Source organism: Roseomonas sp. TF40 (assembly GCF_057219975.1).
Window position 1 is genome coordinate 170,641 of the sequence record NZ_JBXVVR010000001.1, and the last position, 226,111, is coordinate 396,751.

General features: G+C 71.3%; 195 protein-coding genes, 3 tRNA genes and 1 riboswitch (2 of these 199 running past the window's edge). Of the genes, 89 read left to right on the forward strand and 109 right to left on the reverse strand.

Annotated features, from left to right (window positions below; all coding sequences use genetic code 11):
- From AC2D9U_RS00700 to AC2D9U_RS00710, 3 genes are all read left to right on the forward strand, one after another.
- On the forward strand, positions 1–3,822 hold the 3' portion of the coding sequence (locus AC2D9U_RS00700) for a hypothetical protein (RefSeq protein WP_484745399.1). 2,622 nt of this gene lie to the left of the window's left edge; the window shows 3,822 of its 6,444 coding nt (coding positions 2,623–6,444); its start codon lies off the left edge, out of view; it ends in the stop codon at positions 3,820–3,822.
- A 224-nt stretch (positions 3,823–4,046) separates the two neighbouring features.
- Positions 4,047–4,853: a nucleoside triphosphate pyrophosphohydrolase gene (gene mazG, locus AC2D9U_RS00705; RefSeq protein ID WP_484745401.1), complete on the forward strand. Its 807-nt coding sequence runs from the start codon at positions 4,047–4,049 to the stop codon at positions 4,851–4,853.
- Between the two features lie 18 nt (positions 4,854–4,871).
- Positions 4,872–5,396: a hypothetical protein gene (locus tag AC2D9U_RS00710; RefSeq protein ID WP_484745403.1), complete on the forward strand. Its 525-nt coding sequence runs from the start codon at positions 4,872–4,874 to the stop codon at positions 5,394–5,396.
- Between the two features lie 26 nt (positions 5,397–5,422).
- Here AC2D9U_RS00710 and AC2D9U_RS00715 read toward each other — a convergent pair whose 3' ends face one another.
- From AC2D9U_RS00715 to dusB, 14 genes are all read right to left on the reverse strand, one after another.
- Positions 5,423–6,343, reverse strand: a complete 921-nt coding sequence (locus AC2D9U_RS00715; RefSeq protein ID WP_484745406.1) for a pirin family protein — start codon at positions 6,341–6,343, stop codon at positions 5,423–5,425.
- A 75-nt stretch (positions 6,344–6,418) separates the two neighbouring features.
- On the reverse strand, positions 6,419–7,120 hold the full coding sequence (locus AC2D9U_RS00720; protein WP_484745410.1) for an MgtC/SapB family protein: 702 nt from the start codon (positions 7,118–7,120) through the stop codon (positions 6,419–6,421).
- Between the two features lie 9 nt (positions 7,121–7,129).
- A complete protein-coding gene (greB, locus tag AC2D9U_RS00725; RefSeq protein ID WP_484745413.1) occupies positions 7,130–7,660 on the reverse strand; it encodes a transcription elongation factor GreB in 531 nt (176 codons plus the stop codon).
- Positions 7,657–8,490 (reverse strand): inositol monophosphatase family protein, encoded by an 834-nt coding sequence (locus AC2D9U_RS00730; RefSeq protein ID WP_484745415.1) that lies wholly within the window; start codon positions 8,488–8,490, stop codon positions 7,657–7,659. The genes greB and AC2D9U_RS00730 overlap by 4 nt, the downstream gene beginning before the upstream one ends.
- Before the next feature lie 166 nt (positions 8,491–8,656).
- Positions 8,657–9,925, reverse strand: coding sequence for a GTPase HflX (hflX, locus tag AC2D9U_RS00735; protein WP_484747306.1), 1,269 nt, complete (start codon positions 9,923–9,925; stop codon positions 8,657–8,659).
- Between the two features lie 70 nt (positions 9,926–9,995).
- Entirely contained in the window at positions 9,996–10,328 is a 333-nt protein-coding gene (gene hfq / locus AC2D9U_RS00740; protein WP_484745417.1) for an RNA chaperone Hfq, read from the reverse strand.
- Between the two features lie 84 nt (positions 10,329–10,412).
- Complete coding sequence (locus AC2D9U_RS00745; protein ID WP_484745419.1) at positions 10,413–11,075, reverse strand: HAD family hydrolase; 663 nt, start codon at positions 11,073–11,075, stop codon at positions 10,413–10,415.
- Entirely contained in the window at positions 11,072–11,473 is a 402-nt protein-coding gene (locus tag AC2D9U_RS00750) for an ester cyclase (protein ID WP_484745421.1), read from the reverse strand. The genes AC2D9U_RS00745 and AC2D9U_RS00750 overlap by 4 nt, the downstream gene beginning before the upstream one ends.
- A complete protein-coding gene (locus AC2D9U_RS00755) occupies positions 11,470–12,342 on the reverse strand; it encodes a D-amino-acid transaminase (protein ID WP_484745424.1) in 873 nt (290 codons plus the stop codon). The genes AC2D9U_RS00750 and AC2D9U_RS00755 overlap by 4 nt, the downstream gene beginning before the upstream one ends.
- A 52-nt stretch (positions 12,343–12,394) precedes the next feature.
- On the reverse strand, positions 12,395–13,870 hold the full coding sequence (gene ntrX / locus AC2D9U_RS00760; protein WP_484745427.1) for a nitrogen assimilation response regulator NtrX: 1,476 nt from the start codon (positions 13,868–13,870) through the stop codon (positions 12,395–12,397).
- The gene (locus AC2D9U_RS00765; protein WP_484747308.1) at positions 13,860–16,115 is read right to left on the reverse strand and encodes a sensor histidine kinase NtrY-like; all 2,256 of its coding nucleotides are present in this window, start codon (positions 16,113–16,115) and stop codon (positions 13,860–13,862) included. Before AC2D9U_RS00765 ends, ntrX begins: the two co-directional genes overlap by 11 nt.
- Positions 16,116–16,128: 13 nt before the next feature.
- Positions 16,129–17,583, reverse strand: a complete 1,455-nt coding sequence (gene ntrC, locus AC2D9U_RS00770; protein ID WP_484745429.1) for a nitrogen regulation protein NR(I) — start codon at positions 17,581–17,583, stop codon at positions 16,129–16,131.
- Complete coding sequence (locus tag AC2D9U_RS00775; RefSeq protein ID WP_484745431.1) at positions 17,576–18,751, reverse strand: two-component system sensor histidine kinase NtrB; 1,176 nt, start codon at positions 18,749–18,751, stop codon at positions 17,576–17,578. The genes ntrC and AC2D9U_RS00775 overlap by 8 nt, the downstream gene beginning before the upstream one ends.
- Positions 18,748–19,830, reverse strand: coding sequence for a tRNA dihydrouridine synthase DusB (gene dusB, locus AC2D9U_RS00780; protein ID WP_484745432.1), 1,083 nt, complete (start codon positions 19,828–19,830; stop codon positions 18,748–18,750). The genes AC2D9U_RS00775 and dusB overlap by 4 nt, the downstream gene beginning before the upstream one ends.
- Before the next feature lie 143 nt (positions 19,831–19,973).
- Here dusB and AC2D9U_RS00785 point away from each other — a divergent pair, with 143 nt between their 5' ends.
- Positions 19,974–21,119: a bifunctional 2-C-methyl-D-erythritol 4-phosphate cytidylyltransferase/2-C-methyl-D-erythritol 2,4-cyclodiphosphate synthase gene (locus tag AC2D9U_RS00785; RefSeq protein ID WP_484747310.1), complete on the forward strand. Its 1,146-nt coding sequence runs from the start codon at positions 19,974–19,976 to the stop codon at positions 21,117–21,119.
- Positions 21,120–21,414: 295 nt separating this feature from the next.
- Positions 21,415–21,504, forward strand: a tRNA-Ser gene (locus AC2D9U_RS00790).
- 220 nt (positions 21,505–21,724) lie between these two features.
- Here AC2D9U_RS00790 and AC2D9U_RS00795 read toward each other — a convergent pair.
- Entirely contained in the window at positions 21,725–28,591 is a 6,867-nt protein-coding gene (locus AC2D9U_RS00795) for a hypothetical protein (protein WP_484745434.1), read from the reverse strand.
- A 190-nt stretch (positions 28,592–28,781) separates the two neighbouring features.
- Here AC2D9U_RS00795 and AC2D9U_RS00800 point away from each other — a divergent pair, with 190 nt between their 5' ends.
- Positions 28,782–29,705 carry a glycosyltransferase family 2 protein gene (locus tag AC2D9U_RS00800; protein WP_484745435.1) on the forward strand — a complete coding sequence of 308 codons (924 nt, stop codon included), beginning with the start codon at positions 28,782–28,784 and terminating at the stop codon, positions 29,703–29,705.
- A 3-nt stretch (positions 29,706–29,708) separates the two neighbouring features.
- Here AC2D9U_RS00800 and AC2D9U_RS00805 read toward each other — a convergent pair whose 3' ends face one another.
- The 6 genes from AC2D9U_RS00805 to AC2D9U_RS00830 all read right to left on the reverse strand — a co-directional run bounded on the left by AC2D9U_RS00805 (position 29,709) and on the right by AC2D9U_RS00830 (position 35,269).
- Positions 29,709–31,277: a class I SAM-dependent methyltransferase gene (locus AC2D9U_RS00805; RefSeq protein ID WP_484745436.1), complete on the reverse strand. Its 1,569-nt coding sequence runs from the start codon at positions 31,275–31,277 to the stop codon at positions 29,709–29,711.
- Positions 31,278–31,342: 65 nt separating this feature from the next.
- Positions 31,343–31,894: a D-glycero-alpha-D-manno-heptose-1,7-bisphosphate 7-phosphatase gene (locus tag AC2D9U_RS00810; protein ID WP_484745437.1), complete on the reverse strand. Its 552-nt coding sequence runs from the start codon at positions 31,892–31,894 to the stop codon at positions 31,343–31,345.
- Positions 31,894–32,616, reverse strand: a complete 723-nt coding sequence (locus AC2D9U_RS00815; protein WP_484745439.1) for a nucleotidyltransferase family protein — start codon at positions 32,614–32,616, stop codon at positions 31,894–31,896. The genes AC2D9U_RS00810 and AC2D9U_RS00815 overlap by 1 nt, the downstream gene beginning before the upstream one ends.
- Positions 32,613–33,206, reverse strand: a complete 594-nt coding sequence (gmhA, locus tag AC2D9U_RS00820; RefSeq protein ID WP_484745441.1) for a D-sedoheptulose 7-phosphate isomerase — start codon at positions 33,204–33,206, stop codon at positions 32,613–32,615. The genes AC2D9U_RS00815 and gmhA overlap by 4 nt, the downstream gene beginning before the upstream one ends.
- Positions 33,194–34,249: a GHMP family kinase ATP-binding protein gene (locus tag AC2D9U_RS00825; protein ID WP_484745442.1), complete on the reverse strand. Its 1,056-nt coding sequence runs from the start codon at positions 34,247–34,249 to the stop codon at positions 33,194–33,196. Before AC2D9U_RS00825 ends, gmhA begins: the two co-directional genes overlap by 13 nt.
- 12 nt (positions 34,250–34,261) lie before the next feature.
- Positions 34,262–35,269 (reverse strand): hypothetical protein, encoded by a 1,008-nt coding sequence (locus tag AC2D9U_RS00830; protein WP_484745443.1) that lies wholly within the window; start codon positions 35,267–35,269, stop codon positions 34,262–34,264.
- A 108-nt stretch (positions 35,270–35,377) separates the two neighbouring features.
- Here AC2D9U_RS00830 and AC2D9U_RS00835 point away from each other — a divergent pair, with 108 nt between their 5' ends.
- Positions 35,378–36,943: a glycosyltransferase family 2 protein gene (locus AC2D9U_RS00835; protein WP_484745444.1), complete on the forward strand. Its 1,566-nt coding sequence runs from the start codon at positions 35,378–35,380 to the stop codon at positions 36,941–36,943.
- On the opposite strand, the gene AC2D9U_RS00840 is transcribed toward AC2D9U_RS00835, so the two are convergent.
- Together AC2D9U_RS00840 and AC2D9U_RS00845 are read right to left on the reverse strand one after the other, a co-directional pair.
- Positions 36,924–38,279 (reverse strand): ABC transporter ATP-binding protein, encoded by a 1,356-nt coding sequence (locus AC2D9U_RS00840; RefSeq protein ID WP_484745445.1) that lies wholly within the window; start codon positions 38,277–38,279, stop codon positions 36,924–36,926. The two genes, AC2D9U_RS00835 and AC2D9U_RS00840, sit on opposite strands and share 20 nt — an antisense overlap.
- Positions 38,269–39,075, reverse strand: a complete 807-nt coding sequence (locus tag AC2D9U_RS00845; protein ID WP_484745446.1) for an ABC transporter permease — start codon at positions 39,073–39,075, stop codon at positions 38,269–38,271. Before AC2D9U_RS00845 ends, AC2D9U_RS00840 begins: the two co-directional genes overlap by 11 nt.
- A gap of 228 nt (positions 39,076–39,303) precedes the next feature.
- Here AC2D9U_RS00845 and AC2D9U_RS00850 point away from each other — a divergent pair, with 228 nt between their 5' ends.
- The 12 genes from AC2D9U_RS00850 (at position 39,304) to AC2D9U_RS00905 (ending at position 53,159) form a co-directional block, all read left to right on the forward strand.
- Positions 39,304–42,162: a hypothetical protein gene (locus AC2D9U_RS00850; RefSeq protein ID WP_484745447.1), complete on the forward strand. Its 2,859-nt coding sequence runs from the start codon at positions 39,304–39,306 to the stop codon at positions 42,160–42,162.
- A gap of 81 nt (positions 42,163–42,243) precedes the next feature.
- Positions 42,244–43,011 carry a glucose-1-phosphate cytidylyltransferase gene (gene rfbF, locus AC2D9U_RS00855; protein ID WP_484745449.1) on the forward strand — a complete coding sequence of 256 codons (768 nt, stop codon included), beginning with the start codon at positions 42,244–42,246 and terminating at the stop codon, positions 43,009–43,011.
- Positions 43,008–44,063 (forward strand): CDP-glucose 4,6-dehydratase, encoded by a 1,056-nt coding sequence (rfbG, locus tag AC2D9U_RS00860; RefSeq protein ID WP_484745451.1) that lies wholly within the window; start codon positions 43,008–43,010, stop codon positions 44,061–44,063. Before rfbF ends, rfbG begins: the two co-directional genes overlap by 4 nt.
- The gene (locus tag AC2D9U_RS00865; RefSeq protein ID WP_484745452.1) at positions 44,060–44,869 is read left to right on the forward strand and encodes a transketolase; all 810 of its coding nucleotides are present in this window, start codon (positions 44,060–44,062) and stop codon (positions 44,867–44,869) included. The genes rfbG and AC2D9U_RS00865 overlap by 4 nt, the downstream gene beginning before the upstream one ends.
- On the forward strand, positions 44,866–45,768 hold the full coding sequence (locus AC2D9U_RS00870) for a transketolase family protein (RefSeq protein WP_484745454.1): 903 nt from the start codon (positions 44,866–44,868) through the stop codon (positions 45,766–45,768). Before AC2D9U_RS00865 ends, AC2D9U_RS00870 begins: the two co-directional genes overlap by 4 nt.
- The gene (locus tag AC2D9U_RS00875) at positions 45,765–46,682 is read left to right on the forward strand and encodes an NAD-dependent epimerase/dehydratase family protein (protein ID WP_484745456.1); all 918 of its coding nucleotides are present in this window, start codon (positions 45,765–45,767) and stop codon (positions 46,680–46,682) included. Before AC2D9U_RS00870 ends, AC2D9U_RS00875 begins: the two co-directional genes overlap by 4 nt.
- Positions 46,679–47,068 carry a GtrA family protein gene (locus AC2D9U_RS00880; RefSeq protein WP_484745457.1) on the forward strand — a complete coding sequence of 130 codons (390 nt, stop codon included), beginning with the start codon at positions 46,679–46,681 and terminating at the stop codon, positions 47,066–47,068. Before AC2D9U_RS00875 ends, AC2D9U_RS00880 begins: the two co-directional genes overlap by 4 nt.
- A gap of 7 nt (positions 47,069–47,075) precedes the next feature.
- Positions 47,076–47,825: a class I SAM-dependent methyltransferase gene (locus AC2D9U_RS00885; RefSeq protein WP_484745460.1), complete on the forward strand. Its 750-nt coding sequence runs from the start codon at positions 47,076–47,078 to the stop codon at positions 47,823–47,825.
- Between the two features lie 5 nt (positions 47,826–47,830).
- Positions 47,831–48,544, forward strand: a complete 714-nt coding sequence (locus AC2D9U_RS00890) for a class I SAM-dependent methyltransferase (RefSeq protein ID WP_484745463.1) — start codon at positions 47,831–47,833, stop codon at positions 48,542–48,544.
- 3 nt (positions 48,545–48,547) lie between these two features.
- Complete coding sequence (locus tag AC2D9U_RS00895) at positions 48,548–49,519, forward strand: glycosyltransferase family 2 protein (protein ID WP_484745465.1); 972 nt, start codon at positions 48,548–48,550, stop codon at positions 49,517–49,519.
- Positions 49,516–51,267 carry a hypothetical protein gene (locus AC2D9U_RS00900; RefSeq protein ID WP_484745467.1) on the forward strand — a complete coding sequence of 584 codons (1,752 nt, stop codon included), beginning with the start codon at positions 49,516–49,518 and terminating at the stop codon, positions 51,265–51,267. Before AC2D9U_RS00895 ends, AC2D9U_RS00900 begins: the two co-directional genes overlap by 4 nt.
- Positions 51,264–53,159 (forward strand): hypothetical protein, encoded by a 1,896-nt coding sequence (locus AC2D9U_RS00905; RefSeq protein ID WP_484745470.1) that lies wholly within the window; start codon positions 51,264–51,266, stop codon positions 53,157–53,159. Before AC2D9U_RS00900 ends, AC2D9U_RS00905 begins: the two co-directional genes overlap by 4 nt.
- A 1-nt stretch (position 53,160) precedes the next feature.
- Here the strand turns inward: AC2D9U_RS00905 and AC2D9U_RS00910 are convergent.
- From AC2D9U_RS00910 to AC2D9U_RS00940, 7 genes are all read right to left on the reverse strand, one after another.
- Positions 53,161–53,237, reverse strand: a tRNA-Arg gene (locus AC2D9U_RS00910).
- 9 nt (positions 53,238–53,246) lie between these two features.
- The gene (locus AC2D9U_RS00915; RefSeq protein ID WP_481999360.1) at positions 53,247–53,573 is read right to left on the reverse strand and encodes an ETC complex I subunit; all 327 of its coding nucleotides are present in this window, start codon (positions 53,571–53,573) and stop codon (positions 53,247–53,249) included.
- A 66-nt stretch (positions 53,574–53,639) separates the two neighbouring features.
- A complete protein-coding gene (locus AC2D9U_RS00920) occupies positions 53,640–55,409 on the reverse strand; it encodes a glycoside hydrolase family 2 protein (RefSeq protein ID WP_484745474.1) in 1,770 nt (589 codons plus the stop codon).
- Entirely contained in the window at positions 55,409–56,563 is a 1,155-nt protein-coding gene (locus AC2D9U_RS00925; protein WP_484745477.1) for a hypothetical protein, read from the reverse strand. The genes AC2D9U_RS00920 and AC2D9U_RS00925 overlap by 1 nt, the downstream gene beginning before the upstream one ends.
- On the reverse strand, positions 56,560–57,390 hold the full coding sequence (locus tag AC2D9U_RS00930; RefSeq protein WP_484745479.1) for a carbohydrate ABC transporter permease: 831 nt from the start codon (positions 57,388–57,390) through the stop codon (positions 56,560–56,562). Before AC2D9U_RS00930 ends, AC2D9U_RS00925 begins: the two co-directional genes overlap by 4 nt.
- Positions 57,387–58,265 (reverse strand): carbohydrate ABC transporter permease, encoded by an 879-nt coding sequence (locus tag AC2D9U_RS00935; protein ID WP_484745482.1) that lies wholly within the window; start codon positions 58,263–58,265, stop codon positions 57,387–57,389. The genes AC2D9U_RS00930 and AC2D9U_RS00935 overlap by 4 nt, the downstream gene beginning before the upstream one ends.
- 130 nt (positions 58,266–58,395) lie before the next feature.
- On the reverse strand, positions 58,396–59,700 hold the full coding sequence (locus AC2D9U_RS00940) for an ABC transporter substrate-binding protein (RefSeq protein WP_484745483.1): 1,305 nt from the start codon (positions 59,698–59,700) through the stop codon (positions 58,396–58,398).
- A gap of 79 nt (positions 59,701–59,779) precedes the next feature.
- Between AC2D9U_RS00940 and AC2D9U_RS00945 the strand changes: the two genes are divergently transcribed.
- Positions 59,780–60,757, forward strand: coding sequence for a LacI family DNA-binding transcriptional regulator (locus AC2D9U_RS00945; RefSeq protein WP_484745486.1), 978 nt, complete (start codon positions 59,780–59,782; stop codon positions 60,755–60,757).
- Positions 60,758–60,763: 6 nt separating this feature from the next.
- Here the strand turns inward: AC2D9U_RS00945 and AC2D9U_RS00950 are convergent, their stop codons facing one another.
- From AC2D9U_RS00950 to AC2D9U_RS01010, 13 genes are all read right to left on the reverse strand, one after another.
- Positions 60,764–60,988 (reverse strand): glycine zipper domain-containing protein, encoded by a 225-nt coding sequence (locus AC2D9U_RS00950; RefSeq protein ID WP_484745489.1) that lies wholly within the window; start codon positions 60,986–60,988, stop codon positions 60,764–60,766.
- Positions 60,989–61,005: 17 nt separating this feature from the next.
- On the reverse strand, positions 61,006–61,425 hold the full coding sequence (locus AC2D9U_RS00955) for a Rap1a/Tai family immunity protein (protein ID WP_484745491.1): 420 nt from the start codon (positions 61,423–61,425) through the stop codon (positions 61,006–61,008).
- Positions 61,426–61,570: 145 nt separating this feature from the next.
- Positions 61,571–63,142 carry an ABC transporter substrate-binding protein gene (locus tag AC2D9U_RS00960; RefSeq protein WP_484745495.1) on the reverse strand — a complete coding sequence of 524 codons (1,572 nt, stop codon included), beginning with the start codon at positions 63,140–63,142 and terminating at the stop codon, positions 61,571–61,573.
- Positions 63,143–63,178: 36 nt separating this feature from the next.
- A complete protein-coding gene (locus AC2D9U_RS00965; protein WP_484745499.1) occupies positions 63,179–64,672 on the reverse strand; it encodes a M81 family metallopeptidase in 1,494 nt (497 codons plus the stop codon).
- Between the two features lie 29 nt (positions 64,673–64,701).
- Positions 64,702–65,691: a zinc-dependent alcohol dehydrogenase gene (locus AC2D9U_RS00970; RefSeq protein WP_484745502.1), complete on the reverse strand. Its 990-nt coding sequence runs from the start codon at positions 65,689–65,691 to the stop codon at positions 64,702–64,704.
- Complete coding sequence (locus tag AC2D9U_RS00975) at positions 65,688–66,458, reverse strand: SDR family NAD(P)-dependent oxidoreductase (RefSeq protein WP_484745505.1); 771 nt, start codon at positions 66,456–66,458, stop codon at positions 65,688–65,690. The genes AC2D9U_RS00970 and AC2D9U_RS00975 overlap by 4 nt, the downstream gene beginning before the upstream one ends.
- Positions 66,455–67,654 (reverse strand): DegT/DnrJ/EryC1/StrS family aminotransferase, encoded by a 1,200-nt coding sequence (locus AC2D9U_RS00980; RefSeq protein ID WP_484745508.1) that lies wholly within the window; start codon positions 67,652–67,654, stop codon positions 66,455–66,457. The genes AC2D9U_RS00975 and AC2D9U_RS00980 overlap by 4 nt, the downstream gene beginning before the upstream one ends.
- Positions 67,654–68,967, reverse strand: a complete 1,314-nt coding sequence (gene hisD, locus AC2D9U_RS00985) for a histidinol dehydrogenase (protein WP_484745511.1) — start codon at positions 68,965–68,967, stop codon at positions 67,654–67,656. The genes AC2D9U_RS00980 and hisD overlap by 1 nt, the downstream gene beginning before the upstream one ends.
- Before the next feature lie 38 nt (positions 68,968–69,005).
- Positions 69,006–70,601 carry an N-acyl-D-amino-acid deacylase family protein gene (locus AC2D9U_RS00990; protein WP_484745513.1) on the reverse strand — a complete coding sequence of 532 codons (1,596 nt, stop codon included), beginning with the start codon at positions 70,599–70,601 and terminating at the stop codon, positions 69,006–69,008.
- A gap of 45 nt (positions 70,602–70,646) precedes the next feature.
- A complete protein-coding gene (locus AC2D9U_RS00995; RefSeq protein WP_484745516.1) occupies positions 70,647–71,693 on the reverse strand; it encodes an ABC transporter substrate-binding protein in 1,047 nt (348 codons plus the stop codon).
- A gap of 48 nt (positions 71,694–71,741) precedes the next feature.
- Positions 71,742–72,542: an ABC transporter ATP-binding protein gene (locus AC2D9U_RS01000; RefSeq protein ID WP_484745518.1), complete on the reverse strand. Its 801-nt coding sequence runs from the start codon at positions 72,540–72,542 to the stop codon at positions 71,742–71,744.
- 133 nt (positions 72,543–72,675) lie between these two features.
- Complete coding sequence (locus AC2D9U_RS01005; RefSeq protein ID WP_484745521.1) at positions 72,676–73,494, reverse strand: ABC transporter permease; 819 nt, start codon at positions 73,492–73,494, stop codon at positions 72,676–72,678.
- Between the two features lie 11 nt (positions 73,495–73,505).
- Complete coding sequence (locus AC2D9U_RS01010) at positions 73,506–74,264, reverse strand: ABC transporter permease (protein WP_484745525.1); 759 nt, start codon at positions 74,262–74,264, stop codon at positions 73,506–73,508.
- 174 nt (positions 74,265–74,438) lie between these two features.
- Here AC2D9U_RS01010 and AC2D9U_RS01015 point away from each other — a divergent pair, with 174 nt between their 5' ends.
- Positions 74,439–75,464, forward strand: coding sequence for a substrate-binding domain-containing protein (locus tag AC2D9U_RS01015; RefSeq protein WP_484745528.1), 1,026 nt, complete (start codon positions 74,439–74,441; stop codon positions 75,462–75,464).
- 18 nt (positions 75,465–75,482) lie between these two features.
- Here AC2D9U_RS01015 and AC2D9U_RS01020 read toward each other — a convergent pair whose 3' ends face one another.
- From AC2D9U_RS01020 to AC2D9U_RS01060, 9 genes are all read right to left on the reverse strand, one after another.
- Entirely contained in the window at positions 75,483–76,490 is a 1,008-nt protein-coding gene (locus tag AC2D9U_RS01020; protein WP_484745531.1) for a tripartite tricarboxylate transporter substrate-binding protein, read from the reverse strand.
- Between the two features lie 21 nt (positions 76,491–76,511).
- Positions 76,512–77,681 carry a mandelate racemase/muconate lactonizing enzyme family protein gene (locus AC2D9U_RS01025; RefSeq protein ID WP_484745534.1) on the reverse strand — a complete coding sequence of 390 codons (1,170 nt, stop codon included), beginning with the start codon at positions 77,679–77,681 and terminating at the stop codon, positions 76,512–76,514.
- Entirely contained in the window at positions 77,678–78,466 is a 789-nt protein-coding gene (locus tag AC2D9U_RS01030) for an SDR family NAD(P)-dependent oxidoreductase (protein WP_484745538.1), read from the reverse strand. The genes AC2D9U_RS01025 and AC2D9U_RS01030 overlap by 4 nt, the downstream gene beginning before the upstream one ends.
- A complete protein-coding gene (locus AC2D9U_RS01035; protein WP_484745541.1) occupies positions 78,463–79,302 on the reverse strand; it encodes a carbohydrate ABC transporter permease in 840 nt (279 codons plus the stop codon). Before AC2D9U_RS01035 ends, AC2D9U_RS01030 begins: the two co-directional genes overlap by 4 nt.
- Before the next feature lie 4 nt (positions 79,303–79,306).
- Positions 79,307–80,218 carry a carbohydrate ABC transporter permease gene (locus AC2D9U_RS01040; protein ID WP_484745545.1) on the reverse strand — a complete coding sequence of 304 codons (912 nt, stop codon included), beginning with the start codon at positions 80,216–80,218 and terminating at the stop codon, positions 79,307–79,309.
- A gap of 3 nt (positions 80,219–80,221) precedes the next feature.
- Entirely contained in the window at positions 80,222–81,511 is a 1,290-nt protein-coding gene (locus AC2D9U_RS01045; RefSeq protein ID WP_484745547.1) for an ABC transporter substrate-binding protein, read from the reverse strand.
- A gap of 32 nt (positions 81,512–81,543) precedes the next feature.
- Positions 81,544–83,280 carry an SMP-30/gluconolactonase/LRE family protein gene (locus tag AC2D9U_RS01050; RefSeq protein WP_484745549.1) on the reverse strand — a complete coding sequence of 579 codons (1,737 nt, stop codon included), beginning with the start codon at positions 83,278–83,280 and terminating at the stop codon, positions 81,544–81,546.
- Positions 83,281–83,694: 414 nt separating this feature from the next.
- Positions 83,695–86,682, reverse strand: a complete 2,988-nt coding sequence (locus AC2D9U_RS01055; RefSeq protein WP_484745551.1) for a toll/interleukin-1 receptor domain-containing protein — start codon at positions 86,680–86,682, stop codon at positions 83,695–83,697.
- Between the two features lie 17 nt (positions 86,683–86,699).
- The gene (locus AC2D9U_RS01060) at positions 86,700–87,713 is read right to left on the reverse strand and encodes a hypothetical protein (protein ID WP_484745553.1); all 1,014 of its coding nucleotides are present in this window, start codon (positions 87,711–87,713) and stop codon (positions 86,700–86,702) included.
- Between the two features lie 89 nt (positions 87,714–87,802).
- Between AC2D9U_RS01060 and AC2D9U_RS01065 the strand changes: the two genes are divergently transcribed.
- From AC2D9U_RS01065 to AC2D9U_RS01075, 3 genes are read left to right on the forward strand one after another with little or no spacing between them, the layout of a single operon-like run.
- On the forward strand, positions 87,803–92,170 hold the full coding sequence (locus AC2D9U_RS01065) for an nSTAND1 domain-containing NTPase (RefSeq protein WP_484745555.1): 4,368 nt from the start codon (positions 87,803–87,805) through the stop codon (positions 92,168–92,170).
- Positions 92,167–93,483: a TRAFs-binding domain-containing protein gene (locus tag AC2D9U_RS01070; protein WP_484745557.1), complete on the forward strand. Its 1,317-nt coding sequence runs from the start codon at positions 92,167–92,169 to the stop codon at positions 93,481–93,483. Before AC2D9U_RS01065 ends, AC2D9U_RS01070 begins: the two co-directional genes overlap by 4 nt.
- A complete protein-coding gene (locus tag AC2D9U_RS01075; protein ID WP_484745560.1) occupies positions 93,476–94,633 on the forward strand; it encodes a patatin-like phospholipase family protein in 1,158 nt (385 codons plus the stop codon). The genes AC2D9U_RS01070 and AC2D9U_RS01075 overlap by 8 nt, the downstream gene beginning before the upstream one ends.
- Before the next feature lie 6 nt (positions 94,634–94,639).
- Here the strand turns inward: AC2D9U_RS01075 and AC2D9U_RS01080 are convergent, their stop codons facing one another.
- Genes AC2D9U_RS01080 through AC2D9U_RS01090 form a run of 3 tightly spaced genes read right to left on the reverse strand, consistent with a single transcriptional unit; the run spans position 94,640 to position 104,651 of the window.
- Positions 94,640–99,964, reverse strand: coding sequence for an nSTAND1 domain-containing NTPase (locus AC2D9U_RS01080; RefSeq protein WP_484745562.1), 5,325 nt, complete (start codon positions 99,962–99,964; stop codon positions 94,640–94,642).
- On the reverse strand, positions 99,961–102,438 hold the full coding sequence (locus AC2D9U_RS01085) for a RyR domain-containing protein (RefSeq protein ID WP_484745563.1): 2,478 nt from the start codon (positions 102,436–102,438) through the stop codon (positions 99,961–99,963). Before AC2D9U_RS01085 ends, AC2D9U_RS01080 begins: the two co-directional genes overlap by 4 nt.
- A gap of 8 nt (positions 102,439–102,446) precedes the next feature.
- Positions 102,447–104,651 carry a hypothetical protein gene (locus AC2D9U_RS01090; RefSeq protein ID WP_484745565.1) on the reverse strand — a complete coding sequence of 735 codons (2,205 nt, stop codon included), beginning with the start codon at positions 104,649–104,651 and terminating at the stop codon, positions 102,447–102,449.
- Positions 104,652–104,928: 277 nt separating this feature from the next.
- On the opposite strand from AC2D9U_RS01090, the gene AC2D9U_RS01095 reads away from it, so the two are divergent.
- The 3 genes from AC2D9U_RS01095 (at position 104,929) to AC2D9U_RS01105 (ending at position 108,837) form a co-directional block, all read left to right on the forward strand.
- The gene (locus AC2D9U_RS01095; RefSeq protein ID WP_484745566.1) at positions 104,929–106,659 is read left to right on the forward strand and encodes an NAD-binding protein; all 1,731 of its coding nucleotides are present in this window, start codon (positions 104,929–104,931) and stop codon (positions 106,657–106,659) included.
- A 6-nt stretch (positions 106,660–106,665) separates the two neighbouring features.
- Positions 106,666–107,268 carry a hypothetical protein gene (locus AC2D9U_RS01100; RefSeq protein ID WP_484745567.1) on the forward strand — a complete coding sequence of 201 codons (603 nt, stop codon included), beginning with the start codon at positions 106,666–106,668 and terminating at the stop codon, positions 107,266–107,268.
- A gap of 72 nt (positions 107,269–107,340) precedes the next feature.
- Entirely contained in the window at positions 107,341–108,837 is a 1,497-nt protein-coding gene (locus AC2D9U_RS01105) for a protein kinase domain-containing protein (RefSeq protein ID WP_484745570.1), read from the forward strand.
- Between the two features lie 209 nt (positions 108,838–109,046).
- On the opposite strand, the gene AC2D9U_RS01110 is transcribed toward AC2D9U_RS01105, so the two are convergent.
- The 4 genes from AC2D9U_RS01110 to AC2D9U_RS01125 all read right to left on the reverse strand — a co-directional run bounded on the left by AC2D9U_RS01110 (position 109,047) and on the right by AC2D9U_RS01125 (position 112,588).
- Positions 109,047–109,123 (reverse strand) — tRNA-Pro (locus tag AC2D9U_RS01110).
- Positions 109,124–109,196: 73 nt separating this feature from the next.
- On the reverse strand, positions 109,197–110,807 hold the full coding sequence (locus AC2D9U_RS01115) for a calcium-binding protein (protein WP_484745574.1): 1,611 nt from the start codon (positions 110,805–110,807) through the stop codon (positions 109,197–109,199).
- A gap of 159 nt (positions 110,808–110,966) precedes the next feature.
- Positions 110,967–111,449: a DUF192 domain-containing protein gene (locus tag AC2D9U_RS01120; RefSeq protein WP_484745577.1), complete on the reverse strand. Its 483-nt coding sequence runs from the start codon at positions 111,447–111,449 to the stop codon at positions 110,967–110,969.
- Positions 111,449–112,588 (reverse strand): acetoin utilization protein AcuC, encoded by a 1,140-nt coding sequence (locus AC2D9U_RS01125; RefSeq protein ID WP_484745579.1) that lies wholly within the window; start codon positions 112,586–112,588, stop codon positions 111,449–111,451. Before AC2D9U_RS01125 ends, AC2D9U_RS01120 begins: the two co-directional genes overlap by 1 nt.
- Positions 112,589–112,650: 62 nt before the next feature.
- Positions 112,651–112,754, forward strand: a riboswitch (TPP riboswitch).
- Here AC2D9U_RS01125 and AC2D9U_RS01130 point away from each other — a divergent pair.
- The 5 genes from AC2D9U_RS01130 (at position 112,746) to AC2D9U_RS01150 (ending at position 116,645) form a co-directional block, all read left to right on the forward strand.
- Entirely contained in the window at positions 112,746–113,486 is a 741-nt protein-coding gene (locus AC2D9U_RS01130) for an ABC transporter ATP-binding protein (RefSeq protein WP_484745580.1), read from the forward strand. It overlaps the preceding riboswitch by 9 nt.
- Complete coding sequence (locus AC2D9U_RS01135; protein ID WP_484747311.1) at positions 113,486–114,241, forward strand: ABC transporter permease; 756 nt, start codon at positions 113,486–113,488, stop codon at positions 114,239–114,241. The genes AC2D9U_RS01130 and AC2D9U_RS01135 overlap by 1 nt, the downstream gene beginning before the upstream one ends.
- Positions 114,241–115,197, forward strand: coding sequence for an ABC transporter substrate-binding protein (locus AC2D9U_RS01140; protein WP_484745583.1), 957 nt, complete (start codon positions 114,241–114,243; stop codon positions 115,195–115,197). Before AC2D9U_RS01135 ends, AC2D9U_RS01140 begins: the two co-directional genes overlap by 1 nt.
- Positions 115,194–115,670 carry a YaiI/YqxD family protein gene (locus tag AC2D9U_RS01145; protein WP_484745585.1) on the forward strand — a complete coding sequence of 159 codons (477 nt, stop codon included), beginning with the start codon at positions 115,194–115,196 and terminating at the stop codon, positions 115,668–115,670. The genes AC2D9U_RS01140 and AC2D9U_RS01145 overlap by 4 nt, the downstream gene beginning before the upstream one ends.
- 69 nt (positions 115,671–115,739) lie before the next feature.
- Positions 115,740–116,645 (forward strand): alpha/beta fold hydrolase, encoded by a 906-nt coding sequence (locus AC2D9U_RS01150; protein ID WP_484745588.1) that lies wholly within the window; start codon positions 115,740–115,742, stop codon positions 116,643–116,645.
- A 48-nt stretch (positions 116,646–116,693) separates the two neighbouring features.
- Here AC2D9U_RS01150 and AC2D9U_RS01155 read toward each other — a convergent pair whose 3' ends face one another.
- From AC2D9U_RS01155 to AC2D9U_RS01165, 3 genes are read right to left on the reverse strand one after another with little or no spacing between them, the layout of a single operon-like run.
- Complete coding sequence (locus AC2D9U_RS01155) at positions 116,694–116,945, reverse strand: CDGSH iron-sulfur domain-containing protein (RefSeq protein WP_484745591.1); 252 nt, start codon at positions 116,943–116,945, stop codon at positions 116,694–116,696.
- Positions 116,946–116,956: 11 nt separating this feature from the next.
- The gene (gene prpB / locus AC2D9U_RS01160; protein WP_484745593.1) at positions 116,957–117,880 is read right to left on the reverse strand and encodes a methylisocitrate lyase; all 924 of its coding nucleotides are present in this window, start codon (positions 117,878–117,880) and stop codon (positions 116,957–116,959) included.
- Positions 117,881–117,887: 7 nt separating this feature from the next.
- Positions 117,888–119,291 (reverse strand): sodium:proton antiporter, encoded by a 1,404-nt coding sequence (locus AC2D9U_RS01165; RefSeq protein ID WP_484745595.1) that lies wholly within the window; start codon positions 119,289–119,291, stop codon positions 117,888–117,890.
- A gap of 140 nt (positions 119,292–119,431) precedes the next feature.
- On the opposite strand from AC2D9U_RS01165, the gene AC2D9U_RS01170 reads away from it, so the two are divergent.
- The 7 genes from AC2D9U_RS01170 to AC2D9U_RS01200 are packed head-to-tail and all read left to right on the forward strand — an operon-like array spanning position 119,432 to position 126,032.
- Positions 119,432–120,049: an SRPBCC family protein gene (locus tag AC2D9U_RS01170; protein ID WP_484745597.1), complete on the forward strand. Its 618-nt coding sequence runs from the start codon at positions 119,432–119,434 to the stop codon at positions 120,047–120,049.
- A 6-nt stretch (positions 120,050–120,055) separates the two neighbouring features.
- Positions 120,056–120,949 carry an AAA family ATPase gene (locus AC2D9U_RS01175; RefSeq protein ID WP_484745599.1) on the forward strand — a complete coding sequence of 298 codons (894 nt, stop codon included), beginning with the start codon at positions 120,056–120,058 and terminating at the stop codon, positions 120,947–120,949.
- Positions 120,946–122,178, forward strand: a complete 1,233-nt coding sequence (locus AC2D9U_RS01180; RefSeq protein ID WP_484745601.1) for a vWA domain-containing protein — start codon at positions 120,946–120,948, stop codon at positions 122,176–122,178. Before AC2D9U_RS01175 ends, AC2D9U_RS01180 begins: the two co-directional genes overlap by 4 nt.
- A complete protein-coding gene (locus tag AC2D9U_RS01185; protein WP_484745603.1) occupies positions 122,175–122,498 on the forward strand; it encodes an XdhC family protein in 324 nt (107 codons plus the stop codon). Before AC2D9U_RS01180 ends, AC2D9U_RS01185 begins: the two co-directional genes overlap by 4 nt.
- Positions 122,495–123,187, forward strand: coding sequence for an XdhC family protein (locus AC2D9U_RS01190; RefSeq protein WP_484745605.1), 693 nt, complete (start codon positions 122,495–122,497; stop codon positions 123,185–123,187). Before AC2D9U_RS01185 ends, AC2D9U_RS01190 begins: the two co-directional genes overlap by 4 nt.
- Positions 123,184–124,830 carry an NTP transferase domain-containing protein gene (locus AC2D9U_RS01195; RefSeq protein WP_484745607.1) on the forward strand — a complete coding sequence of 549 codons (1,647 nt, stop codon included), beginning with the start codon at positions 123,184–123,186 and terminating at the stop codon, positions 124,828–124,830. The genes AC2D9U_RS01190 and AC2D9U_RS01195 overlap by 4 nt, the downstream gene beginning before the upstream one ends.
- The gene (locus AC2D9U_RS01200) at positions 124,827–126,032 is read left to right on the forward strand and encodes a class I SAM-dependent methyltransferase (protein WP_484745609.1); all 1,206 of its coding nucleotides are present in this window, start codon (positions 124,827–124,829) and stop codon (positions 126,030–126,032) included. The genes AC2D9U_RS01195 and AC2D9U_RS01200 overlap by 4 nt, the downstream gene beginning before the upstream one ends.
- Here the strand turns inward: AC2D9U_RS01200 and AC2D9U_RS01205 are convergent.
- Genes AC2D9U_RS01205 through AC2D9U_RS01215 form a run of 3 tightly spaced genes read right to left on the reverse strand, consistent with a single transcriptional unit; the run spans position 126,021 to position 130,522 of the window.
- Complete coding sequence (locus AC2D9U_RS01205) at positions 126,021–127,574, reverse strand: glycosyltransferase (RefSeq protein WP_484745610.1); 1,554 nt, start codon at positions 127,572–127,574, stop codon at positions 126,021–126,023. The genes AC2D9U_RS01200 and AC2D9U_RS01205 overlap by 12 nt on opposite strands.
- Entirely contained in the window at positions 127,571–128,839 is a 1,269-nt protein-coding gene (locus AC2D9U_RS01210; RefSeq protein ID WP_484745612.1) for an amidase, read from the reverse strand. Before AC2D9U_RS01210 ends, AC2D9U_RS01205 begins: the two co-directional genes overlap by 4 nt.
- Before the next feature lie 39 nt (positions 128,840–128,878).
- Positions 128,879–130,522 carry a glycosyltransferase gene (locus AC2D9U_RS01215; protein WP_484745614.1) on the reverse strand — a complete coding sequence of 548 codons (1,644 nt, stop codon included), beginning with the start codon at positions 130,520–130,522 and terminating at the stop codon, positions 128,879–128,881.
- 64 nt (positions 130,523–130,586) lie between these two features.
- Here AC2D9U_RS01215 and AC2D9U_RS01220 point away from each other — a divergent pair, with 64 nt between their 5' ends.
- The 7 genes from AC2D9U_RS01220 to AC2D9U_RS01250 all read left to right on the forward strand — a co-directional run bounded on the left by AC2D9U_RS01220 (position 130,587) and on the right by AC2D9U_RS01250 (position 135,849).
- Entirely contained in the window at positions 130,587–131,081 is a 495-nt protein-coding gene (locus tag AC2D9U_RS01220) for a hypothetical protein (protein ID WP_484745616.1), read from the forward strand.
- Between the two features lie 42 nt (positions 131,082–131,123).
- Complete coding sequence (locus tag AC2D9U_RS01225) at positions 131,124–131,540, forward strand: hypothetical protein (RefSeq protein WP_484745618.1); 417 nt, start codon at positions 131,124–131,126, stop codon at positions 131,538–131,540.
- A gap of 24 nt (positions 131,541–131,564) precedes the next feature.
- Positions 131,565–132,818, forward strand: a complete 1,254-nt coding sequence (locus AC2D9U_RS01230) for an MFS transporter (protein ID WP_484745620.1) — start codon at positions 131,565–131,567, stop codon at positions 132,816–132,818.
- 10 nt (positions 132,819–132,828) lie between these two features.
- Positions 132,829–133,803, forward strand: a complete 975-nt coding sequence (locus AC2D9U_RS01235) for a Gfo/Idh/MocA family protein (protein ID WP_484745622.1) — start codon at positions 132,829–132,831, stop codon at positions 133,801–133,803.
- Between the two features lie 28 nt (positions 133,804–133,831).
- Positions 133,832–134,125, forward strand: coding sequence for a hypothetical protein (locus AC2D9U_RS01240; protein ID WP_484745624.1), 294 nt, complete (start codon positions 133,832–133,834; stop codon positions 134,123–134,125).
- An 89-nt stretch (positions 134,126–134,214) separates the two neighbouring features.
- Positions 134,215–134,565, forward strand: coding sequence for a RidA family protein (locus AC2D9U_RS01245; RefSeq protein WP_482000765.1), 351 nt, complete (start codon positions 134,215–134,217; stop codon positions 134,563–134,565).
- 714 nt (positions 134,566–135,279) lie between these two features.
- Positions 135,280–135,849, forward strand: a complete 570-nt coding sequence (locus tag AC2D9U_RS01250) for a CHAP domain-containing protein (protein ID WP_484745627.1) — start codon at positions 135,280–135,282, stop codon at positions 135,847–135,849.
- Positions 135,850–135,874: 25 nt separating this feature from the next.
- Here the strand turns inward: AC2D9U_RS01250 and AC2D9U_RS01255 are convergent, their stop codons facing one another.
- The 3 genes from AC2D9U_RS01255 to AC2D9U_RS01265 are packed head-to-tail and all read right to left on the reverse strand — an operon-like array spanning position 135,875 to position 139,288.
- Positions 135,875–136,840, reverse strand: a complete 966-nt coding sequence (locus tag AC2D9U_RS01255) for a lysophospholipid acyltransferase family protein (protein ID WP_484745629.1) — start codon at positions 136,838–136,840, stop codon at positions 135,875–135,877.
- Positions 136,837–138,204: a cytochrome P450 gene (locus AC2D9U_RS01260; RefSeq protein ID WP_484745631.1), complete on the reverse strand. Its 1,368-nt coding sequence runs from the start codon at positions 138,202–138,204 to the stop codon at positions 136,837–136,839. The genes AC2D9U_RS01255 and AC2D9U_RS01260 overlap by 4 nt, the downstream gene beginning before the upstream one ends.
- 16 nt (positions 138,205–138,220) lie before the next feature.
- Positions 138,221–139,288 (reverse strand): alcohol dehydrogenase, encoded by a 1,068-nt coding sequence (locus AC2D9U_RS01265; protein ID WP_484745633.1) that lies wholly within the window; start codon positions 139,286–139,288, stop codon positions 138,221–138,223.
- Between the two features lie 124 nt (positions 139,289–139,412).
- On the opposite strand from AC2D9U_RS01265, the gene AC2D9U_RS01270 reads away from it, so the two are divergent.
- Complete coding sequence (locus tag AC2D9U_RS01270) at positions 139,413–139,841, forward strand: PaaI family thioesterase (protein WP_484745636.1); 429 nt, start codon at positions 139,413–139,415, stop codon at positions 139,839–139,841.
- Here AC2D9U_RS01270 and AC2D9U_RS01275 read toward each other — a convergent pair whose 3' ends face one another.
- Positions 139,842–140,252, reverse strand: a complete 411-nt coding sequence (locus AC2D9U_RS01275) for a carboxymuconolactone decarboxylase family protein (RefSeq protein WP_484745638.1) — start codon at positions 140,250–140,252, stop codon at positions 139,842–139,844.
- 95 nt (positions 140,253–140,347) lie between these two features.
- Here AC2D9U_RS01275 and AC2D9U_RS01280 point away from each other — a divergent pair, with 95 nt between their 5' ends.
- The 4 genes from AC2D9U_RS01280 (at position 140,348) to AC2D9U_RS01295 (ending at position 147,074) form a co-directional block, all read left to right on the forward strand.
- On the forward strand, positions 140,348–141,373 hold the full coding sequence (locus AC2D9U_RS01280; RefSeq protein ID WP_484745641.1) for an ABC transporter substrate-binding protein: 1,026 nt from the start codon (positions 140,348–140,350) through the stop codon (positions 141,371–141,373).
- A gap of 6 nt (positions 141,374–141,379) precedes the next feature.
- Positions 141,380–143,512 (forward strand): ABC transporter permease, encoded by a 2,133-nt coding sequence (locus AC2D9U_RS01285; RefSeq protein WP_484745645.1) that lies wholly within the window; start codon positions 141,380–141,382, stop codon positions 143,510–143,512.
- A gap of 11 nt (positions 143,513–143,523) precedes the next feature.
- Positions 143,524–144,597 carry an ABC transporter ATP-binding protein gene (locus AC2D9U_RS01290; RefSeq protein ID WP_484745647.1) on the forward strand — a complete coding sequence of 358 codons (1,074 nt, stop codon included), beginning with the start codon at positions 143,524–143,526 and terminating at the stop codon, positions 144,595–144,597.
- Positions 144,598–144,704: 107 nt separating this feature from the next.
- Positions 144,705–147,074: a xanthine dehydrogenase family protein molybdopterin-binding subunit gene (locus AC2D9U_RS01295; RefSeq protein WP_484745649.1), complete on the forward strand. Its 2,370-nt coding sequence runs from the start codon at positions 144,705–144,707 to the stop codon at positions 147,072–147,074.
- A gap of 115 nt (positions 147,075–147,189) precedes the next feature.
- Here the strand turns inward: AC2D9U_RS01295 and AC2D9U_RS01300 are convergent, their stop codons facing one another.
- On the reverse strand, positions 147,190–147,801 hold the full coding sequence (locus AC2D9U_RS01300; protein ID WP_484745650.1) for a fumarate hydratase C-terminal domain-containing protein: 612 nt from the start codon (positions 147,799–147,801) through the stop codon (positions 147,190–147,192).
- Positions 147,798–148,667, reverse strand: coding sequence for a fumarate hydratase (locus tag AC2D9U_RS01305; RefSeq protein WP_484745653.1), 870 nt, complete (start codon positions 148,665–148,667; stop codon positions 147,798–147,800). Before AC2D9U_RS01305 ends, AC2D9U_RS01300 begins: the two co-directional genes overlap by 4 nt.
- Positions 148,668–148,751: 84 nt before the next feature.
- Between AC2D9U_RS01305 and AC2D9U_RS01310 the strand changes: the two genes are divergently transcribed.
- From AC2D9U_RS01310 to AC2D9U_RS01355, 10 genes are read left to right on the forward strand one after another with little or no spacing between them, the layout of a single operon-like run.
- Positions 148,752–149,357 carry a glutathione S-transferase family protein gene (locus AC2D9U_RS01310; RefSeq protein ID WP_484745655.1) on the forward strand — a complete coding sequence of 202 codons (606 nt, stop codon included), beginning with the start codon at positions 148,752–148,754 and terminating at the stop codon, positions 149,355–149,357.
- Between the two features lie 3 nt (positions 149,358–149,360).
- Positions 149,361–150,560, forward strand: a complete 1,200-nt coding sequence (locus AC2D9U_RS01315; RefSeq protein WP_484745658.1) for a CaiB/BaiF CoA transferase family protein — start codon at positions 149,361–149,363, stop codon at positions 150,558–150,560.
- Positions 150,560–151,159 (forward strand): carboxymuconolactone decarboxylase family protein, encoded by a 600-nt coding sequence (locus AC2D9U_RS01320; RefSeq protein ID WP_484745661.1) that lies wholly within the window; start codon positions 150,560–150,562, stop codon positions 151,157–151,159. Before AC2D9U_RS01315 ends, AC2D9U_RS01320 begins: the two co-directional genes overlap by 1 nt.
- The gene (locus tag AC2D9U_RS01325) at positions 151,156–151,995 is read left to right on the forward strand and encodes an amidohydrolase family protein (protein ID WP_484745663.1); all 840 of its coding nucleotides are present in this window, start codon (positions 151,156–151,158) and stop codon (positions 151,993–151,995) included. The genes AC2D9U_RS01320 and AC2D9U_RS01325 overlap by 4 nt, the downstream gene beginning before the upstream one ends.
- A 23-nt stretch (positions 151,996–152,018) precedes the next feature.
- Entirely contained in the window at positions 152,019–152,987 is a 969-nt protein-coding gene (locus tag AC2D9U_RS01330) for a Bug family tripartite tricarboxylate transporter substrate binding protein (RefSeq protein WP_484745665.1), read from the forward strand.
- Positions 152,988–152,992: 5 nt separating this feature from the next.
- Positions 152,993–153,973, forward strand: a complete 981-nt coding sequence (locus AC2D9U_RS01335) for a Bug family tripartite tricarboxylate transporter substrate binding protein (protein WP_484745666.1) — start codon at positions 152,993–152,995, stop codon at positions 153,971–153,973.
- A 2-nt stretch (positions 153,974–153,975) separates the two neighbouring features.
- Positions 153,976–154,932: a Bug family tripartite tricarboxylate transporter substrate binding protein gene (locus AC2D9U_RS01340; RefSeq protein WP_484745668.1), complete on the forward strand. Its 957-nt coding sequence runs from the start codon at positions 153,976–153,978 to the stop codon at positions 154,930–154,932.
- Positions 154,929–155,708 carry an enoyl-CoA hydratase/isomerase family protein gene (locus AC2D9U_RS01345; RefSeq protein WP_484745670.1) on the forward strand — a complete coding sequence of 260 codons (780 nt, stop codon included), beginning with the start codon at positions 154,929–154,931 and terminating at the stop codon, positions 155,706–155,708. Before AC2D9U_RS01340 ends, AC2D9U_RS01345 begins: the two co-directional genes overlap by 4 nt.
- Before the next feature lies 1 nt (position 155,709).
- A complete protein-coding gene (locus AC2D9U_RS01350; protein WP_484745672.1) occupies positions 155,710–156,639 on the forward strand; it encodes a 2-hydroxyacid dehydrogenase in 930 nt (309 codons plus the stop codon).
- A gap of 9 nt (positions 156,640–156,648) precedes the next feature.
- The gene (locus tag AC2D9U_RS01355; RefSeq protein WP_484745674.1) at positions 156,649–157,383 is read left to right on the forward strand and encodes a GntR family transcriptional regulator; all 735 of its coding nucleotides are present in this window, start codon (positions 156,649–156,651) and stop codon (positions 157,381–157,383) included.
- 9 nt (positions 157,384–157,392) lie between these two features.
- On the opposite strand, the gene AC2D9U_RS01360 is transcribed toward AC2D9U_RS01355, so the two are convergent.
- The gene (locus tag AC2D9U_RS01360; RefSeq protein ID WP_484745675.1) at positions 157,393–159,945 is read right to left on the reverse strand and encodes an Ig-like domain-containing protein; all 2,553 of its coding nucleotides are present in this window, start codon (positions 159,943–159,945) and stop codon (positions 157,393–157,395) included.
- A 184-nt stretch (positions 159,946–160,129) separates the two neighbouring features.
- A complete protein-coding gene (locus tag AC2D9U_RS01365) occupies positions 160,130–161,227 on the reverse strand; it encodes a mandelate racemase/muconate lactonizing enzyme family protein (RefSeq protein ID WP_484745677.1) in 1,098 nt (365 codons plus the stop codon).
- A gap of 80 nt (positions 161,228–161,307) precedes the next feature.
- Between AC2D9U_RS01365 and AC2D9U_RS01370 the strand changes: the two genes are divergently transcribed.
- Positions 161,308–162,288 (forward strand): Bug family tripartite tricarboxylate transporter substrate binding protein, encoded by a 981-nt coding sequence (locus AC2D9U_RS01370; RefSeq protein WP_484745679.1) that lies wholly within the window; start codon positions 161,308–161,310, stop codon positions 162,286–162,288.
- 54 nt (positions 162,289–162,342) lie between these two features.
- Here the strand turns inward: AC2D9U_RS01370 and AC2D9U_RS01375 are convergent, their stop codons facing one another.
- The 7 genes from AC2D9U_RS01375 to AC2D9U_RS01405 form a co-directional block, all read right to left on the reverse strand.
- On the reverse strand, positions 162,343–163,227 hold the full coding sequence (locus tag AC2D9U_RS01375) for an ABC transporter permease (RefSeq protein WP_484745681.1): 885 nt from the start codon (positions 163,225–163,227) through the stop codon (positions 162,343–162,345).
- The gene (locus AC2D9U_RS01380; protein ID WP_484745684.1) at positions 163,224–164,171 is read right to left on the reverse strand and encodes an ABC transporter permease; all 948 of its coding nucleotides are present in this window, start codon (positions 164,169–164,171) and stop codon (positions 163,224–163,226) included. Before AC2D9U_RS01380 ends, AC2D9U_RS01375 begins: the two co-directional genes overlap by 4 nt.
- Positions 164,172–164,312: 141 nt before the next feature.
- On the reverse strand, positions 164,313–165,839 hold the full coding sequence (locus AC2D9U_RS01385; protein WP_484745686.1) for an ABC transporter substrate-binding protein: 1,527 nt from the start codon (positions 165,837–165,839) through the stop codon (positions 164,313–164,315).
- Positions 165,836–166,894 carry an ABC transporter ATP-binding protein gene (locus AC2D9U_RS01390; RefSeq protein ID WP_484745689.1) on the reverse strand — a complete coding sequence of 353 codons (1,059 nt, stop codon included), beginning with the start codon at positions 166,892–166,894 and terminating at the stop codon, positions 165,836–165,838. Before AC2D9U_RS01390 ends, AC2D9U_RS01385 begins: the two co-directional genes overlap by 4 nt.
- Positions 166,891–167,877 (reverse strand): ABC transporter ATP-binding protein, encoded by a 987-nt coding sequence (locus AC2D9U_RS01395; RefSeq protein WP_484745691.1) that lies wholly within the window; start codon positions 167,875–167,877, stop codon positions 166,891–166,893. The genes AC2D9U_RS01390 and AC2D9U_RS01395 overlap by 4 nt, the downstream gene beginning before the upstream one ends.
- Positions 167,874–168,581 carry a DUF1028 domain-containing protein gene (locus AC2D9U_RS01400; RefSeq protein ID WP_484745692.1) on the reverse strand — a complete coding sequence of 236 codons (708 nt, stop codon included), beginning with the start codon at positions 168,579–168,581 and terminating at the stop codon, positions 167,874–167,876. The genes AC2D9U_RS01395 and AC2D9U_RS01400 overlap by 4 nt, the downstream gene beginning before the upstream one ends.
- A gap of 104 nt (positions 168,582–168,685) precedes the next feature.
- Positions 168,686–170,629, reverse strand: a complete 1,944-nt coding sequence (locus AC2D9U_RS01405) for a methyl-accepting chemotaxis protein (protein WP_484745694.1) — start codon at positions 170,627–170,629, stop codon at positions 168,686–168,688.
- A 170-nt stretch (positions 170,630–170,799) separates the two neighbouring features.
- On the opposite strand from AC2D9U_RS01405, the gene AC2D9U_RS01410 reads away from it, so the two are divergent.
- Positions 170,800–171,597, forward strand: a complete 798-nt coding sequence (locus AC2D9U_RS01410; protein WP_484745697.1) for a calcium-binding protein — start codon at positions 170,800–170,802, stop codon at positions 171,595–171,597.
- A gap of 90 nt (positions 171,598–171,687) precedes the next feature.
- On the opposite strand, the gene AC2D9U_RS01415 is transcribed toward AC2D9U_RS01410, so the two are convergent.
- The 5 genes from AC2D9U_RS01415 to AC2D9U_RS01435 form a co-directional block, all read right to left on the reverse strand.
- A complete protein-coding gene (locus AC2D9U_RS01415) occupies positions 171,688–172,674 on the reverse strand; it encodes a branched-chain amino acid ABC transporter permease (protein WP_484745698.1) in 987 nt (328 codons plus the stop codon).
- Between the two features lie 3 nt (positions 172,675–172,677).
- A complete protein-coding gene (locus AC2D9U_RS01420; RefSeq protein ID WP_484747312.1) occupies positions 172,678–173,529 on the reverse strand; it encodes a branched-chain amino acid ABC transporter permease in 852 nt (283 codons plus the stop codon).
- Positions 173,530–173,625: 96 nt separating this feature from the next.
- Positions 173,626–174,876, reverse strand: coding sequence for an ABC transporter substrate-binding protein (locus AC2D9U_RS01425; RefSeq protein ID WP_484745699.1), 1,251 nt, complete (start codon positions 174,874–174,876; stop codon positions 173,626–173,628).
- A gap of 78 nt (positions 174,877–174,954) precedes the next feature.
- Positions 174,955–175,647 (reverse strand): ABC transporter ATP-binding protein, encoded by a 693-nt coding sequence (locus AC2D9U_RS01430; protein ID WP_484745701.1) that lies wholly within the window; start codon positions 175,645–175,647, stop codon positions 174,955–174,957.
- Between the two features lie 41 nt (positions 175,648–175,688).
- A complete protein-coding gene (locus AC2D9U_RS01435; RefSeq protein ID WP_484745702.1) occupies positions 175,689–176,456 on the reverse strand; it encodes an ABC transporter ATP-binding protein in 768 nt (255 codons plus the stop codon).
- 206 nt (positions 176,457–176,662) lie between these two features.
- On the opposite strand from AC2D9U_RS01435, the gene AC2D9U_RS01440 reads away from it, so the two are divergent.
- Positions 176,663–177,523 (forward strand): isocitrate lyase/PEP mutase family protein, encoded by an 861-nt coding sequence (locus AC2D9U_RS01440; protein ID WP_484745703.1) that lies wholly within the window; start codon positions 176,663–176,665, stop codon positions 177,521–177,523.
- A 26-nt stretch (positions 177,524–177,549) separates the two neighbouring features.
- On the opposite strand, the gene AC2D9U_RS01445 is transcribed toward AC2D9U_RS01440, so the two are convergent.
- From AC2D9U_RS01445 to AC2D9U_RS01460, 4 genes are read right to left on the reverse strand one after another with little or no spacing between them, the layout of a single operon-like run.
- Positions 177,550–179,502: an alpha/beta hydrolase domain-containing protein gene (locus tag AC2D9U_RS01445; protein WP_484745704.1), complete on the reverse strand. Its 1,953-nt coding sequence runs from the start codon at positions 179,500–179,502 to the stop codon at positions 177,550–177,552.
- Between the two features lie 22 nt (positions 179,503–179,524).
- On the reverse strand, positions 179,525–181,321 hold the full coding sequence (locus AC2D9U_RS01450; RefSeq protein WP_484745705.1) for a CocE/NonD family hydrolase: 1,797 nt from the start codon (positions 181,319–181,321) through the stop codon (positions 179,525–179,527).
- Positions 181,318–182,889 (reverse strand): ABC transporter substrate-binding protein, encoded by a 1,572-nt coding sequence (locus tag AC2D9U_RS01455; RefSeq protein WP_484745706.1) that lies wholly within the window; start codon positions 182,887–182,889, stop codon positions 181,318–181,320. Before AC2D9U_RS01455 ends, AC2D9U_RS01450 begins: the two co-directional genes overlap by 4 nt.
- A 38-nt stretch (positions 182,890–182,927) precedes the next feature.
- The gene (locus AC2D9U_RS01460; protein WP_484745708.1) at positions 182,928–184,109 is read right to left on the reverse strand and encodes an ROK family transcriptional regulator; all 1,182 of its coding nucleotides are present in this window, start codon (positions 184,107–184,109) and stop codon (positions 182,928–182,930) included.
- 105 nt (positions 184,110–184,214) lie between these two features.
- Here AC2D9U_RS01460 and AC2D9U_RS01465 point away from each other — a divergent pair, with 105 nt between their 5' ends.
- On the forward strand, positions 184,215–185,039 hold the full coding sequence (locus tag AC2D9U_RS01465) for a metallophosphoesterase family protein (RefSeq protein ID WP_484745710.1): 825 nt from the start codon (positions 184,215–184,217) through the stop codon (positions 185,037–185,039).
- Position 185,040: 1 nt separating this feature from the next.
- Here AC2D9U_RS01465 and AC2D9U_RS01470 read toward each other — a convergent pair whose 3' ends face one another.
- Positions 185,041–185,454: a GlcG/HbpS family heme-binding protein gene (locus AC2D9U_RS01470; protein WP_484745712.1), complete on the reverse strand. Its 414-nt coding sequence runs from the start codon at positions 185,452–185,454 to the stop codon at positions 185,041–185,043.
- A 59-nt stretch (positions 185,455–185,513) separates the two neighbouring features.
- The gene (locus AC2D9U_RS01475; RefSeq protein ID WP_484745714.1) at positions 185,514–186,173 is read right to left on the reverse strand and encodes a DsbA family oxidoreductase; all 660 of its coding nucleotides are present in this window, start codon (positions 186,171–186,173) and stop codon (positions 185,514–185,516) included.
- Between the two features lie 74 nt (positions 186,174–186,247).
- On the opposite strand from AC2D9U_RS01475, the gene AC2D9U_RS01480 reads away from it, so the two are divergent.
- From AC2D9U_RS01480 to mntR, 5 genes are all read left to right on the forward strand, one after another.
- A complete protein-coding gene (locus tag AC2D9U_RS01480; protein ID WP_484745716.1) occupies positions 186,248–187,141 on the forward strand; it encodes a polysaccharide deacetylase family protein in 894 nt (297 codons plus the stop codon).
- Positions 187,142–187,218: 77 nt separating this feature from the next.
- Entirely contained in the window at positions 187,219–187,950 is a 732-nt protein-coding gene (locus tag AC2D9U_RS01485; RefSeq protein ID WP_484745718.1) for an ImuA family protein, read from the forward strand.
- A complete protein-coding gene (locus tag AC2D9U_RS01490; protein WP_484745720.1) occupies positions 187,947–189,446 on the forward strand; it encodes a Y-family DNA polymerase in 1,500 nt (499 codons plus the stop codon). Before AC2D9U_RS01485 ends, AC2D9U_RS01490 begins: the two co-directional genes overlap by 4 nt.
- Positions 189,447–189,590: 144 nt before the next feature.
- The gene (locus AC2D9U_RS01495) at positions 189,591–192,878 is read left to right on the forward strand and encodes an error-prone DNA polymerase (RefSeq protein ID WP_484745722.1); all 3,288 of its coding nucleotides are present in this window, start codon (positions 189,591–189,593) and stop codon (positions 192,876–192,878) included.
- 9 nt (positions 192,879–192,887) lie between these two features.
- Positions 192,888–193,340, forward strand: coding sequence for a manganese-binding transcriptional regulator MntR (gene mntR / locus AC2D9U_RS01500; protein ID WP_484745723.1), 453 nt, complete (start codon positions 192,888–192,890; stop codon positions 193,338–193,340).
- A 153-nt stretch (positions 193,341–193,493) separates the two neighbouring features.
- Here the strand turns inward: mntR and AC2D9U_RS01505 are convergent, their stop codons facing one another.
- Together AC2D9U_RS01505 and AC2D9U_RS01510 are read right to left on the reverse strand one after the other, a co-directional pair.
- Positions 193,494–194,294: an SDR family NAD(P)-dependent oxidoreductase gene (locus AC2D9U_RS01505; RefSeq protein ID WP_484745725.1), complete on the reverse strand. Its 801-nt coding sequence runs from the start codon at positions 194,292–194,294 to the stop codon at positions 193,494–193,496.
- Complete coding sequence (locus AC2D9U_RS01510; RefSeq protein ID WP_484745727.1) at positions 194,291–194,857, reverse strand: carboxymuconolactone decarboxylase family protein; 567 nt, start codon at positions 194,855–194,857, stop codon at positions 194,291–194,293. Before AC2D9U_RS01510 ends, AC2D9U_RS01505 begins: the two co-directional genes overlap by 4 nt.
- Positions 194,858–194,985: 128 nt before the next feature.
- On the opposite strand from AC2D9U_RS01510, the gene AC2D9U_RS01515 reads away from it, so the two are divergent.
- Positions 194,986–196,785, forward strand: a complete 1,800-nt coding sequence (locus AC2D9U_RS01515; protein WP_484745729.1) for an amidohydrolase — start codon at positions 194,986–194,988, stop codon at positions 196,783–196,785.
- Between the two features lie 25 nt (positions 196,786–196,810).
- Here the strand turns inward: AC2D9U_RS01515 and AC2D9U_RS01520 are convergent, their stop codons facing one another.
- The 3 genes from AC2D9U_RS01520 to AC2D9U_RS01530 form a co-directional block, all read right to left on the reverse strand.
- Positions 196,811–198,049, reverse strand: coding sequence for an HlyD family secretion protein (locus tag AC2D9U_RS01520; RefSeq protein WP_484745731.1), 1,239 nt, complete (start codon positions 198,047–198,049; stop codon positions 196,811–196,813).
- Between the two features lie 3 nt (positions 198,050–198,052).
- Complete coding sequence (locus tag AC2D9U_RS01525) at positions 198,053–198,451, reverse strand: hypothetical protein (protein ID WP_484745733.1); 399 nt, start codon at positions 198,449–198,451, stop codon at positions 198,053–198,055.
- 102 nt (positions 198,452–198,553) lie between these two features.
- On the reverse strand, positions 198,554–199,456 hold the full coding sequence (locus tag AC2D9U_RS01530; RefSeq protein WP_484745735.1) for a DMT family transporter: 903 nt from the start codon (positions 199,454–199,456) through the stop codon (positions 198,554–198,556).
- 37 nt (positions 199,457–199,493) lie between these two features.
- Here AC2D9U_RS01530 and AC2D9U_RS01535 point away from each other — a divergent pair, with 37 nt between their 5' ends.
- The 4 genes from AC2D9U_RS01535 to metC are packed head-to-tail and all read left to right on the forward strand — an operon-like array spanning position 199,494 to position 202,939.
- On the forward strand, positions 199,494–200,156 hold the full coding sequence (locus tag AC2D9U_RS01535) for an NUDIX domain-containing protein (protein WP_484745736.1): 663 nt from the start codon (positions 199,494–199,496) through the stop codon (positions 200,154–200,156).
- Entirely contained in the window at positions 200,153–200,872 is a 720-nt protein-coding gene (locus AC2D9U_RS01540) for an alanyl-tRNA editing protein (protein WP_484745738.1), read from the forward strand. Before AC2D9U_RS01535 ends, AC2D9U_RS01540 begins: the two co-directional genes overlap by 4 nt.
- A gap of 7 nt (positions 200,873–200,879) precedes the next feature.
- On the forward strand, positions 200,880–201,737 hold the full coding sequence (locus AC2D9U_RS01545) for a sulfurtransferase (RefSeq protein WP_484745740.1): 858 nt from the start codon (positions 200,880–200,882) through the stop codon (positions 201,735–201,737).
- Positions 201,737–202,939 (forward strand): cystathionine beta-lyase, encoded by a 1,203-nt coding sequence (gene metC, locus AC2D9U_RS01550; RefSeq protein WP_484745742.1) that lies wholly within the window; start codon positions 201,737–201,739, stop codon positions 202,937–202,939. The genes AC2D9U_RS01545 and metC overlap by 1 nt, the downstream gene beginning before the upstream one ends.
- 19 nt (positions 202,940–202,958) lie before the next feature.
- Here metC and AC2D9U_RS01555 read toward each other — a convergent pair whose 3' ends face one another.
- Positions 202,959–203,333: a hypothetical protein gene (locus AC2D9U_RS01555; RefSeq protein WP_484745744.1), complete on the reverse strand. Its 375-nt coding sequence runs from the start codon at positions 203,331–203,333 to the stop codon at positions 202,959–202,961.
- A gap of 69 nt (positions 203,334–203,402) precedes the next feature.
- Positions 203,403–203,858: a Fur family transcriptional regulator gene (locus tag AC2D9U_RS01560; RefSeq protein WP_484745745.1), complete on the reverse strand. Its 456-nt coding sequence runs from the start codon at positions 203,856–203,858 to the stop codon at positions 203,403–203,405.
- Between the two features lie 86 nt (positions 203,859–203,944).
- On the opposite strand from AC2D9U_RS01560, the gene hisI reads away from it, so the two are divergent.
- The 4 genes from hisI (at position 203,945) to AC2D9U_RS01580 (ending at position 206,601) form a co-directional block, all read left to right on the forward strand.
- Positions 203,945–204,355 (forward strand): phosphoribosyl-AMP cyclohydrolase, encoded by a 411-nt coding sequence (gene hisI / locus AC2D9U_RS01565; protein ID WP_484745746.1) that lies wholly within the window; start codon positions 203,945–203,947, stop codon positions 204,353–204,355.
- Complete coding sequence (locus AC2D9U_RS01570) at positions 204,352–205,461, forward strand: CobW family GTP-binding protein (RefSeq protein WP_484745747.1); 1,110 nt, start codon at positions 204,352–204,354, stop codon at positions 205,459–205,461. Before hisI ends, AC2D9U_RS01570 begins: the two co-directional genes overlap by 4 nt.
- Before the next feature lie 102 nt (positions 205,462–205,563).
- Positions 205,564–206,202, forward strand: coding sequence for a GOLPH3/VPS74 family protein (locus tag AC2D9U_RS01575; RefSeq protein ID WP_484747313.1), 639 nt, complete (start codon positions 205,564–205,566; stop codon positions 206,200–206,202).
- 66 nt (positions 206,203–206,268) lie between these two features.
- Positions 206,269–206,601: an STAS domain-containing protein gene (locus AC2D9U_RS01580; protein ID WP_484745749.1), complete on the forward strand. Its 333-nt coding sequence runs from the start codon at positions 206,269–206,271 to the stop codon at positions 206,599–206,601.
- 23 nt (positions 206,602–206,624) lie between these two features.
- On the opposite strand, the gene AC2D9U_RS01585 is transcribed toward AC2D9U_RS01580, so the two are convergent.
- Positions 206,625–206,879, reverse strand: coding sequence for a SemiSWEET family sugar transporter (locus tag AC2D9U_RS01585; protein WP_484745750.1), 255 nt, complete (start codon positions 206,877–206,879; stop codon positions 206,625–206,627).
- A 46-nt stretch (positions 206,880–206,925) separates the two neighbouring features.
- Between AC2D9U_RS01585 and AC2D9U_RS01590 the strand changes: the two genes are divergently transcribed.
- From AC2D9U_RS01590 to AC2D9U_RS01605, 4 genes are read left to right on the forward strand one after another with little or no spacing between them, the layout of a single operon-like run.
- On the forward strand, positions 206,926–207,522 hold the full coding sequence (locus tag AC2D9U_RS01590) for a GNAT family N-acetyltransferase (protein ID WP_484745752.1): 597 nt from the start codon (positions 206,926–206,928) through the stop codon (positions 207,520–207,522).
- The gene (locus tag AC2D9U_RS01595) at positions 207,519–208,400 is read left to right on the forward strand and encodes a carbon-nitrogen hydrolase family protein (RefSeq protein ID WP_484745754.1); all 882 of its coding nucleotides are present in this window, start codon (positions 207,519–207,521) and stop codon (positions 208,398–208,400) included. Before AC2D9U_RS01590 ends, AC2D9U_RS01595 begins: the two co-directional genes overlap by 4 nt.
- Positions 208,401–208,413: 13 nt before the next feature.
- Complete coding sequence (lpxB, locus tag AC2D9U_RS01600) at positions 208,414–209,580, forward strand: lipid-A-disaccharide synthase (RefSeq protein WP_484745756.1); 1,167 nt, start codon at positions 208,414–208,416, stop codon at positions 209,578–209,580.
- A gap of 14 nt (positions 209,581–209,594) precedes the next feature.
- Complete coding sequence (locus tag AC2D9U_RS01605; protein ID WP_484745758.1) at positions 209,595–210,596, forward strand: lipid A deacylase LpxR family protein; 1,002 nt, start codon at positions 209,595–209,597, stop codon at positions 210,594–210,596.
- A 126-nt stretch (positions 210,597–210,722) separates the two neighbouring features.
- Here the strand turns inward: AC2D9U_RS01605 and AC2D9U_RS01610 are convergent, their stop codons facing one another.
- A complete protein-coding gene (locus AC2D9U_RS01610; protein ID WP_484745759.1) occupies positions 210,723–211,757 on the reverse strand; it encodes an L-idonate 5-dehydrogenase in 1,035 nt (344 codons plus the stop codon).
- A 76-nt stretch (positions 211,758–211,833) separates the two neighbouring features.
- Positions 211,834–212,784 carry a 2-hydroxyacid dehydrogenase gene (locus AC2D9U_RS01615; RefSeq protein WP_484745761.1) on the reverse strand — a complete coding sequence of 317 codons (951 nt, stop codon included), beginning with the start codon at positions 212,782–212,784 and terminating at the stop codon, positions 211,834–211,836.
- 45 nt (positions 212,785–212,829) lie between these two features.
- Here AC2D9U_RS01615 and AC2D9U_RS01620 point away from each other — a divergent pair, with 45 nt between their 5' ends.
- Genes AC2D9U_RS01620 through AC2D9U_RS01630 form a run of 3 tightly spaced genes read left to right on the forward strand, consistent with a single transcriptional unit; the run spans position 212,830 to position 215,496 of the window.
- A complete protein-coding gene (locus AC2D9U_RS01620; RefSeq protein WP_484745763.1) occupies positions 212,830–213,597 on the forward strand; it encodes a glucose 1-dehydrogenase in 768 nt (255 codons plus the stop codon).
- Position 213,598: 1 nt separating this feature from the next.
- Positions 213,599–214,723 (forward strand): fumarylacetoacetate hydrolase family protein, encoded by a 1,125-nt coding sequence (locus AC2D9U_RS01625; protein WP_484745765.1) that lies wholly within the window; start codon positions 213,599–213,601, stop codon positions 214,721–214,723.
- Positions 214,720–215,496 carry an alpha/beta hydrolase gene (locus AC2D9U_RS01630; protein ID WP_484745766.1) on the forward strand — a complete coding sequence of 259 codons (777 nt, stop codon included), beginning with the start codon at positions 214,720–214,722 and terminating at the stop codon, positions 215,494–215,496. The genes AC2D9U_RS01625 and AC2D9U_RS01630 overlap by 4 nt, the downstream gene beginning before the upstream one ends.
- Here AC2D9U_RS01630 and AC2D9U_RS01635 read toward each other — a convergent pair.
- Positions 215,454–216,311: an SDR family oxidoreductase gene (locus AC2D9U_RS01635; RefSeq protein ID WP_484745768.1), complete on the reverse strand. Its 858-nt coding sequence runs from the start codon at positions 216,309–216,311 to the stop codon at positions 215,454–215,456. The genes AC2D9U_RS01630 and AC2D9U_RS01635 overlap by 43 nt on opposite strands.
- Before the next feature lie 86 nt (positions 216,312–216,397).
- On the opposite strand from AC2D9U_RS01635, the gene AC2D9U_RS01640 reads away from it, so the two are divergent.
- Positions 216,398–217,237, forward strand: a complete 840-nt coding sequence (locus AC2D9U_RS01640; RefSeq protein WP_484745770.1) for a tetratricopeptide repeat protein — start codon at positions 216,398–216,400, stop codon at positions 217,235–217,237.
- A gap of 4 nt (positions 217,238–217,241) precedes the next feature.
- Here the strand turns inward: AC2D9U_RS01640 and AC2D9U_RS01645 are convergent, their stop codons facing one another.
- From AC2D9U_RS01645 to AC2D9U_RS01660, 4 genes are all read right to left on the reverse strand, one after another.
- On the reverse strand, positions 217,242–217,946 hold the full coding sequence (locus AC2D9U_RS01645) for a hypothetical protein (protein ID WP_484745771.1): 705 nt from the start codon (positions 217,944–217,946) through the stop codon (positions 217,242–217,244).
- A gap of 68 nt (positions 217,947–218,014) precedes the next feature.
- On the reverse strand, positions 218,015–218,683 hold the full coding sequence (gene fzlA, locus AC2D9U_RS01650; protein ID WP_484745773.1) for an FtsZ-binding protein FzlA: 669 nt from the start codon (positions 218,681–218,683) through the stop codon (positions 218,015–218,017).
- A gap of 70 nt (positions 218,684–218,753) precedes the next feature.
- A complete protein-coding gene (locus AC2D9U_RS01655; RefSeq protein WP_484745775.1) occupies positions 218,754–219,758 on the reverse strand; it encodes a TRAP transporter substrate-binding protein in 1,005 nt (334 codons plus the stop codon).
- Between the two features lie 78 nt (positions 219,759–219,836).
- Positions 219,837–220,832 (reverse strand): TRAP transporter substrate-binding protein, encoded by a 996-nt coding sequence (locus tag AC2D9U_RS01660; protein ID WP_484745776.1) that lies wholly within the window; start codon positions 220,830–220,832, stop codon positions 219,837–219,839.
- Positions 220,833–221,057: 225 nt separating this feature from the next.
- Between AC2D9U_RS01660 and AC2D9U_RS01665 the strand changes: the two genes are divergently transcribed.
- A complete protein-coding gene (locus AC2D9U_RS01665) occupies positions 221,058–222,647 on the forward strand; it encodes a sensor domain-containing diguanylate cyclase (RefSeq protein ID WP_484745778.1) in 1,590 nt (529 codons plus the stop codon).
- 17 nt (positions 222,648–222,664) lie between these two features.
- Here AC2D9U_RS01665 and AC2D9U_RS01670 read toward each other — a convergent pair whose 3' ends face one another.
- The 3 genes from AC2D9U_RS01670 to AC2D9U_RS01680 form a co-directional block, all read right to left on the reverse strand.
- Entirely contained in the window at positions 222,665–222,931 is a 267-nt protein-coding gene (locus AC2D9U_RS01670; RefSeq protein WP_484745779.1) for a hypothetical protein, read from the reverse strand.
- Positions 222,932–223,028: 97 nt separating this feature from the next.
- Entirely contained in the window at positions 223,029–223,469 is a 441-nt protein-coding gene (locus AC2D9U_RS01675) for a CBS domain-containing protein (protein ID WP_484745780.1), read from the reverse strand.
- Positions 223,470–223,541: 72 nt separating this feature from the next.
- Positions 223,542–225,314, reverse strand: a complete 1,773-nt coding sequence (locus AC2D9U_RS01680; RefSeq protein ID WP_484745782.1) for a glucan ABC transporter ATP-binding protein/ permease — start codon at positions 225,312–225,314, stop codon at positions 223,542–223,544.
- Between the two features lie 157 nt (positions 225,315–225,471).
- On the opposite strand from AC2D9U_RS01680, the gene AC2D9U_RS01685 reads away from it, so the two are divergent.
- Positions 225,472–226,111: the 5' portion of a Bug family tripartite tricarboxylate transporter substrate binding protein gene (locus tag AC2D9U_RS01685; RefSeq protein WP_484745784.1), read on the forward strand. 374 nt of this gene lie beyond the right edge of the window; only the first 640 of its 1,014 coding nucleotides appear in the window; it begins with the start codon at positions 225,472–225,474; its stop codon lies off the right edge, out of view.

The following is a 226,111-nucleotide window of genomic DNA, read 5'->3' on the forward strand; positions in this document are numbered from 1 at the left end:
GGTGATGACGAGTTGTCGGGCGGCGAGGGCGATGACAGCCTGAAAGGCGGCGAGGGCGATGACGCGCTGATCGCCGGCACGGGCCGCGACTCGCTTGAAGGCGAGGCTGGCAACGACACGCTCCAGGGCACCGAGGCCGCCAGCCTCCTCGACGGCGGGGAGGGTGATGACCGCCTGTTCGGCAGCGGCGAGGCCGATACGCTGTTCGGCCGGGAAGGGGATGATTCCCTCGACGGCGGCGACGGCAACGACCTGATCAGGGGCGGGCTGGGCGCCGACACCATCGGGGCCGGGGCGGGCGATGACACCATCGCGGGCGGCGAGCACGGCGATCTGGTGGAGGGCGGCGAAGGCAACGACCTGCTCGACCTCTCGGGGGAGAGCGCGGGCCTGGCCGTGCTGGGCCCGGGCGCCTTCGATGACTCCGAGATCCCTGCCCTGGATGTCGACGGCGTGGAGACCGTGCTGGGCGGGGCTGGCGCCGATACGATCGCCGTCAACGGCGCCCGGGTGCTGCGCGGTGCTGACGGCGACGATGTGATCCAGGGCTTCGGCGGCGCCCTGATCCAGGGGGAGGCGGGGGCCGATACGCTGATCGGCGGCTTGAACGCTGACAGCGCTGGTGGCGCGGCGACGCTGCAGGGCGGGGCGGGCGACGATGTGGCCATCTCGCCCTTCGCCGCCCTGGTCGAGGGCGGGGAGGGGCGCGACCGCCTCTATTTCAGCAACTTCTACGGCCGGGACGCGAACGATCAATGGTTGGGCGTGGCGGTCGATCTCGCGCTCGGCACCGCCTCGGTGCCGGACCGGCCTGCATTCGCCAACGGCGTCATGGCCGGGTGGGAGGATGTCACCGGTGCGGCTGGCGCCGATACGCTGCGCGGTGATGCCGGGGCCAATCTGCTGCGGGGCTGGTCTTCCGGCGCGGATGCGGTGGAGGAGGCCCTTGGCATCGTCGATGCCGGCGACCTGCTCGAAGGCCGTGCGGGCGACGACACGCTGGAAGGCGAGGGTGGCGATGACAGCCTCGATGGCGGGGAGGGCACGGATACCGCCGGCTTCGCCCTGGCCAGCACCACCATCGAGGTGAGCCTGACCGGCGATGGCGGACTGATCGTGGTCTCGGCCGAGGGGGCGGATACGATCCGCGGTGTCGAGTTCTTCGCCTTCACCGATGTGACGCTGAGCCTGGCCGAGATGCTGGCGCTGACGGGCCAGACGCTGATCGGCACGCCCGACGCGGATTCCCTCATCGGCGGGGCGGGCAATGATTCGATCCGCGGCGATGCGGCGCGCGACACCCTGTTCGGCCTGGATGGGGCCGACACCCTGCAGGGCGAGGATGGCGACGACTTCCTCTGGGGTGGTGCGGGGCCCGACCTGGTCGAGGGGGGAGCCGGCAATGACGAACTCCGTGGCGGCGTCTTCGGCGCGCCGGGCCAGGGGGGTGGCGGCGACACGCTGCGCGGCGGCGCGGGCAATGACCAGTTGCGCGTCGATGGCATCATCGAGCCCTCCACCCAGGGCGGCAATCTGCTGCAGGGCGAGGCCGGCGATGACTGGCTGGAGGGCGTCGCGGGGGACACGCTGGAAGGCGGGGCGGGCGACGATGTCCTGAGCTTCGCGGCCGGCGCGGGCATCCTCGATGGTGGCGCGGGGCAGGACACGCTCCTGCTCGGGGATCTGAGTGGCGGGTTGATCGACCTCGCCGCGGGCAGCGGGCCTGGGGGCGCCACGCTGGTCGGCCTGGAGCGGGTCTCGGGCGGCGGCGGCGCGAACACCGTGGTCGGCACCGAGGCGGATGAGCGCTTCATCCTCGGCGGCTCGAACCTTCTCGTGCGCGGCGGCGCTGGCCAGGACTTCCTGCATGGCACGGCAGGCGGCAGCACGCTGGAAGGCGGCATGGGGGACGACACCGTCGAAGCCTCCGGCCTTGGCGACGTCATCCGGGGCGGCGAAGGCATCGATCTGCTGGAGTTCAGCGGTGGCAGGGTGAGTCTCGGCGCCGCCCGCCACGATCGGCCAGGCAGCCCGGGCGATATCGCGATCGGCTTCGAGCAGGCGCGCGGATCGGATGCGGCGGAGACGTTGGACGGCAGTTCCGGGGCGAATTCGCTTTGGGGCGCAGCCGGCGATGACAGCATCGATGGCGGGTTTGGCGATGATTCGCTCGATGGCGGGGCGGGCAACGACACCGTCTTCGCGGGCACGAGCAGCGACGCCGTAGCGATCTTCCTGCTGGAGGATGGCGCCTTCCAGCTGGTCGGCAGCTTGGGCACCGATACGGTGCGTGGCTTCGAAACCTATTCGTTCAGCAATGGCCTGTTGGCGGCCGCAATCTTCGAAGCCCGCGCCGGCATCGCGCGCCTGGGCACCGACGGGGCGGATACGCTGGCGGGCACAGGCGGCGCGGACAGCCTGGATGGCGCGGGCGGCAACGATCTGGTGCTCGGCAGCCTGGGCGGGGATACGCTGCTGGGCGGCGCGGGGGCGGATACGCTGAGCTACGCGGCCGATACGCTGGGCGTCGTCGCCTCGCTGGCGACCGGCCTGGGCAGCGGACCGTCGGGCGGCTTCTCGACTGGCGATCGTCTCTCGGGCTTCGAGGCCCTGATCGGCGGCAGCGGCGATGACCTGCTGGAAGGCGATGACGGCGCGAACCACCTCCTGGGCGGTGCCGGCGCGGATACGCTGCAGGGCGGCGCCGGGGATGACACGCTGCGCGGCGGGTTGGGTGCCGACCGGCTTGAGGGCGGGGCGGGCGTGGACATGGCCAGCTACCGCTCCGATACGGTGGGCGTGCATGTCGATCTCGCCACCGGCCTTGCCACAGGCGGCGAGGCTGCGGGCGATACGATCCTGGGCATTGGTGGGCTGATCGGCGGTGCGGGGGCGGACACGCTCTCGGGCAATTCCGGCGACAACCGGATCGAAGGCGGTGCCGGGGCCGACCTGCTGAGCGGCGGGGCGGGCATCGACACCCTCTCCTACGCCGGCGCCAGCGGGCCGGTGAGCATCGATCTGCGCCTTGTGGTGCAGGTGGATGGCGACAGCATCAGTGGCTTCGAGAATGCCGAGGGCGGGTCTGCCGGCGACCTGCTGATCGGCGATGGGGCGGCCAATCTGCTGCGGGGCCTGGCGGGGCAGGACATCCTGAATGGCGGCGCCGGTGACACGCTGTTGGGCGGCGCCGGTCATGATCTGTTCCGCGTGCAGGAGGCGGGCGTGACCATCCGCGAGGCGCCCGGCGAAGGCCGCGACAAGGTCTACGCCGTCGTCACGATGACGTTGCCCGACGAGGTGGAGATGCTCTTCCTGCGCGGTGCGGAAGCGCTGTCGGGCACGGGCAATGCGGCCAACAACTGGTTGATCGGCAACGCTGCCGACAATCGACTGGAAGGCCTGGGCGGGCGCGACATCCTCGAAGGCGATGCCGGCGCGGACACGCTGCAGGGCGGCGCCGGGCGGGACAGGCTCGCCGGCGGCGCGGGCGCGGACAGCTTCATCCTCGATGGGCGCGGCGCCGCGGGTGACATCGTGCGGGATTTCGAGGCCGGGCAGGACCGGGTGCTGCTGCTTGGCAGCGCCTTCGGCGGGCTGACCGAAGGGGCGCTGGCGTCGATGACGACGGCGCTGGGTGCGCCGCGTTTGCTGATGACCGATGGGGGCGCCACCGCGGCGCACGGCGAATGGCAGTTCATCCTGACCAGCCAGGGGCGGCTGTTCTTCGATGCGGATGGCCTGGGCGGGGCGGCGCGGGAATTCGTCGGCCTGTTCCAGGGCGGAAACCTGCCCGGTGCGGACGACATCTTCCTGATCTGAGCCGCCGGTCGGCGGGGCCAGCCGGTCTTGGGGTCCAGTAGCGGGATCGGTCCGCGTGACCGATCCCGCGCAACCTGCGGCGCGCCATCCACCGGCTTATCCCCAGTCCAAATATTTTCCATAATATTCCTTATGCGGCATTTATGTCTGGGGATAAACCCGCGCGCCCGCTTGCCGAGCGCCGCGCCGGGCGCCAGAGAAACCCTCCCCGCCCGGAGCCGCCGATGTCCGACGCCACGCCCGATCCCGCCGCCGCGCTCACCCGGCTGCTCGCCATCATGGCGCGGCTGCGCGCGCCCGATGGCTGCCCCTGGGACCGCGTGCAGGATTTCGCGACCATCGCGCCCTACACGATCGAGGAAGCCTATGAGGTCGCGGACGCGATCGCCCGCGGGCCGGATTTCCCGCAGCTGATGGATGAACTCGGCGACCTGCTCTTCCAGGTCGTCTACCACGCGCAGATGGCGGCCGAGGCCGGGCATTTCGGCTTCGCCGAGATCGCCGAGGCGATCAGCGCCAAGATGATCCGCCGCCACCCCCATGTCTTCGGCGATGCCGAGACCCGCACCGCCGAGGCCCAGACCAGCGCCTGGGAGATCCAGAAGGCCGCCGAGCGCGCCAGCCGTGCCGAGACCGGCGTGCTGGCGGGCGTGCCGCTCGCCCTGCCCGCCCTGACCCGCGCGCTGAAGCTCTCCCGCCGGGCCGCGCGCGTGGGCTTCGACTGGCCCGAGCCCGGCGCCGTGCTCGACAAGCTGGAGGAGGAAGCGGCCGAGCTGCGCGCCGAACTGCCCGGCCTCGACAAGGCGCGCCAGGCGGATGAGCTGGGCGACCTGCTTTTCGTGGTGGTGAACCTGGCGCGCAAGCTCGACCTGGACCCGGAGGCCTGCCTCGCCGCCGCCAATGCCAAGTTCGAACGCCGCTTCGGCGCCGTCGAAGCCGCCCTGGCTGCGCAAGGCCGCGCGCCGGCGGATGCGACGCTGGTCGAAATGGAAACGCTCTGGCAGGCTGCGAAGCGGGCCGAGAAACCCTGAGCCCGCGGAGACAGCCGGATGGACCACAGCGAAAAGCCCGGCGTCAAGCAGCGGCTGGGCCATGAACTGCGGGAATACGCCACGCTCTCCGCCTATCTCTACGTCGCCCTGGGAGCGGTGCTGCTCTACAAGGCGGCGCTGCTGGGCGAGCACCGCTTCGGCGCGGTGCCCTATGGCACGGCGGTGCTGAAGGCGCTGGTCTTGGCGAAGTTCATGATGCTCGGCCAGGCCGCGGGGCTGGAGCGGCGGCTCGCGCGCCATTCGCTGCCGGTCGCGGTGCTGGGCAATGCCACGGCCTTCCTGCTGCTGCTGGCCGGCTTCACCGTGGTGGAGGAAGTGGTGATCGGCCTGATCCACCACGAGAATCTGCGTAACGTCCTGACCGAGCATCTGCTCGGCCGCCTGGGCGAAATCGGTGCCTCGCTGCTGCTCATGTGGCTGATATTGTTACCCTATTTCGCGCTTCGCCAGCTCGCGCGGGTGCTGGGTTCGGCGGCCTGGCGGCGGTTGTTCACCGCCGCGCCGGGCCAGATGGCCGAGTGATGTAGCGCTACTACAGGGTGCGGGCATTACTGCCCGGCCTGGACCACCCGCTTCTCCGGCAGAGGGATCCATTCCGTCTCGCCGGGCACGGGCGTGCCGAAGCGGTCGCGCGCCCAATCCGCCTTGGCCTGCTCGATCCGCTCGCGCGAGGAGCTGACGAAGTTCCAGAAGATGTAGCGCGGCCCGTCCATCACCGCCCCGCCCAGCAGCAGCAGCCGCGCGCCCTGCGGCCCGGCGCTGAGCGACATCGCGTCACCCGCGCGGAAGACCAGCATCCGCCCGGCCTCGAAGGTCACGCCGGCGACCTCGACGCTGCCCGAGAAGACATAGGCGGCGCGTTCCTCATGCTGGTCGGGCATCGGCACGGCCGCACCGGGGGCCAGGATGGCGTCCGCGTAGAACAGCGCCGAGGGCGTGGCGACCGGGGCGCGCAGCCCCCACCCCTCACCCGCGATCAGCCGCAGCTTCAGCCCGCCATCTTCCACCAGCGGCAGGCTGGCCGCGCCGTGATGCGCGAAATCGGGCGCGATCTCCTCCTGCGCCTTGGGCAGGGCGACCCAGGACTGGATGCCCGAGAGCCGGTGCGGCGCGGCCCGGCGCGCGGCTGCCGTGCGCTCGGAATGCACGATCCCCCTGCCCGCCGTCATCCAGTTCACGTCGCCCGGCGCGATGGGCAGTTCGGTGCCGAGGCTGTCGCGGTGCAGGATCTCGCCCTCGAACAGGTAGGTGACGGTGGACAGCCCGATATGCGGGTGTGGGCGCACATCCACGCCCTTGCCGGTCAGGAACTCGCCCGGGCCCATCTGGTCGAAGAAGATGAAGGGGCCGACCATCTGACGCTCGCGCGCCGGCAGGGCGCGGCGCACCTCGAAGCCGCCGATGTCATGGGCGCGCGGCAGCAGCACGGTCTCGAGGCCAGGGGGCAGCGGGTCGTTGGGGTCGGTCATGGCGGGGCTCCGGGGGTTGGCCCCAGGATAGGCCGCGCCGCGCCCGGCGGGCATCACCTTAGGTGATGTGGGTCATCAATGGCTGCCGCTGCGCGTCCAGGCCGCGTCCGTCGCCCCGGGCAGGCGCCGCAGCATCGCCACGACGCGGTCGAGTTCCGCCGCGCTGACCGAGGTGGCGATGAGATCCGCCACCACCATCGTCGCCCCCACGCCCTGCACATGCGCCTCGAGATGGGCGATCGGGTATTGCGCGGATTCCAGCGCCGCCTTCATCGCCTCGCGCGCCGCGGGCACCTGTTCGGGGGCGATGGTGACGGTGACCTCGTAATGCGCCTCGCTCTCCTGCTCGCGCAGCGGGATGCGGTTGATGGCGTTCACCAGCGGGCGCAGCGCGGTGTTCGCCAGCAGCACGGCCACGGTCAGCGCCACGGCCTGCGCCGGCAGATCCGCCCCCGCGCAGGCCCCCACCGCGGCCGAGCACCACACCGTCGCCGCGGTGTTCAGCCCGCGGATATGCGTGCCCTCCTTCAGGATCAGCCCCGCGCCGAGGAAGCCCACGCCGGTGACGACATTCGCCACCACGCGCATCGCCCCATCGCCCGATGTCAGCAGCATGCCCAGATCGACGAATTGCGCGGAGCCGATGGCCACCAGCACATGGGTGCGCAGATTGGCGTTGCGCTCGCGGTATTGCCGCTCCGCCCCGATCAGCGCGCCGAGCAGGAAGGCGAGGCCGAGGCTGAGCAGCGTGCCGGCGAGGTCGGGCGGGAGGCTCATCGGCGCATTTCAGCCCGGATAGGCGATGGAGACCACCTCGATCTCCTCCGGCCCGGCCGGGGTGCGCAGCTTGCGCGTGTCGCCCACCCGGGCGCCGAGCAGTGCGCGCGCCACGGGGGCGACCCAGGAGATCCGCCCGGCGGTGCTGTCGGCCTCATCCACGCCGACGATGGTGATGGTCACCTCCACATCGTCGGAGAGACGGGCGTAGGTGACGGTGGCGCCGAAGAACACCTGGTCGCGCTTCGTCTGCGCTGACGGGTCCACCACCTGCACCCGCTCCAGCCGCTTGCGCAGGAAGCGCACGCGGCTGTCGATCTGGCGCAGGCGGCGCTTGCCGTACTGGTAGTCGGCATTCTCGGAACGGTCGCCAAGCCCTGCCGCCCAGCTCACCACCTCGACCACCTTGGGTCGTTCGTCTTCCCAGAGCTTGCGAAGCTCCTCGCGCAGCGCGGCGTGGCCGGCAGGGGTCATGTAGAAGGGCGTGCCGGGGGGCAGGCCGGGCGGGCCTTCATCCTCCTCCTCATCCGCGTCGCTCACGGGTCGAGCAGCGCCGCGCGGGCTTCCTCCCAGCAGGCGCGATCGGGCGCGCAGAGCAGCCCGCCGGAAAGATGGTGCGCGGCCTCATAGGCGCTGCCATCGAAGCGCGCGGCATAGCCCCCGGCCTCGCGGTGCAGCAGCCAGCCCGGCGCGTGGTCCCAGGGCATCAGCTTGTTGTAGAGCTGCAGATGCGCGTGCCCGCTCGCCGTCAGGCGATATTCATGCGCGGCGCAGCGGAAGTTCAACGTGCCCGCCAGGCGCGGCAGGCGGGAGACGACGCGCGACTTCAAGGGCTCCGGCAGGAAGCCCCAGGAGACGGCGCCCACCATGCGCGAGAGCGGCACGGGCGCCGCGACCCGCAGATCCCCCAGCCGGACCCCTGCCCCATCCTCGACCCAGGCGCCCTCACCCCGCAGCGCCATCACCGTATCGTCGCCGAGCGGGTCGTGGATCCAGCCACCCACCACCTCGCCCTTCACATAGGCGGCCGCCATGCAGCCGAAGAGCGGCACGCCGGCCGCGAAATTCGCCGTGCCGTCCACCGGATCGACCACGAAGGCGAGGTCCGCATCGTGCAGCTTCGCCAGCAGCGCGGCATCGGCGGCCGTGCCTTCCTCGCCGACCACGACGCAGCCGGGAAACAGCGCGCGCAGCCCGGCGGCGATGACGCGCTCGGCGGCCTCATCGGCCTCGGTCACCAGGTCGAGCGGGCCGGATTTGGCGCGCACCGCCTCGGGGGCGAGGCGGCGGAAGCGGGGCAGGATCTCCGCCCGGCTCGCGGCCCGCAGCAGCGCCGCCACGGCCCGCGAGGCCTTGGTGTCGAAGCGCATCACCAGGGCCTGTGGACAGTGAGGTTGCGGGCGCATCCGACGGCGCTTTTTCGCGCTGGGTGCGTTGGCCATGCTCGCCGATGGAGTGCCATCGGCTCCGCTGTCCGCCTTCCCAGCCCGAAAAATCCCTCGCCGGCTGCATCCCGGCCCCAACTGTCCACAGGCCCTATCCCTGTTCGAAGCGCGCGCGATTCGCCGGGGTGAGGCGGACGGTGAGGCGGATGGCGTCCTCCGCATCGCTGCGGGCCAGCACCTCGCCATGCTCGTAGAGCCAGGCGAGACGCGCCCCATCCTGCGGCGGCAGGGCGTAGTCGGCCGTCTCCATCCCCGCCGAGAGCCGCGCATCCAAAGCGTGGCGCAGCGTGTCGAGCCCGTCCCCGGTCAGGGCCGAGACGGCGATGGTGCCTTCCATCGGCGGCACGGCATCGACGCCGCCGAGCAGATCGGCCTTGTTCAGCACCTCCAGCACCCGCGCCGGCCAGCCCTCATCGAGCGGCGCGTTCGGCCCCTCGGCGAGGTCGGCCAGCACGCCGAGCACATCGGCGCGCTGCGCCCCCGTATCGGGGTGGGAGGCATCGCGGACATGCAGGATGACATCCGCCGCCGCCACTTCCTCGAGCGTCGCGCGGAAGGCCTCGACCAGTTGCGTCGGCAGGTCGGAGATGAAGCCCACCGTGTCGGAGAGGATGACGGTGCGCCCCGAGGGCAGCTTGATGGCGCGCATCGTGGGGTCGAGGGTGGCGAAGAGCTGGTCCTGCGCCAGCACCCCTGCCCCGGTCAGCGCGTTGAAGAGCGTGGATTTGCCGGCATTGGTGTAGCCAACCAGCGCCACCACCGGATGCGGCACGCGCGCGCGCGCATGGCGGTGCAGGCCGCGCGTGCGGCGCACCGTCTCCAGCTCCTTCTTCAGGCGGATGATGCGCTCATCGATCAGGCGGCGGTCGATCTCGATCTGGGATTCGCCCGGGCCGCCGAGGAAGCCGAAGCCGCCGCGCTGGCGCTCGAGATGCGTCCAGGACCGCACGAGCCGCGTGCGCTGGTAGGAGAGATGCGCAAGCTCGACCTGCAGCGTGCCCTCGCGCGTCGCCGCACGTTCGCCGAAGATCTCGAGGATCAGGCCCGTGCGGTCGATGACCTTGGCCCCCCAGGCGCGCTCGAGGTTGCGCTGCTGAACGGGGGAGAGCGCGGCATCCACCACCACCACCGTCACACCCTGCTTCTCGATCGCCTCCTGCACCATCTGCACCTGCCCTTCGCCCAGCAGGGTCGAGGGGCGGGTGGCGCGCAGCGGGAAGATCGCGGTGTGCACGATGGTCAGGCCGATGGAGGCGGTGAGCCCCACCGCCTCGGCCAGCTTCGCTTCCGCCGCGCGATGCGCCGAGGGCTCGCCACGCAGCGGTTCGGGCCGGCCGAAGCGCTCATGCGGCAGGATCACCGCGGCCTTGGTCGGCCCGGCCTTGGTCTCGCGCCCGGCGGGCGGGCCGCCTTGCGTCGCGCGTGGCGTCTCAGTCAACGGACCCGACAGGGTTCACCTCGCGCCCCAGGGTGAGGCGACCTTCGCGGGGGGAAGCCGCCTCGCCACTCGCGGTGGTGGCGGTGCCTGCGGTGGTGGGGTCGAACAGCATGATCGGCCCGCCCGGCATCACCGTGCTGATCGCGTGCTTGTAGACCAGCTGCGTATGGCCATCCCGGCGCAGCAGCACCGAGAAATTGTCGAACCAGGTGATGATGCCCTGCAGCTTCACGCCGTTCACCAGGAACACCGTGACGGGGGTCTTGGATTTTCGGACGTGGTTGAGAAACACGTCCTGCACATTCTGCGACTTCTCGGCGGCCACGGAGGGTGGTTCCTTCTTGTTGGTGGCACTCAGGCCTTGCGGGATGCACGGCTTGGCCGTGCGATCGGTGGAACAGCTTCCTCCCTAGGAGGGGTTCCTGGCAAGACGTTGCAATGCAGCAGCCAGCGCCGCCGCATCCTCGAAGGCGAGATCGGGGCGCGCATGCTCAAGCCCGCCATCATGCGCTGCGCCGCCGACAAGCACGGCCTTGCAGCCCGCCGCCCGCGCCGCCAGCATGTCGAGCGCGGTGTCCCCGACATACCAGACCCGCTGACTTGGCGGGACGCCAAGCGCGCCGAGCGCCATCAGCAGCGGCGCCGCATCGGGCTTGTCGGCCTTGGCGTCGCCCGCCCCCACCAGCGTGCCGAACCGCCCCGCCCAGCCCAGATGCACGGCCTCCGCCCGCAACAGCGGCCCCTGCTTGTTGGAGACCACGCCCTGCGGGCCGAGCCGCGCCGCGGCGGCGATGGCTTCGGCCGCGCCGGGCATCGGGTTCAACACATCGAGATGGCAGGCGCGCACCTCGGTGTAGAAGATGTCCCGCGCCTTCTCCCACTGCCCGCCGAACAGGTCGGGGAAACTGTCGCGCAGCGAGCGGCGGACATTGCCCAGCACCTGCGCGCGATCCCATTCGGGCATGGCGAAGGCGCGGAAGGTGGCGTTCAGCCCTTGCTGGATCGCCGCCCAGCCATCAACGAGGGTGTTGTCCCAGTCCCAGAGAAGGCAGACGGGGCCGGCCTCGGTCATGCGCCGAGCTGGGCGCGCAACCCATCGACATCGCCCAGCACCCAGAGCTCATTGATCATGCCGCCGGCGCAGTCGAAGAAGGCAGCGCCATCCCAGGCCACCTCGCGGCCGGTGGGCGCAATGCCAAGCAGCGGGCCACCGACATGCAGGCCGGAAAAGCGCATCCGGGCCGCGGCCTTCGTCTCAGCCTCGACGATGTTGATGATCTCGCAGCGGTAGCCGGCGAGAGCGCCGCGAACCTGCCGGACATAGCCCGCGAAGGCATCGCGCCCGTGCAGATCCACGCCCAGGGAGCCGCGGAAAATCAACGCCGGCGACATGAGGGCGGCAATCCGGTCAAGCCGCCCGGCTTCCCAGATCTCGGCGTAGAAGGCGCGGACCAGGCTGCCGGGGCTCACGCCGCGTTCCTCAGGTCGCCCTTCACATGGCGCGCGAAAATCTCGAACAGCCGGCGCACCACGGGCCCGACCTTGCCATCGCCCACCGGCGCCCCGTCGATCTTCGTGATCGGCTTCACGAAGGAGGTGGCGGAGGTGATGAAGGCCTCCCGTGCGCGCTTCACGTCATCCAGGGAGAAGGCGCGCTCGTCATAGGGGATGCCGGCCAGCTTGAGCTCGGCCATCAGCGCGCCGCGGGTGCAGCCGGGCAGGATGACGTGATCGAGGAAGCGGGTGCGGATCGCCCCCTGCTCATCGACAATCCAGAAGGTGGTGGCCGCCCCTTCCGTGACCATGCCCGTGGCCTCGTCATACAGGATCGCCTCGATCGCGCCCTTCTCGCGCGCCGCCTGGCGGGCGAGGCAATTGGGCAGCAGGTTCACCGACTTGATGTCGCGCCGCGCCCAGCGGAGGTCCGGCAGCGTGATGCAGGAGGCCGCCCATTTGTCGATGTCGGTCGGATAGGGGGCGATGCGCTTCACCGTGACCACCAGCGCCGGCGGCACGGGCTTCGAGGGGAAGGCGTGGTCGCGCCGTGCGACGCCGCGCGTCACCTGCATGTAGAGCAGGCCCTCCGTCACGCGGTTGCGGCGCGCGACCTCGCGCAGCACCATCGACAGTGCGGCGCGCGACATCGGCATGGGCAGCGCGATCTCCCGCAGCGAGCGTTCGAGCCGCGCGAGGTGGAGATCCTCATCCACATAGCGCCCGTCATAGAGGTGCACGACTTCGTAGATGCCGTCGCCGAACTGGTAGCCGCGATCCTCGATGTTCACGGCTGCGTCGGGCTGCGGCAGGTAGCGGCCATTCACATAGGCGATCTTGGACATCTTCGGCTTTCTCTCAACGCCTGACACGGCAAGGGGGCAAGGATGCCACGGCCTATTGGCTCGGCCCAGGGGCGCCACCAGGGGCGATGCCGGGGACCACACCAGCGGCGGGCCCTGGTGTGGACCCTGGGGTGGGCGGGCTGCGGTCATCCGCGTGCACGCCGAGGAACTTCAGCTTGCGGTGCAGCGCGCTGCGCTCCATCCCCACGAAGGCGGCGGTGCGGCTGATGTTGCCGCCGAAGCGCAGCAACTGGGCTTCCAGATACTGGCGCTCGAACAATTCGCGCGCCTCGCGCAGCGGCAGCGTCATGATCTCGCTGGATCGGTCAAGCTTGAGCACCGCCGGCGCGGCGGAGCCCACCTGGGGGGGCAGCATTTCGGGCCGGATCGGCTCACGCGCCTCGCCCGGCGCCATGATCAGCAGCCAGTCGATGAGGTTGCGCAACTCCCGCACATTCCCCGGCCATTCATAGGCCTGCATGGCGGCAAGGGAATCCTCGCTCAATTCGCGCGGCGCCATGCCGGAGGTCGCCCCGGATCGTGCCATGAAATAGCGCGCGAGTGTCGGGATGTCCTCGCGCCGTTCGCGCAAGGGCGGCACGCGCAGCGGCACGACGGCGAGGCGGTAGTAGAGGTCCTCCCGGAAGCGCCCGGCGGCGATCTCGGCCTGGAGGTCGCGGCTGGTGGTGGCGATGACGCGCACATCGACATTGACGCGCTGCGCGCCGCCCATGCGCACGAACCCTTGTTCCTGCAGCGCGCGCACGATCTTGCCCTGGGTCTCGAGTGGCATGTCCGCCACCTCGTCCAGCAGCAGCGTGCCGCCATGCGCGCGTTCCAGCACGCCGGCGCGGCGGGGCTGGGAAACGGGGTCGGGCCCGGCCTCGACGCCGAACAGCTCCTCCTCGAAGCGGCCCGGGGCGAGGGTGGCGCAGTTCAGCGCGACGAAGGGCCCATCGGCCCGACGGCTGCGCAGATGGAGCATCCGCGCCGCCACCTCCTTGCCCGCCCCGGCCGGGCCGCTGATCAGGACGCGCGAGCCGGTCGGCGCCACGCGCTCGATCGCCTGGCGCAGCTGGGACAGCGGCGCGGAGGTGCCGACCAATTCGGCCTCGCCCCCCGCGCGCAGGCGCAGTTCCATGTTCTCGCGCTGCAGCCGGGCGGCTTCCAGGGCGCGGGCGATGACCAGCAGCAGCCGGTCCGACTTGAAGGGCTTCTCGATGAAGTCGTAGGCGCCGTTCTGGATGGCCTGGACGGCGGTCTCGATGTTGCCGTGGCCGGAGATCATCACGCAGGGCACGCGCGGCTCCTCGCCATGCAGCGCGGCGAGGATCCCAAGCCCATCCAGGCGGGAGTTCTGCAGCCAGATGTCGAGGATGACCAGGGAAGGCCGCCGCGCCCGGAAGGCCGCGATGGCCTGGTCCGAATTGGCCGCCTGGCGCGTCTCATAGCCCTCGTCGGAGAGGATGCCCTCGATCAGCGCGCGGATATCGGGCTCGTCATCGACGATCAGGATCTCATGCGCCATGGCGGATCGACCCTCCCTCGGACATGGCTATCGCACCCATGGATGCACCATGGCCTTCCGACTCCATCGGCGGCAACACCAGCATCGCGCGCGCCCCACGGCCTTCGGGCCGGTCCTCCAGCGCCAGCCGGCCGCCATGGTCCTCCATGATCTTCTTCACGATCGCGAGACCCAGGCCCGTGCCCTTGGGCTTGTGCGTGACATAGGGCTCGGTGAGCCGCGCGCGTTCCTCCCCTGCCGGCAGGCCGAGCCCGTCATCCTCGACGATCACGGCGGTGCCCTCCCCCACCGGTTCGATGCGGATGCCGATGCGGCCCTGCTCGCCCTCGGCGCGGGGCACGGCGGCCACGGCGTCGGCGGCGTTCTGCAGCAGGTTGGTCAGCGCCTGGCCGATGAGCCGGCGGTCGAGGTTCAGCCGCGGGGCGGGCTGCGGGATCTCCGTGACGTAGAGGATCTCCGGGTGCGCCGCCTGTTGCAGCACCAGCGCCTCCCGCACCACCTGGCCGAGATCCTCGGGCCGCAGCACCGGCTGGGGCATGCGGGCGAAGGCGGAGAACTCATCCACCATGCGGCCGATGTCGCCGACCTGGCGGACGATGGTGTCGGTCAGGCTGCGGAAGGTCTCGGGGTCGGTCGAGACCTCCTTGAGGTATTTGCGCTTCAGCCGCTCGGCCGAGAGCATGATGGGCGTGAGGGGATTCTTGATCTCATGCGCGATGCGCCGCGCCACATCGGCCCAGGCGGCCTTGCGCTGGGCGGATTGCAGCTCGGTGATGTCGTCGAAGGTCAGCACATAGCCGGTCACACGCCCGCCCTGGGTCTCGGCGCCGATGCGCGCGATCAGCGTGCGGTGCTGGCTGGCCGCCCCCAGCGGGATCTCGGCGGTGCGGGCACGTTCGGGCTGCTCGCGCATCTCGGCGATCAGGGCGGCGAACTCCGGCACCACCTTGGCCAGGGAAAGCCCGATCGCGGCATCGAGGTCGAGGCCCAGAAGCTGGCTCGCGCTGCGATTGGGCAGGTTGATCCGCCCATCGGCGTCCAGGCCCACCACGCCGGCGGAAACGCCCGAGAGCACGGTCTCGGTGAAGCGCCGGCGTTCGTCGATCTGGCGATAGGCCTCCATCAGCTCGCCCCGCTGGGCGGAGAGCTGGTTGGTCATGCGGTTGAAGGCCCGCGAGAGGGTGGCGAGCTCGTCATCCTGCGTGCCTTCCTCGACGCGGGTCGAGAGGTCGCCCGCCCGCACGCGCTCGGCGGCGGTGATGAGGCGCGAGATCGGGCGGGCCATCTGGTTCGCGATGACGAGGCCCACCAGCACGGCGGCGAGCAGCACCAGCAGCGCCGCGAAGGCGAAGATCAACGCGAAGGTGATCTGCAGGGAGCCGCGGTTGCGGTCGAGCTGGTCATATTCCTGGAAGGCAAGCTCGGTGGTGCGCATGTGCTCCAGCACCGAGCCATCAAGGGGCCGGCCGATCAGCAGCAGCATCCCCGCGGGGTAGTCGAGATTGGCGATGGCGCGCACGCGGGCATCGCTCTCGGCCGGCACCACCGCGACCTCGCCCTGGCGCACCTGCTCCAGCGCCCAGGCGGGCGGGGCCTCGATCACGCCGCCGGCAAGGAAGCCCGCCTGCGCCAGCACGCGCCCGAGCGTGGGCTCGAACACCACCGCCTCGGTCAGGCCGCGGATCGAGGCCTGGGTGGCGAGCAGCCTCTCGAAGGCCGGCTGGTTGCCGGGCAGGAAGAGCTGCGCGGCGCGGTTGAGATCCGCCGCCATGGCCAGCGCATCCACCCGGATCTCGTCGCGATGCTGGTCGAGCCAGGCGCGGGACGCCACCAGCGAGGCCTCGAGCGTGTTGCGCACGCGATCGGAGAACCAGGCCTGGATGCCCAGGTTGAAGAAGATGGCCGCGAAGGCCGCGACGATCAGCGAGGGCACCACGGCCACGCCGCCGAACATCAGCACGAGGCGCACATGCAGCTTCGAGCCCGCGCTGCCGCGCCGCCGCTCCGCCCAGACCCGCACCAGCCGCAGGACGAGCGAGGCCGTGAGCAGCAGCAGCACGCCCGCATTGGCCAGGACCATGCCCACGATCTGGCCCGGACGTGTCGGTCCGAAGGGGCTGCCGCCGGCCAGCAGCACGAAGGTAACGATGCCGAGCAGCACGGCCGTGATGGCCAGGCCGAGCGTCGTCGCCCGGCCGAACAGGATGTCGCGCCAGCGCAGGCGCGCCGCGCCCGGCGCGGCCATGCTCAGCTGCGCCTCATGGCAGGCCGCGCACCACCGGAAGGTCAAGCTCGCGCAGCTTCTTGCGCAGCGTGTTGCGGTTCAGCCCGAGCATCGCCGCGGCCTTGATCTGGTTGCCGCGCGTCGCACTCAGCGCGAGCTTGAGCAGCGGGCGCTCCACCTCGGCCAGCACGCGGTCATAGAGGTCGCGGATCGGCATGCCGTCGCGATGGGCGGACATGAAGCCGGCGAGGTGGCGTTCCACCGACTGCTCCAGCGTCTCGGGCGCGCGGGGGCCTTCCTCGGCGGGCAGCGCGGCCTCGGCCAGCTCGGCGGCCACGGCGTCGGCGCCGATGCTCTCCTGCGGATAGAGCGCGGCGAGGCGGCGCATCAGGTTTTCCAGCTCGCGCGCATTGCCCGGCCAGGCATGCTGCTTCAGCCGGTCCATCGCACTCGGGTCGAGCTGCTTCAGCGGCAGCCCGGCGGCGCGCGCGCGTTCCAGGAAGTGACGTGCGAGCAGCGGGATGTCCTCCAGCCGCTCGCGCAGCGGCGGCAGGCGGATGGGCACGACGTTGAGGCGGTAGAACAGATCCTCGCGGAACATGCCGCTGCGGATGGATTGGCGCAGGTCGCGATGCGTGGCGGCGACGATGCGGACATTCGCCTTGATCGGCTGGCGCCCGCCCACGGTGGTGAACTCGCCCTCCTGCAGCACGCGCAGCAGGCGCGTCTGCGCCTCGGCCGGCATGTCGCCGATCTCGTCCAGGAACAGCGTGCCGCCGGCGGCCTGCTCGAAGCGGCCCACGCCGCGGTTGAGCGCGCCGGTGAAGGCGCCGCGCTCATGGCCGAACAGCTCGCTCTCGATCAGCTCGCGCGGGATCGCCGCCATGTTGATGGCGACGAACGGCCCGCTGCGGCGCCGGCCGTAATCGTGCAGCGCGCGCGCCACCAGCTCCTTGCCCGTACCGCTCTCGCCCGTGATCATCACGGTGAGGTCGGTGGTCGTGAGCCGTGCGACCGTGCGGTAGATCTCCTGCATCGCGGCGGAGCGGCCGACCAGCGGCAGGCGTTCCTCCGGCTCGTCGCCCTCATTCGCCTCGGTCACATGCGGGGCCGCCAGGGCGCGCCCGACCACGGCCAGAAGCTCCTTCAGGTCGAAGGGCTTGGGCAGGTATTCGAAGGCGCCGCGCTGGGTCGCCTTCAGCGCGGTGGAGAAGGTGGACTGCGCGCTCATCACCACCACGCGCAGTTCGGGGCGCACACGGCGGATGCGCGGCACCAGGTCGAGGCCGTTCTCATCGGGCATGACCACGTCGGTGATCACCAGATCGCCTTCCCCATCCTCCACCCAGCGCCAGAGCGTGGCGGCGGAGGATGTGGCGCGCACATGGTAGCCCGAACGGCCGAGCGCCTGGCTCAGCACGGTGCGGATCGCGCGGTCGTCATCGGCGACGAGGATGGTGCGCTGGGCCTGGGCTGTGGCTTCACTCATGCGGGGCGGCTCCAGGCTCACGTCGGCGCGCGGGTGGCACCGGCAGGGACAGGCGGAAGGCGGTCCGGCCCGGGCGGCTGTCGCATTCGATCAGCGCGCCCTGGTCGGCGACAAGCTTGGCCACCAGCGCGAGGCCGAGCCCCTGCCCGCCCCGCTTGGTGGTGACGAAAGGTTCGAAGAGATTGACGCGGATTTCCTCGGCGATCCCCGGCCCGTTGTCGCGCACGGAGACCTGCAGCGGCAGGTGCATCCGCTCGCGCGAGCCGGGCACGGCGATCCGCACGCCATGGTGATAGGCGGTGACGAGGTGGATCTCGCCCTCCCGCCCATCCACCGCCTCGGCCGCGTTCTTCACGAGGTTGAGCAGGATCTGCACCAGCTGGTCGCGATTGCCCCAGACCGGCGGCAGGGAGGGATCGTAGTCCTGGTGGATCTTGAGATGCGCGGCGAAGCCCGAGAGCGCGATGCGCCGCACATGGTCAAGCACCTCATGGATGTTCACCGCCGCGCGCTCGATCGGGCGTTCGGAGAACATGTCCATGCGCTCGACCAGGTTGCGGATGCGATCCGCCTCGTCCTGGATGAGCAGGCAGAGCTCACGGTCGCCTTCGCTCGCCCCCTGCTCCAGCAGCTGCGCCGCGCCACGGATGCCCGAGAGCGGGTTCTTCACCTCATGAGCGAGCATCTCCGCCATGGCCGAGGCGCCGCGCGCCGCGCCGCGGAAATTCAGCTGCCGGTCGAGCATCTGCGCGGTCGAACCATCCTGCAGCGTCAGCACCACGCCGCCGGGCAATTCCGGAAAGGGCGCCCCCTGGGCGGCGACGCCGAGCCGATTGAGACGGGGACTCTGCAGGGTGAGGTCATGGTCCGAGACCGGCGCATCATGCGCGCGCACCTGCGCCAGCACGCCGAACAGCCGGTTGTCGATCGGCAGCAGGTCGCGCAGCGACATCTGGGCAAGCGACGCGGCGGAGAGCTGGAAGAACAACTCGGCGGCGGGGTTGGCGAAGTGGAAGCCGTCCTCGCCATCCAGCACGACGGTCGCGACCGGCAGCGCGCCCAGCACCGCCATGGCATCCATCGCCGGGGCCGGGCGCGCCACGGCCTCGCCCGGGGGCAGGGCCGGGCGCAAGACGCGCACCGCGCGGGTGAGGCCGCCGCCTCTCATGCGGCGAGCAGCTCCGCATCGTCGCGGTCACCCGTGGCGGGGCCTGACCGCACGCCACGCGCGATCAGCGGCTCGTAGAAGCGGGCGATGAGGTCGAGCACCGCCTCCACCGTATCGGTGCGGTTGACCTCGGCGCGGAACTCCGCGCTGCCCGGCAGGCCCTTGGAATACCAGGAGATATGCTTGCGCGCGAGGCGCATGCCGGGGTCGCGCCCATGATGGTCGAGCATGGCGTGGTAATGCGTCAGCAGGATGCGCAGCTGCTCGGCCAGAGGTGGGTCCTCGGGCAGCGTGCCGGTGGCGAGGTAGTCGGCCACCTGCTTCGGCAGCCAGGGCCGGCCATAGCAGCCGCGGCCGATCATCACGCCATCCGCCCCCGATTGGCGCAGCGCCTCGGCGGCGTGCAGCGGCGTGAGGATATCGCCGTTCACGATGACCGGCAGCGAGACCGCCTGCTTCACCGTGGCGACGAAGGCCCAGTCGGCGGTGCCGGTGTAGAACATCTGCCGCGTGCGGCCATGCACGGTCACGAGGCGGATCCCGCATTCCTGCGCGATCTTCGCCAGGCGCGGCGCGTTCAGCGACTGGTGGTCCCAGCCCATGCGCATCTTGAGCGTGACCGGGACGGGCACGGCCTTGACCACGGCCTCGAGGATGCGCGCGGCGCCGATCTCATCGCGCATCAGCGCGCTGCCCGCGCTCTGTCCGAGCGCCACCTTCTTCACCGGGCAGCCGAAATTGATGTCGACGATCGCCGCGCCGCGATCCACCACCAGCTTCGCGGCCTCCGCCATCACTGCCGGGTCGCAGCCCGCGAGCTGGACGGAGGACGGCCCGCCGAAGCCATCGACCTCCACCATCTTCAGGGTCGTGCGGTTCTCCCGCACCATGGCGTTGGAGGCGATCATCTCGCTGACGACGAGGCCCGTGCCCTCGGCCTTGGCGAGGCGGCGGAAGGGCAGGTCCGTCACGCCGGACATGGGCGCGAGAATCACCGGCACTTCGATCCGCGTGCGGGAATCGAGCGTGATGGGGTGGAGCTTCGGCAGCGCCGCGGTGCCTTCGGGGTTCATGCTCATGATTTGGGCAAGGTAGCGGCACTTTGCCCCGTGGGCAATGTCGCCCCCCGCAGCGGGAGCCAGAATTGCCTTTTTTTCCGGCACGACAAGGGGTTGCTCCACGGGGCTGTGCGACGGCCCTGCGAGCCGATAGCCTGATGGGCATGCGATGCGTGGCGCTTCTGATGGCGGCTGGCAGCGGCAGCCGGTTCGGCGCCGCCCGGCCCAAGCAATATCTCCCTTTGCTCGGTCGTCCCGTGCTGCGCCATGCGGCGGAGGCGCTGCTGCGCGAGGGCGGCGTGGACGCGCTGCTGCCGGTCTGCGCCGCCGAGGCGATGGAAGAGATCGCGGCGCTGCTGGAAGGCCTGCCCTGCCTGCCGCCCGTGACCGGCGGCGCGACGCGCCAGGCGAGCGTGCGCGCGGGACTCGAGGCGCTGGCCGCGGACCCGCCCGACCTCGTGCTGGTGCATGACGGGGCGCGCCCCATCGTCCCGCCCGGCACGGTGGCGGCGCTGCGGGCAGCACTCGCCACCCATCCCGGCGCCATCCCCGCCCAGCCCGTGAGCGACACGCTCAAGCGCGGCGGGGACGGCGCGATCCTGGAGACCGTGCCCCGCGCCGGGCTGTTCCGCGCCCAGACGCCCCAGGGCTTCCGCTTCGTGCCCCTGCTCGCCGCGCATCGCGCCGCAACTGGCGAGGCAACGGACGACGCCCAGCTCCTCGAACAGGCCGGGCTGGCCGTGGCCCTCGTGCCGGGCGGGGAGTCCAACGTGAAGATCACCTGGCCCGAGGACCTCGCCAGGGTGGAGGCCGCCATGCTCGCCCGGATGATCCCCCGCATCGGCACGGGGTTCGATGTGCATCGGCTGGTCGAAGGCCGGCCCATGGTGCTGTGCGGCGTCACCTTGCCCTCGCCGCTCGGGCTGGACGGCCATTCGGATGCCGATGTCGGCATCCACGCTCTGTGCGACGCGATCTATGGCGCGCTGGCGGAGGGCGATATCGGCCGGTGGTTCCCGCCCTCCGACAACCAGTACAAGGATGCCGACAGCGCGCGTTTCCTGGTGCACGCGGCTCAGCGCATCGCCGCGCGCGGCGGTGTGCTGGCGAACGCCGATGTGACGCTGATCTGCGAGCGCCCGAAGATCACGCCGCACGCCACGGCCATGCGTGAGCGCCTGGCGAGCCTGCTGGGCGTGCCGGTGGAGCGCGTCTCGGTGAAGGCGACAACGACGGAACGCCTGGGTTTTCCGGGACGCGGCGAAGGCATCGCGGCGCAGGCGGCGGTTTCGGTGCTCGTGCCAGGTTAACATGTTTGGCAGGCCGCTTCGCGGAACGCTTCGCATTTTGGGAATCGCCCCTGATCGAATTTTAGGCGCATTCGCATCGATGGGGCGCGCGGCACGCCAGGAGGCCGGCGCTTGGCACAAAAAAAGAAGGCCGGTCCTTGCGGACCGGCCTTAAGGCAAGGTTGAGGAAGGCTAAGCTGCCAGCACGGGCGGCGCCCGTCGCATGACGAATGGGTATTAGCAACCGCCGTGCCAGAGCCGCGCGCCCTGCTGCCTCTTGCTCCCGGCGCGGCGGCGGCACAAAACCACCGGGCTTGGACGGGTGGCCGAGTGGTTTAAGGCAGCGGTCTTGAAAACCGCCGTGGGGGCAACTCCACCGTGGGTTCGAATCCCACCCCGTCCGCCACGCCGTATGCGCCTCAGCCCGGTGGACTGGGCTTCGCCGCGGAAGGCTGCTTCGCGCAAAGCTTCGCATTTTGGGAACAGGCCGGGCCAGGGCTGGAGCACGATCGCGCGCCAGGGATCGCTCTCACGCATTCAATCAATCGAATTCACAGGCGAAAATCGACTAACCCGGATCCGGTGTTTGACGATGGTGCTGTGTGAAGCGCGGCGGGCACGCAGCGTCAGAAGCGCAGTGCGAAGCTCAGCGAACCGCCATGGCCCGTGACATGGTCGCTGACCTCGGCATCGTATTGCAGGCGGAATTCGACCCGCTCGCTGGCGAAGAGTTGCACGCCGGTGGCGAAGCGCCCCACGGCGCGGTCGGTGTGCACGGTGTTGGTGAAGCTGCCTGTCCCGGCCGGGGCGGCGACCAGCCGCCCCTCCTGCCGCCAGCCGCCATCGCTGAGGAAACTGACACCGAGATTGGCGAAGAGCCGCGCCACCATTCCATGCTCCAGCGCCACCCGCCCGCCGATCTCAAGGGCGGGAGTCAGCGCCGCAACGGTGCTGGAGGCCTCCGCCATGTCGAGGTTCAGCAGCCCTGCCCCGCTCTCCCGATAGGAGCCGCTGCGCGCATGCACCGCGCCGAGGCTGAGCATGGGACGCAGATAAAGATCCTGCTGCCCCAGCGTATAGGCCGCGCGCAGCAGCCCGCCGGCATTGGCGAGGGAGGGGCTGCCCCGCGCCACCGCCTGGAAGCCCGGCAGGGTGACGTAGCGTTGGCTGTCGAACTGACCCACGCCGCCGAACAGCGCACCGGAGAACAACCAGGCGCCCGTCTGGTACTTGGCCGTCAGCGCGCCATAGCCGGCCTCGCTCTGCCCGCGGCTGAGCCCATCGCCGGAAGACAGCCGCGCCTCCTCATAGGCGAGTGACCCGCCCAGGAACCACCCGCCCCCCAGCGCGCGCTGCCCGCCCATCTGCCAGGTCGTGGCGTCAAGCTGGAAGCTGGAAAGGCCCTCGCTGCGCCCCTGTGTGGTGGTGCGCCCGGTGAGCGTCGCCCAGACGCACTCGCCCTCGCGCAGCATGTTCGTGGTGCCCTCGAAGAAGGGGCAGCTCATCGCGGCATTGACGAAGCTGCGCGCGCCGGCAGCGGTGCGGGCGGCCGGGGCGAGGCCCGCGCCGGGCACAAGCTGCGCCAGTGCCGCGTCATGCGCGGCCGGCCCGCCGGCATCGGCGATGTTGCCGAGCGTGGCGAAGAGCGCCCCGAAAGGCCCACCGCCCAGGTCCCAGGCGGCCTGGAGGTAGCTGGCTACCGCCCCCGCATTGCGCCCGAGTTCGAAGCCCGTGGGCGTGAGGTTCGCGCTGGCCGAGACGGCGTAGGTGCTGTCCTTGCGGCTCACCGTATAGTCGAACAGTGCGCTGCGCTCGCCGCGCAACTCGCCGCTGATCGGCCCGGTGACCTCCAGGAAGGGAATCTCCACCCCCGGCAGGACCGAGGAAATGGCCGGGCGCACGCTGCCGGCGAGGTCGGCCGCGCCCGACACCCTCAGCCGGTCGGCCTGCCGCGCCGCGAAATCGGCGTCGAAGACCATTCGCCCGGTGGCGGTCTGCGTGAAATTGCCGCTGATCTGCGTGGTGGCGTGGCGCGCATGCTGGCCGATGACGAACAGCCCTTCATTGCGCGTCTGCCCCGCCACCAGCGAAGCCCCGGCATTGAGCGTGCCGACGTTGTTGAGCAGGCCGTTGCCGATATCGATGCGACCCGTGATCGTGCCGTAGTTGTTGACGACGTTGTTGGTGCCGCGCGCCGGCATCAGGATCGCCTGGCCCGACAGGGCGGAGACGCTGCCGCGCGCGGTGACCTGCACCTCGTTGATCGTATCGTTGGAATCCGCCCAGATGCCCACGCCATTCGGCCCGCCACCGCCCTGGATCGGCGCATCGGCGACGACGATCACCGCCCCCTGCCCGCCACCGCCGCGCTGCGGTGCACGCCCCTGCGCGAAGATGCCGATCGAATTGGCGCCAGAGACGAGGATCGGCGCGGATTGGGTGACCCGGATCTCACCGCTCACCCCCTGGGGCGTCCCGAAGCCGTTGTTGGTCGTGCCCGCGAAGACCTGCGCCCCCTGCACGAAAATCCCGCCGCCGCCACCAATGCTTTGCGCCACGATGCCATGGGCGAAATCGCCGCGCGTGACGATGGGCGTGCTCGAGGTGATCCTGACATCGCCGCCCGAGCCCGACGGCGCGGAGGCGAAAATGGTGTCGCCAAGGCTCACGACCAGCGTGCCATTCGCGGACGTTGGCAGCCCGGCGATCCCGCCGCCGCCGCCGACGCTCTGCGCCACGATGCCATGCGCGCCGAAGCCCGAGGTCTCGATGCCCCCGCCGACGAGGTTCAGCGACACGTTGCCGCCATCGCCGAGCTGGGGATTGCCGCCGACCTGCCCGCCCACCGCGTTGACGGCGCCGGTGACCAGGTCAGGCGCGAAGCCGAAGCCGCCGCCGCCGCCGATGCTTTGGGCCAGGATGCCGAAGCCATGCGCGCCCGTCGTGCGCAGGGCCAGGCTGGCCTGGTTGATCGCCACGGTGCCGCCCGCACCCGCGGCACCGTCCCGCCCGCCGACCTGCAGGAGAGTCTGGGCGGTGAAGCGGCCAAAGCCGGCCGACACCGTCGTGCCGCCGCCACCCAACCCGCCGCCACCGCCAATGGATTGCAACGCCACCGCCACCCCGACATCGCCGCTGGTCGTGATCCTGACCGGCCCCGAAAGGGTGACCGTCCCGCCATTGCTGCCGCCCCCGCCGTTGCGCGCGCCCTGCGCGCCGAGGGTGAGGTTCAGGATCGATTGCGTGGAGCCATCGGCCGCCGCGCCGCCGCCGCCGCCGATGCTCTGCGCCAGCACGCCGAAGGCCGCGTAGCCGGAATTGGCGCTGCCCGTGGCGATGCGCGCGCCGGCCTCGAAGAGCACGCTGACCGCGCCGCCATGCCCGCCCGCACCGCCCGACCCGCCCAGCGCGAGCTGGGCCGAGGCACCGAACTCGCTGGCTTCGGAGACGGCGACACCGCCGAGCCCACCGCCGCCACCGATGCTCTGCGCCAGTATGCCATGTGACCAGTCGCCGCGCGTGACGATGACGCCCGACTGCACATGCGACACCGTGCCGCCATCGCCCGCCACGCCACCGCGCCCGCCCAGCGCCAGGGAGAGGGAGAGCGTGACCGGCAGATGGCGCTCCGCCACGGTGCGGATCACATCGACGCCGAGCTGCGAGAGCGTGAGCGGATTGTCGGCCGAGGCCTCATTTCCCGCCGAGCCGCCAATGCCGCCCCCGCCACCGATGCTCTGCAGCACCACGGCCGGGGAATCGCTGCCCCAGCTCTGGATCGGCCCCACCACCGTGCTCGAGATGCTGCCGCCCGCGCCGCCGCTGCCACCTGTCGCGCCAAGTGCGACGCTCACGCTGCCCCCCGGCTCGATGGGCACGCCATGGATGTCCGTGCTGCCGTTCAGGGAGACGGTGCTGCCGGCCCCCACGCCGCCGCCGCCACCGATGCTCTGCGCCACGAGGGCATGCGCGCTGGCGCCGAAGGTGACGATGCTCGCCTCCGACGCGAACAGCAGGGAGATGTCCCCCCCGGCCCCGCCCGCCCCGCCCCGGCCGCCCAGGCCGATGTTCAACTGCAGTTCCAGCGCTGCGCCCTTGGCTTCGGTGGCGGAGGAACCGATGCCGGCATTGCCGCCACCTCCGCCGATGCTCTGGGCCAGGAACCCGTAGGCATAGTCACCGAGGGTGGTGATGTCGCTGCGGCCGATGAGGGCCGTGATGTTCCCGCCGCGCCCGCCGCCACCGGCGGTGCCGCCCAGCGCGACGCCGTAGACCCCCGCGACGCTTGGCGCGTTGCCGCCACCAGCGGCGTGGCTGCTGGCCATGGCCGAGGAATCGCCGCCCGCTCCGCCGCCGCCGCCGACGGATTGCAGCAGGACGCCGTGCCCACCCTGGCCCTGGGTCAACACCGTCGTACCGCCGCCGAACGTCGCGTCGATCAGGCCGCCATGCCCTGGATCCTCGCTCGCCCCACCGAGCGAAAACGCCAGCGAGATGCCGCCCAGGCCAGGCCCGGCGATGGTGAGCGCCTCCGCCGAGGCCGCCCCGCCGATGCCGCCACCGCCACCGATGGATTGCGCGTGCACACCATGCGCATCGACCGGGTTCGCGACGACCCCTGGCCGCGTGGCCTCGCCGGTCGAGATGCTCAGCCCTGACAGGTTCAGGCTCACCCCTCCGCCCGAGCCGCCCTTGCCGCCGACGCCGCCAATCGCGCTGCCCATGGTGAAGAGCGCGCCGGCTGCGTCCGAATAGGCGGCTCCCCCCGCCCCGCCGCCGCCACCCACCGATTGCGCCAGGATCCCCCCGGCATTGGAGCCGGCGGTCCGGATGCGCCCGCCCGTGGCATTCACGACCACCGGGCCGCCCGCGCCGCCATCCCCGGCACGCCCGCCGATGGCGAGGCTGATCTGCGCGCCATTCGCCTCCGTATCGCCGCCATGCCCGCCGCCGCCGCCGATCGACTGCACCAGCGCGCCCTGCGCCAGGCGCCCGATGGTGGCGATGGTGGCCCCCGTCAGCGTCAGTGCCGCGCTGCCGCCCGCGCCCCCCGCGCCCCCGGTGCCGCCAAGGGCGCCGAAGATGCCGCTGGCGTCACCTGCGCTGCCGCCGCCGCCGCCGATGGATTGCGCCAGGATGCCCAGCGCGCCGAGGCCCGCGGTGGCCATGCCGCCGCTGTTGCTGACGCTCACCTGCCCGCCCGCCCCGGCGGCCGAGGCCGAGCCGCCGATGCTCACGAAGCCGCCGGAGGACCGCCCCCCACTGCCGGAGCCCCCGCCGATGGATTGCGCCTGGATGCCGAAGGCCGCGCTGCCCGCCGTCGCGATCGTGCCGCTGTTCACCACGCTGACCGCGCCGGCCAGGCCGCTGTTGCCGGCATTGCCGCCCGGCGAGTAGATCACCCCCGAGCCGCCACCGCCATTGCCGCTGATGCCCGAGGCCGAAAGGGCAGCGATGCCATGCGCCTGGTTGCCCTGGGTGGTCAGCGTGGCGGCGTTGCTCACACTGACATTGCCGCCATTGCCCCCCGACCCGCCGCTGCCGCCATCCGAAAAGAAGCCTGCCGTGTCGGTGCTGTTGGCTGATCCACCTGCCCCGCCGATGCTGCGCGCCAGCAGCGCGATGGCACCCTCGCCCGCCGTGCTGACGGCACTGCCGGCGGCCGTGGTCACGCTGACATCGCCCGCATGGCCGGCATAGCCGCCATCGCCGCGCCGCCCGCTAAAGCTGGTGCGCAGCGCACCACCCAGGGCGCCAGCGCCGCCGATGGAGGCGGCGGAGATGCCGTAACCGGGGCTGGTGCCGCCGGAATCGGTGGCGCCGCTGGTGGCAAGGCGCGTGCCCGCGCCCAGCGTCACCTGCACCGGCCCCGCCTGCCCCCCGCCGCCACCCGAGCCCGAGGAACCGCCCGTGCCCGTGGCATCGCCACCCCGCCCGCCGCCGCCGCCCTGCGACAGGGCGAGGATGGCGGCCGAGGTGGCGCCGAGCGTGCTGACGCTGCCGCCCGCGACGCTCACCACCACCGCGCCACCGGCGCCGCCGGCCCCGCCAAAGCCCCCGTGCGCCTCGGGGTCCAAGCCGCGATCATAGTCCCGCCCGATGCCGCCCGCCCCGCCCAGGGAGGACGCCACAAGCGCCGCCGAGGCGCCGCCCGTGGTCACGACATTGGCATTGGTCACCAGGATTCGTGCAGCCGGGTCCGCGAGGCTGAGCTGCGTGGCCCCACCGCCCGCGCCGCCCGTGGCGTTGTTCTGCTGCAGCCCGGTGATGCCGCCCGCGCCCCCCTGGGACAGCGCCTGCACCCCGAGCGTGGAATCGCCCGAGGCCCGCACCGCCACGCCGTCGAGCAGCGTGGCCCAGGCACGCCCCGCCGCGCCGCCTGCACCGCCCGTTGAGGAATCATAGCTCGCCCCGCCGGCGCCCCCCTGCGCCAGGGCGCCAATGGCGGCCGAGAGCGGGGCGATGGCCCCGGAACCGACCGCGGTGGTCAGCGTGATGGCGACCGCGCGCGGGTTGTTGGGCACGCCGACGGTGAGTTCCGTCGGGCCCGCCGCCCCGCCCGCGCCGCCATCGTGTTCGCTGCTGGCGCTGTTGCTGCCATCCCCCCCCACCGCGCGGGCATGCACGGCATAGGCGCCGGAGAGGCTCGTCGGGCCGCCGCCGGCCGCATTGCCGCCGAAGACCACATTGAGGCTCACGCTCGACCAATTGGTGAGGTAGGTGCCCCCGGTGGCGCCGCCGCCGGCCTGGCCCCTGGCCCCATTGCCGCCCGCACCGCCGAGGGAGCGCACACCGATTCCCCAATATCCGGCGGTGAGAGAGGCATTGCCGAGATCGACGCTGACCGGCGCGTAGTTCTGCAGCCAGGCAGAGCCGCCCGCCGCACCGGGCCGGCCCGTATGGTTGCCATAGGTGGGATTGTTGTTGTCGCGGTCGCTGCCGGAGGGGCTCACGCTGCCGCCCGCCCCGCCCAGGCTTTCCAACAGCAGGCCCGCCCCGGAATGGAACCTTGCGCCGCCCGTGCCGGTGATGGCGATGGCCGCATGGTTCTCGGCCGTCGCCGCCCCGCCTGCCCCGGCATTGCCGGCATCGGCATTGGCGCTGGCGGTGAAGTTCCCGCCCCTGCCCCCCTGCGAGGCGCCGCGCACCGACATCATCACGGCATCGGCCGTCGGGGTGAAGCGGTGGTCGATGGTGCCATTGTTGGCGAAGGTGAGCGTGCCGGCGGCGCCGCCATCGCCGGCATTGCCATGCGTCGAATCGGCGCCGTCAAAGCCTTGGCCGCGACCCGACAGCACGCCCAGCACCGGTGCGTTCGCGGGCGTGATCACCTGGAAGCTGCCGTTGTTGGTGAAGGTGACGTTGGCCGGGCCCGGCTGCAGGAATTGCAGCGGCTGCGTGTAGCTGCCCGTACTGATGGTGCACACGCCCACGGCGGTCTGCACGCAACTCTGCGCGGCCACCGGCCCCGCCAGCAGCAACAGCCCTGACACCGCACAGGGTGTGGCCACCCCAGGGCTGCATTTTTTCGGATTACGGAACATTCTGGTGGCACTCCCAACGCCACTGTTGCACGCCGGGGGGAGGGTGCAATCCCCTTGCCCGAATGTCAGGGCTTGCGGCAGCAGTGCGGCTCGACTACCGCCGCGCCCAAGGCCGCGACCTCGCCGCAAGGAATGCTCCATGTCCGCCACCCCGCCGCGCATCGCGGTCCTGGTGCCCTGCCACAACGAGGCCCTGACCATCGCCGCCGTCGTCGCGGGCTTCCGCGCCGCTTTGCCCGAGGCCGCGATCCATGTCTTCGACAATGCCTCCACCGATGGCACAGCGGAGGCCGCCCGGGCCGCCGGCGCGCAGGTGCATTTCGAGGCCATGCCCGGCAAGGGCAATGTCGTGCGCCGCATGTTCGCCGACATCGAGGCCGACTGGTACATCATGGTCGATGGCGACGCGACCTATGACGCCACCGCCGCGCCGCGCCTGGTACGCACCGCCATCGAAGGCGGCTACGACATGGTGAACGTGGCCCGCGTGCAGGCGGGCGAGAAGGCCTACCGGCCCGGCCATCGCCTCGGCAACCGGGTGCTGACCGGGCTGGTCGGCGCCATCTTCGGCAGCCGCACGCGCGACATGCTCTCGGGCTACAAGATCTTCTCGCGCCGCTTCGTGAAGAGCTTCCCGGCCATGAGCAGCGGCTTCGAGATCGAGACCGAACTGATGGTTCATGTGCTCGAACTCCGCCTGCCCGTGGCGGAGATCGACGCCCCCTATGGCGAGCGGCCGGAGGGCTCGACCAGCAAGCTCGCCACCTATCGAGACGGCTTCATCATCCTGCGGCTGATCGGCATCCTGGTGCAGCGCGAGAGACCGCTGGAATTCTTTGCCGCCGTCGCGGCAGTGCTTGTGCTGGCCTCGCTTGGCCTTGGCCTGCCGGTGGTCTGGACCTTCCTCGAGACCGGGCTGGTGCCGAAGCTTCCCACCGCCGTGCTGGCCGCGAGCCTGATGCTGGCGGGCTTCCTCGCGGTGGCGGTGGGGCTGATCCTGAGCGCCATCACCCATATGCGCCGCGAGGCGAAGCGGCTGGCCTATCTGGCGCTGGGAGGGTAGCCCTCAGCGCAGCCGGCGCAGCAGTGCCCGCAGGCGGTCCTTGGTGCGGTTCCATGGTAGCAATCGACGCAGCCTATCCAGGTTGAACAGCGGCGCGCTGGACTTGGCCTCGATCGCGAGAAGACGGTAGGCCAGCGGACGCTTGTCCTCCCCCTCATCCAGGTCGGGCAGGCGATAGGCTGCCGTGCTGATCCTGACCTCCCACAGCGTTCGCGGCGCCCCCGACAGAACCAGGATGCGGCTGTCGCTGCGCCCGAGCCGCCCGCTATCCGCCGGCGCGCAGCCCTCAGCGGCGGCCGTGACCACCTGGTCGCGCTCGGCCGGCAGGGCGTTCCACACGTGCAGACACACCGCTGCAGTCGGCGTCGTGGTGCGGAAAGCGAGCGCCTGCTCATCGAGAATGGCCCATACGCCCTCGGGCTCGGGTGGCTCGAACCCGTCCTGCAATGCCTGCGTCGCCGGGCTGCCGGCCCGCACCGCATGGACGATCCCGGGCGCCAGCACCGGCAGGTCGGGTCCGGGCTGGGCCGGATAGGGGGACTCGAAGGGCACGTCCGCCAGGCTTTCGAAAACCTCGCCGGGCTGGCGCAGCGCACGCCGGAAGGCCACTTCCGCCGCCGGGTGCAGCGTCTCGGTGGTCTGCAGTGAGCGGAACTCGGCCACCATCTCGGTTGGCGTTGTTCGGCGCGAATCCAGCAGGTCCTTCTCCAGCCGCATCACCGCGGTCAGGAAAGCGATGTCTGCTGGCGCATCGATGTCGAAGTTCGCCGCCGTGCGCGGGTTGACGAACACCTCCGACAAGCCCCCCCATGCGACGAAGCGCCCGGCTCGGAAGCGCGTTGCGATGACGCCCAGGATGTCCTGCGCGCGCACGCCCTCGAAACCTTCGATCGCGCAGTCCCAATCCTGAAAGAAGGGCATGTCACGTTGAAAATGGTGGTCACGCCGCTTGTCGCGCGGCAGCATCGCCCATAGGCGCCGCACCAGGGGCCGCACCTCCGGCCAGCGCATATGGCCGTTGCGGCCGATCATGTCGAAAGTGACGAAAGCACCCTCCGGGTGCAGGCGTGCCGCTACCCCGTCCAACAACGATTCGAGGGCCACGAAATGATGCAGCGCATGATGAACCATGATGGCCGCGACAGGCCCTTCGCCGGGTAATCCGCCATTCGCGTCGGCGACGACGGCCGTGAGGCGGTCCGAGAGGCCGGCCGAAGCCGCGGCGGCATTGGCACGCGCCACGACGCCGGGTGCGACATCGACACCGATGAGGCGAAAGGGCGGCAGGCCCAGCGCATCGGCGCGCCGCAGCACCGCGATCTCCTGGCTGCCATCGCCGCAGCCCAGGCTGAGCGCGTGCCCCAGGCCCGAACGCGCGATGGCGCGGGCGATGCTGTCGGCATAGACACCAGCGACGTCATGCAGCCCGAATGCTGAAGCGATGGCCGGGCCGACGAAATGCTCATTGCGGAAGTGGAAGGCCGCATCGTGCTGGTGCAGCGCTGCCTGGCCTTCGAAAATGGAGATTTCGCGGTCCATCCGACGCGTTGCACTGGTTTGCTCGTCGGCCATGGTGCCTCGCTCTTCGTCGTCAGATCGTCGAAAGACAGGATGGCCCGCAGGCTGGCGGTGTCACGCTACGGCAGCAAGAGTTGCGCGGCGTCCAGCGCCCCATCGGGCAGGATATGCGTGCCCGGCGGCGCGGCGGCGACTTCCTCCGGCGCGGAACTCAGCAGGATGCGCAGACCAACCCCGGCTGACGCAGCCGCCGCCATGTCACTCGCCCGGTCTCCGATCATCACCGAGCGCGGGAGGTGAAGCGCATGCGCGGCGGCGGCGTCCAGGATCATCCCAGGACCCGGCTTGCGGCGCGGCGTGTCACGGCGATAGGCGCCCAGGCCGTGCGTGGGGTGGTCGGGGCAATGTTCGACAGACGCAAAGCTGATCCCCTGCTCGGCGAACCGATCCAGCATCCAGGCAGTGAGGGCCTGGAACTGCGCCTCCGAATAGTAGCCGCGGCCGATGCCGGCCTGGTTGGTGACAATCACCAGCGCGAAGCCCCGCGCCTGCGCCGTGCGGCAGAGATCGAAGATGCCGTCGCGGAAGACGAAATCCTCGATGCGATGCGTGTAGCCCGTGTCGTGGTTGATCACGCCGTCACGGTCGAGAAACAGCGCAGGCCGCAGCATCAGGCACCGTCCCCGGCGGAGGCCCAGGCGGGGATCAGCTTCTGGGCGCGGGCGAAATCCTCGGGCGTGCCGATATCAAGGAAACTGGCCTCGGTGGCATGGGCCCGCAGGTCGAGCGTGCCGGGGCGCGCCAGCACCTGCTCCTCCAGGCTGAAGGCGCCGGCGATGGGCCGGCGGGCCGGCAGATCGCGGCGCACCACATAGACGCCAGCATTCACGAGGCCCGGGCCCGAAGGCCCCTTTTCGGCCAGCCCGAGCACCCGGTTGCCCTCCACCACCACGCTGCCATAGCGCGCACGGTCGGTCACCGGGCGCACGGCGAGCACGAGGTCCGCCTCGGGCGCCTCGGCGGCGAGCGGCGCGAGGGGCGCGCCGAGCCAGGTGTCGCCGTTCAGCACGAAGACGCGCTCGCCTGCGGCATGGCCCAGCGCGGCATAGAGCGCGCCCCCGGTGCCCAGCGGCGTCTCCTCCCGGGCATAGGACAGCGCCATGCCGGCGAAACGGTCACCGAGCATCTCCTGCACCACGTCACCCATGTAGCCGGTGGCGAGGATGATTCGGGAAATGCCCTGCCGCGCCAGCCCCTCGAGCAGCCAGTGCAGGAAGGGCCGCCCCGCCACGGGCGCAAGCGGCTTGGGCACGTCGCTGACCACGGCGCGCAGCCGCGTGCCGAAGCCGCCGGCGAGGATGATGGCTTCCCTGGGGGCCTCGGTGGGCATCATGCAGGCGTGCGGGGGAACATCGCGGCCTCGATCATGCCGCAGATGGCATGGCCCAGCACCTCATGGCCCTCCTGGATGCGGGGCGTGCTGCCGGAGGGGATGCGGATGCAGATGTCGCACAGGCCTGCCATCTTGCCGCCGCCCTCACCGGTGAAGCCGATGGTGACGAGACCCTGCGCGCGCGCCGCCTCGAGCGCGGCGACCACATTCGGGGAGTTGCCGGAGGTGGAAATGCCGTAGAGCACGTCGCCCTTGCGGCCCAGCGCCTCCACCTGGCGGGCGAAGACGCGCTCATAGCCGTAGTCATTGCCGATGGCGGTCAGGATCGAGGTGTCGGTGGTCAGCGCGATGGCGGGCAGGCCGGGGCGGTCATAGTAGAAGCGCGAGACAAGTTCCCCCGCCCAGTGCTGCGCATCGGCCGCACTGCCGCCATTGCCGCAGAGCAGGATCTTTCCGCCCGCGCGGAGCGCCTCCACGCTCAGTGCCGCGACGCGCGCGGTGGCCTCGCACAGCGCGGCATCGGCCGCCATCGTCTCCAGCAGCCGCGCCGTGACGCCGATTGCAGCCTGGACCGTCTTCATGTCCGCCATGCCGTGGCTCCTTCCGAAGTGTAGCGCACCGTCTCGGCGCGGAAGCTGCGCGCGCCGAGCGCCGCCATGACGGCGCGGCGACGCTCCAGGGGGGCGAGGAACATGATGAAGCCGCCCCCGCCCGCGCCGGATACCTTGCCCGCCGTGGCCCCGGCCGCGACGGCCGCCTCCAGTGCCTCCTCGATAAGAGAGTTGCTGATGCCCGAGGCCATGTCGCGCTTGCTGGTCCAGCCGGCGTGCATCGTCTGCGCCACGGCGGGCAGGTCGCCCTTGAGCAGCGCCTCCTTCATGGCGTTGGCCGACGCCTTGAGCGCGTGCATCGCATCGATCGACTTCACAGCGCCCTGCTGAACATTGCGCGACTGCTCGGCGATGATTGTCGCACTTTGCCGGCTGACGCCGGTGAAGCACAGGATCGTCTGGGATTCGAGCTCGGTGATGACCTCGCGCCGGATGCGCAGCGGGTTGACGATGACCGTGTCGCGGTCGCGGAACTCCATGAAGTTGAAGCCGCCGAAGGTGGCCGCGTACTGGTCCTGCCGCCCACCCGCGAGACCCAGGTCCTCGCGCTCGATCACATAGGCGAGGTGCGCGATGTCATACTCGCCGAGCGGCAGGGCGAGCAGTTCGGTCAGTGCCTGCAGCACGGCGACGACAAGGGTGGAAGAGGAACCGAGGCCCGATCCCGCCGGCGCCTCGGAATAGGTGGAGATGCGCAAGCCCAGCGGCCTGCCGCCGCGGAAGTCGCGGATCACCCGGTTGTAGATGGCCTTGTGCAGGTCGAGCGTGCCGTCGATGGGCAGCGGCCATTGCGCCGGCAGCCGCGCGCGGCGGTCGAGGTCGTGGCTCTCGACCTCCACCACCTCCTGCTCGAGCAGGGCGACGGAGGCGTAGATGTAGCGGTCGATGGTGGCGTTCATCACCGCCCCGCCATGCAGATCGGCATACGGCGAGACATCCGTGCCCCCGCCGGCGAGCCCGAGGCGCAGCGGCGCGCGCGCGCGCACCAGCGGGCCACGGTGATAGGGGGGGTCAGAAGCCATGGAGGATTTTCCTCATAGTGTCGCCAGGTGTTCCTCGAGAAGTCCGTGCATGTCCCGTGGCACCACCTCCCGCCACGCGGCCACGCCGGGCAAGCGGCCGGGGTTGCGGCGGATCAGTTCCGTCTTGAGGTAGGGGAAACCGTGCTGCTCCACCAGCACCCGCCACAAATGATGCGTCGGGTTCAGCGGGTAGCGCAGCAGCGATTCCGGGGTGGCGTGGCGCGGGCCGAGGGCTGCGCGCTGGGCCGCGGTGAGTCCCGCGCAGATCGGCGCATAGCCGAACAGCGCAGCGCCACGATGGCCCTCGGCCAGCATCCGGCGCGTGAGCCCGATCTCGCCCGCCTGCACGGTGCGCCATTTGCTTCGGCTGTCGCGCTGGCGCGCGAGATGCGCGAGCAACCCGGAAACGGCGCCGGCCCCGCGCGCGAGCAGCGCGTAGGATTGCAGGTGCGGCCCGCCGCCCCAGCTCTCGGTGAGGCCGAACAGCCCCGCGCCGCCCGCGCGCCAGGCGGCGACCAGCGGATCCAGCGGCAGGAAGGGGCCGAGCACGCTGTCATTGACCAGCAGCAGCTCCGCCGGGCTTGGCTGGTCGCGCAGCGCCACGGCGGCCGCATCGCGCCAGGCGCCGAAATCCCGCCCGACATTGCGCCGGCGCAGCCGCAGCACGGTCTCCCCCGCCACCGCCTGCCAATCCGCGGCCGGAGGCGTGGCGTTGGTGACGAAGACCATGTCGAAGCCGGCCGAGCGCCACAGGGCCAATTGCCGCAGCACCATGGGCGAGACGCGCCCCGTGCCGGACCAGTGCAGATAAAGACCCAGCGCGTCACCCTGTCGCGCCACCCCGCCCGGCGCGACCTCAAGCACCCCACCCTGCAGGGGCGCGAGGCGATCCAGCAATTCGGACCAGAGGATCTCGGCACCGACCTCGACCAGCCGGCGGGCGAAGCGCAGCGGCGAGCGGGCCGCGAGGCCATGTGCCACGCGGCCGAGGTCTGACCCCGCCGGATCGATATCGCTCAAGGCATATCGCATCCGGGCGCGATAGCAGGCAGGCCCATTGCGGTCGAGGCAGGTGGGCGATACGGGATGGCGATGGCCGAGGCTCCGCCGACCCCGCCCGCACACCCCTTGCGCCGCCTGCTGCGAAGCCTGCCCGGGTTGCGCCGGGCGTTACGCCTCGCCCTGCCCCACATCCAGCCGCTGCTGCGCCGGATCGAGGGCCCGGCCTATGCGCGATGGTTTGCCCGTTGGCAGGCCGGCGGCCCGGCCGAGGATTCGGCGATCAGGTCCCTTCTCGGTACCGTACCCCCGATCCGGGTGATCCTGCCGCCAGGGCCAAGTCCCGCACGCGAGAGCCTGAAGGCCCAGATCGGCGCGCCCTGGACCGAGGCCGAAGGCGGTGAAGGCTTCGTCCTCCGGCTCGCGCCAGGGGATCGGCTTGTACGGCATGCGCTGGCGGAGTTCGCCCTGGCCGCGCGCGCCAGCCCGCGGCCGCTGATTGTCTATGCCGATGAGGATTCGCCGGGTTACGGGCCCTGGATCAAGCCAGACTTCGACCCCGACCTGCTGCGCCAGCAGCCGGCCTTCGGCCATGCAGTCGCCTATGATGCTGGGCTGCTCGCGCGCCATCGCCTCAACGGTCTGGCAGGCCATGCGTTGATGCAGGCCGCCGCCGCCGCCGCGCTGGCCGAGCAGGGGTCTGGTGCGATCCGCCACGTCCCGGCGATCCTGCTGCATCGCGCCGCTGAACCGAACCCGCCCTGGCGTGAGCCCCCCGGTGCGCCCCCTGCCCGCCTGCCGTTTCCGGCGCCCGACGCCTGGCCGCTGGTCAGCGTTATCGTCCCCACCCGCGACGCCACCGCGCTGATGCAGGCCTGCATCGAGGGTCTGCTCACCCGCACCGACTACCCGGCCCTGGAGGTGCTGGTCTGCGACAACGACAGTACCGACCCTGCCCTGCTGCGCCAGTTCGAGGCCTGGGGGCGTGACGGAAGGCTGCGCGTGCTGCCCTGCCCCGGCCCCTTCAACTTCGCCGCCATCAACAACACCGCCGCCCGCGCCGCGCAGGGCGAGGTGCTGGTGTTCCTGAACAACGACACCGAGGTGCTGCACGGCGACTGGCTGCGCGAGATGGTCGCCCATGCGCTGAGGCCCGGGATCGGCGCGGTAGGTGCGAAACTGCTGTTCCCGAACGGGCGGGTGCAACATGCCGGCATCGTGCTCGGCCTCGGTGGCGTGGCGGGCTACGACCTTCAGCATCTGCGCGGCGATGCGGACGGCCCGCAGGACCTGCTGCGCCTGGTGCGCCGCGTCTCGGCTGTGACCGCCGCGGCCCTCGCAGTGCGGCGGGCGGATTTCCTCGCCGTCGGCGGCTTTGACGCGCAGGGGCTGCGCGTCGCCTACAATGATGTGGATCTCTGCCTGAAGCTGCGCGCCGCGGGGCTGCACAACCTGGTCACGCCGCATGCCGTGCTGCTGCACAAGGAGAGTGCGACACGCGGCGATGACCGCACGCCCGAACACGCGGCGCGCTTCGCGGCCGAACAGGCGCTGATGCGTGCCCGCTGGGGCCCGGCGCTGGCGGCCGACCCCTGCTACAGCCCGCTCTACGCGCTGGGCGCGACCTGGCGGCAACTTGCCGATCCGCCCCGGCGCCTGCCGCCCTGGCGCCCTGCTACCCCGCCTGGAGGCTGACCTCGGCGAGCGGCAGGGCGATCAGCGCATAGCCGGGATTGCCCGGCGCATGCACCCGCACGGCGATAGCGTCGTGGCGGAAATGATGCTGGACGTGGTTTTCCTGCGTGCCGGTGGCGATGGCGGCACTGACCAGGTACTCGCCGCTCATCAGGTCGGGCAGCGTGAAGCGGAAGCGCGCGCGCACCAGTTGCCCGGCCGCGACATCGACGGGCTTCCGCAGGTAGCGCAGGAAAGTGTTCTCCGCGAGGACCACCTGACCAAGGCGGTCCTTCATCTCGAAGCCGAGGATGACGCCCTGCAGCGCCGCCTGGGCGCGCGCCCCCAGATGCAGCACAACCTCCTCGCCCCCCGGCAGCACCGTGAGCGGCACCCCGGCAGGCGTGGTGAAGCGCACCTCGACGATCTCGGCCTGGCCCGATCCATAGCTCAGCCCGGAGGTGTCGGGGCGCAATTCCACGATGGTCTCGCCGGGTGCCGCGGCGTCCTGAGGGCCCTCCGGCGCGGCGAGTTGCACCTTCTCCGCGCCGAGGCCCATGCTCTCCGCCGCGACATAGGCGCTGTAGGCCTCCGCCACCGTCTTCGCGGCGCCCTGCATGCGCACCACGCCCTGATCGAGCCAGATGGCGCGGTCGCACAGCGACATGATGGCGCCGATGTCATGACCGCAGAACAGCACCGTGCCGCGCTTCTGGAAGTCGCGCAGCCAGCGGAAGCACTTCTGCTGGAAATAGGCGTCGCCCACCGCCAAAGCCTCATCGATGATGAGGACATCTGCATCGACATGCGCGATGACCGCGAAGGCGAGGCGCATCGCCATGCCGGAGGAATAGGTCTTCACCGGCTGGTCGATATGCTCGCCGATATCGGCGAAGGCCAGGATCCCGGGCAGCCGCGCCTCGATCTGGGCCTGGCTCAGGCCGAGCACGGAGGCGTTGAGGAACACGTTCTCCCGCCCCGTGTATTCCGGGTTGAAGCCCGAGCCGAGTTCGAGCAGCGCGCCGACGCGGCCCTGCACCGCGACCGTGCCGGCGGAGGGCGTGAGCGTGCCACAGACCAGCTGCAGCAGCGTCGACTTGCCCGAGCCGTTGCGCCCGATGATGCCCACCGTCTCGCCACGCCGCACCTCGAAGGAGACGCCGTGCAGCGCGTGGAACTCGGTGAAGTAGACCGGCTCGCGCAGCCCCAGCAGGCGGCGCAGCGGCGCCAGCGGCCGGGCCAGGCGCGGCATCACCGCCTGGCGCAGCCGGTCCGAGGGCTTGGCGTAGATCAGATAGGCCTTGCTGAGCCCGGCCGCGCGGATCGCGGGTTCTTCGTCCAGTGCCTCAGAGGACATCGGCAAAGCCCCCCCGCAGGCGGCGGAACACCCAGAAGGCAAGCGCGAGGCTGAGCAGCGCGCAGGCGCCATAGAGCGCGAGGCTGCCGAAATTCGGCGGCACGCCGAGCAGCAGGACGCTGCGCGAGGTCTCGACCACCGAGGTGAGCGGGTTGAGCCGCATCAGCATCTGGAAATTCGGCGGCACGGCATCGAGCGGGTAGAACACCGGCGTGAGGAACAGGGAGACCGTGACCAGCAGAGCCACGATCTGCGACAGGTCGCGCAGGAAGACGCCGCAGGCGGCCAGGAACATCACGAGAGCGGTCACGAAGATCAGGTAGGGCGCGATGACCAAGGGGAAGAACAAGGCGGTCCAGTGCAGCACGCCGTTGATGGCGAGGTTGCCCGCCAGCACGATCACCGCCGTGATCCCCGCATTCACGAGCGAAGCCAGAACCACGACCAGCGGCAGGATCTCCAGCGGGAAGACCACCTTTGTGACGTAGCTGGCATTGTGCAGGATCAGCGTGGGGGCGCGGCTGATCGCCTCCGCGAACAGGGCGTGCACCAGCATGCCGACCAGCAGCATCAGCGCGAAGTCGTAGGGGCTGCCCGAACGCCCGGTCCAGCGCATCTGGAAGACGCTGCTGAACACGAAGGTGAAGACCGCGGCCGTCAACAGCGGTGTCAGCACCGCCCAGCCCAGCCCCAGCATGCTTCCCTTGAAGCGCTGCGAGACCTCCCGCGCCGCCAGCCTTGCCACCAGCGCCCGATGCGTGACGTAGGCGCGGCCAAGCAGGTCGAGTCCGAGCAAGGCTCTCACGCCCCGAACCCGTGCTGTCCTGCCGCCATGCGCCTCACCTCATGCATCCCGCTCATCCACGCCCTGCCTGTCCCGGGCGCCGCGCGCTTACCACAGCGTCGGGGGCGCCGCCATCGGCGGGCCGATTAACCGCGATTTCACCGCGAGCGGGCAGGGTGTGTGGGCAACAGGCAGGAGCCACGCAGCACCATGTCAGGGAGTTCCGGCCAGTCGGGCGCCATGTCGTCCGCCACATTGCCGGACAGCATCTACACCTGGGTGTTCGAGGCTTTTTCCGGCGACCAATGGGGCGGATGGCTGGTCGAGGACAGCCAGACCTATGTGGTCGGCTCCACCCTCGCCACGCCCAACGGCATCTACCGCATCGTGGCGGAGGAGGAACGCGGTACGGACCTTGCCGGCGCCGGCCTGCAGGAAGGCGCCATCGCCGTCGCCTGGTACCGGGATGCGGCGACGGCCGCCTTCCTGGTCACGCGCAACGGCGCGGGGACGGCGGTTGGTGCGGCCGGGTTGGGGTCCGAGATCGACGCGGCCTGGAACGGCGCGGAATGGGTGGAATTCGGCCGTGGCGGGGCGGCGCAGGCGGATGGCGCGGGCCTGCCGGACAGCTTCTTCACCTGGGTCTTCACCGCCGATGGCGGCGACGTGATGGAAGGCACGCTGCTGGCCGACAGCGACCGTTACGCGCCGGGCGATACGTTCCGCACCGCGCACGGCCTGTATCGCATCACCGGGGAAACGGCGCAGGTCGGCAGCACCGCCGCGACGGGGCTGGTGCATGTCACCCGCTACTTCGATGCCGATTCAAATCGGGATCTGACGCTCGAGAGCGGCGGCACCCAGCCGGCCGGCACGGCGGGGCTCGGCAGCGAACTCGACCGCGCCTGGGACGGCGTGGCCTGGCGCCCGGTCGGCCAGGGCGGGGCCTGGCAGGCGGATTCCACGACGTCGCTCTACCAGTTCACCTTCCATGCCCATTCGGGGGACCGCTATGTCGGCCGCCTGGTGGACGCGGGCGTGGCCTATGCCGAGGGCGATACCATCGCCGGTAGCGGCGGCTACTACCGGATCGACAGCGAGACCCAGCTTGCCCCCCCGCGACCCTGGGCGCACGGCTCACTCTGGATCGACTTGTACTACGATGCGCTGAGCGGGCTGACCATGCTGCCGGAGCAGACGCATGTGGCGGCGCGGCCGAACGTGAATCTCGGTCTAGGCAATGAGGTGGACCGCGTCTGGGACGGCGACCGCTTCGACGAGATCGGCCGCGGCGGGGCGTTGCAGGCGGATATCGAGCAATTCAGTCTGTTCCGCTTCACCTTTGTCGCGCAGTCGGGCGATCGCTATACGGGTTGGTACTTCACCCGTTCCACGCTCTTCGACGTGGGCGATACGCTGGCCGGGGCACAGGGCTATTATCGCTTCGACGAGGAGACCATCCACGGATTCGCCGAGGTCGTGCCTGATGGCTCCGTTCGGCTGGACACCTACTTGGATGCGGCATCCGGCCTGACCGGCTATTCCTACAACACTTATGTCCTGGGCCGGAACAACCCCAATCTCGGCCTGGGCAATGAGGTCGATCAGGTCTGGGACGGCCGGCGCCTTGAGGCCTTCGGCCGTGGCGGTGCCCTGCAGGCGGATGTCGAGGGCTACGCCATCTTCGTCTTCACCTTCCACGCCGACGCGGGGGACCGCTACACCGGATGGCTGTACGAGGACCTTTCGCGCTACCAGGCGGGCGACACCATCCTCTCGGCCCATGGCTACTACCGGATCGATGAAGAGCGCTTCCATGGCGTCGATCTCGCAGCACCGCTCGGTTCGATCTGGCTGCTCGACTATTTTGACGCCGGATCCGACCTCACCGGGTATTCCCACACGACCTACGTGCTTGGGCGGGTCAATCCCGGTCGCGGCCTCGGCAATGAGATCGACAGCGTGTGGGATGGCGACCGCTTCGACAGCTATGGCCGCGGTGGTGCCCTGCAGGCCGATGTCGAGGGTTATGCGATCTTTGTCTTTACCTTCCACGCCAATACAGGCGATCGCTACACGGGCTGGCTCTATGAAGACCTCGCCCGCTATGCCGAGGGGGACACAATTGCCGGCGCGCAGGGCTATTACCGCATCGATGAGGAGCGCTTCCACGGCGTGGAACAGGTGGCACCGCTCGGCTCGATGTGGCTGCTGGACTACTACGATGCCGATTCGAACCTCACCGGGCGCTCTCACACTACCTATGTGACCGGTGGCGCCAATCCAGGCCGGGGCCTGGGCAACGAGATCGACCGGGTCTGGGACGGCGACAATTTCGACCAGTATGGCCGTGGCGGCACGCTGCAGGCGACGGTCGAGGGCTACACGATCTTCGTCTTCACCTTCCACGCCACCTCGGGCGATCGCTACACGGGCTGGCTCTATGAAAATCTCGCACTCTATGACGCGGGCGACACAATCGCCGGGGCACGCGGCTATTACGAGATCGAGGAGGAACGTTTCCACGGCGTGGAACAGGTGGCGCCGCTGGGCTCCATTTGGCTGCTGGAGTACCATGATGCCGTCTCGGGTCTCACCGGGCGGTCGCACACCACCTATGTCCTCGGGCAGGTGAATCCCGGTCGTGGGCTCGGGAATGAGATCGACCAGGTCTGGGATGGCGACAATTTCGACCTGTATGGCCGCGGCGGCGTGGTACAGGCGGATGTCGAGGGCTACGCGATCTTCGTCTTCACCTTCCACGCCACTTCCGGCGACCGCTACACTGGCTGGCTCTATGAAGACGTCGCCGCCCATGCGGCCGGCGACACGATTACCGGCGCCCATGGCCATTACCGGATCGACGAGGAACGTTTTCACGGCGTCGACCTTGCCGCGCCGCTGGGTTCGATCTGGCTGCTGGAGTATTTCGACGGCCAGACCGGCTTCACCGGACGATCCCACACCAGCTATGTCGTTGGCGGGGCCAATCCGGGCCGCGGCCTCGGCAACGAGATCGACCAGATCTGGGATGGCAATAACTTCGACCAATACGGTCGGGCCGGCGCCCTGCAGGTGGATATCGAGCCCTTCCTGTAGGCCACCATTCGTCCGTCCCGATTGTCGCCAGGGCTAGCCCAGGGTAGAGCAAGCGCCGTTTGTGGCGGGGCGCTATCTTTCATGCAGGTCATCATCCTGGCCGGGGGGCTCGGCACCCGGCTGAGCGAAGAAACCATGGTGAAGCCCAAGCCGCTGGTCGAGATCGGCGGCCGGCCGGTGCTGTGGCACATCATGAAGATGTACGCCGCCCATGGCATGCGCGACTTCATCGTCTGCCTCGGCTACAAGGGCCACCTGATCAAAGAATTCTTCGCCAACTACACGCTGCACATGTCGGACGTGACCTTCGACCTGGCGGCGCATTCCATGACCACCCATCGCAACGAGGCCGAGGATTGGCGGGTCACCCTGATCGACACGGGGGAGGCCACCATGACCGGCGGGCGCCTCGCCCGCGTCATCGACCGCGTGCGGGGCGACGCCTTCTGCCTCACCTATGGCGACGGAGTCTCGGACCTCGACATCGGCGCCTCGATCCGCTTCCACCGCGCGCATGGGCGGCTCGCCACCGTTACCGCGGTCTATCCGCCGCGCCGCTTCGGCATCCTCGAGATGGAGGGCGAGCGCGTCACCAGCTTCCGCGAGAAGCCGCAGGGCGAGGGCGGCTTCATCAATGGCGGCTTCTTCGTGCTCTCGCCGAAGGTCGCACGCTACCTGCATGGCGACACCACGGTATGGGAGCAGGAGCCGCTCCAGGGCCTCGCCCAGGACGGCGAGTTGCACGCCTTCCGCCATGAGGGCTTCTTCCAGCCGATGGATACGCTGCGCGACCGCACCTACCTCGAACAGCTCTGGGCGTCGGGCAAGGCGCCGTGGAAGTCGTGGTGAGGCGAGCGGACTGGGCCGGGCGGCGGGTGCTGCTGACCGGCCATACCGGCTTCAAGGGCGCCTGGCTCGCCTTCTGGCTGGCGGAGATGGGGGCGGAGGTCTCGGGCCTCGCCCTGGCGCCGGCCACCACGCCAAGCCTGCACGACATTCTTGGCCTGCCGTCGCGCGGGCGCTTCGTGCAGGCGGACATCAACGACCGCGCGGCGCTCGATTCTCTCATCGCGCAGGCCCGGCCGGAGGTCGTGATCCACATGGCCGCGCAGGCCCTGGTCCGCCCCTCCTACGCCGCACCGGTCGAGACCTTCGCGACCAATGTGCTGGGCACCGTGACCCTGCTGGATGCCTTGCGGGCAAGTGAGGCCACGCGCGCGATCCTCGTCGTCACTTCCGACAAGGCCTATGAGAATCGCGAGTGGGAATGGGGCTACCGGGAGATCGACGCGCTGGGCGGGCATGATCCCTACAGCGCCAGCAAGGGGTGCACCGAACTCGCCGCCATCTCCATGCGGCGCAGCTTCTATGGCCCCGGCAAGCATCCCGCCCGCATCGCCACGCTGCGCGCGGGCAATGTGATCGGCGGCGGCGACTGGTCGGCGGACCGTCTGGTGCCCGACATCGTGCGCGGCTGCCTTGGCCCGGCGGGGTCGGTGCGGCTGCGCAACCCGGCCGCCGTGCGCCCCTGGCAGCATGTGCTGGAGCCGCTGCACGCCTATCTGCTGCTGGCCGAGCGGCTGCTGGGCGCGGAAGGCTTCGACGAGGCCTGGAACATCGGCCCCGAGGCCAGTGAGAACCGCCCCGTCCTGGCGGTGGCCGAGGCGATGGTCGCCGCCCTGGGTCGCGGGCGTATCGAGCTCGCACCCGATGCCGCCGCGCCGCATGAGGCGAAGCTGCTGACACTCGATTGCAGCAAGGCGCGCGCGCGGCTCGGCTGGGTGCCGCGGCTCGATTTCGCGCGGACCGTGGCAATGACCGCCGACTGGTACGGCGCCTGGTCGCGGGGCGCCGATCTGGTGGCGCTGACACGCGCTCAGATCGCGGAGTTCGCGGCATGAACAGCATCGACACCCCTGCCCTGGCGCGGCGGCTGCGCGCCCACGCGCTGCGCATGACCAACCGCGCCCGGGCCTCGCATATCGGCTCCTGCCTCTCCATGGCGGATATGCTCGCGGTGCTCTATGGCGCGGTGCTGCGCGTCGATCCCGCGCGCCCCGACTGGCCGGGGCGTGACCGGCTCGTGGTCAGCAAGGGACACGCGGCCGCCATCGTCTATGCCGCCCTGGCCGAACGCGGCTTCCTGCCCATCGAGGAGCTCGCGACCTATTCCGCCGATGGCGGGCGGCTCGCCGGGCATGTGACGATGACGGTGCCCGGGGTGGAGCTTTCCACCGGCTCGCTCGGCCATGGCCTGCCGGTCGCCGCCGGCATGGCGCTCGCGGCCCAGCGCGCGGGCGAATCCTGGCGCAGCTTCTGCATCCTCAGCGATGGCGAGCTGGATGAGGGCTCGAACTGGGAGGCGGTGCAGTTCGCCCAGCATTTCCGGCTGGAGAACCTCGTCGCCCTGGTGGACTACAACAAGATCCAGAGCTTCGGCAGCGTCGCGGAGGTGAGCGAGCTGCACCCGCTCGCGGACAAGTTCCGCGCCTTCAACTGGGGCGTGATCGAGCTTGATGGCCATGACCACGCCGCGCTGCTCGCTGCGATGAGCGGCCCGCCCCCCCTGCCCGGCCGACCGACCGCGATTGTCGCGCACACCGTGAAGGGCAAGGGCGTGTCCTTCATGGAGGGCAAGCTGCTCTGGCACTACCGCAACCCCGATGCGGCGCAGCTCGAGGCCGCGCTGGCGGAGCTCGGCGCATGAGGACCGAGACGATCGACGCGCTGACCGACTACGCCCGCGCCAACCCCGATGTGATGCTGCTGACCGCCGATCTCGGCTATTCCGTGCTGGAGCGCTTCGCCGAGGCGCTGCCCGCGCAATACGCCAATGTCGGCGTCTGCGAGCAGGCGATGGTGGGCATCGCGGCCGGGCTCGCGCTCTCGGGCCGGCGCGTGGTGCTCTACTCCATCGCCAATTTCCCGACGCTGCGTTGCCTCGAGCAGCTGCGCAACGATGTCTGCTATCATGACCTGCCCGTCACGGTCATTTCAGTCGGCGGCGGGCTGGCCTATGGCGCGCAGGGCTACACGCATCATGGCGTCGAGGAGCTGGGCATCATGGCGATGCTGCCGAACATGGCCGTCGCCTGCCCCGCCGACCCGCATGAGGCCATGGCGCTGCTGCCGCAGCTGCTCGACCGCCGCCGCCCCGCCTATTTGCGCCTGGGCCGCGCGGGCGAACCCGTGCTGCATGCGCCGGGCACGGAGGTGCGTCTCGAGCGGGCGATCACGCTGCGTTCGGGCGGCGACATCGCACTGCTCGCCACCGGGCCGATCCTCGGGCGCGCGCTGAAGGCGGCCGATACGCTGGCGGCGCGCGGCATCTCCGCCAGCGTGCTGAGCTTCCCGGGCTTTCGCCCGCTGGATGAGCAAGCGGTGCTGGCGGCGGCGGGGGCGCATCGCGCCATCCTGACGATCGAGGAACACAGCGTGGCGGGCGGCTTCGGCTCGCGCGTGGCCGATGTGCTGCTCGGCGCCGGGTGCGCGCCCCGCTTCGCGAAATGGGGTGTGACGGAGGCGCTGCGCGGCCAGATCGGCAGCCAGGCCTGGTTGCTCGACCGGCTGGAGCCGATCGAGGATGCGGCGGCGCGCCTGCTGTGAAGCTCTTCCTCACCGGCGCGTCGGGCTTCGTCGGCGCGGCCACGCTGCGTCTCGCGCTGGAAGCGGGGCATGAGGTGATTGCGCCGCTGCGTCCGGGTTCCGCCGCACCGCGCCTTTTGCCCTTCGCCGGGCGGTTCACGCGGCTCGACCTCGATCTGCGCGACACGGCCGGGATGGCGGCCGCACTGGCCGAGCACCGGCCGGAAGCGGTGCTGCACCTGGCCTGGGCCGGGGTGGCGAATGCCGCGCGCTTCGATCGCCGCCAGATCACCGACAATGTCGAGGCCGCCTGCGCGCTGGTCGAGGCGGCTGCCGCCGCCGGCGTGGGCAGCTTCGTGGGGGTCGGCAGCCAGGGCGAATACGGCGCGGGTTCCGACATGCTCGAGAGCACGCTGCCCACCCCCACCACGCTCTACGGCGCAGCCAAGGTGGCGGCGCTGTTCCTCACGCGCCAGCTCGCCGCCCAGGCCGGCATGCGCCACGCCTGGCTGCGCCTGTTCTCCACCTACGGCCCCGAGGACAATGAGGGCTGGCTGATCCCGATGCTGATCACCGAGATGCTGGCCGGGCGCCGCCCGCGCACCACGCTCGGCACGCAAAGCTGGGATTGGCTGCATGTGGATGACGTGGCGCGCGGCATCCTGGCCGTCGCCACCACGCCCGCGGCGGAGGGCGTGTTCAACCTCGGCTCGGGCCGGGCCGTGCGCGTGCGCGACGTGATCGAACGCATCCGCGACCTCGCCGCCCCGGGGATGGAGCTGGTCTTCGGCGAGATCCCCTTCCGTCCTGACCAGGTGATGCACATGCAGGCCGACATCACCCGGCTTCGCGAGGCCACCGGCTGGGCGCCGCGCATCCCGATCGAGGACGGTCTGGTCGGCACGATCGACTGGTACCGGGCACGCGGCGCATGAGGGCCGAGCTGTGGCGCGTGCTGCGCTTCCTGCTGGTGGGCGGGCTCAACACGGCCTTCGGCTACGCCGCCTATGCCGCCTTCGTGCTGCTTGGATCGCCGCTCTGGCTGGCGGTGGGCGGGGCGACGCTGCTCGCCTTCCTGTTCAACTTCTTCAGCTATGGCGGGCTGGTCTTCGGCAGCACCTCGCGCCGGCTGCTGCCGCGCTTCCTGCTGTTCTATGTTGCGCTCGGCACGCTGAACTTCGTGCTGCTGCGCGTGCTGGAGAGCCTTGGCCTGGGGCCGTTGCTCGCCCAGGCGGTGCTGGTGCCGGTGCTGGCGGCCTGCGGCTATCTCGGCCTGCGCGGCTTCGTCTTCCGTGGACAGGCGGGCCCGGTTGCGACATGACGGCGCCATGACCACCACCCCAGTCACCGAGGAATTCAAGCCGATTCCCATCCGGCGCGATGCGGGCGCGCTGGGGCGTGCCGCCTTTGCGCTGCGCATGGTGGCGGACCTGCAATTGCTGACCTGCACGCGCTTCCTCACCCCCGTGCTGGCGCGGATGCAGGGCAGCGTGCTCGATGTCGGCTGCGGCGAGATGCCCTTCCGCGGCCTGCTGCCGTCCGGCGTGCGCTATACCGGGCTCGACGTGCCGGCGGCGGATGATTTCGGCATGCGCCGGCACCCCGACATCGTCGATTTCGACGGGCGGCACATCCCCTTCCCCGATGCCAGCCAGGACCATGTCCTGTGCACCGAGGTGCTGGAGCATGCCGAGGACCCGGTGGCGCTGATCGCCGAGATGCACCGCGTGCTCCGCCCCGGCGGCACCTTGGTTGCGACCGTGCCCTTCGCCGCGCGGGTGCATCACGCGCCGCATGACTATCACCGCTTCACGCCCTTCCGCCTCGCGCGGATGCTCGATGGCTTCACCGAGGTGACGATCACGGAGCGCGGCGACGACCTCGCGGTGATCGCCAACAAGCTGATCGTGGTCTGCGCGCGCCTGGCGAACCCGCGCCGGCCCTGGCGGCTGCCGCTACTGCTGCTCGCGGCGCCGCCGGCCTTGCTGGCTTTGTGCATCGCCCATCTGTCGTTGTGGTTCGGCTGGGGGTCGAAGGCCGACCCGCTGGGCTACGCGATCATCGCGCGAAAGGGCTGACGGCCATGTCCCGCATAGCGCTGACCGATGAGCGCGGCTTCAACCAGGTCTTCGCCCCCCTCGGCTCGACGCCGCTGCGCATGCGCCGGCGCGCCGACTGGTTCGTGGCGCAGGTCGAACGGCTCGGCGCGAAGCGCGTGCTGGAGATCGGCTCGGGCACGGGTGAGACGGCCGCCTATCTTGCCGCCCACACCGCGGCCGAGATCGTCGCGGTGGACATCAGCCCTGGCTTCATTGCCGAGGCCCGTGCGCGCCACCAGGCGCCCAATCTGCGCTATGAGCTGTTCGACCTGCTCGGCGACACGCCACTGGCCTTCGGGCAGTTCGACATGGTCTGCGGCAACGGCATCCTGCACCATCTGGTGCTGCGCCTGCCCGAGGTGCTGGGCGCGCTGCACCGGCTGACGAATCCGGGCGGCGGTCTCGCCTTCATCGAGCCCAACTTCCTCAACCCCTATTGCGCCTTCATCTTCGGCACGAAGCTGGGCCGCCGCTTCGCCAAGCTCGAGCCGGACGAGATGGCCTTCACCCCGGGCGAGTTGCGCGCGGCACTTCCCGCCGCCGGCTGGCGCGAGGTGCAGGTCGCCACGCGGGATTTCCTGCTGCCCGGCCTGCCCGAGGCGCTGGTGAAGCCGACCCTCGCGGTCGAGCCCGCGCTGGAGGCCACGGCGGTGACCAGCTGGCTCGCGCAATCCCACTTCATCACCGCGCGGGCCTGAGCCGTGGCGCGCATCTCCATCATCTCGCCCTGCTACAACGAGGAAGACAACGTCGAGGCCTGCCATGAGGCGGTGGTGGCGCTCTTCGCGCCCGGCGGGCCGCTCGCGCATCATGAGCGCGAGCACATCTTCTCGGATAATTGTTCCGAGGACGGGACGGTGGCGATCCTGCGGCGCATCGCCGCCGCCGATCCCGAGGTGAAGGTCATCCTCAACGCGCGGAACTTCGGCCCCTTCCGCTCCAACTTCAACGCGCTGCGCTATGCGACGGGCGATGCGATCCTGGTCTTCCTGCCGGTCGACCTGCAGGACCCACCCGAGATGATCCCCGAAATGGTCCGCCATTGGGAATCGGGCATCGAGGTCGTGGCCGGCGCGCGCGCGAACCGGGAGGAGACGCTGGCGCTGCGCAGTTGCCGGCGCATCTTCTACAAGCTGGTGAACACGCTCTCCGACATCGACATCCCCGAAAATGTCGGCGAGTTCCAGCTCATCGACCGCAAGGTGTGGGAGGTCGTGGTCAGCCATCGCGACCAGTATCCCTATATCCGCGGCATCATCGCCGCGGCCGGCTTCAAGCGGCTGATCGTTCCCTACACCTGGAAGGCCCGCAAGCGCGGCATCTCCAAGAACAATGCGCTGCGGCTCATCGACCAGGCGATGAACGGCATCTTCTCCTTCACCGATGCGCCGATGCGTTTCGCGAGCTTCGCGGGCTTCGCCATCGCAGGCTTCGCGATGCTCTATGCCGTGGTCACGCTGCTGCTCTCGCTGTTCCTGCACGGCATGGCGCCGGCCGGCACGCAGACGATCATCGTCGCGCTGTTCTTCTTCTCGGGCGTGCAACTGATGTTCATCGGCATGCTCGGCGAATACATCACCGCGATCCACGCCCAGGTGCGCCGCGGCCCGATGGTGGTGGAGCGCGAGCGCATCAATATCGCGGCACCACCGGTACCACCGCCCCCGCAATGAGCCAAGCCACCCGCATTGCCTTCGGCCTCGCGCTGCTCGCCGCGTCGGCCGCCGCATGGTTGGTGTTCGGGCTGCGGCAGACCAATCACGATGATCACTTCTTCGATCTGCTTGCTCACAACCCCGATATCGGAATGTGGGAAGCAACGCTCTGGGTGTCCGGGTTCGGGCGCCGGATGGCGCATTTGTTGAACGTACCCGCTGCCATCGTGACTCTGCGCGTGATGAATGTCCCGCTCTTGGGTGATCTCGCCCTGTTGGCGCAGTTGGGCATCATCCTCGGCGGCTTTGGCTTGCTGTTGACGCGGCTCGCCGGCGGCGTGGCGGCGTCGGGCTGGGCGATGCTGCTGACCGGCGGCTTCGCGCTGCATTGGTATTTCATGCCACCGCTGGCCTATCCGCTGCATGGGCTGAATTCGCTCATGTTGCTGTCGATCGCCCTGCTGGCGCTGCAGCGTCATCTCGAGCATGGCGGCCGCGTCTGGCTAGCCCTCGCTCTGATGGCCACGGCGATCGGCATGGTCTGGCCCGAATACAACTTCATTCTCTACCCGCTGGCAGTCTTCACGCTGGTTCTGCTGCACCGGAGCGGCTGGCGCGAGCGTCTCCGGGCGGCGATGCCCTTCGTCCTGCTATGGGGCCTTCTCGTGTTTGCCATGCTTGCCTTCAGGCAGTTGACATCGGCAGTCGCCGATGAGGCCCGGATGACAGTGGCGCTGGATCCATCGGCCTGGGCTGGAGCGCTCGGCACGCTCCTGGGCAAGGGTGTGCTGCCGACGGCCCTGCTGCTTGGCCTCGACCTGCACCTTGCAGCCGTGCCTGGCATGCCAGCCTGGCCGCGTCGGCTGGATGCGCCACTGTTCGGGCGAATCATGGCTGCCATGCCATACGGCTTCGCGGTCGTCGCGCTGATCTGGACGGCCGGTTTCCTGTTCATTCTACGCAACCTCGCCCCGCGCCGCGCCGGGCTTTGGCTGCTGCTCGGCGTCGGTATCGCCCTGATGCTGATCCCGGTCAGCGTCGTTGCGCTCTCGGCAGAATACCAGCGCATTCTGCGACTTGGCTACGTTCAGGGTGCGCTGGCCACAGCCCATGCGCAGGCTGGCTTTCTCACCACGCTCTTCGCCGCCATAGCGCTGCTGGCGCTACGCTGGCCACGCTGGCTGGTGCAGGTGCCGCTCGCAGCGCTACTTGCTGCGCTCTGCACCCTCACATTGGCGTACAACCTGGTCATGCGCGACGTTCAGGCGGCGAACCAGCAGCGCTGGCTGGCCTTCGCGCTCCTGGCCGAAGCCCTGCCGGACGGCACTGTCCTGCGTGCCCCAAGCCTGTGGCTGCCCTCGGGCGCTAGTTCGATTCCGGGCGGCCTCGGATTCGGCATGACGAATTACTGGTCGGAGCGCGCGCGGCTGTGGCATGGCAAGCGCATCACGGTACTGGAAGGCGAGGCTGGGCCGGTGGAGGGTGAGGTATTCGCCGCCTATGGGCTGCGCGCCCGCGGCCAACCGATCGTATTGCTGCGTCGGGGGACGAGTACGGAGATCCTGGCCCGTCATCCCCTCCCGGTCGATGGCGCCCTCACCGCAACGGCGCGATGGGCGTGCGAGCGGGTCTGCCGCCTTTCCGTGCCATCCGGGGTCGATGCCGAGCTTGCCCTGCACCCGGCGCCGCAGCGCCATCGCGGGCTGCTGGATTGGTGGCACGTACCCCGCGAGGGCGGCTTCGGGCGACGGGCTTCCTGGCCATGATCGCCGCCACCGTGCTGGTGCTGGTGCTGATGCTGCTCTTGTTGCTCGGCAGCGGCATCACGCTGGCGCGGTTGTTCGGGATTCGTGGCGATCCCTTCCTGGGCTTCGTGCTCGGCTTCGTCGCGCTCAGTCACGCGCTGATGCTGGGCGACCTGATCCTGCCCGGGGCGCATCCGCTTGTCCTGGTGCTGCTGGTGCCGTTGGCCGTCGCAGGGCTGTGGCCGCGCGGCGCCGTGTCGCGCGACACGCTCTGGCTGGGGGTGCTGGCGCTGGGCTTCACCCTCGCCTGGTGCAGCGACATCCCGCCGCGCATCACGGCCTTCCGCGAGACGGGGCACCTCGATTTCTGGCTCGACCTGCTGGTGCATGCCGGCAACCTCGCGCAGTTCGGCGCGCCGGAGGCGACGGGGCGCGGCATGATGCTGATGGCCGACTGGCCGCGCCCGCTCTATCACCATGCCAGCCTGATGCCGGCCGCGCTGATGCTGCCGCTCGCCGGGATGGAGGCGCTGGAGGCCGCGGCGCTGGTCTGGATCCCGCTCGGGGTGCTCGTGATGGCGGCGGGCGTTCTTTCGCTCGGCCTGGCCCTGGGGGGGCCGGTTGTGGCGGCGCTGGGACTGGCCGCGCTGGCCCTGGTGCCAACGCCGGAAGGGTGGACGCTGGGCAATGGCTTCCTTGGCTTCGCCTGGCTGCTCGAAACCGCGCCCGGCACCCCCTATGCGCTGGGCATCGGCGCGGCGGCTGTGGCGCTGGTGGTCCGCTGGGCCGCGGCGCCCCGTTTCGCCCTGCTGGTTCTCGCAGCGCTGCTGGCGCTCGGCTGCATCATGGTGCGCGCCAATGTATTCATCTGGCTGGCGCCGAGCCTGGCGCTGGGCGTGATCGCCGCCTGGTCGCGGCCGTCGCCGGCTTGGCGCGCCGCCGGCGTCACGCTCGCGGTGCTGGCGATGGTCGGCGTGCTGGTTGCGCTCTCCTGGCCCGCGCTGCGGTCGAATCCGGCAGGCTTCATCCTCGGCTACCTCGATGGCCTGCACCGCCATCACGGGCCGACGCGCATCGAGGGGCTCTACCCGGCGCTGGTCGGGAAACTCGGCGCCTGGGGCGCGGCGCCCTTCGGCCTGGGCCTCGCCTTGCTCGGCACGCTCGGGCCTTGGCTGCCGCTATGGCTGGTCCTCGGCCTTCTGGCCTGGCGGCGCGGGCAGTGGCGGGCGATCGATGCCCTGCCGATGCTGCTGCTGCTCGTGGCGGCGATTGCTATCCTTCTCGCCCCGGTGGCGCGCAATGGCGACGTCTCGGAATACCGCCACCGGGCCGGTCCCCTGCTCGTGATGGTATTTGCGATCTGGTCGGTGCACTTCGGCTGGCGGCTGGCGGCGGGCTGGCAGGCCAGGCTGCCCGCGGCACGGCTGGCGGCGGGCGTCTCGGCGCTGGGGTTGGTGGCGCTCACCCTTACCATCGGCGAAGCGAAGCGCCCGCGCATGAGTTGGGGCGCCGAGTTCCATGGCCTGCGTGTGCCACTCGAACTCCTGGCACTGGCGCCCACGCTGCGGGGCGATCGGGCGGGGCGCTTCGTCACGGCGAACCAGCCGCCCGATTCACGCCTGATCGATGATGCGATCATCCTCGCGGGCCTGGCCGCCGTGCCTGCCTATGTCGCCGCACCCGCCTTCATGCGCGCGACCGGCGGCAGTATCGCCCCGGAGGCGGCGCGGCGGATGGGGGTGCTGGCCGAACTCAACGCCGCGGGGGATCTGGCGACGCTGCGCGGCCGGATGCGAGCCGAGGGCATCAGCCACTACATCGTCTCGGACGGGGTGGGCGCAGCCTTCGACCCGGCCCGCGCCAACGCGACACGACGTTTCGGCAGCCGGGCGATCTACACGGCCGCCCCGTAGCTGGCGCACCCGGAGGGATTCGAACCCCCGACCTACGGAGTAGAAATCCGATGCTCTATCCAGCTGAGCTACGGGTGCAAGCAGGGCTCAGTGCGACCAGTTGTCGGTCCGGCCGAACTTGAAGTTATCCGCATAGGCCTTGGGCTTGATGTCGGCCCGCACCACCGGCGGCACCTCGACCTCATAGGCGTAGCCATTGGCCTCGGCATGGGCGATGGCGGCCTCGCGCGTCGGGAAGCGCAGCCGCACCTGGGATTGCGTCTCGCCCGAGCCGGGCCAGCCGGTCAGCGGGTCGATGCGCTTGGCGTCACGGGCGACGAATTCCAGCAGCCAGGTCTCGGTGCCGGCGCGGCCGGATTGCATGGCGGATTTCGGCTGGCGGTAGATGCGGGCGGTCTGGTTCACGCGCGACATGCGGCGATGAGTCCTCGAAGCGACAACGCCGCGGAACCTACACCGCCGGCGGGGCGTGGCGCCAGCCTACCCCTCTCCACGCAGGCGCCGCAGGCCCTCGGCCAGCGCCGCGAAGGCGGCCTTGCGGGTCTGCTTGTCCTCGGCCACCAGCCCCTTGCGGTTGAAGCCGCCCTGCAGGCGGGTCTGGCGGCGGAGCGAGCGGAAATCATAGAGCAGCCAGGCGGCGAGCCCCCGCACATAGGGTGCCCGGGCCAGCGCGGCGCATTGCCCCTCATAGAAGGCCACCTGCCGTTCCTCGCTGAACAGCGGCGCCGCGGGGTCGTGGTAGCCGGCCAGCGCATCGGCGCCGGTCTCGCTGATGATCACCGGCCGATCGGGGCGCGAGTTGGAGAGCAGCCGGCCCAGCCCCTGGAAGCCCTGCTCATACCAGCCGAAGTACTCGTTGAGCCCGATGACATCGAGATGCGCGGCCAGGCGGTCCTCGATCTGGAAGGTGGCGCGGTTGATCAGGCAGGCCGCGGTGACGAGGCGCGAGGGATCGGCGGATCGCGCCGCCTGGGCGAGCCCGGCCATGAAGGCGAGCCGCGCCTCGGTATCCGCATTCTCATTGCCCACGCCCCAGAGGATGATGCTGGCGCGGTTGGCGTCGCGCGCGATGAGTTCCTCGAGCTGGTTGCGCGCATCGGCATAGGTGGCGGGGTTGGCGAAGTCGATCGCCCAATAGACCGGGATCTCCGCCCAGATCAGCACCCCGGCCGCATCGCAGGCGCGGGCCACGCGCTCATCATGCGGGTAATGCGCGAGGCGCAGGAAATTGCCGCCGAGCTCGCGCAGATGCGCGATCCGCCGGGCGATGTCGGCCTCATCGGTGCAGCGGCCGAGGACGAGGTCATCCTCATGCACGCATACGCCGCCGAGGAAGATGTCCTCGCCGTTCAGCAGGATGCGCGTGCCCTCGGTGGCGATGGTGCGGAAGCCGATGCGCTCCTGCAGCGTCTCGGCCCCGCAGCGCAGCGTCACCTCATGCAGATAGGGATCGGCGGGCGACCACAGGCGTGGCGTGGTGGTCAGGATCGCCTCGCCATGGCCCTCGCGGATCGCGACCGGCACGGCGGCGCCGAGCAGGTCGAAGGTGGCGCGCGCCGGGACGGGGGCGGAGAGCCAGACCCGCAGCACCACATGCGCGCCATCGGCGCCGAGATGCGCGCTGAAGCGGCGCACATGCACGCGCGGCACGCGCAGCAGGGACACCGAGCGATGCAGCCCGCCATAGTTGAACCAGTCGAAATGATGCATCGGCACGCGCTCGGGCCGGCGCGCATTCTCGACCATCACCATCAGGCGGTTGCGGCCCCCGCGCAGCGCGGCCGTGGCATCCAGCGTGAAGGGCGTGGAGCCGCCGAGATGCCCGCCGAGATGCCGACCGTTCAGGAACACCTCGGCGCGCTGGGCGGCCGCGCCGAAGAGCAGCAGCACCGATTCATCGGGCGCGGGGGCGGTGGCGTCGAAATCGCGCACATACCAGACGGCGGCTTCGTAATGCAGCAATTCGGGCCGCAGCAGGTTCCAGCAGCCGGGCACGGGCGCGGGCTCGCCGGCATCATACTGCCAATCGCGCGGGACGGCCCAGGCCTCGGGCGGCGCATCGTCATTCGCATACCAGCGCTGGCGCAGGCCTTCCTCGAAGGGGTCGAGGGTCAGGCGCCAGGTGCCATCCAGCGACTGCACGGGCCTGCCATGCGCGTTCACCAGCGTGGCGGCGCTGGCCCGGCGCGCCTGCAGGGCGGCGTCGTATTGCTCATCGTGCAGATGCGCGAAGGGATCCTCCTCGCGCATCAGGCGGGAATCCGGCGCATGCCTTCGGGCTGCTGGGCAGTGGCCTCGCGGTGATGGGCGAAGGGCATCCGGTAGCCGATGCCGACCATGCCGCGGAACCGCCAGGGCCAGCGCCCGGGCCAGAGATGGTCGGCGATCATGGCGATCGCGATCCAGCGGAAGAAGGTGGCGAAGGTGTTCGAAAGCCCCTGCGGCTCGGCATAGCCGCGCACCCAGCCATCCTGGCGCCGCACCCCCTCCCGCACGTCGCAGAAGCCGCCATCCGCCTCCTGCCAGTCGAGCAGCCGCGGCAGCAGGGCCTCCATCCAGGCGCGCGCCTCCCGGGCGCGATGGCCGGTCAGCGCCACGCCATGCACCAGCAGGTCCACCGCATCGACATCGATGCAGGCGCTGTCGATCCCGGGTGGCAGGGTCAGCACATAATCCATCGCGCGGTCGAGATGCGGCAGCGGCCGGCCGGTGGCGTACCAGAGGTGGAAATTGTGCATCGAGCCGGCGAAGGCGTGCAGCAGGGCGCGCGCATCACCCGCCTGGTTCACACCCCAGAAGCCGGTGGCCGGCTCCTGCAGCCGGTCATGCCAGTCGAAGAGCAGCGCCATGGCGCGGTCCACCTCGGCCGGTGCCTCGGCCCGCAGCGCGAGCAGGAAGCTGCCGAGGTTGACGATGTTGTTGCCCTCCTGCCAGGGGTCGCGCAGGTCGCGCAGCGCAAGCCAGGCGAGCAGTTCGCGCGGCTCCAGGAAGCGCCGCGCGAAATCCAGCCGCGCGGGGCGCGCCGGGTCCAGCACCTCGACCGCGCCGAGGCTGTAGTTGGTGACGTGGAAGTCGATATAGCCCCAGGTCTCGGCCGGATCGGGCTTCTTGAAGACATCTGCCTCGGCCATGCCGGGGATGCGGAAGCGGCCATCGGGCAGGCGATGCGATTCCAGCCAGGCGATCAGTGGGCCGCGCTCGATCTTCGCCAGGCCGCCGAGCAGAGCGCGGCACATCACCGCGTTGTAGGTGCCGGGCAGCAGCACGCCGGGCCAGGCGGATGCGTCATGCGCGGCGCTGATGCGTGCCACGCCGCGTGGCAGGCCGGGCGCCTGCATCGAATCGAGCCAACCCAAGGTCCGCAACCGCGCCGCCTCGATGCGTGCGGCAAGTGCTTCACTCATCCCTTCACGGCCCCCTGCGCCATGCCCTGCATGACGCGCTTCTGCGCAATGAGAAACACCAGCGCCGGCGGCAGCGTGGTGATGACGGCCAGCGCCATGATGCCCTGGAAGCTCGCCCCCAGCTCCGTGTTCAGGGCGAGCAGGGCGACGGGCAGCGTGTAGGTCTCCGGCCCGCGGGAGATCACCAGCACGGGGAACCACTGCGCCCAGTTCAGCAGGAAGGCGATCAGCGCCACCGTCGCCGTCACCGGCATGGCCATGGGCAGCACGATGCGGAACAGCACCTGCACCTCGCTGGCGCCATCGATCGTCGCGGCCTCGATCACTTCCTTCGGGATGGCGCGGAAGAACTGCTCGAAGAGGAAGAACTGCAGCGGCCCGAGCGAGAGGAACAGCACGATTCCCGCGACGGACCCCAGCAGGCCGAGGCTGTGCATCACCATGTAGACCGGGATGACGAGCAGCATGTAGGGATACATCACCGTCAGCATGAAGCCGGACCGGATCAGCGCGAAGCCCGGCAGATGCGGCCGGCGCACCAGCGCATAGGCGCCGAGTGCGGCCGCCACCGTGCCCACCAGCGTCGCGCCCAGCGTGAACAGCACCGAGTTCCAGAAATACACGCCGAGATCGACGCCGCCGATGCGCCCGATATCGGCCATGAAGCCGAAATCGAGCTGCTCCGGCCAGAGGCGCAGCGGATCCGCCAGCACGTCGCGCGTGCGGCGGAAGGCGCCCGAGGCCATCCACAGATAGGGAAAGACGAAGGCCACCGCCACCGGGATGGCCACGGCATAGGCCAGAAGCGACGCCCCTCTGCGCTTCATGCGCGGCCCCTTTCGCCAATCCTGTAGGCCAGCAGCGACAGCGCGATGACGATGGCGAAGAGCACGCTCGCCATCGCCGTCGCCTCGCCATAGCGGGCCTGATCGAAATACTGGTAGGCGAGGTAGGAGACGAAGGTGGTGCTCTCCGCCGGCCCGCCCTTGGTCATCACCACCACGACCGTGAAGGTCTTGAGGAACTGGATCGTCGCATAGACGAGGTTGATGATGAGCGCCGGGCGCAGCTGCGGCAGGATGACGTGGCGGAAGCGCGCCCAGGCCCCTGCCCCATCCACCTTCGCCGCTTCCTCCAGCGCCGGGTCGCGGATGGCGAGGTTCGCCAGGAAGATGATCATGTAGAAGCCGGCATGGTGCCACAGCTCGGCGATCAGGATCGCGATCGTCGCCGTCTGCACCGTGGTGAGCCCGCCGAAGGGCGGCAGGCCGAGCAGGTCGAGCGCGGCATTCACCGCGCCGAAGGAATGGTCGAACAGCCAGCGCCAGACGACATAGCCCGCGACATCGGGGGTCACGACCGGCAGGAACAGGATCAGCCGGAACAGCATGTTGCCGCGCCTGAGCAGCGTGCCGTCCAGCAACAGCGCCGCAGCGAGCGCGAAGGCAAGGTTCAGCACCACCGCCATCGCCGTATAGGCCAGGGTGCGCCACAGCGCCGCGAGGAACTGCTCATCCTGCAGGATCGTCGCGTAATTGGCGAAGCCGACCCAGGTCGGGTTCGGGCTCAGTGCCGTCGCACTCGCGGTGAAGGAGACCTGCACCGAGAGGATGATCGGCCAGAGCCCGAACAGGATCGTCAGCGCCGCGAAGGGCAGGACGAGAAGGTAGAAAACCCCCTCCGCCCGCATCCTGGCGTGCATTGTCGTAAGCACGACAATGCCCCTCAGACGCCGGGCGGGCGGCATCCGCCGCCCTTGGCTTCGCCACACAAGTGGCGGCGCCCATTCGGGCGCTCGGCGCGCGAAAGTCGCACGCCGCCTGCCACTTCAATCACCCGCGCGACAGCCGCTGCGCCGTATCGCGCATGTCGCGCGCGAGGTCGCGGATGAACACCTCCATGTCGCGCGGCGGGCTGCCGATGGCGGCCAGCAGCCGGCGATGGAACTGCGCCTCCAGCTCCGGATAGAAGGTGTGCGTCGCCTCGGGGAAGTCATAGGCCACCAGCTTGTGGTTGGCGCGGGCGAACCATTGCTGCCGCTCGGACAGCGCGGCGACGTCGAGATCCTTGCGCACGGCCGCCCCCATGATCTCGAGGCTCGCCTGCTGCGGCGCCTTCTCCAGCATGAAGCGCGCGAAGGCGATGGAGAGGTCGCGGTTCGGCGCGTTCTCGGGGATGCCCACGCCTCGCATGCCGCCGATCACCACCGCCGGGTCGCGGTTCGCGAAGAATTTCGGCCAGGGGTGGGAGACGAAGTCGCCGTTCAGCGTGTTCGCCATGTCCCAGCGGCGCACATTCCAGTCGCCGACGCGGAACATGCCGCCGCGACCGCCCTCGATCACCTGGTACATCTCGGTGAAGGAGTGGTTGATCGTGTCCGGTGGCACGAAGCGATAGGTGGAGTAGGTGCGCAGGAACTCGGCCAGCACCTGCGCGTGCTCGGGCTGGTCGATGGTGATGTTGCCGGCCGGGTCGATCAGCGTGTGGCTCAGCCCCGCGCCGAAGGTGAAGAGGTCGAGCATGTGGATCAGGTCGCGCGGCCGCGCGGCCTGCAGCGCGAAGCCGAAGGTGTCGGCGCGGCCATTGCCGTCGGGGTCGGCCTCGCGGAATTTCTGCGCCACGCGCTTCGCGTCGTCCCAGGTCACGGGCACGCGCTCCCCCACCTTGTCCAGCCAGGATTTGCGGGTGCCGAGCGCCATCTGCACGCGCTGCATCGGGATGATGATCATGCGGTCGCGGAAGGTGCCGACGCGCAGATCCTCGGCCGAGAGGAAGCCGCGATCCTGCACGCCCTCCAGCACCGCGCGCATGTCCATCACGCGGTTCGTCTGCGACTGGATGCGGATGACGCGCTCGTAGTTGTTGAAGATCAGGTCGGGCGCGGAGTTGGTGTTGATGGCGCCGATCACGCGGCCGAACCATTGCTCGGTCGGGAAGGACTGGCTGCGCACCGTCACCCCTGGGCGCTGGCGCGCGAATTCGGCGCCCATGCGCTCGAACCAGTTCACGCCATTGTCGCCGAGGTCGTGCCAGATGGTGAGCGTCTGCGCCTGCGCGCTCAGGATGGCGGGGGTGCCAAGGCCGATGGCGGCGGCGCCGAGGCCGAGCACACGGCGGGTGATGGCGGTGCTGGACATGAAAACCTCCCTGGGATCGGCCGTCTTGCGCGGCGCGGGTAATCGTTTACCCTCGAAGCGTAGCGCGGAGAGGCCTGTCATGTCCAGAATGATCGAATCCCCCCCTGCCCGCCCGGCGACGCTGCGCGATGTCGCCGAGAGCGCCGGCGTTTCCGTCGCCACCGCATCGCGCGTGCTGAACGGCGTCACCGGCAAGGCCACGGCCGAGACCGTGGCGCGCGTGCAGAAGGCGGCGCAGCAGCTCGCCTACCGCCCCTTCGCCGCCGCGCGCGACCTGCGCACCGGCAGTTCACGCCTGGTTGCCGTGCTGGCCCCCAACCTCGCCAACCCCACCATGGCCGCCATCGGCGCCTCGATCGAGGAGGCGCTGCGGCAGGATGGCCTCGGCCTCGTGCTGTGCGATACGCGCGATGCGGCCGAGGGGCAGGATCGCGCCATCGCCGAGATGCGCGCCCTGAGCCCCCGCGCGCTGGTGCTGCTCGGCGCCGTCGCCAGCCCCGGCCTGGTGGCGCTGCGCGCAGGGGGCGAGCCGGTGATGTTCGTCGCGCGGCGCTGCCCGGGCGACCCGGCCGCGCCCTTCATCGGCATCGATGACCACAAGGCCGGCCGGGATGTCGCGCAGCGCCTGCTCGCCACGGGCGCGAAGCGGCTGGCCGTGGTGCATGGCCCGCTCTTCTCCTCCGCCACGGCCGAGCGCGTGGCGGGCTTCCGCGCGGCGGCGGGCGCGCAACTGGCGTCGGCCGATGTGCTGAGTGCGCCGGGACTCGACCATTTCGCCATCGGTGCGACGGCAGCGCAGGCGCTGCTGCACGGCAAGCGCCGGCCGCAGGGCATCATGTGCACCTCGGACCTGCTGGCCTATGCGGTGCACCGCGTGCTGGTGGAGGCCGGCGGCCCGATGCCGGTGATCTGGGGCTTCGATGGCGGGCCGCTGAATGCCTGGGTGGCACCCTGGCTCCACTCGGTGGGCCTGCCCTATGCGGCCTTCGGCGCCGCGGTGCGGGACTGGCTCAAGGGCGGGCCAGCCGGTGCGATCCTGCCGCACCGGCTGCCCTGATTAGGCTCAGCGATTCTCGCGCGAACGGCCGACGAGGTAGCCGCCGGCGGCACCCACGCCGGCGCCGGCCAGCGCGCCCCAGCCGGCATTGCCGGACAGGGAGCCGATGGCCGCACCGCCGAGCGCACCCAGGCCCGCACCGGTCGCCGTGGCACGGCCCGTATCGCTCATGTCGGCGCAGCCCGGCAGGGCCAGCGCCGCGACGATCGGCAGGAAGAGCATCTTGCGCATGGGAAGTCTCCTTCGAATCACGAAGCGCGCCGGCCGCGGGCGGCGGGGCGCGGACAGGGGGCGGTGGCGGTGGCGAAGCGCACGACGCCCTCGACCGCCGGGTCATTGGCGTATTGCGGGTTGGCGCGCGACCAGGTGACGAAGCTCGCCGTGATGTCGCTGATGGTGGGCAGCGGGCTCGGCAGGCAGAAGAAGGGCTTCACGATGCCGCCAGAGCGCGTCAGCGCGCTGTGGAACTGGCCGGTGGACATCAGGAAGCCGTGGCAGAAATTCACCGCCGCGACGACATTCGGGTCCGACGGTCCCGCGGCGCAGAGCGCCGTGAGGTCGGCGACCCGACCGCCGACGAAATTGTCCGGCACCACCTGCGCCTTGGCCGGCAACCCGGCGAACAGCAGGCCGGCGGCCAGCGCGGCCGCCTTGAGTCCTCGTGACATGTGCGTCCCCTTCCTCTTGTGCCTGATCCGGCAGTGCGGAGCATCGGGCGGATCGGCCCGCATGCCAAGAGCGATGACATGTCGCGCCTGTGCAAAGCGGCGTGACGGGATGCCGGGCACAATGCCAGGACGGGCCGCGCCCGCTTCAGCTCCGCCGCAGGTTCCAGAACAGGTTCACCGAGGCCGGCAGCGCGCCGGTGAGGTCGGCGCGCAGCGCACCATCGTAGAAGGTGCGCCCGAGCGGGATGGTGGGCACCATCTCCATCGCCCGGCGCTGCGCGGCGAGGAAGCTGGCCTCGGCCTCGGCCGGGGTCGCGGCGGTGAGCCAGGATTCCACCAACTCCTCCGTGCGCTCATCCTTGAACCAGCCCCACCAGCCGCTGTCCCCCTGCCCGCGCGTCGTCGCATTCGTGGCCGGGTTGTCGATGGAGATGGCGGGCCAGTTGGTGCAGGCGATGTTCCACCCGCCGCGCTCGACCGGCGCCTTCGAGATGCGCCGCTGCACCACCGTGCCCCAGTCGAGGTTCTGCATGTCCACATTCATGCCCAGCCGGCGCAGCAGATCCGCCAGCAGCACGCCATGCGCGTTGATCGAGGCGATGTCGGTGGGGTTGAGGATCACCACGCGCTCACCCCGATAGCCCGCCGCCACAATCGCCCGCTTGGCGGCCTCGACATCGAGCGAGCCCACCGCATCGGCCGGCGCCTCCACCACGCCGGGCAGGCCGCAGGGGAAGAGCGCGCGGCAGACCTCGCCATCCTGCGGCCGGGCCGTGATGGCCTGGATGAAGGGCGTCTGGTCGATGGCGCGCAGCAGCGCCTGGCGCAAAGCGAGGTTGTCGAAGGGCGGGATCAGATGGTTGAAGCGCAGCACCGCCAGCACGCCGAGCGGATCGTTGCGGAACAGCCGCACGCGCTGGTTGGCGGTGACGCGCGCCGCGAGTTCCGGCAGCAGGTTCGCGATGAAATCGACCTCGCCCGCCTGGATCGCCGCGGCCGCCGTCGCCGCATCGGGGATCACCTGCCACTCCAGCCGGTCGAAATGCACGACCTTCCCGCCCGAGGTCCAGGCCGGCGCCTCCTGGCGCGGCACGTAGTCCGCGAAACGCTCATAGACCATGCGCGCGCCCGAGACATATTCGCCCCGCACGAAGCGGAAGGGGCCGGAGCCCACCATCTCCGTCACCTGCGCCATCGGGTTCGTCCGGGCGAGGCGCTCGGGCATCATCATTGCGGGTGAGGAATGCGGCTTGCCGATCGCCTCCAGCAGCCGGCCGAAGGGGCGCTTGAGGCGGATGACGATGGTGCGGTCATCCTTGTGGCCGAAGCTCTCGGTGAAGCCGCCCAAAGCCTGGCCGAAGCTGTCGCGCTTCGACCAGCGCTCGAGGCTGGCCGCGCAGTCGCGCGCCAGCACCGGCTCGCCATCATGGAAGCGCAGGCCCTCGCGCAGCGTGATCTCCCACACCAGCCCGTCGGCGGAGACGCTGTGCCCGGCGGCCATTTGCGGCTGCGGGCGGAACTGCGCGTCCACGCCGTAGAGCGTGTCGAACACGCAATAGCCATGCGTGATGGAAACCGAGGCCGGGGTGAAGATCGGATCGAGGATGGTGAGGTTGCTGCTGGGCACGTAGCGCAGCACGCGCGCGCGGCTCTGCCCCGCGGCGGGGGCGGCAAGCGTGGCGGCGCCGGCGGCGAGAAGCGATCGGCGAGGCAGCATGGGCGTTCTCCTGCTTGTGGTCTTGGCGCCGGGCGTTCAGGGCGCGGGGATGGGCGGTGGCGCGGGCGTGTCGTCGGCGGGCCAGAAGGGGCGGCGGCGGCGCGTCCAGGCCACGTCCTGCAGCCGCAGCGGCGTGCCGCCTGGCCCGTGCAGGGCGATCCAGCTCGTGCCCGGGCCGAGCAGCTTGCGGAAATTCATCAGGTTCTTGAAGGACACCAGGCGACAGCCGGCGATGTCGATGCCGCAGGCGGCGTAGTGCTCATCGAGGTGCTCATAGACCGCGTGGCTCGTCACCAGCACGCGCAGCCCGCCCGCGCGCAGCACGGCGGAAGGGCCGAGCCGCCCGGTGGAACCCCCCGTCGGCCCGCCACGATAGACGAACTCGCCCGCGCAGAGCCGCTCGATCCGCGCGCGCATGGCCACGGGGGTGAACCAGCGCCGGTCCTGCCAGGCGCCGAGGGCGAAGGCCCCCTCGCCCCCCTCGCCCAGCGCCATGGCCTGGGCAACGGCGGCGGGGTCCACCAGCGCAAGGGCCGATTCCACCTCCGGCGCCTCGGCCAGCAGGGCCGCGAGCAGCGCGGGGGAATCGCCCGAGGCGCCGCCGCCGATCGCATCCGGCGCATCCACCAGCAGCACGCGGCCGGGCCGCTGGAGCGCCGCGCGCACGGCCTCGACCGGGGTCATCGCGGGCAATTCGAGGGCGTGCCGCCGCGCCCACATCGCCTCCAGGATCTCCTGCGCCACCGCCTCCGCCGCCGCCGGGTCGGCATCCGTCACGGCGAGGCCGGTGATGCCGACATCGGCCATGTCGAGCCAGGGCTGAACGGGGAAGTAGCTGACCGAGAGCGCGCGCCCCTCGGCCTCGATCGCGCGCGCCTGCGCCGCCACCTCGCCCATGGGCGCGTCCGGATCCGTGGCGCCGCCGAGCACCGGGAAGATCGCATTGGCCTTGCGCAGGCGTGTGACCGGGCGGATCTCGCCCCGCAGGGCGCGGAGCAGCAGCGCGGCCGCGCAGGCGCCGGTGCGGTGCGCATCGACATGCGGATAGGTCTCGTAGCCCACGATGATGTCCGCCGCCGCCGCCATGCGCGGCGTGACATGGGCATGCAGATCGAGGCTGACGGCGATGCGAAGATCCGGGCCCATGCGCGCGCGGATCGCGGCGAGCAGCGCGCCCTCCGGGTCCTTCTCCTCGGCGCAGATCATGGCGCCATGCAGTGCGAGGTAGAGCCCCTCGAGCGGGCCGGCGGCGGCGATGCCCTCGACGATCGCGGCCCTGGCTTCAGCGAAGAAGGCATCCTCGACATGCCCGCCCGCGCCCCCCTTGGTCCAATAGACGGGGCGCAATTCGGCGCCCCCCGCCTGCAGCGTCTGGATGGCCCCGGCGAGGGCGAGCTTCTTGCCCGCGGCCGCCTGAATCACCGCCGCGCCGGCGAAGATGCCCATGCGCGCGAAATCGGCCCGGCGCTCCACGCGCAGCGAGAGGCTGTTGCCTTCGTACTCAAGGCCGGCCACGGCCACACGCATCATCGGCTCTGCTTCCCCACCCTCCGGCGGGGTCAGGGTATCAGCACAATCTTCGCGGCGGCTACTGCCCCGGCATCGATGGCCGCGACGGCCGCCGCCCCCTCGGCAAGTGGGCGCGTCTCGAGCCAGCCGAGTGTGCCGAAGCGCCCGGCGACCAGCAGGCCGACGACAGTGCGGAACTCCTGCGGCGTGTAGCAATAGGTGCCGGTGAAGGTGATCTCCTGCAGCGTGAGCCGCCGCACATCGAGCCCCTCGGCGCCCGGCAGCAGCCCGGCATGGACGATGACGCCGCCGGGACGGGCGAGCGCGCAGGCACTCGCCCGCGTCGCCGCCGCGCCCACCGCGTCGATGATCAGGTCGCAGGAACCCTCGGCCGGGGCCTCCGCCGGCGCGCGCGCCAGGGCGATGCCGGCACGCAGCGCCGTGGCGCGCCGCGCGGCGTTGGGTTCGATCAGCCAGACCTCGCCTGCGCCGGCCTGCCCCAGCACCAGCGCGGCGGCGAGGCCGATGGCGCCCCCGCCCAGCACCAGGCAGCGCGCGGCGGGCAGTGGCCGGCCGAGCAGCCGCGCGCCGTGATGCACGGCGTGGTAGGATACCGCGATGGGCTCGGCCAGCGCCGCATGGGTCGCCGGCATGTCCTCGGGGATCGGCACGAGGTTCTCTTCCGGCGCGCGTGCCAGTTCCGCGAAGGCGCCCGGGCGCGGCGGCATGGAGAGGATCTGCCGCTGCGGCGAAATATGCGCCCGCCCCTCCTGCGCGAAGGGGCAATCGAGCGGGACGACCAGCGGGTTCACCGCCACGCGCTGCCCGGCCATCGGGCCGCTCAGCACGCGCCCGGCGGCCTCATGGCCGAGGATGATCGGCGTGGGCCGGCGCGAATCATGGCCGTGGATGGCGTGCATGTCCGACCCGCAGATGCCTACCGCCTCGACGCGGATAAGCGCCTCGCCCGGCATCGGCGCGGGGTCTGGTTCGTCGCGATACACCAGCGTGTTGGGAGCCGTCTGAACCAGCGCCTTCATGTCGCGAGGAACCCTCCATCGACGGCCAGCACCTGGCCCGTGACATAGGCGCTGGCGTCCGAGCAGAGGAACACCGCCGCGCCATGCAGATCCTCAAGCCGCCCGTTGCGCCCGATGCAGGTCTGCGCGGCGAGGCGGCCCGCGCGCGCGGTGTCGGCGAAGACGGGCGCGGTCAGCGGCGTGGGGAAGAAGCCCGGCGCGATGGCGTTGCAGGTCACACCCTGGCCCGACCAGGCCTCCGCCATCGCACGCGTCAACTGCGCGATGCCGCCCTTGCCCGCGCCATAGGGCGCGCTGTCGGGAAAGGCGCGGTAGGACTGCAGGGAGGCGATGTTCAGCACCCGCCCCCAGCCGCGCGCCGCCATGGCGGGGGCGAGCTTCTGCACCAGCAGGAAGGGGGCGCGCAGATGCAGCGCCATGTGCAGGTCGAAGGCCGCGGCCGTGACCTGGTTGAAGGGCTGGCGCAGATTCACCCCGGCCGCATTCACCACGATGTCGGGCGAGAGGCCGAGCGCCGCGAGGCCCGCGCCCACCTGCTCTGCTGCCTCAGGGGCGGCGAGGTCGGCAGGCAGGATCGCAGCCTCCAGCCCTTCCGCGCGCAGCCCTGCCGCCGCGCCTTCCAGCTCCGCCACGCGGCGCGCGCAGAGCACGAGCCGCGCCCCCGCCAGCCCCAGCGCGCGCGCGATGGCGAGGCCGAGGCCCGAATTGCCGCCGGTGACGAGCGCCACGCGCCCCTCCAGCGCGAAGAGGCCCGCAAGCCGGCTCATGCGCCGCGCACCACGGCCAGTTCCTCCGCCACGATGCGCGCGATGGTGGCGCATTCGGCCTCGGTGAGGGTGAGCGGAATGCGCATGTCGCACAGCCGCTCCAGCACCGCTTCCGTGACCGGGGGCGTGTGCGGGTCGGCGAGGTAGCGCCATTGGCCGGAGACGGAGGTGTAGCCCTGCGCCTCCCGCGCGCCGAACCATTTCAGGAAGACGCCGCGCGCCTTGCAGCCTTCGAGGAAGCGCGCGAAGGCGGCCTCCTCCAGCCCGCCCAGCGCGAACTGGATCGAGCTCTGCACGAAAGCCTCCTCCTGCGGGCGCCGCGGCAGGCGCAGGCCGGGGATGGCGCCGAGCAGCGCGGCGAGCCGCCCATAGCGATCGTTCCAGAGCTGCGCGCGGGATTCCAGCAGCGCGATCTGCGGCCGGGCCAGGGCAGCGACGACATTGGACATGCGCAGCGAATAGTTCGGCGTCACATCCTTCCAGCGATCGAAGACCGCCTGCTCGGGCCGCGCGCGGTGCTGGCGGTAGAGCATGTAGCTGCCGGAATAGAGGATGGCGCGCGCCGCCACATCGGCGTCGTCGGTGGCGATCAGCCCGCCCTCCCCCGCATTGACGTGCTTGTAGGCCTGCAGGCTGAAGCAGCCGACCTTGCCGAAGCTCCCGCTCGGCCTTCCGGCCCAGCGCGCGCCCATGGTGTGGGCGCAATCCTCGATGACGGTGACGCCGAGTTCCTCGCAGAGCGCCATCAGGCGGTTCATGTCCACGATATGCCCGCGCATGTGGGAGAGCAGCAGGTGCCGCGCGCCGCTCTCGCGCGCCTTGCGCGCCAGATCGTCGAGATCGATGACCAGGTCGGGCGTGATCTCCACCAGCACATGCGCCGCCCCGGCATGGGCGATGGCGCCGGGCACGGGGGCGAGGGTGAAGGCGTTCATCAGCACGCGGTCGCCGGGCCGTACGCCGGTGCACAGCAGCGCGAGATACATCGCACTGCCGCAGGAATTCACCGCGACGCAGTAGCGCACGCCCAGATGGGCCGCGAATTCGGCTTCGAGCAGCGCGGCCTCCGACGCATCGCCCAGCGTCTCGCCATAGCGATGCGTCCAGCCGCTGCGCAGCACGGCCTCGGCCGCCGCGATGCCGGCTTCGGGAATCGCGGGCGGGAGGCTGAGATCGCGGGTGAGTCGCTCGGCCATCAATTCTTCACCGATTCACCAAGGTCGAAATTGCTGCCGGGGAAGTAGCGCGCGAGGCGGATGTCGGCGGAGCGCGCATGCGCCTCCATCCCTTCCGCCCGGCTGATGCGCGCGGTGGCCAGCGCCACGTCGCGCGATCCCTCGCGCGTCATGCGCTGCCAGGAGAGCGGCTTGAGGAATTTGTGCACGGAAAGCCCGGCCGAATAGCGCCCCGCCGCCTTGGTCGGCAGGATGTGGTTCGGCCCGCTCGCCTTGTCGCCATAGGCGACGGTGGTCTCCTCGCCCAGGAAGAGCGAGCCGTAGTTGCGCAGCCGCCCGCGCCACCAGTCGAGATCCGCCGCCTGCACCTGCAGATGCTCGCAGCAATAGCGGTCGGAGACCTCGGCCGCTTCCTCGCGCGTCGTGCAGAGCACGACCTCGCCGAAATCCCGCCAGGCGGCGCCGGCGGCGTCGCGCGCCGTGGGCGGCAGGGCGTCCACGAGTTCGGGCACGCGCCGCATCACCGCCTCCGCCAGGGCGCGGTCGGTCGTGATCAGCCAGCCGGGACTCTCATGCCCGTGCTCCATCTGCGCGACGAGATCCACCGCCACGATCTCGGCATCCGCGGTGGCGTCGGCGATGACCGCGACCTCCGAGGGGCCGGCGAAGACATCGATGCCGACCTTGCCGTAGATCTGGCGCTTCGCCTCGGCCACGAATTTGTTGCCCGGCCCGACGACGATGTCGGCGGGCCTGCCGGTGAAGAGGCCGTGCGCCAGCGCGGCGATGGCCTGCACGCCACCCAGCGTCAGGATCGCATCGGCGCCGGCGCGGCGCAGTGCGTAGAGCACGGCCGGGTGGATGCCCGACGCCCCGCGCGGGCCGGAGCAGGCGATCACCGTCTCCACCCCCGCCGCCTTCGCCGTGGCCACGCCCATATAGGCCGAGGCGATATGCGCGTAGCGCCCCGCCGGCACGTAGCAACCCGCGACACCCATCGGCACCAGCGTCTGCCCCGCGATGACGCCGGGCGAGAGCTCGACGGCGAAATCCTGCACGCTCGCGCGCTGCGCCTCGGCGAAGCGGCGCACGCGGTCCACGGCGTAGTCGATATCCTGGCGAAGTCCGGCGGGCACCTCGGCGGCGCGGCGATCGGCCTCCTCCGCGCTGACCAGGATCTCGCCCTGCCAATTGTCGAGCTTGCCGGCATAGGCGCGCACCGCGGCCTCGCCGCGCGCGGCGATCTCGGCCAGCATCGCCTCGACCACCGGGCGGGCCTCGGCGGTGGTGTCCTCGGCGGTGCGGCTGGCGCGCTTGAGATACTCGATGGCCATGGCGGAATTCCTTTGCGGGCGAGGCCCGTTGGGTCTGATCAGGCGCGGCGCAGCACGCGGCCGGCCCGGGCGCCGGTCAGGCGCCCGTCCCGCACCGCATGGGCGCCGTTGACGAAGACATGCGCGACGCCGGCTGGCGGCGCCTCGGGGCTGGCGAGGGTGCTGCGATCGGCGAGCGCCGCCGCATCGAACAGCACGAGATCGGCCTGCGCGCCCGGCGCGATCACGCCGCGCCCGGCCAGACCCATGCGCGCGGCGGCGAGCGAGGTGAGGCGCCGCACGCCCTCCGCCAGCGACATCAACTGCCGGCCGCGCGCGAAATGATCGAGGAAGCGCGCCGTCCAGCCCCAGGTGGAGGGCGACCAGCGCATCCCCGCCAGCGCGCCCCCGCGGGAGAGCGTGACGGTGTCCGAGATCACGCCGCATTCCGGCTGGGCGAGCAGCAGATCCTGGTCCGCATCGCTGAATTGCCGCGCCAGCCAGGTGGCGGCGAAGAGCCCCTCGCCTTCCTCCGCCAGCAGGTCGAGCACCGCGTCATGCGGATCCACGCCCCGGATGCGCCCGATCTCGGAGAAGCTGAGCCCGTTGAGATCGGCATTGGCCGGGGCGTGGAACAGCACGATGTCCTCCCACCGCCGGTCCGCGACCAGGCGCCACATGGGTTCAGGATTCGCCTTGATGCGCGCACGCGCCTCGGGGTCGCGCAGGCGTTCGAGGATGCGCGCCACACCGCCTTCCTGCGCCCAGGCGGGCAGCGCGGCGGACATGGTGGTGGGGCCCCAGTTATGCGGAATCACATCGAAGGCGACATCGGCGCCGGCGGCGCGCGACCAGCCGATCATCTGCAGCATCGCCGCCGCGGTGCCCGGCGGCGCGCCGTATTTCGGGCTGATATGCGACACCTGCGTGCGCACGCCGCTCTGCCGCGCCGCGGCCAGCGCCTCGCCCAGCCCGATCTCCCAATAGGCGTCGCGGTTGCGGACATGGGTGGTGTGGATGGCGCCGAGCGCTGCGGCCTCGCGGCACAGTTCGACGATCTCACGCGGCGTGGCGGCGCTGCCGGGCGCGTATTCGAGGCCGGTGGACAGGCCGATCGCGCCTTCCTCGAGCGCCTGCCGCGCTAGGCGCCGCAGGCCGCGGATCTCCTCCTCCGTCGCGGCGCGGTCGGGGTCTTCCATGGTGCAGAGCCGCAGCGTGCCATGGCCGACCAGGGCGGCGACATTCACCGCCGGGCGCGCCGCCTCGACGCGGTCGAGGTACTCGCCGAAGCTGCGCCAGGCGATGGCGAAATCCTGGCTGCGCCCGAAGATCCGTTCCGCCACGCGCGCAGGCCGCGTCGCGGGCGCGCAGGAATGGCCGCAATTGCCGACGATTTCGGTGGTCACACCCTGCAGCAGCTGGCTCTCCGCCGCGCCATCGGCCAGCAGCGTCGCGTCCGAATGGGTGTGGATGTCGATGAAGCCGGGCGCGAGCACCAGCCCCGCGGCATCGAGCGCGGGCGTGTCCCCGGCGGCGATCCCGCCAAGCTCGACCGCGACGATCCGATCCCCCGCGAGGCCGAGATCGGCGCGCCGCGCGGGCGCGCCGGTGCCGTCCAGCATCAGGGCGTTGCGGATGACGAGGTCGAGCGGCATGGCGGTGCGGGCGGGGCGCGACCGGCCCCGCCCCTCTCCCTTCCCTTACTGGCCGAGCGCGAAGGCGCGCAGCTGCGGGTTGGCGGCGATGCGGCGCAGCACCTCATCCGTCAGATAGGAGGACGGCGCGGGCGGGTTCTGCACCGTGCCGACCTGCGCGAGGAAAGCGCTCAGCCCCTCATACCAGCGATCCGCCTGAGAGGGCCCGCTGGCGCGCGACATGAGGGCGAGCTGTTCCTCGAGCCCGAAGATCGGGCGGCGGTCGATCTCCGCGTTCAGCGCCGCCTCGCTCACCGTCACGCCGCCGGCCTGGTAGAAGCGGTTCATCGCCTGCACCGTCTCGGCCCGGTTCGCCTTCATGAAGGCGATGCCGCGCAGGAAGACGGCGAGGTAGCGCGCCACCATGTCCGGGTTCCGGGTGAGGAATTCGTCGCGCACGATGATGTTGCCGGGCACGATGGCGTCCACATCCTTGCCGCTGCACAGCGGCACGGCGTTCATGCGTTCCTCGGCCGTGTAGATGTTGGGCGCCCAGAGCCCGGCGATGCGCCCTTCGCCGGTCGAGAAGGCGGAGAGGATCTGCGCCTGGTTCAAATTCACCACCTGCAGGTCGCTGCGCTGCAGGTTCCACCGCCGCAGGCAGTTCTGCAGCACGTAGTCCACCGTGGTGTTCACGGTGGCGAGCACGCGCTGGCCGCGCAGGCTGGCGGGGTTGGCGCGGATCGCCTCCACCTCGCTGCGCCGGGCCATCAGCACATTGGTCGCACTCTCATCGTTCGAGATCGCGATGGTGCGGATGTTGAAGCGCGCCGCACCCAGCACGCCCGGCGCCGAGCCCGTGATGCCGACATCCCAGGTGCCCGCGGCCGCGGCCGCGATCTGCGGCGGGCCGGCCGGGAAGGAGGAGAAGCTGGGCTCGATGCCCATCTGCCGCCACCAGCCCTGCTCGGTCGCGAGGTGCAGCGGCAGCATCGAATAGAGCGCGGGCTGCATCGAGATGTTGAGCCGCGTGAGTTGCTGTGCGCCCGCATGCTGCGGCGTGGCGAGGGCAGCGGCGGCGAGGCTCGCGGCGAGAAGGGTCCTGCGGAACATGTTTCTCTCTCCTGTCTGTCTTCTGGTTGCGTCGTCCGGTCCGGCGCCTCAGCCGGCCGGCTTCTCCTGCTCGCGCGCCTTCAGCAGTTTCCAGATGCGGCTGCGCATATGGGTGAAGGCGGGCGTGTCCATGACCTCCTCGATCGGCATGGCCTCCCACGCGCCTTCGGCGCGCAGCGGGCGGATGTCGATGGTCTCGATGATGTGGCCGGGCTTGCGGCCCATCACGACCACACGATCCGCGAGGTAGATGGCCTCATCCACCGCATGGGTGATGAAGATGACCGTGCGCGGGTTGCGCCGCGCGAGGCGCACCAGCTCTTCCTGCATGACGATGCGCGTCTGCGCATCCAGCGCGCCGAAGGGTTCGTCCATCAGCAGCGCGGCGGGGTTCATCACATAGGCGCGCGCGATCGCCACGCGCTGCTGCATGCCGCCCGAAAGCTGGTGCGGGAAGCTGTCCTCATGCCCGGCCAGGCCCATCAGCTCGACATACCGGGCGATGGCGGCATCGGCCTCGGCCTTGGGCGTGCCCTTGCACATCAGGCCGAAGCCGATGTTCTGGCGCACCGTCTTCCAGGGCAGCAGCGCGAATTGCTGGAACACCACGGCGCGCTCGGGCCCCGGGCCGCGCACCTCCTTGCCGCCAACGCGCACCACGCCGTCGGTGGGGAAGTCGAGCCCCGCGGCCATGCGCATCAGCGTGGTCTTGCCGCAGCCCGAGGGGCCGACGATGGCGACGAATTCGCGTTCCTCGATGCGCAAATCGATGCGGTCGATGGCGAGGAATTCGCCGCCCTTCGGCAGCGGAAAGCGGCGCGTGACGCCCTCGAAGACAATCTCGCTCATGTCCATGAACCCTCAGACGCCGGGCGGCCGCATCCGCGGCCTTGGCTTCGCGGCACGAGCCGCGGGCCGCGTTCGCGGCCTCGGCCCGCCTGGAGTGCGGCGGACCGCTGCCCTTGCGCCACAGAAGCCCCGCTCATGCCTGTCCCCACCTGCGCTTGAACGCCGATTCAACCGCGCGCAGCGCCACATCGATGGCGAAGCCCACCACGCCGATGCCGATCATCCCCGCGATCACCACATTGGTGCTGAGATTCCCCTGCCCCTGCACCATCAGGTAGCCGAGCCCCGCCCCCACCACGATCAGTTCCGAGCCCACCAGCGACTGCCAGCCCAGCCCCGCCGAGACCCGCAGCCCCGCGATGATCGAAGGCAGCGCGCCCGGGATCAGCACATGCGCCATCACCTGGCGCGAGGAGGCGCCCAGCGTCTGCGCCGCCTCCACGAAGCGCGCCTCCACCAGCCTCGCGCCGCGATAGGCGCTGATGACGCAGGGCGCGAAAGAGCCGACGAAGATGATCAGCAGCGGCCCGCCGATGCCCGTGCCGAACCACAGGGCCGCCAGCGGCACCCAGGCCAGGGGCGCGACGAAGCGGATGGCATCGAACAGGGGTGTCACGATCTCATCCAGCAGCCGGTACCAGCCCATCAGCAGGCCAAGCGGCATGCCGATGGCGACCGCGATGGCCCAGCCCATCAGAAAGCGGCCGATGCTCGCGCTCAGGTGCTCGGCATAGACATGCCCGGCGAAGGGGCTGTGCCAGAGCCGCACCAGCGTCTCCCACACCACAAGCGGCGAGGGCAGCAGATTGGCCGGCAGCCAGCCCGAGGCCGCCACGCCGGCCCAGACCGCGAAGAACAGCGCGAAGCCCGCGATGGTCAGCGCCCAGAACTCGCCGAGGCCGAGCACGGTGCCGGCAGGGCCGAGGAAGTTGCGGTTGCCACGCTTGGCCATGCGCTGCCTCCTCAGACCGCCGGGCGCCAGTTGACGACACGGCGCTCGACCAAGCCGAGCAGCCAGGTGGTCGCCGCACCGCAGACCGCCACCGCCGCCATGCCCACCAGGATCATGCCGGGGAAGATGTCCTGCCCCGCCAGGTTCAGCACGCGGCCCAGGCCGAAGAAGGCGCCGACCAGCTCCGCCGCGACCAGCGTGGTCCAGCTGGCCTGCAGCGACAGGCGCAGGCCCGTGAAGATCATCGGCATCGCGCCCGGGATCACGACATGGCGCAGCACCTGCGCGGTGGAGGCACCCTGGGTGCGCGCGGCGGCGATCAGCACCGTGTCCACGCCGCGCACGCCGGTGAAGGCGTTGATGACCGAGGGCACGAAGGCGGTCAGCCAGATCACGAAGACCTTGCCCGTATCGCCCAGGCCGAACCAGACGATGGCGAGCGGGATCCAGGCCAGCGCCGGAATCGGGCGCAGCAGCAGGAAGATGGGGTTGATCAGCGCCTCGGCCCGGCGGCTCCAGCCCATCAGCAGGCCGAGCGGGATGCCGGTGAGCACGGCCACGCCGAAGCCCTTGGCGACGAGGGCCAGGGAGTGCAGCGCGTGCTGCGCCAGGGTGGCGCCGCCATAGCCCTGCCCGGCGCTGATCTGGCTGAAGGCGGCCCAGACTTCCTGCGGGCTGGGCAGGCGCAGCGGGTTCAACAGGCGCAGCCCGCTGGTGGAGAGCCACCACAGCGCCAGGGCGCCGAGCACGGTGGCCACCCCCACCGCCACGCGGCGCGAGACGCCAAAGCCGCCACCTGACCTGCGCCCCCTGCCCTGCAACGCGCCCCCCAAGAAATATTTTCAGCACGCTTTCACGCTGATCTGGTCAAGTCAAACGCAATTCCACCGCGGCCGACCCAGGATGGCGTTGAAAATTCTTTCAGAAGCCGGCATAGTCCGACGATGACGCGACGCACCCGCCCCCGGCTGGCCGATATCGCCGCAGCCGCGGGCGTGTCCCTGGCCACGGCATCGCGCACCCTCTCCCAGCCCGCCATCGTCAGCCCCGAGACACGGGCGAAGGTGCGCGCCGCCGTCGCGGGCCTGGGCGGCGCCTGGCCGGGCAGCAATGCGCGCGCCGCGGGCGATGCCGGCGTGGCGGCGGTGGTGCCCACGCTCGACAACGCCATCTTCTCGCGCTGCCTGCAGGCCATGCAGTCCACCCTGGCCGAGGCCGGGCGGCATCTGCTCGTCGCCTCCTCCGACCAGCATCCGGATACCGAGACCGCCGTCATCCGTGGCCTGCTCGCGCGCGGGGTGGATGGGCTGATGCTCGTGGGCGCGCAGCGCCCGGCCGAATCCTGGGCGCTGCTCGAAGGCGCGGGCGTGCCCGTGGTGCTGACCTGGTGCGCCGATCCGCGCTTCGAATCCGTGGTGGTGGACAACCACGCCGCCGGGCGGCTGGCCGCCGAGCATCTGCTCGGCCTCGGTCATCGCCGGCTCGGCGTAGTCTGCGGCGTGACGCGCTTCAACGACCGCCAGCGCGCCCGCCTCGCCGGGGTGCGGGAAGCCCTGGCGGCGCGGGGGCTCGATCTGCCGGAGTGGCGGGTCAGCGAGCAGGACTTCACCCTGGCGGGCGGGCGCAGCGGCTGCTCCGGGCTGCTCGCCCTGGCCGAGCCGCCGACCGCCATCGTCTGCGGCATCGACCAGCTCGCGGTGGGCTGCCTGATCGAGGCGCAGTCGCGCGGCCTCGCGGTGCCGGGCGATCTCTCGGTGGTCGGCATCGACAATCTGGAGATGGCCGCGCATCTCGCCCCGGCGCTGACCACGGTGCACATCCCGACCGCGCGCATCGGCGCCGCGGCGGCGCAGCGGGTGCTCGACCGGCTGGCGGGCCGCCCCGCCGTGCCAGTGACGGAACTGCCGATCGAGCTGGTGATCCGCCGATCCTCCGCCCCGCCCCGGCCGGATCTCGGCGCGGCCGCGTGACGCACCGGCGGCGCGCGGTCAGCCCTCCGCCTTGATCCCCAATTGCTGCGTCAGCGCGATGTAGCGCGCCTGTTCCTGCTGCATGAAGGCGAGCAGCTCCGCCGGCGTGCCCGGGGCGGGCTCGGCGCCCAGCAGCGCCAGGCGGTCGCGCACCTCCGCGCTCGTCAGGATGTCCCGCGCCGCCGCGTTCAGCGCGGCGATGGCAGCGGGCGCGGTGCCGGCCGGGGCGAGCAGGCAGCCCCAGGAAGTCGCGCCATAGCCGGGGAAACCCTGCTCCGCCACCGTCGCCAGATCGGGCAACAGGCGCGAGCGCGTGGGCCCGGCCAGCGCCAGCAGCCGCAGGCTGCCGGCCTGCACATGCGGCAGCACGGCGGCATAGGCGTCGAACATCATCTGCGTGCGGCCGGCCAGCAGATCCGCATGCGCGGCGGTGGAGCCGCGATAGGGCACGTGCTCCATCTCCACCCCGGCGCGCTTCAGCAGGTCGGCGGCGAAGATGTGCGGGTTGGAGCCATTGCCGGAGGAGGCGAAGGCGGCGCGCCCGCCCTGGGCACGCGCCCAGGCCATCAATTCGGGGACGCTGCGCGCCGGATGCGTGGCCGGCACCACCAGCACCAGTTGCACATGCGCGGTCAGGGTGATCGGCGCGAAATCGCCGATCGGGTCGAAGGGCAGGCTCGGGAAGAGCGCCTTGTTCACCACATGCGAGGACGCCACCAGGCCGATCGTCGTGCCATCCGCCGGCGCCTTGGCCACGGCCTCGGTGCCGATGATGCCCGAGGCCCCGGCCCGGTTCTCCACCACCCCCGCCTGGCCGAGCGGCCCGCGCAGGCGCTCGGCGATCAGCCGCGCGGTGATGTCGGAAGCCCCCCCGGCGGTATAGGGTACGATGATGCGCACCGGGCGCGCCGGCGCCCAGGACTGCCCTTGGCCCTGGCCTTGTGCCCGGCCTTGGCCAGGGATCATCGTCGCCGGCGTGGCGAGCGCTGCGGCCAGCAGCGCGCGGCGGGTCGTATGGGTGGTCATGGCGTCGCTCCCCTTGGTGGTTCAGTAGGCGGGCTTGACCGGGAACCAGCCCGGCCGGCGGTCATCCAGATAGGCACCCTCGATGCGCGAGACGGCGTGGCGCTCGACCAGCGCGGGCTCCACCGTCACGCCCAGGCCGGGGCCGGTGGGGACGGCGAAGCAGCCCTCCTCCAGCGTGAAGCGCTCACGCACGATGTCGCCGGCCAGATGCGCGTATTCGGTGTCGAGCGCGATGGTCATGTTCGGGATCGCGGCGGCGAGGTGCAGATAGGCGGCCTGCGACAGGCCGAGTTCGCCGCCCGAATGCAGCGTCACCGGAATGCCCGCGCCCTCGCACATCGCCGCCTGCTTGACGACCTGCCAGAGCCCGCCAGCCTCATGCGGGTCGAGCAGGATCACATCCGCCGCCTCGGCGCGCAGGATGTTGGCGACATCCGCGAGCGTATAGGCGCTTTCGTCGAGCGCGATGGGCACGGGCTGGGCGCGGCGCAGGCCCGCATGGCCGATCAGGTCGTCCAGTTCCAGCGGCTGCTCGATGTATTGCAGGTCGAAGGGGCGCAGCTTCTCGAGCATCCGCTTCGCGGTGCCCGGCGTCCAGGCGCCGTTGACGTCGGCGCGCAGCGGCAGGTCGGGCCCGATCACCTCGCGCACCGCGCGCACCAGCGAGATGTCGGTTGATTCCGCCATGCCGATCTTCACCTTGAACGAACGATGCCCGCGCGCGAGGTAGGCGCGTGCCGCCTCTGCCGCGGCGGCGGGGTCGGCGGCGAGGATATAGGCCGCCATCTCCGCCCGCTCGCGCCACAGCCCGCCCCAGAGGCGATGCAGCGGCTGGCCGCAGGCGCGGCCGAAGGCGTCCCACATCGCCATCTCGACCGCGCAGATCGCCATCACCGCGGCGCGCTTGTGGTGGTAGTAGCCCGCGCCGAGCACATGGCGGTGCAGCGCCTCCGCCTGGTCCACGCGCTTGGTCAGCGCGATGGGCAGCACCACGCGCTCCAGCACGGCGGGGATGGCATCGAGCAGGCAGATCGTCTCGCCCCAGCCGATCGTGCCGTCCGCGGTCTCGAGCCGCACGACCAGCCGCGTCGCGCCGCTGCGCCGGCCCGAGGCCCATTCCATGTCGGCGTGGAAGGGCATGCGGAGCATCCAGTGCCGGATGGCCACGATGCGGAGCGGATCGACGGTCATGCGAACCTCAAGGGGGGGCGGCTGGTCCAGGCGCGGATGCGCGGGCTGACCACGGCGGCGGCCATCTGCGCGCCGAGGCCGCCATCGACGGGCAGATCCACGCCGGTGATGAAGCCCGCGGCGTCCGAGGCGAGGAACAGGGCGGCCTCGGCCACCTCCTCGGGCCGGCCGAGCCGGCCCAGCGGATAGGCCTCCGCGGTCAGGCGCACATCCTCGGCGTCGAGCGTGGCGGCGAAAGCCTCGGTGACGATCAGCCCGGGCGAGAGGGCGTTCACGCGGATGCCGAAGGGCCCGCATTCCACCGCCATCTGGCGGGTCATGGCCACGATGCCGCCCTTGGCGGCGGCATAGGCGGCGACGCAAGGGTGGCCCATCGCGGCGTGGATCGAGGCCATGTTCACGATGGCCCCGCCCCCGCGCGGGCGCATCGCGCGCACCGCCTCCCGCGACAGGCGAAAGGCGCTGCGCAGGCAGATGGCGATGGCGCGGTCCCACTCCTCGTCGGAGGTCTCGAGCAGCGGGCGCACAGTGGTGACGCCCGCATTGTTCACCAGCACATCCGGCCCGCCTTGCGCGAGGGCCGGGGCGAGCAGGCGCGCGGGGGCGTCCGGGTCCGCCACATCCACCACCACCTTCTCGGCCGCGATATCGAGCGCGGCGAGCCCCGCCGCGTCGCGATCCGCCAGCACGAGGCTCGCCCCCGCGGCGGCGAAGCGCCGCGCGATGGCCCGCCCGATGCCCGCGGCCGCGCCGGTGACGATGCAGACCTTGCCCGTGAGGCTCATCCCTTCACCGCCCCTGCCGTCAGCCCCTGCACGAACCAGCGTTGCACCAGCGCGAAGGCGAGCACGACCGGGGCGGAGGCGACCAGCGAGGCCGCCATCGCCGCCCCCCAATCCTGGCGCATCTCGCCCAGCTGCGACATCAGCAGCCCCGGCCCCACCGTGCGCAGCTGCGGCGAGGTCACCAGCGTCATCGCATAGAGCAGGTCGTTCCACGCCCACATGAAGGCGTAGAGCGCCACCGTCACGAGGCCGGGGATGGAGACGGGCAGCACCACGCGCAGCAGGATGCGCATCTCCGACGCGCCATCGATGCGCGCGGCCTCGATCAACTCCTCCGGCAGGCGCACGAAGTAGGAGAACAGCATGTAGGTGCCCGTGGGCAGCGCGAAGACGATGTAGGCCAGCGTCAGCCCCAGCCGCGTATCCAGCAGCCCCACCGCCTGCAGCAGCGGGTAGATCGAGATCAGCAGCACGGCGAAGGGAAACATCTGCGCCGAGATCATCAAGGCCATCATCGGCTTGCGGCCGCGATAGCGGAAGCGCGCGAAGGAATGCGCGGCGAGCGTGGCCAGCGCCGTGGTCAGCAGCGCCGCCCCGCCGGCGGTCAGCAGCGAATTGCCGAGCCATACGGGCAGGTCGCCCTGGCCGAGCACGCCGCGGAAATTCTCCAGCGTCGGCGCGGCGGGCAGCAGCGTGGGGAAGCGCAGGAAGATCTCCGCCGTCGGCTTGAAGGCGGTGACGACCATCCAGAAGACCGGGAAGCCGAGGAACGCCGCGAGCGCGATGAAGCCCAGCGCGAAGACGAGCCGCGCGCCGCGGCCCGAGAGGTCGAGCATCGCCTCAGGCCTCCCGCATCACGGAGCGCAGGCGCAGGAAGGCCGGGCCGACGATGGTGAGGAACCACACCACCCCCACCGCCGCGGCGAGGCCGAGATTCCATGCCTGGAAGGCCTGGCGCTGCACCTCCACCGACATCACCGTGGTGGCGCGCACGGGCCCGCCCCCGGTCATGGCGTAGATGACGTCGAATTGCTGCAGATTGCCCAGCGCGCCCAGCACCAGCAGCACCGCGATGGTGGGGCGCAGATGCGGCCAGGCGACGTGGCGGAAGACATGCCAGTTCCCGGCCCCGTCGATCCGCGCGGCCTCCACCTGCTCGCCCGGCAGGGATTGAAGCCCGGCGAGCAGGAAGGCGGCAAAGAGCGGGATGGACAGCCAGGTCTTGGCCGCGACGACGCCCGCCATCGCGCCGTGCTGCGTCGCCAGCCAGGCCACCGGCTCGTCGAGCAGGCCGAGGCTGAGCAGCACCGCGTTCAGCAGCCCGTACTGCCCGTTGAGCAGCCACGCCCAGAGGAAGGCGACGACGGTGGAGGGCAGCACCCAAGGCAGCAGGGAGAGCGCGCGCACCAGCGTGCGGCCGCGGAAACGCTCATTCAGCACGATCGCCCAGGCGAGGCCGAGGGCGAAGGTCGCCGCGGTGGTCAGCACCACGAAGACCAGCGTGACGACCCAGGTGCCCAGGATGGTGCCGTCCTCGGCCAGCGCGCGGAAATTGCCCAGGCCGGTGAACACCGGCTCGGGCGTCATCAGCGTGTCCTCGTAGAAGGCGCGGCGGAGGGAATCGAGGAAGGGATAGAGGATCACCGCCGCGAAGACCGCCATCGCCGGCAGGGCAAGCAGCAGTCCGAAGCGCGCCTGCGCCCGCTTCAGCCCCCCCTTGCGCGGGCCCGCCCGGGCGATGACGCCCTGCACCGGTCAGGTCCGCCGCTGGTTCGCGGTGGCGCGGCGCAGCCGGGCCGCCATGTCGCCGATCGCCTGGGCGGGCGGCTTGGTCTGCAGCAGCGCGGCCTGCACCTCCTCGCCCACGATGTTGGTGATGTCGGCGGCGTTGGGCCAGGTGGAGGGCTCGTCCATCTCCGCCGTGCCGGCGTTGCGCGCCCATTCGGTGACATAGGCATCGCCCGCCAGCGTGGCCAGGGCCGAGCGCGTCACCGGGAACAGCCCGACGGCGCGGAAATAGCGCAGCTGCGTCTCGTCATCGAGCGCCAGGTGGCGGATCAGCCGCGCGCCCGGCGCATCGGCGCCGATCCGCGCATTGCGCGCATTCGGCATCACCAGCAGATGCCCCCACATCAGTGAGCGCGTGGGATCGCCGGCGTTGAGCACCGGCGTGGCCGCGGCGGCGACATGCTGGTCGAAAGCCGCGCCCTGGCCGGAATTGTCGCGCGCGAAGCCGCGGGCGAGCGGGGCGTCGTGGTAGAAGGCGGTGCGGTGCTGGCCGAAGAGGCGCCGTGAATCGGGGCGGTCCACATCGCGCGCGATCAGGCCTTCGCGGGCCAGATCCACCAGGAAGGTGAGCGCCCGGCGCGCCGCATCGCTCTCCACCGCCACCTTGTCCTCGGCATCGAACAGCCGCCCGCCGAAGGTCCAGAGCCAGACCTGGAAGTCGGGCGACATGGTCAGGTTGTTCTTGGTCGCGAAAGCATAGGGCACGATCTCGGCATTGGCGCGCTTGATGCGGCGCAGCGCATCGGCGAAGGCATCCACCGTGCGCGGCATCTCCGTGACGCCGGCATCGCCGAGCACCTTGCGGTTCGCCACCATGCCGATCGAGGCCGCCGTCCAGGGCAGGCCGAGCTGCCGCCCGCCGACCTGGCCGATGCGCAGCAGCCCCGGATCGATCGCACGCGCGACCTCCTCGCCCATCACCTGGGCCATGTCGGCGGGCTGCAGCACGCGGGCGAATTGCGGCAGCCAGCGCTCGGCCAGCTGCACCACATCCTGCGGCTGGTTGGAGCGCTGGCGCAGCACGAGATTCTGCTGCATCTGCCCCCAGGGGAAGCCGACCACATCGAGCCGCAGCCCGGCATTGGCCGCGCGGAAGCGGTCGAAGGCATCGGTCAGCACGGCGCGCGAGGCGGCCTCGTCATGGCTCCAGCCGACATAGGTGAGGCTGCCCGAAGCCTGGGCACGTGCGCGCGGCGCGGCGGCCAGCGCGGCCGCACCGCCAAGCAGCGCCCGGCGCCCGATGATCCCCTGAGTCATGTCCATCCTCCCTGTCGTTTCGTTTGCGAAGCTTACCCGCCGAAGGCACCGACCGGCGTGCCGGCCACCCCCGGCTCGAAGGCGAAGACGGAGCCGGAGAGCGGCGCCTCGGCCAATTGCGTGGCGGAAAGCCGCACCCGGGCGGAGGTGATGAACAGCGTGCGCAGCCCCTCCCCGCCGAATGCGACGGAGGAGGGCCGCGGCACGGGCAGGCCGACGAAGCGGTCGAGCCGCCCATCGGGCGCGTAGCGCGCCACACCCCAGCCATCCCAAAGCGCGACCCAGACGAAGCCCTGCGCATCCACCGCCAGGCCATCGGGCTTGCCCGGTCCCGCGAAGGTCACGAAGGGCCGGCGGCCCCGCACCTCGCCCGTGGCGATGTCGTAGTCATAGGCGTGGATGGTCCGCGTGCCGGTATCCGTGAAGTAGAAGACGCGGTCATCCGGGCTCCAGCCCAGGCCGTTCGAGATGTGCACGCCGGTCTCGATCGCGCTCAGCCGCAGGTCGGGGTCGAGGCGCCAGAGCGTGCCCTGCCCAGGCCCGGCATCGATCGCCATGCTGCCGGCGAAGAGCCGCCCTGCCCGGTCGCATTTCGCGTCGTTGAAGCGGTTGCCGGGCTTGTCGGGCTCGGCGACACAGAGCGTGCCGGTGACGCCGGTCTCGAGGTCGAGGCTGCGGAAGGCATTGCCCATCGCCGCCACGAAGCCCCCCCGCGCGCGCGGCACCACGGCGCCGACCAACTCGCCCAGGGCCAAAGCACGGTCCTCGCCGGTGGCCGGGTCGCTCAGATGCACGGCGGGGGCGAGGATATCCACCCAGAGCAGGCGCTGCCGCCCCGCCAGCCAGACCGGGCCCTCGCCCAGGAAGGGCCGCGCCTCGATGGCGCAGCGCAGGCCCGGGCTGGGCGGCGCGGCGGGCCGGGTGGTGGCGATCGACATTTCGACATGCCCCGCATTGCCGGAGATGCGCCGCGCGGCCTCGATCACCTCGCGCCCCAGCGCGTGCAGGCGATCGGGCGGCAGGCGAAAGCGCGGGCCGAGCACGCAGACGGCGGCGATCGGCTCGCCCAGATGGTCGAGGATGGGCGCGGCGACCGCCGCGACACCCTCGGTGCTCTCTTCGAGCGAGACGGCGTAGCCGCGCGCCTTCACCAGATCGAGGTCGCGCTGGAAGGCGGCCGGGTCGGTGATGGTGGCGGCGGTCAGGGGTGTCAGCGCGAGGGATTGCACGCGCCGGCGGCGGGCGGGCGGGGGCAGATGCGCCAGGATCACCTTGCCGCAGGCCGAGGCATGCAGCGCGGCGCGGGCCCCGATGCCGTTGCCCAGGCGCAGGCCCGGCTGGGCGGCCTCGCGCTGGTCGACATAGACGCAGCCCTCGCCCTCGAGCACGGCGAGGCGCGCGGTCTCCCCGCTCAGGCGGGCGAGGCGCACCAGATCGGCTTCCGCCGCGCCGCGCAGATCGAGCGAATCCCAGACGCGATGCGCCATCTCGAAAACCTTGAGCCCAAGCCGCCAGCCGCCTTCGGGATCGTCCTGGCGGAGCAGCCCGGCCTCGGCCAGGGCGCCGAGCATGCGGTGCACGGTGCCGCGCGGCAGCCCGGCCTGCTCGGCCACGGCGGCGGTGCGCAGCGGCGCCTGGGCCGCGACGATGTCGAGCAGACGCAGGGCCCGGACCAGGGCCTGGGTGCCCTGGGCGGCGCCATCGACCGCCGGCGCGACCGGGGCGGGTGGGGCCGGCCTAGCGGCCCGGGCGGATCGGCGCTTTTCCATGCTTCGCCATCATATGGGCAATGCGACCACCATGTGGTCAGCGGAGCCTAGGCGCCCGCGCCGCCCGCCGCAAGCGAAACCGCGCCCCACCCGGCGCCCAGCAAGCGGGGCGGCGCTTCGTGTCGCGCGGGCGCGGATGGGGGTGCAAAGGGGGCTGGGCCGAGGGTCCCAGGCCGGGACGGCATGGTCGGGGTGCCCGGAATCGAACCGAGGACTTCTTTTGCCCGGAACAGGCGTTGCGACACCGAACTCGGATCTCAATCCAATCCGACCAATGGTCTGGTGAGCATCAAGCCGCGAATTCCGCGTGCAGGATACCACCCGGATACCAACACCTTCGCCTCACCGACGCTGCCGGGCGACATCGCGGTGCGAGCCACCGCATGGCATCCGCCACATCCGCCAATGAGCGCCTCACTCGCCACAGAATGGGGGTACCCTGTTTGAGCGGTCCGTGGGCGAAAGCCCGAGAAGCTGCCGCTGGGGAGCGGTCAGGCAGCGGGTCAATGCCGCTCGAGCCTCAGCGACAAGGGCTGCCCCACGTGGCACGGTGACCTCTGAGACGGTACCCCGCGCACCCAGGAGCCGAAATCTGTCCTCCGCGCCGGCGACGAAACGCACCCTCGCCGCCCCGCGAAGTCCTCGCAATTGTGCCGTCATCGAGCGTTCGCCGCCGAGCGACCAGAGTCTGGTCGCGGCATTGGTGACAACCAGCAGCCTGTCGCCCTTCTCGTTGAAGGCCAGGTCGCGAATTGTATCGCCCTGGTCGGGCAGAATGAGGGGCAATCCTGGCTCGACGGGCCAAACCAGCACGGTGCGATCCACTCCGCCACTGGCAAGGCGCTGGCCGGCCGCATCGAACGCCAGCGCGCGCACAGAATCATGCTGGCCTTCAAGCAGCCGTAGCGGTGGCACATCCGGTGCCAGATCCCACAGCAGGATCGGCCCCGCCGCCGTCCCCGCCGCGAGGTGGCGGCCACCCGGCGACAGGGCAAGCGCATCGATACGTCCCCGCGCATGCGGCAGTTCCAATGGAGGATCCCCGGGCCGGGAGATGTCCCATAGCAGTACTCTGCCAGTGCCGTCGGAGGCATGGGCCAGCCAGCGGCCGGCCGGATCGATCGCCAGTTGTCCAGGTCCCGCCCGGTCACGATCCGCCAGCGGGATCGGCCTGTAGCCATCCTGCGCGTCGCGCGCCCAAAGGAGCACGCCCCGGGCACTGGCGCCGAGCCCTATCGCGGCGACGTGCCGCGCGCCCGCATCGGCAACCGGCGTGCCGGCGAGCCTGTCGGAGAGGGTGATGCTGACCGCCGGCGTGACGCCCGCAGGGTCGCCCACCGTCAGCGTTGGCCGCCGCCCCAAGGACACCGCCACGAGCCGGGTGCCGGTCGGGTCGAGGGCCACGCGACTGCTGTCAGGGCCCGCAACCGGCGGCAGCCGTGCCGCACGGGTGAAAAGCGGGTCGAACAGCCGCAGGGCACCATCGCGGCCGGCTGTGGCGACGCGCGGCGGGTCGGCATGGAATCCGGCATCCACGACGCCGCCCACATGCCCGGCAAAGGTGCGAAGAAGCTGTGAGTCGACGCCTGCCATGGACCAGAGCCGCACGGTACCGTCCTGACCCATGCTCAGGACGAGGTCGCGATCCCGCACGAAAGCAACGCCCCTGACCGGGCCCTGATGGCCGGAGAGCCGAGCAAGCTTGGCCCCCTCAGCGGACCAGAGATGCAGCGCGCCATCCCAGCCCGCGGCCACGATCGTTCCGTCCTGGCCGCCAATGGTGACGGCTTCCAGCCGAAGGTCCTCCGATGCCAATCGTTGCGGGGCCGGGGCACGTTCGTCGATGCGCCAAAGTTCGGCCCCCCCTAGCCCGACCACGACAAGGGCCGCGCCATCGGCGGAGAAAGCCAGACCCGAGGCGACCAGATCCTGATCCCTGTTCAACAGGAGCCCCGGCGCGCCCCGCCCCGACAATTCCACCACCCAGAGCCGCCCGGGACCGAGCCAGGCGACGCGTCGACCATCGGGGGAGATCTCCAATTTCCGGGCGAACCCGTTGCTGTCGAAGGGCAGCGTCTCAGCCAGCCACTTGCCATCCTGCTCCCGCCAGAGGGTCAGCGGGCCGAGGCGGCCCGCAGCCAGCAGGGAGCGCCCATCGGGTGCCACGACCAGATCCTCGAGCCATCGGCCATGGACGGGCAGATCCATGGCCGCCAGCGTGGTCTCTCCGATCGCCCAGACCCGCAGATGTTCGTCTCCACCGCCGGATACCAGACGCCGGCCATCCGCACTGAATCGCAGATGCGAGACATCGTGGCGATGTCCTTCGAGCACGCGCGGCGGTCGCGCGGGCGCCGTCAGATCCCACAGCAGCGCCTGCCCCCCAACGCCGCCAGCGGCAAGCCAGCGCCCCCTTGGATCAAGCGCCATGCTGAGCACCGGACCTTGCCCAAGGCCCCAGGCCGCAACCTCCGGCGCGCCTATCCAGCTCTCCAGCAGAGCCAGCTCTGCGGCCTCGCTCCAGGGACGGGCCGTCGCACCGGGCAGAGCCTCAAGGGCAATGAGCATGCCCCCCATCGCATCGCCGGCCTCGGTGCGATTGAGGGCAAGCTGTGCCAGCACGGAGGATTCCTGGCGCAGGGCTTCCTCCCGTGCGGCCTCCGCCTCCGCCCGGCGCGTCTCGGCCAGTTCGCGCTGGGTGTTGGCCTCGATGCGCCGCGCCTCCGCTGCGTTGCGAGACTGCCAGGCGAGCCACCCCGCACCCGTCGCCGCGACCGCCAGCACCACCATCGCGGCAGCGATGCCCTGCGCGATGCGCGTGCGGCGGCGGGAGGCTTCGAGTTCGCGCTGGCGCAGCGCCTCGAATCCGATGCCCAGTATGCCGGCGATTATCTTCAGCAGCGCGTGCTCGCGCCCATCACCCTCGGGTCGCGCATCGGCGGCGATCGGCTCCAGCCGCTGCGCGGGCGCATCCGCCGTGGCGGGAATATGCACAAGCGCAGGTGGGAAGCATTCCGCGGCCGGGTCCGCGCCCGGGCGTGTGGCCGCGTTGGGCTCGCCGCGCGCGACAATGGCGAGTATCCGCCCGCCCCGGCCCAGGCGGCGGTAGCTGCTGATCTCCTCGTTCACCCAGCGCGACTCCCGCGCATCGGGCGAGCAGATGACGATCAGCGTGGCGGAGCGTTCCAGCGCGCCCAGGATCTGCGTGCCGAGGTCGTCCGAGGTCGGCAGTTCCTCGCGGTCGCGAAAGACCGGGTAGAGCCGCGCCGGCACGGGCCCGTCCCGCCCCGGCGAGCCGACCAGTTTCGCCGGCACGCGATAGGCTTCCAACCGCCGGTGCAGCCATTCGGCGAAGGCGCGGTCGCGGTGGCTGTAGCTGATGAAGGCGGTGTACTTTGCCATGCCTCCCCTCGCCCTGCTCAGTTCGTCAGTCGCACCGTTGGCACGGCTGGCAGGTCACGCACCGAAACATTCAGGCCGACGAGCTGCGCGAGCAACTGCAGCATCAACGCCCCCTGCTCCGCCCCGCGCGCCGGCATGCAATGGCTCTCCTCCTGGAAGCGCGCCGCGGCAACGCAGCCACCTTCGGGCGGCGAGCGCACCAGCGGCATCAGCCGCGTGTCGCTACCCAGGCTCAGCCCGCCGCGCCGCGCGGCGCCCAGCCGCACGCGATCCCCCAGCGCCGCATCGGCCAGCCGCCCGAGATAGCGGAACACGCCCTGCGTCGAGCGCAGCGTCACCTCCACCGCGACAGGCCCGAGTTCCCGGTCCACCAGCCCCCGCAAGCCATCTGCTCCGCCCGCCCCGCAGATCGGCCCGAGGCCTGCGAGCGAACCACGCGCCCGCCCGCGATCGAAGCACGCGCGTACACGGCCATCCTGCAGGGTCTCCAGCGCCAGGCCGGTCTCCACCGCCCAGCGCACATAGCCCTCGAAGCGCGCATAGCCGGGCTCGGAGGGATCGTTCCACAGGATGCTCTCCTGCGTGCGGCCGCGCAGGCGGATGGCCTCGATCAGGGTGAGGAACAGCACCTCCCGCGGGTAGCCCTGGTGCAGCAGGAATTGCGCGGCCTGCAGCGAGATCGGCTGCAACAGCCCCTGGTAGAATTCGCGCGTCTCCAGCGGCACGCCGGCGATGGAACCGCTCGCCCGTGCCGCCACATCATTGCCGCCCAGGCCGAGCTGCGTCAGCACCATGTTCGGCCCGAGTGTCACGCTGGGCAGGCCGAGCGCGGCCCCCACCCCCTGCTCGCCCGAGATGTTGGTGATGGCGATGAAGGTCATCGGGTGGCTCTGCCCGGCGCGCAGCGCGTTGAGCAGTAGCATGTCGTTGCGCGCGCGATCGAGGGAGCGGTTCATCGCCTCCACCCGCGTCTCGTAGCGGTCGAGCCCGGCGCAGCCGGCGAGGACCAGAAGCAGCAACAGAAGCTTCACCAGGCCGCCCCCCTTCAGACCAAGGCGCGCGTTGCGTCGCGAAAGCGTGATGCTACGCTCGTTGCGTCCTCAGGCGGAAGGTGGCGCGCATGGCCGTCCCCACGGTCCGGATATTCCTCTCCTCCCCCTCCGATCTGCGGCCGGAGCGGGCGGCGGCGCTGCGCCTGATCGCCCGGCTCGACCGCGAATTCGCCCATCATTTCCGGGTCGAGGCGGTGATGTGGGAGCAGGAGCCGCTGGTCGCCTCGGCGCATTTCCAGGACCCCGAGAACATCCCGCCGCCCTCCACCACCGACATCGTGGTGATGATGGTGTGGTCGCGCCTGGGTGTCTTCCTGCCCGAGCGCTTCACCGGCCGCCTCTCCGGCCGCCAGCCCGTGACCGGCACGGAATGGGAGTTCGAGGACGCGCTGGCCGCGGCGCGTGCGCATCGCCGGCCGGACCTGCTCGCCTACCGCAAGACCGCACCCATCGCGACCAGCCTCGATGACCCGGAGCTCGATACGCGCCGGGCGGCGAAGCACGCGCTGGATGCCTTCATCGCGCAATGGTTCCGCGACGGCGAGGGCGGCTACACCGCGGCGCTGCGCGACGTGGCGGATGAGGGCGAACTTCTGTCCCAGCTCGAGGCGCATCTGCGCGCGTTGCTGCTGCGCCGGCTGCGGCCGGAAGCCGGCCAAGGGGCGAACCAGGCACCGCGGCTGATCCAGTGGCACCAGGGCAGCCCCTTCCGCGGGCTCGAAGTCTTCGAGGCCGAGCACGAGCCGGTCTTCTTCGGCCGCACCCGCGCGCGGATCGAGCTGCGCGCGGCCCTCGCCCACCAGGCCGCGCTGGGCTGCGCCTTCGTGCTGGTGGCCGGCGCAAGTGGGTGCGGCAAATCCTCGCTGGTGCGGGCGGGGCTGCTCAGCGATCTGCGGCTGCCGGGGATGATCGGCAATGTCGCGCTGCTGCGCCATGTGATCCTGCGCGCCGATGACAGCGCCGCCGATCCTGTCGCGGCGCTGGCCGCCGCGCTGCTGCGGCCCGAGGCGCTGCCGGAACTCGCCGCACTCGGCTACGATGCCGCTGAGCTTGGCGCGCAATTGCAGGCCAACCCGGCGCAGATCGGCTTCGTGCTGCGCCAGGCCATGCTGGAACTGCATCGCGGCTCGGCGCTGACCGAGCGTGGCGAGGCGAAGCTGCTGCTGGTGGTGGACCAGCTTGAGGCGCTGTTCACGCGCGACGGCCTGACGGAGGCCGCCCGCGCGCGCTTCGTCGCGGTGCTGGAGGCCGCCGCGCGCTCGGGCAGCGCCTTCGTGGTGGCGACCTTTCGTTCGGATCTGTCGGACCGGATCGAGACGCTGCCGGCGCTGGCCGCCCTCGCCGCCGGGCGTGGCCGCTACACGCTGCTGCCGCCCGACCCCGCCGAGATCGGCCAGATCATCCGCCTGCCGGCGCGCGAAGCCGGGCTCGGTTTCGAGGTCACGCCCGAGGGCGCCGCGCTGGACGACGCTCTGCAACAGGCCGCCGCCGGCCAGGGCGACAGCCTGCCGCTGCTGGAATTCGCCCTGCAACAGCTCTGGGAGCGGAGCCAGGGCACGGGCGGCGTGCTGGGCTGGGACGCCTATCGCGCCATGGGAGAAATGGAGGGCGCGATCGGTGCCCGTGCCGAGGCCGAGCTGGCCGCCCTGCCGCAAGCCGCGCAGGAAGCGCTGCCGGCGCTGCTGCGGGCGCTGGCCACGGTGGACCTGCAAAGCGGCCGCGCCCTGTCTCGCCGCCTGCCGATGGCGACGCTGGCCGCGGGTTCGCCGCTGCGCGCTTTGGCCGAGGCGTTCCTGGCCACGCGGCTGCTGGTGGCGGAGGAAGGCGGGTTGTTGCGCGTGGCGCATGAGGCGCTGCTGACCCGCTGGCCCCGCGCCGCCGGGCACCTCGACAAGGATCGCAGCGATTTGGCGCTGCGCGCGCGGTTGGAGGCCGCGACGGCGCTTTGGGCGGAGACGCCGGAAGTGGAGCGCTATCAGCGGTTGCTGCCAGCCGGGCTGGCGGTGGAGGAAGCGGCGACGCTGCTGGCGCGCCGCCCGGAGATGCTGGAGCGCGCGACGCGGGCGTACATTGAGGCCTCAGTTGCGGCGGCAGCGGCAGCGGCGCGGTTGGTAACGCAACAGCGGCGGCGGCTTCGGTTGGGCGTGGCGGTGGCGGCGGCGATCGTGCTGATGCTGGGCGGCGGCTGGTGGGTGCGAGAGCAGCGGCTGGAACTGGCGCGGGCGCAGGATCAGGCAGCGGCGTCCGCCCGCCTCGCTTCGGAGCAGCGCGCGCGCGCCGAGAGCGAAGCAAAGCTCGCCGAGGAAGCCAAGCAGGAACGCGACCGTGCCGAGATCGCCCGCGCAGAAGCCGAGCGGCAGGAACGTGTGGCCGAACGCGCGGCTGCTCTGGCCGAAGAACGGCGCGCAGAGGCGGAAGCGGCGACGGCGCGCGCCGAGCGTGAAGCTGCTGCGGCGCTGGAAGCACAGTCTCGCGCCGAAACCGGCTTTGCCGCGGCGCGCGACGCGGCCAATAGCCTTGTCTTCGACCTCGCCCAGGGTCTGCGCAACCGCGAGGGCATGCCCGCGGCCTTGGTGCGTGACCTGTTGGACCGCGCAAGTCGTGCGCTGGACGCGCTGCTCGCCCGAACGCCGGACGACCCAGCAACGCTACGCCTGCGCGGCGCGGCCTTTCTCGAATTCGCCACGACCTTCGCCACGCTTGGTGACACGCCGCTCCAGCGAGAGGCGGCGGAGCAGGCGCTTCGCATCTTCACGAGACTCGCCGAGCGCGACCCGCTCAATGGCCAATGGCAGCGCGACCTCTCCGTCAACCACATTGTGATTGGCGATGTGCTGCGGGCGCAGGGCGATCTCGCCGGCGCCTTGCGGGAGTTTCGTACAGGCATGGCGATCCGCACCACACTGACCGAGCGCGACCCGCGCAACAGCCGATGGCAGCGCGACCTCTCCGTCAGCCACGAGCGGATCGGCGATGTGCTTCGGACGCAGGGCGATCTCGCCGGCGCATTGCAGGAGTTTCGCTTAAGCTTGGCGATCAGCACCCGCCTCGTCGCGCGCGACCCGGGCAACAGCGAATGGCAGCGCGACCTCTCCGTCAGCCACAACCAGATCGGCAATGTGCTACTGTCTCAGGGCGACCTCGCCGGCGCCTTACGGGAGTTTCGCGCAGGTATTGCGATCGGCACCCGTCTTGCGGAGCACGACCCAGGCAACAGTGAATGGCAGCGTGACCTCTCCATCAGCCACGACCGTATCGGCGATGTGCGGCGGGCACAGGGTGATCTTGCCGGCGCCTTGAGGGACTACCGCGCGGGCATGGCGATCCGCACCCGCCTCGCCGCTCGCGATCCGGGCAACAGCGAATGGCAGCGTAACCTCTCCATCGCCCATGACCGGATCGGCGATGTGCTCCTGGCGCAGGGCGATCTCGCCGGCGCATTGCGGGCGTTTCGCGCGGGCATGGCGATCCGCACCCGCCTCGCCGACCTCGATCCGGGCAATAGCCAGTGGCAGCGTGATCTCTCCTTCGGCCACGAACGGATCGGCTATGTGCTGCTGGCGCAGGGCGATCTCGCCAGCGCCTTGCCTGAGTTTCGTGCGGGCATGTCGATCCGTACCCGACTCGCCGAGCGCGATCCGAGCAACAGCCAATTGCAGCGTGACCTCTCGTCAAGCCGCATCCAGATCGGCGATGTGCTGCAGGAGCAGGGCGATCTCGCCGGCGCCTTGCAGGAGTTTCGTGCGGGCATGGCGATCTCCACCAGCCTTACGGAGCGCGACCCGGGCAACAGTCAATGGCAGCGCGATCTCTCCATCAGCCTCGAACGAATCGGCAATGCGCTGCGGGCGCAGGGTGATCTCGCCGACGCTTTGCGGGCGTTTCGTGCGGGCATGGCGATCGCCACCCGCCTTACCGAGCGCGACCCAGACAACAGCGAATGGCAGCGCGACCTCTCCGTCAGCCACAACCGGATCGGCGATGTGCTGCGGGCGCAGGGTGATCTCGTCAACGCTATGCGGGACTATCGCGCAGGCTTGGCGATCGCCACCGGCCTCACGGCGCGTGATCCGGGCAACAGCCAATGGCAGCGCGACCTCTCCGTCATCCACAACCAAATCGGCGATGTGCTGCGGGCTCAAGGTGACCTTGCAGGCGCCTTGCTCGAGTACCGCTCGGGCATGGCGATCGGCATCCGCCTCGCCGAGCGCGACCCAGGGAACAGCGATTGGCAGCGCGATCTGCTGGTGTCGCGTTACCTAATCAGCCTCACGCATTTGCTGCTGCGCGGGGCGAACGAGGCACGACCCTATGCCGAAGCAGCTCTAGCGCTGGCGCGTGATCGCCGCGCCCGCTTCCCCGACCAGCCGCGAACCGCTGCCGACCTCACTGCCGTCGAAGACCTCCTCCGCCGCATCGAGGCCGCCAGCCCATGACCCCCCTCTGCTTCATCCTCATGCCCTTCGGTCGCAAGCCCTTGGGCAATGCCATCGTCGATTTCGATGCGGTGAACGAACGCCTGCTCAAGCCCGCCATCCTCGCCGCATCCCTCACGCCGATCCGCGCCGATGAGGAACGCGCGGGCGGCATCATCCATCGGCAGATGTTCGAACGCCTCGTACTCTGTGACTTCGCCCTCGCCGATCTGTCCGGCGCCAACGCCAATGTCTTCTATGAACTCGGCGTGCGGCACGGCACGCGGCCCGGGGCCACGGTGCTTGTCTTCGCGGAAACCACGCCGCCGCCCTTCGACCTCGGCCCCTGCCGCGCCCTGCCCTATGGCATCGATGGCAATGGCAACCTCACCCGGCTGGAACAGGACAAGGCCGCCATCACCGCCGCGCTGATTGCCGCGCGCAGCACGCGCCAGGACAGCCCGCTGTTCGACCTGCTCCAGGGGTTCCCCGAGCTTGACCACACCAAGACCGATATCTTCCGCGACCAGGTGATCTATGCCGAGGGCCGCAAGCAGCAGCTTGCCGAAGCGCGCCGCGCGCCGGATCGGCGCGTCGCGCTGCTGGCCGTGCAGGCCGATCTCGGCCCGCTCGATGCGGTGGAGGCGGGCGTGCTGGTGGACCTCCTGCTCTCCTTCCGCGATGCCGAGGCGCATCAGGAGATGCTCGATCTCGTCGCCGCCATGCCGCGGCACCTTTCCGGCACGGTGCTGGTGCGCGAACAGCAGGCCTTCGCGTTGAACCGCCTGAAACGCGGCGCCAAGGCGAAGCCGATCCTGGAAGCCCTCATCAAGGCGCGCGGCCCGCAGCCGGAGACCAACGGCCTGCTCGGCCGCGTGCTGAAGGATGAATGGCGCGCCGCGCGCGAGGCCGGGCAAACCCTTCGCGCCCGCGCGCTGCTCGACCGCGCCATCGCCACCTATCGCGCAGGCTTCGACGCCGATTGGCGCGACCACTACCCCGGCATCAACGCCATCCAGCTCATGGTCGAGCGCAACCCGGAGGACCCCGAGATCGCCACCCTCGTGCCCGTGGTGCGCTATGCCGTGCGCCGGCGCCTCGCCAGCGACCAGGCGGATTACTGGGACCATGCGACGGCGCTGGAACTGGCGGTGCTCGATCAGGATCGCGCCGGCGCCGAGGATGCGCTGGGCCACGCCCTTGCGCTGCCCTCCGAGCCCTGGATGCGCACCACCACGGCCGAGACGCTGGAACGCCTCGCCGCCACCTTCGCGGCGCGCGGGCGCGCGGCGGAGTGGATCGCGGCTTTGGCCACGGAATTGCGCGGTGGCTGAGAACCCTGCCCGCGACCGGCACCTCTTCGGCCCCGGGCCGAAGCGCATCCTCGCCCTGGATGGCGGCGGCACGCTCGGCATCATCTCGCTCGCCTTCCTCGCGCGGATCGAGGCGCTGCTCCGCGCCCGCCACGGTGACGACCCGAACTTCCGGCTGGCGCACTACTTCGACCTGATCGGCGGCACCTCGACCGGCGCGATCATCGCCGCGGGCCTCGCCTTGGGGCGGAGCGTGGCGCAGATGACGGAACTCTACCTCGCCATGGGCGCGCGCATCTTCCGCCGCCGCTGGCTGCCGCTGCCCGGCCTGCGCGCGCGCTTCGACCACGCCGCACTCACCGCCGTGCTGCGCGAGGAGATCGGCGAACGGCGGCTCGACAGCGCCGACCTGCTGACCGGCCTCGCGCTGGTGACCAAGCGGCTGGACACCGGCAGCCCCTGGTTCGTCGCCAACAATCCACGCGCGCCCTTCTGGGAGGATTCACCGGATGGCGCCTGGCACGGCAATCGGGGCTATTCGCTCGCGACCATGGTGCGCGCGAGTGCGGCCGCACCCTTCTATTTCGCGCCCGAGCTGATTGCCATCGAACCCAAGGCCCCACCCGCGCTCTTCGTCGATGGTGGTGTCTCGCCCTACAACATGCCGGCGCTGCCGCTGCTGATGATGGCGAGCATGGGCGCCTATGGCCTGCGCTGGCCGCTGGGCGAGGACAAGCTGCTGATGGTGTCGATCGGCACGGGCCTCGCGCGCCGGCGTCTCGATGCCGCGCAGACGGCTGCCCTGCCCGCGGCGGGGCTGGCGGTGAAGGCGCTGGAGGGCATGATCGCGGATACGCAATATGCGAGCCTGATGCTGCTGCAATGGCTCTCGGAACCGCGCGACCCCTGGCCCATCAATGCCGAGATCGGCGACCAGCGCGGCGAGGTGCTGGGCGGGCGACCGCTGCTGGGCTTCCAGCGCTTCGACATGCCGCTCGATGCGGCATGGTTGCAGAGCGAACTCGCCTGGCGCGCCGACCCCGCGCGCCTCGCCGTGCTACGCGCCATCGACGCGCCGGCACAGATGCCCGAACTGCGCGCCATGGCCGAACGCGCGGCGGCGAGGCAGGTAAGGGCGGAGCATTTCCCGGTCGCGTTCGATCTGGGGTGAAGGCGCCTATTCTTCGAGCGTCGTGAGGGCGCGCCCGGCGGAGTCCATCGCGATCAGGCCGGGAAGATCGGCGGGGCGCGGAAGCGGCGCGGCGGGAAGGATGCGCCGCAGCACCGCGCCATCATGGCGCTCTACCTCCAGCGTCCCGTCATCGGCGACGTCGACGCGCGTGATGGACCAGGGGCGTGCCTGCTCGCTCGCCGACTCCGCCTTGCCCTCCTGCGCGGGAAGCGCGGGTGGCGGTTCGCCCAGATCGTTGATGTCGATCGCCGGGCTGAGCGGCAGGCCGCTGCGGGCGGCATGCAGGCGCACCACGCCGCCCTGCGCCACGGCCAGGAGGCGCCCATTCGGCGAGAGGGCGATGCTGGCACGCCCCGTGGCCAGTGGCGGCAGGCGCCAGGCAAGCTGCCGATCGTCGAGCCCCAGCGCCAGAAGCCCGAAGCTGCCGGCAGCCAGTAGGTGCCGTGGCGCTGCGAGGCGGATGGCGTGCAACTGGTGGCGTCCGGCCGCGGGTGGCGCCTCCTCATCCAAACCAAGGCTGTCGATTTCGCCGGCCAGGGGCAGGAAGACAGGGGCGCCCGCGGGGACATAGGCGCAGCCGCCCGCGGCACGGCGGTAGAAGGCGATCAGCCCGGTCGAATTGGCGATGGCGAGGTCATCGCCCACCATGTCGAAGAGGCGGAGCGCGCCGCCCGGGAAGGGACCGGCCGCTTCTTCCACCGCCATTTCGGGCACGCGCAGCACACGGAAAGGCGTTCCGCCAAGCGCGTTGGTGTCCGCGATCAGGACGCAGCGACGCGATGGATCGATGGCGAAGAGCGAATCCCGCAAATCGGTCCTGAAATTCTGAGTGTAGAGGCGGGGCGTGCCGCGATCCGGCAGGCCGAGCAAGGCCACGCCGCCGGCGCGGCCGAAATAACTCAGGGAGTCCAGTTCCAGCAATTGGCCGCCCGCGACGGCGTGCTGCACGACGCCCCTTGCCGAGCCCAGCAGAAAATCCAACCCCGGATCGACCTGGGCCGGGACCAGCCCCCGCTCGGCAAGGGCGGATGTCACGATCCCCTGGGCCGCCACATTATCTTCGGGGAAGGATCGCTCGACTGTTTCAGGCGCCGCCTCCTCCGACCAGAAGGCGGCTTCGGCCCGCAGCGCGGGAAAGGCCAGGGCGCTGGCATCGCCAGCTTTGAGACAGGCATCGGCCCAGGCCTGCATTGCGGCGAAGGGCCGCCTGTCCGGGACGTCGGGCACCCGCTCCGCCGGCAGCATCGCCGGCGGAAACACGGTAAGGTCCAGGCGGCGGTTCACCGTGAACGGCACGTCGCGACGCTCGGTCCCGCCGGTGCGGCCCTGGGCCTGGCGCAGCAGCATGCCCGAGGCCGGAAGAGCGAGCGCAAAGCCCTCCGGCAAGCGTCGAAGATGCATGGCGTCGGCCCGCTGTCTTCGGGGCAGAGCAAGGCGACGGGCCGGCAAGAGCGGCTCCACGGGCATCGCCATGACAGCGTCCTCGAGATGCTGCAAAAGCCACCCTTCCTGGACCGAGTAGCTTGCCGCACGGTCCTGCGGCCAGGGGAGCGACCGGGCCATGCTCGCCATGGTGCCAGGGCGATGCACCATCACGCCGAGCCGATCCGGTGTCGCTGGCGATACGGAGATCAGCGCATCCAGCGCGGGCGTGGCGATGATCGTGGTATCCGGCCCCTGCGGCAGTTCGAGCAGCACGGTGCCGCCCAGCGCGTCGGCAAGGCGCACGCGCGCCTCGGTCCAGACAGCCTGGCGGAGGCCCCCGTCAAGCAGCGCGAAGCGACGAAGCACGAGGTTGTCCTCGGCGTCGGCCCGAAAGACCTCCTCGGCCTGGCGGTCCCGAACCCGCCAGATACGCGCCTCGTTGGCCGGCGCCTGAAGCAGGATCAGCCCGGAAGCACTGTCCAGGCTCAACAGGGGGGCGGATTCGCGGGGGTCGGAAAGATCATCCGGCTCGGGACCCTGATGCGCGAGGGGATAGGCCTCCTCCGGCGACAAGGCGGCGGGAATATCAACAAGCTGCCGCCCGCTCGGCACGTCGAAGACGCGCAACCGCCAGGCGCCGTCCAGCACGCCGATCCAGCGCCCCTGCGGATCGGCTGCCAGCCTCGCGGCCCGCAGATCCTCCGCCAGGATACGAGGCGCCCCACCGCGCAGCGGCGCCAGCACCAGCCTCGGCCCGGCCGCGAGCGCAAGCCAAGCACCATCCGGCGCGAACACGGCATCGGTCGCGCCAGCGGCGGGAAGCGCCGTGCCCTCCCGGTCGCCGGCGGCCACATGGAAAAGGCGCGGCGGGGCAACGCCAACGCCCTCGCCGTTCAACACCAGCAGATGGGTGCCATCCGGTCCCGCCAGCGCGGTCTCGACCGGCCAGAGCCGCAGGCCCGGCCTTCCATCGAGCCAATGCACGCTCAGCTCGCGCCGGCCATGACCGCCGCCATGCAACGCGAAGGCCCAGTCACCCCCGGGCGCGAGGCGCAGCCTCTCCAGGCCAAGCTCCAGCCGCGGCGCGGTGCAGGCCGCCGGCGCGACCTCCGAGGGCGGGAGGTAGGGGATGGGCATCGGCAGCAACCCAGCGGCCGGCCGCGCCAGGTCCAAGGCCCAGGCGACCTGCTGCTGCGAGCCTGCGCTGAACCCCGTCTGCCAGACACCCTGGAGCCAACCGGCCGCCGGTGCACGCGGCAACAGCGCGCCGGTGAGCGTGACATCCGGCAGGTCGAAAGACGCCTGCTCCACCATGCCCGCGCGACGGATCACCCTCAGCCGACGCTGCTCGTCATGCAGGAGGACATGGGACTGGTCCTCGGTCCAGGCCGCGAAGTGCGCCCTTTCATTCGGCAACAGTACGGCCCCCGCCTGGCCCTGTCGCAGGTAACTACGCCGCCGCCAATGGAACGCCTCCCGTTCCGGCAAGGCCGCCAGCGCTTCCGCGCGTGGCACCATCAGCGGCGCCCAGAAGCGCAAGGCCATTGCCTCGTCGCTGTCGGGCGCCATCGCGCCCTCTTCCTGCGCCACGGTCAGGAGGCGGAGCGCGCTGAAGGGATCATCGCCCGCGAAGGCCAAGCGGATCGCCTGCGCCTGCGCCGCGCTTCGCTGCGCCGTTGCTTCGCGCCGCTGTTCCAGCGCCACCAGGCCGAAGCCCGTCGCCGCCACGCCCAGCACAGCGAATACCACCGCGGCCGCAATGGCGAGGCGCGCACGACGGCGTCGCGCACGCTCGGCCGCGGCGATGGCCTGAAGCGAGGCGGCGACGAAGCGCCGCAGCACGTCGTCCGCCGGCACACCAGCACGATCCATCAAGGCGGGAAGCTTCGCCAGGCCTTCCTGGTCGCCGCTCAGCAGGCCAGGACGCTGGGCGAGCGCCCAGGCGGCGGCGGCGTCACGTTGACGCTCCAGCAGCAGGATGTTCTCGCGCTCACGCGCCAAAAAGTCCCGCAGGGTGGCGGATTGCTCCAGCAGCACGTCATGCAGCAACCGCACCGTCGCGGCGCGCGCCTCGCCGCTGCCCTGAAGCAGCCGCGTCTGCTCCGCCATCAGGTGCTGCGCGCAGGCCCAGACTTCGGGATCGGCCTCCAGCTCGGCCAGCGGAGCGAGGCGGCTGACGACGCGCTGCTGCGGGTCGCGCTGCAGCAGGTGGAACAGCAGCCTCTCCAGAACGGCCCGCCGTGCCCCCTGCTCCCAGGGGCCGAGCGCGTCGGCGGCATGGGCCTCGATGGCGCCGCGCAGGCCACCCATGGCGCGATAGGCGGCATGGGTCAGCACCCTTCCCTCACGCTGCCGTTCCAACTGGCGCAGCGCGGCCTGGAGCAGCGGCAGCGGCGCCTGGGCGGCCAAGGAAAGGTCCTGCAGATCCTCGCGGATCACCTCATCAAGCGGCCTGCCATCCGGCGCAGACCCGAAGCGCAGGCCCGCGCGACGGGCGGGGGCCTCGATCACCTCCCGCAACTCGCCGGGGCGGAGCGGCGGCAGGGCGAAATGCTCGGCACCTTCGAGCTGCGGTTCCAGCCCCTCGGCGGACAATTCACTGCGCCATTGGTCGGCCAACGCCACGACGACGCGCAGATTGCCGGCAGGCGCCTCGGCCAGGGCCCGCAGCAGCGCGAGCAGGGCGCGGGCGGCCGGCGGATCGGGCGTGGCGAACAGGTCCTCGAGCTGGTCGAGCACCACGAAGAGCCCCGCATGGGGTCCGTGCTGCAGCAGGGTCGCCTGCACCTGCCCGCGTAGCGCCTCGGCCAGGGGATGGGGAAGCCGCGCCGCCGGCGTGTCGAAGGTGGTGGCGGCGAGGCCGGCCTCAAGATCGGCCAGCGCCCCTGGCGCCATCGGCAACACCCCATCGAGGCGCCGCAGCAGCGTCACCGCAGGGCTGGGCTGCAATTCGGCCGGGCGCAGCACCAGCGTCACCCAGGGGGCGATCCGTGCTCCGGCCCCGGATACATCCCGGCGCATCAGGGGAAAGCCCGGGAGGGCGCCAACCAGCCCTGCCCTGACGAAAGAGGACTTGCCGGCGCCGGAGGGGCCCGTGACCAGCATCAGCCGCGGCCGGCCTGCATCCCCGGCGCGTTCAAGCAGGCCGAGCGCCTCCGCCGTGCTGGCATGGCGGCCGAAGAAGATCGGCGCCTGATCGGGGGCGAAAGGCCTGAGGCCGACATAGGCATCGCCCGACCAGGTGAGGCGCAGCCCGAAGCTTTCGTCCAGCGCCTGCCGCAGCCACGTATCGAGCAGTCCGGCGAAGGCCCCCAGCCCTCCACTCGCCAATTGCTGGGCGCGCAACGCGCCTTCGCCGTAGCGCTGGATGACGATGTTGCGCGCCGCCAGATCCTCCAGATAGGCGCCGAGGGCGTCGTACTGCCCTTGCGCCTCCCGGCGCTGCGGCGTCGGGAGGCGCTCGTGACCCGGAATCGCTTCGTTGCGCGCTGTCCAGAGCAACGGCCGGCCCCGCGCGGCGTGGCCCGCCAGCGCGTTCTCGATCTCGAATTGCGTGCCGGTGGGCGCCGCCTCTTCCGCTGTCTGCGCGGTCTGCGCCATCAACCCGCGATACTCGCCCTCGGTCAGTGGCTTGCCGATGCGCGAGAAGAGGATCGCCAGCACGATGTCGAAGCGCTCGGGCAGTTCGATATTCGCCTGCCATGTTGGCTCCGCGGCGAAACGGTCCCGCAGATCCTCCCAGCGATAGGCAATCAACCGCGCGAGGCCGCCGAGCTCCGCCTCGAGCCGGGCGATCACCTGCAGCGCGATGTCGCGCTCGGGCTGCACATCGCCCGAGGAGCAGATGAAGATCCGGATCTCGGGGATGCCCGCCGCGCCGCTCATGTCAGCCAGCCGATCCCCAGCCCGGCCGTGGCGGCGAAGCGCGGATAGTGGCGGATCGCGTTGCGGTCCTTCTCCTTCTCGGCCTCCGGCAACTCGGCGTAGGGGCGCATCCCGGGGTGCAGTCGCGCGGCATCGTCACGCGGTCCGAGCCGCCAGCCATGCGCGGCGCGTTGCGCCATCCAGCCATCATGCTCGGCTTCGGCCAGCACCTCGATCGAGGCCGCCAGCGCCTCGGCCAGTATGGCCTCGGGCAGCCCCGGCGCGGGACACAGTGAAAGCCCGGCCAGCGACAGCACCGCGCCCATGCGCCGGGCCGCCGCGCGGTTGTCCGCGCGTGCGGCTTCAGGCAGCGCGGCATAGGCGGCGGCAAAGCCAGGCGTGGGGGGGCCGCCCTTCGCCTGCGTGAGGTCCAGCCAGGTGTGGTGGATCGCCGCCGCCACGCGCTCCAGCGCCTCGGGCGAGCCCAGCGCCGTGGCGGCCGGATCCGGGGCGTCGAGCAAAGCGAGGAAGTGCTCGGGATCGACATGCATCGCGAGTTGCGGCAGCGCCGGCAGGTCGGATCGGCGCAGGCCCTGGCCGGGCTCGCGGGCCAGGGCCTGCACCAGCTTCTCCATCGAGCGGCTGCCGTGGCGGTAGCGCGGCACCTGCAGCAGTGCGCGCAGCAGCCCTTCCTCGACCGGCAGTTTCTCGTCGGGGCCGAGGCGCAGCAGGCCGCGCAGCAGCAGTGCGCGGCGCAGGGCCATGCCCGGATCTGGCGCGCCGTCCCGCGGATTGGGACCGACCACGTCCAGATGCGCGTCGAGCCGGCTGACGAAGTCCGGGCCCTTGCGCGCGATGAAATCGGCATCGCTCTGCGTGGCGAAGGCCTGGAAGCTCGGCTTGGTGCCGCCGGCGAAGACGAAGACGCATTTGCCCAGGCCATGCGTCAGCGGCCCGGCGAGGAAGCTGCCATCCTGCATCGGCGCCAGCAGGTATTGCAGCCAGCGCAGCGACTGGCTGTCGAACTCGTCCCAGAAGGCGATCGGCGTGCGCCCGGCCAGGACGCGGTCGCGGATCTGGTGGAAGGCGCCGTGCAGATCGGCAGGCCCCTCGAACTGCGCGAGGTTGAATTCGAGCCAGGCGCCCTCGCCAAAGACCTCCCGCGCCAGTTCCTTCACGCCGAAGGACTTGCCCGCGCCGGGCGGGCCGAAGACACCGATGTTGAGCGGCCTTCGCGGGCGCGGATCAGCGGCGTGGGCGCGCAGCCTTGCGCGCAGGTGGCGCAGCGTCTCGATCTCGGCGCGATCGGCGGTCAGCAGCGCGCCGAAGCGGGCATGCGGCAGGCGGCGCAGCGCGGCCTGCCCGCGCCGCAGCAGGTCGCGCGCCAGGCCGAGCTGGGCGGCCGCGGGGTTGGCCGCCTCGGGGAAGGTCCAGTGGCGATCCTCGGCGGGCGCGGGCTGGCCCGGCGCCGGCCAGGGAATGGCGCTGCGCGCGAAATCGCCCCGCCCCTCCGCCAGCAGCGCGGCGAGGCGCGCGACGGGAAAGCCGCTGGGTGGGCTCGCCGCCTCCACCGGACCATGGCCGAGCCGGGCGAGGTCCCGCGCCACGCGCAACCCGTTCTCCAGCGCCGGGGCGAGATCCAGCGCCGCGCCGGCCGGGGTGCCCGCCAGCCGCTGCGCGAGGGCGGCGGCGAAGACGGTCTGGTAGCCGAGCCCGCCGCCTTCCTGCCGGGTGAGCCACTCGCCCTCGATCCCGCCGGCGTCATGCACCAGCAGGGCGCGCGGCGCGCCGGCGCTGCCATCGAGCCAGAGCGCGCCATCCAGCCCGCAGGTCACCACCAGATGCGCGGCCGCGCGCAGCCCCGCGACGCGATGGGTGCCGCACAGCGCCGCCCGCAGGCCGAGCACCGTGCTTTCCCAGGACAGGCCGCGGGGAATGCCCAGCGCCTCACCGCGCAGATCCTCGGTGTCGAGCAGCACGACGAGGCGCTGGGCATGGTACGCAAGCAGGTGCTGCCAGAGTTCGCCCTGCGCCGCCGGGGCGGCGGTCTTGAGCAGGATCCAGCCCGGCGCTGCCGCGCCCTCGGGCAGGTGCCAGGCGGCGCGATGGGTGGCGTGGCGGAAGCGGAAGCCGCCATCGGCGAGCACCAGCACATCGGGCGTCGGCAGCGGCGTCACCCGCGGGGCTGCCGCGTCCTCGCCACCGAAGCCGAGCGGCTGGATGGTGCGCCAGACCTGTGCGCCTGGCTTGCCGCCGGCCAAGGGGCGCGGTGCCCAGACCGCATGCGCGAGGGTCGGCGCGGCGGCATCGGCGCCGAGGGTGACCTCCGCCGCCCCCTGCAGCAGCCGCGTGAGAAGCCGATGCAGCAACGCCGCGCCGCCCGGCTCGGCCACCGCCAGCGTCCCGCGCGCGGCCGTGTCGGTGAGGTGCGCGCGCGTGCCGGCATAGAGGTGATGGTCCTGCACCACATCGCCGGCGACGATCAGGCGGGGCATCGTGCCGCTCATCCCGCTTCCACCACCTTCACGCGCACCAGCTGCGCCCAGCCCGCGACATCGGCGAGCATGCGCTGCGCAACCTCGAAGGTCGCGAGGCCGAGTTCCTGCGACATCAGCGGGCGATGCAGCGGCAGCGCCTCCAGCGTCAGCTTCGCCTCCTCCAGGTCGGCCTGCATGGCGCGTGCCTGCTCGCTCATCAGCTTTTCCTCGGAATAGGCACGCAGCGCGAAGAAGGCCGCGGAGGCCGCCGGCAGCGCGGCCGCCAGCAGGCCGAGCCAGGGGTCGAGCGCCGCACCCTCCGGCGTCCCCTTCAGCGCCACCTTGGCGAACACGCAGAGCGTGGTCAGCAGGAAGCCGATCTCGCCCCAGGCGGCCCAGCTTGCCGCGATGCGCGCGCTGCGGCCCTTGCGCTGCGCGTGATACTCGATCTGGCCCTGGATCAGGCCGCGATCCCGCTCGCGTGCCGCGTCGGACTGCCCGATCACGGCCGCGCGCAGCGCCAGCTTGCCGGCAGGGCTGAAATCGCTGGGCGGCAGCGGCGTGGCGCGCAGCAGCGCGTTGAAGTGCCAGCCCACCCAGCCGCCCTGCGACAGCCCGTCGCGCAGGGCGGTCGCGACCTCGAAGCTCGGCAGGCTCCAGCCGAGCCGCGCCAGCGCCTCCTGCTTGCGGCAGAGCTCGGCGAGCAGACGGTAGCTGACCCAGCGCTCCTGCCAGCGGCCGATGATCGTGGCCGCGACGAAGCCGGCGATGCCGAGCAGGAGCACGAATTCCAGCATCGTCACCAGCAGCTTCGCCCCCGGCGCGTCCTTCCAGGCCAGACCGAGGATGGCGGCGATCAGCGCCAGGGCGATCAGCGCGATGACGATGACGTAGCTGGAGCGGTAGCGATTGGCATAGGCGATGGCGAGGTGATCCGGCGCATGATAGGCCGCGAACCACGGCTCGTCCTTGCCCGGCAGTTCGGGTGGGTCCGCCACGCGGAAGGGCGGGCGTGGCGGCCCCTGCCGCCAGGCGAGGAGGCCAAGCAGGGCGCCGAGCGCGAGCCCCACGGGGTCCGGCCGCCCCTCGGCAAAGCCCGGCAAGGCGAGCAGCAACGCACCGAGGGCGAGTGCCACGCGGACGGGCGGGCGCCAGGCCTCGTAGCCGCCCGCGATCGGGCTGGTCCTGCGCACATGCACGGCCAGCAGCGCGAAGACGCCGCCAAGGGCGAAGAGCAGCGGCAGGACCTCCTCCACCCCGTCCCTTGGCCTGCCGACCAGAAGGGCGAGCAGCGCGATCACCCCCAGGGCTACCCAGATATGGCGCGGCCAGCAGAGCGGCGACCAGGGGCCGGGCGGGCGCGCGGCGAGCGTCGTCGCCTGGCCATAGGCGGCCCAGAGGCCCTTGCCGGTGTGATCCTGCTCACGCAGGAAATCCGCGTAAGCGTCGGGATGCGCCCGGCCGGGCCAGAGGCAGACCAGGGCGCGCTCCATCAGTCCATGCGGGTGCGCATGCTGCGGCCCCGGCGGCGTCAGCGCCCGCGTCACCTCGGCGGAGAGGCGCGGCCAGATCGCATGGCCCTCGGCGGGGAAGATGCGCGCGAGATGCGCCTTCTCCGCGGGCGTCGTGGCAAGCGGGCGCGGCTCATGCGCGTTGAGCAGCTGCGTCATGTCGGCGACCAGCCGCGGCGGCGCGCCGGCATTGCACAGCCAGAGCAGGTTCGGCCCGAAGCGCGCGGCGTGGCGCAGCAGCTCGGTCTCGGCCGAGCCGCCGCTCACCGTGAAGCCGTCGCAGAGCACCACCAGCAGGTCGCTGTTGCGCATGATGCAGCGCGCGACCTCGCGCCGTGCCCGCTGGCGCTGGGTGGGGTCGGTGGTCGTGGCGTCGCCATCGAGGATGAAGGGGTGCTGCGCGATGCCGCTGGCCTCGGCCGCCGCCAATAGCGGCGCGAGAGGCGCCAGCGCGGCGTCATGCGGCAGGATTATGTCGAGCTGCAGGTCGATCAGCCCGGCATAGGCGGGGTCCTTCGCCAGGCGCTGCGCGGCGTGCAGGGCTTCCGCGCCCAGCCCGGGCTCGAGGCTGGTGACGAGGCGCAGCAGCGGCCTCTCGCGCCCCGCGGCGATCAGCGGCGCGGCGATGCGCCGCAGCGCGCGGTCCAGCTGCGCGGCGGCGGGGCCGGCGGCTGCCCCGACCGGTCCGAAGACGCCGACGCGATAGGCCGGGCGCGGCATGGCCGGCGGGCAAGGCAGCGGCCCCATGCCCTCAGCCGCCTCGCCCTACGATGGTGGTGGAACAACGGCACATCCGCAGCACCTCCCCGTTCCCGCCAATGATGCCGCGGCGGATCATTGGCGCAAGCGCTTAGTTGCGCGCGATGCCTGCGCCATCGCGGTCGCATCGCCGATTGCCAAGGCCGCGCCGCCCCCGCTATTGCCTGCGCAGACGTCGCCCAGGCCCCGGAATGACCGCACCCGCACCCCGCCTGCCGCCGCTGACGCAGGCCGCCGCGTGACGCCCCTTCATCGCCTCACCCGGCCCCTGGCGCGCTTCGCCCAGCGCTGGCGCCCCCATGCGGCGCTGGCGCAGGCGCTGTTTGCCGCCATCGCCTTCGCGCTCGGCCTCTGGGGCTGGGCGATCCACGCGCCCGCAAGCGGCCTCGCGGGCTATGCGAACACCCTGTTCCGCACGCTGCAGCTCATCACGCTGCAATTCCCCACGCAGTTCGATGGCTCCATGCCTTGGCAGCTGCATGTCGCGCGGCTGTTGATGCCCATCTCGGCGCTCGCCGCCTCGCTGCACATCGTCATCGGCGCGGCGACGCGGCCCGCGCGGCTGGCGCTGATGCCCAATGCGAAGCACCACATCATCGTCTGCGGTGCCGAGCAGCTGACCGCGAGCGCGCTGCGCAAGCTGGCCGAGGCGGGGGAGCGGCAGGTTGTCATTCTCGGCCCGGCCATGGATCCCGGGCGGCGCGAGACGCTGGAGGGGCTGGGCCTCACCGTCATTGAGGGCGACCCGCGCGAGCCCGCCACGCTCGCCGCCATCGGTATCGCCAACGCGGCCGCGCTGTTCATCACCGGCGAGGATGACGTGGCGAACCTCAACATCGCCATGCTCGCCCTCATCGCTGCCCGCAAGCGCAAGACCGGCCTGCCACCGCTCGCGCTGGCCGTGCTGGTGGACGCCGAGGACCTGGCAAGCGAGCTGGAGGCGGCGCTGGATGGCATCTCGCGCGCGGCCGGGCTGCGCTACCACCGGCTCTGCCCGGATCGCGAGGGGCTTCGGCTCGAACTCGCGCGGCATGCGCCGGTATTCCGCAAGGCGGACCTTGATGCGCGCACGCATATCCTGGTGCTCGGCCTCACCGGGCGTTGGCAGCAATCGCTGATGCAACTCGTCATCGCCGCGCAGGACCATCCGAGGCAGCGTCCGCTGCTGACGCTGGTGCTCGCCCCCGCCGAGGTGAACGCCTTTGCCGCCTGGCGCCTGGAGCGTCCGGAGCTGGAGCTCGTCGTGGAATTCGCCGTGCTTCCGGCGGGCGCGGCGCTGCTGCCAGTGGCCGAGGCCGTGGCGGAATGGCGTGCCTTGCAGGTGCCCCCGCAACTGGCCGTGGTGCTGCGGGCCGATGCCCCCGGCCTCGGCACCGCCCTCGCGCTGCGCCGACCGGGCTGCGTGATGGGGCTCACCGAGGACACGCCGATCCTCGTGCGCCAATCGCGCGAAGATCATCTGCTTGCGGCCCTCGGGGATGCAGCGATCGGGGAGGCGCGGCTGGCGAAGCTGTTCGCCTTCGGCGGCCTGTTGCGCGCCGAGAGCATCGCCCGCGTGCTCGATCGCGAAAGCGAGGCGATGGCGATCGCGCTGCACGCCGCCTACCAGGACGCGGCGCGGACGCTGCCGCCCGGTTCATCGGCAAGCCTCGCGGCCTGGGACGCCCTGCCCGAGACGCTGCGCGACGCGAACCGCGCCTCAACCGCGCATCTGCCGATCCTGCTCGCCGCCGCCGGGCTGAAGCGCGGAGAGGTGCCGGATGATGCGACGCTCGAGCTCATGGCGCGCATCGAGCATCGCCGCTGGATGGCCGACCGCATCGACCGTGGCTGGCGCCACGCAGCCCGGCGCGACGATGCCCGCCTGCTGCATCCGAGCCTGTGCGACTTCGATGCGCTATCGGCCGATGAGCAGGAGAAGGACCGCAACCAGGTGCGGACCCTGCTTGCGCTGGCAGCGCCAGTGTAGCGTGCCATGCAGTGCCTGGGCGTCACCGGCAATCGCCTGATCCCGTCGCAGGCTCGACCTGTGCTGGCCGCGCAGCTGGACGCTCTGTTCGCCGCCTTCGCGCGCCCCGGCTGGCTGCTCTCCCCCCTTGCGGAGGGTGCGGATCGGCTCGCAGCGCAGCGTGCGCTGGCTGCCGGCTGGGCAGTGGAGGCGCTGCTGCCCTTCCCTGCCTTGGAATACGAGGCCGACTTCCACGCGCCCGTGACGCCGGGCGTGACGCCAGCCGCATGCGTCGAAGAATTCCGCGCCCTGCTCGCCGCCAGCGCGCGGGTCACCGTGCTGCCCCATCGCCACGCGCCCGACCCGGTCCCGGGCTACGAGGCCGCGGGCCATGCCGTCGTGTCGGGGGCGGATCTGGTCATCGCGATCTGGGATGGCGAGGTCACCGGCCGGCGCGCCGGCACCAGCGCCATGGTGCAGCATGCGCGGAGGCAGGGCGTGCCGGTCTGGTGGCTCGACACCAGGGGCGAGGCCCCGTCGCGCCTGCTGCTCGGCGAGGATCTGTTGGCAGGCGACGATGTCGCGCAGTGGCTCGCGGCGCTTGCCGCATCGAGCAGGGCCGCTCCTTGATCCGAACGCATTGCGCCCGCGCATCGGCATGGCAAGATGTTGCCGCAGCAGCGCGTCAGGCAGGTGAGCGCGATGAGCACAGAGGGCGCCGCGGGCCGATACCGCCTCACGGGCCAGCATTGGCAAGGGGTGCATGGCCGCATTGTGGCGGCGCATGATCGGCATCTCGGCCGTCAGGTCGCGCTGAAGGTCGCACGCGCCCGCGACGGCGCCGAGAGCGACTATGCCGGCCGCCGCAGCACCCTTGTGCATGAGGCGAAATGCCTCGCCACACTCAGCCATCCGGGCATCGTGCCGATCTACGATTTCTTCGAGGTCAGCGACGGGGTCAGCTTCGTCATGCCGTTCCTGCCACGCACCCTGGCCGATCCCGGGCTCGACATCGCCACCCTTCTCGGCGCGCTCGAGGATGTGGCGCGCGCGCTCGACCATTGCGCCGCCTCGGGCATCGCACATCGCGACGTGAAGCCGCAGAACATCCTGCTTGGCGGCGCCGGCAGCGGCTGCCTGTGCGATTTCGGTCTTGCGGCGCCCTTCGACGCTGCGGCGAACTGGCAGGGCATCCTGGGCACCGACCCCTACATCCCGCCCGAGGCCTTCCTGGCTGAGGCCGTGCCCATGGAGGCTCGGCCCGCCTATGACCAGTTCAGCCTGGGCGTCACCGCCTATCAGGCGATCACGGGGCGCCTGCCCTTCGGCCAGGATGCGCCACCGCAGGATCGCGCGGCGCGCGCCACGGGGCGGCACCTGCTCAAGCACCGCCCCTACCCGCCCTGCCACCAGTTGCGCCCCGACGCCCCGCGCGGCGCGCAGGCGGTGATTGCGCGCATGCTGAGTGTCGACCCCGCCGAACGCTTCCCGACCTGCCTTGAGGCCGCGCAGGCGCTGCGCCAGGCCTTCCTCGGCGCCCCGGCTGGTCCCTGCCGGATCTTCATCAGCTATGCCCGGGAGCAGGCGGACCTGGCCGCGCAACTGGCGGCGGGACTCACCGAAGCAGGGCTCAGCGCTTGGTTCGACCAGGGCCTGGTCGCCGGGCTCGACTGGAGCGAGCAGATCGAGGCGGCGATGGAGGAGAGCGACGCGATGCTGGTGCTGCTCTCCGGCGCCGCGGCCGCGTCGGAGGAAGTGCGGCTGGAATGGAGCTATTGGCTGGACCAGCTGCGCCGCCCGCTGCTCTCGGCGGTGGTGGAGCCCTGCCGCATTCCCTATCGGCTCTATGCGCGCCAACAGGTGATCGCCACGGCCGAGGAACGGGCGCAGCCGGCGCGGCTGGCGGCGCGGATCGCGGCGGCGCTGCCCGCGCTGTTCGTGCGCGATGCCGACCAGCGCCAGCGGCGCGAGGCGCTGCGCCTCGCCTTCCGCGCGCCCGCGGAAGCACCTCTCGCCTCGTCCGTCACGATGTTCGGTCAGGGGCCGCACCTGTCGCGATCCGGAGAAGATCCCTTCGCCCCGGATGAGGGTGCCGAGGTGACGGTCATCCGCGCGCGGCCGCTGGCGTCCTTCGCCACGGCGCTCCCGCACCGGCCGACGCCCATGGATGAATTCAGGACAAGCATCGGTCCGCGGTAGCCGCGCCAAGCCTGCGAGCTGAAGGTGCTGCCTGCAGATCCCGGCCGGTGCCATCTGCCTGGAAGGCGGCGGCACATCGCTACCAGGGGACTGCTCTTCGACGCGACCGAGCGCCGCGCACCTGGCGTCAGCCTCAACCGCCAATCGGACCAAGGCCCGTCTGGACGGCCGACGCCATCGGCACGCACAGGCGATCAAAAGAGGTTGGTTGGTCGGGGTGGCCGGAATCGAACCGACGACCTCCTGTACCCAAAACAGGCGCGCTACCAGGCTGCGCCACACCCCGAACCCCGGGCGGGAGGCCCCACCCGGCGGCCCCTTTCTAGCCAGAGCCGCGCGCCGCGTCGACAGGCGCAACGCTAGAGGATGAAGTCGCCGGCGCTCAGCCCCCAGACGCCACTCACCAGGATCGACAGATCGGCCGCGCCATCCCCGTCGAGATCGCCACTGACCAGAGTACCGCCGAGAACCGACTTGAAGGTCAGTTCCCCGCCGAACCGGAAGAAGTCGCTGGGCGTGGGTGTGTAGAAGGCCTGGTTGCCGGCCTCATGGACGTTGGCGTCGATCAGCGAGAGATCGATCAGATCCACCCCGCGCTCGAAACCCATGATGGTGTCACGGCCGGAGAGGTTGCTGTCGGCCGCGCTGCCGTAGATGAAGCGGTCCGCCCCCGCATCGCCGAACAGCGCATCCGCGCCGAGATCGCCGCGCAGCCGGTCCGCGCCCTCGCCGCCCCGCAGCGTGTCCTGGCCGCTGCCCCCGAAGAGGGAGTCGTTGCCCAGCCCGCCCGTGACACTGTCATCCCCGGCCTCGCCCTGCAGGATGTCGCCGGCCTCGCCGCCATCGAGCGCATCATGGCCATCGCCGCCGAACAGCCAGTCCATGTCGGCCCCGCCCAGCAGCGTGTCCTGGCCGGCCTCGCCATACAGCCAGTCCACGCCCGCGCCGCCCGAAACCCAGTCATTGTCGGCACCCGCCCAGAGGCTGTCATTGCCGCCCTCGCCGATCAGGGCGTCGGCCCCGCCAAGACCGTACAACTGGTCGGCCACGGCATTGCCGATCATCGTGTTGCCGAGCGCGTTGCCCGTGCCCGTGATGCCATAGGCGCCGATGGAGAGCAGGTTCTCGACCTCCGCGCCCAGCGTGTAGCTGCCCAGGCTGACACGCACCGTGTCATTGCCGCCGCCAGCGACCTCCACCACGCGGTCCCCCACATCCCAGACGTCGTAGGTATCGTCCCCGCTGCCGCCGATCATGCTGTCGGCGCCGAGTCCGCCCTCGAGCGTGTCATCGCCATCGCCCCCGCGCAGCGTATCCGCGCCCGTGCCGGCGGTGAGGCGATTGTCGAGCGTGTTGCCCACCAGGTTGCCGTTGCCGGACTGCACCATCACCAGGTGCTCGAGGCTGCTGCCCAGCGTGTAGCTGGTGCGGTCCATCAGCAGGACCGTGTCGGTGCCCTCGTTCGACCATTCCTCGATCGTGTCGCCCTGGCGCAGGCGATAGGTGTCGTTGCCGTGGCCGCCAGCCAGCAGATCCGTGCCCGACTCGCCATCGAGATCGTCATTGCCATGGCCGCCCACCAGCGTGTCGTCGTCGCTGCCGCCGCGCAGCGTATCGTTGCCGGCGCCGCCATAGAGCGCGTCGTCGCCGGCGCCGCCCTCCAGACGGTCATCGCCGCCGGGCAGCAGCACGCCCTCGGCATCGAAATCGTGGTCGAAATCGCCGATGAGCAGGTCATCGCCGTCGTAGCCGCTGAGCGTGTCGTTGCCGCCGAGGCCGGTCAGCCTGTCATCCTCGGCCCCGCTATACATGTCGTCATCGCCGAAATCGCCCTGGCGCGACAGGCCGAGATCGGCGGAGAAGAAAGAGATGATGCTGTCCATGAGCGTGTCGTCGCTGTAGTCGAGCCCCTCGATGTAGTAGAGGCGCGAATTGTAGGCGTGATCAGCGGCGTTGCGGGGCGCGGCCATGATGGGATCCTCCTGCGGGCGGGCGGCGCGCTGCCACCCGTTCTGTGAGGATCATCCTGGTGACGCCGTGCAACGCGGCGATGGCGCGGAAGCCCTGCCCCGCTTCAGCCCGGTTTCGATTGTTGCGGGGCTGATTGCGCCCGTGTCAGGGCGCCGCCGCTAAGGCTGGGAGCCGAACATCCGGTGCAGCACGCGGTCGCCCACGCGGATGTCGAGCCGCTCGGTGATGCCGGCCTGCAACTCGAGCGTCGCACGAACGGGGCCGCGGCTGTCGATCGGCGTCAGGCTCAGGGGCACGGTGCGCTCGGCGATACGGTGGATGCGCCCATCGGCGGCGATGAACACCATGTCCAGCGAGGTGATGGTGTTGCGCATCCACATGCTGCTCTCGCGGGGCGTGCCCCAGTCGAAGATCATGCCCTCATTCGCCGGCACGCTCGGGCGGAACATCAGCCCCACCGTCTGCTGCTCGGGTGTGAGCGCCATCTCCACCATGAAGTCGTGCCGCGTGCCGTTGCGGGTGACGATCACCATCCGCTCCATCGGCAGCTTGGGCTGCGGCCGGTCGATGCCGGGCTGGGCGCGCAGGGTTGCGGGGGCGGCCAGGAGGCCGAGGGCGGCGAGCAGGGGGCGGCGGAGCATCATGCCATCCAGGATGGCACGGCGCGCGGTCCTTCCGCCAGATCGCGCAGCGTGGCGAGGGCGATGAGCCTCACCACCTCGCGCAGCGGCCCCGGCCGCGGCGCATCGGCGAGCGTGGTGAACCAATGCTCCGGCGGGTTTCGCCCGGCCGCGCGCGACCAGTTCAGCCCGCGCAGCACGGCCTCGGCCGCAGGCGGCAGGCGGGCGGGAATGGGCAACTCGTTCAGCGTTGCCCAGAGCCCCGCCCAGCAGCGCGCCACGGACCAGGGGTTGTAGCCACCGCCCCCGAGCAGGATCAGCCGCGGCGCAAGCGGCATCAGCCCCGCTACCGCGCGACGATGGAACAGGTTCGACAGCGACAGGCGCGCGAGCGGGTCTTCCTCCAGCGCATCGGCGCCGGCCTGGATCATGATGGCCTGCGGGCGCAGCAGGCGCGCGATGGGCAGGATGACGTGGTCCAGCAGGAACAGCGCCTCAGTGTCGTTCAGCCCCGCCGGCACGGGCAGGTTGCGCGCATGCCCCCCGGCGCGGTCCTCCAGCTTGCCGGTATGCGGCCAGCGACCTTCCTCATGCATCGAGAGCGTGAAAACGCGGATGTCGTCATGGAAGGCGTCCTGCACGCCATCGCCGTGATGCGCGTCGATGTCCACATAGAGGATGTTGGTCAGCCCCTGGTCGAGCCATTCCATCAGGCCGAGCACGGCATCGTTGACGTAGCAGAAGCCGCTGGCGCGATCGGGCGTGCCGTGATGCGTCCCCCCGCCAGGCACATGCACCACGCCGCCCTCGGCCGTCAGCCTGGCGGCCAGCAGCACCCCGCCGGCCGAGGTGGCGGGGCGGGAGAAAACCTCGCGATAGACAGGGTTGCCATCGGCGCCGATGCGGTGGCGTTCGCGGTGCACGGGGTCCACACGCTGCGTCGCCTCGGCCTGCATCAGCGCCGCGATATAGGCGGGCGTGTGGAAGCGCGCGAGTTCCTCCGGCGTGGCGCGCGGGCTGTCGCGGTACTGCCCCTCCCCCACCCAGCCCAGGGCGCGGATCAGGTCGAGCGTGGTGGAGACGCGCGGGATGGCCAGCGGATGCTTCGGCCCATAGGTCGAGCCGCGATAGATCTCCGAGCCGATGAGAAGGGGTCGCATGCCGCCGATATTGGCGCGCCCAGCGCCTCTGGACAGCCCGGGGCGGGCGCCCCATACATCGCGGCGTCATCGGGGGGAGCCCATCGGGGGCTGAGAGGCGGGCGACCGCGACCCCACGAACCTGATCCGGGTCATGCCGGCGAAGGGAACGGTGTCTGTGCCTGCTGCTCCCGCGCCGGGATTCCGTATCGTCCTGCCTGAGGGCCTGTCGCTGGGGGGCCACCCGGTGCTGGCGCCGCTTACCCTCGAGGTCGCGGGCGGCGCCTGCACGGTGCTGCTCGGGCCCTCGGGGTCTGGAAAGTCAACGCTGCTGCGGCTGGTCGCGGGGTTGCTCGCGCATCCCGGCGCGGTGCAGGCCGCGGATGCCGCCCCGCTGGCCGGGCGCATCGCCTATATGGCGCAGCAGGACCTGCTGGTCCCCTGGCGCGACGTGCTGGGCAATGTGGTGATCGGCGCGCATCTGCGCGGGCAGCGGCCGGATCTCGACCGCGCGCGGGCCCTGCTGCATGACGTCGGGCTGAGCGCCGCCGATGCCGCGAAATCCCCCGCCCAGCTTTCCGGCGGCATGCGCCAGCGCGTGGCCCTCGCCCGCACCCTCATGGAAGACCGGCCCGTGGTGCTGATGGATGAGCCCTTCAGCGCCGTCGATGCGCCGACTCGCCACAGGCTGCAGGGCCTGGCCGCGCGGCTGCTGGCCGGGCGCACCCTGCTGCTGGTGACGCATGACCCGCTGGAGGCGCTGCGCCTCGCGGACCGCATCCTCGTGCTGCGCGGCCGCCCGGCGCGGCCGGAGGATCACCCGGTGCCGCCCGGCGTCGCGCCGCGCCCGGCCGGGGATGCCGCGCTGCTCGCCGCCCTGGCCGCGCTGCTGGAGAATCTGGCGGAGGCCGCGCTGTGATCCGCGGTGTGCTGGCCGCCGCCGGGCTGATCCTGCTCTGGCAGGGCTTCGTCTGGCTGACCGATGTGCCGCCCTTCCTGCTGCCCGCGCCCGACCGCGTGGCCCAGGCGCTGCTGGCACGTGCCGACAGCATCGCGGGCCATGCGCTGGTCACGGGCACGGAGATGCTGGCCGGCCTCGCGCTCGGCACGCTGCTGGGCTGTTCCATGGCGCTCACGCTGATGGCCTGGCGCGGCGGGCGGCGCTGGCTGCTGCCGCTGCTGCTGGTGAGCCAGGCCGTGCCGGTCTTCGCCATCGCGCCGCTGCTGACGCTGTGGCTGGGCTTCGGCATGGGCTCGAAGGTGGCAATGGCGACCATCATCATCTTCTTCCCCGTCGCGACCGCCTTCTATGACGGGCTGCGGCGCACCGATCCGGGGCTGCTCGACCTCGCGCAGACCATGGGGGCGGGCACGGGGGCCACGCTGTGGCGCCTGCGCGTGCCGGCCGCCCTGCCCGCCCTGGCCTCGGGCCTGCGCGTCGCGGCGGCGGTGGCGCCGATCGGGGCGATCGTGGGCGAGTGGGTGGGCGCGAGTGCCGGCCTTGGCTACCTCATGCTGCACGCCAATGGGCGCAGCCAGACCGATGTGATGTTCGCCGCGCTCTTCGTGCTGGCGCTGATGGCCCTTGCCTTGTGGTTCAGCGTGGACGCGGCCTTGCGCCGCGCGATCCCCTGGCAGCCCGACAGTCTTTTCTCACCGGAGTCCAAACGATGATGTTGCGCCGTTCCCTGCTGGCGGCCCTGCCGCTGTTGGCCGCGCCCTCGATCCTGCGCGCCCAGGCGGCGCGCGAGCCGCTGACGCTGCTGCTCGACTGGTTCATCAACCCCGACCATGCGCCGATCTACGTGGCGCAGGAGCGCGGGGATTTCGCCCGCGCGGGGCTCGATGTGCGCATCGTGGCCCCGGCGGATCCGAATGATCCGCCGCGGCTGATCGGGGCGAGGCGCGGGGATATCGGGCTCTTCTACCAGAAGAACCTGCATCTCTCCGTGGACCAGGGCCTGCCACTGGTGCGCGTGGGCACGCTGATCGCCACCCCGCTCTCGACGCTGACGGTGCTGCGCGACGGGCCGATCCGCACGCTTGCCGATCTGCGCGGCCGGCGCGTGGGCTATTCCGTCGCGGGCTTCGAGGAAGCGGTGATGGGCGCGATGCTGGAAAGCGTAGGCCTGCGCCTGTCGGACATCCGCCTCGTCAACGTGAACTTCGCGCTCTCCTCCGCGCTGATGTCGGGCCAGGTCGATGCGATCCTGGGCGGCTTCCGCAATTTCGAGCTGCACCAGCTCGACATCGAGGGCCGGCCCGGCCGCGCCTTCTTCCCCGAGCAGCACGGCCTGCCGGCCTATGACGAGCTGATCTACATCGCGCATCGCGACCGCGCGCGCGATCCGATCCTGCGCCGCTTCATCGACGCGACCGAGGCGGCGACGCATTTCCTGGTGAACAATCCGGAGGAAAGCTGGCGCATGTTCATCGCCGGCCCGCGGCGTGAGCTGGACAATGAGCTGAACCGCCGCGCCTGGGCCAGCACGCTGCCGCGCTTCTCGCTCAGCCCCGGCGCGCTGGACCGCAACCGCTACGAGCGCATGGCGCGCTTCCTGGCGGAACGCCGCCTGATCCGCGCCGTGCCGGCACTCGACAGCTACGCGGTCGAGTTGCCGGTCCGGTGATCACACCCCGTTTCCTGGTGGATGCCGATGCCTGCCCGGTGCGCGAGGAGATTTTTCGCGTCGCCGGCCGGCTCGGCTTCGGCGTGGTGCTGGTCAGCAATGGCTCACGCCCCATCCGCCCGCCGGGCCTGCCCTTCGTGCAGATCGTCATCGTGACCGATGGCGCCGACAAGGCGGATGACTGGATCGCCGAGGCCGCGACGCCCACGGATATCTGCACCACCGCCGACATCCCGCTCGCCGCGCGCTGCCTGGCCAAGGGCGCGCAGGCGATCAACTTCAAGGGCCATCCCTGGACCGAGAACAACATCGGCTCGGCGCTGGCGGGCCGTGCCGTCTCCCAGCACCTGCGCGAGCTCGGCATCGGCGGCGGGCCGGCGCCGATGGGCAACGCCGACCGCTCGCGCTTCCTGAACGCGCTGGATGCGATGGCGCAGGTGGCGAAGCGAAGGGCCGCAGCCGGAAACGGTTGAAGCGGGCGCGACGCTGCGATCTGATGGGCGCGCAGGCGCGGCCATCAGCCCGCACCAAGGAAATCCGCCATGCAAAGCAGCGCCACCGCCACCTTCCTCCCGGGCCAGGCCTTCGATGGCCTGCAGCTGCGCGCGCCGCTCGATGCGCGCTACGCCATGCGGCGCCTCGCCTTGCCCACCGGGGTGCAGATGGCCTTCACCTGGCGTGGCGGCGCGGGGCTTCCGCTGCTCTTTCTCACGGCGAACCGTACGACGCGGCGCATCTTCGACTTCGTGCTGGCGCTGCTCGACCCACCCAACCCGCTGGCGGTGCCGGACTACCGGGGCCTGGGCGAGACGCCGGCGCCGCCGGGCACGCAGGGCAGCCTGGAGGAGCATGTCGAGGACCTCGTCGCCTTCGTCGATGCGCTGGGCTGGCAGCGCTTCGCGGTCATCGGGCAGGCAACAGGTGCCACGCTGTCCCTGATGCTGGCCACACGCCTGCCCGACCGCGTGGTGGCGATCGCGGCGGGCGATGCCGCGGTGTCATTGCGTGCGGATGTGTTCGAGCTCTTCCTCGAACAGGTGGCCCGGCATGACCGGGGCTTCGCCGATCGCGCGGAAGCCCTGGCGGAGACCCCCTTCCGGGAGGCCTGGTCGGTCGAGGTGGCCGAGCAATGGCTCGACACTGCGCTGGAACGCCGCGCGGATGGCCGGCTCGCCTGGCGCTACGACCGGACGGCGATCACCGAGACGCAGCGGGCGCTCTGCGCGGATCTGTGGCCGCGCCTGCGGGTGACCCAGCCGGCGCTGCTCTTCCACGGCGAAAACTGCACCGTGATCGGCGCGGATGCCATGGCGCGAGCACGGAGGGAGATTCCGCAGGCGCGCTTCGCCAGGCTGGCCGGCGCCAATCACCGCCTGACGCAGGACAGCCCGGCCGCCTTCGCTGCCCTGGTCGGCGCTTTCCTCAGGGAACAGGGAATCACGCCCTAGAACCGCGATTCCGGCGGAGTCCCCCCGTCCGAACGGACGGGTACCGCCTTACAGCGCCTTGTGCTTCCCGTCGCAGAGCGGCGCGCCGGCAGTGTGCTTGCAGCCGCAGAAATAGGCGGTGCGGTCCTTGTCGGCGGTCCAGGAGACCGGCGTCATGCCGCTGCCCTTGTGGCTGCCGTCGCAGAAGGGCTGCTTCGCGGATTTGCCGCAGCTGCACCACCAATAGGTCTTGCCGGCCTCGACGGGTACGGCGAAGGGGGCGCGCTGGGCGATGACGGGTTCGGGCTTCGCGTCGGACATGATGCTTCTCCTCACTTATCCTGGGGCATGCCCTGGGGAATGATGGTCTTCACCAGCGAGGAATCCAGCGACTCATAGGCGTGGTAGCCGATGGTCTCGTAGAGCTCGGCGCGGGTCTGCATGCGGCCGAGCATGTTCTGCGTGCCGCCATCCTTGGCGATGGCGGCGTAAAGCTCGCCCATCGCCTTGTTGGCGACGCGCAGATGGCTCACCGGCCAGATCACCATGGCGTAGCCGAGGTCCTGGAATTCCTGCGCGGTCAGGAAGGGCGTGCGGCCGAACTCGGTCATGTTCGCGAGCAGCTTCACGCCCGGCATGCGGCGAGCGAATTCGGCGAACATCTCGCGCGTCGTCAGCGCCTCGGGGAAGATCGCATCCGCGCCCGCCTCGAGATACATCTTCGCGCGGTCGATGGCGGCGTCCATGCCCTCGCTCGCCACCGCATCGGTGCGGGCGATGACGTAGAGGTGGCGCCGCGCCTTGCGCGCGGCCGCGACCTTCGCCGCCATGTCGCGCGCATCCGCCAACTTCTTGTCGTTCAGGTGCCCGCACTTCTTGGGCAGGAGCTGGTCTTCGAGATGCACCGCACCGGCGCCCGCTTCCTCGAAGACGCGCACCATGTGCATCACGTTCAGCGCCTCGCCATAGCCGGTGTCGCCATCGACCAGCATGGGCAGGCCCCCCGCGCGCGCCACCTGGCGGACGAAGAAGGCCACCTCATCCACCGTGATCATGCCCAGATCCGGCAGGCCCATCGTCGCGCTCATCGCGGCACCCGACATGTAGAGCGCCTCAAAGCCCTGCTTCTTCGCGAGCAGTGCAGCGATGCCCAGATGCGCGCCGGGCATCTGCAGGATCTGCGGCCGGTCGAGCAGCGCGCGGAAACGCAGGCCCGCAGGCTCATGCGGCAGGTCATCGGCGATCACATAGGGCATCGGGGCCTCACACGAAGAAGAGGAAGGTCACCAGGATAAACAGCGGCACGAGGAAGACCATGGCCCAGCCGACATAGCCGAAGAAGCTCGGCATGCGCACGCCGTTCTCCTCGACGATGGCCTTCACCATGAAGTTCGGCGCGTTGCCGATGTAGCTGTTGGCACCCATGAAGACCGCGCCGCAGGAGATCGCGGCGAGCGTCAGCGCGCCCTGGGTCATCAGATGGGCCGGGTCGCCGCCCGCGAGTTCGAAGAACACGATGTAGGTCGGCGCATTGTCCAGGAAGCTCGACAGCGCGCCCGACATCCAGAAATACACCCAGGGGATCGGCGCGCCATTGGCGTCCGAGATCAGCGCCACCAGGGGTGCGGCCGCGCCCGCGCTGCCGGCGCGCAGGATGGCCAACACCGGCGCCATTGTGATGAAGATGGCGGCGAAGAGCTTCGCCACTTCCAGGATCGCGCCCCAGGCGAAGCCATTGGCCTCGCGCAGCGCGTTGGAGGTCAGAGCCACGGAGAGCCCGGCGATGCCGAAGAACAGCGCACAGCCGATCACGCGCTCGATCGCGATGGTCTGGCCCAGCAGCTTCATGTCGCCGAGCTTCACATAGCCCATCGCGATCACGACGGCGACGATGGCGACCACCAGCCAGACATTGGCCCAGCCCTCGATCGAGAGCGGCTCCTTCGTCTCGCTCACCGGGGGCACCGGCTTCTCGCGCTTCCAGGCCAGCGTATCCAGCACCCAATACACCGCGAGCAGGATCACCGCGCAGGTCAGGAACTCGCCGAACAGGTGCGTGGTCGGCCAGAAGAAGGACACGCCGCGCAGGAAGCCGAGATAGAGCGGCGGGTCGCCCACCGGCGTCAGGCTGCCGCCGATATTGGCGACGAGGAAGATGAAGAAGACGAAGGTGTGGGTCTTCTGCTTGCGGAAGGCATTGGCGCGCAGCACCGGGCGGATCAGCAGCATGGCGGCCCCGGTGGTGCCCATCAGGCTCGCCAGCACCGTGCCGGTGGCGAGCAGCGCGGTGTTCGTCATGGGCGTGCCGACCAGCGTGCCCTTCAGCAGCACGCCCCCGCCGGCCGTGTAGAGGGCCAGCAGCAGCGCCATGAAGGGGATGTATTCCAGCACCACGATGTGCATCAGCTCATACCAGGCGGCGTCGAAGCCGAAGACCGCCGCGAAGGGCAGCAGCAGCGCGCCCGCCCAGAGGGCCGCGATCTTGCCGTAGTGGTGGTGCCAGATCGAGGCCGCGACCAGCGGCAGCAGCGCGATGGAGAGCAGGATGCCGATGAAGGGCACCGACCAGGCCAGCGACAGCTCCGCCCCGCTCACCCCGCCCGCGGCCTCCGCCAGGCCGGGCCGCATCGCCGCCGCCGCCATCCCGAGCCCCGCCAACCAGCGCATTCTCGCCTGCCCCCTGCCTGCCTCGCCCTGCCTTAGCGTGCCATGGCGTCTGCGTCACCTGGGCGGGCCGCGCAGGGCGGGCCTTCCCGAAGCGGCGCTTCGCCTCTAAGTAGCGCGCGACATTCTGGAGAAGCCCCCTCATGGAAATGACCGGCGAGCGCCGCATCAACGCCACGCGCGACCAGGTTTGGGCCGCGCTGAACGATCCGGCCGTCCTGCAGAAGGCGATCCCGGGCTGCGAGACCGTGGAGCGGGTGGCCGATGACCAGTTCACCGCGAAGCTTGCCCTGAAGCTCGGCCCGATGTCCGCCAGGCTGGCCGGCAAGGTCACGCTGAGCAACGTGGTGGCGCCGGAATCCTACACCATCTCGGGCGAGGGCCAGGGCGGGGCGATGGGCTTCGCCAAGGGCGCGGCCAATGTCTCCCTCGCCGCGGACGGGCCGGACCACACCATCCTGCGCTACAGCGTGAACGCGCAGGTCGGCGGCAAGATGGCCCAGCTCGGCGCAAGGCTGATCGACAGCACGGCCAAGTCCATGTCCGACCAGTTCTTCGATCGCTTCGCCGCGCAGCTGAACCCGGCCATCCCCGCCCCAGCCGAGGCCCCCGCCGCCGCCCCTGCCCGCCCCGCCGGCCCGGACATCTGGCAGCAGGCTGGCCGCTGGCTGTTCGAGCCGATCATGGGCTTCCCGCCGCAGGTCCTCTTCGGCCTGGGCGCCTTCGCCTTCGTGCTGCTCATGATGTACGCCACGGGCTGAGCGCGCATGAGCCCCGCCTCGGTCGAGGATACCCAGCGCCTGCTGGCCGCGGGGGGCTATGTCGCCGACCGGCGGCTTGCCACCACCGTCCATCTCGCGCTGCGCCTCGGCCGGCCGATCTTCCTCGAGGGTGAGCCGGGCACCGGCAAGACCGAGATCGCCAAGGTGCTCGCCGCCCAGCTGCCGCGCCGGCTGGTGCGGCTGCAATGCTATGACGGCATGGACCTGGCTTCGGCCGCCTATGAGTGGAACCACGCCAAGCAGCTGATGGAAATCCGCCTCGCCGAGGCGGCTGGCGACACCGCGGATCGCGCGGCGCTGGAACGCGGCATCTATGACCGTCGCTTCCTCCAGGCCCGCCCGCTGCTCGACGCGCTGGAAGGTGCGCCGGCCATCCTGCTGATCGATGAGCTGGACCGCGCCGACGAACCCTTCGAGGCCTTCCTGCTGGAAGTGCTGGCCGATTTCCAGCTCACCATCCCCGAACTCGGCACCATCCGCGCCGCCACGCCGCCGGTCGTCATCATCACCTCCAACCGCACGCGCGAGGTGCATGACGCCATCCGCCGGCGCTGCCTGTATCACTGGGTGGACTACCCCGATGCGGCGCGCGAGCGCGCCATCCTGCAGGTCCGCGCGCCCGGCGTGCCCGAGAAGCTCTCGGCCCAGGTGGTGGCCTTCGTGCAGGCGGTGCGCGGCGCCGATACCTTCAAGCCGCCCGGCGTGGCGGAGACCATCGACTGGGCCGCGGCCCTGACCGCGCTCGACGCGAAGGAGCTTGAGCCCGCCCTGGTGGACGCCACCCTCGGCGCGCTGCTGAAATACCAGGACGACATCGCCAAGATCCAGGGCGCGGAGGCCGCGCGCCTGGTCGCCGACGCCAAGGCCGGCCACGCATGATCCCCCCGAAGGCGGCGCTGTCGCTGCCTTCGAGCCCCGGGGCTGGCGGCGCGCTTGCGCCGAACCTCCTCGCCTTCGCCCGGCTGCTGCGCCGCGCCGGCGTGCCGGTGGGGCCGAGCGAGACGCTGCTCGCCACCGCCGCGCTGCAGGCCATCGACATCGGCGACCGCCGCCAGGTCCATGCCGCGCTGCGCGCCACGCTGGTGCACCGGCACGAGCACTTCTTCCTGTTCGACCACGCCTTCGGCATGTTCTGGCGCGACCCGGAGGCGGCGGCGCACGCCACCGCCATGGCGCTGCTCGATGGCTTCAAGGAGCAGCCGAAACCTGCCCCCGCCGCGCGGCGCATGGCCGAGGCGATGCAGGGCGACCGGCCCAACCCGCCGAAAGCCCCCGAGGACAAGCCCGAAGACCGGATCGACATGACCTTCACGGTCAGCGAGCGCGAACGGCTCCAGACCATGGATTTCGAGGCCATGTCGGCGGCCGAGATCGCGCTCGCCAAGAAGGAGATCCGCAAGCTGGTCCTGCCGCTGGATGCGCGGCCCACCCGGCGCTTCCGCCCCGACCCTTCCGGCCCCGTGACCGATCTGCGCGCCACGCTGCGCGGCAGCCTGCGCCAGGGCGGGGAGATCCTGGACATCGCCCGCCGCCGGCGCGTGGTGCGCCCGCCGCCGCTGGTGGCACTCTGCGACATCTCCGGCAGCATGGCGCGCTACGCCCAGATCCTGGTGCATTTCCTGCACGCGGTCGCGAATGACCGGGACCGGGTGCACACCTTCCTGTTCGGCACGCGGCTGACCAACGTCACCCGCCAGCTGCGCGGCCGCGATGCGGAGGTCGCCTTCGAGATGGTGGCCCATGCCGTGCCCGACTGGTCCGGCGGCACGCGCATCGGCGAGAGCCTCGACCTCTTCAACCGGGCCTGGTCACGCCGGGTGCTCGGCCAGGGGGCGGTGGTGCTGCTGATCACCGATGGGCTCGACCGCGAAGGGGCAAAGGGCCTCGCTGAGGCCACGGATCGGCTGGCAAAAAGCTGCCGCCGGCTGATCTGGTTGAACCCGCTGTTGCGTTACGCCGGCTTCCAGCCCAAATCCCAGGGCATCCGGGCGATGCTGCCGCATGTCGACGAGTTCCGCCCGGTGCACAATCTGGCCAGCCTGCGCGATCTGGTGGCAGCCCTATCGGATCCGCGTGGCGCGCAACGAAGGAGCCTTCCGGCAGCATGAGCGGCAGCGCAGAAGACATCCTGGCCCTGGCCGGGCAATGGGCGGCGGCGGGCGAGCAGGTGGCCATCGCCACGGTGGTCGAGACCTGGGGTTCCTCCCCCCGCCCGGCCGGCTCGCGCCTCGTGCTCACGGCCTCCGGCCGCATGGCGGGCAGCGTCTCGGGCGGGTGCATCGAGGGCGCGGTGGCCGATGCGGCGCGCCAGACCATGCAATCCGGCACGCCGCAGCTGCTCGATTTCGGCATCTCGGATGAGCGCGCCTGGGAAGTGGGCCTCGCCTGCGGCGGCAAGCTCAAGGTGTTCGTGGAGCGCCTCGGGTGAAGAGCGAGACCTATGCCCGCCTGGCCGCGGCGCGTGCCGCCAAGCGGCCCGTGGCGCTGCTGACGCGGCTGCCCGACGGCGCGCAGCTGCTGCACCCGGATGACGCCCTGCCCGCCGGACTGGCCGCCGAGGCCGAGGCCGCCCTGGCCCAGGATGCCGCCCGCAGCATCACCCTCGCCGGCGAGACCTGGTTCATCGCGCCCGAGAACCCGCCGCTGCGCCTGATCGTGGTGGGGGCGGTGCATATCGCCCAGGCGCTGGTGCCGATGGCCCGGCTGCTCGGCTATGCCGTGACCGTCATCGACCCCCGCCGCGCCTTCGCCACCGAGGAACGGCTCGGCACGGGAATCGCCGTCTCCACCGACTGGCCGGATGAGGCGATGGCGGCGCTGGCACCGGATTCCCGCACCGCCGTGGTCACGCTGACGCATGACCCGAAGCTCGATGACCCGGCGCTGGAAGTGGCGCTGCGATCGGACGCCTTCTACATCGGCTGCCTCGGCAGCCGCCGCACCCATGCCAAGCGGCTCGCGCGCCTCGTCGAGGCCGGCTGCACGGGGGAGGAATTGTCCCGGATCCACGCCCCCGTCGGCCTCGACATCGGCGCCGTCACCGCGCCCGAGATCGCGGTCTCCATCATCGCCGAGATCGTCGCGGCCCGGCGCGGCCCGAAGAACCCGCCCACATGATCTTCGGCCCCACCCCGCTCGACGAAGCCCTGGGCGCCTTCCTCGCGCATACGCTGCGCCTGCCCGGCCGCGTGCTGAAGAAGGGCACGGTGCTGGATGAGCCCGCCCTCGCCGCGCTGCGCGAAGCCGGGCGGCGGGAGGTCATCGCCGCCCGGCTCGAGGCCGGCGACGTGCCGGAGGATGAGGCCGCGGACCGCATCGCCAATGCGCTGATGGCCCCGCTCCTCGCCCGCTCGCGCGCCGCGACGGGGCGGGTCAACCTGCTGGCGGAGAGTGCCGGCCTGTTCACCGTCGATGCCGCGCTGATCGAGCGGCTGAACGCGGTGGATGAGAGCATCACCATCGCCACCCTGCCGCCCTACAGCGTCGTCGCGACTCGCGAGATGCTGGCGACCATCAAGATCATCCCCTTCGCCGTGCCGGGCCGCGTGCTCGGCGTGGTCGAGGCGCTGGCCCGGACCCGCCCGGCCCTGGCGGTGAAGCCCTTCCGCCCCCTCCAGGTCGGCCTGGTGCTGAGCGAATTGCCCGGCATCAAGGAAAGCGTGATGGAGGGCGCCGTCGAGGCGACCGAGACACGCATCCGCGGCCTGATGGGCACGCTACTGCCGGTGGAACGCACGCGGCATGAGGAAGGCCCGATCGCCGATGCCCTGACGCGCCTCAAGCGCGCGGGGGCCGAGTTGCTGCTCGTCGCCGGCGCCTCCGCCGTGGTGGACCGGCGCGACATCGCCCCCGCCGCCATCGTGCGCGCGGGCGGCGTGATCGAGCATTTCGGCATGCCGGTCGATCCCGGCAACCTGATCTGCCTCGGCCGGATCGGCGAGATCCCGGCCCTGGTGCTGCCCGGCTGCGCGCGCAGCCCCAAGCTCAACGGCTTCGACTGGGTGCTGCAGCGGATCTTCGCCGGCGAGCGCGTCACGGCCCGGCATGTCATGGGCATGGGCGTGGGCGGCCTGCTGAAGGAGATCGAGACCCGCCCCCTGCCCCGTGCCGAGGCGCCGCGCAGCGTGCCGGTGGGCGCCGCCCCGCGCCGCGCCCGGCAGGTGGCCGCCCTGGTGCTGGCGGCCGGGCGGTCCCGCCGCATGGCGCCGCTCAACAAGCTGCTGGTGCCCGACGCCAAGGGCGTGGCCATGATCGCCCGCGTGGTGGACAACGCCCTGGCTTCCCAGGCCTCGCCGGTCATCGTCGTGACCGGGCATGAGCGCGAGCGGATCGAGGAAGCCCTGGCCGGCAAGCCCGTGCTCTACGCCCATGCGGATGAATATGCCGAAGGGCTCTCCGCCTCGCTCAAGGCCGGTCTCGCCGCGGTGCCGCCGGAGTCGGAGGGCGTGATGGTCTGCCTCGGCGACATGCCGCTGGTCACCGCGCCGATGTTCGACCGCCTGCTCGCCGCCTTCGACCCCGAGGAAGGCCGCGCCATCGTCCAGCCCACCTATCGCGGCAAGCAGGGCAACCCGATGCTCTGGGCGCGCGAATTCCTGCCCGAGATGCTGGCCCTGACCGGCGACATCGGCGCACGGCACCTCGCCGCCAAGCACGCCGACCGGCGTGTCGAGGTCGAGATGCCCGACGATGCCGTGCTGCGCGACTTCGACACGACGGAAAGCCTGAAGGGCCTGCCCGACGGCACCCTGCGGCGGTGAGCGGCCCGCCCCCCATCGCCGTCGCGGCGCTGATCGCCGGCGCCAGCGCGGAGGAACATGCGGCGCGGGCGGACCGCTATTTCCGCGGCGTGGACGCCAACCACTGGTCCTTCCGCAAGCCCTTCGCCCCCCTCGCCCATGCCGGGCCGGCGCTGATGCGCCTGGGCGCGATGTTCGAGGCCGCGGACCTCTATCCGGGGCTGCGGGTGCTCGATTTCGGCTGCGGCGTGGCCTGGCTCGGCCGGCTGCTGGCCGAGGCCGGCTGCCAGGTGGTGGCGGCCGATGTCTCCCCCACCGTGCTCGCCGCGGCGGCGGCGCATGACGCGCAGCACCATCCGGGCCTCGGCGGCCGGCTGCGCTACCTGCGCACGGATGGCACGCGCATCGACCTGCCCGATGGCAGCCTCGACCGCATCCTGAGCCATGAGGCGCTGCACCACCTGGCCGACCCTGGCCCGGCCATCGCCGAGTTCCGCCGCCTGCTCGCCCCCGGCGGGCGGGCGATCTTCATGGAGCCGGGGCCGGACCACTCGCTCTCCGCCACCTCCCAGGCCGAGATGGCGGTGCATGGCGTGATCGAGAACGACGTGCATGTCGAGCGGATCTGGGAGGCAGCAGCACAGGCCGGCTTCCACGGCATCGAGATCGGCCTGTTCGGCCTGCGGCCGGAGATGCTGCCGCTCGACCGCTTCCTCGCGCTCTGGCGGCATGAGCTGCGCGGCGGCCCGGCCCCGGAACCGCCCGCGGCCAGCACCTATCGCGACCTCGCTTTGCCGGTGCTGCAGGGCTTCCGCATGTTCGTGCTGCATGCCGATGCGGCGCGCGAGGCGCCCGCGGACAGCCTGGTGGCACAGGGCCTGGCGGTGACGATCGAGGTGGTGGCCGCGCAGCGCCAGGGTGATCAGGTGACGCTCGACCTCGTGCTGCACAACACCGGCACGCGCGCCTGGCGGCCCTCCGGCACGGCGCGCGGGGCGGTGAATCTGGGCGCCATCCTGCTCGATGCCGATGGCAGCGTGCGCAACCGCAACCACCGCCGCCACGCTTGCGTGACCGAGCGCCTGCCCCCCGGCGTCGCGCTCGAGACCCGGTTCACCCTGGCGGTGCCCCGCGGCGCGCGGCTCGCGCTCGACATGGTGGCCGAGCATGTCTGCTGGTTCGGCCAGCCGGGCGTGGGGCTGGAAGTGTCGCTACCGGACTGAGGGACCGTAGGGCTGGGTGCGCCAATCGGCGGCCGCATCCTGCTTGTAGGGCAGGTCGTCGGCATCGCCGGCAAAGCTGCGCCAATAGGCGGTTGCGAGCAGCGCGACCTGCCCGGGCATCCGCACCATGACGCGGGTGACAAGGCCGGGGCCATTGCTCACCCAGTTCTGCAGTCCGGGTCCGCCGCGCAGCATCTCGCGCACCGCGCGCATCTGCCCCTCCATCAGCGCGGCCACCACCGGGCTGCCGGGTGGGGCGGCCAGCATGTAGCTGTGCACGTAATAGGGCAGTTCGTCGGAGAAGGGGGCGATCAGCCCGTACTGGCCCAGCCGCGCCAGCACCTCATCCATCGGGCGGAGGCAGCGCTCATCGGCATCGACCCAGAGCCCGCCCTCCGCGGCCAGGAAGCAGATGCGCAGCATGTTGGCCTGCATGGCCGGGTTGTGCAGCGTGTCATAGGCCATGGCCGCCTTCTGGCCGTGCCGGGCGAGGATGAAGGCGCGCGCGCTGGCGGCGTCGAAGCGCGCCAGAGCGAGCCCGGGATGGTGGCGCACCCAGCTGTCCATCACCGCGCGCACCTCCTCCGGTGGTTCGGGCCGGTCCCAGAACTGCACCAGGGTGAGCGGCGAGGCGACGGTGGCGGCCGGCCCCGGCCCCTGCAGCACGGGCAGGTGCCCGCCCAGCACCTGGCAGGTCAGCAGCCGCCGGGCGGGGTCCGTCAGGTCGCGCCGGCGCGCCAGCGCTGCCTCGGCCTCCGCGGCCAGCTCGGCAAGGCGACCCTGCGCGATCATCACCCGCGCGCGCAGATCCGCCCCGTCCCGCCGGGGTGGATGCGACGCCAGCGCGGCGGCCGCGGCCTCGGTCTCGCCGATCGCGAGCAGATGCCGCGCGGCCTCCTGCGCCAGGGCCGAGTCGGCACCGGGTGGGGGATTCAGGGCGCGGCGCAGCCGCGCATCGGCCAGGCCCTCGCGCCGGCGCAGGAGCAGCAGCGCGACGAGCCAACGCGCCTCCGGCGTCGGTGGCATCCGCTCCAGCAGCCGCGCGGCGGGGCCGAGCCGCCCGGCGCGGATCAGCGCGCGCGCCAGAGCGGCGGCGGCTGGCGCGGGGTTATCCCCGGCCTGGCGCAGCCGGGCGATGGCGCCACGCACCTCCCCCCGCGCCCAGGCGAGGCGCCGCGACGCCTGCCGCGCGATGGCGCGCCACCAGCCCCCTATCGGCTGCGGCAGCCGCGCGAAATGGCGCAGCGCCAGGTCCGGCCAGTCCAGCCGCAGCAGCGCCCGGCCCAACAGGAACATCGCCTCCGGCTGGGTCGGGCGCAGCGCGAGGATGGCGCGGTAATGCGCCGCCGCCAGCGCTTCCTGGCCCAGGCCGGTGCGGATGCGCCCCAGCGCCGCATGGGCGTCCGCCTGCTCGTTGTGCGGCGCCTCCGGGGCGGCAGCCTTGGTCAGGAAGGGCAGCGCGCCGAGCGGGTCGGGGCGCTGCACCCGCGCCTGCCCCTCCGCCAGCGCCGCCGCCCAGGACAGCGCCGGATCCAGGCTCACCCGATCGCGGCCTGCAGCCATCGGGCGGTGCCGAGCAGCGCGGCATCCTCGCCGATGCGGCCGACAAGCTGCACGCCGAGCGGCAGACCCTTCGGCCCGGTGCCGGCCGGGATGGTGACGTTGGGGCCCCAGAGCAGCGTCCAGAGCAGGTTGAAGGTCGGCTCCCCGGTGGCGTGGATGCCCTCGGGCGCCTCGCCGGGGGCGGAGGGGGTGAGGATCGCGTCGAAGCCCTGGCTCGCCATCATGAAGGTGCCCATCGCCAGGGTCGCCGCGCGCCGCGCCTCATCGAGCTTCGCGGGCGGGAAGCCGGCGGCCCAGTCCATGCGTTCGCGCATCACGGCCGAGACCTGGGCGCGGGCATTGGCCATCTCCCAGGCCAGGGCCTGGCGGGTCTCCATGTTCATCAGCCAGACATGCAGGCCCGCGGCATCCAGCAGCGGCTGGGGCAGGATGAAATCCACCACCTCGGCGCCGGCCTTGCGCGCCGCCTCGGCCGTGCGGGCCAGCAGCGCCACCGTCTCGGGCTTCGCCTCGCCGGGCGCATGGCCGAGCGTGAGGCCGAGCCGCGGCGGGCGGGGCCGCGCCTGGTCCGGATTGCCGTAGTCGCGGCCCGACATCGCCCCCATGGCGAGCGCGCAATCCGCGAGGCTGCGCGCCATGATGCCAATGGTATCAAGGCTCTCCGAGCAGACCTTCATGCCCGCGCGGTGCAGCGTGCCGAAGCTCGGCTTGAAGCCGACCACGCCGCAATAGGCGGCGGGGCGGATGATGCTGCCCGCGGTCTGGGTGCCGAAAGCGAGCGGCACCATCCCCGCCGCCACCGAAGCCGCCGAGCCGGAAGACGAACCGCCGGGCGTATGGGCCGGGTTGTGCGGGTTGGTGGTGGCGCCGGGGAAGCGGCTGGCGAATTCCGTGGTCACGGTCTTGCCCATGACCACCGCACCGGCGAGGCGCGCCGCCTGCACGGCGAAGGCATCGGCGCGCGGGCGATGCCCGGCCCAGATCGGCGAGCCGTAGCTGGTCGGCATGTCGGCAGTATCCAGCACATCCTTCACCGCGATCGGGATGCCGCCGAGCGGCCCCGGCCGGGCGGCGGCAGCGGCGCGGTGGAACTGCGCGGGGTCGAGATGCTGGAAGGCGCGCACCACGCCCTCCCGCGCGGCCACCCGCGCAAGGCAGGCCTCGGCGAGGTCGGGGGCGGAAAGGCGGCCGGCGGCGATGGCGGCGGCGGCCTCGGTGGCGGTCAGGCGGGCGGGATCGGTCATGCCGACATCACGCCACAAAGACCGCCGGCTGCGAAGCCGTCAGGCCTGCCGCCAATCGCCGCCCGGGGCGCGCTTGTAGGAGAGGTCATCGATGGTGCGGCTGAACTGCTCCAGGTAGCGCGGGCAGATCAGCCGCACCGGGGCCTGGTCCGTCGAGGCGAGATGCGCCGCCACGGCGCGGGTCAAGGCCCCGGGCCCCGTGCTGTGCCAGATCGAGGGGCGCGCCCCGGCCGCCTGCGCCAACCCGTCGCTGACCAGGGCGATGGCCCGCGCGAGCACCGGGCTGCCGGCGGCGGCCAGCAGAAGGTTGTTGTTGAGGTAATAGGGCAGCTCATCGAGATAGGGCGCCGCGAGGCCGAGCCCGGCATCCTGGGCGAGCAGCGCCGCGTTGGGCCGCAGGCAGTGCTCATCTGCATCGACGTAAAGCCCGCCATGGCGGTGCAGGAACACCAGCCGGAACAGGTCCGCCTGCATGGCCGGGTGGCGGCAGGACTCGAACAGCTCGGCGAGGCGGCTTCCGGCCTCCGCCGCCAGCCAGGCCCGGGCGGTGGGGGCGTCGAAGCGGGCGGGCCGGAGAAAGGGATGGTGGCGCGGCCAACTCGCCATCACCGCCGCGACATCGGCGGGCGGCACGGGGTCGTGCCAGAATTGCAACAGCGGCATCGGCGCCACCGCCGCGGCCGCCACGGGCGGATCCTGGCGCAACGGCACAACTGCGCCGGTGAGGACCCAGCCGGTGAGCGCATGGCGCGCCGCCAGGGCGGATTCGGGCGTGGCATCCGGGCCTACCGCGCCCAGCGCCGCCGCCGCGCGCATCGCCAGCTCGCCATGCCGGCCGAGCCGGATCAACGCGCGCGCCCGCAACGCCGCGGCGGCCTCATCGAGCCGCGCGAGGCGCGAGAGCACCTCCAGCGTCTGCAGCGGCGCGTCGAGCTGAAGCGCCAGGCGCGCGGCCTCGACCACCACCTCGTCATCCGCGCCGGCTGGGGGCAGGCTGGGCACGAGGCCCGGGCGCGCGCCCTCCTGGTGCAGGCGCATCTCCATTGCGGCAAGGCGGATGCGCGGCCCGGCGCCCGGCTCGGCGGCGCCGCGAGTCGCGAGGCCCACCGCCGCGCGGGTCCGCCCCGCCGCCAGCAGCCAGCGCACCAGCATGACCAGGCGCTGCCCCCGTGGGAGCGGCACCCGCCGGCCACCCTCGCGGCGGGCGAGCAGGCGCAGGGCCTGGCGGCGCGCCGCCGCCCGGGCGCTGCGCGCGTTCTCCGCGACCCGGCGCCACCACCCGGAGACCTGCGGCCCCAGCGCCGCCATCTCGCGCAGCGCATCGGCCTGCCAGCCCAGGCGGTGCAGCGCCTCCGCCAGGCGAAAGCGCGGGTCACGCTCGGCAGGGCGCAGCGCCAGCAGGGCGCGCAGATGGGCGATGGCGATGACCTCCTGCCCCAGCCCCAGGCGCAGCCGCGCCAGGGCGCGGTGCGCCTCGATGGCGGTGGCGGGCGGCGCATCGGGCCGGGCGGCGCGCTGGAGATAGGGCAATGCCGCCGCCGGATCGGGCCGGCGCAGCAGGCAGCGGCCGGCGAGCAGCGCGGCTTCGGCCGAAAGCGCCTCGGGCGGCCCAGGGCCGAGCGCGGCCAGGATCTCCTCGATCCGGCCGGCGGGCTCCAGCTCGATCAGGGCGCGCAGTTGCATCGGGGCTCCTTCTCGCGGGCGGAGCGGGTAGCAGGGGCGCGGGAAAACGGCCACAGTCACGGCGATGCACAACGCCACGATCCACGTCGCGCCGGCCGCCGAGGGGGGCTTCCTCCACTTCGTGCCCTGCCCGCCCGAGGCGCTGCCCGCCGTCGCCCCCGACGCGCTGCTGGCTGCCTGGGAGGCCGCGCGCCGCGCCGCCGCAGCCGGACGCTGGGGCGCGCCGCGGCAGATCCTGTTCCAGACGGAGTCGGGGCCGCTCAACCTCGCCATCACAGACCGCGACGCCTGCTGCTGGTCCGAGGCGGTGGACCGCAGCGCCGATCTCGGCACGCTCGCGGGGATGGCGCTCTGCCTGCGGCTGCTGGCCCTGGTCGAGGTCCTGGGCCGCAGCCCCGATCTCGGCGCGCTGTTCGAACTGACGACCGAGGGGGTGGAGCTGCACCCGGCGCTGCTGCGCGCCGCCGCCGCCCTGCCGCTGGACAGCGCCGCGCGCTTCGACGAAACCGCGCTGCGGCGGCTTGTGCCACGCCGTCTGCCCGCGCCGCGCGTCGTCTGACCCGCCATGCCCGACCCTTGCTCCCTTACGAAGGCCTCCACCATGTCCCGCCCGGCCCGTCTCGCCCCCCTGCTGCTGCTGCTGGCGGCTGCCTGTTCCGCCCCGGATCTCTCGCCCCGCATGGCTCCCGTGCCGATGCCCCGCAGCGAGGACAACGTGGCGCTCGAGGCCTGCCGGGCCGAGGCGACGCGGGTGGTGCAGTTCCGCGACCGTGGCGACCTGATGCGCACGGATGAGACGGAGTCGAGCCGCGGGACCTTCAGCTCGGCCCCCTTCAGCCGGGTCGAGACCCAGCGCATGGGCCAGCAGATGTCGCGCGACCGGCTGATCGAGGAGTGCCTGCGCGGGGCGACCCGCGCCAGCCCGACCAACGCGCCCGCCGCAACCGCGCCGGCCGTGCCCGCCAGCATCGCCGCACCGCCTACCGGCCGCGCCCTGCCCCCGCCGGGATTGCGCTGACCGGCGCCGGAGGGGAGGCGCGGGGTGGCCTCCTTCGGTGCCCTCGGACGCGCATTGTCGCATCGGGACAGCCGGATCTTCTTCGGTGGCTCGGCCATTGCCTGGACCGGCCTGTGGATGCAGCGCATCGCCGTCTCCTGGCTGGCCTGGGAGCTGACGGGCAGCGCCTTCTGGGTAGGCATGGTCGCCTTCTGCGACCTCGCGCCGGCGGTCATCATCAGCCCCGTCGCCGGGGCGGTGGCGGACCGGGTGGACCGGGTGAAGCTCGCCATGTGGACGCAGATCGCCATCGCCGCGCAGTCGCTGGCGGTGGCGGGCATCACGGCCTCGGGCCACATGACCATCGCGATCCTGCTGGTGCTGGAGGTGATCGGCGGCATCGCCGCCAGCTTCGCCCAGCCGGCGCGGCAGACTCTGATGCCGGGCATCGTGCCGCGCGTGGACCTGCCGGCGGCGGTCGCGGCCAATTCGCTCTGCTTCGCGGTCGCGCGCTTCGTCGGCCCGGCGCTGGCGGGGCCGGTGATCGCGCTGTGGGGCGTGGTGCCCGCCATCACCGCCAATGCGCTGGGCTACCTCGTCTCGGGCCTGTCGCTGCTGCTGCTGCGCGTCGCGGCGGCCGAGCGCCAGGGCCACCCGGCCTCGGCCAGCCTCTGGGGCGAGGTGACGGCAGGCATCGGCTATGCGGCGCGGCATCCGGGCATCGGGCCCCTGCTGCTCTTCGCCGCGCTGGCGGCCACGCTGCTGCGCGGGGTGCAGGAGATCCTGCCGCCCTTCGTCGAATGGGTCTTTGGCCGCGGCGCGGAGAGCCTGGCCATCCTCACCGCCTGTTTCGGCGTGGGCGCGCTGCTGGCCGGGCTGTGGGTGGCGCAGCGCGGGCGCATCGAGGGCACGACGCGGGTGGCCTTCTACGCCATCGGCGCCCAGGCGCTGGCGACGGCGGGCTTCGTCGCGACCGATTGGTTCGCGCTCGGCATGCTCTGCGCGGCGCTGATGGGCGCCACCGCCAGCACCCATGGCGTGACGGTGCAGACCCTGCTGCAGAACTCGACCGACCCGGCCTATCGCGGCCGGATGCTGAGCCTCTGGGGGCTGATCACCCGCGCCTGCCCGGCGCTGGGGGCGCTGGCGCTGGGGGGGGCGGGGCAGGTCTTCGGGCTGACCACGCCGACGCTGGTGGCGGTGCTGGCGGCCTTGGGCGTCTTCGCCTGGGGGCTGACGCGGCTGCGGCGCGTGGAACAGGCGCTGGAAGGGCAAGCGGCCTCCAGCGCCAATCGATAGGGATGGAACGATGCTGAAGGCTGGAATCGTGGGCATGGGCCGCTGGGGCCGCACCCTGGTGGAGAGCGTGCAGGGCCGCCAGGGGGCCGGTATCGGCTTCGTCGCCGGTGCCACCGGCACGCCCGACAAGGCGCGCGACTGGGCGGCCGCGCAGGGCATCACCCTGCATGGCAGCTTCGCGGCGCTGCTGGCGGATCCGCGGCTGGAGGCCGTGGTGCTGGCCACGCCGCACGGCCAGCATGCCGAACAGGTGATCGCCGCCGCCGCCGCGGGCAGGCATGTCTTCGTCGAGAAGCCCTTCACCCTGACCAAGGCCTCGGCCGAGGCCGCCGTCGCCGCCTGTGCCAGGGCCGGCGTGGTGCTCGCGCTGGGCCATAACCGGCGCTTCCTGCCGGCGGTGCTGGAAATGAAGGCGATGCTGGCGGCCGGGCGGCTGGGCCGGCTGCTGCATGTCGAGGGGCATTTCAGCGGCCCGGGCGCGGCCAGCTACACGCCCGGCATGTGGCGCGCCGACCGGGCCGAGAGCCCGCTGGGCGGCATGGGCGGCATGGGCATCCACATGATCGACATGATCATCAACCTCGCCGGCCGATTCCGCGCCGTGACGGTGGCGAGCAAGGCGCTGGTCTCGACCACCATCGACGACACCACGGCGATGCTGGGCGAACTCGAGAGCGGGGCGACGGTGGGTTTCGCCACCCTGGCGCTGGCGCCGCGGCATTGGCGCGTCGCGCTGTTCGGCACGGAAGGAATACTGGAACTTCAGGGCCATGAACGGCTTTCCTGGACCCCGCGCGAAGGTGAGGCCTGGACGCGAAACTACGCGAAGATCGACATAGAGGCCGCTGAACTTGCAGCTTTTGCAACCGCCGCGACCGGCGGCGCGCCCTATCCCCTGCCGGTCGAGGAGGCGATCCATGGCGTTGCGGTGTTCGAGGCGATGATCGGCGCCGCCGCCTCCGGCAGCACCTATGCCGTGGCGTAGCCGCGCCGCTCTATAGTAGGATGAGGGCATGAACACCCCGCGCCGCACCCTGCTTTCCGGCCTGCCCGCCCTGGCGGGCCTCGCCCCCCTGGCCGCCCAGGCCTTCCGGCTCGAGGCGCCAAGCGCCGAGATCGCGGCGGAGTATGGCGCGGCCTGCCCCGCCCCCGAGGCGCATGACGCGCTGCGCGCCGAGATCGAGCAGCTCTTCGAGGGCCGGCCCCTGCCGCCCGCTTTGGCACCGCAACTCAGCACGCTCGCCCGTTGCCCCTTCTGCGGCTGCGGCGTCGCCGGCGCCACGGACCACGGCGAGCAGGAAGGCTAAAACTTCCCCGGGAAACGCCGCTGGCTCGCCTTCCCCGCGCGCGGCGCCTGCTCTAGAAGCGCGCGTCTCGCAACGGGAGCCATCGAGCCATGTCCAAGATCACCCGCCAGGGCAGCAATGCCATCCTGTCCTCCTCGGTCGAGTATCACGCCTTCGTCTATCTGGCCGGCATGACGGCCGATGACCTGTCGCAGGACGTGGTCGGCCAGACCCGCCAGGTGATCGCGAAGATCGACGCGGCGCTGGAGTCCAACGGCACCGACAAGACCCGCCTGCTGCAGGCGCAGATCTGGCTGAAGGACATCCGCGACCGCGACGCCATGAACAAGGTGTGGGTCGAGTGGCTGGGCGATGCCGGCCGGCCGGCGCGCGCCTGCGTCGAGGCCAACATGGCCGACCCGCGGCACCTCGTGGAGATCATGATCACCGCCTGCCGCTGATCCGGCAGGGTTCGCCCGACGCCCAGGATGGTCTGTTCATGCAACGATAGCATGACAGGCATGTCAGGGCGTCGGGCCCCGACTCACGGATCCGTTAAAAGTGTTGCATCAAAGCCGCAACACTGTGTCATCTGGTTTCAGCGTGTTTCATCCTAGGAAGATTAGCGGCTTCTTCGAATTCATCCACAAGCCGCTTCGACGAATCACAGCAGATTTCGCCGTGTTACCAGAAGTCGGGTTGCCCGAGCCCGCCAGCCCCGGTTACCGCCCTTGCAGCGTTGGTGAGTGTCATCATCGCGGCGAGGCAAACAGGGGAATTTCATGCGGGCAAAAAGCACGCTTGCGTTGATCTGCTTCCTGCTCGGCACGTCCGCCGTGGCATCCCAGGTCGAGGCCGCGGTTTCCCCGCGCTCCACCGTCAAGCAGGGTCGCACCGTTGCTGTAGCGCCCGCCCCCGCAGCCCCGCAGGCCGCCGCCCGCCCTGCCGCCGCCCCGCGCACAGGCAAGCGCGATGAGGCCCCCAGCCGCAGCGCCGCGCGCACCCCGGCCGTGCAGGAGCGCGCCAATGCCCAGCGCGGCACCCGCGTTGCCGCCGCCCGCCCTGCGCCCCCGCCTGTCCGCAGCGCCGCCGCCCCGCGCCCGGCGGCCCCGGCGCCGTCCGCGGCTCCGGCGATCGCCCAGGCCCCCCGTCCCGCGGCGGTGGTCCCGGTGGCCATGCCCGTGATCGCGCGCCCGGCCATCGCCTCCACCACCGGCACGCCCATCCTGCCCGTCGCACAGAGCTTCGGCCTGTCCTGCGTGCCCTTCGCCCGCATGGCGACCGGCATGGACATCAGCGGCAATGGCGGTCACTGGTGGCACAACGCCGCCGGCCGTTATGCCCGTGGGCAAGTGCCCGAGCGCGGCGCCATCCTCGCCTTCCCCGGCTCGGGCGGCATGCGCTCCGGCCATGTCGGCGTGGTCAGCCGTGTCGTGAACTCGCGCACCATCGAGCTCGACCATGCGAATTGGGGTGGCCCGGGCCTGCGCCGCGGCCAGGTGCTGCGCGGCGCGGTCGTGATCGACGTGTCCGATCGCAATGACTGGACCGCCGTGCGCCATCAGGTGGGCTTCGACAGCACGACCTTCGGCCGCACCTACCCGACCTTCGGCTTCATCTACAACCGCCCGGCCAATGGCCGCGAGATGGTCGCCCAGGCGGGCCGCTTCCAGGAAGTGGCGGACGCGGCCTCTCCGCACGCCGCGCAGCATCTGCGCCTCTCCGCCGAGGCCTTCGGCCGCTGATCCTTCCGCGAGGCCGGGTTCGCCTTCAGCTTTCCGGCCTGAAGGCGTGCAGCATGAACCATTGCTCGGGATGGGCGCGAACCACGCCCTCCAGCGCCTGATCGAGCGCGGCGATATCGTCAAGGATGGCTGCCCGGCCCCGGTTAGGCGGGCCCATCGGCACCTCCGGCAAGAAGGTGAGCCTGTAGCGCGCCGCTTCGCCCAGGCGCTCGGCATAGGCGGGGATCACCGCCGCCCCGCTGCCTGAGGCCAGGCGCACAGCCCGCATGATGTTGCCCTTCATCTGCAGCTTGCGCCCGAGGGCTGGCGCGTGGACGCGCCCCTCCCAGTATTCATCGACATAATACAGCAGCGCCGCCTCCCGCGCCTGCAGCACGCGATGCGCCTCGAACACGGCGCCCAGCGTGGGCGCCACTGCCCCCGCCGCACGTCGCGCCACCTGCCGGCGGCTGCGATTGCGGGCCGCATCGGCGACGCGCATGCGGAAACGGTTCGGCAGGCGCTGATAGATGGCCTGGAACGGCACATCGAGCGCGCCGAGCCCGACATGTACCGCTTCCCAATAGCCGACATGCAGGCCGGCGATCACCAAGGGCCGGTCGGCGGCCTTGGCGGCCTCGACATGCTCGAAGCCACGCACCTCGATCCGGCCCTCATCCCACAGGCGATGCAGCACGGAGAATTCCGCGAAGCAGCGCCCGACATGCGCCCAATGCGCATCGACCAACCGGGCGATCTCGGCCGCATCGGCCTCAGGGCGGAGTTGGCGGAGCAGCGCCGCGGCGCGGGCGGAAGCCTCGGGCCGCTTCGCCCCGGCGCGCCGGCCCAGGCGCACGCCGATGGCCGAGACCCGGTCAGTCGGCAGCAGCCGCAGCAGGGCATGGATGCCCATGTCGAACCCACCCTCGAGCGGGTCCCGGAGCCAGTGGCGCAGCAGCGCCTTGCGCTCGGACCAGCGCCAGGGCGGGGCGGGGTAGAGGAAGTCGCTCATCGCGGCGTCACCAGCATCGGCAGGCTCTCCCCCGGGCGCAGCGTCAGCCGCGCGAGCGGCATGACCTCGGCGCCGGGCGCGAGGGCGAAGTCGAAACCCTGGAACAGCGTGGCGAGGCAGACGATCGCCTCGGCCAGCCCCAGATGCTGGCCGGTGCAGACCCGCGGGCCGACGCTGAAGGGGATATAGGCGTGGCGCGAGGGCCGCGGCGCGCCGGGGGCGAAGCGGTCCGGCAGGAAGGCGTCCGGCTGGTCCCACAGGGTCGGGTTCCGGTGCAGCAGCCAGGGCGCCACGATCACGATGTCGCCCTTGCGGATCTGCCGGCCGAGCGCGTCCACATCCGCCGCCGCCTCACGCGTCAGGATCGGCACGGGGGGGTAGAGGCGCAGCGTCTCCTCGATCACGGCCCGGGTGAAGGGCAAGGCGGGCAAATCCGCGAGCGTGGCCGGCCGGCCGCCCAGCACATCGGCCAGTTCGGCGCGCAGCCGCGCCGCGCTGGGCGGATCCTGGCTCAGGATGAACAGCGCCCAGGCGAGGGTATTGGCCGTGGTCTCGTGCCCGGCCATGAACAGCACGATGGCCTCGTTGCGGAAGGCGCGCGCATCCATCGGCGCGCCGGTGCCGGGCACATGGGCCTCGGCCATGGCGCGGATCAGCGAGGCTTCCTCCCGCCCGCCTTTCAGGATGTCGGCGATCAGCCCATCGACCACCGCATGGATGCGCCGGGCGGCAGCCCGCGCGCGGAAGCCCGCCGGGCGCGGCACCCAGTCCGGCAGGCCGATCAGCGACCACAGATCGGTCTGGCCGATGCGCGCCTGGTACTCGGCGAAGGCCGCCACCACGCGCTGCGCCGCCTCCGCCCCCAGGGCGCGGCCGAAGATGGTGCGGCAGATGATCTCGGCCGTCAGGTGGCCCATCTGCGCCAGCACGTCGAGCGGCTGCGCGGCATCGCGCGCGGCCCAGGCGCGCGCCATCTCGGTCGCGGCTTCGGTGATGGCCGGCGCCAGCTCGGGCAGGCGCGTGGCGTGGGTGACCGGGGCGACGACGCGCCGGCGCTCCTTCCACAGCGCGCCGTCCGAGACGAACAGCCCGTCGCCGAGCAGCGGCGCGAGGGCGTGGCGGTGCTGCGGGCTCTTGCGCTGGAAGACCTCATGCCCCTCGACAAAGACGCGGGCGACGAGTTCGGGCGTGTTGCAGACCACGATGTGGCGGCGGAAATAGCGCCGGCGGGAGAAGTCGCGGCTGAAGGCGGCGGCCGGCCAGACCGCCAGGATGTTGCGCGCCGCGGCCCGCATCAGCGCCAGCGGGCTCGGCGTATGGTCCGCCCGCGGCGGGTAGGGCGGCGTATAGGGGGGGGCGTCCATCGCCCCCTTCCCTACATCACGCGGCGGCGGCCGTCAGCACGATGCGCCCCGTCACCTTGCCGTCGCGCAGGCGCATCAGCGCAGAAGAGGCGTTGGGCAGCGGCTCGCGCGTGATGGGGATGGCGGGCAGCTTCCCGGTCTGCGCCAGGGCCACCAGCGCGCGCAGCTCCTTCGGATTGCCGACATAGCTGCCTTGGACCGTCAGCGCGCGCATCGCCATCAGCGGCAGCGGCACGGTCAGCTCGCCGCCGAACAGGCCGACCTGCACCAGCTTGCCGCCCTTGGTCAGCGCATCGAAGGCGAAGCGCGCGGTCTGGGTGCCGTTCACGAGGTCGATCACCGCCGGCACCGGCCCGCCGCACAGCGCCACCAGGCGCTGCGTCACATCGTCGCCGGTCGCGAGCAGCGTATCCGAGGCCCCGGCGGCGGCGGCGGCGGCCAGCTTCTCGGCCGCGACATCGACCGAGACGATGCGCCGGTGCCCCATCGCCTTGAGCACCGCGATGGCGGACAGCCCCAGCCCCCCTGCCCCCACCAGCACGATCGGCTCATCGGGCTCGAGCGGCATCACCTTGTTCACGGCCGAGAAGACAGTGACGCCCGAGCAGGCATAGGTCGCGGCCAAAGCGGGGTCGAGTTGGCCGATCTCGACCAGGTGCCGCGGCTCGGGCACCAGGACATGGGTGGCGTAGCCGCCATTCTGGAAGACGCCCAACGAACGGCCCTGGAGGCACATATTGTCCTCCTCCGCCCGGCAGCGCGCGCAATGACCGCAGCCGACCCAGGGGAAGACCAGCTTCTGCTGGCCCTTCGCCAGCCCCTGCCCTTCGGCCTCCGGCCCCCAGGACAGCACACGGCCGACGATCTCATGGCCCATGGCCAGCGGCAGCACCACGCCGCGATCCGAGAGCCGCATCTTGCCCCGGCTGCCGAGGTCGTATTCGCCCTCCCAGATGTGCAGGTCGGAGTGGCAGACGCCGGCATGGGTGACTTCCAGCAGCACCTGCCTGCCGGTCGGCACCGGTGTGGGCAGTTCAAGTTCCTGGAGCGGTTTGCCCGCTTCCACCACGGCCCAGGCGCGCATGGCGTTTCCCCTTCCTGATCTAGTGGCGCCATGCAACCGCGCGCCTTCGGTGCGGTCAATCGGCGCGGCCGGTCTTTGCGCGCGCAGCGCGCCGCGCTACCGCAGACAGCCCCCGGAGACGCCCATGACCGAGCCAGCACCACCCCCCTTCGACCCCGCCGCCCAGGGTTGGACCCGGATCGAGGACCGCGCCATGCCGCCGGTCATGCTGGCGATGTGGCGGCGGGAGGAGGAGGCGGGCTTCGCCTTCGGCTTTGAGACCGATGCCGCGCAGAGCAACGGCAATGGCGCGGTGCATGGCGGCACGCTCGCCACCTTCATGGACCACACGCTCGGCCGAGTCTCGCGCGCTGCGGCGGGGGGCGTGAAGGTGGCGACCATCCAGCTCGATGTGCATTACCTGGCCCCTGCCCGGCCCGGCGATTTCGTCGAGGCGCGCGGGCAGGTGGTGCGGCGCACGCGCTCGGTGATCTTCGTGCGCGGCACGCTCTCGGTGGGCGGGCGCGAGGTGCTCTCGGCCAGCGGGATCTGGAAGATCCTCGGCGTCGGCTGATCAGGGCCGGGGCGGGAGCAACTGCATCTCCTCCAGCACCTCGCGCGCCAGACGGAAACTGTCGAGCGCGGCGGGCGCCCCGCAATAGATCGCGGTCTGCAGCAGCACCTCGCGGATTTCCGTGAGTGTGGCGCCATTCCGCACGGCGCCGCGCAGATGCACCTTGAACTCATGCGGGCGGTTCAGCGCGGTGAGCATGGCGAGGTTCACCAGGCTGCGCGTCCTGCGGTCCAGCCCCTCGCGCGACCAGACCTCGCCCCAGCCCACCTCGGTGACGAAGTCCTGGATCGCCGCGGTGAAGTCGTCGGCCCGGGCGAGGGAGGCATCGACATGGGCGTCGCCCAGCACCGCGCGCCGCAGCGCCTCGCCCTTCGCCTTGCGTTCGCCTTTCGCCTTGCGTTCGGATGTCATGCGCGGCTCCTTCGCCCCTGCCATCTTCCCGCCATGATGGTGGATGGGCTAGCCTCCGGGCACAGGCTTCAAGAAACGTCCGGAAGGAAACATCGATGTCCCGCCGCCTCCTGCTCGCCGCGGCCGCGCTGTGCGGCCTCGCTATGCCCGCCGCGGCGCAGCCGCAGAACCTGACCCTCTACTGCTCGGTGCAGGAGGAATGGTGCCGCCCGATGGCCACCGCCTTCGAGCGCGCCACCGGCATCCGCGTGGCGATGACGCGCAAATCCTCGGGCGAGACCTATGCCCAGCTGCGCGCCGAGGCGGCGAATCCGCGTGGCGATGTCTGGTGGGGCGGCACCGGCGACCCGCACCTCCAGGCGGCGGAGGAGAACCTGACCGAGCGCTATGAAAGCCCGCGCATGGCCGAGGTGCAGGATTGGGCGCGCCGGCAATGGGAGCAGTCGCAGGGCCGCACCATCGGCATCTATGCCGGCGCGCTGGGTTTCTCCTTCAACCGTCCGCAGCTGGAGCGCCGGCGCATCGCCGCCCCGCGCTGCTGGGCCGATCTGATCAAGCCGGAGTTCCGCGACGAGATCCAGGTGGCGGACCCGAACTCCTCGGGCACCTCCTACACCATGCTCGCCACGCTGGTGCAGATGATGGGCGAGGACCCGGCCTTCACCTATCTGCGGGCGCTGCACCGCAACGTGAACCAGTACACGCGCTCGGGCGCCGCGCCGGCGCGCGCGGCGGCGACGGGCGAGAGCCTGGTCGGCATCACCTTCCTGCATGACGCGGTGGCCCAGGCCGTGACCGGCGCGCCGGTGGTGGTCGTGCCCCCCTGCGAAGGCACGGGCTATGAGATCGGCTCCATGTCCATCGTGCGCGGCGCGCGCAACATGGAAGCCGCGCGGCGCTGGTATGACTGGGCGCTGAGCCCCGAGGCGCAGGCCATCGCGGTGCAGGCGAACGCCTTCCAGGTGCCCTCCAACCGCAACGCCCCGGTGCCGCCGCAGGCCCCGCGCCTGCAGGATATTCGCCTGATCGACTATGATTTCGCGAAATACGGCAGCAGCGCCGAGCGCACCCGCCTGCTCGCCCGCTGGGACCGGGAGGTGAAGGCCGCGCCGCGGAACTAGGGGTTCGTGCAAGCGATCGAGTCCGCCCGCCCCACCCTGCCACCGGCCCTGCTGCCGGCGCTGGCCTGGATCCTCGCGGCATTCCTGCTGCCCTGGCATATCGAGGGCAGCAGCGCCGCGAGCGCCTTGGCGCTGGCCGGGCAATGGTGGCTGGCACTGCCGGTGCTGGCGCTGGTCCCGGGCGTGGGCGCGCTATTGCTGCCGCGCCTGGCCCCCGCGCGCGCGGCGCTGCTGCTCGGCGCCGGGCTCGGCGCGCTGGCGCTGCTGCTGGCCCAGGGCGCGCTGATCCGCCATGACGGCAATGCCCTTCCGGGCCTGTTCGGCGCGGCGCGGCAGGGCGGGCTCGGCTGGGGGGGCTGGCTTCTGCTCGGCCTCGCGCTCTCGCTGCTGTCGCGCGGCATCGCCGAGCGCGGGGCGTTTCGCGGCGACGTGTTCCTTGCCGGCGCGGTGGTCTTCACCGGTGCGAGCCTGACGCTCTTCGTCTTCTTCCCCCTCGCCTTGATGTTCGCCCAGGCGCCGCTCGGCCCGCAGGGGGCGCTCGACCTGCCGCGCTTCCTGGGCCGGCTCGGCGGGCAGGATCTCTGGGCGATGGGCTGCCTGACCGATGGCGGGCGCTGCGGGACGGTGTGGAACACGCTGCTGCTCGGCGTGCTGGCCGGCGCGCTCGGCACCGCCATGGGCCTCGCCTTCGCGCTGCTCGCGGTGCGGGCGGGCAAGGGCTGGCGGCGGGGCCTCGCCTTCCTCGCGATCCTGCCGGTGATCACGCCACCCTTCGTGATTTCGCTGGCGCTCATCGTGCTGTTCGGGCGGACGGGCATCGTCACCACCGCGCTCGACGAATGGTTCGACATCCCGCGCAGCCGCTGGATCTACGGCCTGCCGGGCCTGCTGATCGCGCAGCTTCTGTCGCAGATCCCGATCGCCTATCTGGTGCTGGTCGGCGTGCTGGAGGCGGTGAGCCCGACGCTGGAAGAGGCCGCGCGCTCGCTGCGGGCCTCGCGCTGGTACCTGTTCCGCACCGTCACCTGGCCGCTGATCCGCCCGGGCATCGCCGCGGCCTTCCTGCTCGGCTTCGTCGAGAGCCTGTCCGATTTCGGCAATCCGCTGGTGCTGGGCGGCAATTTCGACGTGCTCTCGGTGAGCATCTTCTTCGCCGTGGTGGGCGCGCAGCATGACCCCTCGCGCGCCGCGACGCTGGGGCTGATCCTGCTGGCGCTCACGCTCGCGGCCTTCCTGCTGCAGCGGCGCTGGGTGGGCACGGCCTCTTTCGTCACGGTCACGGGCAAGGGCGATGCGGGTATCGCCGCGCCTCTCGCGCGGCGCGTGCGCTGGGGCGCGGCGCTGGTCGCGCTGCCCTGGATGGCCTTCACCGCCATCGTCTACGGCATCGTGCTGATGGGCGGCTTCGTGCGCGACATCGGCCGCGGCGACATGACCTTCACCTGGCGCCATGTGCTGACCGCCTTCGAGGTCGAGTGGCGCGACGCCGCGCCGGCCTTCACCGGCGCGGCCTGGGACAGCCTGTTCACCACGCTGCAGGTGGCCGCCATCGCCGCGCCGGCGACGGCAATCCTCGGCATCATCGCCGCCTGGCTGATCACGCGCACGCAATTCCCGGGGCGGCGCGCGCTGGAATTCGCCGCCCTGCTCTCCTTCGCCGTGCCGGGCACGGTGGTGGGCGTTTCCTACATCGTCGCCTTCAACGTCCCACCCTTCGAACTGACGGGCACGGCCGCGATCCTGGTGATCTGCCTCGCCTTCCGCAACATGCCGGTGGGCATGCGCGCGGCCCAGGCGGCGCTCGCGCAGATCGACCGCAGCCTGGAGGAAGCCAGCAGCGTGCTCGGCGCGGGGGCGGGGCGCACGCTCTCGCGCATCGTGCTGCCGCTGCTGCGCCCGGCGATCCTGGCCGCGCTGGTCTATGGCTTCGTCCATGCCATGACCTCGGTCTCGGCGGTGATCTTCCTGGTCTCGGCGCGGCACAACCTTGCCACCACCTATATCGTCGGGCGCGTGGAGGCGGGCGAATACGCGCTGGCCATCACCTATTCCGCGGCGCTGATCGTCATCATGCTGGCGGCCATCGGGCTGATCGCGCTGCTCACCGGCAGGCGACGCCTCGGCCGTCGCTCAGGCTGAGGAAACATTCGATGGCCGATGCGGCGGATGTCGTCTTCGAGGGCGTGACCAAGCGCTATGGCGCGACCACGGCGGTGGATCGCCTCTCCTTCACCGTGCCCGCCGGCACGCTGGTCACGCTGCTCGGCCCCTCGGGCTGCGGCAAGACCACGCTGCTGCGCATGCTCGCGGGGCTGGAGCCGATCACCGAGGGGCGCATCCTGATCGGCGGGCGGGACGTGACCGCGCTCTCCCCGGCTGAGCGCGACGTCTCGCTGGTCTTCCAATCCTATGCGCTGTTTCCGCACATGAACGTGCTGGACAACGCCGCCTATGGGTTGCGTGCCGGAGGCGAGGGTCGCGTCGCCGCCGAAACGCGGGCGAAGGCGACGCTCGAGATGCTCGGCCTCGGCGCGCTGGCCGCGCGCCTGCCCTCCGAACTGTCGGGCGGGCAGCAGCAGCGCGTGGCGGTGGCGCGCGCGCTGGTGCTGGAGCCCCGCGTGCTGCTCTTCGATGAGCCGCTGTCGAACCTCGATGCGCGGCTGCGCCGGCAGGTGCGCGACGAGATCCGCGCGCTGCAGCGCCGGCTGGGCCTGACCGTGGTCTATGTGACGCATGACCAGCAGGAGGCGCTGGCCGTCTCCGACCAGGTGGTGGTGATGCGCCAGGGCCGCATCGCCCAGGCGGGCCCGCCGCGCACCCTCTATGAGGCGCCGCAAAGCCGCTTCGTGGCCGATTTCATGGGCGAGGCGAACCTCATCCCCGTGCAGATCGAGGCGGTGGAGGTTGGCCTGGCGCGCTTCAGCGTGGGCACGCTCGAGATGTCCCTGCCCTCGCCCGGGCTGGTGGCGGGGCAGCAGGCGATCCTCGCCGCGCGGCCGCAGGCGCTGCGCTTCGCGGATTCCGGGCCGGGCCTCGCGGGGCGGCTGCAGGTGGCGACCTATCTCGGCAGCCAGATGGAATATGCGCTGGAAACGCCGCTCGGCCCGCTGCTCGCCATCAGCGAGGAGGTGGCCGCGCCCCTCGCCGAGGGCCGCGAGGTCGTGATCGGCTTCGCCCCGGACCGCGGCCTCGCCTTGCTGCCAAGCGAGGCAGAGGGCCCGTGAGTCGGGCAGGCCATCGCCAGGGCGCGACAGCAAGATGCGCCAACCCCGGTTGGCAGGCAGCAATCCTGACCTAGTTTAGGCAGGCAGTTCTCCCGCAGGAAGTTCCCATGCCCGATACGCTCACGCCCGACTTCGCCTTCGATCCGACGCGGCTGAAATTCGGCATCGGCCAGCCCGTCCCGCGTGCCGAGGACCCCACGCTGCTCACCGGGCGCGGGCGCTACACCGATGACATCGCCCTGCCCGGCCAGCTCTATGCCGTGATGGTGCGCAGCCCCTATGCCCATGGCGTGATCCGCGGCATCGACACGGCCGCCGCGCGCGCCTTGCCCGGCGTGCTCGGCGTGTGGACCGGCGCCGACCTCACCGGCTTCGGCGACATGACCTGCGCGATGCCGCTGAAGAATGCCGATGGCACGCCGATCCGCACCACGAAGCGCCAGCCGCTCGCCACCGACAAGGTGCGCCATGTCGGCGACCCCGTGGCCTTCGTCGTGGCCGAGACGCGCGCCCAGGCCAAGGACGCGGCCGAGCTGGTGGAGCTCGACATCGAGGGGCTGGAGGCGGTGACCGAGGCCTCCGCCGCCGCCGCCCCCGGCGCGCCCCTGCTCTATGACGACATCCCGGGCAACACCGTGCTGGATTTCGTCGCCGGCGACACGGCGAAGGTGGCGGAGGGCTTCGCCCGCGCCGCGCATGTGACGAAGATGTCCATCCGCAACAACCGCATCGTCGTCGCCGCGATGGAACCGCGCAGCGCCATCGCCGCGATCGAGGACGGCCGCGTGGTGCTGCGCGTGGGCTGCCAGGGCGTCTTCGGCATGCGCGCGCAGCTTGCGGGGCTGCTCGGCCTCAAGACCTCCGAGGTGCGGATCCTCACCGGCAATGTCGGCGGCAGCTTCGGCATGAAGGCAGCCGTCTATCCTGAATATCTCTGCCTCATCCACGCCGCGCGCGCGCTCGGCCGGCCGGTGAAGTGGACGGATGAGCGCTCGGGCTCCTTCCTCTCGGACGCGCATGGGCGCGACCATGAGGTGGCGGCCGAGCTGGCGCTGGATGCCGAGGGGCGCTTCCTCGCCGTGCGGCTCACCAGCTTCGCGAATATGGGCGCCTGGCTCAGCCCGGTCGGGCCGCTGATGGGCACGGCGAACTTCTTCAAGAATGTGCAGTCGAACTACGCCACGCCGGCGATCGAGGTGCGCACGAAATGCCTGGTGACCAACACCACCCCCGTCTCCGCCTATCGCGGCGCCGGGCGGCCCGAGGGCAACTACTTCATGGAGCGGCTGATCGAGCAGGCCGCGGAAGAAATGGGGCTCGACCCGGTGGCGATGCGCGCGCTGAACCACATCCGCCCCGAGCAATTCCCCTTCGCAGCACCCTCCGGCAGCGTCTATGACACCGGCGCCTTCACCGCGCTGATGCAGCGCACCCTCGCCGAGAGCGACCCGGAGGGCTATGCGGCGCGGCTTGCGGCAAGCCAGGCGAAGGGGCTGCTGCGCGGGCGCGGCATCGGCAATTTCCTCGAATGCACGGCGCCGCCGACCAAGGAGCAGGGCGGCATCCGCTTCGAGAAGGACGGCACCGTCACCATCATCACCGGCACGCTCGACTACGGGCAGGGCCATTGGTCGGCCTTCGCGCAGGTGCTGCACCAATCGCTCGGCGTGCCCTTTGCCGCCGTGCGGCTGCTGCAGGGGGACAGCGACGAGCTGATCGCGGGCGGCGGCACCGGCGGGTCGAAATCGATCATGGCCTCGGGTGCCGCGATCCTCGAGGCCTCGGAGAAGGTGATCGATAAGGGCCGCGCCGCCGCCGCCTGGGCGCTGGAAGCCGCCAGCGTGGATATCGAGTTCGAGCCGCATGGCGAGGGCGCGCAGGGGCGCTTCCTCGTCGCCGGCACGGATCGCGGCATCGGCATCATGGAACTCGCCGCGAAGCTGCGGGCCACGCCCGTGAAGCCCGAGGGCGTGCCGGAGAGCCTCGACGTCACGCATGTCTTCGACCAGGCGCCGATGGCCTATCCCAATGGCTGCCATGTCTGCGAGGTCGAGATCGACCCCGAGACGGGCATCGTGCGGATCGACCGCTACCTCGCGGTGAATGATTTCGGCGTGCAGGTGAACCCGCTGCTCGTCGCCGGCCAGGCGCATGGCGGCATCGCGCAGGGCGTGGGCCAGGCGCTGCTGGAGCGCGTCGCCTACAGCGAGGACGGGCAGCTCCTGTCGGGCAGCTACATGGATTACGCCCTGCCGCGCGCGGGCGACCTGCCGAGCTTCACCACCGGCAGCCACCCCGTGCCCTGCACGACCAATCCGCTCGGCGCCAAGGGCTGCGGCGAGGCCGGCTGCGCGGGCTCGCTGCCGGCGGTGATGAATGCGGTGGCGGATGCGCTCGCCGCCGTCGGTGTCACGCATATCGACATGCCGGCGACACCCGAGCGCGTCTGGATGGCGATCCAGGCCGCGCGCGGCTGACTAGAGCAATATCCGATCTGAGGTCGCGGCGCTGCCGCGACCTCAGATCGGATTTCTTGCTCTAGATTCAAATACATCTAGAGCACGAGATCCGTCCGAAAGGACGGATCGTGCTCTACCCCGCGCGATCCTGGTCCAGCCGGGCCAGGATCGCGGGCATCCGCGCCTGCGCCTGCGCAGCCAGGTCGCCGAACAGCGAGTTGCCATGGGCGTCGATGCCCACGGTGACCGGGCCAAGCCCCGACACGGCAAGACGCACCAGCCGGTAATGCGCGACGAGGTCATGGCAGGCGACCTCGCGCACCGCGGTGATCGCGCTGGAATGCAGCGGTGCGCCGCCGCCCAGGAATGAGAAATAGACGCAGCCCACCTCCTGCATCGCACTAACGCAGGCGGCGTCCAGCCCGCCCTTCCCGCCCACCGAAGTCAGCCCGTAATGGCGGATCAGCCGCGGCATGATCGGGTTGAAGCGCGTGCTGGTGGTGGGGTTCATGTAGAGCACCTCGAGCCCGCCCTCCGCCGTGTCCTGGCTGTAGGACCCCAGATGCAGCAGCGAACCGCCGGCGATATCCATGGGCGGGTCGCGCCCCTCCTCGGCGCAGGCGAGCAGGCGCTGATGCGTTGGCAGGCCGGCGGTGATGACGATCTCGCCCTCCAGCAGCACCATCTCCCCCGCGCGCAGTGTGCGCGCCTGGGCGGGCGTCATCGGCAACGTGATGGTTCTCATTCGAAGCGCTCCACGCGGCCATCATTGTGCAGCCGCGCGCGCGTGCGGCGGTTGATCCAGCAATTGAAGCAGACCGCCACCGGCGTGTAGCCATGGCCCGAGGCGTAATCGACATGCACGGCAAGGGCGGTGGTGTCGCCGCCCGTGCCCATCGGGCCGAAGCCCGTGGCGTTCACCGCGCGCAGCAGGCGTTCCTCCATCGCCGCCAGCACCGGTTCCTCATTCACCGTGCCGATGGCGCGCATCGTCGCCTTGCTCGCGATCTTCGCGGCCACGTCGAAGCTGCCGCCAATGCCCACCCCGATGATCACCGGCGGGCAATGCTGCGAGCCCGCCTGCATCACCACCTTCATCACATACTCCTCAATCTGCGCGAGCGATGGGAAGGAGAAGGTCTCCAGCGCCGCCCAGCGGCCCGAGCCCAGCGCCTTGGGCTGGCAGAGGATCTCCACCCAATCCGCACCCCCCGCGACATCCCAGGTGATGAGGGGCATGTCCTTGCCCTTGTAGCCGCGCTCATTGGTCAGCGGGTTCGTGACATGCTTGAGCAGCGGCGGCTTGATGGTGGCGACCAGCTCCTCGAAGCCATCCGCGATGGCCTGCTTGATGTCGCCCTCCAACTTCGCGCCCGTGCCGAGCGTGACGTGATAGACCGGCACGCCGGCATCCGAGCAGACGAAGCGATCCTCCTGCTCGGCGCGATTGGCGGAGCCGAGCATCATCTTCAGCACCTGCCGCGCCCCCTCCTGCGTCTCGCGTGCCAGGGCCTGGCGGAGGCCCTCCTTCGTGTCCTCGGGCACGCGGCGCAGCGACCAATCGTAGAGGTCGGCGGAGAGCCGCTTCATAGCCGCATAGGTGATGGGCATGGATGCTGCGTTTCCCCCGCTTGTAAGCCGCGACTATAAGTCATATGACTGACCTATTAGACCAAAGAAGGGGAAGCGCCAATGATGAAGCTGCACTGGTCCCCGCGCTCGCCCTTCGTGCGCAAGGTGATGGTCGCCGCGCATGAACTCGGCCTTGCGGACCGGATCCAGACGGTGCGCACCGTGGTCGCCATGACGAAGCCGGCGCGCGAGCTCTTCCCCGACAACCCGCTGGGCAAGATCCCCACCCTGGTGCTCGAGGACGGCACCATCCTCTACGACAGCCAGGTGATCGTCGAGTATCTCGACAGCCTCGCCGGCGGGCGGCTGATCCCCGCCGCCGGCCCGGCCCGCTGGCAGGAGCTGCGGCGCCATGCGCTCGCCAACGGCTTCCTCGACCTGCTGATCCTCTGGCGGAACGAGCGCGACAAGTCGCCCCCCCTGCCCGCGCTGGTCGAGGCCTTCGCGCTGAAGACCGACGCCGTGCTGCCGGCGATCGAGGCGGAGATCGGCGCCATCGCATCGGCGCCGCTGGGTCTCGCGCAGATCACGCTCGGCATCGTCGGATCCTACCTCGATTTCCGCTTCCCCGACATCGATTGGCGCGCGCGCTGCCCGGACTTCGCCGCCTGGCACAAGGGTTTCGCCGAACGCCCCTCGATGCGCGCCACCGCCATCGTGGATTCCTGAGTCATGGCGGGCCCGCTTTCGCATCTGCGCGTGCTCGACCTCGGGCGCATCATGGCAGCCCCCTGGGCGACACAGATCCTGGCCGATCTCGGCGCCGACGTGATCAAGATCGAGCGCCCGGGCGTGGGCGACGACACGCGCGGCTGGGGTCCGCCCTTCCTGAGTGCGGCCGATGGCAGCAGGACGCGCGAGGCCGGCTATTTCCTCGCCGTGAACCGCGGCAAGCGCTCCGTCACCATCGACATCGCCAGGCCCGAAGGCCAGGCGGTGATCCGCCAACTCGCGATGACCTGCGACGTGGTGGTGGAGAATTTCAAGGCCGGCGCGCTCGCGAAATACGGCCTGGATGCGGCGTCGCTGCGCGCGACAAAGCCTTCGCTGATCTGTTGCGCCGTCACGGGTTTCGGCCAGGACGGGCCGCGCGCCGACCAGGCGGCCTATGACTTCATGATCCAGGGCATGGGCGGGCTGATGAGCCTGACCGGCGAGCGCGACGGCACGCCGCAGAAGGTGGGCGTGCCCATCGTCGATCTCATGACCGGGATGTACGCCGCCGTCGCCATCATCGCCGCCGTGGCGAAGCGCGCCGAGACGGGCCAGGGCGAGACCATCGACCTGGCGATGCTCGACGTGCAGGCCGCCTTCCTCGCCAACCAGGCGATGAACTGGCTGGTTGGTGGAAAGGTGCCCCACCGCGCGGGCAACCGCCACCCCAACATCCAGCCGCAGGATGTCTTCCCCGTCAGCGATGGCCACATCGTGCTCGCCGTCGGCAATGACGGGCAATTCGCGAAGCTCTGCGAGGCGATCGAGCGGCGGGAGTGGGCCGCCAATCCGCGCTTCATCCGCAACGCCGACCGGGTGCGGCATGAACACGACCTCACGCCGCTGCTCACCGCGCGCTTCGCCGATTTCACGCGCGCCGAGTTGATCGCGCGGCTCGATGCGGCGGGCGTGCCCTGCGGGCCGATCAACACCGTGCCCGATGTCTTTGCCGATCCGCAGGTGCAGCACCGGCAGATGCTGCGCCATCTGCCGCATCCGCTGGCCGGTAGCGTGCCGCAGGTGGTGAGCCCGATCCGCATGCAGGACGCACCGCTGCGCTACGATCGCGCGCCGCCAACACTCGGCCAGCACACGGCGGAGGTGCTGGCCGAGCTTGGCCTCGATGTCGCGGATCTCGCTGCGAAGGGGATCGTCTGATGGCACCGCGCATTCCCCTGCCCGGCCGCGACGAATTGGATGAGGCGCAGCGCGCCGTCTGGGACCGCGTCGTCTCCGGCCCGCGCGGCACCGTCATCGGCCCGCTGCGCGCCGCGATCCACAATGCCGAACTCGCCGCGCGCTGGTCCGCGATGGGCGAGGCGCTGCGCTTCAACACCTCACTCCCCAAGCGGCTGTCGGAGCTTGCGATCTGCGTCACCGGGCGGCGCTGGAGCAGCCAGGTAGAGTGGTGGGTGCATGCCCGCACGGCGCGCGAATGCGGCATCGCCCCCGCCATCCTCGCCGCCCTCGAAGCCGGCACATCGCCGGTCTTCGACGATGCGGATGAGGCGCTGGTCTATGATTTCGCGCGCGCGCTGCAGATGGACGGCCAGGTGCCCGACGCCACCTATACCGCCGCACGCGACCGCTTCGGCGTGACCGGCGTGGTCGAACTCACGGCGCTCATCGGCTACTACACCATGGTCTCGATGACGCTGAACGCGCATGGCATTCCCCTGCCGGCCGGCGAGGCGCCGCCGCTCACCGCGCCGGAGACGGGGCTCTTCACCCTGCCGCCCTCGGCGCGAAAGCCGTGAGCGAAGCGCCGGCCGCCACGCGCCCGCGAAACGCCGTGCCCGCGGGCGCCTGCGACGCGCACACCCATGTCTTCGATGCGCGCTTCCCGCACGGCCCCGCGCCCTATGCGCTGCCGCGCGCGGAGCTCGCCACCCATGCCGCGATGCGCGCCACGCTGGGGGTTGCGCGCGCCGTGCTGGTGCAGCCGGCGCCCTATGGGCGGGATGCCGCCTGCCTGCTGGATGCCCTCACGCGCAGCAACGGCACGCTGCGCGGCGTGATGAGCGCGGATGACTCCGTCACCGACGCCACGCTGGAAGCCTGGCACGCGGCCGGCGTGCGCGGCCTGCGTTTCGTCGAGATGCGCGCGCCGAATGGGGGCGGGCGCTACCCGGGCAGCATCGGCACCGAGGCGCTGATCGCCCTCGCGCCGCGGCTGCGCGCGCTCGGCTGGCAGGCGCATCTCTGGGCCAGCGCGGCGCAATGCGCCGAATTGCTGCCGGGCCTGCTGAAGCTCGATCTGCCGCTCGTGCTCGACCATGCGGGGATGCCCCAGGGTGTGGATGATCCGGCGCGCGACGCCATTCTCGGACCCGTCCGCGAAGGCCGGCTCTGGGTGAAGGCCACGCTCTGCCGCCTGCCGCAGTGGCAGGCGATGCGCCCCTGGCAGGAGGCGCTGGTCACGGCCAATGCGGATCGCGTGCTCTGGGGTTCGGACTGGCCCTATGTGCGCATGGACCCCGCACCGGATGCCGGGGCGATGCTCGACCTTCTGCTCGACTGGCTCGGCGACGCCGCGCTGGCGCGACGGATCCTGGTGGAGACACCGGCGCGCCTCTTCGACTTCGACGACTGACAAGAACGATGGAGGAAACGAACATGATCGGACGCAGGGCCGCCCTCGCCGGCCTCGCGCTGCCTGCCCTGATCGGCCCGGCACGCGCACAGACCTTCCCCGACCAACCCGTGCGCATGATCGTGCCCTTCGCGGCCGGCGGGCCGGCGGACATCATCGCGCGCACCGTCTCGCGCGTCATGTCGGAGCGGTTGGGCCGGCCCGTGGTGGTCGATCCGCGCGCCGGGGCGGGCGGCATGATCGGCGTGGACGCCACGGCAAAGGCGCGCCCGGATGGCCACACGCTGGTCATGGCGAGCAGCGGCGCCATCGTCATCCTGCCGCATCTGCGCCCGACCATGCCCTATGACGCGCTGCGCGACCTGACGCCGATCATGCAGGTGCTGGGCGTGCCGCAGATCGTCTCCGTGGCCCCCAATCTCGGCGTGCGAAGCCTGACGGAGCTGGTGGCGATGGCCAAGGCACGGCCCGGGCAGCTTGCCTTCGGCTCGGCCGGCATCGGGTCCTCCCTGCACATGGCGGGCGAGTTGCTGAAGATCCGCGCGGGCATCGACATCACCCATGTCCCCTATGCCGGTGCCGCGCCGGCGGTGACGGATTTGCTCGCGGGCCGCATCCAGATCCTGATGGCGGACGCCCCCGCGCTGATCGGCCAGGTGCGCGCCGGCGCGCTGCCGGCGCTGGCCGTCACCTCCGCCCAGCGGCTCGGCGTGCTGGCCGATGTGCCGACCGCGGTGGAGGCCGGCGTGCCGGGCATGGTCAGCGAGACCTGGTACGGGCTGCTCGGCCCCGCCGGCATCCCGCCCGATCGCGTCGCCACGCTGCACGCCGCGGCCCGGGCGGCGCTGGAGGATGAGCAGACGCGCCAGCAATTGCTGAGCCAGGGCGGGCGGATCGTCGGCAGCAGCCCGGCCGAGTTCGCCGCCTTCATCCGCGAAACCTACGCGACCTGGGGCGAGGTGGTACGCGCCACCGGCGTCCGGCTGGAGTGATCGCCATGCAGCGCCGCACCCTCCTCACCCTCACCGCCGCGCTGCCGGCGGCGGGCGCCCCTTCTTCCGCCCGGGCCCAGGCACCGGCCTGGATGCCCAACCGCGCGCTGCGCATCGTCGTGCCGCTCGCCCCAGGCGGCACGGCGGATACGATCGCGCGGCTGATCGCCGATCCGCTGGCGGCGCAACTCGGCCAGCCGGTGATCATCGAGAACCGGCCCGGCGGCACCAACACCGTCGCCGCGGTGCAGGTCGCGCGCGCGCCGGCAGATGGGCACACGCTGCTCTACGCGCCGCCGCCCGTGCAGATCCTCAACCCGCTGATGATGCGCACCATGCCTTATGACGCGATGGCGGATTTCACGCCCGTCGTCGCGCTGATGCGCGCGCCGAAGTTGCTGGTGGTGCGGCCGGATTTCCCGGCGCATGACGTGGCGGGCTTCATCGCCCTCGCCCGCGCGCGGCCGGGCAGCATCACCTTCGCGAGTTCCGGCATCGGCTCCTCCGCGCATCTTGCGGGCGCACTACTCGCCCAGATGGCGGGGATCGAGATGGTGCACGTGCCCTATCGCGGCACCGCGCCGGGCGTGCAGGACGTGATGGCGGGCCGCGTGGACATGACGCTGGACACCGCCGCCGCGCTGCTGCCGCTGGTGCGCGAGGGAAGGCTCAAGGCGCTCGCCGTCAGCACGCAGGACCCGGCCGAGGCCGCGCCCGAATTGCCGCCCATCGCGCGCACCCTGCCCGGCTTCCACGATGCCTCCTTCAACTACCTGCTCGCTGCCGCGCGCACGCCACCGGAGGCCATCGCCACGCTCAACGCCGCGGTGAACCGCGTGCTGCAGCAGCCGGCCGTGCGCGCCCGTTTCGCCACCCTCGGCGCCGAACCCGTCGGTGGCACGCCGGCGGAACTGGCCGCGATGGTGAGCCAGGAGATCGAGCGTTGGCGCGGCGTCATCACCGCTCAGGGGATCACCATCGAATGAGCATGCTCCGTCGAAGCCTTCTCGCCGCGCCGCTGCTGCTGCCTGGCCTTGCCCGCGCGCAATCCTTCCCCACGCGGCCGCTGCGCATGATCTGCCCCTTCGCCGCGGGTGGCTCGGCCGATGCCAGCGCACGGCAATTGGCCGAGCCGCTGAGCGCCGTCCTCGGCCAGCCCGTGGTGGTGGAGAACCGCCCCGGCGGCGGCGCCACGCTCGGCGCGCAGGTGGTGGCGCGCGCCGCGCCGGATGGGCATACGCTGCTCTACGGCACGCCGGGGCCGCAGATCATCAACCCGCATCTGATGCGCAGCCTGCCCTATGACCCGGTGCGGGATTTCGCGCCCGTCGCGGGCTACAAGCGCGCGCCCAACCTGCTGGCGATCCATCCCGGCCTGCCGGCGCGCGATCTGCCCGAGTTGATCGCCCTCGCCAAGGCACGGCCGGGGCAGCTCAGCTTCGCGTCTTCCGGCATCGGGTCCTCCTCGCATCTGGCGGGGGAGATGCTGAAGTTCCTCGCGAAGATCGACATCCTGCACGTGCCCTATCGCGGCACCGGCCCGGCGATGACGGACCTGCTCGCCGGCACGGTGAGCATGGCGCTCGACACCATGTCGATCCTGCTGCCGCCCTCACGCGCGGGCAATCTGCGGGCGCTGGGCGTGACCACGCCGCAGCGTTCGGCCCTCGCGCCGGAATTGCCCGCGCTGGCCGAGACGCTGCCCGGCTTCGACGCCGCGCCCTTCAACTACATCGCGACCACCGCCGGCACGCCCGCGCCGGTGATCGCGCGGCTGAACCAGGCGATCGTGGGCATCCTCAACGACCCGGCCTATCGCCGCCGCATGGAGGCGCTGGGCGAGGAGGCCACGCCCTCGACGCCCGAGGAACTGGCCGCCACCATCGCGGCCGAGAGCGCGCGCTGGAAACAGGTGATCGAAGCCGCAGGGATCCGGGCCGAATGAGCCACGCCTATGAAACGCTGACGCTGGAGGTCGCGGATTTCGTCGCGACCGTCACGCTCAACCGCCCGCCCGTGAATGCGCAGAACCGCGCCTTCAAGGAGGAACTGGTGCGCGTCTTCGACGAGTTGCACGACCGCGCCGATGTGCGCGCCGTGGTGCTGACCGGCGCGGGCCGCGCCTTCTCCGCCGGGGCGGACCTCAAGGAACGGCCCAACATCGCGGGCGAGGCCGGCGCCTATCCGCGCCACAACCGGCTGACGCGCGCGAGCTTCGATTGCGTGATGGAGTGCGGCAAGCCGGTGATCGCGGCGGTGAACGGGGCGGCCATCGGCGCGGGCTGCGTCCTGGCGCTGAGCTGCGACATCCTGCTGGTGGCCGAGGATGCCTATCTCTCCATGACCGAGGTCGATGTCGGCCTCGCCGGCGGGGTGCGCCATGTGCTGCGGCATTTCGGGCAATCCGATGCACGGCTGATGATCTACACGGCGCGGCGCATGACCGGCCCCGAATTGCTGCGCATGAACGTCGCCTCCGCCTGCCTGCCGCGTGCCGAATTGCTTGCCACGGCACAGCAGATCGGGCGCGAGATCGCGGCGAAGGTGCCGCTCGCCGTGCAGGCGGCCAAGCGCAGCTTCCAGGTGACCGAATACATGCCGCTCGCCGATGGCTATCGCTTCGAACAGTCGCAGACCGTGGCGCTGGCCGCGACGGAGGACACGCAGGAAGCCTGGCGCGCCTTCGCCGAGAAGCGCGCCCCCGTCTTCAAGGGGCGCTGACGTGACCGGCAAGGAAGCGATCCTGCTGCTCTGCCCCATCCCGGCCGATCTGCGCGCTGCCCTCGCCGCGCGCTTCGACCTGGTCGAGGACAAGCCGGCGGAAGGCCCGCGCCCCGGCTTCCGCATCGCCGTGACCACCGCCATGGCCGGCGCGACCGAGGCGCAATTCGCCCGGCTGCCGGATCTGCGCCTGCTCTCCAGCCAGGGCACGGGGCTCGAGAAGCTCGACCTCGCCGCCGCCGGGCGCCGGGGCATCAAGGTGGCCTATACGCCCGATGTGATGACCGAGGACGTGGCCGACGCCGCCATCGGGCTGATGTATGGCGCCGCGCGCCTAGTGGCGGAGGCCGATCGCTTCGTGCGCGCCGGGCGCTGGGGACCGGAGCGCATGCGCCCGGGGATCAGCCTGCATCGCAAGACCGCCGGCATCGTCGGCATGGGGCGCATCGGCCAGGCCATCGCACGGCGCTGCGCCGGGCTCGGCATGACGGTTGCCTGGACCGGCCCGCGCGCCAAGCCCGAGCTGCCCTGGCGGCGCGAGGCCGATCTGCAAAGCCTCGCCGCCATCAGCGATGTCCTGATCCTGGCCGTGCCCGGCGGGGCCAGCACCGATGGCATGGTCGATGCTGATGTGCTGCGCGCGCTCGGTCCTTCCGGCGTACTCGTGAACATCGCCCGTGGCGCGGTGGTGCAGGAAGAGGCGCTGATCACGGCGCTGCAGGAGGGCAGCATCGCCGGCGCGGGGCTCGATGTCTTCGCGCGCGAGCCGGGGCTCGATCCGCGATTCCTCGCGCTCGAGAATGTCGTGCTCGCGCCGCATTCGGCCTCCCTGACTCGCGAGACGCGCGCGGCGCTGATCGCGCGCATCCTCGACGACATCGAGGCCTTCCGCGCGGGCCGGGATTTCCTGGACGCGGCGGCGGGCGGCTGAAGCGGCGCGATGTCGGTCGTCGATCTCAGCCGCAGCGCCGTCTCCCGCTACATCCAGCTCGCGACGCTGTTCCGGCGGCGGATCGAGCAGGGCGTGTGGAAGCTGGGCGAGCAGATCCCGACGGTGGATGACCTCGCCACAGAATGCGGCGTGGCGCGCGCCACCATCCGCCAGGCGCTCGACCAGCTGGAGCAGGAAGGGCTGATCGCGCGCTTCCGCGCCAAGGGCACCTTCGTGCGCGGCCTCCCCAGCGCCAACCGGCTCTGGTGCGAGGTGGAGACCGATTGGTCGGGACTGCTGCGCTCCCGCGAGGGGGCGGAGATCGAGACGCTGGGCGAGGTGCTGGGGCTGGAGGGCGCCGATGTGCCGCGGGCCGAGATCGGCCACCCCGCCGCGCGCTACCGCCATATCCGCCGCCGCCACTGGCGCGACGGCCAGCCCTTCCTGCTCGCCGACGTCTATCTCGATGAGCGACTCTGGCCGAAGGTCACGCCAGAGGATCTGCGGACCAAGACGGCGCTGAAGCTCGTCGCCGGCATTCCCGGCATGCGCATCGCCGATGCGCGGCAGACGCTGACCATCGGCACCGCCGATGTCGAGACAGCGGCCGCGCTGCAGGTGCCCTTGAACGCGCCGGTCGCGCATGTGCGGCGCGCGGCGGTGGACCATCGCGGCGTGCTGGTGCTGGTCGCCGATGGCACCTATCGCGGGGATGTGGTGCGCATCGACATCAAGCTGCGTTGACCCCGCCGCTCAGCCGATCAGCGGCGCGGGCGCCTCGAGGGTGAAGCTGTAGAGCACGGCTTCGGACTCGTTGCCGGCCGCATCCTCGGCCATCAGGCGCAGCATGTAGTCGCCCTCCGCGAGCGGGCCGAACAGCGCGTCGAGGTCCACCGCGAAGCGGCCCATGCCATCCACCGCGATCTCCTGCACCGCGCCGCCATTCAGGCTGGCCTGCACGCTGTCCAGCCCGTCGCGGTTGTCGAAGGCGAGGCCGGCGAGCACCGGCGCCTCGGCCAGCACGCCGCCCATCGCGCCCAGCAGCACCACCGGGGCGAAGGTGTCGGACTCCGCCACCAGGCGCGTCACGCCGTATTCGGCCACCTGCCGCCCTGTCTCGATGCCGTCCACATTCGCGGAGTTGAAGTGGATGCCGCCATAGATGCGGCTCTTGCCCGCCTCCAGCGCGGCCTCGATGAAGTTGTCGAAGCTGCGGAACACGCCGGGCAGGCCGACCGAGGCATTGGTGAAGGCGATGTCGCCCAGCAGCATCTGCAGCGCATAGGCCGAGGCCGCGCTGCAGGTGGCGTGGCCCGAGAGGTAGTCCGGGTGGTTCGGCGTGTTGATCAGCGGCGCCCAGGTGGGATCGGCCTCGGTCAGCGGGTTGCCATCCGTGTCGGCCTCGCGGATCGCGGTGACGGGGCGCCAGAAATTGTAGACGTATTTCGCATCCCAGGCGGCGATGGCGCCGTCCGCCTGCACGAAGTTCAGCACGGCCAGCGTCCAGGCGGAGGAGGCGGTGGAATAGCCATTGTCCACCAGCACTTCCTCGGCGATCTGCGCCCAGCGCCCGGCCGGCGTGTAGGTGCCCGAAAGATCGCGCCAATAGAGCGCGATCTCGGTCTGCTCCGCCGTGCGCTCGGTCGAATTGATGGCGCCCAGGCGCTTCACCTCGTCGAAATCCGCGGCGTAGGTCGCGCTGTCGAGCGCGGGCGGGCCATCGGGGCGGAACTGGTCGCCGCTCTGCAGCGCCCAGGGCTTCACGCTGCCCCAATGCGGCTGGTGGCCGGGCAGGAAGGCGTTGGGCGTGGGGCGCCACTCGCCGGGTTCCGTGCCGCCCAGGAAGGGCGGCAGCACCGTGTCGAAACCATCGCCCGCGCGGATCGCGAGCACCGCATCGGCGACGGCGCGGCCGAAGGCCACGGCCTCATCCCGCGCCGCGCCCTCCGGCACCAGCGCGAGTTCCGCCGCCAGCTTGGCATCGAAGGTCGCGGCCTGGGGCGCGTAGATCGTGCTCAGCACGCGATGCGCGGCCGCGGCGATGGCGGCGGTGGCGGAGATGCCCTCCGGCGCATCGAGCGAGACCATCAGGCCGCGCGTGCCCTCGATCGCCGCCAGCGTGTCGAGCACCGCCGTGCTCTCGATGCCCAGCACGCGCGTGGCGATGGCGGTGACCGAACCGGCTGTCTTGATCGCCTCCAGCGTCGCGCGGTTCCAGCTGATGACCGGATCGGCGAGCGTCGTCTCCTCGCGGAACACCTCGAAGCTCTCGACCGCGCTGTTCCCGGCGGCGTCGGTGACCCGGTAGGTGAAGGCGTTGCTGCCGGCGGTCAGCGCGATGTCGGTCAGGACGAAGCGGCCATCTTCGCCGACCACAACCGTCTCGCCGGTCTGCTCCAGCACCACGATGGCGCCGGCTTCCGCCGTGCCGGCCAGGTTCACATACGCGAAGCCGGTGCGCGCATCGCCCACCGCCCCGGAATCGGAAGATGCCGCAAGGCGCAGGGTCGAGCCCTCGGGCGCCGTGCGGTCGATGGTGATGACCAGCGGCGCGGTGAACTCGCTCGTCTGGCCGTGCCGGCCGACGGCCTGGGCGGTGTAGCTGTAGCTGCCATCGGCGAGGCCGTCGGAGTCGGTATCCTCGAACTGCCAGCGCCCTTCGGCATCGGCGCGCACCACGCCAAGGCTGTCGCCGTCCCGGAAGATGGCGACCAGGCCGTTGGCGGCGGCGGTGCCCATCAACATCGGCGTGGCGTCCGCGGTCAGGCCATCGCCCTGGATGCCGGTATCCTCGGCGAAGCCGGTGATGGCGGGCGGTGGCGGCGCGCCGGGCACATAGGTGCCGTCCGCGAAGCGCAGCACCTCGACGTCGCGCAGGATGTCGGTGCCGTCAGCGAGGCCGGCGCCGGAGATTCCGCGCACCAGGAAGCCGTCGCGGCCAAGCTCGATGATCTCGTAATCCGCGCGCAGGCCGGTGAACTCGGCGATGTCCGTGCCGTCGCCGCCGCGCAGCATGTCGTTGCCCGCCCCACCCACGAGCAGGTCGTCGCCATCGCCCCCGCCGAGGTCGTCGCGGCCCGTACCGCCCAGCAGCGTGTCGCGCCCATCGCCGCCGCGCAGGTAGTCGTTGCCGCCATTGCCGATCAGCAGATCGCGCCCGTCATTGCCGAAGAGGAAGTCGACGCCTGCGCCGCCGCCCAGCGTGTCGTCGCCCTCATGTCCCCAGAAGGCGACCGAGCGCGTGCTGTTCTCATCGACGACGAAGCGATCCGCCCGTCGCGTGCCGAAGCCGAACAGAAGTGTCACGATCGCCTCTCCTTGCCCGTCCGCCGCCGCGGGGGTTGATGGAAGTAACATCACCGTCAGGGGGTGGGGGAAGCAAGGATCGCACTGCCGGGCTCTTCACATTTTGCGGAGCAGCGCGGCGCAAGCCGGCGAAATCCGGCGGCTCCCGTCATCTTGATGTCACGGAAGGCAGCGCCGCACCGGGTCACGGCGCCGGCGCCAGCCCCAGGCCCGGGGCCTCTGGCAGGGTGAGGAAGCCCGCCACCGGCTGCAAACCCGCGCCGAAGGGCGGCGTGGCGAGGTCCGCGAAGTAGATCTCCAGCGGCTCGGCTTCGGGCATGGCGGCCAGCAGGTGCAGCGTGGCGAGCAGGCCGGGGCCGAAATAGGGCGCGTGGGGCACCATCGCCACCCCCGCCGCCCGGGCGAGCGCCGCGACCTCCAGCAGCGCGGAGACGCCGCCATGCTTGGTGATGGAGGGCTGCACCACATCGACCGCGCCCGCGGCAAGCAGGCGCGCGAAATCGGCCGGGCCGGCGAGGTTCTCGCCGGCGGCCAGCGCGACGCCCCCCTGCCCGCGCAGCGCCGCCATGGCGGCGAAATCCTCCGGCGGCCAGGTGGGCTCCTCGACCCAGCGGATGTTCATCCCCGCGACGGCGGCGCAGAAATCGCGCGCGGCCGCGGCGCTCTCGAAGGCGCAGTTGATGTCGAGCATGATCGGCACCTCGGGCGGCGCGGCGGCCCGCGCGGCGGCGATGCAGCCGAGGTCGATCTCATGCAGCTTGATCTGGCGGTAGCCACGCCGGACCGCCTCTGCCGTGGCGCGCGCCACATCGGCGGGCACGCCGTAGCGCAGCAGGCTGGCATAGGCCGCCACGCGCGGCCGCGCCGCATCGCCGAGCAGCGCATGCAGCGGCTTGCCCGCGCGCCGGGCGGCGATGTCCCACAGCGCGATGTCGATGGCCGAAAGCCCGAAGGTGACCGGCCCATTGCGCCCGTAATTGTGGAAGCGGCGCTGCAGAGCGCGCATCAGGCCCGCGATGTCGCGGGAGTCCGCGCCGAGGCAGGCAGGGGCGATCAACTGCTCCACCGCCGCGCGCGTCGTGCCGCAGAGCGTGAAGCCGAAGCCCTCGCCCCATCCCTGCAGCCCCTCCGCCGTCTCCACGCGCACGAGCAGCGTCTCGATCTCGCGCAGGCGGAGATTGCCGCCGGTGCCATGCGCGCCGGAAGCCGTGGTGCCAAAGCCTGTCGAGAACCCGCTGCGATGCAGATGGCAGTCGATGCGCGTGATCGTCGAGCCCGTCATCTCCGCCGCTTCCCCCCCAGGGCCTGGTCGGGAATACTTGCAGCCATCGCCGGCATGCAGAAGCCGGGTTGGAGGAAATCATGCTGCGTCGCCTTGCCGCCGGGATGCTGCTCTCGGCCCTCACCGCCCTGCCCGCCGCCCTGCCCGCCGGGGCGCAGGAGGCCTACCCCTCCCGCCCGCTGCGCTTCATCGTCCCCTTCGGCGCCGGTGGCCCGAGCGACATCGTGGCCCGCACCATCGCGCCCCGCATGTCGGCCACGCTCGGCCAGCCCGTGGTGATCGAGAACCGAGCCGGCGCCGGGGGCGTGACGGGCGTGGATGTCGCCGCGCGCGCCACGCCGGATGGCTACACCTTCGCCATCGGCAGCGCCGGCGCGCTCGCCATCTCGCCGAGCCTGGGCCGCGGGACGCCCTATGACCCGCTGCGTGACCTCGCGCCCATCACGCTCGGCGTGCTGGTGCCCGAGCCCGTGGTGGTGCCGGCCGCATCGCCCTTCCGCACGCTGCAGGAGCTGATCGCGGGAGCGAAGGCGCGGCCCGGCTCGCTGAATTTCGGCTCCACCGGCCCGGGCAGCATGCCGCATCTGGCGGGCGAGCAGCTGCGCGCGGCCGCGGGCATCGACATCGTGCATGTCTCCTACACCAGCGGCGGGCTGCTCGCGACGGCGATCCTGCGCAATGAGGTGCAGCTCGGCTTCGCGGACCTGCCGGTGCTGCTGTCGCATATCCAGGCGGGGACGATGCGCGCCCTGGCCGTGGGCACGCCACAGCGCCTCTCCTGGATCCCCGACGTGCCGACGATGACGGAGGCCGGGCTGCCGAGCGTCGATGCCTCCAACTGGCATGGGCTGGTGGCGTCCTCGCGCATTCCCGAAGGCCCGCTCGGCATCCTGCGGCGCGCCGCGATCGGGGCGCTGCAGGACCCGGAGATCCGCCGCGCGCTGACCGCGCAGGGCGCGATCCCGGGCGGCAACAGCCCCGAGGAGTTCGGCGCCTTCCTGCGCAGCGAGAATGTGAAATGGGGCGAGGTGATCCGCCGTAACAACATCACGGCGGAATAGGGTCAGCGCCTGTCGGCGTAGCTTATCTTCACCGCCTGTCGGCGCAGCTTCGTTTCAGCGCCTGTCGGCGCGGGGATCCAGCGCGTCGCGCAGCCCGTCGCCCATCAGGTTGAAGGCAAGCACGACCACGAAGATCGCCGCCCCAGGCGCGATGGCGAGCCAGGGGGCGGTGTCGAGGAAACGCTGCGCGCTGTTCAACATGCTCCCCCAGCTCGGCTGCGGCGGCTGCATGCCCAGGCCGAGGAAGCTCAGCGAGGCCTCGGCGATGATCGCCTCCGCGATGGCGAGCGTCGATTGCACCAGCAGCGGCGGGATGATGTTGGGCAGCACATGCACGATGGCGGTGCGCCAGGGCGGGTTGCCCAGGCTGCGCGCGGCCTCCACCCAATCGGTCGATTTCGCATCCAGCGCCATGCCGCGCGCAAGCCGCACGAAGACCGGGCTCGCGGTGATGGCGATGGCCAGCATCGCATTCTCCAGCGCCGGGCCGAGGAAGGCCGCGAGCGCGATGGCCAGGATCAGGAAGGGCACGGAGAGCATGGCATCCGCGATGCGCGAGATCAGCGCATCCACCCAGCCGCCGGCGAGCCCCGCCAGCAGCCCGATCGGCACGCCGATGGCGACGGCGCCCAGCACCGAGATGACCCCCGCCATCAGCGAGGCCCGCGCCCCCCAGACCAGGCGCGAGAAGACATCGCGCCCGTTCTCATCCGTGCCGAACCAGTGCAGCTCCGAGGGCGGCTTGCGGATGCGCGACCAGCTGGTCGCGATCGGGTCATAGGGCGCGATCCAGGGGGCGAAGATCGCGACCAGCACGAAGGCGAGCACCACCACCAGCCCCGCCACGGCCAGCTTGTGGCGGAAGAAGCGGGCGATGGCGCGGCGCGTCGGGCTCGTGCCCTGCATCACCACGGGCGGCGCGGCGGCGGTGCTGCTCATGACTGGCGCAGCCGCGGGTTGATGAGCATGTAGAGGATATCCGCGAGCAGGCTGAGCGCCACGAAGATCAGCGCGGTGGCCAGCACCACGCCCTGCACCACCGGATAGTCGCGGTTGAACACGGCATCGACCACCAGCTTGCCGAAGCCGGGGATGGTGAAGATCTGCTCGGTGAGCACCGCACCTGCCAGCAGGCGGCCGAACTCGATGGTGCCGAGCGTGACCACCGGGATCAGCGCGTTGCGCAGCGCGTGCTTCCAGATGACGGCCTTCTCGGCGAGGCCCTTGGCGCGCGCCGTGCGGACGTAATCCTGGCTGAGCGCGGTCAGCATCGCCGCGCGCGTATGGCGCATCAGCACGGAGGCGACCCCCGTACCGAGCACGAAGGCCGGCATGATGGTGGTGGCCAGGCTCTGCACCGGATTCTCCCATAGCGAGACATAGCCCGAGGGCGGCAGCCAGCCGAGCTGCACCGAGAAGAACAGGATCATCATGATGCCGAGCCAGAAATTCGGCGTGGAGATGCCGAACAGCGCCACGCCATTCGCCAGCCAGTCCAGCGGCGTGTCGCGCTTGACGGCCGAAAGGATGCCGAGCGGCACGCCGATCACGACCGCGATGATGAAGGACATCAGCGCCAGCTGCGCCGTCACCGGCAGCTTCTCGAGGATGAGGTCCGAGACCGGCAGGCGGATGCGCCAGGAGAAGCCGAAATCCCCCTGCACCACATTGCCGATCCAGTAGAGGTATTGCGCCCAGAGCGGCTGATCCAGGCGCAGCTCCGCGCGGATCTGCGCCAGCACCACCGGATCGCCGCGTTCCTCACCGGCCAGGATCAGCGCCGGGTCGCCCGGCATCAATTGCTGCAGGCCGAAGACGAGGAAGGAGAGGATCAGCAGCGTGGGCACCACCTGCCCCAGGCGCTTCAGCAGCCATGCCCACATCGCCTTACCCTCCCTGCCGGTGCGGCGCGGCCGCGCCGAGCGGCCGAATGGCCGCCGCGCACAGCCGAGCAGCGCGGCCGGGCGCGACCACGGCCTGCGCGAAGCCAAGCCGCCGGCGGCGGCGCCCGGCGTCTGAGGGCATCAGTTGAGCCTCATATCCTGCAGGCGGATCATGCCGTCCGCGATCGGGCGATAGCCGGTCAGGCGCGTCGCATGGATCATGATGTTCTTGCGGTGCCACACATAGATGCGGTGGCGGTCCTGCTGCAGCGAGATCTCGTTGATGCGCGCGAAGAGCGCGAGGCGCCGCGCCGGGTCGTTCTCGGCGCGCGACTGGTCGAGCAGCGCATCCACCTCCGGGTTCGCGTAGCGGCCGTCATTCTGCCCGCCGGTGGAATGGGTGAAGGAATAGATGTTGCCGTCCGGATCGGTGCGGCCCGACCAGCCCACGAGGTAGAGCTCGAACTCGCCGCGCTGGGCGGCCTGGAGGGAGGAAGCGAACTCCATCGCGCGCAGCCGCACATCGAAGCCGGCCTCGCGCGCCATGGCCTGGATCACCTCGCCCGCCTGGCGCAGATCGGCGTTGTTGGGCACGGTCAGCTCGACCTGCAGCGGCATGGTCACACCCGCCTCGCGCAGCAATTGCTGGGCGCGGGCCACGTTGCGCGGCTCGGGCTGGAAGTTGCGGACATGGAAGGGGCTCGCCGGCGGCACGGCCTGGCGCGTGGGCGTGTACATGCCCTCATAGACCACCTGGTTGATCGCGGCGCGGTCGAGCGAAAGCTCGAAAGCCTCGCGCACCCGCGCATTGCGGCCCATCGGCGTATTGGCGCGCGGGCCGTTGTTGATGTTGATCGTGATGCCCTGGTAGCCCAGTTCCTCCACCGGCACCGCGCGCAGGTTGCGGTTGCGGGAGACGGCGCGGATGTCGTCGGGCTCCATGCGCTCGCCGAACTCGACCGCGCCGGACTGCACATTGGCGAGGCGCGCATTGTTGTCGGGGATCGGCAGGTAGGTGACGCGCGAGAAGTGGATGCGCCCGGCATCCCAGTAGTCCGGGAAGCGCTCGAGCACGATGCGGTCCTGCGCGACGCGCTCGACGAAGCGGAAGGGCCCGGTGCAGACGGGGCGGTTGCCGAAATTGCGCCCCGCCGCCTCCGCGGCGCGCGGGCTCAGCACCATGCCGGCGCGGTCGGTCAGCTGCGCGAGGAAGGCGGCGTTGGGCGCGGAGAGGCGGATGCGCACGGTCTTGGCATCCACGGCCTCGACGGATTGCATCGTGTTGATCTCGCTGCGCCGGAAGCTGCCCTGCAGGTTCAGGTGGCGGTTGAGCGAATAGACCACGGCGGCGGCGTCCATCGTGTCGCCATCATGGAACTTCACGCCCTCCCGCAGGGTGATCAGCAGCGTGCGCGGATCCTCCCACCGATGGGCGGTGGCGAGTTGCGGGACGATCTCCAGCCGCTCATTGATGTCGAAGAGCTTGTCGCAGAGCGCGGTGAAGACGATGCGCCCGACATAGGTGCGCGCAAGCGTGGGGTCGAGGATGTCGGGGTCCTCGCGCAGCGCGATGCGCAGCGCCGGCAGCGGTGCCTGCGCATGGGCGATCGGGGTCACGGCGAGGGCGGCGAGGGCGACAAGGCCCGCGGTGGCGGCTCTGCGGATCATGCGAGGACTCCCGGTTTTCTGTTGCTGTCACTGAAGAAGTCTTGCAGGCGGCGCAGCCTTTCGCCACCCGCGTGATGTTCGCTCGCGGCCTGTGCCGGCGGCAGGCTGTCCTGCAGATGGCAGGCCACGCGATGCGCCGCCCCGGCCAGCGGAGGCAGGCTCTCGGCGCACAGCGGCTGCGCGAAGGGACAGCGCGTGCGGAAGCGACAGCCGGAGGGCGGGTTGATGGGGCTCGGGATGTCGCCCTCGATCGGCGGCGCCCCTGCCCTTCCCTGCCCCGGCACGGCGGCGAGCAGCGCGCGGGTATAGGGGTGGCGCGGCGCGGCGAAGACCGCGGCGGTCGGTCCCTGCTCGACGATGCGGCCCAGATACATCACCGCGACCTCATCGGCGATGTGGCGCACCACGCCGAGGTCGTGGCTGATCAGCACGAAGGTCAGGCCGAGTTCGCGGATCAAATCCTGCAGCAGGTTCACCACCTGCGCCTGCACCGAGACGTCGAGCGCGCTGACCGGCTCATCGCCCACGATCAGCTTCGGCCCGCTGGCCAGCGCGCGGGCGATGGCGATGCGCTGGCGCTGGCCGCCGGAGAATTCATGCGGCCAGCGCCGCGCGAGTTCCGGGCGCAGCCCGACGCGGGCGAGCAGTTCCGCCACGCGCTCACCCTCCCGCGCGCGCGGGACGATGTTGTGCAGCCGCAGCGGTTCCGCCACTGCCTGCTCCACCGTCATGCGCGGGTCGAGGCTGCCGAAGGGGTCCTGGAAGATCAGCTGCATGTCGCGCCGGCGCGCCCGCAGGGCACGGGCGGACAGGCCGCGAAGATCCTCGCCCTGGAACAGGATGCTGCCTGAATCCGGCTCGATGAGCCGTAGCGCCAGGCGGCCCAGGGTGGATTTGCCGCAGCCGGATTCGCCGACGATGGCCAGCACGCGCCCCTGCGGCACGACCAGGGAGACACCATCCACGGCGCGCACGGCCCCGCGGCGGCGGCCCAGCGCGTCGCGCACCGGAAAGCCCTTCGCCACGTCGCGGAGTTCGAGCATCGGCGTGCTCATGCGGCGGAGTCCAGCAGGCTGTCGAGCGGCGCCCGCCAGCAGGCCGCAAGGTGCCCGGGCGTGACCTCGGCCAGCGGCGGCTGCTCCGCACAGCGCGCGAGGGCGAAGGGGCAGCGCGGCGCGAAGCGGCAGCCGGGCGGCGGCTTCAGCAGGTCCGGCACCGTGCCCTCGATGCTGGCGAGCCGCGCCGCGCCCCCCTCCAGCCGCGGCCGCGCGCCGAGCAGGCCGATGGTGTAGGGGTGCTGCGGAGTGGCGAAGAGATCGGCCGCCTTCGCACGCTCCGCCACGCGCCCGGCATACATCACGACAACCTCATCGGCGTGGTCCGCGACCACGCCGAGGTCATGCGTGATCAGCACCACCGCCGTGCCGGTCTCGCGCTTCAGCTCGTCGATCAGCGAGAGGATCTGCGCCTGCACCGTGACGTCGAGCGCGGTGGTGGGCTCATCCGCGATCAGCAGGCGCGGGCGGCAGGCGAGCGCCATGGCGATCATCACGCGCTGGCGCATGCCGCCCGAAAGCTGGTGCGGATACTGCTTCGCGCGCCGCGCCGCTTCGGGGATGCGCACGCGCGCCAGCATCTCCACCGCGCGGTCGAAGGCGGCGGTGGGCGAGAGGCCCTGGTGCAGGCGCAGCGCCTCGGCCACCTGTTCGCCGGCGGTGAAGGCCGGGTTCAGGCTCGTCATCGGCTCCTGGAAGATCATCGCCATCTCGCCGCCGCGCTTGGCGCGCCGCGCCTCGGGCGAGAGGGCGAGCAGTTCCGTGCCCCCGAGCCGGATGCCCCCGCCCACCTGCCCGCCGGGGGGAAGCAGACCCATGATGGCCAGCGCGGTCACGGATTTCCCGCAGCCGCTCTCCCCCACCACGGCGAGGGTCCTGCCGGCCTCGACGGCGAAGGAGACGCCATCGACCGGGCGCAGCAGGCCGCGATCGGTGGGGAACTCGATGCTGACACCCGCGAGTTCGAGGACCGGCGCGCTCATGCGTCACGCTCCTGCGCCTGGGCGATGGCGGCCTGGATCACCGCGCGGTCGAAGACGCCCGGGTGGTCACGCCCCGGCAGGAAGCGGCGGAAATGCCGAAGATAGCCGTGCCAGACGCCGTGCAGGCGGCGCAGCTCCGCCAGCGGATCGGCATGGTCATCCACGCGCAGGTCGAGATCGGGATAGGGATCGGCCGAGCCCACGACGATCGCCGCCGATTGCCGGCCGCGCTTGTCGCCACCCGCTGCCTCGCCGGCCTCCATCGCGTGCAGCAGCCGCAGCGCCAGCGGCAGGCCCGCGGCGGCGAGGAAGGCGTCGCGCGTGGCCTGCACCACCTGCTCGCCCGCCAGCATGTTGCCCGCGACCGAGACATCCACGCCGCTGACGGCGCCGCACCAGCCCACGCACTCGGCCCCCGTATGCTGGGCGATGCGCCCATCGGCGCCCATCACATGCACCTGGCGCACCGCGGCGCCCGGATCGGCCGCGATCAGCGCGGCGAGTGCGGCCTCCGGCGCTTCGCCCACGCGCAGCCGTGCCAGCGCATCGGGGCCGAGGAAGGGATTGACCAGCGCCTGGGTGCAGGCCACGCCAACCCGCCCCTCCACACGCGGGCAGAGCGCGCCAGCCGCAAGGAAGCGGCTGGCCACCGCGGCGCCCATTTCCCCCGTCTCGGCATCACGTGCCAGGATCGACCACGTCATGCCGCGGTAACTGACAGGATTCTGGCGTCGCGCAAGCCTCGCACGGCCGGCTATTGCGCGCCCGGTGCGACCACTGCCCATAAAACGGGCAGACAACTGGCGCTTCAGGCCGCGCGGGAGAAGATCTCCGTCACCTCGGAGGCGAGCATGGGCTGCACGAAGCTGAGGCGCAGCAGGCCGTCGCCACTTGCCTGCACCCGCCCGCCGATCTGCCGTCCCAACCGCGGGATATCGAGGCTGACGGAGGTGCCAGCCGGCAGATCCGCCACGCCGCGCAGCGCCGCGCCGCCAGCGGAGATATTCTCCACTTCAACCGCAAGGCTGCGCCCGCCGACCAGCAACGTCGCCGCCAGGGCGACGGCGTGCCGAGGCGCGCCGCGCCGGTCGACATCGGCGGTGGAGTTGCGCACGGCCTCCACGAGCGCATGGCGCAGCCGGTCCACATCCCCGCCGATGCCCGCCGCGGTTTCCTGGACGCCGGCGGCCTGCGCGCCCACCTGCTCACTGCTGCCGACGACGCCGTCCAGGCGTTCAGCCATGTCGCGCGCCGCGCTGGCCGTGCCGGCCACGTTGCGGGCGATCTCGGCCGTGGCCTCGTTCTGTTGCGCCATGGCGTCGGCGATGCTGCGGGCGATCGCGTCGAGTTCCCCGATCGTGCCCAGCGTGCCGCGCACAGCCGCAACCGCGCCCTCTGTCGCGCTGCCGACGGCGGCGATGTGCTTGCCGATCTCCTCCGTGCTGCGGGCGGTCTGGCTGGCGAGCGACTTAACCTCCTGCGCCACCACCGCGAAGCCCTTGCCGGCCTCGCCGGCCCGCGCGGCCTCGATGGTGGCGTTCAGCGCGAGCAGGTTGGTCTGCCCGGCGATCTCGCCGATCAGCTTCGCCACGGCGCCGATCCGCCCCACCGCTTCCTGCAGCCCGGAGATGGCGGCGGTGCCGGCTTCCGTCCCCTGCACGGCACGGCGTGTGGCAGAAGCCGCCGCATCAACCTGGCCCACGATGCTGCGCACGCTGGCCGAGACCTGCTCCGTCGCTGCGGCGCTGGATTCAGCGCGTTCGAGAACGATGCGCGCGGCCCGCTGGACCTCCCCGCTCTCGGCGGCGGCCCGGGCGGCCTGGTCGCGCATCGCAGTCGCGGCATCGCGCAACTGTGTCACGCGCCCGCCAATCCCTGTGACCGAGGCGCGGGCCTCCTGCTCCACCTTGTCGGCCATGCTGCGCAGCGCCGCGCTTTGCGCTTCCGCGGCGGCGCTGCGTTGGGTTTCCTGTGCGGCGCGCAAGGCCTGCGCCTCGGCGCTGCGTTGCTTGAGCACATCCAGCGCGCGGGCCATGTCGCCCACCTCATCGCGCCGGGCGGTATCGGCAACCGGCGCCGCCAACTCGCCATCCGCCACCGCCTGCATGCGCGCGGTCAGGCGCTGGAGCGGCTGGGTGACGCGCACCCGCACCAGCCACAGCGCCGCCCCGATGACGCACAGCGCCAGCACGGCGAGCAGGATCAGTGCGATGGCCGTCGTCTCCGCCGCCTCGGCCGCGCTACCGAGCCGCGCATCGGTGGCGACGAGCACGGCATCGGCGATCTGGCCGATGGTTTCGGTCAGCGGGTCGATGTCCCGGTAGAGCGGGCCGAGCACCACCGCATCGAGCGCCGCGCGGTCCTGCCTCTGCAGCGCCTGCTCCAGCGCCGCGACGGTGGCATCGGCGGGCTGCTTGCGGCGCAGTACCTCGGCCCAGAGTGACGGGTTGGGGGGTGCGGCCTGCAGGGCGGCGACATGCCGGGCGATGCCCGCCTGCGCCTCCTGGAAGGCCGCCAGCCCCTCGGCCCAGCCGAGATTGCCGTTGCGCACCTTGTGCGCGACATCGACGACCGAGACGGCATAGCCATCCGACAGCGCCTTCAGCGAGACCAGCGGGGCCACGGCCTGCGCGCGCAAGGCGCCGAGTTCCGCGACCTCGCGCCGCGCCGTGGTCAGCCCCAGCAGGCAGGCGGCGGCGATGGTGGCCGCAAGGGCCAGCTGAATCAGCGTGAGCAGATGACGGATACGCATGCGAGGATCCCCAACGGTTGGGGGTAAGCCTCGGCCATTCGGGTTAAGGAAGGCGAAAGGCCCACAGACGGGCCATGATCGCCGGCGCCGATGGCCGCGATAGGCAAGATCGATGTTCCCCCGGGAAGGCCTTCTCGATACGATGCGCCAACCATCCGGCAGGGGGCATCATGACCGAGGAACCGCACAAGAAAGCTGTGCAGCCGCTCACCACCTCCGACCTCGACAATGTCTCGGGCGGGTCATCCATGAACCCGCTCAACGCGATCCCCGATCTGGAATTCCTGACCGGCAGCAAGCCGGAGCCGACGACCTACACCATCTTCAACCCGGCCAATGTCACAAGCCTCTCCTCCATTCCCGTCGCGGTGTTCTTCCAGGGCGGCTTTGAGAACGATAGGCTCAGCCTGACCGAGCAGAACGACATTTTCTTCGCCAATCGGGGTGACGACTACGCCAATGGCGCGGGCGGGGACGATTTGCTGATCGGCGACGGCGTGCATACGGGCCTTTCAGGTCCGCAAGGCAGTACCGTGACCTTCAACCCCAACCAGTGGAACACCGCGCCGGGTGACGACACGCTGGTCGGCGGCGACGGCGCCGACACGCTGTTCGGCGACACCGAGCAGCAATCGGGCGTCGGCGGCGATGACTTCCTCGCGGGCGGCTACAATGACCGTGCGGGCGACCTCGCCTTCGGGGGCGGCGGCCAGGATACATTCTTCTGGGAGCGCGGCTCGGGCAACGACACCTTCCATGGCGGCGAAGGCACGGACACGCTGTGGGTGCACAATCTGTGGACCAGCGATACCGTGACCTATTCGATCAACGAGGGCACGCTGACCCACATCGGCGGTCGCGAATACGCCGTGCTCGACGCCGCCGGCAACCCCGTGACGTTCAGCGGCACGATCACCATCGGGGGCGAGACCATCACCTTCACCGGCCTCGAGCGCATCAAGTTCTAGAGCAGGAAATGCGTTCAGATGATTTCATCTGAACGCATATTGCTCTAGCGCGCGTGACGCGAGGCGAGCGGCCTCGCGCCACAGCTTAACCTACAGCTTCACCTTCAGGATGTTGCCGATCTCGCCCACCACGCCGCGCCGGAAGGCGAGCACGCAGGCGATGAAGATGACGCCCTGGATCACCAGCACCCAGGCGCCGAACTCGGCCAGGTAGTTCTGCATGGTGATGATCACGGCCGCACCGATGACGGGGCCGAAGATGGTGCCAAGCCCGCCGACGAGGCTCATCAGCACGACCTCGCCCGACATGGTCCAGTGCACGTCGGTGAGGGTGGCGATGTTGAAGACCAGCGCCTTGGTGCCGCCCGCGATGCCCGCCAGGCCCGAGGAGAGCACGAAGGCCAGCAGCTTGTAGTTCTCCACCCGGTAGCCGAGCGAGATGGCGCGGGGCTCGTTCTCGCGGATCGCCTTCAGCACCTGGCCGAAGGGCGAATGCACGATGCGGTGGATCAGCAGGAAGCCGCCCAGGAAGATGCCCGCCACCAGCCAATACATGGTGAGGTCGGCCGTGAGGTCGAAGATGCCGAACAGCGTGCCGCGCGGGATGGACTGGATGCCGTCCTCACCCCCGGTGAAAGGCGCCTGGAGGGCGAAGAAATAGACCATCTGCGCCATGGCCAGCGTGATCATGGAGAAATAGATGCCGGCGCGACGGATCGCGAGCCACCCGAAGGGCAGGCCAAGCGCGGCGCCCATCAGGCCACCCAGGGGAATGGCGAGTTCCGGCGGAAGGCCCCACGCCTTGGCGGTGTAGCCGGTGACATAGGCGCCCATGCCGAAATAGGCGGCGTGGCCGAAGCTCAGCAGGCCCGCATAGCCGATCAGCAGGTTGAAGGCGCAGGCGAAGAGCCCGAAGCACAGCACCTTCATCAGGAAGACCGGGTAGAGGATCATCGGGCTGATGACGATGAAGGCGACCATCGCCAGGAACGCGAGAGCCTGCGGGCGGGTAAAGCCGAACAGCGTCTGCTCCTCGGTGGCCGGCGCGGAACCGGCGCTGAAAGTGGCCTCGGCCATGGCTCAGGCCCTCCCGAACAGGCCGGCGGGGCGCGTGAGCAACACCACCGCCATGATGACGAAAACCACCGTCTGCGAGGCTTCCGGATAGACCACCTCGGTGATGCCCTGGATGAGCCCCAGCATGAAGCCCGTGACGATCGAACCCATGATCGAGCCCATGCCGCCGATGACAACCACGGCGAAGACGGTGATGATGAAATTGGCGCCCATGGCTGGGCTAACAGAATAGATCGGCGCAGCCAGCACGCCCGCGAAGGCGGCGAGTGCGACGCCCGCGCCATAGGTCAGCGTCATCATCCGCGGCACGTTGATGCCGAAGGCCTGGACCAGCTGCGGGCGTTCCGTCGCGGCGCGCAGATAGCTGCCGATCTTGGTCTTCTCGATGATCAGCCAGGTCGCGAGGCACATCAGGCTCGCCGCGATCAGCACCCAGACGCGGTAGCCGGGCAGGAAGAAATCGCCAAGTTCGAGGTCGAAGGTCGCGAATTCCGGCGGCGGCGCATAGCGCTGGCCGGAGGAGCCGAAGCTGTTGCGCAACAGACCCTCGATCACCAGCGCGCAGCCGAAGGTGAGCAGCAGGCCGTAGAGATGGTCGAGCTTGTAGAGCCGCGCGATCATGGTGCGTTCCATCACCACGCCCAGCGCGCCCACGATGAGGGGGGCGATCAGCAGCGCCGGCCAATAGCCGACGCCCAGATAGGCGAGCATCATCCAGGCGACAAAGGCGCCCAGCGTGAACTGCGCGCCATGCGCGAAGTTGATCACGTTGAGCATGCCGAAGATCACCGCGAGGCCCAGCGAGAGCAGCGCGTAGAAGGCGCCATTGATGACGCCCAGGATCACCTGCGGCATCACCAGCTGCAGTTCGAACAGAAGGTCTTCCACGTCGCTCCCGCCTCGATACGAAAGGCCGGGGAGGCCCTGCCCCCCCGGCCGGTCTTCAGTCCCTTACGAACGCGCCAGCGTGCAGCCGCCATCCGCCAGCGGGCGGAAGGCGTTGTTCGCATCGGTCGTGCCGAGCAGCTTGTAGTAGTCCCAGGCGCCGCGGCTTTCGGAGGGCTGCTTCACCTCGAACAGGTAGCAGGGGTGCAGCTTGCGGCCATCGGCGCGGATCGAGCCCTCGCCGAAGGCGTCGTCGGAGGTCGGCATCGCCTTCATGCGCGCGACCGCGTCGGCGCCCGAGGCCTTGGCAGCGGCCACGCCCATGTCGCCCACCGCCTTGAGGTAGTGCAGCACCGAGGCATAGCAGCCGGCCTGCACCATCGAGGGACGCACGCCGCCCGGCATCGGGCCCAGGCGCTGCGTCAGGCCACGGGTCTTGTCGTTCAGGTCCCAGTAGAAGGTCTCGCTGAGCACCAGGCCCTGCGCCACCTCGAGGCCGAGCGAATGCACGTCGGTGACGAAGACCAGCAGCCCGGCCAGCTTCACGCGGCCGCCGCGGGTGATGCGGAACTCCGCCGCCTGCTTGATCGAGTTGATCGTGTCGCCGCCGGCATTGGCCAGGCCGATCACCTGCGCGCGCGAACGCTGCGCCTGCTGCAGGAAGGAGGAGAAGTCGGTCGTGCCCGGGAAGGGCGTGCGGACCGACCCCATGATCTCCCCGCCCTGGGCGCGCACGAAGGCCGCCGTGTCACGCTCCAGCGCGTGGCCGAAGGCGTAGTCCGCCGTGATGAAGAACCAGGAACGCCCGCCCGCGCGCACCATCGCGCCGCCGGTGGACTGCGCCAGCATCCAGGTGTCGTAGGTCCAGTGGATGGTGTTGGGCGAGCAGGCCGAACCGGTGAGGTCCGAGGTCGCCGCGCCCGAGTTCAGGAACACCTTGTTGCGCTCGCGCACCAGGGTGTTCGTGGCCAGCGCCACGGAGGAGGTCGGCACGTCCACCACCACGTCGATGCCGTCGCGGTCGATCCACTGGCGCACCACGGTCGAGCCGACATCGGGGCGGTTCTGGTGGTCGGCCTGCACGACCTCGACATTCACGCCGCGCTGGGTGATGCCGCTTTCCTGGATGGCCAGGCGCACCGCCTGCGTCGAGCCGGGGCCCGACAGGTCGCGATACAGGCCGGATTGGTCGTTCAGCACGCCGATCCGGATGGTGTTCGCCTGCGCGCGCGCGCTGCGGAACGGCAGCCCGCCGAGGGCCGGCAGAAGGCCCGCACCGGCGGCGCCCTTGATGAGTGTGCGACGATCGAGGCTCATGGCCCGTCCTTCCCCTTGTTGCTCAACCAAAACTCCCCCCGGCCGACGGCAGGGAGGCATCCTACAACCCCGGCGCCGTCAGACGCTGAGGTAGTCGTGCAGCCGGTCGAGGCTGGAGGCGAGGTCCGCATTCGCCACCATATCCACGACACGGCCGTGTTCCATCACATAGTGCCGGTCCGCCACCGTCTGGGCGAAGCGGAAATTCTGTTCCACCAGCAGCACCGTGAAGCCGCGCGCCTTGATGTTGCGGATCATGGCGCCGATCTGCTGCACGATGACCGGCGCCAGACCCTCGCTCGGCTCATCGAGCAGCAGCAGCCGCGCGCCGGTGCGCAGGATGCGCGCGATCGCCAGCATCTGCTGCTCGCCGCCCGAGAGCTTCGTGCCCTGGCTGCGCGCACGCTCCTTCAGATTCGGGAAGAGCGTGTAGATCTCTTCGATGGTGAGGCCGCCCGGCGCGATCACCGGGGGAAGCATCAGGTTCTCGGTCACGTCGAGGGAGGCGAAGATGCCGCGCTCCTCCGGGCAATAGGCGATGCCGGTGCGCGCGATCAGATCGGGGCGCAGGCCGATCGTCTCCTTGCCCTCGAAGCGGATATGCCCGGTGCGGCGGCCCACCAGGCCCATGATGGAGCGCAGCGTGGTGGTCTTGCCCGCACCGTTGCGGCCGAGCAGCGTCACCACCTCGCCCGGATGGATGTCGAAGGACACACCATGCAGCGCGTGGCTTTCGCCATACCAGGCCTCGAGGTCGCGGACCTCCAGCATCGCGCCTTGCGCGTGGGTTGGCATCGCAGCGTCGGCCATGATCAGTGCCCCCCCGAGATGCCGGGATCGGTGCCAAGATAGGCGGCCTGCACCTCCGCATTGCCCGACACGGCGGCGTAGTCGCCCTCGGCCAGCACGCGCCCGCGCGCCAGCACGGTGATGGCATCGCACAGGCCGGAGACGACGGTCAGGTTGTGCTCCACCAGCAGCACGGTGCGGCCCTTCGCCACGCGGCGGATCAGCGTGATGATCCGGTCCACATCGGCATGGGTCATGCCCGCCGTGGGTTCATCCAGCAGCATCATCACGGGGTCTAGGGCGAGGGTGGTGGCGATCTCCAGCGCACGCTTGCGGCCATAGGGCAGTTCGCCCGCGGAATATTTCGCGTATTCGGTCAGCCCCACATCCTCGAGCAGTTCCATCGCCCGCGCATCATAGGTCTTGAGCAGCGTCTCCGAGCGCCAGAAATCGAAGGAGCCCCCGCGCTGGCGCTGCAGCGCGAGCCGCACATTCTCCAGCACGCTCAGATGCGGAAACACGGCCGAGATCTGGAAGGAACGCACGAGGCCGAGCCGTGCCACATCGGCGGGCTTCAGGGCGGTGATGTCGCGCCCGTCATAGCGGATCGAACCCCGGGTCGGCGGCAGGAACTTGGTCAGCAGGTTGAAGCAGGTGGTCTTGCCCGCGCCATTCGGGCCGATCAGCCCATGGATGGTCCCGCGCTTCACTCGCAGGGTCACGTCCGAGACCGCGGCGAAGCCCCGGAACTCCTTGGTCAGCCCCTCGGTCTCGAGGATCGAATCACTCACCCCCGAACATCCCCCTGCCCCGTTATGTTACAGCCGCAACGCCGATGTGCGTCCGGCGCATTCATGGCGGCTGTCCCGCCGCCGCGCAAGTCCGCCCATGCGCCCCTGCAACAAGGGCAAGCCTGCCCGGATGGGGGGGTGTGTCTTGCGGGGCCGGGCGGGTGGTGCCACTCCCTCTCCCTCCCGCCAGAAGCAATGGAAACACCATGCCGCGCCCCTCCCTTCGCCCCCTTCTCGCCCGCGGTCGCACGCTGGTCGCCCCGGGCGTCTTCGACATGATCTCGACCCATATGGCGAACCAGTACCCCTTCGAGGCCCAGTACATGACCGGGTTCGGCGTGGTCGCCTCCCATCTCGGGCTGCCCGATGCGGGGCTGGCCAGCTACACCGAGATGGTGGACCGGGCGCAACGCATCGCCTCCATGGCCAAGGCGCCGCTGATCGCCGATGCCGACACCGGCTATGGCGGGCTGCTCAACATCCGCCACACGGTGCGCGGCTATGAGGCCGCCGGCGTCGTCGCGATCCAGATCGAGGACCAGGAATTCCCCAAGAAATGCGGCCATACGCCGGGCCGGCGCGTGGTGCCGCTGGCCGAGGCCGTGCGGCGGATCGAGGTGGCGGTGGACAGCCGCAGCTCGGCCGACACGCTGATCATCGCCCGCACCGATGCGCGCACCGCCCTCGGGCTGGATGAGGCGCTGCGCCGTGCGGAGGCCTTCGCCAAGGCCGGGGCCGATGTCCTGTTCGTGGAAAGCCCCGAAAGCGAGGCCGAGATGGAAACCATCGGCCGGCACTTCCACCAGCCGCTGCTCGCCAACATGGTCAATGGCGGCAAGACGCCGCTGCTCTCCCGCGCGCGCCTCGCGGAGCTTGGCTATCAGATCGCCATCTGGCCGGCGGCCGGCTTCCTCGCCGTGGCCGCCGCCCTCGATGGCAGCTACCGCGCGCTCGCCACCACCGGCACCACCGAGGGCAGCGGCGTGGCGATGTACGACTTCAAGGCCTTCTGCGACATCCTGGGCTTCCCCGACGTGCACGCCTTCGAGAAGCGCTGGGCCGAGTAACCCAGGCCATCGTCACGGGCTGAACGTCACTGGCCGAGCTGGGCGAGCCGCCCGGCCTCGGCCAGGGCCACCGCGCGCGCGGCATCCTCGGGCAGCAGCAGCCGCTCGGCCACCATCCGCGCGGCGGCGGCGCGCACGGCGGCGACATAGGCCGCCGGGTCCGCATAGCGCTCCTCGATCGAGGGGCGCGGATCACCGGCCGCAAGGCGCTCGGCCCGCGTCGCGGCGAAGGGCACCACCGCGCCCTGCAGCGGGAAAAGCGTGCCCGCGCCATAGCCCTCGGCGCGCGGATTCCACCCCGTGTAGCTCGCGCGCGGCACGGCCAGGGGCAGCATCCTGATGCCGGCGAGCGACATGCCATCGGCATCGGCGCGCGGCACGAAGACCGGGTATTCGCCGATGAGGCGTGGCGGCATCACCGCCTGGTCGGAGATCGCGGCCCCCGTGTAGATCCCCGCATAGGGCAGGCCCGGAATGCCGGTCGGCACGGCCTGCGCGGCCGCCGCCAGCGTGCCATGGGCGAGCATCGGCACGCGGCTCGCGGGCGGCTCCACGCCCTCGGCCAGCCAGGCCTCCATCGCCACCAGAAGGGCGCGCATCGGCGGGCCGGCATGCATCGGGTTCACCGGCAGCGCCATGGTGGGCGCGCGGCGCATCACCTCGCCCGGCGCGGCGTAGTGCGGCGTGCCGGCGATCATGTAGGCGCGCACATCGGGCGGCAGGTCGATGTGGTTGCCCTGCGCATCGGTCACCAGCAGCGACCCGCGCGAGGCCCACCACTCATGCTCGCTGTCGGTCTGCATGACGCGCGGGCAGGTGCCGTTCAGCCGGCAGCGCAGGAACAGCCCGTCGCGCCGGCCTGACAGCGGATCCTCCGTCACCGCATAGGTGAAGGGGAAGGTATCGGCCTGCCAGGCGGGGTCCTGCGCGTGGCGTGCATTGCGGCCGGGCTGGGCGAAGCGGTAGTTGGTGGACATCCGCCGCGCGCCTGCGATGTGCGGGATCAGCCCGTCGAACACCACGCGCCCGCGCAGATCCTCGTTGAAGCCGAGCCAGAGGAAGTCGCGCAGGAAGCGCCCGGATTGCGAGACGCCGAAGCCGATGGAGCGGCTGACCATGGGTCGCCCCGCATGGGCCAGCGGGTTGGCCGCGCCCCCCTCGCGCCGCAGGAAGGCGGTCACGTCGCGCATCGCCGCGAAGCCGAGGCCGAGCACGATCGGATCGCGCGCCGTGTAGGTGACCTCGTAGAGCGCGGCGGCGTCGAAGCCGCTGGCCGGGCGCGTGATCTCCACCGTCTGCGGCCCGGTGGCGCGCACCGAGAGGCCGGGCGGCGTCTGGCGCGGCTCCGCCCAATGGCCGCGCACCGTGACGGCGAGCGGCGTGCCCTCGGCCATCGGCCAGGCGAGCGTGGCGGTGACGGGGTTGCGCTGATGGTCGAAGAGGAATTCGTCCCGCCCGGGCCCGGTGACGCCGGTCAGCACCGGCGCCGCGAGGGCAAGCTGGTTCGGGGCGGAGGGGATGCTCGCCTGCCAGCCGATCCAGGCCATGCTGTAGCCGCGCCCATGCAGGAAGCCGATGCCCGCATCGGCGGCCGCGCTGGCCCGGTTGGCACCAGGCTGCGCCACATCGTCGAAGAGCTGCGGGGCGAGCTTGGTGCCGCGGTTGGGCACATCGACCAGCAGCGTGCCATTGCCGCGCGCCGGATCGGCCGGGCGCAGCAGCACCACATCCGAGACCGCCTCCACGCGGCCCTGCGCGTTGCGCGGCGCGCGCTCGATGTCGGCGATCACGGCGTTGCGCGGATCGGCGGGGTCGAGAGCGATGGTGGCGCGCGCGGTGATGCGCAGATAGGGCCCGACCGCGCCGAAGCTGCGGCCCTCGAAGGCGGGCACGCTCTCCAGCACCTCGAAGCGGACCACCTCGGCCGCCGCGGGCAGTGCGACGGCGCCGAGGGCGGCCGCCAGCAACAGGTGACGCATGGACTTCCTCCGTGGCTTGTTCTTATATCGTTTCGATCAGCAGTCGGCTCGGGCGCGCGGCGTCCAGGAACAGCGTGTTGGTGGCGATGCGCGTCAGGCGCGCGAGTCCCTCCGCCTCGCCCGTATTCGGGTTCACATCGTATTTCGGAAAATTCGAGGAAGCGATGTCGATCCGCAGCCGGTGGCCGGGCGCGAAGAGATTGGCGATCGGCAGCGCGAGGCGCAGCCGCCGCACCTCCCCGGGCACGGCCAGGCGCGGCGCGGCGGGATCATCGGCGTAGCGCAGCCGCAGGATGGTATCGCCCAGCAGCATCGCATAGCCGCGCGGGTAATCGGCACTCGGCGGATGCACGTCGATCAGCTTGAGCGTGATGTCGGTATCCGGCGCGTCGGTGGCGATGAAGAGTTCGGCCGCGACCTCCCCCACCACCTGCAGCGGCGCGTCCAGCTTCGGGGTCTGGAAGACCAGCACATCGGCGCGCGAGGCCAGCGGCAGGAAGGGGGCCGCGCAGCCATGGAAGCCCGGCGCCTCCACCTGGTCGTGGCTGCCGGGCAGCGCGATGGGCTCCATGGAGGAGAAATTGCCCCCGATGCTCGGCACCGGCCGCGCCGGATCCGCCTGCCAGCGCAGCGGGGCCGCGCCCGCGGGGGGCGGCGCGGCGGCAAGGCTGCCATCGGCATGCAGATGCAGCGTGGCGGGCACGGCCTCGGGCAGCGGCCAGTCCGTGGCGCTGATCCAGCGCCCGCCATGGTCGAGATGACCCGCTTCCGTACGCCGCCCGCTGCCCCCGCCCATGACGAAGACGCGCACCGCGGGCTCGCCATCCGCGATGCCGCGCACGGCGTGGTCGAGGAAGCGCAGGCGATGGCGCGTCCAGTCGCCGGCCCAGGAATCGATCGGCGCCTCGGGGCCGAAATCGACATCGCCGAACACGTGGCCGCTGCGCATCCCATGCGTCCAGGGCCCCAGGATCAGCCGCTGCGCCCCGCGCCCGGCGCGCTTCAGGCCCCGGTAGTTCGCGATGACGGTGCTGGGATAGGGATCGAACCAGGAGGAGACATGCAGGCAGGCCGCCCGGCTATACGCATCGCGCGCGCTCTCGGCCCAGATGCCGTTGCGCTGCCAATAGGAATCGAAGGCGCCGTGCTGCCATTGCTCGAGCAGCACGGCCTCATAGACCGGGTGGTGGCGCAGCGGCGAATGGCCGGCGCGCCAGGGCAGGCGCGTGAGCCAGGCGGCGAGATCCTCGGCCTCGAGCGCCGCGCGCAGCACCGGGTCGGCCGCCGCCTCGGGGGAGCGCCGGGCCTCGTTGAAGGCCCAGGTCACCTGCTTCATCTCGAAGGCGCCGTTGTGGCGGATGGCGTTGCGCCAGCCATTGTCGAAGCCGCCCGAATCCATGATCTGCGCGACCAGCCCCGGCGGGTCGAGGCAGCCCAGCGCGGTCGCGGCATGCGCGCCATAGGACATGCCATGCGTGGCGATGCGCCCATCGCACCAGGGCTGGGCGAGGATCCAGGCGCAGCTGTCGAAGCCGTCCGCGCCCTCGTTCAGGTATTTCTCGAACACGCCTTCGGACTCGCCGCGCCCGCGGCAATCCTGCAGCACCACGGCATAGCCCGCCGCCGTGAAGGGCGCGGCGAGGCGCGGGCCATCCATCGGCGTGGGATCGGCGGCACTCACCTCCACCCGGCGCGGCGCGGCGCGGCCATAGGGCGTGCGCTCGAACAGCACCGGGAAGGGGCCCGCACCCGCCGGCAGATGCAGATCCGCGACGAGGCTCACCCCGTCGCGCATCCTCATGTGCAGTTTGACGCTCATCGCGCTATCCGCGCGAAACGCACCGAGGTCTCGTCGAGCATGTTGGCGTCATGCACCACGTCGCCGCGCGAGGCCCAGAAGCTCTTCTGCCAGATGAGCGGGATGATGCCCTGGTCCGCCATGGCGATGCGCGTGGCCTCGACCAGCAGGCGGTTGCGCTCATTCTCGTCGAAGACCTCGAGCGCCTTGCCGAGTGCGGCGTCGAAGGCCGGATTGGAATAGCGGCCGCGATTGACGCCCCCCATGCCGCGCGGCAGGTCGCGCGTGGCCAGCAAGCCGCGCAGCCCATCCGCCGAATGCGGGGAGGCGCTGTTGTAGGCAAACAGGAAGGCCGAGAAGCGCTGGTCCGTCGCCTGGCCGATATAGACGTTGAACGGCATGGTGGCGACGCCGTTCACCCGGATGCCGCCGCGCGCGAACATCTGCCCGATCGCCTGCGCCATCGCCGCATCCTGCGCGAAGCGGTTGTTCGAACTGTGGATGGTCAGCCCGAAGCCGTTGGGCCAGCCGGCTTCGGCCAGCAGCGCGCGGGCGCGCGCGGGGTCGAAGGGCATGGGCGTCAGGCTGGGGTCGTGCCCGCCCTGCCCCGCCGGCACGATCTGGCCCGAGGGCACGCCGGCGCCGGAGAGCAGCGTGTTCACCAGCGCCTCGCGGTTGATCAGCATCGACAGCGCCTGGCGCACGCGCGGGTCGCGCAGCGGGTTGCGCGCCATCGGCCGGCCTTCGGCGTCGGTCACGAAGGGGCTCTCATCGCGCGCGGAATCCAGCGCCATATAGGCCATGCGCGGCGTGACGGTGGAGGTCACGCGGATGCCGCGCTCGCGCTCCAGCCGCGCCACGTCGCCGGCCGGCACGCCATCGATCACCTCGACCCCGCCCGAGAGCAGGGCGGAGAGCCGCGCGGCGGGGTTGGTGATGAAGCGCACCGTCACGCGCTCGAACTCGGACGGGCCCCGCCAATGCTGGTCGAAGCGCGCAAGGCGCATCTGGTCGCCCGGCGTCCAGGAGACGAAGCGCATCGGCCCCGTGCCGATGGCCGCGCGCCCGACGTTGAAATCCGCCGTGCTCGCGCCTTCCGCCACGCGGCGGGAGGCGATGTAGACCTGCCCGATCTGCTCCAGCAGCAGGGGCGTGGGCAGGCGCGAGGTCACGCGGATGGTGTGCGGATCGAGCACCTGCATCGTCGCGATGTCGCCCACATTGCGCGCCCAGCTCGACGGGCTGTTCGGCACGTCCTTCGCGCGAGTCAGCGAGAACACCACATCCTCGGCGGTGAAGGCCGAGCCGTCATGGAAGCGCACGCCCTGGCGCAGCCGGATCTCCCAGGTCAGCGGATCCACCACGCGCCAGCTTTCCGCCAGGCCCGGGCCGATCGCCTGGTTCACGTCGAAGTTCAGCAGGCTGTCGTAGATGTTGCGCATGGTCGAGGCGTCGTTGCCCGCATTGTTGAAATGCGGGTCGATCGCCGCATGCTCGGCGACGCGGCCCATCACCAGGTCGCGCGCGGCGGCGGGCAGCGCCAGCAGGCTCGCAAGCAGGGCCAGCCCGGCGCGGTGCAGTCTCGGCATGTCGTTTCTCTCCCTTGGGTGGCGGTTCGGCGGTGGCGTCATCCGGCAAGGCGGGCCGCCACGCCGGCCAGCGGCGGCAACCCGCCCCGGCGCAGCAGGGCGTGGGTGGCGAAGGCGATGGCGGCGGCGGCGCCGCCACCCAGGACCGGCGGCACGAAGATCACCGGCGGCGTGCCGGGCGAGACGCCGCCGAACAGCGCGGCGTCCAGCCCCTCGGTCACGGCGTCGCGCAGCGCGGGCGGCAGGCTCGCGGGCCAGCCGCTCAGCACCACCTGCGCGCCGGGCAGCAGGTTCAGCGCATTGCCGATGACGAGCCCGACCTCGCGCAGCACGCGGCGCAGGGCGCGCGCACGGGCCGGGGTCAGGCGCACGCAGCCCGGCCAGTCCGGCCCCGCGGCGATCAGTGCGGCCTCCTCCACCGCGAAGAGCCGCGCGAGCGCGGTGGTGGAGGCGCTGGCCTCGAGGCAGCCCTGATGGCCGCAGCGGCACAAGGGGCCGCTGGGGTCGAGCACGACATGGCCGATCTCGATGGGGCGGATCGGGTCGCCCGCGCGCTGCGGCTCCAGCCAGGCGCCGCCCACGCCATGGCCCAGATGCACGAAGAGCCGCGGCGCGGCGTCGGCGGCCTCGCGCTCCGCCTGCAGGTGCAGCGCGGCGCGGGCGACGATGCTGCTGGCGGTCTCCACCGGCACCTCCGGAAAGGCGGCCGCGAGCCGGCCCTCCAGCCAGGCGGGGTCGAGGGCGAGGATGGGGTTGCGCGGCCCCGCCATGCCCCGGAAGCCCGGGATGGCGACGCCGATCTGGCGCGGCGTGACACCTTGCCGGGCGCACCAGGCGGCAAGGCCGGCGACCCCCTGCCCCAACACCGCCTGCACCCGCGCGGCGGGGGCCGAGGCCGGCAGGGGCAGGCGTTCGGCGTATTCCGCCGGGCCACGGGGCGGGGCGATGGCGATGTTCAGATGGTCCTGCGCGATCTCGATCCCGGCCAGGCGGAGATCCTTGCGCAGGGTGACAATTTGCGCGGGGCCGCCCGGATAGGGCGCGGGGCGGCGGATCTCCTCGACCAGCGCCTCCTGCTTCAGCTCGGCGACGATGCGGCTGATGCTGGCTTCGGTCAGGCGGCAGGCCTCGGCGAGGCGCGGGCGGAACAGGCCGCCGCTGGCGAGCAGGGCGCCGAGCACGCTGGCCCGGGTCTGGCGCCGTGTGCGCAGCTGCTCCACCTGCCTCCTCCTCATTCTTACGCTGTGTAAGGATGCTAGGCAGCGTGGCGCTGGCCGGTCAACCGCCCGCGCTTCTATCCTGGCCCACCGCGAAGGAGGCGAGGCGTGCCGACCATCCTGCAACTCAGCGACGCGCATCTCTCGCCGCGCAACGAGCTGTTCCGGGGCAACCTCGCGCTGATCCGCGCTCTGGCCGAGGCGGCGCCGCCGGACCTGACGGTGGCGAGCGGCGACATGTCGCTCGACGGCGCGGACCGGGATGCGGACATGGCCTTCGCGGCTGAACTGCATCGCGGCTTTCCCGGCCCGCTGATGGCCCTGCCCGGCAACCACGACACCGGCAGCCATCCGCGCACCATGCCGACCCAGCCCTTCGCGGATGAACGGCTCGCGCGCTTCCAGGCGCATTTCGGCGCCGGTCGCGGGCTGCACGACCTGCCGGGCTGGCGGATCATCGGCCTGAATTCGGAGGTGATGGGCACCGGCCACCCGGAGGAAGCGGCCCAGGCGCGCTTCATCATCGAGGCCGCTTCCGGTGCGGGCACGCGGCGCATCGCGCTGTTCCTGCACAAGCCGGTCTTCGTGACGACGCTTGAGGACCCGAACTTCGACTACTGGTCCGTCCCGCCGGCCGCGCGCGCCACCTTGGCGCCGCTGCTCGACCATCCCGGCCTTCGGCTGGTGGCCTCAGGGCATCTGCACCTGCACCACGCCTTCACGCGCGGCCGCGTGGCCTATGCCTGGGCGCCGCCGCTCTCCTTCGTCTGCGCGCCCGCGATGCAGGCGGGCCTGCCGGGTCTGCGCCATGGCGGGGCGCTGCTGCACCGCCTCCACGCGGACCATGTGGAGACGGTGCTGTTGCAGCCGAAGGGGCTGGAGGTGCCGCTGCTGGACGATGTCCTGCACCTCACCTACCCCCCGGCGGGATAACTCAGCTGCCGAAGACGGCGGCGATGGCGGCGGTGGCGACCTCGCGGTCCTGCTCACCCGTGCCCGAGCCGATGCCGATGCCGCCGATCACCTGGCCGTCGACGATGATGGGCATGCCGCCCTTGAGGTTGGTCACGCGCCCGCCGGTGGCGTGCGCCAGCTTGAAGCCGAGCTCGGCGTCGTTGTTGCCGGTGGGCTTGCCGGTCGCGGCTGCCGTCTCGGCCTTGTGCCGCGCGCTGTCGACGGAGAGCACGCGCCCGCCATCCATGCGCAGGAAGGCCATGAGGTTGCAGCCCTCATCGACCACGGCGATGCATTGCGGCTGGCCCATGGCGGCAGCCGCCTCGGCGGCGGCGGCGACCAGGCGCTGCGCGGCCTCGGCGGTCATCTTCAGGGCGGGGCGGGTCAGGGACATGGCGGGTACTCCGGTTGATGCGGCGCAACATGCCCGCGGCGCGCCGCGCTGCGAAGCCCTCAGCCTTGAACGACGGCAACGTCGAGCAGGCGTTCCAGCACCTCGGGCTCCTGCGCGCCGGCGATGGCGTGGCGGCCCTGCACCACGAAGCAGGGCACGCCGTTGATGCCCAGGCGATGGGCGCGGAGATTGTCGGCGTGCACGGCCTCGACCTCCTGCGGCCCGGCGAGGACGCGGCGGGTGGCCATGGGGTCCATGCCCAACCCGGCCGCGATGCCGGCCAGCACGGCATGGTCGCCGATATCCTGGCCCTCGCAGAAATAGGCGAGGAAGAGCGCCTCCACCGCATCGCTCGCCAGCCCGACCCGATCCGCCAGCCGCACCAGGCGATGCGCGTCGAGCGAGGCGGGGATGCGGCGGATGCGGTCGAAGACGAAATTGATGCCCTCCACCCGGCCGAGTTCGGCAATGGTGGCGTGCAGGCGCCGGGCCCGGTCCTCGCCGCCGAATTTCCGCAGGATGTAGTCCTGCCGCGGCACGCCGCCCGGGGCGATGTCCGGGTTCAGCAGGAAGGGCCGCCAGAGCAGGTCGGCGGCGATGTCCGGCCGCGCGCGCAGGGTCCGCCGCAGCCGGCGGATGCCGAGGAAGCACCAGGGACAGACCAGGTCGAAAACCACCTCGATCTGCAGCCGGGCGCGCGGGGGGGCGAGGACGTTCACATGGGCATCATAGCACCCTCGCCCGGTTGATGCAGCGGGGGCAGGATGTCGATGCGTCATCGCTGGAGTCCCGCATGAACACCCCCCTTCCCCCGTGGGAATGGCCCGAATCCCACTGGCGCCAGGCGGTGGGGCGCGTGCGCGCGGGCCGGCGGCTGCGCCCGAGCGCCTGGCCGGGGGGCGCGCGCTGCGCCGTCGCCCTCTCCTTCGATTGCGACCACGAGACCTTCGAGATGGGCGCGGGCAACCAGGCGATCGGGCGGCTCGCCTGGGGCGAGTTCGGGCGCCGTGTGGGGGTGCCGCGCATCCTCGCGCTGCTTGCGCGGCATGGCGTGCCCGCCACCTTCTTCTGCCCCGCCGTCGCCGCGCTGATCGGCCCGGAGGAGCCCGCGCGCATCGCTGCCGAGGGGCATGAGATCGGCATCCATGGCTGGATCCATGAGAACACCTCGATCCTGCCCGAGGCGGCGGAGCGCGAGTTGATGCTGCGTGCGCGCGACACGCTGGCGAAGCTTTCGGGCCGCGACCCGGTGGGCCATCGCGCCGCGCAATGGGACACGAGCCCGAACACCGTGGCGATCGTGCGGGAACTCGGCCTGCTCTACGACAGCTCGCTGATGGCCGATGAGGAACCCTATGAGCTGCTGCTCGACGGCGCGCCGACCGGGGTGGTGGAGGTGCCGGTGGAGTGGCTGCGCGACGATGCGGTGTATTTCCTGTTCAACCGCAACCCCGCGACGCGCCCCTACGCCACGCCGGAGGACGTGCTTGGCATCTTCATCCGCGAATTCGACGCGGCCTGGGCGGAGGGCAGCGTCTTCCAGCTGGTGATGCACCCCTTCGTCATCGGCTACCGCTCCCGCATCTGGATCCTGGAGGAGCTGATCCGCCATGCCCAGGCGAAGGGGGGTGTGTGGTTCGGCACGCATGAGCAGGTGGCGCGGCATGCGCTGGCCGAGGGAAGGTAGCGCCACAAGCCTCTGTAAATAAAGAACTTCGATAAGAGTTCTTGTTATGTTCTCTGACCTCGCCTATCTTGCGGGGGATGCAGAACGAGCCCTTTACCCCCCCTGAACCGGCGCTCGACCGCACCGCCATGCTGGCCGCGCTGCGCGCGCGGATGGCCCGGCTGGAAGGGGCGGCGCGCGCCGGCGCCGCGCCGGCCATCCCGATCTGCGACGCGCTGGACCTGCCCGGCGGCGGGCTGGCGCGGGGCGCGCTGCATGAGGTCCAGGCGGCCTCGCCCGGCGCGGGGGCGGGGTTCTGCGCCGTGCTGCTCGGGCGCAGCGGCGGCAGCGTGCTGTGGATCGCGACGGGGGAGGAAACAGCCTCCCCTTGGCCGCCCGGCCTCGCGCGGCACGGGCTCTCGCCCGCCAACCTCATCCTGGTGCGCGCGGCGCGGGCCGAGGACGCGCTCTGGGCCATGGAGGAATCGCTGCGCTGCCCGGCCGTGAGCGGCGCGCTGCTGGCGCTGGGCGAGGCCGCACGGCTCGACCTGACCACCACGCGCCGGCTGCAACTGGCGGCCGAGACGGGTGGCGGGCTTGGCCTGCTGCTGCGCCCGGCGCTGGAGCATGGCGAGCCCAGCGCCGCCGCCACGCGCTGGCGCGTCACCGGGCTGCAGGGGGCGGCGAGTTTCGCGGACCCGTCCTGGCGGCTGGAATTGCTGCGCGCCAAGGCTGGCAAGCCCGCCGGTCCCTGGGCCGTGACCTGGCGCGCCGCCGAGGAACGGCTCGACCTGGAGACGGAGGCCCCGGCGCTGGGACAGGTGGGATGACCCCGCGCTTCCTCGCCCTGCATTTGTCCGCATGGGGCACCGACCTGATCCGGCGTGCAGGGCCAAGGGGCGGGCCTGTCGAGGGCCCGCTCGCCACCTGGGCCGCGCCGCGCCAGCGCCGGGTGCTGGTGGCCGTCGATGCGGCCGCGGCCGCTTCGGGGCTCAGGCCCGGCCAGGCGCTGGCCGATGCGCAGGCCATCCTGCCCCAGCTGGTGCTGCACCCGGCCGACCCGGCGGGCGAGGCCCGCGCGCTGCAGGCCCTCGCCCTCTGGGCGCAGCGCTACAGCCCGCTGACCGCGCCCGACCCGCCCGATGGCCTGCTGCTAGATATCACCGGCTGCGCGCATCCCTGGGGCAGTGAGGCCGCCTTGCTCGCCGAAGCCCTGGCCCGATTGGCCCGCGCCGGGATCGCCGCGCGCGGCGCCGTGGCCGGGCACGCCGCCGCCGCCGCCGCCCTCGCCCGCTGCCGCGCCGATGCCCCCGTGATCGCGGCGGAGGAGAGCACCGAGGCCCTCGCCCCCCTGCCGCTCGGCCCGGCGCTGCGCCTGGACCCCGCGCAGGTCGAGGACCTCGCGCGGCTCGGCCTGCGGCGGGTGCGCGACCTGCTGGCCCTGCCGCGCGGGTCCCTCGCCCGGCGCTTCGGCCCGGCGCTGCTGGATCGGCTCGATGCCCTCACAGGCCAGCGCCGCGCGCCCTTCCGCCCCCTCGCCCCCCCGGCCGAACTCAGCGTCAGCCGCGACGTGCTGGAACCGCTGATCACCCGCGCGGGCATCGATGCCGTGCTGGACCGGCTGCTCGAGGCCCTCTGCGCGAAGCTGCGCGCCGCCGGGCGCGGGGCGCGGGAGGTCGCGCTGCGGGCCTGGCGCGTCGATGGCGCGGTGCAGGAAGTCACCATCGCCACCGGCCAGCCGAGCCGCGCGCCCGCGCATCTGCGCCTGCTCTTCCGCGACCGGCTGGAGGCGCTGGAACCCGGCCTGGGCTTCGAACGCCTGGCGCTGGAGGCCCGCGTGAGCGAGAGCATGGCCAGCGGCCAGCAGGCGAGCCTCGCGGTGATGGGGCGCCTGGCCGCGGAGGATGCGCCCGGCCTGGCGCAGCTGCTCGACCGGCTGCGCCAAAGGGTGCGCGTGCGCCGCGCCGCGCCGCGGCCGAGCCATTGGCCCGAGCGGATGGTGGCCCCCCTCGGCCCGCATGACCCCGTGCCGGCCGCCCCGCCCGGCTGGGTGACGCATGACGCGCCGGTGCTGCTGCTGCGCCGGCCTCGCCCGATCGAGGTGGTGGCCGCCGTGCCGGATGGCCCGCCGGCGCTGCTGCGCTGGCGCGGGGCGGCGCAGCGCCTGCGCGCCAGCCAGGGGCCGCGCCGAATCGCGCCCGAATGGTGGCAGCCCCCGCCGCTCCCGGCCGCGCGCGACTACCACCAGGTGGCGCTGCCCTGCGGCACGCGGCTGTGGATCTACCGCGACGGCCAGGCCTGGCACCTGCATGGGCATCTGCCGTGAAAAGCATTTCCGAAGGTCGGACTGGCGGCCCGCAGGGCCGAGCGGCCGAATGGCCGCCACGGCTTGTGCGGCGAAGCCAAGGGCCGCGGATGCGGCCCGCCCGGCGTTTGAGGGGCACGAAGGCTTTGCCTTCGGGCGCGTAAGATGACCGGCTATGCGGAGTTGGCGGCGCTCTCCAACTTCACCTTCCTCGACGGCGCCTCCCACCCGCATGAGCTGGTGGAGCGCGCCCGGAAACTCGGCCTCGCCGGGCTTGGGATCTGCGACGTCAACAGCCTTGCCGGCGTGGTGCGCGGGCATGTGGCGGCGAAGCAGGCGGGCCTGCCCTTTCGCGTCGGCTGCCGGCTGCGCCTCACCGATGGCAGCGCATGGCTCGCCTGGCCCACGGATCGCGCCAGCTATGGGCGGCTCACGCGCCTGCTCTCCGAGGGGCGGATGCAGGCCGAGGCCGGCGCCTGCACCATCACCCGGAATGCCATGGAGCAGGCCGCGCAGGGCTGGGTGCTGGCGGCCCTCCCGCCCCCCCGGCCCAAGGCCGACTTCGCCACGGGGCTGCGCGCCACGGCGCGCGCGCTGCGGGGCCGGCTCGCCCTGCCGCTGCTGCTCGCCGCCGATTGCCCGATGGCCGGCGACGACCAGGCGCGGCTCGACCTGCTGGCGTCGAGCGGCCTGCCGCTGCTGGCCTTCGGCGATGTGCGCTACCACCACCAAGCGCGCCGGCCCCTGGCCGATGTGCTCAGCGCCATCCGCCTCGGCTGCACCGTCGAGACGCTGGGCGAGGCGGCCGAGCCCAACGCCGAGCGCCACCTGAAATCGCCCGAGGTCATGGCGCGGCTCTTCGCCCGCCACCCCGAGGCCCTCGCCAACACGCTCCGCGTGCTGGAGGCCACCTCAGGCTTCACGCTGGATCAGCTGCGCTACGAATACCCCGACGAACTGCTGGAAGAGGGCCGCACGGCGCAGCAGACGCTGGAGGCGCGCTGCGCCGCCGCCCTCGAGACCCGCTGGCCCGGCGGCGCCTCGGAAGCGGTGCGCGCGCGCGTGGCGCATGAGCTGCGATTGATCGAGCAGCTCGGCTACGCGCCCTATTTCCTCACGGTGCATGAGATCGTGCGCTTCGCGCGCGAGCAGCCGAAGCCCATCCTCTGCCAGGGTCGCGGCTCGGCGGCGAATTCGGCCGTGTGCTACGTGCTGGGTGTCACCGCCGTCGATCCGGCGCAGCATGACCTGCTCTTCGAGCGGTTCATTTCCGCCAGCCGCGGTGAACCGCCCGACATCGACATCGATTTCGAGCATGAACGGCGCGAGGAGGTGATCCAGCACCTCTACCAGCGTTATGGCCGCGACCGGGCGGCGATCTGCGCCACCGTCATCCGCTACCGCGCCCGCAGCGCGATCCGCGAGGTGGGCCGCGCCATGGGGCTGAGCGCGGACATCACCGCGCGCCTCGCCAAGGCGAGCTGGGGGCCGGGGCGGATCCTCGACCTGCCCGAACTGGCCGCGCAGGAGGGCTTCGACATCACCGATCCGCGCCTGGGCCTCACGCTCGACCTCGCGCAGGAGCTCATCGACTTCCCCCGCCATGGCGCGACGCATGTGGGCGGCTTCGTCATCACGCGCGGGCCGCTGGTGGAACTCGCCGTGGTGACGCGCGCGGCGATGGAGGAGCGCACCATCCTCGAATGGGACAAGGACGACATCGACGCGCTGGGCATCCTCAAGGTCGATGTGCTGGGGCTGGGCATGCTCTCCTGCCTGCGGCGCGGCTTCGATCTGCTGCGCGGCCATGCACGGCGCGATCTCGACCTCGCCAGCCTGCCCAAGGAATGCCCAGAGACCTACGCCATGCTGCGCCGCGCCGATTCCGTGGGCGTGTTCCAGGTGGAGAGCCGGGCGCAGATGAACATGCTGCCGCGCCTGCGCCCCTCGACCTTCTACGACCTGGTGATCGAGGTCGCGATCGTGCGCCCGGGGCCCATCGCGGGCGACATGGTGCACCCCTATCTGCGCCGGAAATCGGGCCAGGAGCGGGAGGAATACCCCGCCCCCGCCCCCGAATTCGGCCCCCCGGACGAACTGCGCCAGGTGCTCGGCAAGACGCTCGGCGTGCCGCTCTTCCAGGAACAGGCGATGCGCATCGCCATCGTCGCCGCCGGCTTCACCCCCGATGAGGCCGACCAGCTGCGCCGCGCCATGGCCACCTTCAAGGCGCATGGCAAGGTGCTGCAATACCAGGAGAAGCTGGTCTCGGGCATGGTCCGGCGCGGCTATGACCGCGACTTCGCCGAGCGCGTCTTCAAGCAGATCGAGGGCTTCGGCAGCTACGGCTTCCCCGAGAGCCACGCCGCCAGCTTCGCGCATCTGGTCTATGCGTCGAGCTGGATCAAATGCCACTACCCGGGCGTCTTCGCCTGCGCGCTGCTCAACAGCCAGCCCATGGGCTTCTACGCGCCGGCGCAGATCGTGCGCGATGCGCGCGAGCATGGGGTCGCGATCCGCCCCGTCAATGTGAATGCCAGCGACTGGGACTGCACGCTGGAGCCCGAGATCGCCAGCGCCAACGGCTTGGCCTTGCGGCTCGGCCTGCGCCTGGTCACGGGGCTGCCGGCCGAGGAGGCCGCGCGCATCCTCGCCGTGCGGGAGGCGCGCAACGGCGCGCCCTTCGATTCGGTGGAGGATCTGGTGCGCCGCGCCGGGGCCGGGCGGCGCGCGCTGGATGCGCTGGCGGCGGCGGATGCCTTCGCGCCGCTCGGCCTGAAGCGGCGCGAGGCCGCCTGGGCGGCGCGCGGCATGGCGGGCGCGCCGCACGACCTGCCGCTCTTCGCCCAGGTGCCGGACCCGCTGGCCGATGAGCCGCCCCTGATGGCCGAGCCCCCGCCCGCCCTCGCGCCCCTCGCGGCGGGAGAGCAGGTGGTGGAGGATTACCGCACGCTGGGCCTGACGCTGCGCCAGCACCCCCTGGCCTTGCTGCGCGGGCGCCTCACGGCCCTCGGCCAGGCCGATACGCGCGCATTGCGGGAGGTCCGACAGGGCCGGACGCTCCGCCTCGCCGGGCTGGTGCTGATGCGCCAGCGGCCGGGCACGGCCAAGGGCGTGGTCTTCCTGACCGTCGAGGACGAGCACGGCGTGGGCAACCTCGTGGTCTATCCGGATGTCGCGCAGCGCTGCCGGGCGGCGCTGATCGGCGGGCGGCTCTTGCTGGCGGAAGGCCGGGTGGAGCGCGTGGTGGAACATGCCGAGGTGCCGATCACGCATCTGATCGTCCGCCACCTCACGGACCGCTCGGACCTGCTGGACGGGCTGCTGGAAGAGGGTGCGGCGGACAGCGCCTGGGCCGAGCGCGCCATCGGCCGGGCCGATGAGGTGCGCCGGCCCGATCCGGGCAACCGGGCACCGAAGGCGGCACTGCCCGGCAGCCGCGATTTCAGGTAGGCTCCCCCCATGCCGCGTGCCGCCCCCCGACCCCTGCCCTCGCCCGAAGACCAGGCGGCCCGCTTCGCGCAGCAGCGCGAGGCCGACCGCACGGCGATCGCCGAGGACTATGTCGAACTCATCGCCGACCTGCTGCAGGAGGAAGGCGAGGCCCGCGCCGTGGACATCGCGCGGCGCATGGGCGTGGCGCAGGCCACCGTCGCCGCCACCGTGACCCGCCTGCAGCGGGACGGGCTGGTGGAGACCAAGCCCTATCGCGGCCTGTTCCTGACCGAAGCCGGCCGGGCCATGGCCGCGGCGTCGCGCGCCCGGCATGAATTGCTGGTGCGCTTCCTGCTCGCCCTGGGGCTCGACCCCGAGACGGCGGAGGCCGATGCCGAGGGGCTGGAACACCATGCGAGCGAGAAGGCCCTGGCCGCCTTCGCGCGTTTCCTCGCCGAGCGCGACGCCAACCAGAAGTAGTGCCCTCTACCAACAATCAGGGCCTGCGCTCGCCGAAGGCGAGCGAGCGCCCGAATGGGCGCCGCGGCTTATGCCGCGAAGCCAAAGGCCGCGGATGCGGCCCGCCCGGCGCCTAAGGGGCACGAAGGTGAAACCTTCGTGCAGCCATGATGATTACCCGCAGCGCACCGACATGCCGCCATCGACCACAAGCTCGGTGCCGGTGATGAAGCGCGCCTCGGCCGAGGCCAGAAACAGCACGGCATTCGCCGTATCCCGCCCATCGCCCGCGAAGCCCATCGGAATGCGCGCAAGCCGCTGGCGCAGCAGCGCCTCCACATCGCCGCCGGCGCGCTGGCCAGCCAGCCGCGCCTCGACCATCGGCGTGTGCATCTGCCCCGGCACCACCGTGTTCACCCTGATGCCGCGCGCCGCATATTGCACGGCGAGCACGCGCGAGAACTGGATCACCCCCGCCTTGCAGGCCGCATAGGCGATCTGCGCCGCCCCGGTGAAGCGGATGCCCGAGGTGGAGGCGAGGTTCACGATCGCCCCGCCCCCGCCGGCCTCCATCACCGGCAGCACATGCTTGCAGGCGAGGAACACGCTTTTGAGGTTGAGATCGACCTGCGAATCCCAGACCTCCTCGCTCATCTCCACCGGCCCGCCGGCGGCCGAGCCGCCGACATTGTTGACCAGCACATCGATCCGCCCGAAGCGCGCGACGCCATCCGCGACCATGTCGCGCAGCGCGGCGCTGTCGGTCACGTCGCAGGCGATGGGGGTGAAGCGCCCGCCATCCTCGGCGATGCGCGCGGCGGTCTCCTCCATGGCGGCGGCGTTGCGATCGACGCCCAGCACCTGCGCGCCCTCCCGCGCGAAGCCCACCGCCGCGGCGCGCCCATTGCCCCAGCCGGGGCCGACCGAACCGGCGCCGGTGACGATGACGACCTTGTCGATGAATCGCCGGGTCACGCCGGGAACTCCGGGTCGTTCAACTCGGGGGCGATGCTGCCGGGCAGGCCGAGCTCGAAGGTGTTCAGCGTCAGCGCGACCAGGCAGTAATAGCCGAGGATCCCCACCAGCTCGACCATCCCGCGCTCACCCAGCGCGGCCACGCCCTGGGCGTAGAGCGGCGCGGGCACGCGCCCGGAGGCGAGCAGGGTGCGGGAGACGTCATAGACCGCCTGCTCGCGCGCATCGCGCAGCTTGGGCGGGATGCGCGCCGCGATGGCGGCCACCACCGCGGGGTCCATGCCGGCCTTCAGCCCCTCCCGCTTATGCGCAGTCCACTCATGGTGCGAGGTCCAGTGCCGCGCGCAGACCAGGATGGCGAGTTCGGAGAGGCGCGGCTCCAGCGTGGTCTGGTAGCGCAGCAACTCGCCCAGCTTCTGCCCGCGCGTGGCGAGTTCGGGGTTGAGCAGCCAGGCGATCATCGGCGCCGGCACGCGCCCGCGCAGGCCCGAGACCACCTCCGCCACCGCCGCCTTCTGGGCCTCGGTCATCTGGTCCTCGGGCGGAAGGTCGAGACGGGGCATGCTGCGTTCCTCCATATTCCCTGCTGATAGAAGCGAATCCCCGGCGCAGGAAGGGCGCGACAAACCCCGCCCGGGCGTGCCAGCATGGCGCCTCGTGTCGAACGGGGCGCGGCAGCGGGAGAACCGTCATGTGCATTGCCTGCAGCCCCTTCGGCGGCGTCCTGCAATCGTCACCGACGGCATCCCGCCGGGGCGTGCTGGGCGGCATGGGCCGGCTGGCAGTCGGCGCCGGCGCGGTGGGCTTCGGCAGCCTGTTCCGCTGTGCCGAGGCGCAGACGCCGCCCGCCCCCTCCGGCGCGGCCGACCTGATCTACAGCGGCGGGCCCATCGTCACCGTCAACGACGCCCAGCCCACGGCGGAGGCGGTCGCGGTGCGCGGTGGGCGGATCCTCGCCGTGGGGTCGCGCGCGCAGGTGGAAGCGACACGCGGGCCGGGGACGCGGATGGTGAACCTCGAAGGCCGCACGATGCTGCCGGGCTTCGTCGACCCGCACGGGCATGTGGTGATGGTCGGGCTGCAGGCGGTGGGGGCGAACATGCTCCCCGCCCCGGATGGCGAGGCCAACGACATCCCCGCCGTCATCCGCATCCTGCGCGCATGGGTGCAGCGCAACGAGGCCGCCGCACGGCGCTACAACCTGATCTTCGGCTTCGGCTACGATGACAGCCAGCTGCGCGAAGGCCGCCACCCGACGCGCGAGGATCTCGACCAGGTCTCGACCGACCTGCCAGTGCTGATCATCCATACCTCGAGCCATCTCGCGGCGGCGAATTCCAAGGCGCTTGAGGTAGCGGGCATCACTGCGGCCACCCCCGATCCGGTGGGCGGCGTTTTCCGCCGGCGCGACGGATCGCGCGAGCCCAATGGCGTGATGGAAGAGAATGCGATGCTCGCGATCGCCGGGCCGCTGCTCGCCCGGCTGGACGAGGCCGCCTGGCTCAGCATGATCAAGGCGGGGTCGGAGTTCTACGCCTCCTTCGGCTACACCACCGCCCAGGAGGGCCGCGCCATGGGCCCTGCCCTCGCGCAGCTGACCCAGGCGGCGAATCGCGGGCTGCTGCCGATCGATGTCGTGGCCTATCCCGACATCCTCGGCGCGGCGGACCAGCTTGGCGGCGCGCTGCACGGGCCGACCTATCGCAACCGGCTGCGCATCGGCGGCGCCAAGATCTCGCTCGATGGCTCGCCGCAGGGCAAGACGGCCTGGCTGACGCGCCCCTACCATGTGCCGCCCGACGGCGCCGCGGCAGATTACCGGGGGCTGCAGACCGCGCCGACCGAGGCGACGATCGAGGCCTTCGCGCGCTGCTGGGAACGCAACTGGCAGATCCTGGCGCATGCCAATGGCGATGCCGCGATCGACCTGATGATCGCCGCCGCGCGGGAGGCGACGCGCCGGCACGGCCCCGGGGACCGCCGCCCCGTGCTGATCCATGGCCAGACGCTGCGCGAGGACCAGCTGGACCCGGTGCGCGAACTCGGCATCTTCCCCGCCCTGTTCCCCATGCACACCTTCTACTGGGGCGACTGGCATCGCGATTCCGTGCTGGGGCCTGAGCGGGCGGAGAACATCTCGCCGACCGGCTGGCTGATGAGCCGGGGGATGATGTTCACCTCGCACCATGACGCGCCGGTGGCGCGGCCGGATTCCATGCGCGTGCTGAGTGCGACGGTCACGCGCCGCTCGCGCTCGGGCGACATCATCGGCCCGCGGCATCGCGTGCCGGTGGGCATGGCGCTGAAGGCGATGACGATCTGGTCCGCGCACCAGCATTTCGAGGAAGCGAGCAAGGGCTCCATCGAGGTCGGCAAGCTCGCCGATTTCGTGGTGCTGTCCGACAACCCGATGACCGTCGATCCGGAGAAGCTGGCGGAGCTGAAGGTGGTGGAAACGATCAAGGAAGGCGCCAGCGTCCACCGGGCCTGAAGTCGCGGGGCGCGCGCCCCGCCGCTCAATGGCCCGAGAAGACGAGGGCCTTGAAGGGCAGCAGCAAGGCCTGGATGCGCAGCAGGATGGCATGCACCATCCCCAGCGCATCCACCGCATGCAGGCCGATGGCGCGCAGCGTGCCCGTGCGCGGATCGGCGATCTCCTCATGGTTCGAGCTGTAGGCATTGGCGATGCAGCTGCTGCCCGGCAGCACGCCATCGAGCCCGCCGGCATAGAGCGGTTCCAGCACCACCAGCACCGTGCCACCCGCGCGCAGGCTCCGCGCATCGACCAGCTGGTCGCCGCTGCGGATCTGCCCGCCGGCGATGAAGCCCTGCACCTGGGTCACCACCATCGGGATGATGGTCCAGGGCTGGGAGGCGCAGGTCGCCTCCGCCACCATGCCCACGCGCATCACCTGCGCCTCGACCTGCCCGAAGCCGGCGACGAGGGAACGCGCGCGCACGCCCAATGTGTCGGGCACCAGCACGCCGGCGGGGCGCATCATCGGATTCACCACATCGCCGACCTGTAGCAGGAACTGCTCCACGCGGCCGGCGACGCCGGCGCGCACCACGGTCTTGTCCAGCTCCGCCTGCGCCTGGTCCAGCGCGGCCAGCGCGCTGGCACGGTCGGCGGGCAACTGGTCGGAGATGCGCGCCGCCACCGCATCGCGCGCCGCCTGGGCGGCGAGCACGCTGGCGCGGCGGGTCTGCACCGTGACCTGCAGGCGCTCGATCTCGCGCCGGGCGACGATGTCGTTGCCGCGCCGCGCGAGTTCCTGCTTGGTGGCGAGTTCATCCGTGGTCTGACGGAGGTTGCCCTCGGCCTCCAGGATGCGCGCCTCGGCGGCGGCAAGGTCGGCGCGCGCGCCCAGCAGCGCCGCCTCGATCTGCGAGACGGCGCGGCGCGCCGCCTCCACAGCCGTGCGTTGGCTGCTGTCCTCGAGCCGGAACAGCGGCTCATTGGCGTCCACCGCCTCGCTGCCGCGCACGAAGATCTCGGCCACGCGGCCCGAGGTCTGCGGCAGGATCGGCACCGAGCGGAACACCGAGGTGACGGAGGTGCTGCTGGGATGGAAGTAGAAGACCACCGTGATCAGGCTGATCGCCAGCAGCAGGCAGGTGACGATGCCCCAGCGCAGTTCGAACCACACCGAGAAGAGCGTGATCTCATGCCCCCAGCGCTTGCCCTGCCCATAGCGGCGGAAGAGGTAGTCGGGGAGGATCGTGACCAGCGAGCAGAGGATGATCTCGAGCATGGATCAGTGATCCTGCGCGCGCGGCGGCGCCTCGGCCACCGTATCGCCGCCCCCGGGCGGCAGGCCCGCAACACGCTCGGCCGAGCCCGCCATGCGCCGCAGCGGCGAGGTGAAGTCCGGAATGTCGATCAGCGCGAGCAGCAGCCCCGCGATCCAGAACAGGTGGATATGGGTGAACAGCGCGAGCAGCCCGAGCACGGCCACGATCTCGAATTGCAGCTTGTGGCCGCGATGGGCCATGCGCTCCGGCAGGGTGTGCAGGCGCAGGAAGAGCAGGCCGAAGGCGATCACGGAGACGAGCAGGATCACGCCGGTGACGCCCATCAACCAGTCGCCGCCCTCGGGCCCGGGCAGGAAGCCGGGCAGGTGATGCGGCGCGTCGGGGTGCAGGGGGGCGCTCAAATCAGGGAAACCTCGACAGGGGGCGGGGCGCGGCCGAGCCGCGCGGCAGACCGCAGCCAGGGACGATAGGTGCGAACCACCCCTGCCTGCAAGAAAGGGCAGCTACCGCTTCACGCCCAGCCGGGCCTCCCGCCACCAGATGAACAGCCCCGCCGCCACCAGCACCGCGAAGCCGACCAGGTCCCACTGGTCGGGCCATTCCGCCCAGATCGCGATGCCGAGCAGCGCGGTCCAGACCAGGCCGGAATACTCGAAGGGGGCGAGCAGCGTGGTCTCCGCCCGGCGATAGGCCTCGGTCATCAGCAATTGCGCCAGGGCCGAGACGGCGCCGATCGCCAGCAGCAGCAGCCATTGCCGCGTATCCGGCCAGACCCAGACCGGCAGGGCGAAGAGGGCCGAGGCGGTGGCGCTGCCGATGGCGAACCAGATGACGATGGACACGCCGCTCTCCCCGGCCGCGCCCATGCGCCGGATCGCCATCATCGCCAGCGCCCAGGCCAGCGCGCCGTAGAGCACGAGGCCCACCGCCAGCGGATCGAGCGATTCGCCGCCGAAGGGCCGCACGATGACCAGCACGCCGCCGAACCCCACCGCCACCGCCGACCAGCGGCGCCAGCCCACGCGCTCCCGCAGCACCACCACGGAGAGCGCGGTCAGGAACAGCGGCATGGTGAAGCCCAGCGCCGTGGCGGTGGCGAGGGGCAGATGCGTGTAGCCGTAGAAGGCGCCGACCATGCCGCCCATGCCCCAGAAGACGCGCTCGGCATGGAAGCGCCAGGGCACGCGCGGCTTCAGGCTGCGGATCCCGCCCACCTGGGTGAGCAGCAGGAACAGCAGCGGCAGGGCGAAGAGGTTGCGGAACAGGATCACCTGCGCGATCGGCAGCGCCCCCGCCAGCGCCTTCACCGCCGCGGCCGCCAGGGTGAAGGTGCCCGCGGCGCCCAGCAGCATCAGGATGGCGCGGGCGCGCGTGGCCGGTGAAGAAGCGAGGGATGGTGGGGTCATGGACCTGGCGTTTTCCCGAGCGTAGGGTCGCCGGCCCATGAGCGCCAGCCCGCCTTCCCCTCCCCCTCGGCATCCCAAGGCCCCCCCCATCCCTGCCTTCCCCGGTCTCGAGATCGACGCCGATGAGGTGGTCTGGGGCCAGCGCTTCGCCCTGCAGCGCGTGGTCTTCCGCCATGCGCGCTTCGATGGCACGCCGTCGGGCACCCTGACCTGGGAGCTGTGGCGGCGCGGCCGCGGCGTGCTGATCCTGCCTTACGATCCGGTGACCGACCGCATCGCCCTGATCGAGCAGTTCCGCCTGCCCGCGCTCGCCGCCGGCCTGCCCCCGGTGATGACCGAATGCCCCGCCGGGCTGCTCGAGGCGCATGAGGACCCCGAGGCCGCCGGGCGGCGCGAACTGGCCGAGGAAACCGGCCTTGCCGCCCGCGCCATGGCGCCGATCGGGCGGCACATGCTGATGCAGGGTGGGTGCGACGAGGTGATCCATTCCTGGTGCGCGCAGGTGGACCTGCCCGATACCGGCGCGGCCACCCATGGCCTTGCCACCGAGCATGAGGAAACACGGCTTCGCGTGGTGACGGCCGAGGCGGCCTTCGCCATGGTGGCCGACAACGTCATCCAGAACGCCCCGGCCGCGCTCGCGCTGCTGTGGCTGCAAGTGAACCGCGCCAGGCTGCGCGCAGAATGGACCAGGGCATGACCACCGAAGCGCTTTTCGCCGAAGACAGCTACCTGAAGGACTGCACCGCGCGCGTGCTGGCGGTGGAGGAGCGCGGCGTCGTGCTCGACCGGACCGTGATGTATGCGCGCTCGGGCGGCCAGCCCGGCGACAGCGGCGCCCTGGCCTGGGCGGGCGGCAGCGCGGTGGTGGCGGAGGCGATCAAGGGCGAGGCGGGCGTGATCCTGCACGCCCTCGCCCCCGGCGCCACGCCGCCCGCGGTGGGGGAGAGCGTGACCGTCACGATCGACTGGGCGCGGCGGCACCGGCACATGCGCATGCACACCACCATGCACCTGCTCTGCAGCCTGCTGCCCGGCATCTATGCCACCGGCAACCAGATCGGCGCCGACAAGTCGCGCCTCGATTTCGACCTGCCCGAGCCGCCCACCGCCGCCTGGTTCACCGAGAAGCTGAACGCGCTGATCGCCGCGGATCACGAGACCGGCTCGGGCTGGATCACCGAGGCCGAGCTGGACGCGAAGCCCGAGATGGTGCGCACGCTCTCCGTCCAGCCGCCGCGCGGGGCGGGGCGGATCCGGCTGGTGCGCATCGGCCCCGAGGCCGCACCCATCGACCTCCAGCCCTGCGGCGGCACGCATGTGCGCAGCACCGGCGAGATCGGGCGCGTCGAGGTCACCAAGATCGAGAGCAAGGGCCGGCAGAACCGGCGCATCCACTTCATCCTGGCGGAGTAAGCGCGCGATGGATCTTCTCGTCTCCACCGAGTGGCTGGCGGGCGAACTCGGCAAGCCCGACCTCGTCGTGCTCGACGTCACGAAATACCTGCCGAACGAGCCGCTGGACGGAAAGGCGGAATTCGGGAAGGCGCGCATCCCCGGCGCGCGTTTCCTCGACATCGACGAGGCCGCGGACCAGGACACCACCCTGCCCCACATGGTCCCGACCGCCGGGCGCTTCGCCAAGGTGATGGGGGCACTCGGCGTCTCCAACGCGCATCGCGTGGTGCTCTACGACCAGAAGGGGCTGCATTCCTCGCCGCGCGGCTGGTGGCTGCTGCGGCTCTTCGGGCATGAGAAGGCGGCCGTGCTCGACGGCGGGCTGCCGAAATGGAAGGCCGAGGGACGCGCGCTGGAATCGGGCGCGCCCGGTGCCATCGCCGCGGCCGAATTCGTGCCGGACCTGATCGCCCGGCGGCTCGCGGGCATCGGCGATGTGAAGCGGATCAGCCGCGATGGCTCCGCGCTGGTGCTCGATGCCCGGGCCAAGGGCCGCTTCGACGGTACCGCGCCCGAACCCCGGCCCGGCCTGCCCTCCGGCCACATGCCCGGCGCGGCGAGCCTGCCCTTCCTGACGCTGCTCAACCCCGACGGCACGATGAAGGGGCCGACCGAACTGGCGCGGCTGTTCGCGGAAGCGGGCGCGGATGGATCGCGCCCCCTCGTCACCTCCTGTGGCACGGGGGTGACGGCCTGCGTGCTGACGCTCGGCGCGCTGCGCGCCGGGCTGCCGGAACCCGCCGTCTATGACGGCTCCTGGACCGAATGGGCCGGAAGGCCAGAGACCACCAAGCAAACCATCAAGCAGACGAGCGCCACGTAATGCCAGACGACCACAACCCGGCCGGCCCGAAGCACGGCTTCGCCACGCGCATGTCCCATGCGGGCCGCGCGCCGGTGCGCAGCCACGGCTTCGTCAACCCGCCCGTGCATCGCGGCTCCACCGTGCTCGCGCCCTCCTGCGAGGCGCGGCGGGAGAATGCGAAGCACCGCTTCGGCCGGGTGATGACCTATGGCACCCAGGGCGGGCCGACGAACTGGACGCTCGAGGACGTCATTAGCGAGATCGAGGGCGGCACCCACACGACCATCGTGGGCACCGGCCTCGCCGCCGTCGCCGTGCCGCTGCTGGCCTGGCTGAAGGCGGGCGATCGCTGCCTGATGCCCGACAGCGTCTATGGCCCGGCGCGCAACCTGGCCGAGGGGCTGATGAAGGGCTGGGGCATCGAGACGGTGTTCTACGACCCCTGCATCGACGCCGCCGGGCTCGAGGCGCTGTGGACGCCCAACACCCGCGTCCTCTACCTGGAGAGCCCCGGCAGCCACACCTTCGAGGTGCAGGACGTGCCGGCGCTGACCGCCGTGGCGCGGGCGCATGGCGCGGTCTCGATGATCGACAACACCTGGGGCATCCACACCTTCCAGCCCTTCCGGCATGGCTGCGATGTCTCGATCCAGGCGCTGACGAAATATGTCGGCGGGCATTCGGACATCCTGCTGGGCTCGGTCTGCGTAAATTCCGAGGCGCATCACCTGATCCTGCGCGCCGGTGCGACCGCGATGGGCCATTACGCGAGCCCCGATGATTGCTGGCTGGCGCTGCGCGGCGTGCGCACCATGCCGGTGCGCCTCAAGGCGCAGTTCGAGGCCTCGCTGGAAGTCGCGGCCTGGCTGGCGGCGCGGCCCGAGATCCAGGAGGTGCGCCACCCGGCCCTGCCCGGCGCGCCGGGCCATGACATCTGGAAGCGCGATTTCGAGGGCGGCTGCTCGCTCTTCGGCATCGTCTTCCAGCCGCGCTACACCGAGGCCGAGATCTTCGCCTTCGTCGATGGCCTCAAGCTCTTCGGCATCGGCGCGAGTTGGGGCGGGTATGAGAGCCTGGCCCTGCCCACCAACGGGATGCTGGTGCGCCGTGTCACCGCGGCACCGCCGGGCCAGGCGGTGCGGCTGCATGTGGGGCTCGAGGCCGTGCCGGATCTGATCGCCGACCTCGAGCAGTCGCTTCGCCTCAACCTGCCGCGCTGAGACCGCGCCTTGCCGCTGGTCACGCCAGTGGCGGCAGGCCAGCGCGAAAAGCCGCGAGGGCGGTGACATAGCGGTGGAAGGCCGCCCGCCCCGTCGGCGTCAGGGTGTAGAATTGCGTCTTGCCCAGGCGGCGGCCCGAGACGATGTGGCCATGGCTGATCAGCCGCTTGAGCACGAGCCGGATGGTGGGACCGCTGTAGCCCGTGAGGTCCGCCATCTGGTCAACCGAGAATTCGGGCGTGGCTTCACCCAGGCTGGCTTCGTAGAACAGCAGGACAACGTCGAAGGCGATTCGGCTGTTCTTGATGCCGATTCGCGCATCAATGTCCCGCATCGCCTTGAGCAGAGCCAGCGCCTCCCCCTCGAAGCCCGCCCTGCTTTCAGATTGTTGCATGCGCGATTTCTGACAGAGCCGTACGAAGTTGCAACATGTCTAAAACAAACTAAATTTCTTTTGCAACGATTACGGGAAGCCAGCCGCGCAGCGGCTGCAGACCCCCTCCACCTCCACGGTCGCGCGCAGCAGGCGGAAGCCATTGCGCCCGGCGGCATCGGTGACAGCGCGGGTGACGCCCGAATCGCAGATCTCCGTGGTGGCGCCGCAGTCACGGCAGATCAGGAACTGGTGCTGGTGGTCATGGGCGTGTTCATGCGCCGCATGCTGGTGGCCGCAGGCGACGAAAGCGTTCAGCCGCTCGAGCCGGTGGATCAGCCCCTGATCCAGCAGGAAGTCGAGCGCCCGGTAGACGGTGGGCGGTGCCGCCCCGGCGCGCGTTGCGCGCAGTTGGTCGAGCAGCGCATAGGCGCCCACCGGCTGGCGCGCCGCCAGGATCAGGCCCAGCACCTGCCGGCGCAGCGGCGTGAGCTGCGCCCCGCGCGCCATGCAGCTCGCTTCGGCCCGCGCCAGGGCCGCGTCCAAACCGCTGTCCCGCATCGCCTCGCCCATCGTGCCTGCCCCCTCGCGGTCCGGTTGGACCGTGTCGCCGATTGATATACTATAACGCCATGTCCGAGACACCCTCCCCCGCCGCAAGCGCCGCGCTGCTTGATGCCCTCCGCTTCGATTCGCAGGGCCTCATCGCCTGCGTGGCCCAGCAGCACGACACCGGCGAGGTGCTGATGCTCGCCTGGATGAACCGCGCGGCGGTCGAGGAGACGCTCGCGACCGGGCGCGTCACCTACTGGTCGCGCTCCCGCAACGCGCTGTGGCGCAAGGGGGAGACCTCGGGCCAGGTGCAGCGCCTGGTGGATCTGCGGCTCGATTGCGATGGCGATGCGGTGCTGGCGCTGGTGGACCAGACGGGGGTGGCCTGCCACACGGGGCGGCGCTCCTGCTTCTCCTGGGCGCTGCGCGGCGATCGGGTGGAATCGCTGGCCGAGCCTGTCGCCGACCCGAAGGCGCTGTACGGCGCATGAGCACGGCCATCCCCGTCACCCTGCTCACGGGCTTCCTCGGCGCCGGCAAGACCACGCTGCTCAACGCCCTGCTCGGCCAGCCCGAGATGGCCAACACCGCCGTGCTGATCAACGAGTTCGGCGAGATCGGCCTGGATCACCTGCTGGTCGAGCGGTTGGAGGGGGAGACGGTGCTGCTCAACGCCGGCTGCCTGTGCTGCACGGTGCGTGGCGACCTCGCGGTGGCGCTGGACGGGTTGTGGGAACGCGTGCAGGCCGGGCAGCCCATCGCCCGGGTGGTGATCGAGACCACGGGCCTCGCGGATCCAGCGCCCATCCTGCAGACGCTGATGGGCCATCCCGGCCTGCTGCGGCGCTTCCGGCTGGATGGGGTGGTGACGCTTGTGGACGCCGTGAACGGCGCGGCGACGCTCGACACCCAGCCGGAGGCGCTGCGCCAGGCGGCGGTGGCCGACCTGATCCTGCTCACCAAGACCGACCTCGCCCGGCCGGAGGCCGTGGCGGCGCTGCGGGCGCGGCTGGCGGCGCTGAACCCGGTGGCGCGGGTGATCCCCGCGCGGGAGGGCGCGGTGCCGGCGGCGACGCTGCTCGAACTCGGCCCCTATGATGCGGCGGCGAAGGCCCCCGATGTCGCGGCCTGGATCGGCGCCGCTGCGCCTGCCCCCGAGCCTCACCATCACCATGACCACCACCCGCACCACCACGGTCACGAACATCACCACGATCATCACCAGCACCACGATCACGGGCACGACCCGAACCGGCATGGCAGCGCCATCCAGGCGCTCTGCCTGGAATTCACCGAACCCCTCTCCTGGGACGGGTTGGCCACCTGGCTCGAGATGCTGGCGATGACGCGCGGCGCCTCGGTGCTGCGCGTGAAGGGGCTGCTCGACCTGAAGGGAGAGACGCAGCCGGTCGTTGTGCATGGCGTGCAGCAGGTCTTCCACCCGCCGCGCCGCCTCGCCGCATGGCCCGAAGGCACGCCGCGCCGCTCGCGCCTGGTCTTCGTGTTGCGCGACCTGGAGCCGAAGGTGGTGCGTGAGGGGCTGGACGCCTTCCTGCGCGCCGCCGCCGAGCGCGACGCGCTGCTGACGCCCCACTGAGCCGCGCCCCCGGTCGCGCGTTGACTTGCCCGCGGCCGCGCGCTTCCCTGCACGCAGGCCGGACAATCGCCGGAGGGATCGGATCACGCCATGCCGCTGACAATGCCGGAGGAAATCCTCCTCCTCATGCTCGATGACAAGAGCGGTCGCCTGCAGGAGCGCGCGGCGCCCTCGGGCGACTACGCCGTGGCCGGTGCGGTGATCGCCGAACTGGCGCTGCACGGGCGCATCGATACCGATCCCAAGCGGCTCTACGTGGTGGATCCCTCCCCCACCGGCGATGCGCTGCAGGACCGCGCGCTGGCGCAGATCGTCGCCGCGGCCGAGATCAGCGACAGCCGCTTCTGGATCGAGCGCCTCGCCGCCGATGCCGACGCCTACCGGGAGGAGCTGTTCGAGCGCCTCGTGCAGAAGGGCGTGCTCAAGCGCGTCGAGGGCCGCTTCCTCTGGGTCTTCCCTGAGCGCCGCTACCCGCAGATCTCCGACAAGGAGGAGCGTGAGGTGAAGGCGCGCATCATGGGCGTGCTGTTCAAGGACGAGATCCCGGACCCGCGCGATTCCCTGCTGATCGGCCTGTGCCGCGCCGCGGGGCTGTTCCCGCTGCTGCTCTCGGGCCAGGAACTGGACCGCGTGCAGGCCCGGATCGACCAGGTCGCCGACCTTGAGGAACTCAACCGCTCCCTGGCCGATGCGATCCGGGAGATCTACGCCCAGATCGCGCGCTTCGCGCCTATGGTATAGACACGGCGCCCGGCGCCGATGGCGTAAGCCGCAGCCAACGCATTTTCGAAGAACAGGACGCGCTTCATGGATATCACCGAGACCACCAGCGGCGGCGTGACGGTGGCCGCCCTCAAGGGCCGCCTGGACACCGCCACGGCGCCGGCGGCCGAGGCCAAGCTGATCGGGCTGCTCGACGGCGCGGCCAAGGTCGTGTGCGACCTCGGTGAGGTGCACTACGTCTCCTCCGCCGGGCTGCGGGTGCTGCTGAAGGCGGCCAAGCAAGCCAAGGCCGGCGGCGGCGCCTTCGCCATCGCGAGCCCCCAGGCCCCGGTGCGCGAGGTGCTGGAGATCAGCGGCTTCGACAAGATCCTGGCGATGTACGCCACCCGCGACGAGGCGGTGCGCGGCATCGCCTGAGGCGGCGACCCTCCGGCGCGGGTTCAGCCGCGCCGGAGCTTCACCAGCAGGATGAACATCGTCAGCGGCACCGTGACGATGTTGGCGGCGACGAGGCCCATGGAGCCCTTCAGCGCCCCATAGGTCAGCCACAGCGAATTCCCCACCACCAGCAGCACCAGCAGGGCCACGCTGAAATCGCGGGCCGAGCGCGTGCGCCAGGTCTTGATCGCCTGCGGGATGAAGGCGGAGGTGGTGAGCACGCCCGCCACGATCCCGATAGCCTCGATGGCGTCCAAGCCCTGCCCCTTCCGTTGCGGCGTCGCCCCCCCTATGCATCGGGCCATGGCGCCCGTCCACCTGACCTTCGAGACCCTCTCCGGCCCCGCGCTGCAGCCGCTGCTGCCCGCGCTCTCGGCGCTGCGGATCGCGGTGTTCCGCGAGTGGCCCTATCTCTACGCAGGCGAAGTGACCTACGAGAACACCTATCTGCGCAGCTACGCCCGCGCGCCCGGTGCGGCCATCGTGGTCTGCCGCGCGGGGGATCGCGTGGTGGGCGCGGCCACCTGCGCGCCGATGGAGCAGGCCCAGCCCGAGGTGCGCGCCTGCTTCTCGGCGGCCGGGCTCGACCCCGCGCGGTTCTGCTATTTCGGCGAATCGGTGCTGCTGCCCGAGTTCCGCGGCCAGGGCGCGGGGCATCGCTTCTTCGACGCGCGCGAAGCCCATGCCCGCGCGCTGGGCCTGCCCGAGGCCGCCTTCTGCGCCGTGATCCGCGAGGAGGCCGACCCGCGCCGGCCCGCCGGCCACCGCCCGCTCGACAGCTTCTGGCAGGCCCGCGGCTACGTGAAGCGGCCCGAACTGGTCGTGCGCTTCCGCTGGAAGGTGATCGGCGCCACGGCCGAGAGCGACCACGACCTCGTCTTCTGGACCCGCCGCCTGTGACGCCGCTGCGCCTCGGCCTGCTCGCCTGGCCGGTGACGCGGGTGGCCGATGTCGCGGCCTTCGGCGCCAAGCTCGACCATTGGCTCGACCAGGCACGCGGCCGCGCCGATCTCTGCGTGCTGCCCGAATATGCCTGCGTCGAACTCGGCGCCGCGCTGGCCGGCGTGACGGCGCCGGACGAGGCCGCGGAACTCGCCGCCATGGTCGCCGAGGCCGATGCCATCCTGGCCGCGATGCGCACGGCGGCGATGCGCGCGGGCCTCTGGCTGCTGCCCGGCAGCCTGCCGATACGCCACGGCGAGCAGGTGGTGAATGTCGCGCCGCTGATCGCCCCGGATGGCCGCATGGCCTTCCAGCACAAGCGGCTGATGACCCGTTTCGAGGCCGAGCGCTGGGGCGTGAGCCCGGGCGAGCCGCCGCAGGTCTTCGACACGCCCTGGGGGCGGATCGGAATCTCCATCTGCTACGACGTGGAATTCCCGAAATACGTCCGCGCGCAGGTGGAGATGGGCGCCTGGCTGATCCTCGCCCCCTCCTGCACCGACACGCCACGCGGCTTCGCGCGGGTGCGCATCGGCGCCCAGGCGCGGGCGCTGGAGAACCAGTGCTTCGTCGCCGTCACCCCCACGGTCGGCGTCGCGCCCTGGTCCGCAGCGCTGGACGACAATCACGGCCAGGCGGCGGTCTATGGCCCGCCCGATCGCGGCTTCCCCGAGGATGGCGTGGTCGCCGCCGGGGCGATGGATGCGCCGGGCTGGGTCTTCGCGACCCTCGACCCGGCCCTGGTCGCGGCGGTGCGCGAGCATGGCGCGGTGCGCAACCACCGCGACTTCCCCCGCGGCCCCGTCGCCCGGCCCGTGCCGGCGTTGTTCCGATGAAAGTCCAGAAGTCGTGACCCTGATCTACATCGTGGCCGGCGAAGCCTCGGGCGACGTGCTCGGCGCCCGGCTGGTGGCCGCGCTCCGCGCGCGCGACCCGTCGCTGCGCTTCGCGGGCATCGGCGGCGAACGCCTGGCCGAGCAGGGCATGGTCTCGCTCTTCCCCATGCGCGAACTCGCGCTGATGGGGCTGATCGAGGTGCTGCCGAACATCCGCCGCCTCGCCCGGCGGCTGACGGAGACCACCGCCGACATCGCCGCGCGTCGCCCGGCGGTGATCGTCACCATCGACAGCCCCGGCTTCACGCTGCGCCTCGCTGAGCGCGTGCGGCCGCTGGGCATTCCCCTCGTGCATTACGTCGCGCCGCAGATCTGGGCCTGGCGGCCGGGGCGCGTCGCCAAGATCAAGGCGCGGGTGGACCAGATCCTCTGCCTGCTGCCCTTCGAGCCGGTGATCTTCGAACATGCCGGCATCCCGGCCCGCTTCGTCGGCCACCCGGTGCTGGAATCGGGCGTCGATGCCGGCGATGCGGCGCGCTTCCGCGCCCGGCATGGCCTGACGGAAGGCGAGCGCGTGCTGATCGTCATGCCCGGCTCCCGGCGCATCGAGGTGAAGCGCCTGCTGCCGGTGTTCGGCGAGGCGCTGCGCCTGCTCGCCGCGCGCCTGCCGGGCCTGCGCCCGGTCCTGCCGGTGAGCGAGGTGGTGGCCGAGGCCGTGCGCGCGGGCAGCGCGGATTGGCCGGTGCGGCCGATCCTGGTCACCGACCTCGCCGAGAAACACGATGCCTTCGCCGCCGCCGCGGCCGGGCTGATCAAATCCGGCACCTCCAGCGTCGAGATGGCGGTGGCGGGCGTGCCGCATCTGATCGCCTACAAGGTGAACCCGATCACCGCCGCCATCCTGCGCCGCCTGGTGCGCGTGCCCTTCGCGAGCCTCGTGAACCTGCTCGCCGAGCGCGCCGTGGTGCCGGAATACCTGCAGCAGGCCGCGACCCCCGCGGCCCTGGCCGAGGGGCTGCACGCCCTGCTGACCGACCCGGCCGTGGCCGCCGCCCAGCGCACGGGCTTCGAGGAGGTGCTCGCGAAGCTGCGCCCGCCCGAGGGCCTGCCGAGCGCGGCGGCGGCGGCGGCGGTGCTGGCGGCGCTGCCCACGCCCCTGCTATCCAGCCCCGACCCATGAAGGCATCCCGATCCATGTCCCAGGCGAAGCGCTGCGGCGTCACCCTCTTCGCCGCGCTGCTCGGCGCCACGCCGCTCGCTGCCCAGCAACCCGCGACCGACCCGGCCGGCAGCTACGCCTTCATCCTGGAGAACGACACCTTCTCCGGGCGGGATCGCTTCTACACCAACGGCTTTCTCTTCGCCTGGCGCTCGCCCTCCTACAACCCGCCGCAATGGCTGCGCGACGTGACGGAACGGCCCGGCATCGTCTTCCCCGATGGCGGCACGGTGCGCTGGGGCCTCGCCTTCGGGCAGAAGATGTTCACGCCCGAGGATACCGAGGCGCGCAACCCGGACCCGACGGACCGGCCCTATGCCGGCTGGCTCTACGGCGCGGCGACGCTGCTCTCCTACACGCCGACGCAGCTTGGCAGCCTGGAATTGCAGGTCGGTGTGGTCGGCCCCGCCGCCCTGGGTGAGCAGGTGCAGAACAACACGCATGACCTGATGAACATCGACCGCGCCCTGGGCTGGAACTACCAGATCAAGGACGAACTGGGCGTGAACCTGATCGCCGGGCGGCAATGGCGCATCAATCGCCCGCTCGGCCAGGGCGGGCTCTCCTGGGGCATCGTGCCGAGCGCCGCGGTGAGCCTGGGCAATGTGCAGACCTATGCGGCGCTGGGCGGGATGCTGCGCATCGGCAACCAGCTCGAGGCCGATTTCGGCCCGCCGCGCGTGCGCCCGGCCTCGGCGGGTTCGGTGTTCTTCCAGCCGGATGGGCAGTGGGGCTGGTATGTCTTCGGCGCGCTGGAAGGCCGCGCCGTGGGGCGCGACATCACGCTGGATGGCAATACCTGGCGCGAGAGCCGCAGCGTGGACCGCGAGACGCTGGTGGGCGATGCCAGCCTCGGCTTCACGCTGATCATGCCGGTGGCGCGGCTGACCGCCACCTACACCCACCGCACCAAGGAATTCACGACCCAGCGCGAGGCCTCGCAATTCGGCTCGGTGAGCATCGCGTTTCGGTTTTAGGCCGCGCCCGGTGCGATGCCGAGGCGGCCGGCAAGGCCGGCCGAGCGGCCGAATGGCCGCCGCGCCCAGTGGCGCGAGGCAAGCGTCCGGAGGACGCGCCCGCCGCTTGAGGGCACAAAAAAGATTTCAAAAGGCGATCTGCACCTTCATCGCGCGCCGGCGGTCCGAGGCCAGGGCGAAGGCGCGCCCCGCCTCGGCCAGGGGCACGACCTCGGTCAGCATCGGCGTCGGGTCGATCCGCCCGGCGGCGAGCACTTCCAGCGCATGGCCGAATTCATGGTGAAATCGGAACGAGCCGGTGAGCCGCACCTCGCGCGAGACCAGCGCGCCGAGCGGCAGGGCGATGTCCCCGCCCAGGCCAAGCTGCACCATGGTCCCGCCCGGGCGCGTCGCGGCCAGGCCGGCGGCGAGCGCGGGCGCGCTGCCCGAGGCCTCGAACACCACGTCGAAATGCCCCTTGCCGGCGGCGTAGGGCGCCAGCGCATCGGGGTTCTCCGCCACCGCATGGGTGGCATCCGCGCCCATGGCACGAGCGATGGCCAGCGGTTCGGGCATGAGGTCCGTCACCACCACCTGCCGCGCGCCGCCCAGCCGCGCCACGGCGGCGCAGAGCACGCCGATCGGGCCCGAGCCCGTGACCAAGACGCGCGCACCCAGCAGCGGCCCGGCCTGCGCCGCGGCGTGCAGCACGACGGAAAGCGGTTCGGCGAAGGCCGCGCGCTCCACGCTGAGCCCCGCGGGCAGCTTCACGGCGCGGGCGGCCTCGGTGGTGAAATGCGCGCGGAAGGCGCCGCCGACATGCGGGGTCCGCATCGCGCTGCCGAGGAAGCGCATCTCGAGGCAATGGTTGGGCCGCCCCGCCAGGCATTGCGCGCAGGCCCCGCAGGGCAGCGAGGGATTCACCGCCACCGCATCGCCGGGGGCGACATGGCTGACGCCCGGCCCCACCGCCTCGACCACGCCCGCGGCCTCATGGCCGAGCACCATGGGCTCGCGCAGCCGCACCGCGCCGAAGCCGCCGGCATGGAAATAGTGCAGGTCGGAACCGCAGATGCCACCGCGACCGATGCGGATGCGCACCTCGCCAGGCGCGGGATCGGGGGCGGCGACCTCTTCCACGCGAAGGTCATGCGCGGCGTGGATGACAACGGAAAGGCTCATCGTGCAGCCTCCTGCGTCGGCAGCGCGCGGCGATTCAGCTCTCCGGGCCATCCGGCCCTCCGACCATCGCGGCGCATCACGACAGCACCTCCGTCAGCAGCGGCTTGCCATCCATCCTCGCCTCCAGATTCTCGCGCATCAGCCGCCCCATATCCTGCCGCGTCTCGACCGTGCCGGAGGCCGCGTGCGGCTGCAGGACCACGTTGGGGAAGGAGAGGAATTCCTCATCGATGCGCGGCTCGTTGAGAAACACGTCGAGCCCCGCCGCGCCGATATGCCCATCGCGCAGCGCCGCCAGCAGCGCGGCCTCATCCACCACCGACCCGCGCGAGACATTGACGAAGATCGCCCCCTTGCGGAGCGCGGCGATGGCCTTCGCATCCACCAGCCCCTTCGTCGTCGGCCCGCCCATGGCCGAGACCACCAGCACATCGACATGCGGCGCGAGCGCGGCCGGTGTGGGGTAATGCGTGTAGGCCACGCCGGCCTTGGGCGTGCGGCCCGAATAGCTGATCGCCATGCCGAAGGCCTCGGCACGCCGCGCAATCGCGCTGCCTATGCGCCCCAGCCCGACGATGCCCAGCCGCTTGCCGAAGACACGCGTGGTCAACGGAAAGCTGCCGCGATGCGCCCAGGCGCCGGTGCGCACCCAGGCATCGCCCTGCGGGATGCGGCGCGCGGCGGCGAGCATCAGGCCGATCGCCATGTCGGCCACTTCCTCGGTCAGCACGTCGGGCGTGTTGGTCACGGGAATGCCGCGCGCCTTCGCCGCCGCGAGGTCGATGGCGTCCACGCCGACGCCGTAGCAGGCGATGATCTCGCAGGCCGGCAGCGCATCCATCAGCGCGGCGTCGGCGCCGATCTCGCCCTTGGTGCAGATGGCGCGGATGGTCTTCGCATGCTGCTTCAACAGCGCGGCCTTGTCGGCGGCGGCGTAGTAGAGGTGCAGCGTGAAGCGCGCCTCCAGCGCGCGCAGATCCCAATCGGGCAGCTCACCCACCACCAGCAGCCCCGGCTTGTCCGCCATCGCATTTCCCCCCAACGTCTGCCCAACAAACCGCAGGAGGGCGCCATGGCGCAAGGGCTGTTCGACCTCAAGGGTCGGCGCGCGCTGATCACCGGATCGAGCAAGGGAATCGGCTTCGCCCTCGCGCGCGGCCTGGCCGAGGCCGGGGCGAGCGTGGTGCTGAACGGGCGCGATCCCAAGGCGCTGATGGCCGCCGCCGCCACGCTGCGCGCCGAGGGCCATGACGTGACGGAAGCGGGCTTCGACGTCACCGATGTCGCGCGCGTCGATGCCGCGATCGGCGAGATCGAGACCCGCCTCGGCGCCATCGACATCCTGGTGAACAATGCCGGCATCAACCGCCGCTTCCCGGCCACCGACGTGACACCCGAGACCTTCCGCGAGGTGATGTCCACCAATGTCGAGGCCGTGTTCTTCGTGGCCCAGGCCTGCGCGCGCCGCATGATCGCGCGCGGCGGCGGCAAGATCGTCAACATCGCCAGCGTGCAGAGCGAGCTGGGCCGCGCCACCATCACGCCCTATGCGACCTCCAAGGGCGCGGTGCGGATGATGACGCGCTCGCTCTGCGCCGAATGGGCGAAGCACGGCATCCAGGTGAACGCCATCGCGCCGGGCTACTACGCCACCGAACTGACCGACGCGCTGGTCAAGGACCCGGCCTTCACCGACTGGCTGTGCAAGCGCGTCCCCGCCGGGCGCTGGGGCAAGGTGGAGGAACTGGTCGGCGCGGCCGTGTTCCTCTCCTCCCGCGCCTCGGATTTCGTCAACGGCCATCTGCTCTATGTGGATGGCGGCATGACGGCGGTGGTGTGACATGGCCGCTTCCCTTCCCGCCGATCTCGCCCAGGGCCATTTCGCGCTGCGCCTCGCCACGCCCGAGGGGCCGGTGGCGGTGGGCCTCGTGGGCGGCGCCGCCTTCGACATGACGCCGGCCTTCGGCACCGTCAGCGCCTGGCTGAACAGCGAGGACCCGCTGGGCGCGATCCGCGCGCGCGGCGTGCCCATGGTGCTCGACCTGCCCGGCGCGCTGGCCGCGCATCGCGTGCTTGCCCCCATCGACCTGCAGGTGATCAAGGCAGCCGGTGTCACCTATGTGCGCTCCATGCTCGAGCGCGTGATCGAGGAACGCTGCCGCGGCGATGCCTCCCAGGCCGCGGCCGTGCGGGGCGAGGTGCGCGCCATCATCGGCGACGACCTGCAGAACCTCGTCCCAGGCAGCGCCGAGGCGATGGCGGTGAAGGCCGCGCTCGTCGCCAAGGGCTGGTGGAGCCAATACCTCGAGGTCGGCATCGGCCCGGATGCGGAGATCTTCACCAAGGCGCCCGTGCTTTCCGCCGTCGGCCCCGGGGCGAAGATCGGCGTGCATCCCGTCAGTCAATGGAGCAACCCCGAGCCCGAGGCGGTGATGGTGGTGAACGGGCGCGGGCGCATTGTCGGCGCCACGCTCGGCAATGACGTGAACCTGCGCGACGTGGAAGGGCGCTCCGCGCTGCTGCTCGGCCGGGCGAAGGACAACAACGCCAGCTGCGCGCTCGGCCCGCTGATCCGCCTCTTCGATGAGGGCTTCACGCTCGAAGATGTGCGCCAGGCGGAGATCGAGCTGACCATCACCGGGCGCGACGGCTTCGCCCTGGCCGAGAGCGGGCGGATCGGCGCGATCAGCCGCGACCCGACCGCTATCGTCGGCCAGATGATCGGCGCGCATCACCAATATCCGGATGGCGCGGTGCTCTTCCTCGGCACGCCCTTCTCCCCCAGCAAGGATCGCGGCGCGCCGGGCATGGGCTTCACGCATCATGCAGGCGATGTGGTGCGCATCGCGAGCCCGCGCCTGGGCGCGCTGGAGAATGAGGTGGACCGCACCGATGAATGCCCGCCCTGGAGCTTCGGCATCAGCGCGCTGATGGCGAGCCTGGCGCGGCGCGGCTATCCGCGATGACGGAGGAGACGCCGCGCGAAGATAGGGGCCGGCTCGAGGGCCGCCTCGCCTATGCGCGCCTGCCCGGTGCGGGGCCCGGCGTGGTCTTCCTGGGCGGCTTCCGCTCGGACATGGAGGGTTCGAAGGCGCTCGCGCTGCGCGACCATTGCGCGGCACAAGGCCGGGCCTTCCTGCGCTTCGACTATTCCGGCCACGGCACCAGCGCAGGGCGTTTCGAGGACGGCACGATCGGCCAATGGGCGGGCGATGCGCTGGCGGTCTTCGACGCGCTGACCGAGGGGCCGCAGATCCTGGTGGGCTCCTCCATGGGTGGCTGGATCGCGTTGCTGCTGGCGCGTGCCCGGCCCGGCCGCGTGGCGGGCTTCATCGGCATCGCCCCCGCGCCCGATTTCACCGAGACGCTGATGTGGCCGACCTTCAGTGAATCCCAGCGCGCCACCATCCTGGAACAGGGCGTGCTGCACCTGCCCAGCCAGTATGGCGAACCCACGCCCATCACCCGCGCGCTGATCGAGGATGGCCGAAGCCACAATGTGCTCGACGCGCCCATCACCATCGAGGGCCCGGTGCGCATCCTGCAGGGCATGGCCGACCCCGACGTGCCCTGGCGCCACGCGCTGCGGCTGATGGAGCGCCTCACGGGCGGCGATGCGCGCCTCATCCTGGTGAAGGATGGCGACCACCGCCTCTCGCGGCCCGAGGATCTGCGCCTTTTGTGCGAAACCCTGGATCAGCTCTCGCCGGAGAGGATCGCGGCCAGCCCCTCCCGGTAGCTCGGATAGCGCCAGGCGATGCCGAGTGCGGCGCGCGTGCCGGCCGAGGAGACGCGCCGGTTCTCCGCCCAGAAGGACAGCCCCATCGGCGACATGCGCGCCGCCGCCTCGGCGAAATCGATCAGCGGCGGCGGCGCGATGCCGAGCAGCCGCGCGCCTTCCGCCGTGACATCGGCCGAGCTCGCCGGCTCGTCATCCACCAGATGCAGCACGCGCTGGCCATCCGGGCGGCGCGCGGCGGCCACCATGGCCAGCGCGATGTCGTCGCGGTGGATGCGGCTGAAGGAATGGCCCGGCTTGACCACGCGCTTCGCCACGCCCGCGCGCAGTTCATCGAGCACGCTGCGGCCGGGGCCGTAGATGCCCCCCGCCCGTGCGATGTCGAGCGCGAGGCCACGCGCCGCGGCGAGCGCGCGCCACTGGTCCTCCGCCATCAGCCGGCGTACCGAGCGCGGCTGGCCGGGCGCGGGCGGCGTCGCCTCATCCACCCAGGCGCCGCCGCGGTCGCCATAGACGCCGGTGGTGGAGATGTAGCCGACCCAGCGCAGCGCCGGGGCGGCGGCGATGGCCTCGGCATGGGCGGCCAGCACCGGGTCGCCCTCGGCCTCCGGCGCGGCGGTGACGATGAGATGGGTTGCCGCACGGATCGCCGGCCCGGCCTGGTCGAAGGCCACCACCGTGACGCCGGGCGGCGGCTGCGCCCGTGCGGGGTCGCGCGCCGTGCCGGTCACCGCGAATCCCGCGGCCAGGGCCTCCCGCGCGATTGCCCCGCCACTGTAGCCGAGCCCGGCCACCACCATCTGCATGCGTTCCATCCACCCCATCTGCGCCGTCATGGCGCGGCGCGAAAGGGGGGCTGCGGAACTGGCGCGCAGGCGCGCGGCTGGGTAGAAGAGAGGCCATGCGCCGCCAGACCCGCACCGTGCTTCTCGGCGTCTTCGCCGCCGCAGCGCTTTCGGCCCTGTCGGCGGGCATCTGGCTGGGTGCCGACCCCGCGCCCGCCAGCATAGCCGCCGAGGAAGAGGCCCTGCCCACCCCGCCGGAGCCGCCGCGGCTGGCGGACAGCCCCGAATTCGACCGATGCCTCGCCTTGCTGCGCGAGGAGCCGGAGGAGGCGCGGCGCTTCGCCGAGACCTGGGACCAGGCCGGCGGGGGCGATGGCGCGCGCCAATGCCAGGCGCTGGCGCTGATCGCGCTGGGCGAGCCTGCCCTGGCCGCGCAGCGGCTGGAATCGCTGGCAGGCCGTTCGCGCGCCGGCAATGCCGCGCGCGCCGCGGTCTATGCCCAGGCGACGCAGGCCTGGCTGATGGCGGGCGATGCGAATCGGGCCGTGGGTGCGGCCACGCTGGCGCTGACACTGATGCCCGATGACGCCGACGCCCTGACCGACCGCGCTTTGGCGCTGGGCATCACGGGCCGGTTCCGCGAGGCGATCGAGGATCTCGACCGCGCCCTGGCCCTGGCGCCGGACCGGGCCGAAGCGCTGGTCTTCCGTGCTGCCGCCTATCGCCAATCCGACCGGGCGGAGGAGGCGATGCGCGACGTCACGCGCGCCCTGGTGCTCGAGCCCGACAATGCCGAGGCGCTGCTGGAACGCGGCATCCTGCGCCAGCTGCGCGGCGACCCGGCGGGGGCGCGGGCGGATTGGGAGCGCGCGATCGAGGTCGCCCCCCACAGCGCGGCGGCGGATCTCGCGGCGCAGAACCTCGCCCTGAACGAGGCCGGGCCGCAACGCCGCTGAACGCTCAGAAGGCGGCGGGGATCGGCTCCGGCTCGCGGCCGTAGAGGCCCCGCTTCAACCCCGCCTGCACGGCGACACCCCAGGCGTTCAGGCGCTCGACGAAGACGGTCTGCGCCGCGTTGCGTGCCCCTTCATGCCAGTTGCTGCCGGCCGCTGCCGCCGGGGAGAAGACGTTCGGGGCGAAGCGATACTCCACGCTGAGCATGTGCATCTGCTCGCTGACCACGAATTGCGCGCTGACCCAGCGTGGCGGAATCCAGCCGGGCCGGCGTTCGCCCTCGTCATAAAGGGCGTTGAGGTAGGCGGGCGTGTTGGCGCCGCGGCCGCTGCCGATCATCACCAGGCCGCGGCAATCCAGGGCGGCGCGCACGGCGCTTGTCACGGTGCGGGCAAGCGCGTTCGCGTTCACGCAGATGCCGAAGGGGTTCCAGGCCGCACCCACCTCCTGCGCCGCATGGGCGATCACGAGGGCGGCGGCCTGGTTCGCGCGCTCCTGCACCAGCACCGCGCGATGCGTGCGCGTGCCCATGTTGCCCTCTGCCGTCCGGCCCGGTTCCGTTGCCTGGTAGAGTACGCGCCACGGGCCGGGCGGCAGGGGCACACGCTTGGGGCCGACCTGCAACACGCCTTCGACCAGGCTTCCCGGCTGTGCCGCCGCGGGCGCGACGCCAAGCGTCAGGATCAACAGCCCGAGCAGGACGCTTCGCATCGATCCTCACCCCTCCCCGGCGACCATGCGGGCAGCCATTACGGTGAAGGATCAGATCAGAGTGGCGTTCAGAAATCCAGGTCGCTGTAGTGCGCGGGCGGCTCCAGCCCGCTCACCCGGTCGGCCAGCAGCGGGCGGAAGCAGGGGCGCGACTTGATGCGGGCATACCAGCCCTTGGCGGCGTCATGCGACTTCCAGTCGATGTCGCCGATGTAGTCGAGCGCAGAGATCTGCCCCGCCGCCGCCAGATCCGCCAGCGAGAGGTTCGGCCCCGCCAGCCAGCCGCGTGTCTCCGCCAGCCAGCCGACATAGTCGAGATGCGGCTTGAGATTGGCATAGCCCGCGCGCATCGCCGCGGCATCCGGATTGCCCCGGCCGAGCAGGCGCTTCATCTGCTTCTCGTAGAGCAGGTTGCGGGTGACCTCGGGGTAGAATTTGTGGTCGAACCAATCGACCAGCCGGCGCACCTCGGCGCGTTCGGCGAGGGTGCGGCCCATCAGCGGCATGTCCGGATAGGCTTCGTCCAGGTACTCGCAGATCGCGTAGGATTCCGCGATGGCGAGGCCGTTGCTCTCGCTCAGCACCGGCACGGTCGCGGCCGGGTTCATCGCCAGGAATTCCTCCCGCCGCTCCCACACGCGTTCGATGCGCAGGTCGAAGGGCAGGCGCTTCTCGGCCAGGGCCAGCCGCACCTTGCGGGAAAAGGGCGAGAGCGGGATGTGGTAGAGGATGCGCATGCACAAGGGCCGGAGATGGGGTCGCGTGAGCTATGCCACGCGCGCCACCCCCGGCCAAGACAGGCAGCCCCTACCCTGCCGCGCGATAGGCCTCCAGCATCCGCCGCCCATCCTCGCCCGCGCGGGTCGCCCATTCCTCGATCATCGTCGTCCCGGCGATGCGAATCGCCGCCAGCAGCGCGGGCGAGGCCGGCACCACCTGCACGCCGCGCGCCACCATGCGCGCCTCCGCCTCCGCCTCGGCTTCGGCGGCGAGGCGCCAGCCGCGCGCCTCGGCATTGCGTGCGGCGGCGAGGATCGTTCCGCGCTGCGTTTCGGGCAGGGCGTCGAAGGCGCGGCGGCTCATGAAGACCGCGTTCTTGCTGGTGGCGATGGAGGCCTTGATGAAGAAGCGGCTGTAGTCCCAGACGGCGGTATCCGCGGCGACGGGGGCGGTGGTGAGTTGCGCCTGGATGATGCCGGCGGCGAAGGCCTGCGGCACTTCCGGGGCGGCGATCAGCGTGCCCTGCGCGCCGAGCAGCGTTGCGAGGCGCGTGCTGATCGGGCTGTAGCTGCGCATGCGGATGCCGCGCAGCGCCTCGGGCCCGGTCAGGTTCTGGTTCGCGGTGATCGCCACCTGCGGCCAGGGCGCCATGTAGAGCAGCATCAGCCCCTGCCGGGCCAGCCGCGCCTCGATGAAGGGGGCCTGCACGGTGGCGAGGCGCCTCGCGTCGTCCAGGTTCTGCACCAGGCCCGGCACGGCGTCGGCATCGAAGAAGGGGTCCTCGTTGCCATAGGCCGTCAGCAGGATCTCGCCGATCTGCACCTGGCCGGTCTGCACGCCGCGCTTGATCTGCGGCTGCGGGAGCAGGCTGCCATTGCTGTGCAGGCTCACCTGGATGGCACCCTGCGTGAGCGTCCCGATTTCGGCCAGGAACTCCCGCAGGTTGCGGGTGTGGAAATTGCCGTCGCCGAATCCCGAGGCCGCCTGCCAGCGCGCGCCCTGCGCCTGCGCCTGGAACTGCGCCAGGGCCGGCGGGGCCGACAGGCCGCCAAGCAGGGCCGCCGCCGCGGCCATGGCGTTACGTCGATCCATTGTCATGTGTCTTGCGTTTCCCCGTTGATCCCCCCCCCCGCGCCGTCCCCACGGCGCGGGGGTCACGCCTTCCGTGCCTCAGGCGGCCCGATAGGCCTCGATCAGGCGCTTGCCGTCATCGCCGGCGCGCGCCACCCACTCCTCGGTCATCTGGGTGCTGACGCGGCGCAGCCCGGCCATGAACTCGGCCGTCGGCGGGATCACCTGCATGCCCCGCTGGCCGAGCGTGCGCTCCGACGCCACCTGCGATTCGCCGGCCAGCTCATAGCCGCGCACCTCGGCGCGGGCGGCGATGGCGCGGATATCCTGCTGCAGCCCGGCCGGCAGGGCCTCCATCGCGCGGCGATTCACGAAGACGGCGTTCTTCGTCATGGTGAAGCCGAGCGGCGTGAAGACGCGCGCGTAATCCCAGGCGGAGGTGTCCACGCCGGTCTGCGCCGAGGTGATCTGCGCCTGCACCACGCCGGTGGCAAAGGCCTGCGCCAGCTCGGCCGCCTGCACCAGGGTGGGCTGCGCGCCGACGATGGCGGCGAAGCGGTTGGTCGCCGGGCTGAAGGTGCGGAAACGCAGGCCGCGCAGCCCCTCGAGCGAGGTCACGGGCTGCTGCGCGTAGAGACCCGCGGGCGGCCAGGGCACCATGTAGAGCAGCGAGAGGCCCTGGCGCGCCAGGCGCTGCTCGATGAAGGGGCGCTGCAGGTCCGACAGGCGCTTCGCCTCGGCCAGGTTGCTGACCAGCTGCGGGATGCTGTCGGCGTCGAAGAAGGCATCCTCGTTGGAGTAGGCGGCCAGCAGGATCTCGCCCAGCTGGACCTGGCCGGTCTGCGCGCCGCGCTTGATCTGGGGCATCGGCAGCAGGCTGGCACCGGAATGGAGTTGCACGGTCAGACGCCCGCCGGCGGCGGCCTGCACCTCCTCGATGAAGGTGCGGATGTTGCGGGTGTGGAAATTGCCATCGGGGTAGGCGGTGGCCATCTGCCAGCGGACCGGCGCGCCCTGGGCGGCGGCGTCGCGGCCGAGGAGGGAGGGGGCAGACAGGCCGGCAGCAGCGGCGATCAGGGTGCGGCGAGGAAGCATGAGGGTCTCTTTCCTGTGGACGGTGGCGCAGCATCGCCCCCAAGCGCCGCGCCTCGCAACCCCCGCCTTGCCGAGGAGAGTTCGCGCACCGCCGGGCGCATCAACAAAGGCGCAAGGTTGTGCCGCTAGACGGGGCCTAGCCCTGGATCGGATCCTGCCTGAATGCCTGCAACCGCCCTGCCCCGCCTCAGACCCCTGGGGCCTCTTGGCCGGTTGAGCGCGGTCATGGCGGCCGTGCTGCTGCTCGGGATGCTGCCCACCATGGGGCTGCTGTGGATGGTGGCCCAGGCCGGACGGGAGGACGCCAAGCGCGAGGCAGGCTACCGACTGATCCAGGCAGCCCAGATGGCCGCGGGACTGCAAGGTGACGCCATCGCCACCGTGCGCCACGCCCTGGCGCTGCTCGGCAGCCAACCGCTGGGCTGGGCGGAGGAAGAGGCAAGCTGCCAGGCCCAGGCGCGCGAGATGGTGCGTCAGAGCCCCTTCATGTCGAGCCTGGCCGTGATCCGCCTGGACGGCACGGTGATCTGCACCGCGCATGGACTCGGCCATGGCACCAACCTCGCCGACCGCCCCTATGTGGAATCGGTGCTGCAGGGCGGGGGCTTCAGCCTCGGCGCGCCGCTCGAGGCACGCACCTCCGGTCGTGTTGTGCTGCCGATGGCGCTGCGTGCGACAGGCCCGGCAGCGGGGCACAACCCCCCGGCCGTGCTGGGCGCGACGCTCGACCTGGAGCGGATCGGCCAGAGCTTCACCCGCCTGCTGAGCGAAGAGGCGCGCGCGGCCGATGGGCGGATGAAGGTGCATGATGCCGCGGGCCGGCTGCTCGCCACCTACCCGCCCCGGCCCGGCGCGCCGATTGAACCGCCCCTGCCGGCGGATCTGGTCGCGGGCGCCCATGGCAGCTTCGAGATGGTCGCCGCCGATGGGCGCGAGCGGCTGGTGGGCTACGCCCATGCGGCGGAAGCGGGCACCATCTACACGGCCACGCTGGTCACGTCCGTGCTGCTTGCCCCCGCCCAGGCGCGGGTGCGCGGCGTGCTGCTGCTGGGCCTTGTCGCCGGCGCGTTCGGCCTGGCCGTGGCGCTCCAGATCGCGCGGGTGCGGATCCTGCGCCCGCTCGCGGTGCTGACCGAGTTCGCCGCGCGGGCGGGCAGCGGCCAGACGACGGAAGCGAAGCCCCTGCCCGGCGAGTTCGACACGCTGCGCCGCGCCATGAGCAGCATGATCGAGGATGTCGCCTCCCGGGAGCAGCGGCTGAACGCGGCGAACCTCGAGCTGCAGCGCCTGGCGGAGCGGGATGCGCTGACCGGCATCGCCAACCGCCGGAGCTTCAACGCCGCCCTGGCCGAGGCCTGGACGCGCGGGCTGGCCGAGCAGGAGCATGTCGCGCTGGTGATCCTCGATGTCGATCACTTCAAGAAGTTCAACGACCGCTACGGCCACCTGCCCGGCGACGCGTGCCTGTGCAAGGTGGCGGAAGCGATCGATGGTGTGCGCCTGCGCGAGCACGACATGGTCGCGCGCCTGGGTGGCGAGGAATTCGTGATACTGCTGCCGCGCACCGGCAGCGAAGGCGCGATGGTGGTGGCAGAGCGCGCGCTGGCCGCGATCCGCGCGCGCATGATCCTGCATGAGGACGGCGTCGAGGGCATGGTGACGGCAAGTGCGGGCGTGGCCGCCTGCGTTCCCATGCGCGGCATGGATCCACTGGCGCTGCTCGCCGCCGCCGACGCCGCGCTCTATGCCGCGAAAGCCAAGGGCCGCAACACCGCGGCCAGCGCAAGCAGCCTCGCGCAGGCCGCCCCGGTCTGAGGCCCAGGACCGGAAGGCTACAAGGGATAGTCGCGCGCGGGATCGACGCCCGCGGCTTCGAGGAACTTGCGCATCTCCACCACCTCCTGCTTCGACAGGCTGTGATGCGTGTCGTGGAAGCCGTGCGTGGTGCCGTTCAGCGTGACCTTGATGTGGCCGTGGCCACCGTGATGCACCGTGCCGCCCAGCCCCTCGAACACCGCCAGCACATGCTTGGGGTCGATATTGGCGCTGACGGGGTGCGCGAAGAGCGCGTGCAACACCTTGCGATGGGAATGATTCATGCTGGCGTAATCCTCTGCCTTGGTCAGGAGCACAGGATCGGGCCTGATGCCCGGCCGCGTCCTTGACCTGGGTCAACGCCCGCGACGGGTGATGGCCTCAGCCAGCGCCTTCCACGAAATGGCGCAATTCCTCCGCCTCGTGCTCGGCCTCGGCGATGCGCGCCTTCACGAGATCGCCGATCGAGACCATGCCGGCGAGCGAGCCATCCTCGGCCAGCACGGGCAGGTGGCGCACGCGGCGATCGGTCATCAGCGCCAGCGCCTCTGAGCATTGGCTGCGCGGCGTCACCGTGTGCAGCGAGCGGGTCATGATCTGCGCGGCGGGCAGGTCCACCGCCGCCGCGCCATGCCCCGCCATGGCACGCACGATGTCGCGCTCGCTGACGATGCCGAGCACGTCGCCAGCGCCGTCGCGCACCAGCACGGCGCCGATGCGGTTATCGGAGAGCACGCGCGCCACGGCGCCCAGCGGATCCAGCGCGCCGACGGACACGACGGCCGTTCCCTTCTCCCGCAGGATGGCAGCAATGCTGATCATGGCGCTTCCTCCCGTTGCCGGGGCCGCGAGCGACCCCCGGTGCGGAAGCGTGCCAGCTTGGCCCCGGCGACTTCAAGCCTTCTCGTCGGGCAGTGCCGTGGCCGTGAGCTGGGTGCGCACCAGCTCCGCGAAGCGCCCGCCCTGGGCGACCAGCGCCTCGAAGCTGCCGCGCTCCACCACCTCGCCCGCCTCGAAGACCAGGATCTCATCGGCGTCGCGCACGGTGGAGAGGCGATGCGCGATGACGAAGGTGGTGCGCCCGGCCATCAGCGCGCGCAGCGCCTTCTGCACCCGCGCCTCGGTCGCCGCATCGAGGGCCGAGGTCGCCTCGTCCAGGATCAGCACGGGCGGGTCCTTCAGCAGCGCGCGCGCGATGGCCAGGCGCTGGCGCTGGCCACCGGAGAGCGAGGCGCCGCGTTCGCCCACCATCGTGTCGTAGCCCTGCGGCTTGCGCGTGATGAAGTCATGCGCCTCGGCCATGCGGCAGGCGCGCTCGAGATCTTCCTGCGTCGCGTCCGGCCGGCCGGTGAGCAGGTTGTCGCGGATCGAGCGGTTGAACAGCAGGCTTTCCTGGAACACCACGCCGATGTTGCGGCGCAGGCTGTCCAGGGTCAGGTCGCGCAGATCGTGCCCGTCGAGCGTGATGCGCCCCTCCACCGGGTCCCACAGGCGCTGCAGCAGCGCCATGGCGGTGGATTTGCCCGCCCCCGTCTGGCCGACCAGCGCAATGGTGCGCCCCGGCGCCGCCTTCAGCGAGACATCGGCCAGGATGCGCGGCCCGCCCGGATAGGCGAAGGCCACGTGCTCGAACGCCACCTCGCCGCGCACGCGCCCCAGGGTGCGCGCATCGGGCTTCTCCGGCACGCTCGAGCGCGCATCGAGCACGGCGAACATCTGCTCCAGCGCGGGCATCTGGAACACGAGGCGCGAGACGAAGCCGACCGCGCCCTCGAGCCGGCCGATCAGCAGCGTGGCGAAGCCCATGAAGGAGACGATGTCGCCCACGCTGGCCTCGCCGCGCATGTGCAGCAGCGTGCCCAGGATGAAGATGGCGATGACCGTGATGGTGCTGGCCGCGCGCGTCAGCACCGCGACCAGCGCCCACCAGTTCAGCACCGGGAATTGGTGGTCCAGCACCTGGCGCACGATGTTGCCGAACAGCCGCGCCTCGGAGCTGAGGCGGGTGAAGGACTGCACGACCATGACGTTGGAGAGCGTGTCCTGCGCATTGCCGGCGAGCTGGCTGTGCAGGTGCTCCACCTGGCTCTGCGCGGCCTCCGTCTTGCGGATCACCCAGGCCGAGACCAGCGCGAAGATCACGACCAGGACGATCAGCAGCAGCCCCAGGCGCCAGTTCATCATCAGCGTCAGCGGCAGCAGCAGGATGGCGGCGATAAAGGTGGTCAGGTGCTCGCGGAAGAAGCTCAGCCACAGGCCGAAGAGGTTGTCGGTGCCGACCAGCATCACCTTCATCAGCCGGCCCGACTGGGTGTCGCCATGGAAGGACAACGGAAGGGAGAGCACATGCTCGAAATAGCGCGACATCATCGCCAGGCGATTGCGGTGCGCCATGCGGTCCGCCAGCAGCGCCACCGCGACATTGGCGCCGATGGCCGAGAGCCCCACCGCCCCCCAGAGCAGCAGCAGCGCCCCCGCCTCGGCCCACATCGCCGCCTCGGTCAGCCGGTCCGAGCGCGCGAGCAGGTCGATGACACGGCCGAACAGCACGGGTTCGAGGAATTGCAGCCCCGCCAGGGCCAGCGCGCCGAAGGCCAGGCCATAGGCCACGAAGCGGTCCGGGGCGAGCAGGCGCAGCACCCGGCCATAGACCCTCAGGAAATGCATCGTGACCCTTTCCACCGCCGCGGCCGGCCGCCGCACGGCCGCGCCCGACCCTCCGGCAAAGCGAAGCGCCTTGCAAGCGCGCCCGAGGCGCGGCAGCAATGGGCCAACGCGCGAAGCCCGGGCACGAGCCCCGGGGGGCGCGAGAGGAGGAAACGCCATGACCATCACCCGCCGCGCCGCCCTTGGCACGCTCGGCCTGCTTGCCACCCCTGGCCTCCTGCGCGCCCAGGGCGCGGCCACCGTCGCCTCCCCCTGGGCACCGACCCGCCCGGTGCGCATCGTGGTGGGCTTCCCCCCGGCCGGGACCACCGACATCGCCGCCCGCCTGCTGGCCGAACCCTTCGCGCGCAAGCTCGGCCAGACCTTCACCGTGGAGAACCGCCCCGGCGCGGGCGGCAATCTCGGCAATGACGCGGTGGCCAAGGCCGAGCCCGATGGCCATACGCTGCTGATGCAGACCATCTCGGGCGGTGCGATCAACTACTCGCTCTACGGCGCGCGCATGCCGGTGAAGCCCGAGGACCTGGCGGCGGTGGCGCTGATGCTGCGCGTGCCCAACGCGATCTTCGTCAACCCGAACCTGCCCGTGCGCACGCTGCGCGAGCTGGTGGACTACGCCAAGGCGCGCCCGGGCGTGCTCAACATCGGCTCCTCCGGCGCGGGCACCTCGCTGCACATGACGGGCGAGTTGCTGAAGCTCGAGGCCGGCATCGACATGACGCATGTGCCCTTCCGCGGCGCCGGGCCGATGATGCAGGAGATCATCGCCGGGCGCGTCGAGGTAGGCGTGGACAATC

What these genes read in the sequence shown, in the direction of transcription:
- mazG (WP_484745401.1), top strand. Translation starts at nt 4,047, where the DNA reads ATGTCCGACGCCACGCCCGATCCCGCCGCCGCGCTCACCCGGCTGCTC.
- AC2D9U_RS00710 (WP_484745403.1), top strand. Translation starts at nt 4,872, where the DNA reads ATGGACCACAGCGAAAAGCCCGGCGTCAAGCAGCGGCTGGGCCATGAA.
- AC2D9U_RS00715 (WP_484745406.1), bottom strand. Translation starts at nt 6,343, where the DNA reads ATGACCGACCCCAACGACCCGCTGCCCCCTGGCCTCGAGACCGTGCTG.
- AC2D9U_RS00720 (WP_484745410.1), bottom strand. Translation starts at nt 7,120, where the DNA reads ATGAGCCTCCCGCCCGACCTCGCCGGCACGCTGCTCAGCCTCGGCCTC.
- AC2D9U_RS00730 (WP_484745415.1), bottom strand. Translation starts at nt 8,490, where the DNA reads ATGCGCTTCGACACCAAGGCCTCGCGGGCCGTGGCGGCGCTGCTGCGG.
- AC2D9U_RS00745 (WP_484745419.1), bottom strand. Translation starts at nt 11,075, where the DNA reads ATGACCGAGGCCGGCCCCGTCTGCCTTCTCTGGGACTGGGACAACACC.
- AC2D9U_RS00755 (WP_484745424.1), bottom strand. Translation starts at nt 12,342, where the DNA reads ATGTCCAAGATCGCCTATGTGAATGGCCGCTACCTGCCGCAGCCCGAC.
- ntrX (WP_484745427.1), bottom strand. Translation starts at nt 13,870, where the DNA reads ATGGCGCATGAGATCCTGATCGTCGATGACGAGCCCGATATCCGCGCG.
- AC2D9U_RS00765 (WP_484747308.1), bottom strand. Translation starts at nt 16,115, where the DNA reads ATGGCCGCGCCGGGCGCGGCGCGCCTGCGCTGGCGCGACATCCTGTTC.
- ntrC (WP_484745429.1), bottom strand. Translation starts at nt 17,583, where the DNA reads ATGAGTGAAGCCACAGCCCAGGCCCAGCGCACCATCCTCGTCGCCGAT.
- AC2D9U_RS00775 (WP_484745431.1), bottom strand. Translation starts at nt 18,751, where the DNA reads ATGAGAGGCGGCGGCCTCACCCGCGCGGTGCGCGTCTTGCGCCCGGCC.
- dusB (WP_484745432.1), bottom strand. Translation starts at nt 19,830, where the DNA reads ATGAGCATGAACCCCGAAGGCACCGCGGCGCTGCCGAAGCTCCACCCC.
- AC2D9U_RS00785 (WP_484747310.1), top strand. Translation starts at nt 19,974, where the DNA reads ATGCGATGCGTGGCGCTTCTGATGGCGGCTGGCAGCGGCAGCCGGTTC.
- AC2D9U_RS00800 (WP_484745435.1), top strand. Translation starts at nt 28,782, where the DNA reads ATGTCCGCCACCCCGCCGCGCATCGCGGTCCTGGTGCCCTGCCACAAC.
- AC2D9U_RS00805 (WP_484745436.1), bottom strand. Translation starts at nt 31,277, where the DNA reads ATGGCCGACGAGCAAACCAGTGCAACGCGTCGGATGGACCGCGAAATC.
- AC2D9U_RS00810 (WP_484745437.1), bottom strand. Translation starts at nt 31,894, where the DNA reads ATGCTGCGGCCTGCGCTGTTTCTCGACCGTGACGGCGTGATCAACCAC.
- AC2D9U_RS00815 (WP_484745439.1), bottom strand. Translation starts at nt 32,616, where the DNA reads ATGATGCCCACCGAGGCCCCCAGGGAAGCCATCATCCTCGCCGGCGGC.
- gmhA (WP_484745441.1), bottom strand. Translation starts at nt 33,206, where the DNA reads ATGGCGGACATGAAGACGGTCCAGGCTGCAATCGGCGTCACGGCGCGG.
- AC2D9U_RS00825 (WP_484745442.1), bottom strand. Translation starts at nt 34,249, where the DNA reads ATGGCTTCTGACCCCCCCTATCACCGTGGCCCGCTGGTGCGCGCGCGC.
- AC2D9U_RS00840 (WP_484745445.1), bottom strand. Translation starts at nt 38,279, where the DNA reads ATGTCCTCTGAGGCACTGGACGAAGAACCCGCGATCCGCGCGGCCGGG.
- AC2D9U_RS00850 (WP_484745447.1), top strand. Translation starts at nt 39,304, where the DNA reads ATGTCGTCCGCCACATTGCCGGACAGCATCTACACCTGGGTGTTCGAG.
- rfbF (WP_484745449.1), top strand. Translation starts at nt 42,244, where the DNA reads ATGCAGGTCATCATCCTGGCCGGGGGGCTCGGCACCCGGCTGAGCGAA.
- AC2D9U_RS00865 (WP_484745452.1), top strand. Translation starts at nt 44,060, where the DNA reads ATGAACAGCATCGACACCCCTGCCCTGGCGCGGCGGCTGCGCGCCCAC.
- AC2D9U_RS00870 (WP_484745454.1), top strand. Translation starts at nt 44,866, where the DNA reads ATGAGGACCGAGACGATCGACGCGCTGACCGACTACGCCCGCGCCAAC.
- AC2D9U_RS00880 (WP_484745457.1), top strand. Translation starts at nt 46,679, where the DNA reads ATGAGGGCCGAGCTGTGGCGCGTGCTGCGCTTCCTGCTGGTGGGCGGG.
- AC2D9U_RS00885 (WP_484745460.1), top strand. Translation starts at nt 47,076, where the DNA reads ATGACCACCACCCCAGTCACCGAGGAATTCAAGCCGATTCCCATCCGG.
- AC2D9U_RS00890 (WP_484745463.1), top strand. Translation starts at nt 47,831, where the DNA reads ATGTCCCGCATAGCGCTGACCGATGAGCGCGGCTTCAACCAGGTCTTC.
- AC2D9U_RS00900 (WP_484745467.1), top strand. Translation starts at nt 49,516, where the DNA reads ATGAGCCAAGCCACCCGCATTGCCTTCGGCCTCGCGCTGCTCGCCGCG.
- AC2D9U_RS00905 (WP_484745470.1), top strand. Translation starts at nt 51,264, where the DNA reads ATGATCGCCGCCACCGTGCTGGTGCTGGTGCTGATGCTGCTCTTGTTG.
- AC2D9U_RS00915 (WP_481999360.1), bottom strand. Translation starts at nt 53,573, where the DNA reads ATGTCGCGCGTGAACCAGACCGCCCGCATCTACCGCCAGCCGAAATCC.
- AC2D9U_RS00920 (WP_484745474.1), bottom strand. Translation starts at nt 55,409, where the DNA reads ATGCGCGAGGAGGATCCCTTCGCGCATCTGCACGATGAGCAATACGAC.
- AC2D9U_RS00925 (WP_484745477.1), bottom strand. Translation starts at nt 56,563, where the DNA reads ATGAGTGAAGCACTTGCCGCACGCATCGAGGCGGCGCGGTTGCGGACC.
- AC2D9U_RS00930 (WP_484745479.1), bottom strand. Translation starts at nt 57,390, where the DNA reads ATGAAGCGCAGAGGGGCGTCGCTTCTGGCCTATGCCGTGGCCATCCCG.
- AC2D9U_RS00935 (WP_484745482.1), bottom strand. Translation starts at nt 58,265, where the DNA reads ATGCACGCCAGGATGCGGGCGGAGGGGGTTTTCTACCTTCTCGTCCTG.
- AC2D9U_RS00940 (WP_484745483.1), bottom strand. Translation starts at nt 59,700, where the DNA reads ATGTCCAGCACCGCCATCACCCGCCGTGTGCTCGGCCTCGGCGCCGCC.
- AC2D9U_RS00945 (WP_484745486.1), top strand. Translation starts at nt 59,780, where the DNA reads ATGTCCAGAATGATCGAATCCCCCCCTGCCCGCCCGGCGACGCTGCGC.
- AC2D9U_RS00950 (WP_484745489.1), bottom strand. Translation starts at nt 60,988, where the DNA reads ATGCGCAAGATGCTCTTCCTGCCGATCGTCGCGGCGCTGGCCCTGCCG.
- AC2D9U_RS00955 (WP_484745491.1), bottom strand. Translation starts at nt 61,425, where the DNA reads ATGTCACGAGGACTCAAGGCGGCCGCGCTGGCCGCCGGCCTGCTGTTC.
- AC2D9U_RS00960 (WP_484745495.1), bottom strand. Translation starts at nt 63,142, where the DNA reads ATGCTGCCTCGCCGATCGCTTCTCGCCGCCGGCGCCGCCACGCTTGCC.
- AC2D9U_RS00965 (WP_484745499.1), bottom strand. Translation starts at nt 64,672, where the DNA reads ATGATGCGTGTGGCCGTGGCCGGCCTTGAGTACGAAGGCAACAGCCTC.
- AC2D9U_RS00970 (WP_484745502.1), bottom strand. Translation starts at nt 65,691, where the DNA reads ATGAAGGCGCTGGTTCAGACGGCTCCCAACACGCTGGTGTATCGCGAC.
- AC2D9U_RS00975 (WP_484745505.1), bottom strand. Translation starts at nt 66,458, where the DNA reads ATGAGCCGGCTTGCGGGCCTCTTCGCGCTGGAGGGGCGCGTGGCGCTC.
- AC2D9U_RS00980 (WP_484745508.1), bottom strand. Translation starts at nt 67,654, where the DNA reads ATGGCCGAGCGACTCACCCGCGATCTCAGCCTCCCGCCCGCGATTCCC.
- hisD (WP_484745511.1), bottom strand. Translation starts at nt 68,967, where the DNA reads ATGGCCATCGAGTATCTCAAGCGCGCCAGCCGCACCGCCGAGGACACC.
- AC2D9U_RS00990 (WP_484745513.1), bottom strand. Translation starts at nt 70,601, where the DNA reads ATGCCGCTCGACCTCGTCATCCGCAACGCCCTGATGCTGGACGGCACC.
- AC2D9U_RS00995 (WP_484745516.1), bottom strand. Translation starts at nt 71,693, where the DNA reads ATGTTCCGCAGGACCCTTCTCGCCGCGAGCCTCGCCGCCGCTGCCCTC.
- AC2D9U_RS01000 (WP_484745518.1), bottom strand. Translation starts at nt 72,542, where the DNA reads ATGAGCGAGATTGTCTTCGAGGGCGTCACGCGCCGCTTTCCGCTGCCG.
- AC2D9U_RS01005 (WP_484745521.1), bottom strand. Translation starts at nt 73,494, where the DNA reads ATGGCCAAGCGTGGCAACCGCAACTTCCTCGGCCCTGCCGGCACCGTG.
- AC2D9U_RS01015 (WP_484745528.1), top strand. Translation starts at nt 74,439, where the DNA reads ATGACGCGACGCACCCGCCCCCGGCTGGCCGATATCGCCGCAGCCGCG.
- AC2D9U_RS01020 (WP_484745531.1), bottom strand. Translation starts at nt 76,490, where the DNA reads ATGACCACCCATACGACCCGCCGCGCGCTGCTGGCCGCAGCGCTCGCC.
- AC2D9U_RS01025 (WP_484745534.1), bottom strand. Translation starts at nt 77,681, where the DNA reads ATGACCGTCGATCCGCTCCGCATCGTGGCCATCCGGCACTGGATGCTC.
- AC2D9U_RS01030 (WP_484745538.1), bottom strand. Translation starts at nt 78,466, where the DNA reads ATGAGCCTCACGGGCAAGGTCTGCATCGTCACCGGCGCGGCCGCGGGC.
- AC2D9U_RS01035 (WP_484745541.1), bottom strand. Translation starts at nt 79,302, where the DNA reads ATGCTCGACCTCTCGGGCCGCGGCGCGCGGCTCGTCTTCGCGCTGGGC.
- AC2D9U_RS01045 (WP_484745547.1), bottom strand. Translation starts at nt 81,511, where the DNA reads ATGACTCAGGGGATCATCGGGCGCCGGGCGCTGCTTGGCGGTGCGGCC.
- AC2D9U_RS01050 (WP_484745549.1), bottom strand. Translation starts at nt 83,280, where the DNA reads ATGGAAAAGCGCCGATCCGCCCGGGCCGCTAGGCCGGCCCCACCCGCC.
- AC2D9U_RS01055 (WP_484745551.1), bottom strand. Translation starts at nt 86,682, where the DNA reads ATGGCAAAGTACACCGCCTTCATCAGCTACAGCCACCGCGACCGCGCC.
- AC2D9U_RS01065 (WP_484745555.1), top strand. Translation starts at nt 87,803, where the DNA reads ATGGCCGTCCCCACGGTCCGGATATTCCTCTCCTCCCCCTCCGATCTG.
- AC2D9U_RS01070 (WP_484745557.1), top strand. Translation starts at nt 92,167, where the DNA reads ATGACCCCCCTCTGCTTCATCCTCATGCCCTTCGGTCGCAAGCCCTTG.
- AC2D9U_RS01080 (WP_484745562.1), bottom strand. Translation starts at nt 99,964, where the DNA reads ATGAGCGGCGCGGCGGGCATCCCCGAGATCCGGATCTTCATCTGCTCC.
- AC2D9U_RS01085 (WP_484745563.1), bottom strand. Translation starts at nt 102,438, where the DNA reads ATGCCCCGCCTGATCGTCGCCGGCGATGTGGTGCAGGACCATCACCTC.
- AC2D9U_RS01090 (WP_484745565.1), bottom strand. Translation starts at nt 104,651, where the DNA reads ATGCCGCGCCCGGCCTATCGCGTCGGCGTCTTCGGACCGGTCGGGGCA.
- AC2D9U_RS01100 (WP_484745567.1), top strand. Translation starts at nt 106,666, where the DNA reads ATGCAGTGCCTGGGCGTCACCGGCAATCGCCTGATCCCGTCGCAGGCT.
- AC2D9U_RS01105 (WP_484745570.1), top strand. Translation starts at nt 107,341, where the DNA reads ATGAGCACAGAGGGCGCCGCGGGCCGATACCGCCTCACGGGCCAGCAT.
- AC2D9U_RS01115 (WP_484745574.1), bottom strand. Translation starts at nt 110,807, where the DNA reads ATGGCCGCGCCCCGCAACGCCGCTGATCACGCCTACAATTCGCGCCTC.
- AC2D9U_RS01120 (WP_484745577.1), bottom strand. Translation starts at nt 111,449, where the DNA reads ATGCTCCGCCGCCCCCTGCTCGCCGCCCTCGGCCTCCTGGCCGCCCCC.
- AC2D9U_RS01125 (WP_484745579.1), bottom strand. Translation starts at nt 112,588, where the DNA reads ATGCGACCCCTTCTCATCGGCTCGGAGATCTATCGCGGCTCGACCTAT.
- AC2D9U_RS01140 (WP_484745583.1), top strand. Translation starts at nt 114,241, where the DNA reads ATGTTGCGCCGTTCCCTGCTGGCGGCCCTGCCGCTGTTGGCCGCGCCC.
- AC2D9U_RS01150 (WP_484745588.1), top strand. Translation starts at nt 115,740, where the DNA reads ATGCAAAGCAGCGCCACCGCCACCTTCCTCCCGGGCCAGGCCTTCGAT.
- AC2D9U_RS01155 (WP_484745591.1), bottom strand. Translation starts at nt 116,945, where the DNA reads ATGTCCGACGCGAAGCCCGAACCCGTCATCGCCCAGCGCGCCCCCTTC.
- prpB (WP_484745593.1), bottom strand. Translation starts at nt 117,880, where the DNA reads ATGCCCTATGTGATCGCCGATGACCTGCCGCATGAGCCTGCGGGCCTG.
- AC2D9U_RS01165 (WP_484745595.1), bottom strand. Translation starts at nt 119,291, where the DNA reads ATGCGCTGGTTGGCGGGGCTCGGGATGGCGGCGGCGGCGATGCGGCCC.
- AC2D9U_RS01170 (WP_484745597.1), top strand. Translation starts at nt 119,432, where the DNA reads ATGGAAATGACCGGCGAGCGCCGCATCAACGCCACGCGCGACCAGGTT.
- AC2D9U_RS01175 (WP_484745599.1), top strand. Translation starts at nt 120,056, where the DNA reads ATGAGCCCCGCCTCGGTCGAGGATACCCAGCGCCTGCTGGCCGCGGGG.
- AC2D9U_RS01180 (WP_484745601.1), top strand. Translation starts at nt 120,946, where the DNA reads ATGATCCCCCCGAAGGCGGCGCTGTCGCTGCCTTCGAGCCCCGGGGCT.
- AC2D9U_RS01185 (WP_484745603.1), top strand. Translation starts at nt 122,175, where the DNA reads ATGAGCGGCAGCGCAGAAGACATCCTGGCCCTGGCCGGGCAATGGGCG.
- AC2D9U_RS01195 (WP_484745607.1), top strand. Translation starts at nt 123,184, where the DNA reads ATGATCTTCGGCCCCACCCCGCTCGACGAAGCCCTGGGCGCCTTCCTC.
- AC2D9U_RS01210 (WP_484745612.1), bottom strand. Translation starts at nt 128,839, where the DNA reads ATGACCGATCCCGCCCGCCTGACCGCCACCGAGGCCGCCGCCGCCATC.
- AC2D9U_RS01215 (WP_484745614.1), bottom strand. Translation starts at nt 130,522, where the DNA reads ATGCAACTGCGCGCCCTGATCGAGCTGGAGCCCGCCGGCCGGATCGAG.
- AC2D9U_RS01220 (WP_484745616.1), top strand. Translation starts at nt 130,587, where the DNA reads ATGCACAACGCCACGATCCACGTCGCGCCGGCCGCCGAGGGGGGCTTC.
- AC2D9U_RS01225 (WP_484745618.1), top strand. Translation starts at nt 131,124, where the DNA reads ATGTCCCGCCCGGCCCGTCTCGCCCCCCTGCTGCTGCTGCTGGCGGCT.
- AC2D9U_RS01235 (WP_484745622.1), top strand. Translation starts at nt 132,829, where the DNA reads ATGCTGAAGGCTGGAATCGTGGGCATGGGCCGCTGGGGCCGCACCCTG.
- AC2D9U_RS01240 (WP_484745624.1), top strand. Translation starts at nt 133,832, where the DNA reads ATGAACACCCCGCGCCGCACCCTGCTTTCCGGCCTGCCCGCCCTGGCG.
- AC2D9U_RS01245 (WP_482000765.1), top strand. Translation starts at nt 134,215, where the DNA reads ATGTCCAAGATCACCCGCCAGGGCAGCAATGCCATCCTGTCCTCCTCG.
- AC2D9U_RS01250 (WP_484745627.1), top strand. Translation starts at nt 135,280, where the DNA reads ATGCCCGTGATCGCGCGCCCGGCCATCGCCTCCACCACCGGCACGCCC.
- AC2D9U_RS01255 (WP_484745629.1), bottom strand. Translation starts at nt 136,840, where the DNA reads ATGAGCGACTTCCTCTACCCCGCCCCGCCCTGGCGCTGGTCCGAGCGC.
- AC2D9U_RS01260 (WP_484745631.1), bottom strand. Translation starts at nt 138,204, where the DNA reads ATGGACGCCCCCCCCTATACGCCGCCCTACCCGCCGCGGGCGGACCAT.
- AC2D9U_RS01265 (WP_484745633.1), bottom strand. Translation starts at nt 139,288, where the DNA reads ATGCGCGCCTGGGCCGTGGTGGAAGCGGGCAAACCGCTCCAGGAACTT.
- AC2D9U_RS01270 (WP_484745636.1), top strand. Translation starts at nt 139,413, where the DNA reads ATGACCGAGCCAGCACCACCCCCCTTCGACCCCGCCGCCCAGGGTTGG.
- AC2D9U_RS01275 (WP_484745638.1), bottom strand. Translation starts at nt 140,252, where the DNA reads ATGACATCCGAACGCAAGGCGAAAGGCGAACGCAAGGCGAAGGGCGAG.
- AC2D9U_RS01280 (WP_484745641.1), top strand. Translation starts at nt 140,348, where the DNA reads ATGTCCCGCCGCCTCCTGCTCGCCGCGGCCGCGCTGTGCGGCCTCGCT.
- AC2D9U_RS01290 (WP_484745647.1), top strand. Translation starts at nt 143,524, where the DNA reads ATGGCCGATGCGGCGGATGTCGTCTTCGAGGGCGTGACCAAGCGCTAT.
- AC2D9U_RS01295 (WP_484745649.1), top strand. Translation starts at nt 144,705, where the DNA reads ATGCCCGATACGCTCACGCCCGACTTCGCCTTCGATCCGACGCGGCTG.
- AC2D9U_RS01300 (WP_484745650.1), bottom strand. Translation starts at nt 147,801, where the DNA reads ATGAGAACCATCACGTTGCCGATGACGCCCGCCCAGGCGCGCACACTG.
- AC2D9U_RS01305 (WP_484745653.1), bottom strand. Translation starts at nt 148,667, where the DNA reads ATGCCCATCACCTATGCGGCTATGAAGCGGCTCTCCGCCGACCTCTAC.
- AC2D9U_RS01310 (WP_484745655.1), top strand. Translation starts at nt 148,752, where the DNA reads ATGAAGCTGCACTGGTCCCCGCGCTCGCCCTTCGTGCGCAAGGTGATG.
- AC2D9U_RS01315 (WP_484745658.1), top strand. Translation starts at nt 149,361, where the DNA reads ATGGCGGGCCCGCTTTCGCATCTGCGCGTGCTCGACCTCGGGCGCATC.
- AC2D9U_RS01320 (WP_484745661.1), top strand. Translation starts at nt 150,560, where the DNA reads ATGGCACCGCGCATTCCCCTGCCCGGCCGCGACGAATTGGATGAGGCG.
- AC2D9U_RS01330 (WP_484745665.1), top strand. Translation starts at nt 152,019, where the DNA reads ATGATCGGACGCAGGGCCGCCCTCGCCGGCCTCGCGCTGCCTGCCCTG.
- AC2D9U_RS01335 (WP_484745666.1), top strand. Translation starts at nt 152,993, where the DNA reads ATGCAGCGCCGCACCCTCCTCACCCTCACCGCCGCGCTGCCGGCGGCG.
- AC2D9U_RS01340 (WP_484745668.1), top strand. Translation starts at nt 153,976, where the DNA reads ATGCTCCGTCGAAGCCTTCTCGCCGCGCCGCTGCTGCTGCCTGGCCTT.
- AC2D9U_RS01345 (WP_484745670.1), top strand. Translation starts at nt 154,929, where the DNA reads ATGAGCCACGCCTATGAAACGCTGACGCTGGAGGTCGCGGATTTCGTC.
- AC2D9U_RS01355 (WP_484745674.1), top strand. Translation starts at nt 156,649, where the DNA reads ATGTCGGTCGTCGATCTCAGCCGCAGCGCCGTCTCCCGCTACATCCAG.
- AC2D9U_RS01365 (WP_484745677.1), bottom strand. Translation starts at nt 161,227, where the DNA reads ATGACGGGCTCGACGATCACGCGCATCGACTGCCATCTGCATCGCAGC.
- AC2D9U_RS01370 (WP_484745679.1), top strand. Translation starts at nt 161,308, where the DNA reads ATGCTGCGTCGCCTTGCCGCCGGGATGCTGCTCTCGGCCCTCACCGCC.
- AC2D9U_RS01375 (WP_484745681.1), bottom strand. Translation starts at nt 163,227, where the DNA reads ATGAGCAGCACCGCCGCCGCGCCGCCCGTGGTGATGCAGGGCACGAGC.
- AC2D9U_RS01380 (WP_484745684.1), bottom strand. Translation starts at nt 164,171, where the DNA reads ATGTGGGCATGGCTGCTGAAGCGCCTGGGGCAGGTGGTGCCCACGCTG.
- AC2D9U_RS01385 (WP_484745686.1), bottom strand. Translation starts at nt 165,839, where the DNA reads ATGATCCGCAGAGCCGCCACCGCGGGCCTTGTCGCCCTCGCCGCCCTC.
- AC2D9U_RS01390 (WP_484745689.1), bottom strand. Translation starts at nt 166,894, where the DNA reads ATGAGCACGCCGATGCTCGAACTCCGCGACGTGGCGAAGGGCTTTCCG.
- AC2D9U_RS01395 (WP_484745691.1), bottom strand. Translation starts at nt 167,877, where the DNA reads ATGAGCGCGCCGGTCCTCGAACTCGCGGGTGTCAGCATCGAGTTCCCC.
- AC2D9U_RS01400 (WP_484745692.1), bottom strand. Translation starts at nt 168,581, where the DNA reads ATGACGTGGTCGATCCTGGCACGTGATGCCGAGACGGGGGAAATGGGC.
- AC2D9U_RS01405 (WP_484745694.1), bottom strand. Translation starts at nt 170,629, where the DNA reads ATGCGTATCCGTCATCTGCTCACGCTGATTCAGCTGGCCCTTGCGGCC.
- AC2D9U_RS01410 (WP_484745697.1), top strand. Translation starts at nt 170,800, where the DNA reads ATGACCGAGGAACCGCACAAGAAAGCTGTGCAGCCGCTCACCACCTCC.
- AC2D9U_RS01415 (WP_484745698.1), bottom strand. Translation starts at nt 172,674, where the DNA reads ATGGCCGAGGCCACTTTCAGCGCCGGTTCCGCGCCGGCCACCGAGGAG.
- AC2D9U_RS01420 (WP_484747312.1), bottom strand. Translation starts at nt 173,529, where the DNA reads ATGCCGCAGGTGATCCTGGGCGTCATCAATGGCGCCTTCTACGCGCTG.
- AC2D9U_RS01425 (WP_484745699.1), bottom strand. Translation starts at nt 174,876, where the DNA reads ATGAGCCTCGATCGTCGCACACTCATCAAGGGCGCCGCCGGTGCGGGC.
- AC2D9U_RS01430 (WP_484745701.1), bottom strand. Translation starts at nt 175,647, where the DNA reads ATGCTGGAGGTCCGCGACCTCGAGGCCTGGTATGGCGAAAGCCACGCG.
- AC2D9U_RS01440 (WP_484745703.1), top strand. Translation starts at nt 176,663, where the DNA reads ATGCCGCGCCCCTCCCTTCGCCCCCTTCTCGCCCGCGGTCGCACGCTG.
- AC2D9U_RS01445 (WP_484745704.1), bottom strand. Translation starts at nt 179,502, where the DNA reads ATGCGTCACCTGTTGCTGGCGGCCGCCCTCGGCGCCGTCGCACTGCCC.
- AC2D9U_RS01450 (WP_484745705.1), bottom strand. Translation starts at nt 181,321, where the DNA reads ATGAGCGTCAAACTGCACATGAGGATGCGCGACGGGGTGAGCCTCGTC.
- AC2D9U_RS01455 (WP_484745706.1), bottom strand. Translation starts at nt 182,889, where the DNA reads ATGCCGAGACTGCACCGCGCCGGGCTGGCCCTGCTTGCGAGCCTGCTG.
- AC2D9U_RS01470 (WP_484745712.1), bottom strand. Translation starts at nt 185,454, where the DNA reads ATGTCCCTGACCCGCCCCGCCCTGAAGATGACCGCCGAGGCCGCGCAG.
- AC2D9U_RS01480 (WP_484745716.1), top strand. Translation starts at nt 186,248, where the DNA reads ATGAACACCCCCCTTCCCCCGTGGGAATGGCCCGAATCCCACTGGCGC.
- AC2D9U_RS01485 (WP_484745718.1), top strand. Translation starts at nt 187,219, where the DNA reads ATGCAGAACGAGCCCTTTACCCCCCCTGAACCGGCGCTCGACCGCACC.
- AC2D9U_RS01490 (WP_484745720.1), top strand. Translation starts at nt 187,947, where the DNA reads ATGACCCCGCGCTTCCTCGCCCTGCATTTGTCCGCATGGGGCACCGAC.
- AC2D9U_RS01495 (WP_484745722.1), top strand. Translation starts at nt 189,591, where the DNA reads ATGACCGGCTATGCGGAGTTGGCGGCGCTCTCCAACTTCACCTTCCTC.
- mntR (WP_484745723.1), top strand. Translation starts at nt 192,888, where the DNA reads ATGCCGCGTGCCGCCCCCCGACCCCTGCCCTCGCCCGAAGACCAGGCG.
- AC2D9U_RS01510 (WP_484745727.1), bottom strand. Translation starts at nt 194,857, where the DNA reads ATGCCCCGTCTCGACCTTCCGCCCGAGGACCAGATGACCGAGGCCCAG.
- AC2D9U_RS01515 (WP_484745729.1), top strand. Translation starts at nt 194,986, where the DNA reads ATGTGCATTGCCTGCAGCCCCTTCGGCGGCGTCCTGCAATCGTCACCG.
- AC2D9U_RS01520 (WP_484745731.1), bottom strand. Translation starts at nt 198,049, where the DNA reads ATGCTCGAGATCATCCTCTGCTCGCTGGTCACGATCCTCCCCGACTAC.
- AC2D9U_RS01530 (WP_484745735.1), bottom strand. Translation starts at nt 199,456, where the DNA reads ATGACCCCACCATCCCTCGCTTCTTCACCGGCCACGCGCGCCCGCGCC.
- AC2D9U_RS01535 (WP_484745736.1), top strand. Translation starts at nt 199,494, where the DNA reads ATGAGCGCCAGCCCGCCTTCCCCTCCCCCTCGGCATCCCAAGGCCCCC.
- AC2D9U_RS01540 (WP_484745738.1), top strand. Translation starts at nt 200,153, where the DNA reads ATGACCACCGAAGCGCTTTTCGCCGAAGACAGCTACCTGAAGGACTGC.
- AC2D9U_RS01545 (WP_484745740.1), top strand. Translation starts at nt 200,880, where the DNA reads ATGGATCTTCTCGTCTCCACCGAGTGGCTGGCGGGCGAACTCGGCAAG.
- metC (WP_484745742.1), top strand. Translation starts at nt 201,737, where the DNA reads ATGCCAGACGACCACAACCCGGCCGGCCCGAAGCACGGCTTCGCCACG.
- AC2D9U_RS01555 (WP_484745744.1), bottom strand. Translation starts at nt 203,333, where the DNA reads ATGCAACAATCTGAAAGCAGGGCGGGCTTCGAGGGGGAGGCGCTGGCT.
- hisI (WP_484745746.1), top strand. Translation starts at nt 203,945, where the DNA reads ATGTCCGAGACACCCTCCCCCGCCGCAAGCGCCGCGCTGCTTGATGCC.
- AC2D9U_RS01570 (WP_484745747.1), top strand. Translation starts at nt 204,352, where the DNA reads ATGAGCACGGCCATCCCCGTCACCCTGCTCACGGGCTTCCTCGGCGCC.
- AC2D9U_RS01575 (WP_484747313.1), top strand. Translation starts at nt 205,564, where the DNA reads ATGCCGGAGGAAATCCTCCTCCTCATGCTCGATGACAAGAGCGGTCGC.
- AC2D9U_RS01580 (WP_484745749.1), top strand. Translation starts at nt 206,269, where the DNA reads ATGGATATCACCGAGACCACCAGCGGCGGCGTGACGGTGGCCGCCCTC.
- AC2D9U_RS01590 (WP_484745752.1), top strand. Translation starts at nt 206,926, where the DNA reads ATGGCGCCCGTCCACCTGACCTTCGAGACCCTCTCCGGCCCCGCGCTG.
- AC2D9U_RS01605 (WP_484745758.1), top strand. Translation starts at nt 209,595, where the DNA reads ATGTCCCAGGCGAAGCGCTGCGGCGTCACCCTCTTCGCCGCGCTGCTC.
- AC2D9U_RS01610 (WP_484745759.1), bottom strand. Translation starts at nt 211,757, where the DNA reads ATGAGCCTTTCCGTTGTCATCCACGCCGCGCATGACCTTCGCGTGGAA.
- AC2D9U_RS01615 (WP_484745761.1), bottom strand. Translation starts at nt 212,784, where the DNA reads ATGGCGGACAAGCCGGGGCTGCTGGTGGTGGGTGAGCTGCCCGATTGG.
- AC2D9U_RS01620 (WP_484745763.1), top strand. Translation starts at nt 212,830, where the DNA reads ATGGCGCAAGGGCTGTTCGACCTCAAGGGTCGGCGCGCGCTGATCACC.
- AC2D9U_RS01625 (WP_484745765.1), top strand. Translation starts at nt 213,599, where the DNA reads ATGGCCGCTTCCCTTCCCGCCGATCTCGCCCAGGGCCATTTCGCGCTG.
- AC2D9U_RS01630 (WP_484745766.1), top strand. Translation starts at nt 214,720, where the DNA reads ATGACGGAGGAGACGCCGCGCGAAGATAGGGGCCGGCTCGAGGGCCGC.
- AC2D9U_RS01635 (WP_484745768.1), bottom strand. Translation starts at nt 216,311, where the DNA reads ATGGAACGCATGCAGATGGTGGTGGCCGGGCTCGGCTACAGTGGCGGG.
- AC2D9U_RS01640 (WP_484745770.1), top strand. Translation starts at nt 216,398, where the DNA reads ATGCGCCGCCAGACCCGCACCGTGCTTCTCGGCGTCTTCGCCGCCGCA.
- AC2D9U_RS01645 (WP_484745771.1), bottom strand. Translation starts at nt 217,946, where the DNA reads ATGCGAAGCGTCCTGCTCGGGCTGTTGATCCTGACGCTTGGCGTCGCG.
- fzlA (WP_484745773.1), bottom strand. Translation starts at nt 218,683, where the DNA reads ATGCGCATCCTCTACCACATCCCGCTCTCGCCCTTTTCCCGCAAGGTG.
- AC2D9U_RS01655 (WP_484745775.1), bottom strand. Translation starts at nt 219,758, where the DNA reads ATGGATCGACGTAACGCCATGGCCGCGGCGGCGGCCCTGCTTGGCGGC.
- AC2D9U_RS01660 (WP_484745776.1), bottom strand. Translation starts at nt 220,832, where the DNA reads ATGCTTCCTCGCCGCACCCTGATCGCCGCTGCTGCCGGCCTGTCTGCC.
- AC2D9U_RS01665 (WP_484745778.1), top strand. Translation starts at nt 221,058, where the DNA reads ATGGCGGCCGTGCTGCTGCTCGGGATGCTGCCCACCATGGGGCTGCTG.
- AC2D9U_RS01670 (WP_484745779.1), bottom strand. Translation starts at nt 222,931, where the DNA reads ATGAATCATTCCCATCGCAAGGTGTTGCACGCGCTCTTCGCGCACCCC.
- AC2D9U_RS01675 (WP_484745780.1), bottom strand. Translation starts at nt 223,469, where the DNA reads ATGATCAGCATTGCTGCCATCCTGCGGGAGAAGGGAACGGCCGTCGTG.
- AC2D9U_RS01680 (WP_484745782.1), bottom strand. Translation starts at nt 225,314, where the DNA reads ATGCATTTCCTGAGGGTCTATGGCCGGGTGCTGCGCCTGCTCGCCCCG.